Annotated in this window: 214 protein-coding genes, 6 tRNA genes, 1 other RNA gene, 1 pseudogene and 1 riboswitch; of the genes and pseudogenes, 115 read left to right on the top strand and 107 right to left on the bottom strand. The window is 60.3% G+C overall.

What is annotated here, in order from left to right; genetic code table 11:
• Positions 1-5 precede the first annotated feature (5 nt).
• On the bottom strand, positions 6-1,196 hold the full coding sequence (hmpA, locus tag GUC32_RS18790) for an NO-inducible flavohemoprotein (protein WP_342095060.1): 1,191 nt from the start codon (positions 1,194-1,196) through the stop codon (positions 6-8).
• A gap of 357 nt (positions 1,197-1,553) precedes the next feature.
• Here hmpA and glyA point away from each other — a divergent pair, with 357 nt between their 5' ends.
• Entirely contained in the window at positions 1,554-2,807 is a 1,254-nt protein-coding gene (gene glyA / locus GUC32_RS18785; RefSeq protein WP_025303922.1) for a serine hydroxymethyltransferase, read from the top strand.
• Positions 2,808-2,963: 156 nt separating this feature from the next.
• Positions 2,964-4,109, top strand: a complete 1,146-nt coding sequence (locus GUC32_RS18780) for a 3-phenylpropionate MFS transporter (protein WP_025303921.1) — start codon at positions 2,964-2,966, stop codon at positions 4,107-4,109.
• On the opposite strand, the gene csiE is transcribed toward GUC32_RS18780, so the two are convergent.
• Positions 4,110-5,375: a stationary phase inducible protein CsiE gene (csiE, locus tag GUC32_RS18775; RefSeq protein ID WP_025303920.1), complete on the bottom strand. Its 1,266-nt coding sequence runs from the start codon at positions 5,373-5,375 to the stop codon at positions 4,110-4,112.
• Positions 5,376-5,557: 182 nt separating this feature from the next.
• On the opposite strand from csiE, the gene GUC32_RS18770 reads away from it, so the two are divergent.
• Together GUC32_RS18770 and GUC32_RS18765 are read left to right on the top strand one after the other, a co-directional pair.
• Complete coding sequence (locus GUC32_RS18770) at positions 5,558-6,193, top strand: DUF1007 family protein (RefSeq protein WP_025303919.1); 636 nt, start codon at positions 5,558-5,560, stop codon at positions 6,191-6,193.
• A complete protein-coding gene (locus GUC32_RS18765) occupies positions 6,184-7,206 on the top strand; it encodes a nickel/cobalt transporter (RefSeq protein WP_025303918.1) in 1,023 nt (340 codons plus the stop codon). Before GUC32_RS18770 ends, GUC32_RS18765 begins: the two co-directional genes overlap by 10 nt.
• A 56-nt stretch (positions 7,207-7,262) precedes the next feature.
• Here the strand turns inward: GUC32_RS18765 and suhB are convergent, their stop codons facing one another.
• Complete coding sequence (gene suhB, locus GUC32_RS18760) at positions 7,263-8,066, bottom strand: inositol-1-monophosphatase (protein ID WP_025303917.1); 804 nt, start codon at positions 8,064-8,066, stop codon at positions 7,263-7,265.
• 119 nt (positions 8,067-8,185) lie between these two features.
• Between suhB and trmJ the strand changes: the two genes are divergently transcribed.
• From trmJ to GUC32_RS18650, 22 genes are all read left to right on the top strand, one after another.
• Complete coding sequence (gene trmJ, locus GUC32_RS18755) at positions 8,186-8,920, top strand: tRNA (cytosine(32)/uridine(32)-2'-O)-methyltransferase TrmJ (protein WP_025303916.1); 735 nt, start codon at positions 8,186-8,188, stop codon at positions 8,918-8,920.
• A gap of 193 nt (positions 8,921-9,113) precedes the next feature.
• On the top strand, positions 9,114-9,608 hold the full coding sequence (gene iscR / locus GUC32_RS18750) for a Fe-S cluster assembly transcriptional regulator IscR (RefSeq protein WP_004941404.1): 495 nt from the start codon (positions 9,114-9,116) through the stop codon (positions 9,606-9,608).
• 54 nt (positions 9,609-9,662) lie between these two features.
• The gene (locus tag GUC32_RS18745; protein WP_369435377.1) at positions 9,663-10,877 is read left to right on the top strand and encodes an IscS subfamily cysteine desulfurase; all 1,215 of its coding nucleotides are present in this window, start codon (positions 9,663-9,665) and stop codon (positions 10,875-10,877) included.
• Between the two features lie 24 nt (positions 10,878-10,901).
• On the top strand, positions 10,902-11,288 hold the full coding sequence (gene iscU, locus GUC32_RS18740; RefSeq protein WP_004941408.1) for a Fe-S cluster assembly scaffold IscU: 387 nt from the start codon (positions 10,902-10,904) through the stop codon (positions 11,286-11,288).
• A gap of 54 nt (positions 11,289-11,342) precedes the next feature.
• Positions 11,343-11,666, top strand: coding sequence for an iron-sulfur cluster assembly protein IscA (gene iscA, locus GUC32_RS18735; protein ID WP_004941410.1), 324 nt, complete (start codon positions 11,343-11,345; stop codon positions 11,664-11,666).
• A 62-nt stretch (positions 11,667-11,728) separates the two neighbouring features.
• The gene (gene hscB, locus GUC32_RS18730; protein ID WP_043138098.1) at positions 11,729-12,250 is read left to right on the top strand and encodes a co-chaperone HscB; all 522 of its coding nucleotides are present in this window, start codon (positions 11,729-11,731) and stop codon (positions 12,248-12,250) included.
• A 32-nt stretch (positions 12,251-12,282) separates the two neighbouring features.
• Positions 12,283-14,133, top strand: coding sequence for a Fe-S protein assembly chaperone HscA (hscA, locus tag GUC32_RS18725; protein ID WP_025303914.1), 1,851 nt, complete (start codon positions 12,283-12,285; stop codon positions 14,131-14,133).
• A gap of 2 nt (positions 14,134-14,135) precedes the next feature.
• The gene (gene fdx, locus GUC32_RS18720; RefSeq protein ID WP_004941417.1) at positions 14,136-14,471 is read left to right on the top strand and encodes an ISC system 2Fe-2S type ferredoxin; all 336 of its coding nucleotides are present in this window, start codon (positions 14,136-14,138) and stop codon (positions 14,469-14,471) included.
• A 32-nt stretch (positions 14,472-14,503) separates the two neighbouring features.
• Positions 14,504-14,704, top strand: a complete 201-nt coding sequence (iscX, locus tag GUC32_RS18715; RefSeq protein WP_006327336.1) for a Fe-S cluster assembly protein IscX — start codon at positions 14,504-14,506, stop codon at positions 14,702-14,704.
• Positions 14,705-14,787: 83 nt separating this feature from the next.
• Positions 14,788-16,083 carry an aminopeptidase PepB gene (gene pepB, locus GUC32_RS18710; protein ID WP_025303913.1) on the top strand — a complete coding sequence of 432 codons (1,296 nt, stop codon included), beginning with the start codon at positions 14,788-14,790 and terminating at the stop codon, positions 16,081-16,083.
• Between the two features lie 88 nt (positions 16,084-16,171).
• Positions 16,172-17,002 (top strand): enhanced serine sensitivity protein SseB, encoded by an 831-nt coding sequence (gene sseB / locus GUC32_RS18705; RefSeq protein WP_346421435.1) that lies wholly within the window; start codon positions 16,172-16,174, stop codon positions 17,000-17,002.
• A gap of 162 nt (positions 17,003-17,164) precedes the next feature.
• Positions 17,165-17,590: a nucleoside-diphosphate kinase gene (gene ndk / locus GUC32_RS18700; protein WP_004941424.1), complete on the top strand. Its 426-nt coding sequence runs from the start codon at positions 17,165-17,167 to the stop codon at positions 17,588-17,590.
• A gap of 236 nt (positions 17,591-17,826) precedes the next feature.
• Positions 17,827-19,023: a bifunctional tRNA (adenosine(37)-C2)-methyltransferase TrmG/ribosomal RNA large subunit methyltransferase RlmN gene (locus tag GUC32_RS18695; protein WP_004941426.1), complete on the top strand. Its 1,197-nt coding sequence runs from the start codon at positions 17,827-17,829 to the stop codon at positions 19,021-19,023.
• Positions 19,024-19,121: 98 nt separating this feature from the next.
• Positions 19,122-19,871 (top strand): type IV pilus biogenesis/stability protein PilW, encoded by a 750-nt coding sequence (gene pilW / locus GUC32_RS18690; RefSeq protein WP_049204938.1) that lies wholly within the window; start codon positions 19,122-19,124, stop codon positions 19,869-19,871.
• Entirely contained in the window at positions 19,861-20,835 is a 975-nt protein-coding gene (gene rodZ / locus GUC32_RS18685; protein ID WP_049204899.1) for a cytoskeleton protein RodZ, read from the top strand. The genes pilW and rodZ overlap by 11 nt, the downstream gene beginning before the upstream one ends.
• 45 nt (positions 20,836-20,880) lie before the next feature.
• Positions 20,881-22,002 carry a flavodoxin-dependent (E)-4-hydroxy-3-methylbut-2-enyl-diphosphate synthase gene (gene ispG / locus GUC32_RS18680; RefSeq protein WP_016929756.1) on the top strand — a complete coding sequence of 374 codons (1,122 nt, stop codon included), beginning with the start codon at positions 20,881-20,883 and terminating at the stop codon, positions 22,000-22,002.
• 139 nt (positions 22,003-22,141) lie between these two features.
• Positions 22,142-23,416 (top strand): histidine--tRNA ligase, encoded by a 1,275-nt coding sequence (hisS, locus tag GUC32_RS18675; RefSeq protein WP_025303909.1) that lies wholly within the window; start codon positions 22,142-22,144, stop codon positions 23,414-23,416.
• 13 nt (positions 23,417-23,429) lie between these two features.
• The gene (locus GUC32_RS18670; RefSeq protein ID WP_025303908.1) at positions 23,430-24,050 is read left to right on the top strand and encodes a YfgM family protein; all 621 of its coding nucleotides are present in this window, start codon (positions 23,430-23,432) and stop codon (positions 24,048-24,050) included.
• Positions 24,051-24,061: 11 nt separating this feature from the next.
• A complete protein-coding gene (gene bamB / locus GUC32_RS18665; protein WP_127146619.1) occupies positions 24,062-25,243 on the top strand; it encodes an outer membrane protein assembly factor BamB in 1,182 nt (393 codons plus the stop codon).
• A 255-nt stretch (positions 25,244-25,498) separates the two neighbouring features.
• Positions 25,499-26,989 carry a ribosome biogenesis GTPase Der gene (gene der, locus GUC32_RS18660; RefSeq protein ID WP_019452357.1) on the top strand — a complete coding sequence of 497 codons (1,491 nt, stop codon included), beginning with the start codon at positions 25,499-25,501 and terminating at the stop codon, positions 26,987-26,989.
• Positions 26,990-27,088: 99 nt separating this feature from the next.
• A complete protein-coding gene (locus GUC32_RS18655; RefSeq protein WP_025303906.1) occupies positions 27,089-28,045 on the top strand; it encodes an AEC family transporter in 957 nt (318 codons plus the stop codon).
• A gap of 12 nt (positions 28,046-28,057) precedes the next feature.
• Entirely contained in the window at positions 28,058-28,279 is a 222-nt protein-coding gene (locus GUC32_RS18650; protein ID WP_025303905.1) for a zinc ribbon domain-containing protein, read from the top strand.
• Positions 28,280-28,283: 4 nt separating this feature from the next.
• On the opposite strand, the gene GUC32_RS18645 is transcribed toward GUC32_RS18650, so the two are convergent.
• From GUC32_RS18645 to GUC32_RS18635, 3 genes are all read right to left on the bottom strand, one after another.
• Positions 28,284-28,625, bottom strand: a complete 342-nt coding sequence (locus GUC32_RS18645; RefSeq protein WP_016929750.1) for a protealysin inhibitor emfourin — start codon at positions 28,623-28,625, stop codon at positions 28,284-28,286.
• On the bottom strand, positions 28,625-29,650 hold the full coding sequence (locus tag GUC32_RS18640) for a M4 family metallopeptidase (RefSeq protein WP_043138069.1): 1,026 nt from the start codon (positions 29,648-29,650) through the stop codon (positions 28,625-28,627). Before GUC32_RS18640 ends, GUC32_RS18645 begins: the two co-directional genes overlap by 1 nt.
• A gap of 62 nt (positions 29,651-29,712) precedes the next feature.
• A complete protein-coding gene (locus GUC32_RS18635) occupies positions 29,713-30,795 on the bottom strand; it encodes a LacI family DNA-binding transcriptional regulator (RefSeq protein ID WP_197791354.1) in 1,083 nt (360 codons plus the stop codon).
• Positions 30,796-31,154: 359 nt separating this feature from the next.
• Between GUC32_RS18635 and GUC32_RS18630 the strand changes: the two genes are divergently transcribed.
• Both GUC32_RS18630 and GUC32_RS18625 read left to right on the top strand, forming a co-directional pair.
• Entirely contained in the window at positions 31,155-32,465 is a 1,311-nt protein-coding gene (locus tag GUC32_RS18630) for an MFS transporter (RefSeq protein ID WP_033635583.1), read from the top strand.
• Positions 32,466-32,476: 11 nt separating this feature from the next.
• Positions 32,477-34,843, top strand: a complete 2,367-nt coding sequence (locus tag GUC32_RS18625) for a TIM-barrel domain-containing protein (RefSeq protein ID WP_127146621.1) — start codon at positions 32,477-32,479, stop codon at positions 34,841-34,843.
• A 5-nt stretch (positions 34,844-34,848) separates the two neighbouring features.
• Here the strand turns inward: GUC32_RS18625 and xseA are convergent, their stop codons facing one another.
• Positions 34,849-36,225 (bottom strand): exodeoxyribonuclease VII large subunit, encoded by a 1,377-nt coding sequence (xseA, locus tag GUC32_RS18620; protein ID WP_127146622.1) that lies wholly within the window; start codon positions 36,223-36,225, stop codon positions 34,849-34,851.
• Positions 36,226-36,395: 170 nt separating this feature from the next.
• Between xseA and guaB the strand changes: the two genes are divergently transcribed.
• Both guaB and guaA read left to right on the top strand, forming a co-directional pair.
• Complete coding sequence (gene guaB, locus GUC32_RS18615) at positions 36,396-37,859, top strand: IMP dehydrogenase (protein ID WP_033635581.1); 1,464 nt, start codon at positions 36,396-36,398, stop codon at positions 37,857-37,859.
• Between the two features lie 102 nt (positions 37,860-37,961).
• Positions 37,962-39,539, top strand: coding sequence for a glutamine-hydrolyzing GMP synthase (gene guaA / locus GUC32_RS18610; RefSeq protein ID WP_043138057.1), 1,578 nt, complete (start codon positions 37,962-37,964; stop codon positions 39,537-39,539).
• 272 nt (positions 39,540-39,811) lie between these two features.
• Here guaA and GUC32_RS18605 read toward each other — a convergent pair whose 3' ends face one another.
• Positions 39,812-40,174: a helix-turn-helix domain-containing protein gene (locus tag GUC32_RS18605; RefSeq protein WP_025303895.1), complete on the bottom strand. Its 363-nt coding sequence runs from the start codon at positions 40,172-40,174 to the stop codon at positions 39,812-39,814.
• 122 nt (positions 40,175-40,296) lie between these two features.
• Here GUC32_RS18605 and GUC32_RS18600 point away from each other — a divergent pair, with 122 nt between their 5' ends.
• Positions 40,297-41,130, top strand: coding sequence for an enoyl-CoA hydratase/isomerase family protein (locus GUC32_RS18600; protein ID WP_369435376.1), 834 nt, complete (start codon positions 40,297-40,299; stop codon positions 41,128-41,130).
• A gap of 14 nt (positions 41,131-41,144) precedes the next feature.
• Here GUC32_RS18600 and GUC32_RS18595 read toward each other — a convergent pair whose 3' ends face one another.
• Positions 41,145-42,926: a hybrid sensor histidine kinase/response regulator gene (locus GUC32_RS18595; RefSeq protein ID WP_336063621.1), complete on the bottom strand. Its 1,782-nt coding sequence runs from the start codon at positions 42,924-42,926 to the stop codon at positions 41,145-41,147.
• On the bottom strand, positions 42,923-43,555 hold the full coding sequence (locus tag GUC32_RS18590; RefSeq protein WP_043138047.1) for a response regulator transcription factor: 633 nt from the start codon (positions 43,553-43,555) through the stop codon (positions 42,923-42,925). The genes GUC32_RS18595 and GUC32_RS18590 overlap by 4 nt, the downstream gene beginning before the upstream one ends.
• A 175-nt stretch (positions 43,556-43,730) precedes the next feature.
• Here GUC32_RS18590 and GUC32_RS18585 point away from each other — a divergent pair, with 175 nt between their 5' ends.
• Together GUC32_RS18585 and GUC32_RS18580 are read left to right on the top strand one after the other, a co-directional pair.
• Entirely contained in the window at positions 43,731-44,045 is a 315-nt protein-coding gene (locus tag GUC32_RS18585) for a hypothetical protein (protein WP_025303891.1), read from the top strand.
• A gap of 195 nt (positions 44,046-44,240) precedes the next feature.
• Positions 44,241-47,303, top strand: coding sequence for an autotransporter domain-containing protein (locus GUC32_RS18580; protein WP_369435375.1), 3,063 nt, complete (start codon positions 44,241-44,243; stop codon positions 47,301-47,303).
• Between the two features lie 142 nt (positions 47,304-47,445).
• Here the strand turns inward: GUC32_RS18580 and rluF are convergent, their stop codons facing one another.
• Complete coding sequence (gene rluF / locus GUC32_RS18575) at positions 47,446-48,315, bottom strand: 23S rRNA pseudouridine(2604) synthase RluF (protein ID WP_049204881.1); 870 nt, start codon at positions 48,313-48,315, stop codon at positions 47,446-47,448.
• 273 nt (positions 48,316-48,588) lie between these two features.
• On the opposite strand from rluF, the gene GUC32_RS18570 reads away from it, so the two are divergent.
• From GUC32_RS18570 to GUC32_RS18560, 3 genes are read left to right on the top strand one after another with little or no spacing between them, the layout of a single operon-like run.
• Positions 48,589-49,122, top strand: a complete 534-nt coding sequence (locus tag GUC32_RS18570) for a type IV secretion protein Rhs (protein WP_072022355.1) — start codon at positions 48,589-48,591, stop codon at positions 49,120-49,122.
• A gap of 7 nt (positions 49,123-49,129) precedes the next feature.
• Positions 49,130-49,510 carry a putative T6SS immunity periplasmic lipoprotein gene (locus tag GUC32_RS18565; protein WP_033648952.1) on the top strand — a complete coding sequence of 127 codons (381 nt, stop codon included), beginning with the start codon at positions 49,130-49,132 and terminating at the stop codon, positions 49,508-49,510.
• Positions 49,511-49,565: 55 nt separating this feature from the next.
• Positions 49,566-49,826, top strand: coding sequence for a DUF1158 family protein (locus GUC32_RS18560; protein ID WP_060434382.1), 261 nt, complete (start codon positions 49,566-49,568; stop codon positions 49,824-49,826).
• 6 nt (positions 49,827-49,832) lie between these two features.
• Here GUC32_RS18560 and GUC32_RS18555 read toward each other — a convergent pair whose 3' ends face one another.
• Entirely contained in the window at positions 49,833-50,282 is a 450-nt protein-coding gene (locus GUC32_RS18555; RefSeq protein ID WP_060434485.1) for a helix-turn-helix domain-containing protein, read from the bottom strand.
• 95 nt (positions 50,283-50,377) lie between these two features.
• On the opposite strand from GUC32_RS18555, the gene GUC32_RS18550 reads away from it, so the two are divergent.
• Positions 50,378-51,601, top strand: a complete 1,224-nt coding sequence (locus GUC32_RS18550) for an MFS transporter (RefSeq protein WP_369435374.1) — start codon at positions 50,378-50,380, stop codon at positions 51,599-51,601.
• Here GUC32_RS18550 and GUC32_RS18545 read toward each other — a convergent pair.
• The 4 genes from GUC32_RS18545 to GUC32_RS18530 form a co-directional block, all read right to left on the bottom strand.
• Complete coding sequence (locus GUC32_RS18545; protein ID WP_043138029.1) at positions 51,598-52,023, bottom strand: GNAT family N-acetyltransferase; 426 nt, start codon at positions 52,021-52,023, stop codon at positions 51,598-51,600. The two genes, GUC32_RS18550 and GUC32_RS18545, sit on opposite strands and share 4 nt — an antisense overlap.
• Before the next feature lie 70 nt (positions 52,024-52,093).
• Positions 52,094-54,058, bottom strand: coding sequence for an FUSC family protein (locus GUC32_RS18540; protein WP_369435373.1), 1,965 nt, complete (start codon positions 54,056-54,058; stop codon positions 52,094-52,096).
• Positions 54,059-54,062: 4 nt separating this feature from the next.
• Positions 54,063-55,100, bottom strand: coding sequence for a multidrug transporter subunit MdtN (gene mdtN, locus GUC32_RS18535; RefSeq protein WP_369435372.1), 1,038 nt, complete (start codon positions 55,098-55,100; stop codon positions 54,063-54,065).
• A gap of 10 nt (positions 55,101-55,110) precedes the next feature.
• Positions 55,111-55,374 (bottom strand): YtcA family lipoprotein, encoded by a 264-nt coding sequence (locus tag GUC32_RS18530; RefSeq protein WP_025303884.1) that lies wholly within the window; start codon positions 55,372-55,374, stop codon positions 55,111-55,113.
• Positions 55,375-55,591: 217 nt separating this feature from the next.
• Between GUC32_RS18530 and GUC32_RS18525 the strand changes: the two genes are divergently transcribed.
• The 4 genes from GUC32_RS18525 to GUC32_RS18510 all read left to right on the top strand — a co-directional run bounded on the left by GUC32_RS18525 (position 55,592) and on the right by GUC32_RS18510 (position 58,564).
• Positions 55,592-56,206: a TetR/AcrR family transcriptional regulator gene (locus GUC32_RS18525; protein WP_025303883.1), complete on the top strand. Its 615-nt coding sequence runs from the start codon at positions 55,592-55,594 to the stop codon at positions 56,204-56,206.
• A 91-nt stretch (positions 56,207-56,297) separates the two neighbouring features.
• Positions 56,298-56,394: riboswitch (TPP riboswitch) on the top strand.
• A gap of 35 nt (positions 56,395-56,429) precedes the next feature.
• Complete coding sequence (gene thiM / locus GUC32_RS18520; protein WP_025303882.1) at positions 56,430-57,221, top strand: hydroxyethylthiazole kinase; 792 nt, start codon at positions 56,430-56,432, stop codon at positions 57,219-57,221.
• Complete coding sequence (thiD, locus tag GUC32_RS18515; RefSeq protein WP_025303881.1) at positions 57,221-58,021, top strand: bifunctional hydroxymethylpyrimidine kinase/phosphomethylpyrimidine kinase; 801 nt, start codon at positions 57,221-57,223, stop codon at positions 58,019-58,021. The genes thiM and thiD overlap by 1 nt, the downstream gene beginning before the upstream one ends.
• Positions 58,022-58,105: 84 nt before the next feature.
• Complete coding sequence (locus GUC32_RS18510; protein ID WP_060434395.1) at positions 58,106-58,564, top strand: inhibitor of vertebrate lysozyme family protein; 459 nt, start codon at positions 58,106-58,108, stop codon at positions 58,562-58,564.
• Positions 58,565-58,603: 39 nt separating this feature from the next.
• Here GUC32_RS18510 and gutQ read toward each other — a convergent pair whose 3' ends face one another.
• The 16 genes from gutQ to yegS form a co-directional block, all read right to left on the bottom strand.
• Positions 58,604-59,575, bottom strand: a complete 972-nt coding sequence (gutQ, locus tag GUC32_RS18505; RefSeq protein ID WP_016926691.1) for an arabinose-5-phosphate isomerase GutQ — start codon at positions 59,573-59,575, stop codon at positions 58,604-58,606.
• On the bottom strand, positions 59,568-60,341 hold the full coding sequence (locus tag GUC32_RS18500; RefSeq protein WP_025303878.1) for a DNA-binding transcriptional repressor: 774 nt from the start codon (positions 60,339-60,341) through the stop codon (positions 59,568-59,570). The genes gutQ and GUC32_RS18500 overlap by 8 nt, the downstream gene beginning before the upstream one ends.
• 83 nt (positions 60,342-60,424) lie before the next feature.
• Complete coding sequence (gene gutM / locus GUC32_RS18495; protein WP_025303877.1) at positions 60,425-60,781, bottom strand: transcriptional regulator GutM; 357 nt, start codon at positions 60,779-60,781, stop codon at positions 60,425-60,427.
• Between the two features lie 46 nt (positions 60,782-60,827).
• Complete coding sequence (gene srlD, locus GUC32_RS18490; RefSeq protein WP_049204864.1) at positions 60,828-61,607, bottom strand: sorbitol-6-phosphate dehydrogenase; 780 nt, start codon at positions 61,605-61,607, stop codon at positions 60,828-60,830.
• A 10-nt stretch (positions 61,608-61,617) separates the two neighbouring features.
• Positions 61,618-61,980 carry a PTS glucitol/sorbitol transporter subunit IIA gene (srlB, locus tag GUC32_RS18485; protein ID WP_004941520.1) on the bottom strand — a complete coding sequence of 121 codons (363 nt, stop codon included), beginning with the start codon at positions 61,978-61,980 and terminating at the stop codon, positions 61,618-61,620.
• A gap of 22 nt (positions 61,981-62,002) precedes the next feature.
• Complete coding sequence (locus GUC32_RS18480; RefSeq protein WP_025303875.1) at positions 62,003-62,983, bottom strand: PTS glucitol/sorbitol transporter subunit IIB; 981 nt, start codon at positions 62,981-62,983, stop codon at positions 62,003-62,005.
• Between the two features lie 15 nt (positions 62,984-62,998).
• Positions 62,999-63,547 carry a PTS glucitol/sorbitol transporter subunit IIC gene (locus tag GUC32_RS18475; protein WP_004941528.1) on the bottom strand — a complete coding sequence of 183 codons (549 nt, stop codon included), beginning with the start codon at positions 63,545-63,547 and terminating at the stop codon, positions 62,999-63,001.
• Between the two features lie 260 nt (positions 63,548-63,807).
• Complete coding sequence (locus GUC32_RS18470; protein ID WP_260516082.1) at positions 63,808-64,335, bottom strand: hypothetical protein; 528 nt, start codon at positions 64,333-64,335, stop codon at positions 63,808-63,810.
• A gap of 337 nt (positions 64,336-64,672) precedes the next feature.
• Positions 64,673-65,722 carry a class I fructose-bisphosphate aldolase gene (gene fbaB, locus GUC32_RS18465; RefSeq protein ID WP_025303873.1) on the bottom strand — a complete coding sequence of 350 codons (1,050 nt, stop codon included), beginning with the start codon at positions 65,720-65,722 and terminating at the stop codon, positions 64,673-64,675.
• A gap of 206 nt (positions 65,723-65,928) precedes the next feature.
• Complete coding sequence (locus GUC32_RS18460) at positions 65,929-66,615, bottom strand: GntR family transcriptional regulator (RefSeq protein WP_025303872.1); 687 nt, start codon at positions 66,613-66,615, stop codon at positions 65,929-65,931.
• A 98-nt stretch (positions 66,616-66,713) separates the two neighbouring features.
• Positions 66,714-68,045 (bottom strand): MFS transporter, encoded by a 1,332-nt coding sequence (locus tag GUC32_RS18455; RefSeq protein WP_060434399.1) that lies wholly within the window; start codon positions 68,043-68,045, stop codon positions 66,714-66,716.
• On the bottom strand, positions 68,026-69,531 hold the full coding sequence (locus GUC32_RS18450; protein WP_099816843.1) for a mannitol dehydrogenase family protein: 1,506 nt from the start codon (positions 69,529-69,531) through the stop codon (positions 68,026-68,028). The genes GUC32_RS18455 and GUC32_RS18450 overlap by 20 nt, the downstream gene beginning before the upstream one ends.
• 52 nt (positions 69,532-69,583) lie before the next feature.
• A complete protein-coding gene (locus GUC32_RS18445) occupies positions 69,584-70,873 on the bottom strand; it encodes an MFS transporter (RefSeq protein WP_319869991.1) in 1,290 nt (429 codons plus the stop codon).
• A gap of 91 nt (positions 70,874-70,964) precedes the next feature.
• Positions 70,965-71,981 carry a Zn-dependent oxidoreductase gene (locus GUC32_RS18440; protein WP_164066269.1) on the bottom strand — a complete coding sequence of 339 codons (1,017 nt, stop codon included), beginning with the start codon at positions 71,979-71,981 and terminating at the stop codon, positions 70,965-70,967.
• A gap of 5 nt (positions 71,982-71,986) precedes the next feature.
• Positions 71,987-73,201, bottom strand: a complete 1,215-nt coding sequence (gene manD / locus GUC32_RS18435; protein ID WP_025303867.1) for a D-mannonate dehydratase ManD — start codon at positions 73,199-73,201, stop codon at positions 71,987-71,989.
• Between the two features lie 168 nt (positions 73,202-73,369).
• Positions 73,370-74,275 (bottom strand): lipid kinase YegS, encoded by a 906-nt coding sequence (gene yegS / locus GUC32_RS18430; protein ID WP_043137977.1) that lies wholly within the window; start codon positions 74,273-74,275, stop codon positions 73,370-73,372.
• Between the two features lie 29 nt (positions 74,276-74,304).
• Between yegS and GUC32_RS18425 the strand changes: the two genes are divergently transcribed.
• On the top strand, positions 74,305-74,526 hold the full coding sequence (locus tag GUC32_RS18425) for a hypothetical protein (RefSeq protein WP_141998673.1): 222 nt from the start codon (positions 74,305-74,307) through the stop codon (positions 74,524-74,526).
• Positions 74,527-74,742: 216 nt separating this feature from the next.
• On the opposite strand, the gene yegQ is transcribed toward GUC32_RS18425, so the two are convergent.
• Positions 74,743-76,095 (bottom strand): tRNA 5-hydroxyuridine modification protein YegQ, encoded by a 1,353-nt coding sequence (gene yegQ / locus GUC32_RS18420; RefSeq protein WP_025303865.1) that lies wholly within the window; start codon positions 76,093-76,095, stop codon positions 74,743-74,745.
• A gap of 178 nt (positions 76,096-76,273) precedes the next feature.
• Positions 76,274-76,612, bottom strand: coding sequence for a YegP family protein (locus GUC32_RS18415; protein ID WP_319869993.1), 339 nt, complete (start codon positions 76,610-76,612; stop codon positions 76,274-76,276).
• A 337-nt stretch (positions 76,613-76,949) separates the two neighbouring features.
• Here GUC32_RS18415 and GUC32_RS18410 point away from each other — a divergent pair, with 337 nt between their 5' ends.
• Positions 76,950-77,213, top strand: a complete 264-nt coding sequence (locus GUC32_RS18410; protein WP_004941563.1) for an antitoxin — start codon at positions 76,950-76,952, stop codon at positions 77,211-77,213.
• Between the two features lie 3 nt (positions 77,214-77,216).
• Positions 77,217-77,606: a type II toxin-antitoxin system VapC family toxin gene (locus GUC32_RS18405; protein WP_049204858.1), complete on the top strand. Its 390-nt coding sequence runs from the start codon at positions 77,217-77,219 to the stop codon at positions 77,604-77,606.
• Positions 77,607-77,613: 7 nt separating this feature from the next.
• On the opposite strand, the gene baeR is transcribed toward GUC32_RS18405, so the two are convergent.
• Genes baeR through GUC32_RS18375 form a run of 6 tightly spaced genes read right to left on the bottom strand, consistent with a single transcriptional unit; the run spans position 77,614 to position 88,599 of the window.
• A complete protein-coding gene (gene baeR, locus GUC32_RS18400) occupies positions 77,614-78,330 on the bottom strand; it encodes a two-component system response regulator BaeR (protein ID WP_004941568.1) in 717 nt (238 codons plus the stop codon).
• Positions 78,330-79,712 carry a two-component system sensor histidine kinase BaeS gene (gene baeS / locus GUC32_RS18395; RefSeq protein WP_049204856.1) on the bottom strand — a complete coding sequence of 461 codons (1,383 nt, stop codon included), beginning with the start codon at positions 79,710-79,712 and terminating at the stop codon, positions 78,330-78,332. Before baeS ends, baeR begins: the two co-directional genes overlap by 1 nt.
• The gene (mdtD, locus tag GUC32_RS18390) at positions 79,709-81,139 is read right to left on the bottom strand and encodes a multidrug transporter subunit MdtD (RefSeq protein WP_319869995.1); all 1,431 of its coding nucleotides are present in this window, start codon (positions 81,137-81,139) and stop codon (positions 79,709-79,711) included. The genes baeS and mdtD overlap by 4 nt, the downstream gene beginning before the upstream one ends.
• A 10-nt stretch (positions 81,140-81,149) precedes the next feature.
• Positions 81,150-84,230, bottom strand: coding sequence for a multidrug efflux RND transporter permease subunit MdtC (gene mdtC, locus GUC32_RS18385; RefSeq protein WP_049296100.1), 3,081 nt, complete (start codon positions 84,228-84,230; stop codon positions 81,150-81,152).
• On the bottom strand, positions 84,227-87,346 hold the full coding sequence (locus GUC32_RS18380) for an MdtB/MuxB family multidrug efflux RND transporter permease subunit (RefSeq protein WP_369435371.1): 3,120 nt from the start codon (positions 87,344-87,346) through the stop codon (positions 84,227-84,229). The genes mdtC and GUC32_RS18380 overlap by 4 nt, the downstream gene beginning before the upstream one ends.
• Complete coding sequence (locus GUC32_RS18375; protein WP_025303859.1) at positions 87,346-88,599, bottom strand: MdtA/MuxA family multidrug efflux RND transporter periplasmic adaptor subunit; 1,254 nt, start codon at positions 88,597-88,599, stop codon at positions 87,346-87,348. The genes GUC32_RS18380 and GUC32_RS18375 overlap by 1 nt, the downstream gene beginning before the upstream one ends.
• Before the next feature lie 272 nt (positions 88,600-88,871).
• Between GUC32_RS18375 and GUC32_RS18370 the strand changes: the two genes are divergently transcribed.
• Both GUC32_RS18370 and GUC32_RS18365 read left to right on the top strand, forming a co-directional pair.
• On the top strand, positions 88,872-89,825 hold the full coding sequence (locus GUC32_RS18370) for an aldo/keto reductase (protein WP_369435370.1): 954 nt from the start codon (positions 88,872-88,874) through the stop codon (positions 89,823-89,825).
• A gap of 68 nt (positions 89,826-89,893) precedes the next feature.
• Positions 89,894-90,511, top strand: coding sequence for a pyridoxamine 5'-phosphate oxidase family protein (locus GUC32_RS18365; RefSeq protein ID WP_127146636.1), 618 nt, complete (start codon positions 89,894-89,896; stop codon positions 90,509-90,511).
• Here GUC32_RS18365 and GUC32_RS18360 read toward each other — a convergent pair.
• Positions 90,508-91,074, bottom strand: a complete 567-nt coding sequence (locus GUC32_RS18360) for a GNAT family N-acetyltransferase (RefSeq protein WP_025303856.1) — start codon at positions 91,072-91,074, stop codon at positions 90,508-90,510. The two genes, GUC32_RS18365 and GUC32_RS18360, sit on opposite strands and share 4 nt — an antisense overlap.
• 51 nt (positions 91,075-91,125) lie before the next feature.
• A complete protein-coding gene (gene yegD, locus GUC32_RS18355) occupies positions 91,126-92,478 on the bottom strand; it encodes a molecular chaperone (protein ID WP_369435369.1) in 1,353 nt (450 codons plus the stop codon).
• A gap of 164 nt (positions 92,479-92,642) precedes the next feature.
• Here yegD and alkA point away from each other — a divergent pair, with 164 nt between their 5' ends.
• Positions 92,643-94,133 (top strand): DNA-3-methyladenine glycosylase 2, encoded by a 1,491-nt coding sequence (gene alkA, locus GUC32_RS18350; protein ID WP_164063866.1) that lies wholly within the window; start codon positions 92,643-92,645, stop codon positions 94,131-94,133.
• A 6-nt stretch (positions 94,134-94,139) separates the two neighbouring features.
• Here alkA and GUC32_RS18345 read toward each other — a convergent pair whose 3' ends face one another.
• The 6 genes from GUC32_RS18345 to ppk1 form a co-directional block, all read right to left on the bottom strand.
• A complete protein-coding gene (locus tag GUC32_RS18345; protein ID WP_025303853.1) occupies positions 94,140-94,493 on the bottom strand; it encodes a DNA-binding protein in 354 nt (117 codons plus the stop codon).
• Positions 94,494-94,687: 194 nt separating this feature from the next.
• Positions 94,688-98,017, bottom strand: coding sequence for a diguanylate cyclase (locus tag GUC32_RS18340; RefSeq protein ID WP_369435368.1), 3,330 nt, complete (start codon positions 98,015-98,017; stop codon positions 94,688-94,690).
• Between the two features lie 185 nt (positions 98,018-98,202).
• Positions 98,203-99,636: a magnesium transporter gene (mgtE, locus tag GUC32_RS18335; RefSeq protein WP_049204844.1), complete on the bottom strand. Its 1,434-nt coding sequence runs from the start codon at positions 99,634-99,636 to the stop codon at positions 98,203-98,205.
• 103 nt (positions 99,637-99,739) lie between these two features.
• Complete coding sequence (locus GUC32_RS18330; RefSeq protein ID WP_004941600.1) at positions 99,740-99,922, bottom strand: YfgG family protein; 183 nt, start codon at positions 99,920-99,922, stop codon at positions 99,740-99,742.
• Between the two features lie 180 nt (positions 99,923-100,102).
• Entirely contained in the window at positions 100,103-101,653 is a 1,551-nt protein-coding gene (gene ppx, locus GUC32_RS18325) for an exopolyphosphatase (protein ID WP_043137936.1), read from the bottom strand.
• A 10-nt stretch (positions 101,654-101,663) separates the two neighbouring features.
• Positions 101,664-103,727, bottom strand: coding sequence for a polyphosphate kinase 1 (gene ppk1, locus GUC32_RS18320; protein ID WP_025303849.1), 2,064 nt, complete (start codon positions 103,725-103,727; stop codon positions 101,664-101,666).
• A 396-nt stretch (positions 103,728-104,123) separates the two neighbouring features.
• Here ppk1 and GUC32_RS18315 point away from each other — a divergent pair, with 396 nt between their 5' ends.
• Genes GUC32_RS18315 through pstB form a run of 3 tightly spaced genes read left to right on the top strand, consistent with a single transcriptional unit; the run spans position 104,124 to position 108,782 of the window.
• A complete protein-coding gene (locus tag GUC32_RS18315) occupies positions 104,124-106,295 on the top strand; it encodes an ABC transporter permease subunit (protein WP_369435367.1) in 2,172 nt (723 codons plus the stop codon).
• Entirely contained in the window at positions 106,292-107,941 is a 1,650-nt protein-coding gene (pstA, locus tag GUC32_RS18310; protein ID WP_049209520.1) for a phosphate ABC transporter permease PstA, read from the top strand. The genes GUC32_RS18315 and pstA overlap by 4 nt, the downstream gene beginning before the upstream one ends.
• Before the next feature lie 28 nt (positions 107,942-107,969).
• Positions 107,970-108,782 (top strand): phosphate ABC transporter ATP-binding protein PstB, encoded by an 813-nt coding sequence (pstB, locus tag GUC32_RS18305; RefSeq protein WP_019452422.1) that lies wholly within the window; start codon positions 107,970-107,972, stop codon positions 108,780-108,782.
• A 65-nt stretch (positions 108,783-108,847) separates the two neighbouring features.
• Here pstB and GUC32_RS18300 read toward each other — a convergent pair whose 3' ends face one another.
• Both GUC32_RS18300 and GUC32_RS18295 read right to left on the bottom strand, forming a co-directional pair.
• Entirely contained in the window at positions 108,848-109,339 is a 492-nt protein-coding gene (locus tag GUC32_RS18300) for a TIR domain-containing protein (protein WP_049296092.1), read from the bottom strand.
• Positions 109,336-110,790: an SIR2 family protein gene (locus GUC32_RS18295; RefSeq protein WP_049296091.1), complete on the bottom strand. Its 1,455-nt coding sequence runs from the start codon at positions 110,788-110,790 to the stop codon at positions 109,336-109,338. The genes GUC32_RS18300 and GUC32_RS18295 overlap by 4 nt, the downstream gene beginning before the upstream one ends.
• A 370-nt stretch (positions 110,791-111,160) precedes the next feature.
• Here GUC32_RS18295 and GUC32_RS18290 point away from each other — a divergent pair, with 370 nt between their 5' ends.
• From GUC32_RS18290 to GUC32_RS18265, 6 genes and pseudogenes are all read left to right on the top strand, one after another.
• Complete coding sequence (locus GUC32_RS18290) at positions 111,161-112,828, top strand: ShlB/FhaC/HecB family hemolysin secretion/activation protein (protein WP_197825268.1); 1,668 nt, start codon at positions 111,161-111,163, stop codon at positions 112,826-112,828.
• A 60-nt stretch (positions 112,829-112,888) separates the two neighbouring features.
• Positions 112,889-118,624 (top strand): DUF637 domain-containing protein, encoded by a 5,736-nt coding sequence (locus GUC32_RS18285; protein ID WP_369435366.1) that lies wholly within the window; start codon positions 112,889-112,891, stop codon positions 118,622-118,624.
• Positions 118,621-118,848: an Imm31 family immunity protein gene (locus tag GUC32_RS18280; protein WP_060448088.1), complete on the top strand. Its 228-nt coding sequence runs from the start codon at positions 118,621-118,623 to the stop codon at positions 118,846-118,848. Before GUC32_RS18285 ends, GUC32_RS18280 begins: the two co-directional genes overlap by 4 nt.
• 268 nt (positions 118,849-119,116) lie before the next feature.
• A pseudogene (locus tag GUC32_RS18275) lies at positions 119,117-119,206 on the top strand (DUF596 domain-containing protein); the annotation flags it as partial.
• Positions 119,207-119,243: 37 nt separating this feature from the next.
• Positions 119,244-119,525, top strand: a complete 282-nt coding sequence (locus GUC32_RS18270; RefSeq protein ID WP_060448087.1) for a DUF637 domain-containing protein — start codon at positions 119,244-119,246, stop codon at positions 119,523-119,525.
• A 270-nt stretch (positions 119,526-119,795) separates the two neighbouring features.
• A complete protein-coding gene (locus GUC32_RS18265; RefSeq protein ID WP_060434423.1) occupies positions 119,796-120,062 on the top strand; it encodes a hypothetical protein in 267 nt (88 codons plus the stop codon).
• Between the two features lie 120 nt (positions 120,063-120,182).
• Here the strand turns inward: GUC32_RS18265 and GUC32_RS18260 are convergent, their stop codons facing one another.
• From GUC32_RS18260 to purM, 4 genes are all read right to left on the bottom strand, one after another.
• Positions 120,183-120,398, bottom strand: a complete 216-nt coding sequence (locus GUC32_RS18260; RefSeq protein WP_043140451.1) for a hypothetical protein — start codon at positions 120,396-120,398, stop codon at positions 120,183-120,185.
• A gap of 202 nt (positions 120,399-120,600) precedes the next feature.
• Positions 120,601-121,152 (bottom strand): spermidine N1-acetyltransferase, encoded by a 552-nt coding sequence (speG, locus tag GUC32_RS18255; protein WP_004941631.1) that lies wholly within the window; start codon positions 121,150-121,152, stop codon positions 120,601-120,603.
• Between the two features lie 113 nt (positions 121,153-121,265).
• Positions 121,266-121,904, bottom strand: a complete 639-nt coding sequence (purN, locus tag GUC32_RS18250; RefSeq protein ID WP_021504400.1) for a phosphoribosylglycinamide formyltransferase — start codon at positions 121,902-121,904, stop codon at positions 121,266-121,268.
• Entirely contained in the window at positions 121,904-122,941 is a 1,038-nt protein-coding gene (purM, locus tag GUC32_RS18245) for a phosphoribosylformylglycinamidine cyclo-ligase (protein ID WP_016926726.1), read from the bottom strand. The genes purN and purM overlap by 1 nt, the downstream gene beginning before the upstream one ends.
• A 255-nt stretch (positions 122,942-123,196) precedes the next feature.
• On the opposite strand from purM, the gene upp reads away from it, so the two are divergent.
• Positions 123,197-123,823 (top strand): uracil phosphoribosyltransferase, encoded by a 627-nt coding sequence (gene upp / locus GUC32_RS18240; RefSeq protein WP_004941642.1) that lies wholly within the window; start codon positions 123,197-123,199, stop codon positions 123,821-123,823.
• A 76-nt stretch (positions 123,824-123,899) separates the two neighbouring features.
• Positions 123,900-125,189 carry a uracil permease gene (gene uraA / locus GUC32_RS18235; RefSeq protein ID WP_016926727.1) on the top strand — a complete coding sequence of 430 codons (1,290 nt, stop codon included), beginning with the start codon at positions 123,900-123,902 and terminating at the stop codon, positions 125,187-125,189.
• A 47-nt stretch (positions 125,190-125,236) separates the two neighbouring features.
• Here the strand turns inward: uraA and GUC32_RS18230 are convergent, their stop codons facing one another.
• Both GUC32_RS18230 and GUC32_RS18225 read right to left on the bottom strand, forming a co-directional pair.
• Positions 125,237-125,485 (bottom strand): GlsB/YeaQ/YmgE family stress response membrane protein, encoded by a 249-nt coding sequence (locus GUC32_RS18230; protein WP_016926728.1) that lies wholly within the window; start codon positions 125,483-125,485, stop codon positions 125,237-125,239.
• A gap of 33 nt (positions 125,486-125,518) precedes the next feature.
• On the bottom strand, positions 125,519-126,034 hold the full coding sequence (locus tag GUC32_RS18225) for a hypothetical protein (RefSeq protein ID WP_016926729.1): 516 nt from the start codon (positions 126,032-126,034) through the stop codon (positions 125,519-125,521).
• 272 nt (positions 126,035-126,306) lie between these two features.
• Between GUC32_RS18225 and hda the strand changes: the two genes are divergently transcribed.
• Positions 126,307-127,008, top strand: coding sequence for a DnaA inactivator Hda (gene hda, locus GUC32_RS18220; protein ID WP_025159568.1), 702 nt, complete (start codon positions 126,307-126,309; stop codon positions 127,006-127,008).
• Positions 127,009-127,015: 7 nt separating this feature from the next.
• Here the strand turns inward: hda and GUC32_RS18215 are convergent, their stop codons facing one another.
• The 4 genes from GUC32_RS18215 to GUC32_RS18200 form a co-directional block, all read right to left on the bottom strand.
• Positions 127,016-127,561 (bottom strand): helix-turn-helix transcriptional regulator, encoded by a 546-nt coding sequence (locus tag GUC32_RS18215; RefSeq protein WP_369435365.1) that lies wholly within the window; start codon positions 127,559-127,561, stop codon positions 127,016-127,018.
• Between the two features lie 13 nt (positions 127,562-127,574).
• Positions 127,575-127,805, bottom strand: coding sequence for a hypothetical protein (locus GUC32_RS18210; RefSeq protein ID WP_369435364.1), 231 nt, complete (start codon positions 127,803-127,805; stop codon positions 127,575-127,577).
• Between the two features lie 200 nt (positions 127,806-128,005).
• Positions 128,006-128,359, bottom strand: coding sequence for an arsenate reductase (glutaredoxin) (gene arsC / locus GUC32_RS18205; RefSeq protein WP_351165786.1), 354 nt, complete (start codon positions 128,357-128,359; stop codon positions 128,006-128,008).
• Positions 128,360-128,379: 20 nt separating this feature from the next.
• Positions 128,380-129,849, bottom strand: a complete 1,470-nt coding sequence (locus GUC32_RS18200; RefSeq protein ID WP_025303839.1) for a M48 family metallopeptidase — start codon at positions 129,847-129,849, stop codon at positions 128,380-128,382.
• A gap of 340 nt (positions 129,850-130,189) precedes the next feature.
• On the opposite strand from GUC32_RS18200, the gene GUC32_RS18195 reads away from it, so the two are divergent.
• Positions 130,190-130,729 (top strand): Rrf2 family transcriptional regulator, encoded by a 540-nt coding sequence (locus tag GUC32_RS18195; RefSeq protein ID WP_025303838.1) that lies wholly within the window; start codon positions 130,190-130,192, stop codon positions 130,727-130,729.
• Positions 130,730-130,889: 160 nt separating this feature from the next.
• On the top strand, positions 130,890-132,098 hold the full coding sequence (locus tag GUC32_RS18190) for an NAD(P)/FAD-dependent oxidoreductase (protein ID WP_025303837.1): 1,209 nt from the start codon (positions 130,890-130,892) through the stop codon (positions 132,096-132,098).
• Positions 132,099-132,134: 36 nt separating this feature from the next.
• Here GUC32_RS18190 and GUC32_RS18185 read toward each other — a convergent pair whose 3' ends face one another.
• Positions 132,135-132,596, bottom strand: coding sequence for an Lrp/AsnC family transcriptional regulator (locus tag GUC32_RS18185; RefSeq protein WP_019452433.1), 462 nt, complete (start codon positions 132,594-132,596; stop codon positions 132,135-132,137).
• Positions 132,597-132,789: 193 nt separating this feature from the next.
• On the opposite strand from GUC32_RS18185, the gene GUC32_RS18180 reads away from it, so the two are divergent.
• Positions 132,790-133,407 (top strand): LysE family translocator, encoded by a 618-nt coding sequence (locus tag GUC32_RS18180; RefSeq protein WP_025303836.1) that lies wholly within the window; start codon positions 132,790-132,792, stop codon positions 133,405-133,407.
• 2 nt (positions 133,408-133,409) lie between these two features.
• Here GUC32_RS18180 and GUC32_RS18175 read toward each other — a convergent pair whose 3' ends face one another.
• Together GUC32_RS18175 and GUC32_RS18170 are read right to left on the bottom strand one after the other, a co-directional pair.
• On the bottom strand, positions 133,410-133,862 hold the full coding sequence (locus GUC32_RS18175) for a GNAT family N-acetyltransferase (RefSeq protein WP_060448084.1): 453 nt from the start codon (positions 133,860-133,862) through the stop codon (positions 133,410-133,412).
• A gap of 43 nt (positions 133,863-133,905) precedes the next feature.
• Complete coding sequence (locus GUC32_RS18170; RefSeq protein ID WP_043140438.1) at positions 133,906-134,508, bottom strand: helix-turn-helix domain-containing protein; 603 nt, start codon at positions 134,506-134,508, stop codon at positions 133,906-133,908.
• A gap of 43 nt (positions 134,509-134,551) precedes the next feature.
• Between GUC32_RS18170 and GUC32_RS18165 the strand changes: the two genes are divergently transcribed.
• The gene (locus tag GUC32_RS18165; protein ID WP_025303833.1) at positions 134,552-135,244 is read left to right on the top strand and encodes a B3/4 domain-containing protein; all 693 of its coding nucleotides are present in this window, start codon (positions 134,552-134,554) and stop codon (positions 135,242-135,244) included.
• 6 nt (positions 135,245-135,250) lie between these two features.
• Here the strand turns inward: GUC32_RS18165 and GUC32_RS18160 are convergent, their stop codons facing one another.
• Positions 135,251-135,466 carry a hypothetical protein gene (locus tag GUC32_RS18160; RefSeq protein ID WP_025303832.1) on the bottom strand — a complete coding sequence of 72 codons (216 nt, stop codon included), beginning with the start codon at positions 135,464-135,466 and terminating at the stop codon, positions 135,251-135,253.
• An 852-nt stretch (positions 135,467-136,318) separates the two neighbouring features.
• Here GUC32_RS18160 and GUC32_RS18155 point away from each other — a divergent pair.
• Positions 136,319-137,395 carry an AI-2E family transporter gene (locus tag GUC32_RS18155; RefSeq protein ID WP_025303831.1) on the top strand — a complete coding sequence of 359 codons (1,077 nt, stop codon included), beginning with the start codon at positions 136,319-136,321 and terminating at the stop codon, positions 137,393-137,395.
• A gap of 44 nt (positions 137,396-137,439) precedes the next feature.
• Here GUC32_RS18155 and bcp read toward each other — a convergent pair whose 3' ends face one another.
• Together bcp and GUC32_RS18145 are read right to left on the bottom strand one after the other, a co-directional pair.
• Positions 137,440-137,904 carry a thioredoxin-dependent thiol peroxidase gene (gene bcp, locus GUC32_RS18150; RefSeq protein WP_025303830.1) on the bottom strand — a complete coding sequence of 155 codons (465 nt, stop codon included), beginning with the start codon at positions 137,902-137,904 and terminating at the stop codon, positions 137,440-137,442.
• Positions 137,905-137,906: 2 nt separating this feature from the next.
• A complete protein-coding gene (locus GUC32_RS18145) occupies positions 137,907-138,476 on the bottom strand; it encodes a glycine cleavage system transcriptional repressor (protein WP_197832440.1) in 570 nt (189 codons plus the stop codon).
• 146 nt (positions 138,477-138,622) lie between these two features.
• Here GUC32_RS18145 and dapA point away from each other — a divergent pair, with 146 nt between their 5' ends.
• From dapA to ypfH, 6 genes are all read left to right on the top strand, one after another.
• Entirely contained in the window at positions 138,623-139,504 is an 882-nt protein-coding gene (dapA, locus tag GUC32_RS18140; RefSeq protein WP_033644005.1) for a 4-hydroxy-tetrahydrodipicolinate synthase, read from the top strand.
• A 16-nt stretch (positions 139,505-139,520) separates the two neighbouring features.
• On the top strand, positions 139,521-140,573 hold the full coding sequence (gene bamC, locus GUC32_RS18135; RefSeq protein WP_197832441.1) for an outer membrane protein assembly factor BamC: 1,053 nt from the start codon (positions 139,521-139,523) through the stop codon (positions 140,571-140,573).
• 170 nt (positions 140,574-140,743) lie between these two features.
• On the top strand, positions 140,744-141,457 hold the full coding sequence (gene purC / locus GUC32_RS18130; protein ID WP_019453889.1) for a phosphoribosylaminoimidazolesuccinocarboxamide synthase: 714 nt from the start codon (positions 140,744-140,746) through the stop codon (positions 141,455-141,457).
• A 209-nt stretch (positions 141,458-141,666) separates the two neighbouring features.
• Positions 141,667-142,533 (top strand): neutral zinc metallopeptidase, encoded by an 867-nt coding sequence (locus GUC32_RS18125; protein WP_043140420.1) that lies wholly within the window; start codon positions 141,667-141,669, stop codon positions 142,531-142,533.
• Positions 142,534-142,589: 56 nt separating this feature from the next.
• On the top strand, positions 142,590-144,602 hold the full coding sequence (locus tag GUC32_RS18120; RefSeq protein WP_197832442.1) for a tRNA(Met) cytidine acetyltransferase TmcA: 2,013 nt from the start codon (positions 142,590-142,592) through the stop codon (positions 144,600-144,602).
• 120 nt (positions 144,603-144,722) lie between these two features.
• On the top strand, positions 144,723-145,412 hold the full coding sequence (gene ypfH / locus GUC32_RS18115) for an esterase (RefSeq protein ID WP_197832443.1): 690 nt from the start codon (positions 144,723-144,725) through the stop codon (positions 145,410-145,412).
• Positions 145,413-145,442: 30 nt separating this feature from the next.
• On the opposite strand, the gene GUC32_RS18110 is transcribed toward ypfH, so the two are convergent.
• From GUC32_RS18110 to GUC32_RS18090, 5 genes are all read right to left on the bottom strand, one after another.
• On the bottom strand, positions 145,443-145,628 hold the full coding sequence (locus GUC32_RS18110; protein WP_004941720.1) for a YpfN family protein: 186 nt from the start codon (positions 145,626-145,628) through the stop codon (positions 145,443-145,445).
• Between the two features lie 2 nt (positions 145,629-145,630).
• The gene (locus tag GUC32_RS18105; protein WP_025303824.1) at positions 145,631-146,305 is read right to left on the bottom strand and encodes a M15 family metallopeptidase; all 675 of its coding nucleotides are present in this window, start codon (positions 146,303-146,305) and stop codon (positions 145,631-145,633) included.
• On the bottom strand, positions 146,302-147,429 hold the full coding sequence (gene dapE, locus GUC32_RS18100) for a succinyl-diaminopimelate desuccinylase (RefSeq protein WP_025303823.1): 1,128 nt from the start codon (positions 147,427-147,429) through the stop codon (positions 146,302-146,304). The genes GUC32_RS18105 and dapE overlap by 4 nt, the downstream gene beginning before the upstream one ends.
• The gene (locus tag GUC32_RS18095; RefSeq protein WP_025303822.1) at positions 147,426-147,812 is read right to left on the bottom strand and encodes an ArsC family reductase; all 387 of its coding nucleotides are present in this window, start codon (positions 147,810-147,812) and stop codon (positions 147,426-147,428) included. The genes dapE and GUC32_RS18095 overlap by 4 nt, the downstream gene beginning before the upstream one ends.
• Positions 147,813-148,067: 255 nt before the next feature.
• Positions 148,068-148,619 (bottom strand): LuxR C-terminal-related transcriptional regulator, encoded by a 552-nt coding sequence (locus GUC32_RS18090; RefSeq protein ID WP_089181196.1) that lies wholly within the window; start codon positions 148,617-148,619, stop codon positions 148,068-148,070.
• Positions 148,620-149,150: 531 nt separating this feature from the next.
• Between GUC32_RS18090 and GUC32_RS18085 the strand changes: the two genes are divergently transcribed.
• On the top strand, positions 149,151-149,576 hold the full coding sequence (locus tag GUC32_RS18085) for a GNAT family N-acetyltransferase (protein WP_025303820.1): 426 nt from the start codon (positions 149,151-149,153) through the stop codon (positions 149,574-149,576).
• Positions 149,577-149,583: 7 nt separating this feature from the next.
• On the opposite strand, the gene GUC32_RS18080 is transcribed toward GUC32_RS18085, so the two are convergent.
• Positions 149,584-150,015 (bottom strand): GNAT family N-acetyltransferase, encoded by a 432-nt coding sequence (locus tag GUC32_RS18080; RefSeq protein ID WP_025303819.1) that lies wholly within the window; start codon positions 150,013-150,015, stop codon positions 149,584-149,586.
• A 9-nt stretch (positions 150,016-150,024) separates the two neighbouring features.
• Positions 150,025-150,504, bottom strand: a complete 480-nt coding sequence (locus GUC32_RS18075; RefSeq protein ID WP_049204814.1) for a tetratricopeptide repeat protein — start codon at positions 150,502-150,504, stop codon at positions 150,025-150,027.
• 216 nt (positions 150,505-150,720) lie between these two features.
• Between GUC32_RS18075 and ypfM the strand changes: the two genes are divergently transcribed.
• Positions 150,721-150,780 (top strand): protein YpfM, encoded by a 60-nt coding sequence (ypfM, locus tag GUC32_RS18070; RefSeq protein WP_100396732.1) that lies wholly within the window; start codon positions 150,721-150,723, stop codon positions 150,778-150,780.
• Between the two features lie 126 nt (positions 150,781-150,906).
• Here the strand turns inward: ypfM and acrD are convergent, their stop codons facing one another.
• A complete protein-coding gene (acrD, locus tag GUC32_RS18065; RefSeq protein ID WP_369435363.1) occupies positions 150,907-154,041 on the bottom strand; it encodes a multidrug efflux RND transporter permease AcrD in 3,135 nt (1,044 codons plus the stop codon).
• A gap of 292 nt (positions 154,042-154,333) precedes the next feature.
• Here acrD and GUC32_RS18060 point away from each other — a divergent pair, with 292 nt between their 5' ends.
• Positions 154,334-154,612 carry a helix-turn-helix domain-containing protein gene (locus tag GUC32_RS18060; RefSeq protein WP_004941750.1) on the top strand — a complete coding sequence of 93 codons (279 nt, stop codon included), beginning with the start codon at positions 154,334-154,336 and terminating at the stop codon, positions 154,610-154,612.
• Between the two features lie 32 nt (positions 154,613-154,644).
• Here GUC32_RS18060 and GUC32_RS18055 read toward each other — a convergent pair whose 3' ends face one another.
• Positions 154,645-155,277 carry a response regulator gene (locus GUC32_RS18055; protein WP_025303816.1) on the bottom strand — a complete coding sequence of 211 codons (633 nt, stop codon included), beginning with the start codon at positions 155,275-155,277 and terminating at the stop codon, positions 154,645-154,647.
• A 161-nt stretch (positions 155,278-155,438) separates the two neighbouring features.
• A complete protein-coding gene (gene narQ / locus GUC32_RS18050) occupies positions 155,439-157,115 on the bottom strand; it encodes a nitrate/nitrite two-component system sensor histidine kinase NarQ (protein ID WP_025303815.1) in 1,677 nt (558 codons plus the stop codon).
• Positions 157,116-157,474: 359 nt separating this feature from the next.
• Between narQ and nudK the strand changes: the two genes are divergently transcribed.
• Positions 157,475-158,050, top strand: coding sequence for a GDP-mannose pyrophosphatase NudK (nudK, locus tag GUC32_RS18045; RefSeq protein ID WP_016926753.1), 576 nt, complete (start codon positions 157,475-157,477; stop codon positions 158,048-158,050).
• A gap of 50 nt (positions 158,051-158,100) precedes the next feature.
• Here the strand turns inward: nudK and tkt are convergent, their stop codons facing one another.
• The 3 genes from tkt to rpiB all read right to left on the bottom strand — a co-directional run bounded on the left by tkt (position 158,101) and on the right by rpiB (position 161,716).
• On the bottom strand, positions 158,101-160,095 hold the full coding sequence (gene tkt / locus GUC32_RS18040; RefSeq protein WP_342100352.1) for a transketolase: 1,995 nt from the start codon (positions 160,093-160,095) through the stop codon (positions 158,101-158,103).
• 18 nt (positions 160,096-160,113) lie between these two features.
• Positions 160,114-161,064 (bottom strand): transaldolase, encoded by a 951-nt coding sequence (gene tal / locus GUC32_RS18035; protein ID WP_016926754.1) that lies wholly within the window; start codon positions 161,062-161,064, stop codon positions 160,114-160,116.
• Positions 161,065-161,257: 193 nt separating this feature from the next.
• The gene (gene rpiB / locus GUC32_RS18030; protein WP_025303812.1) at positions 161,258-161,716 is read right to left on the bottom strand and encodes a ribose 5-phosphate isomerase B; all 459 of its coding nucleotides are present in this window, start codon (positions 161,714-161,716) and stop codon (positions 161,258-161,260) included.
• Positions 161,717-162,034: 318 nt separating this feature from the next.
• Between rpiB and GUC32_RS18025 the strand changes: the two genes are divergently transcribed.
• The 6 genes from GUC32_RS18025 to GUC32_RS18000 all read left to right on the top strand — a co-directional run bounded on the left by GUC32_RS18025 (position 162,035) and on the right by GUC32_RS18000 (position 168,037).
• The gene (locus GUC32_RS18025; protein ID WP_049209353.1) at positions 162,035-163,147 is read left to right on the top strand and encodes an alcohol dehydrogenase catalytic domain-containing protein; all 1,113 of its coding nucleotides are present in this window, start codon (positions 162,035-162,037) and stop codon (positions 163,145-163,147) included.
• Between the two features lie 66 nt (positions 163,148-163,213).
• Complete coding sequence (locus GUC32_RS18020) at positions 163,214-164,482, top strand: MFS transporter (RefSeq protein WP_025303810.1); 1,269 nt, start codon at positions 163,214-163,216, stop codon at positions 164,480-164,482.
• A gap of 35 nt (positions 164,483-164,517) precedes the next feature.
• Entirely contained in the window at positions 164,518-165,288 is a 771-nt protein-coding gene (locus tag GUC32_RS18015; RefSeq protein ID WP_025303809.1) for an SDR family oxidoreductase, read from the top strand.
• A 29-nt stretch (positions 165,289-165,317) separates the two neighbouring features.
• Positions 165,318-166,319: a dihydroxyacetone kinase subunit DhaK gene (locus tag GUC32_RS18010; protein ID WP_015378693.1), complete on the top strand. Its 1,002-nt coding sequence runs from the start codon at positions 165,318-165,320 to the stop codon at positions 166,317-166,319.
• Between the two features lie 3 nt (positions 166,320-166,322).
• On the top strand, positions 166,323-166,979 hold the full coding sequence (gene dhaL, locus GUC32_RS18005; RefSeq protein WP_342100348.1) for a dihydroxyacetone kinase subunit DhaL: 657 nt from the start codon (positions 166,323-166,325) through the stop codon (positions 166,977-166,979).
• A gap of 95 nt (positions 166,980-167,074) precedes the next feature.
• On the top strand, positions 167,075-168,037 hold the full coding sequence (locus tag GUC32_RS18000; protein ID WP_025303807.1) for a sugar-binding transcriptional regulator: 963 nt from the start codon (positions 167,075-167,077) through the stop codon (positions 168,035-168,037).
• Positions 168,038-168,103: 66 nt separating this feature from the next.
• Here GUC32_RS18000 and GUC32_RS17995 read toward each other — a convergent pair whose 3' ends face one another.
• The gene (locus GUC32_RS17995; RefSeq protein ID WP_004936574.1) at positions 168,104-168,697 is read right to left on the bottom strand and encodes a lytic polysaccharide monooxygenase; all 594 of its coding nucleotides are present in this window, start codon (positions 168,695-168,697) and stop codon (positions 168,104-168,106) included.
• A gap of 404 nt (positions 168,698-169,101) precedes the next feature.
• Here GUC32_RS17995 and GUC32_RS17990 point away from each other — a divergent pair, with 404 nt between their 5' ends.
• Positions 169,102-170,043 carry a LysR family transcriptional regulator gene (locus GUC32_RS17990; protein ID WP_043140385.1) on the top strand — a complete coding sequence of 314 codons (942 nt, stop codon included), beginning with the start codon at positions 169,102-169,104 and terminating at the stop codon, positions 170,041-170,043.
• 85 nt (positions 170,044-170,128) lie between these two features.
• Here the strand turns inward: GUC32_RS17990 and GUC32_RS17985 are convergent, their stop codons facing one another.
• Entirely contained in the window at positions 170,129-171,628 is a 1,500-nt protein-coding gene (locus GUC32_RS17985; RefSeq protein WP_043140380.1) for a glycosyl hydrolase family 18 protein, read from the bottom strand.
• Positions 171,629-171,921: 293 nt separating this feature from the next.
• Here GUC32_RS17985 and GUC32_RS17980 point away from each other — a divergent pair, with 293 nt between their 5' ends.
• The 7 genes from GUC32_RS17980 (at position 171,922) to GUC32_RS17950 (ending at position 176,336) form a co-directional block, all read left to right on the top strand.
• On the top strand, positions 171,922-172,248 hold the full coding sequence (locus tag GUC32_RS17980) for a phage holin, lambda family (RefSeq protein WP_033643982.1): 327 nt from the start codon (positions 171,922-171,924) through the stop codon (positions 172,246-172,248).
• On the top strand, positions 172,238-172,639 hold the full coding sequence (locus GUC32_RS17975; protein ID WP_025303803.1) for a M15 family metallopeptidase: 402 nt from the start codon (positions 172,238-172,240) through the stop codon (positions 172,637-172,639). The genes GUC32_RS17980 and GUC32_RS17975 overlap by 11 nt, the downstream gene beginning before the upstream one ends.
• Positions 172,636-173,016, top strand: coding sequence for a DUF2570 family protein (locus GUC32_RS17970; protein WP_049209349.1), 381 nt, complete (start codon positions 172,636-172,638; stop codon positions 173,014-173,016). The genes GUC32_RS17975 and GUC32_RS17970 overlap by 4 nt, the downstream gene beginning before the upstream one ends.
• Positions 172,997-173,170: a hypothetical protein gene (locus tag GUC32_RS17965; RefSeq protein WP_049205380.1), complete on the top strand. Its 174-nt coding sequence runs from the start codon at positions 172,997-172,999 to the stop codon at positions 173,168-173,170. Before GUC32_RS17970 ends, GUC32_RS17965 begins: the two co-directional genes overlap by 20 nt.
• Before the next feature lie 214 nt (positions 173,171-173,384).
• Positions 173,385-175,664, top strand: a complete 2,280-nt coding sequence (gene maeB, locus GUC32_RS17960; protein ID WP_369435362.1) for an NADP-dependent oxaloacetate-decarboxylating malate dehydrogenase — start codon at positions 173,385-173,387, stop codon at positions 175,662-175,664.
• A 7-nt stretch (positions 175,665-175,671) separates the two neighbouring features.
• A complete protein-coding gene (locus tag GUC32_RS17955) occupies positions 175,672-175,983 on the top strand; it encodes a type II toxin-antitoxin system Phd/YefM family antitoxin (RefSeq protein ID WP_226905689.1) in 312 nt (103 codons plus the stop codon).
• A complete protein-coding gene (locus GUC32_RS17950; RefSeq protein ID WP_025303801.1) occupies positions 175,980-176,336 on the top strand; it encodes a type II toxin-antitoxin system death-on-curing family toxin in 357 nt (118 codons plus the stop codon). The genes GUC32_RS17955 and GUC32_RS17950 overlap by 4 nt, the downstream gene beginning before the upstream one ends.
• A 9-nt stretch (positions 176,337-176,345) precedes the next feature.
• On the opposite strand, the gene mmuM is transcribed toward GUC32_RS17950, so the two are convergent.
• Positions 176,346-177,284, bottom strand: coding sequence for a homocysteine S-methyltransferase (gene mmuM / locus GUC32_RS17945; RefSeq protein WP_089196144.1), 939 nt, complete (start codon positions 177,282-177,284; stop codon positions 176,346-176,348).
• On the bottom strand, positions 177,274-178,683 hold the full coding sequence (mmuP, locus tag GUC32_RS17940; protein WP_025303799.1) for an S-methylmethionine permease: 1,410 nt from the start codon (positions 178,681-178,683) through the stop codon (positions 177,274-177,276). The genes mmuM and mmuP overlap by 11 nt, the downstream gene beginning before the upstream one ends.
• Before the next feature lie 177 nt (positions 178,684-178,860).
• Between mmuP and GUC32_RS17935 the strand changes: the two genes are divergently transcribed.
• The 4 genes from GUC32_RS17935 (at position 178,861) to GUC32_RS17920 (ending at position 185,144) form a co-directional block, all read left to right on the top strand.
• A complete protein-coding gene (locus GUC32_RS17935; RefSeq protein ID WP_025303798.1) occupies positions 178,861-179,700 on the top strand; it encodes a ChaN family lipoprotein in 840 nt (279 codons plus the stop codon).
• Between the two features lie 102 nt (positions 179,701-179,802).
• On the top strand, positions 179,803-180,600 hold the full coding sequence (locus GUC32_RS17930; RefSeq protein ID WP_025303797.1) for an energy transducer TonB: 798 nt from the start codon (positions 179,803-179,805) through the stop codon (positions 180,598-180,600).
• 54 nt (positions 180,601-180,654) lie between these two features.
• A complete protein-coding gene (locus tag GUC32_RS17925; RefSeq protein WP_369435361.1) occupies positions 180,655-182,781 on the top strand; it encodes a S9 family peptidase in 2,127 nt (708 codons plus the stop codon).
• 122 nt (positions 182,782-182,903) lie between these two features.
• Positions 182,904-185,144 (top strand): TonB-dependent receptor, encoded by a 2,241-nt coding sequence (locus GUC32_RS17920; RefSeq protein ID WP_238969556.1) that lies wholly within the window; start codon positions 182,904-182,906, stop codon positions 185,142-185,144.
• A gap of 22 nt (positions 185,145-185,166) precedes the next feature.
• On the opposite strand, the gene GUC32_RS17915 is transcribed toward GUC32_RS17920, so the two are convergent.
• The 3 genes from GUC32_RS17915 to amiA all read right to left on the bottom strand — a co-directional run bounded on the left by GUC32_RS17915 (position 185,167) and on the right by amiA (position 187,489).
• Complete coding sequence (locus tag GUC32_RS17915; protein ID WP_025303794.1) at positions 185,167-185,622, bottom strand: YaiI/YqxD family protein; 456 nt, start codon at positions 185,620-185,622, stop codon at positions 185,167-185,169.
• On the bottom strand, positions 185,622-186,542 hold the full coding sequence (gene hemF / locus GUC32_RS17910; RefSeq protein ID WP_025303793.1) for an oxygen-dependent coproporphyrinogen oxidase: 921 nt from the start codon (positions 186,540-186,542) through the stop codon (positions 185,622-185,624). The genes GUC32_RS17915 and hemF overlap by 1 nt, the downstream gene beginning before the upstream one ends.
• A gap of 65 nt (positions 186,543-186,607) precedes the next feature.
• A complete protein-coding gene (gene amiA, locus GUC32_RS17905) occupies positions 186,608-187,489 on the bottom strand; it encodes an N-acetylmuramoyl-L-alanine amidase AmiA (protein WP_238969555.1) in 882 nt (293 codons plus the stop codon).
• A gap of 204 nt (positions 187,490-187,693) precedes the next feature.
• Here amiA and GUC32_RS17900 point away from each other — a divergent pair, with 204 nt between their 5' ends.
• Positions 187,694-188,119, top strand: a complete 426-nt coding sequence (locus tag GUC32_RS17900; protein WP_004936504.1) for a GNAT family acetyltransferase — start codon at positions 187,694-187,696, stop codon at positions 188,117-188,119.
• A gap of 42 nt (positions 188,120-188,161) precedes the next feature.
• Here the strand turns inward: GUC32_RS17900 and GUC32_RS17895 are convergent, their stop codons facing one another.
• Positions 188,162-188,560, bottom strand: coding sequence for a YgiW/YdeI family stress tolerance OB fold protein (locus tag GUC32_RS17895; RefSeq protein ID WP_025303791.1), 399 nt, complete (start codon positions 188,558-188,560; stop codon positions 188,162-188,164).
• 175 nt (positions 188,561-188,735) lie between these two features.
• On the opposite strand from GUC32_RS17895, the gene GUC32_RS17890 reads away from it, so the two are divergent.
• The 10 genes from GUC32_RS17890 (at position 188,736) to GUC32_RS17845 (ending at position 198,271) form a co-directional block, all read left to right on the top strand.
• Positions 188,736-189,200: a DUF2919 domain-containing protein gene (locus GUC32_RS17890; RefSeq protein ID WP_369435360.1), complete on the top strand. Its 465-nt coding sequence runs from the start codon at positions 188,736-188,738 to the stop codon at positions 189,198-189,200.
• Between the two features lie 156 nt (positions 189,201-189,356).
• Positions 189,357-189,944: an RpoE-regulated lipoprotein gene (locus tag GUC32_RS17885; RefSeq protein ID WP_004936494.1), complete on the top strand. Its 588-nt coding sequence runs from the start codon at positions 189,357-189,359 to the stop codon at positions 189,942-189,944.
• Positions 189,945-190,126: 182 nt separating this feature from the next.
• Entirely contained in the window at positions 190,127-191,026 is a 900-nt protein-coding gene (locus tag GUC32_RS17880) for a Dyp-type peroxidase (RefSeq protein ID WP_004936493.1), read from the top strand.
• A 201-nt stretch (positions 191,027-191,227) separates the two neighbouring features.
• The gene (locus tag GUC32_RS17875; RefSeq protein ID WP_025303789.1) at positions 191,228-192,250 is read left to right on the top strand and encodes a sulfate ABC transporter substrate-binding protein; all 1,023 of its coding nucleotides are present in this window, start codon (positions 191,228-191,230) and stop codon (positions 192,248-192,250) included.
• Complete coding sequence (gene cysT, locus GUC32_RS17870) at positions 192,251-193,090, top strand: sulfate/thiosulfate ABC transporter permease CysT (protein ID WP_164068658.1); 840 nt, start codon at positions 192,251-192,253, stop codon at positions 193,088-193,090.
• On the top strand, positions 193,090-193,965 hold the full coding sequence (cysW, locus tag GUC32_RS17865) for a sulfate/thiosulfate ABC transporter permease CysW (RefSeq protein WP_025303787.1): 876 nt from the start codon (positions 193,090-193,092) through the stop codon (positions 193,963-193,965). The genes cysT and cysW overlap by 1 nt, the downstream gene beginning before the upstream one ends.
• Entirely contained in the window at positions 193,955-195,043 is a 1,089-nt protein-coding gene (cysA, locus tag GUC32_RS17860) for a sulfate/thiosulfate ABC transporter ATP-binding protein CysA (RefSeq protein WP_025303786.1), read from the top strand. Before cysW ends, cysA begins: the two co-directional genes overlap by 11 nt.
• An 81-nt stretch (positions 195,044-195,124) precedes the next feature.
• Complete coding sequence (gene cysM / locus GUC32_RS17855) at positions 195,125-196,006, top strand: cysteine synthase CysM (protein WP_197826384.1); 882 nt, start codon at positions 195,125-195,127, stop codon at positions 196,004-196,006.
• 252 nt (positions 196,007-196,258) lie between these two features.
• A complete protein-coding gene (locus tag GUC32_RS17850) occupies positions 196,259-196,939 on the top strand; it encodes a response regulator transcription factor (protein ID WP_025303784.1) in 681 nt (226 codons plus the stop codon).
• Positions 196,940-196,945: 6 nt separating this feature from the next.
• Positions 196,946-198,271 carry an ATP-binding protein gene (locus tag GUC32_RS17845; protein ID WP_025303783.1) on the top strand — a complete coding sequence of 442 codons (1,326 nt, stop codon included), beginning with the start codon at positions 196,946-196,948 and terminating at the stop codon, positions 198,269-198,271.
• Positions 198,272-198,346: 75 nt separating this feature from the next.
• Here the strand turns inward: GUC32_RS17845 and crr are convergent, their stop codons facing one another.
• From crr to cysZ, 5 genes are all read right to left on the bottom strand, one after another.
• Positions 198,347-198,856 (bottom strand): PTS glucose transporter subunit IIA, encoded by a 510-nt coding sequence (gene crr / locus GUC32_RS17840; RefSeq protein WP_004936467.1) that lies wholly within the window; start codon positions 198,854-198,856, stop codon positions 198,347-198,349.
• A 49-nt stretch (positions 198,857-198,905) separates the two neighbouring features.
• Positions 198,906-200,633 (bottom strand): phosphoenolpyruvate-protein phosphotransferase PtsI, encoded by a 1,728-nt coding sequence (gene ptsI / locus GUC32_RS17835; RefSeq protein ID WP_025303782.1) that lies wholly within the window; start codon positions 200,631-200,633, stop codon positions 198,906-198,908.
• Positions 200,634-200,679: 46 nt separating this feature from the next.
• Positions 200,680-200,937: a phosphocarrier protein Hpr gene (ptsH, locus tag GUC32_RS17830; RefSeq protein ID WP_004936458.1), complete on the bottom strand. Its 258-nt coding sequence runs from the start codon at positions 200,935-200,937 to the stop codon at positions 200,680-200,682.
• 399 nt (positions 200,938-201,336) lie between these two features.
• Positions 201,337-202,305, bottom strand: a complete 969-nt coding sequence (gene cysK, locus GUC32_RS17825) for a cysteine synthase A (protein WP_004936453.1) — start codon at positions 202,303-202,305, stop codon at positions 201,337-201,339.
• A gap of 185 nt (positions 202,306-202,490) precedes the next feature.
• Complete coding sequence (gene cysZ / locus GUC32_RS17820; protein WP_025303781.1) at positions 202,491-203,249, bottom strand: sulfate transporter CysZ; 759 nt, start codon at positions 203,247-203,249, stop codon at positions 202,491-202,493.
• Between the two features lie 221 nt (positions 203,250-203,470).
• On the opposite strand from cysZ, the gene zipA reads away from it, so the two are divergent.
• The 3 genes from zipA (at position 203,471) to GUC32_RS17805 (ending at position 206,809) form a co-directional block, all read left to right on the top strand.
• Positions 203,471-204,493, top strand: coding sequence for a cell division protein ZipA (gene zipA / locus GUC32_RS17815; protein ID WP_369435359.1), 1,023 nt, complete (start codon positions 203,471-203,473; stop codon positions 204,491-204,493).
• A 79-nt stretch (positions 204,494-204,572) separates the two neighbouring features.
• Positions 204,573-206,594 (top strand): NAD-dependent DNA ligase LigA, encoded by a 2,022-nt coding sequence (ligA, locus tag GUC32_RS17810; protein WP_025303779.1) that lies wholly within the window; start codon positions 204,573-204,575, stop codon positions 206,592-206,594.
• Positions 206,594-206,809, top strand: coding sequence for a DUF3820 family protein (locus GUC32_RS17805; protein ID WP_004936441.1), 216 nt, complete (start codon positions 206,594-206,596; stop codon positions 206,807-206,809). The genes ligA and GUC32_RS17805 overlap by 1 nt, the downstream gene beginning before the upstream one ends.
• Before the next feature lie 27 nt (positions 206,810-206,836).
• Here GUC32_RS17805 and GUC32_RS17800 read toward each other — a convergent pair whose 3' ends face one another.
• On the bottom strand, positions 206,837-207,835 hold the full coding sequence (locus GUC32_RS17800; RefSeq protein WP_025303778.1) for a bile acid:sodium symporter family protein: 999 nt from the start codon (positions 207,833-207,835) through the stop codon (positions 206,837-206,839).
• A 96-nt stretch (positions 207,836-207,931) separates the two neighbouring features.
• Here GUC32_RS17800 and GUC32_RS17795 point away from each other — a divergent pair, with 96 nt between their 5' ends.
• Entirely contained in the window at positions 207,932-208,852 is a 921-nt protein-coding gene (locus tag GUC32_RS17795; RefSeq protein WP_164064337.1) for a LysR family transcriptional regulator, read from the top strand.
• A 1-nt stretch (position 208,853) separates the two neighbouring features.
• On the opposite strand, the gene GUC32_RS17790 is transcribed toward GUC32_RS17795, so the two are convergent.
• Positions 208,854-209,321 carry a FlxA-like family protein gene (locus GUC32_RS17790; RefSeq protein ID WP_164068661.1) on the bottom strand — a complete coding sequence of 156 codons (468 nt, stop codon included), beginning with the start codon at positions 209,319-209,321 and terminating at the stop codon, positions 208,854-208,856.
• A 52-nt stretch (positions 209,322-209,373) separates the two neighbouring features.
• Positions 209,374-209,922, bottom strand: a complete 549-nt coding sequence (locus GUC32_RS17785) for a nucleotidyltransferase family protein (protein ID WP_127146826.1) — start codon at positions 209,920-209,922, stop codon at positions 209,374-209,376.
• Positions 209,923-210,081: 159 nt separating this feature from the next.
• On the opposite strand from GUC32_RS17785, the gene GUC32_RS17780 reads away from it, so the two are divergent.
• Both GUC32_RS17780 and eutC read left to right on the top strand, forming a co-directional pair.
• Entirely contained in the window at positions 210,082-211,467 is a 1,386-nt protein-coding gene (locus tag GUC32_RS17780; protein WP_043140320.1) for an ethanolamine ammonia-lyase subunit EutB, read from the top strand.
• The gene (gene eutC / locus GUC32_RS17775) at positions 211,464-212,255 is read left to right on the top strand and encodes an ethanolamine ammonia-lyase subunit EutC (RefSeq protein ID WP_043140316.1); all 792 of its coding nucleotides are present in this window, start codon (positions 211,464-211,466) and stop codon (positions 212,253-212,255) included. The genes GUC32_RS17780 and eutC overlap by 4 nt, the downstream gene beginning before the upstream one ends.
• Here eutC and GUC32_RS17770 read toward each other — a convergent pair.
• Complete coding sequence (locus GUC32_RS17770) at positions 212,234-213,136, bottom strand: LysR family transcriptional regulator (RefSeq protein ID WP_197837216.1); 903 nt, start codon at positions 213,134-213,136, stop codon at positions 212,234-212,236. The genes eutC and GUC32_RS17770 overlap by 22 nt on opposite strands.
• A 450-nt stretch (positions 213,137-213,586) precedes the next feature.
• On the opposite strand from GUC32_RS17770, the gene budA reads away from it, so the two are divergent.
• From budA to GUC32_RS17755, 3 genes are all read left to right on the top strand, one after another.
• Complete coding sequence (gene budA / locus GUC32_RS17765; protein ID WP_049205414.1) at positions 213,587-214,366, top strand: acetolactate decarboxylase; 780 nt, start codon at positions 213,587-213,589, stop codon at positions 214,364-214,366.
• A gap of 32 nt (positions 214,367-214,398) precedes the next feature.
• Positions 214,399-216,084 (top strand): acetolactate synthase AlsS, encoded by a 1,686-nt coding sequence (gene alsS, locus GUC32_RS17760; protein WP_369435358.1) that lies wholly within the window; start codon positions 214,399-214,401, stop codon positions 216,082-216,084.
• Between the two features lie 143 nt (positions 216,085-216,227).
• Positions 216,228-217,814, top strand: coding sequence for an ABC transporter substrate-binding protein (locus tag GUC32_RS17755; RefSeq protein WP_016926798.1), 1,587 nt, complete (start codon positions 216,228-216,230; stop codon positions 217,812-217,814).
• Between the two features lie 28 nt (positions 217,815-217,842).
• Here GUC32_RS17755 and GUC32_RS17750 read toward each other — a convergent pair whose 3' ends face one another.
• The 9 genes from GUC32_RS17750 to GUC32_RS17710 all read right to left on the bottom strand — a co-directional run bounded on the left by GUC32_RS17750 (position 217,843) and on the right by GUC32_RS17710 (position 222,766).
• Positions 217,843-218,649, bottom strand: a complete 807-nt coding sequence (locus GUC32_RS17750; protein ID WP_004936408.1) for an ABC transporter ATP-binding protein — start codon at positions 218,647-218,649, stop codon at positions 217,843-217,845.
• 17 nt (positions 218,650-218,666) lie between these two features.
• A complete protein-coding gene (gene fepG / locus GUC32_RS17745; RefSeq protein ID WP_025303767.1) occupies positions 218,667-219,704 on the bottom strand; it encodes an iron-enterobactin ABC transporter permease in 1,038 nt (345 codons plus the stop codon).
• Positions 219,704-220,759, bottom strand: coding sequence for a Fe(3+)-siderophore ABC transporter permease (gene fepD / locus GUC32_RS17740; protein ID WP_369435357.1), 1,056 nt, complete (start codon positions 220,757-220,759; stop codon positions 219,704-219,706). Before fepD ends, fepG begins: the two co-directional genes overlap by 1 nt.
• Positions 220,760-220,974: 215 nt before the next feature.
• On the bottom strand, positions 220,975-221,982 hold the full coding sequence (gene fepB / locus GUC32_RS17735) for a Fe2+-enterobactin ABC transporter substrate-binding protein (RefSeq protein WP_043143745.1): 1,008 nt from the start codon (positions 221,980-221,982) through the stop codon (positions 220,975-220,977).
• A gap of 207 nt (positions 221,983-222,189) precedes the next feature.
• Positions 222,190-222,314, bottom strand: a non-coding RNA gene (locus GUC32_RS17730) — RtT sRNA.
• A gap of 75 nt (positions 222,315-222,389) precedes the next feature.
• A tRNA-Lys gene (locus tag GUC32_RS17725) sits at positions 222,390-222,465 on the bottom strand.
• Positions 222,466-222,472: 7 nt separating this feature from the next.
• A tRNA-Val gene (locus GUC32_RS17720) sits at positions 222,473-222,548 on the bottom strand.
• A 38-nt stretch (positions 222,549-222,586) separates the two neighbouring features.
• Positions 222,587-222,662 (bottom strand) — tRNA-Val (locus tag GUC32_RS17715).
• 28 nt (positions 222,663-222,690) lie between these two features.
• Positions 222,691-222,766 (bottom strand) — tRNA-Val (locus GUC32_RS17710).
• 294 nt (positions 222,767-223,060) lie between these two features.
• Between GUC32_RS17710 and gltX the strand changes: the two genes are divergently transcribed.
• Positions 223,061-224,476, top strand: a complete 1,416-nt coding sequence (gltX, locus tag GUC32_RS17705; protein ID WP_025303764.1) for a glutamate--tRNA ligase — start codon at positions 223,061-223,063, stop codon at positions 224,474-224,476.
• A gap of 67 nt (positions 224,477-224,543) precedes the next feature.
• On the opposite strand, the gene GUC32_RS17700 is transcribed toward gltX, so the two are convergent.
• On the bottom strand, positions 224,544-225,329 hold the full coding sequence (locus tag GUC32_RS17700) for a formate/nitrite transporter family protein (protein WP_043143749.1): 786 nt from the start codon (positions 225,327-225,329) through the stop codon (positions 224,544-224,546).
• A gap of 308 nt (positions 225,330-225,637) precedes the next feature.
• Here GUC32_RS17700 and GUC32_RS17695 point away from each other — a divergent pair.
• Positions 225,638-225,713: transfer RNA gene (locus GUC32_RS17695), tRNA-Ala, on the top strand.
• A gap of 60 nt (positions 225,714-225,773) precedes the next feature.
• A tRNA-Ala gene (locus GUC32_RS17690) sits at positions 225,774-225,849 on the top strand.
• A 118-nt stretch (positions 225,850-225,967) separates the two neighbouring features.
• On the opposite strand, the gene GUC32_RS17685 is transcribed toward GUC32_RS17690, so the two are convergent.
• Complete coding sequence (locus tag GUC32_RS17685; RefSeq protein ID WP_004936373.1) at positions 225,968-227,155, bottom strand: NupC/NupG family nucleoside CNT transporter; 1,188 nt, start codon at positions 227,153-227,155, stop codon at positions 225,968-225,970.
• Between the last annotated feature and the right edge of the window lie 135 nt (positions 227,156-227,290).

Here is a 227,290-nt window from a genome sequence, read left to right as displayed (position 1 = left end):
AAGCATTACAGCACCTTATGCGGGCCGAAGCATTCGTAGTGGATGCGTTCGGCCTCTACGCCCATCTCCAGCAGCTGTTTGCCCACGAACTGCATGAAGGCCACCGGGCCGCAGAAGTAATAGTGCATCTGCGGATCGGCCAGGCTGCCTTGCAGCGCGCTCAAATCCATCAATCCGCGGCTGTGGTAGTCGCGGCCTTCCACGTCATCGGCACCCGGCTCGCGGTACCACACATGGCGGCTCAGATTCGGCATACGCCCGGCAATATCCGCTACCTCATCGGCAAAGGCGTGCACGCTGCCGTTTTCCGCCGCGTGCAGCCAGTGGACCTGCGCCTGATGTTGGTTGTCGTGCAGGGTGTTGAGCATGCCGAGCATCGGGGTTTGGCCGACGCCGGCGGAGATCAGCGCCACCGGCGTGGTCGGCGCCACGTCGAGGAAGAAGTCGCCGTGCGGCGGGGCGATGTCGATCACGTCGCCTTCCTGCGCCTGCTGGTGCAGGTAGTTGGACACTTTCCCCTGATCTTCGCGCTTCACCGCGATGCGGTAGAACTCGCCGTTTGGCGAGGTGGTCAGCGAGTACTGGCGAATTTCCTGATGCTCCAGGCTGTCGTGCTTGATGTAGATCGCCAGGTATTGCCCCGGTTTGAAGTCCGCCACCCGGCCGCCGTCCACCGGCGCCAGCACGAAACTGCAGATCACGTCGCTCTGCGGCTGTTTCTTCAGGATGCGGAATGCGCGCAGATCGCGCCAGCCGCCGTTGTCGGTTTCGCTCTGCTGATAAATCTGCTCTTCACGCTGGATAAATACGTTGGCCAGCACGCCGTAGGCCTTGCCCCAGGCGTCCAAGACTTCCTGGCCCGGGCTGAACATTTCGTCCAGCGTCGCCAGCAGGTGACCGCCGACGATTTGGTACTGCTCCGGCTGGATATTGAAGCTGGTGTGCTTCTGCGCGATGCGCTCCACCGCCGGCAGCAGCGCCGCCAGGTTCTCGATGTTGGCGGCGTAGGCGCAGATGGCGTCGAACAGCGCTTGACGCTGATCGCCGTTGCGCTGGTTGCTCATGTTGAAAATATCTTTCAATTCCGGGTTATGCGCGAACATGCGATCGTAAAAGTGGGCGGTCAGCTTCGGCCCGGTCGCAGCCAGCAGGGGAATGGTGGATTTCACGGTGGCGATGGTTTGGCTATCCAGCATGGAAGCGCTCCTTAGGTTAGGATCTTGACGATAATTGTAATGATGTATTTTAAATGCATCTTATTGGGTTCCGCGTCGCTTGTAAATACCCTTGTTTTCGTTGCGGTGTTCTTCGGGCGTCGATCGCGCTCACAGAACATGAAAAAAGCGCATTGTTCGCATGAGGAAATGTCCGTTGATAAACGGCGGCATTTAGCGGATCAAAGCCTTGCGCCACCTCATGCCAATCGTTTGCGTAAAAACCTCTGTCAAGACCTATCTTCGGTGGGGCGAAACGGTTTACACTGTGGCCCAGAACCCAAACGGGTAGTTATTTGGTGATTTTTTAGTTAGCTGATTTAAGTCAGGAGATGCCGGATGTTAAAGCGTGAAATGAACATTGCCGATTACGATGCGGAACTGTGGCGTGCCATGGAGCAGGAAGTGGTGCGTCAGGAAGAGCACATCGAGCTGATCGCGTCTGAGAACTACACCAGCCCGCGCGTGATGCAGGCTCAGGGTTCCCAGCTGACCAACAAATACGCTGAAGGCTATCCGGGCAAGCGTTACTACGGCGGCTGCGAATACGTGGATATCGTTGAGCAGCTGGCTATCGATCGTGCCAAAGAATTGTTCGGCGCCGATTACGCCAACGTGCAGCCGCACTCCGGCTCCCAGGCTAACTTCGCCGTGTACACCGCGCTGCTGCAGCCGGGCGACACCATTCTGGGCATGAACCTGGCGCACGGCGGCCACCTGACCCACGGTTCCCCGGTTAACCTGTCCGGCAAACTGTATAACGTGGTGCCTTACGGCATCGACGACAAAGGCCAAATCGACTATGACGATCTGGCCAAACAGGCGCAAACCCACAAGCCGAAAATGATCATCGGCGGCTTCTCCGCTTACTCCGGCGTGGTTGACTGGGCCAAAATGCGCGAAATCGCCGACAGCATCGGCGCTTACCTGTTCGTCGACATGGCGCACGTGGCCGGCCTGATCGCCGCCGGCGTGTACCCGAACCCGGTACCGCACGCGCACATCGTCACTACCACCACCCACAAAACCCTGGCGGGTCCGCGCGGCGGCCTGATCCTGGCGAAGGGCGGCGACGAAGAGCTGTACAAGAAGCTGAACTCCGCCGTGTTCCCTGGTGGCCAGGGCGGCCCGCTGATGCACGTGATCGCCGGCAAGGCGGTGGCGCTGAAAGAAGCGATGGAGCCTGAGTTCAAGGTTTACCAGCAGCAAGTGGCGGTCAACGCCAAGGCGATGGTGGACGTGTTCCTGCAGCGCGGCTACAAAGTGGTCTCCGGCGGCACCCATAACCACCTGTTCCTGCTGGATCTGGTCGATAAAAACCTGACCGGTAAAGAAGCGGACGCCGCCCTGGGCCGCGCCAACATCACCGTCAACAAAAACAGCGTGCCGAACGATCCGAAGAGCCCGTTCGTCACCTCCGGCGTGCGTATCGGCACCCCGGCCGTCACCCGTCGCGGCTTCAAAGAAGCCGACGTGCGCGAACTGGCCGGTTGGATCTGTGATGTGCTGGACAACATCAACGATGAAGCCACCATCGAACGCACCAAGAAGAAAGTGCTGGATATCTGCGCCCGCCTGCCGGTTTACGCATAATCCCGCTTTTGCCTGATAAAACCCGCTGCGGCGGGTTTTTTTGTGGCCGCTCGCGGTAAACTGTGAGCTGTCTGGCACTCTAACGCATTGAAGCGGAATGAAGATTGCGGGGCGGTGTGAGCTCTGTCAAAGTATTGCCCTCACTCCGGAGGGATCATGGTTCTGCAATCCACGCGTTGGCTCGCGCTCAGCTATTTCACCTACTTCTTTTCCTATGGCATCTTCTTACCGTTCTGGGGCGTGTGGCTGAAAGGCGAAGGCATCGCGCCGGAAACCATCGGCATATTGCTCGGCGCCGGTTTGGTGGCCCGCTTCCTCGGCAGTTTACTGATTGCACCCCGCGTTAAAGATCCCTCTCATTTAGTCTCCGCCCTGCGCCTGCTGGCGCTGCTGACACTGGCTTTCGCGGTTGGCTTCTGTTTCGGCAACGGCTGGGGCTGGCTGATGCTGGTGATAGCGGGGTTCAACCTGTTCTTCTCGCCGCTGGTGCCGCTGACCGACGCGCTGGCCGCCACCTGGCAAAAGCAGATCCGTATGGACTACGGCCGGGTAAGGCTGTGGGGCTCGCTGGCGTTCGTCATCGGCTCGGCGCTGACCGGGCAGCTGGTGGCGGTGTGGGGCCATAACGCCATTCTCTACAGCCTGATCTTCAGCGTGCTGGCGATGCTGCTGGGCATGTTGCTGAAGCCGAGCGTCATGCCGCAGGGCGAAGCACGCACGCACAGCGATACCGAACGTTCGCTGTGGGCACTGCTGAAAGAAGGGCCGGTCTGGCGCTTCCTGCTGTGCGTCACGCTGCTGCAGGGGGCGCATGCCGGCTACTACAGCTTCGGCTCCATTTACTGGCAGGAGGCGGGCTATTCGGCCTCGACCATCGGCTATCTGTGGTCGCTGGGCGTGGTGGCGGAGGTGATTATTTTCGCCAGCAGCAACGTGCTGTTCCGCCGCTGGAATGCGCGCAACCTGCTGTTGCTCTCCGCCTGCTGCGGCGTGTTGCGCTGGAGCCTGATGGCCTATAGCACCGAGCTGGGCTGGCTGCTGCTGATCCAGATCCTGCACTGCGGCACTTTCACCGTCTGCCATCTGGCGGCGATGCGCTTTATCGCCGCGCGCCAGGGACAAGAGGTGATCCGGCTGCAGGCGGTGTATTCGGCGCTGGCGATGGGCGGCGGTATCGCCGTCATGACGGTCATTGCCGGGTTCCTGTTCGAACATTGGCAGGGTGGGGTTTTCTGGGTGATGGCGGCGGTCGCGGTGCCGGCCTTGTTCATCCGGCCGCCGGCGGTCAGCGTCAGCCGCTGATTAAGGCGCTTCCAGCAGCGCGCGGATGGCCTGGCGCTGCCGGGTTTCCAGCGGCAGTTCGGTATAGATCAACGGCGGGTGCGGATCGCTGTGCACCGCCGCATAAGGGGTGATCACCAGCATGACGCCCTGCGGCGCTCCGCCGCGCAGATAGTCGCTCAACGGCAGGTACTTGATGTTCAGCGGCAGCAGCGTGAGCTCGCGGATCTGGTATTCCACTTCCTCTTCCAGCTGCGGGTTATCCAGCGTCAGCAGCAGCACCTGTTTTTCCTGCAGCGCGTTGTCCTGCATCAGCCAGGCGCCGAAGCTGATGGCCACCAGGCCCGCCTCCTCGTTGGAAAAATGCACGCCGTATTCCTGTTCCAGCGGTATCAGCGCTTCCTGCGTGGTGCGCATTAGCCGCGGGTATTTGCGCACCACTTCTTCCAGCAGCATATTGTCGATACCGATGGCGAAACGGCAGCGCTCCAGCGCCGGCGCCAGGTGGGCGAACAGCTGGCTGACCAGCTCCGTCTTGCTGCTGAAGGCCATGCCGGAAAGCTGCTGGAAACGCTCGACCATGCTGTCGATCGCCGCCATCAATCTCTGCTCTTGCGCCGAGTCATTGCTGTGGTAGCTGTGATTTTTCAACATGGTGAAGGTCAGCGCCAAAAAATCGCGCTCGTCTGCCTGCGGCGGCTGGTTAAACAGTCGGTTGCAGGCCTGATGCAGCCAAGCGGCGGCCTGCTGCTCCGGCTTTTGCCGCAGCCAGTCGCGTTGAACGGCGTCGAAATGCGGATGGCGCTGCAGGCGATTTTGCCAGGCGCAGTAGAGCAGGTAATGCTCCAGGAATTGGCGGTCGCGCGCGTCAAAGTGGCGGCTGAGCAGTGGCTCGCAGGCGTCGATCGCTTGAGCCAGCGCAGACGCTGGGGCGGCATCTGCCGCCAGCGCGTGCCGCAGGCGCGGGGCGAAATCGTCTTCGACGAACCGCGGGCTGCAGCGCAGGGCCCGTCGCAGCCAATGGATCAGACACAGGCGTTGGTTGAGCGCGCTGCCCCGCAGTTGGTAGCCATGGTCGGGATCGACGGCGATCTCCAGGTGATGGAAACGCTGGATTTCACTGGCCACCTCGGCTATATCTTGCCGGGTTATCGGGGGGGCGACGCCGTTGATTCGGCTTAGGGTCTCCAGCTGTAACTCGGGCTCCGGCGTGTACAGCATCAGCAGCAGATGGCAGCGCCGTTGTTGTCCGGAGAGCGCGGGCACGGGAGAGGTGTCCAGGCTCATTATCACCTTCCGGCATAAAAGGTTGCGATTATGCCTAAGCATAGCAAAAGGCTTTGTGCCGGCAGGGTTACCGCGCGGCTTTTACTTCGGCTTACAACTTTCGTCACAAATATCGCCGGCGGAGGCGGGCCGTTCGGCAGTTATTTGTGTTACGTTATAACAAATACAGGTAAGGCAGGATAATGATGAAGTTACGTCGACTTTTGGCTGCCTTTGGCGCCGTGTTCAGCGCCGGTGCGATCGCGCATCCGCACAGCTTTATCGACATGAATACCACCTTCGTCGCCAAAGACCAGCGGCTGGTTGGCCTGAAAATGGTGTGGGTGATGGATGAAATCACCTCGGCGGATCTGCTTTACGATGCGAAAAACGCCAAGAGCGATTCGGAAGTGTGGAAAAAGCTGGCGGCGGAAGTGATGGCCAACGTGCTGGGGCAGCACTATTTCACCGATCTTTACCGCGACGGCAAACCGGTGAAATACCTGAACTTGCCCAGCGAATATCACCTGTCGCGCCAGGGCAATCAGGCGGTGCTGGAGTTCGTGCTGCCGTTGGCCGAACCGCAGCCGCTGGCGGGCAAGCCGTTCGAACTTTCTACTTACGATCCGACTTATTTCGTGGATATGACCTATAAAGACCAAAATGCACTGCATCTGCCGCCGGAGATGGCGCCGCTGTGCAGCTACAAGCTGATGACGCCGCAGCCGAATGCGTCGCTGCAGGCCTATGCGCTGTCGCTCGACAAGAACGACTCGCCCGGCGAAGACCTGGCGCTGGGGCAACAGTTCGCCCAGCGGGTGACGCTGCAATGTCGTTAAATCTCTCGCAACCGACGACGAGCCGGCGTCACTGGGCCTTCGGCCTGTGGCCGCTGCTGCCGTTCACACTGGTGCTGGCGGCCGCCGCGCTGCTGGCGTGGCACTATTGGCCGCAGCTGCTGATGCAGAGCGTGGTGTGGCAAAAAGCGCTGCACCAGCAGATGGCGGGGCTGTTGCAGCAGGTGAAGGCCGCGCCGCAGCAGGCCGGGCTGGCGCTGATGCTGTTCAGCCTCGGCTATGGCGTCTTGCATGCGCTCGGCCCCGGCCACGGCAAAGTGGTGATCGCCACCTACCTGGCCACCCATCCGGCGCGGCTGAAAAGCAGCCTGAAGCTGACCTTCGCGGCTTCGCTGGTGCAGGGTGGGGTGGCGATCGCGCTGGTCACGCTGATGCTGGTGGTGTTACAGCTCTCTTCGCGCCAGCTGCACCAAAGCAGCTTCTGGCTGGAGAAGGGCAGCTTTATCCTGGTGATGCTGCTAGGCGTGCTGCTGAGTTGGCGCGCGCTGAAACGCCTGTTTGCGGCGATTAAGGCGATGCGCCCGGCGCCGGCGCTGCGCATCAACAGCCTGACGCCATTGGCGGCGGATCATGTTCACAGCGCCAATTGCGGCTGCGGCCACCGGCATCTGCCGAGCGACAGCGAGCTGCAGGCGGGAAGCGACTGGCGCACTCAGGCCGCCATCGTGCTGGCGATGGGCATGCGTCCCTGTTCGGGGGCGATTTTAGTGCTGCTGTTCTCCAAGGTGATCGGCGTGTTCGGTTGGGGAGTGATCTCCGCGCTGGCGATGGCGTTCGGCACCTCGTTGACCATCTCCATGCTGGCGCTGCTGGTGCATTACAGCCGCCGGCTGGCGGTGCGCCTCAGCCGTTCGCGCGCGCCCGCCGCCTGGAGCGCGGTGGCCTGGGGCTCGCTGGCGCTGGCCGGCGGTCTGATCCTGTTGGCCGCCGGGCTGTTGCTGTACGTCAGCGCGCAGCCGGAATTCGGCGGCGGCATCCGCCCCTTCTCCCGCTAACGGGCATAAAAAAAGCGCTGCATCGGCAGCGCTTTTTTTCGATTCGCTTCTGGCGATTAACGCTTCAGCGCTTCGCTCAGTTCTTCACGCATGGTGGCCAGCATGGCTTTCACCACGCGTGGGTTACCTGCGACCAGGTTACCTGAGCTGAAGTGGTTGTGGCCGCCGACGAAGTCGGTCACTAGGCCGCCGGCTTCACGCACCAGCAGCTCGCCCGCGGCGAAGTCCCACGGCTTCAGGCCGATCTCGAAGAAACCGTCTACGCGGCCGGCGGCCACATAGGCCAGATCCAGCGCGGCGGAACCGGTGCGACGGAAGTCTGCGCACTGGGTGAACAGCTTGCCGACGATGTTGATGTAAGGCGTTGCGTGCTGTTTGACTTTGAACGGGAAGCCGGTCGCCAGGATGGTGCCATCCAGATCTTTGGCGTTGGTACCGCGCAGGCGGTAGCCGTTGAGCTGAGCGCCCTGACCGCGAGTGGCGGTGAACAGTTCGTTGCGCATCGGATCGTAAACCACGGCCACTTCAGTACGGCCTTTGATGCGTACGGCGATGGAAACGGAGAAATGAGGGAAACGTTTGATGAAGTTTGCAGTGCCATCCAGTGGATCGATCACCCATTGCACATCGCGATCTTCGCCGATCAGCTCACCGCGTTCTTCGCTCACGATACTGTGTTGCGGATAAGACTTGCGGATGACGTCGATGATCAGATGCTCTGCATCGCGATCGACGTTGGTGACGAAGTCATTGGTCCCTTTCTGGCTCGCTTCTACAGCGTCCGGGGTTTCGTAGTTTTTGGCAATCAGGTTACCGGCCTTGCGCGCAGCGCGCACGGCGATAGTCAGCATCGGATGCATGGGTATCTTCCAACTAGGATGTTAAAGAACAGGAAACGGCGCGAAGTATAGCAGCTGTTCGGCAAATTGCCTACGGCTGTGTTAAGATGCTGCGATTTTCCGCCACGCTCAGAGTTTGTATGCTGCACAATATCCGCATTGTTCTGGTAGAGACTTCACATACCGGCAACATGGGCTCGACCGCCAGAGCCATGAAAACCATGGGGTTAACCAACCTTTATCTGGTTAATCCGCTGATCAAACCCGATTCTCAGGCCATCGCCCTGGCTGCCGGCGCCAGCGACGTGATCGGCAACGCCACCATCGTCGATACCCTCGATGACGCCATCGCCGGCTGTAGCTTGGTGGTGGGCACCAGCGCACGTTCTCGCACCTTGCCGTGGCCGATGCTGGAGCCGCGTGAATGCGGCGTGCGCGCGGTGCACGAGGGCGAGCACGCGCCGGTGGCGCTGGTGTTCGGCCGCGAACGCGTCGGGCTGACCAACGATGAATTGCAGAAGTGCCACTACCACGTCGCCATTCCGGCCAACCCGGACTACAGCTCGCTGAACCTGGCGATGGCGGTGCAGATCCTGGCGTATGAAGTGCGCGTGGCTTACCTCGATCGCCAACAGGCGGGCGCGCCGCAGCTGGAAGAGACGCCGTATCCGCTGGTGGATGACCTCGAGCGTTTTTATCAGCACCTGGAGCAGACGCTGCAGCGCACCGGCTTTATTCGCCCGTCCCATCCGGGCCAGGTGATGAGCCGCCTGCGCCGGCTGTTCACCCGCGCGCGCCCGGAAGGGCAGGAGCTGAATATCCTGCGCGGCATGCTGACGTCGATCGAGAAACAGGATAAACATCAAGGTAATTAATTGATGTGGCATAACGGTGGGCGACAATAGTATTAGTTATCCAAAGGTTATAACATGTATTTTATATACCTTTGTTCTTGCTAAGTTCAAAACGTGCTAATACTTGAGTTAATTACTAGGTTAAATAGTTGACTGTTTTACTCAGGAATGTCAGACTTTCGGCCATATTTGACCAACAGGTAACCATTGAGCTATGAGACTGACATCCAAAGGCCGTTATGCCGTAACCGCTATGCTTGACGTAGCGCTGCATTCCCAGGAAGGGCCGGTGCCACTGGCGGACATTTCCGAACGCCAGGGTATTTCGCTCTCTTATCTGGAACAATTATTCTCCCGTCTGCGCAAGAATGGCCTGGTGGCCAGCGTGCGCGGTCCGGGCGGTGGTTATCTGCTGGGTAAAGACGCGGGTGAGATCGCCGTTGGCGCTGTCATCACTGCCGTCGATGAATCGGTAGATGCAACCCGTTGCCAGGGCAAAGAAGGCTGTCAGGGCGGCGATCGCTGCTTGACCCACGCCCTGTGGCGCGATCTGAGCGAGCGCATCAGCGGGTTCCTGAACAACATTACGCTGGCAGAACTGGTCAATAACCAGGAAGTGCTGGTGGTGGCGGATCGTCAAAACAACGATACGCGCCGCACGGCCAACGGTCGTCCGCAAGAAACTATCAACGTTAATCTGCGCGCATAAGCAGCTGGCGAAATTATTTTAGTTTTTGGAAGTGATGTACGGAGCACAAGAGCAATGAAATTACCGATTTATCTGGATTACTCAGCAACGACGCCGGTTGACCCGCGCGTTGCTGAGAAGATGATGCAGTTTTTGACCCTGGACGGCACTTTCGGCAACCCGGCTTCCCGTTCCCACCGTTTCGGTTGGCAGGCGGAAGAGGCGGTAGACATCGCCCGTAACCAAATCGCCGAACTGGTGGGCGCCGACCCACGCGAAATCGTCTTCACCTCCGGGGCGACCGAATCCGACAACCTGGCGATTAAAGGCGCTGCCAATTTCTACCAGAAAAAAGGCAAGCACATCATCACCAGCAAAACCGAACACAAAGCCGTGCTGGACACCTGCCGTCAGCTGGAGCGCGAAGGGTTTGAAGTCACCTACCTGGCGCCACAGAGCAACGGTATCATCAGCCTGCAGGATCTCGAAGCGGCGCTGCGCGATGACACCATCCTGGTCTCCATCATGCACGTCAACAACGAAATCGGCGTGGTGCAGGATATCGAAGCGATCGGCGAAATGTGCCGTGCGCGCGGTATCATCTACCACGTTGACGCCACCCAGAGCGTGGGCAAACTGCCTATCGATCTGAGCAAGCTGAAAGTCGACCTGATGTCGTTCTCCGGCCACAAAATCTATGGTCCGAAAGGCATCGGCGCGCTGTACGTGCGTCGTAAGCCGCGCATCCGCATCGAAGCGCAGGTGCACGGCGGCGGTCACGAGCGCGGCATGCGTTCCGGTACCCTGCCTGTCCACCAGATCGTCGGCATGGGCGAAGCTTATCGCATCGCCAAAGAAGAGATGACCGAAGAGATGTCGCGTCTGCGCACCCTGCGCGATCGTCTGTGGAACGGCGTGAAAGATATGGAAGAAGTGTATCTGAACGGCGATCTGGAGCACGGCGCACCGAACATCCTGAACGTCAGCTTCAACTACGTTGAAGGCGAGTCGCTGATCATGGCGCTGAAAGACCTGGCCGTTTCTTCCGGTTCAGCCTGTACCTCCGCCAGCCTCGAGCCGTCCTACGTGCTGCGCGCGCTGGGCATGAGTGATGAATTGGCGCACAGCTCGATCCGTTTCTCCCTGGGGCGTTTCACCACGGAAGAAGAGATCGACTACACCATTCAACAGGTGCGTAAATCCATCGGCCGTCTGCGCGATCTGTCCCCACTGTGGGAGATGTTCAAGCAGGGCGTGGACATCAACAGCATCGAATGGGCGCATCATTAATTCTCAGGTTTCAGGAGCAAGGTCATGGCTTACAGCGAAAAAGTAATCGATCATTATGAAAACCCGCGTAACGTGGGTTCTTTCGACAACGAAGATCCTACCGTCGGCAGCGGCATGGTAGGGGCACCGGCTTGCGGCGACGTGATGAAGCTGCAAATCAAGGTTAACGATGAAGGCATCATCGAAGACGCGCGCTTTAAAACTTACGGCTGCGGTTCCGCCATCGCCTCCAGCTCGCTGGTGACCGAATGGATGAAAGGCAAGTCGCTCGATCAGGCTGAAGCGATCAAAAACACCCAGATCGCCGAAGAGCTGGAATTGCCGCCGGTCAAAATTCACTGCTCGATCCTGGCTGAAGACGCCATCAAAGCAGCGATTGCCGACTATAAGAGCAAGCATAGCGCCAAGTAATTTGTCTGAATCGGCCCGGCCGCGCCGGGCTTTGATGTGAAGTGTGAGGTTGTGATGTCTATTACCATGAGCGACAGCGCTGCGCAGCGTGTTCAGGCGTTTTTGACGAACCGCGGCAAGGGTCTCGGCCTGCGTCTGGGAGTGCGAACTTCCGGCTGCTCCGGGATGGCCTATGTGCTGGAATTTGTTGACGAAGCCAACGATGACGACATCGTGTTTGAAGACAAAGGCATCAAGGTGATCATCGACGGCAAGAGCCTGGTCTACCTTGACGGCACCGAGCTTGATTTCGTTAAGGAAGGCCTGAACGAAGGCTTCAAGTTCAACAACCCGAACGTCTCAAGCGAGTGCGGCTGCGGCGAGAGTTTCAACGTCTGACAGTCCATCGTGCTCCCCCGTTTCGGCGGGGGAACTTCATCCGCTAACGCCCAGAGCACGCTATGGATTACTTTACTTTATTCGGGCTGCCCGTTCGCTACACCGTGGACGGCAGCCTGCTTGCGTCCCGCTTCCAGGATCTGCAGCGCCAATTTCACCCCGATCGTTTCGCCAACCAGCCGGAGCGCGAACGCCTGATGGCGTTGCAGCAGGCGGCGACCATCAACGAAGCCTACCAGGCGCTGAAGCACCCGTTAAAACGCGCGGAGTATATGCTATCTTTGCACGGCTTCGATCTGGGCAACGAACAGCATACGATGCGCGACACCGCCTTTCTGATGGAACAGCTGGAGCTGCGCGAAGAGCTCGACGCCATTGAGCGCAAGCCGGAGGCGGAAAGCCTGCTGGCCGATTTCGGCGCGCGGCTGGCCACCTCCATCAAGCAGCGCAGCGCGCTGATGCTGCAGCAGTTGGACAGTGAACAGTGGGCGGATGCCGCCGACACCGTGCGCAAGCTGCGCTTTTTGGACAAACTCCAGCAACAGGTTGAACAACTCGAAGAAAAACTGCTGGGTTTTGAGTAACACCTTCTGATTCTGATTGTGGAAGCTTCAACATGGCCTTATTACAAATTAGTGAGCCTGGCCTCAGCGCCGCGCCGCACCAGCGACGCCTGGCCGCCGGCATCGACTTAGGCACCACCAACTCGCTGGTCGCCACGGTGCGCAGTGGGCAAGCGGAAACGCTGGCCGACGATCAGGGACGCCATTTGCTGCCTTCGGTGGTGCATTATCAGGCGGACGCGCAGCGCGTCGGCTGGGATGCGCGCCAACAGGCGGCGCAGGATCCGGCCAATACCGTCAGCTCCATCAAACGCATGATGGGCCGTTCGTTGGCGGACGTGCAGCAACGTTACCCGAACCTGCCGTATCAATTTCAGGCCAGCGACAACGGCCTGCCGCTGATCGTCACCGCCGCCGGCCCGGTTAACCCGGTTGGCGTCTCCGCCGATATCCTGCGGGCTCTGTCCGCGCGCGCGCAAGCGGCGCTGGAAGGCGAGCTGGATGGCGTGGTGATTACCGTTCCCGCTTACTTCGACGACGCGCAGCGCCAGGGCACCAAAGACGCGGCGCGTCTGGCCGGCCTGCACGTCCTGCGCCTGCTGAATGAACCGACCGCGGCGGCGATCGCCTACGGGCTGGATTCCGGCCAGGAAGGGGTGATCGCGGTTTACGATCTGGGCGGTGGCACCTTTGATATCTCCATTCTGCGCCTCAGCCGCGGCGTGTTCGAAGTGCTGGCCACCGGCGGCGATTCCGCGCTGGGCGGCGACGATTTCGATCACCTGCTGGCCGACTGGCTGCGCGAGCAGGCCGGCGTGGCCGATCGCAGCGATCACGGTGTGCAGCGCCAACTGCTGGACGCCGCCATCGCCGCCAAAATCGCGTTGAGCGATGCCGACAGCGTGTGCGTTGAGGTAGCCGGCTGGCAGGGCGAGGTGACCCGCGCCCAGTTCGAAGCGCTGATCGCTCCGCTGGTGAAACGTACGTTGATGGCCTGCCGCCGCGCGCTGAAAGATGCCGGCGTCGCCGCCGACGAGGTGCTGGAAGCGGTGATGGTCGGCGGTTCCACCCGCGTGCCGCTGGTGCGTGAGCAGGTGGGGGCCTTCTTCGGCCGCACGCCGCTGACGTCGATCGATCCGGATAAAGTGGTCGCCATCGGCGCCGCGATCCAGGCCGACATCCTGGTGGGCAACAAGCCGGACAGCGACATGCTGCTGCTGGACGTGATCCCGCTGTCGCTGGGCCTGGAAACCATGGGCGGTCTGGTGGAGAAAGTGATCCCGCGCAACACCACCATTCCGGTGGCGCGCGCGCAGGAGTTCACCACCTTTAAAGATGGCCAGAGCGCGATGATGATCCACGTGCTGCAGGGCGAGCGCGAGCTGGTGCAGGATTGCCGTTCGCTGGCGCGCTTCACGCTGCGCGGCCTGCCGCCGCTGCCTGCCGGTGGCGCGCACATTCGCGTCACCTTCCAGGTGGATGCCGATGGTCTGCTGAGCGTCACCGCGATGGAGAAATCCACCGGCGTTGAAGCCTCGATCCAGGTCAAGCCGTCATACGGTCTGTCGGACAGCGAAATCGCCGGCATGATCAAGGATTCGATGGCCAACGCGCAAAGCGACGTGGGCGCGCGCAAGCTGGCGGAGCAACGCGTGGAAGCCGCGCGGGTGCTGGAAAGCCTGCAGGGTGCGCTGGCCACCGACGCCGCGCTGCTGAGCGAGGCGGAAAGCCAGGCGATCGCCGCCGCGACCCAGGCGTTGCAGCAGGCGGCGCAGGGTGAAGATCCCGCCGCTATCGAAGACGCCATCAAAACATTAGATGCACAAACGCAAGATTTTGCCGCGCGCCGCATGGACGCCTCCATTCGCCGCGCGCTGGCTGGCCATTCTGTGGATGAGGTTTAACCATGCCTAAAATTGTTTTCCTGCCCCATCAAGACCTTTGCCCGGAAGGGGCGGTTCTGGAAGCCGAAAAAGGGGAGTCGATCCTCAACGTTGCGCTGCGCAACGGCATTGAAATCGAGCACGCCTGCGAGAAATCCTGCGCCTGCACCACCTGCCACTGCATCGTGCGCGAAGGCTTCGATTCGCTGGAAGAGAGCAGCGAGCTGGAAGACGACATGCTGGACAAAGCCTGGGGGCTGGAGCCGGAAAGCCGTCTGAGCTGCCAGGCGCTGGTCGCCGACGAAGATCTGGTGGTCGAAATGCCGCGCTACACCGTCAACCACGCGCGTGAGCATTAATTGTTAGCCGCAGCGTCAACCCGGAGATCATAATGGGACTGAAGTGGACCGACAGCCGTGAAATCGGCGAAGCCCTGTACGACCAATACCCGGACACCGATCCGAAAACCGTGCGTTTTACCGACATGCATCAGTGGATCTGCGATCTCGAAGAGTTCGACGACGATCCGCAGGCTTCCAACGAAAAAATACTGGAAGCGATCCTGCTGGTCTGGTTAGATGAAGCGGAGTAAATAGCGTAACGGGCTGCCATGGGCGGCCCGTTTATTTTGTATCCGACAAGATTAATAAAAGAATAATCCGGAGTAAGAAGGCTATGACAACAGAATTCATGCAGGTCACGCTGTCGCAACAACCTGCCGACGCCCGCTGGGGCGAGAAAGCGCTGCTGAGCACCAACGGCGAAGGGATGACCATCCACCTGACCGGGGCCGACAAGCTGGGCGCGATCCAGCGCGCGGGCCGCAAAATTGATGGCCAGGGCATCAAAAACGTCAAGCTGGCCGGCGACGGTTGGGATTTGGAAAACAGCTGGGCGTTCTGGCAAGGCTATCGCGGGCCGAAAGGGCAGCGCAACGTCGAATGGGCTGAACTGCCGGAAGCCGCGCGTCAGGAGCTGGATAAGCGCCTGAAGATCGTTGACTGGGTGCGTGACACCATCAACATGCCGGCGGAAGAGCTGGGGCCGGAGCAACTGGCGACCCGCGCTGTCGATTTGATGTGCGACGTCGGCTGCGATGCCGTCAGCTACCGTATCACCAAGGGCGAAGATCTGCGCGAGCAGAACTATGCTGGCATCCACACCGTCGGCCGCGGTTCCGAACGCCCGCCGGTGCTGCTGGCGCTGGACTTCAACCCGACCGGTAACCCGGACGCGCCGGTGTTCGCTTGCCTGGTCGGCAAGGGCATCACCTTCGATACCGGCGGTTATAGCCTGAAACAGAGCGCCTTTATGGATTCGATGAAGGCTGACATGGGCGGTGCGGCCACCATCACCGGCGCCCTGGCGCTGGCGGCGGCGCGCGGCCTGAAGCAGCGCGTGAAGCTGTACCTGTGCTGCGCCGACAACATGGTCAGCGGCAACGCCTTCAAACTGGGTGACATCATTCGCTACCGCAACGGCAAAACCGTTGAGGTGATGAACACCGATGCGGAAGGGCGCCTGGTGCTGGCCGACGGCCTGATCGACGCTTCTGAGCAGAATCCGCAGCTGATTATCGACTGCGCCACCCTGACCGGCGCGGCCAAAACCGCAGTGGGCAACGACTACCACGCCCTGTTCAGCTTCGACGATGCGCTGGCGCAGGAATTGTTGAGCAGCGCCGCCGCCGAGCAAGAGCCGTTCTGGCGTCTGCCGCTGGCCGAGTTCCACCGTAGCCAGCTGCCGTCCAACTTCGCCGAGCTGAACAACGTAGCCGGCCCGGCCTACACCGCCGGCGCCAGCACCGCGGCGGCCTTCCTGTCGCACTTCGTCAAGAATTACCAACAGGGCTGGCTGCACATCGACTGCTCCGCCACCTACCGCAAAGGCGCGGTGGATCAGTGGTCGGCCGGCGCGACCGGTTTGGGCGTGCGTACCCTGGCCAACCTGCTGCTGAGCAAAGCCAAATAATTGAACGCCCGCCGCGTCGGGCGCTAGAATGCGCATTATCTTCGGGGCCCAGCATGCTGGGCCTCGCTATTTGATCCTGGAGTTTGCCATGAGTTCCCATCATCACGATGCCGCCCCGAGCGAGAACGAACTTGAACGCCTGCTGAAGCTGGCGGTGACGGAGCCGGCCCACCGCCCGGCGTTCTTCCGTGAACTGCTCGAGGCCACGGTGCTGATCCTCGGCGACAGCGAACAGGTGCAGCAGGACGGCGACATCACGCTGAACGCGGATACGCCGGTCAATATCCAGCATTGGGAAAAGCAGGACGGCGGCAGCATCATTCCGTTCTTCACCTCGCTGGAAGCACTGCAGAAGGCCGTTGAGGACGAACAGCCGTTCATCGCCATGCCGGCGCGGGTGCTGTTCGAAATCACCCAGGGCGCGGATCTGTTCCTCAACCCGAAGGCGGAGTACGGCAAAGAGTTCTATCCGGAAGAGGTGGCGATGCTGCTGGCGACCGGCGGCGTCGTCAAACCGGTGGAGCATTACGTCGATAAAGAGACCCAGATCCTGCTGGGGCAGCCCGAGGAATATCCGTCGGCGATGGTGGATGCGTTGACCACGCTGTTCAGCCAGCGCAAACCGGTGCGCCGCGCGTTTCTGGCGCTGATGCACGACCAGGCGGCGGACGAGAAGCCGAATCTGCTGGTCGGGCTGGAAGTGGACGCCGAGCCGGCGGAGATCGAGGCGTTGATCAACGAGGCCGGCAGCGTCGCCAGCGAAACGGCGCCGAACGACGAACCGGTGGATTTCTGCCTGGTGTCGGAGAACGAGCGCGGCATCAGCCACTATCTGATCGCCCATACGCAGCCGTTTTACCAGCGCCGCTGGGGCAGCTGGCTGCGCAATTTGATCCCGTCTACCGACAAGACCCAGTAGCGCCGCCGCGTGGTCGAAAATGCCCCATGAAGATCATATTTTTTTAATGAAATGTTGATTTTCCCGTAGGCAAGCGTTAACGGCGCACATATAATCTGCGCCACTTGAGAAGGCCGGCAACATTGCAGACCGGCCTGTTTTGGAAGTCATACAGAGGCCATCATGACCGTAGAACGTACCTTTTCCATCGTTAAACCAAACGCAGTAGCCAACAACGACATCGGCGCTATCTACGCGCGTTTCGAGCGCGCCGGTTTCAAAATCATCGCCGCTAAAATGCTGCGTCTGACTCGCGAACAAGCTGAAGGCTTCTACGCTGAGCACAAAGGCCGCCCATTCTTCGACGGTCTGGTTGAGTTCATGACCTCCGGCCCGATCATGGTGCAGGTTCTGGAATCTGAAAACGCCGTGCAGCGCAACCGCGACATCATGGGCGCAACCAACCCGGACAACGCACTGGCCGGCACCCTGCGCGCCGACTACGCGGACAGCTTCACCGCTAACGCCGTTCACGGTTCCGACTCCGTTGAATCCGCACAGCGCGAAATCGCTTACTTCTTCAACGAAAGCGAAATCTGCGCACGTTAATCGTGCATTTCTGAGCTGATAGCCAGGCATTCACCGGCTGAAACAATAAAAATGCCCTGAATGCCTTTCAGCCGTAGCCACCCGCTACTAAAATTTGTACAATGCCGCGCCCCTGATAAGACGACTTGTCAGGGGCGTGTTTTTAGTGCCGCCACCCGAATCATGCGGGCTGAAATGCACAACTTACTGTCCATTCTTTAGCGCCATAACGTGTAATAACGAGGCCAGAGATCATTATGTTAGAACCCATCACGTCCGAGCACACCGTGTCTGAAAATAATTCGCTGACTACCCCCTCCGTTAACGTGGAGCAACCGGCTGCGGCCAAAATCAACCTGCTGGATCTGAACCGCCAGCAAATGCGCGAGTTCTTCGCCGAAATGGGCGAGAAGCCGTTCCGCGCCGATCAGGTGATGAAGTGGATTTACCACTACTGCTGCGACGATTTCGAGCAGATGACCGACATCAACAAAGTCCTGCGCGGCAAGCTGCAGCGCGTGGCGGAAATCCGCGCGCCGGAAGTGGCGGAAGAACAGCGTTCGGCCGACGGCACCATCAAGTGGGCGATTAAAGTCGGCGACCAGCAGGTCGAAACCGTGTACATCCCGGAAGCCGACCGCGCGACGCTGTGCGTCTCCTCGCAGGTAGGCTGCGCGCTGGAGTGCAAATTCTGTTCGACGGCGCAGCAGGGCTTCAACCGCAACCTGCGCGTGTCGGAAATCATTGGCCAGGTGTGGCGCGCGGCGAAAATCATCGGTGCGCTGAAGGTGACCGGCCAACGTCCGATCACCAACGTGGTGATGATGGGCATGGGCGAGCCGCTGCTCAACCTGAACAACGTGGTGCCGGCGATGGAAATCATGCTGGACGACTTCGGCTTTGGCCTGTCCAAACGCCGCGTGACCCTGTCTACTTCTGGCGTAGTGCCAGCGCTGGACAAGCTGGGCGACATGATCGACGTGGCGCTGGCGATCTCGCTGCACGCGCCGAACGACACCATCCGCGATGAGATCGTGCCGATCAACCGCAAATACAACATCGAGACCTTCCTGTCCGCAGTGCGTCGCTATCTGGAGAAATCCAACGCCAACCAGGGCCGCGTGACCGTCGAGTACGTGATGTTGGATCATATCAACGACAGCACCGACGATGCGCATCAGCTGGCGGAAGTGCTGAAAGACACGCCGTGCAAGATTAACCTGATCCCATGGAACCCGTTCCCGGGCGCCCCCTACGGCCGCAGCTCCAACAGCCGGGTGGATCGTTTCTCCAAGGTGTTGATGGAATACGGCTTTACGACTATTGTTCGTAAAACCCGTGGTGACGATATCGACGCCGCCTGCGGGCAACTGGCGGGTGAAGTGATCGACCGTACCAAGCGTACCCTGAAGAAGAAAATGGCCGGGGAACCTATCAACGTACGGGCGGTCTGAATCCTATAGCACCATTTTTTGTTATCTAACAGCCTGTTATGCGCAAGCATGTCGCTGGCGGGCGTTAGCTGACGGCCGATAAGGAAATGAATGCGGGCATGAAGCTGAAACTGTGGGGTATGTGGCTGGCGGCCGGGTTGTTGGCCGGGTGTTCCGGTTCAGCGCCGGAAAAGGAAGCACAAGTCTCTGAGGCGGGCCAGACGCGGTTGCAACTGGGCCTGGAGTACCTGCAGCAAGGCGACATGGACGCCGCGCGCCAGAACCTGGAAAAGGCGCTGGACGCGGCTCCGCAGGATTACCGCACGCAGTTGGGCATGGCGCTCTACGCGCAGCGGAACGGTGAAAACGCCGAGGCCGAACAGCGTTATCGGCAAGCGCTCAAACTTGCGCCGGGCAATGGCACCGTATTGAATAATTACGGTGCGTTTCTTTGCGGTTTAGGGCAGTATGTACCGGCGCAACAGCAGTTTAGCGCTGCGGCGCTGGTGCCCGATTATGGCCAGGTCGCCGACAGCCTGGAAAACGCAGGTTACTGTTTTCTCAAGGCCGGACAAAACGATGAGGCGCGCACGCTGTTGAGCCGCGCGCTAAAAGTCGATCCGGACAAAGGCACTCCGCTGTTGGCGGAGGCCGAAAAGCAATTTGGAGAAGGGAAGCGCGCCCAGTCGCAACTTTTATTGGATGTTTATCAGCATGTTCTGCCGGCCAGCGCCAGCAGCTTATGGTTACAGATTCGTTTCGCCGCGTCAGCCGGCCGCCAGGATAGCGTTCAACGCTATGGCAAGCAGCTAGCGCGAAGTTTTCCACAATCCAAACAGTACCAGCAGTTCTTAGCTAATGAATACTGAAGCCTCCCAAGATAAAACCGTATCCATGACGACGGGCCAGCGCCTGCGTCAGGCCCGTGAGCAACTCGGGCTGAGCCAACAGACCGTTGCAGAACGCCTGTGTCTCAAAATGTCCACCGTGCGCGATATCGAGGAAGACAGCGTGTCTGCTGACCTCGCGTCCACCTTCGTGCGCGGCTACATCCGTTCCTACGCCAAGCTGGTGCATTTGCCGGAAGACGAACTGCTGCCGATGCTGGCCAAGCAGGCGCCGTTGAAGATGGCGAAAGTGGCGCCGATGCAAAGCTTCTCGCTGGGCAAGCGCCGCAAGAAACGCGACGGCTGGCTGATGAGCTTCACCTGGCTTATCGTGTTCGTGGTGATCGGCCTGACCGGCGCCTGGTGGTGGCAAAACCACAAGGCGCAGCAGGAAGAGATCGCCACCATGGCCGATCAATCCTCGGCGCAGCTTTCACAGAATAACGAAGGGCAGTCCGTGCCGCTGACCGACGGCAATGCCGACGCCGGCACCAACGTGCCGTTGACCGACAACAGCGCCGCGCCGGCTGATACCGGCGCAGCGGCTCAGACGCCTGCGGCGACCGCCCAGGCGCCGAGCGCGGCCCAGCAGCAGCCTGCCGTGGTGTCGCCAAGCCAGACAACCCTGCCGGAAACCGCGCCGGCGGCACAAGCGCCGCTGCCGACCGCCGATGCGGGCGTGGCTGCGCCGGCGGCCGATCCGAACGCGCTGGTGATGGATTTCTCCGCCGACTGCTGGCTGCAGGTGACCGACGCGAGCGGTAAAACGCTGTTCAGCGGCACCCAGAAGCAAGGTGGCAAGCTGAACCTGACCGGCACTGCGCCGTATAAACTGACCATCGGCGCGCCGGCGGCAGTTCAGATCCAGTATCAGGGTAAACCGGTTGATTTAAGCCGGTTCGTTAAGTCAAACCGTGTTGCTCGCCTGACCGTCGCCGCGCAGTAATCGCGCGGCTGGTCGTGATGTCAGAGCAGCAATGGAGAGTAAGTAATGCATAACCAAGCGCCCATCAACCGTCGAAAATCTACACGCATTTACGTCGGCAAGGTGCCTATTGGTGATGGCGCGCCGATTGCCGTGCAGTCGATGACCAACACCCGTACCACCGATGTTGAAGCAACGGTTAATCAGATCAAAGCGCTGGAGCGCGTGGGCGTCGACATCGTCCGCGTTTCGGTTCCTACCATGGACGCCGCCGAGGCGTTCAAACTGATCAAGCAGCAGGTCAACGTGCCGCTGGTCGCCGATATCCACTTCGATTATCGCATCGCGCTGCAGGTTGCCGAATATGGCGTAGACTGCCTGCGCATCAACCCGGGCAACATCGGCAACGAATCGCGCATTCGCTCGGTGGTGGACTGCGCCCGCGACAAGAACATCCCGATTCGTATCGGCGTCAACGGCGGCTCGCTGGAGAAAGACCTGCAGGAAAAGTACGGCGAACCTACGCCGGAAGCGCTGTTGGAATCCGCCATGCGCCACGTGGACATCCTCGATCGTCTCAACTTCGACCAGTTCAAGGTCAGCGTCAAGGCGTCGGACGTGTTCCTGGCGGTGCAATCCTACCGTCTGCTGGCGTCGCGCATCGATCAGCCGCTGCATCTGGGCATCACCGAAGCCGGCGGCGCGCGCAGCGGGTCGGTCAAATCGGCCATCGGCCTGGGCATGCTGCTGTCTGAAGGCATCGGCGATACCCTGCGCATCTCGCTGGCGGCGGATCCGGTTGAAGAAGTGAAGGTCGGTTTCGACATTCTGAAGTCGCTGCGCATCCGCGCGCGCGGCATCAACTTCATCGCCTGCCCGACCTGTTCGCGTCAGGAGTTCGATGTGATTGGTACGGTGAACGCGCTGGAGCAGCGCCTGGAAGACATCATCACGCCGATGGACGTCTCGATCATCGGTTGCGTGGTGAATGGCCCGGGCGAAGCGCTGGTGTCCACCATGGGTGTGACCGGCGGCCACAAGAAGAGCGGCTTCTATGAAGACGGCGTGCGCCAGAAAGAGCGTTTCGACAACGAACAGATGATCGACCAGCTGGAAGCGAAAATTCGCGCTAAGGCCGCGATGATGGACGAAAGCAACCGCATCACGGTCAACCTGCTGGAAAAATAAGCGTTATCGCTACACGGCGGGCCAGTTGGCCCGCTTGTTTATGAGCCTGAAGGGCAGAAAACCGCATCCGCGTTGAATACCGGGCGGCAAAGTCCCTATAATCGGGTTCATTTTTACAGACAACGGACAGAGAACTCACGTGGCAAAGAACATTCAAGCCATTCGCGGCATGAACGACTACCTGCCGGAAGAAACGGCATTATGGCAGCGTATTGAAGGCACCCTCAAGCAGGTGCTGGGCGGCTACGGTTACAGCGAAATCCGGTTGCCGATTGTAGAGCAGACCCCGTTATTCAAACGCGCGATCGGCGAAGTGACCGACGTCGTGGAAAAAGAGATGTATACCTTCGAAGACCGCAACGGCGAAAGCCTGACGCTGCGTCCGGAAGGGACGGCCGGCTGCGTGCGCGCCGGCATCGAACATGGTCTGCTGTACAATCAGGAACAGCGTCTGTGGTACATCGGCCCGATGTTCCGCTACGAGCGCCCGCAGAAGGGCCGCTATCGCCAGTTCCATCAGCTGGGCGCAGAAGTGTTCGGCCTGCAAGGCCCGGATATCGACGCCGAGTTGATCCTGCTGACCGCCCGCTGGTGGAAAGCGCTGGGCATCGCCGAGCACGTCAAGCTGGAGCTGAACTCCATCGGTTCGCTGGAGGCGCGCGCCAACTACCGCGACGCGCTGGTGGCGTTCCTGGAGCAGCACGTCGAGGTGCTGGACGAAGACTGCAAACGCCGCATGTACAGCAACCCGCTGCGCGTGCTGGACTCCAAGAATCCTGAGGTGCAGGCGCTGTTGAACGATGCGCCGCGCCTGTCCGAGTACCTGGATGAAGAATCCCGTGCTCACTTCGCCGGTCTGTGTGAACTTTTGGCGCAGGCAGGTATCCCATATACCGTTAACGAGCGCCTGGTGCGCGGTCTGGATTACTACAACCGCACCGTGTTTGAGTGGGTGACCACCAGCCTGGGCGCGCAGGGCACCGTCTGCGCGGGCGGCCGTTACGACGGCCTGGTCGAGCAATTGGGCGGCCGCGCCACCCCGGCGGTCGGTTTCGCCATGGGCCTCGAGCGTCTGGTGTTGCTGGTGCAGGCGGTCAACCCGGAATTCAAGGCGCCGTCGGCTATCGACGTATACGTCATCTCTTCCGGCGCGGGCACCCAGAGCGCGGCGATGCAGCTGGCTGAACAGGTGCGCGACGCGGCGCCGCAGCTGAAGCTGATGACCAATTACGGCGGCGGCAACTTCAAGAAACAGATCACCCGTGCGGACAAATGGGGCGCGCGCATCGCGCTGATCCTGGGTGAGAGCGAAGTGGCGGCGCAGCAGGTGGTGGTGAAAGACCTGCGCAGTGGTGAACAAGAAACGCTGGCGCAAAGCGAAGTCGCTGCGCGTCTGGCTTTGATGTTAGGTTAAGGAGAAGGACACCGTGGAAGTCTATACCACTGAAAACGAACAAGTCGACGCACTGCGTCGGTTCTTTGTCGAGAACGGCAAAGCGCTGGCGGTGGGCGTGGTGCTCGGAATTGGTGCCCTGGTTGGCTGGCGTTACTGGCAGAGCCATGAAAACTCCAACATGATGGCGGCATCGCAATCCTATCAGGAAGCCAGCGATCGTCTGGCGGCCGGCAAGCCGGATGACGTGGCTGCCGCAGAGAAATTTGTCCAGGCTAACGGCAACAGCTACGGCGTACTGGCCGCGCTGCAGTTGGCCAAGCACTTTGTCGAACAGAATGATTTCGCCAAGGCGGAACAGCAGCTGGTGCTGGCGCAGGGCCAGACCAAAGACGACAACCTGTTGGCGATGATCGACCTGCGTCTGGCGCGTGTCCAGCTGCAGGAGAAAAAGCTGGATGAAGCGCTGAAAACGCTGGATGGCGTGAAAGGCGAAGGCTGGGCGGCGATGATGCAGGATGTGCGCGGCGATGTATTGCTGGCCAAGGGCGACGCCAAGGGCGCGCGCGAAGCTTACAGCAAAGGCATTGAGTCCAATGCTTCTCAGGCGCTGCAGGTTCTGCTGCGCATGAAATTGAATAACTTGTCCAGCTAAGGGGAATTCCCATGCAATTGCGTAAAACACTCTTGGTCGGACTGGTTTCCGCTGCCTTGCTGAGTGGTTGCTCGCTGTTTAACAGCGAAGAAGACGTGGTTACCATGTCGCCGTTGCCGAAAGTTGAAAATCAGTTCACGCCGAGCAAGGCGTGGAGTACCTCGGTGGGCGACGGCATCGGTGAGTATTACTCCCACCTGCGTCCGGCCTATCAGGACAGCACCATTTACGCCGCCGATCGCTTTGGCATCGTGAAAGCGATGGACGCCGACAGCGGCAACGAGAAGTGGAAGGTCAACCTCTCCGAGAAGACCGGCTTCTTCTCCAGCAACCTGTCTGCGCTGCTGTCGGGCGGCCTGACGGTTGCGGGCGACAAGGTTTACGTCGGCAGCGAAAAAGCGGTGGTTTACGCATTGAACACCGCCGACGGCGCCATCGCCTGGCAGACCAAAGTGGCCGGCGAAGCGATTTCACGTCCGGTTATCAGCGACGGCATGGTGTTGGTGCACACCTCCAACGGCATGCTGCAGGCGCTGAACGAAGCCGACGGCGCGGTGAAGTGGACGGTTAACCTGGACATGCCTTCGCTGTCGCTGCGCGGTGAATCCGCGCCGGCCGTCGCCTTTGGCGCCGCCATCGTCGGCGGTGACAACGGCCGCGTCAGCGCCGTGCTGATGCAGCAGGGCCAACTGATCTGGCAACAGCGTATTTCTCAGCCGAGCGGCGCGACCGAAATCGATCGCCTGAACGACGTGGACACCACGCCGGTAATCGTTGACGGCGTGGTCTACGCGCTGGGTTACAACGGCAACCTGACGGCGCTGGATCTGCGTTCCGGTCAGATCATCTGGAAACGCGAGCTGGGTTCGGTGAATGATTTCATCGTCGACGCGGGCCGCATCTACCTGATCGACCAGAACGATCGCGTAGTCGCGCTCAGCACCGAAGGCGGCGTGACTGTGTGGACGCAGAGCGATCTGCTGCACCGCAACCTGACGCCACCGGTGATGTATAATGGTTATCTGGTGACCGGTGACGCCGAAGGCTATCTGCACTGGATCAACACCACCGATGGCCGTTTTGTCGCCCAGCAGGAAGTGGACAGCTCCGGCTTCCTGTCTGCGCCGATGGTGGCCAGCGACAAGCTGGTCATCCAGGCTCGCGGTGGGAAAGTTTACGCTTTCACCCGCTAACGCCGCTCGTCGTGACCCTTCTTGCGCCCGAAAGATTTCGGGTTGCAGCCAGGCGGCAAGCGCATGAGTCCTCGGGAGCTTAGTGAGCTAAGTGACCGAAGCGAAGGTGCGCAGACAACGCCGCTGTGGCGCGAAAGATGAAGGGGAAAACGGCTCCTGAATGTTCAGGGGCCGTTTCGTATTTTATAAGCTGCACCGCTGGTGTCTATCCACAGTGCAGTAACGCATTGATTATTAAGTAATGAGGCTTCAACAATGATACCTGTCGTCGCGCTGGTCGGGCGCCCGAATGTGGGTAAATCCACCTTGTTCAACCGTTTAACCCATACGCGCGATGCGCTGGTGGCGGATTTCCCGGGGCTGACGCGTGACCGCAAGTATGGTCGTGCTGAAATCGAAGGCAATGAATTCATCATCGTCGATACCGGCGGTATCGACGGCACCGAAGACGGCGTTGAAACGCGCATGGCCGGTCAGTCGCTGCTGGCGATCGAAGAAGCGGACATCGTGCTGTTCATGGTCGACGCCCGCGCAGGCCTGATGCCGGCGGATCAGGGCATCGCCCAGCACCTGCGTAGCCGCCAGAAGGCGACCTTCCTGGTGGCCAACAAGACCGACGGCCTGGATCCGGACACCGCCACCGCCGATTTCTACTCGCTCGGCCTGGGTGAAGTGTTCGCTATCGCCGCTTCTCACGGCCGCGGTGTGACCCAGCTGATTGAACACGTGCTGGTGCCGTTCGTGCCGGAAAAACCGGAAGACGTCGAGCTGACCGAGGAAGAGGCCAATGCCGCTTACTGGGCCGAGCAAAACGGTGAAACGCTGGAAGGCGAAGAAGACGAAGAGCCGGAAGAAGAGTTCAACCCGCAGGACCTGCCGATCAAGCTGGCGATCGTCGGTCGTCCGAACGTTGGTAAGTCTACGCTGACTAACCGCATCCTCGGCGAGGAGCGCGTGGTGGTGTATGACATGCCGGGCACCACCCGCGACAGCATCTACATTCCGATGGTGCGCGACGAACGCGAATATGTGCTGATCGACACCGCCGGGGTGCGTAAACGCGGCAAGGTGACCGAAACCGTCGAGAAATTCTCGGTGATCAAGACCCTGCAGGCGATTGAAGACGCCAACGTGGTGCTGCTGGTGATCGACGCGCGTGAAGGCATCTCCGATCAGGATCTCTCGCTGCTCGGCTTTATCCTCAACAGTGGGCGCTCACTGGTGATTGCGGTCAACAAGTGGGACGGCATGAGCGAAGAAGATCGCGAGCACGTGAAAGAGATGCTCGATCTGCGTCTGGGCTTCGTCGACTTCGCGCGCGTGCACTTTATTTCCGCCCTGCACGGCAGCGGTGTCGGCAACCTGTTCGAATCGGTACAGGAAGCCTACGAGTGCGCAACCCGTCGCGTAAACACCTCGATGCTGACCAAAATCATGCAGATGGCGGTTGACGATCACCAGCCGCCGTTGGTGCGTGGCCGCCGCGTGAAGCTGAAATATGCCCACGCCGGCGGTTACAACCCGCCGATCGTGGTGATCCACGGCAACCAGGTCAGCGATCTGGCCGATTCGTACAAGCGCTATCTGATGAACTACTTCCGCCGCTCGCTGAACGTGATGGGGACGCCGATCCGCATCCAGTTCAAAGAGGGTGACAACCCGTTCGCCGGCAAACGCAACCTGCTGACGCCGACCCAGATGCGTAAGCGCAAGCGCCTGATGAGCCACCTGAAAAAGAGCAAGTAATTGCCCATGAGGGGCGCGGCAGTGATGCCGCGCCCCTTTTTTATTGGCCCGAAATCGTTTTATTATCTGAAGATTACCTCGCCTGCCTGAAGGAACACCATGTCCTGGGAAACCTGGAGTTTTGCGTTCAACGTCACCGTGCCGAATCTGCTGATGATGCTGCTGGGGATCCTGCTACGCCATTGGCGCCTGATGGATGACCGCTTTGTCGACGGCGCGACCCGCCTGGTGTTCAATCTGGCGCTGCCATGCCTGCTGTTTTTCAGCATCGCCACCAACCACCCGCAGCTGCTCGGCAACCTGCCGCTGGTGCTGTTCGGCGCGGTCGGCACGCTGGCGACCTTCCTGCTCTTGGAGCTGGCGGCCAAGTGGCTGGTGAAAGAACCGCGTGAGCGCGGGGTGTTCGTGCAGGGCGGTTTCCGCGCCAATACCGCCATCGTCGGCCTGGCCTACGCCATGACCGCCTATGGCAGCGAAGGGATTGCGCTCGCCTCGCTGTACCTGACGGTGACGGTGATCCTGTTCAACATACTGTCGGTTATCACCCTCACGCGCAGCCTACAGGGTGGGCAGGGCAAGAAAATCAGCCACCTGTCGCTGCTGCGCAGCATCGTTACCAACCCGCTGATCATCGGCCTGGTGTGCGGGCTGCTGTATGCGCAAACCGGGCTGGGCATCCCGACCGTGATCCGCCAGACCGGCAGCTATATCTCCGCGCTGTCGCTGCCGTTGGCGCTGCTGTGCACCGGCGCCAGCCTGGATTTTCGCGCCATGTTCCGCTCGTCCAACGTGGCGGCGCTGTCGTCGGCGGCCAAGCTGTTTCTGGTGCCGTTCCTGATGACGCTGGCCGGCTGGCTGTGCGGGTTTCAGGGGGCGGCGCTGGGCATTATCTTCCTGTTTTCCGCCACGCCGACCGCTTCGGGCAGTTATGTGATGACGCGCGCCATGGGCGGCAACGCCACGCTGGCGGCCAACATTATCGCCATCACCACCGTCGGTTCGTTCTTCACCACCGCGTTGGGCATCTATTTCTTGCGCTCATGGGGTGCGATTTAATCTGGAGTCGTTATGGAAGCGCACTGTCCGCACTGCCGTCAGACCATGAAGTGGGTAGCGGGTCATTACCATTGTGAAGCCTGCCTCTGCGATTATCGGCAGCTGGCGAGCTGCCCGGAGTGCGGGCAGCCGCTGCAAGAATTGAAAGCCTGCGGGGCGGTGGATTACCTGTGCCAGAACGGGCACGGGCTGATCTCCAAAAAACGGGTGAATTTCAGCTATCAGCCGCTGTAAGCCCTCACTCATCCACCTGGCCGGTTTTCCACAAGTCCACCAGCGCCTGCGGCGCGCTGCTTTCCGGGATTAACAGCACGATCTCGGTGCTCAGGGTGGGGCTGGTGTAGTTGATCTGTACGCGGTAGTAGCGCTGGTCGCCGCAGCCGGGGGAGTTGGGTTGGCCCTCTTCCTGGGCGTACGGCAGCGTCTGATTCAGCAACTGATTCAGGCGCTGCCGTTGCTCCGGCGTGATATCGGCCAGCGCAATGCGGCGCTGGCCCGCCAGTTTGGGAATGTAGGCGAAGCCTCCCTCGCGCGCCAGCTCAATGACCGTATCCTGATTGAGCGTCGGCAGCGGTTTCATTACTCCACCCCCACCTGATGCCAGGCCTGCTGCACCTTGTCCGCCACGCTCTGATCGAAACGCGCCTGCGCGTGTTTCACCGTGGTGCGGGCGAAGGTGGCGAAGTCGGCGTTTTGCGGCAGCGCTTTGTCGCACACCGTGTCATACCAGACGTAGCCGGCTTTTTCCCAGGCGAAGCCGCCCAGCGCGGTTGCCGCCAGGTAGAACGCGCGGTTGGGAATGCCGGAGTTGAGGTGCACGCCGCCGTTGTCTTCCTTGGTCTGGATGTAATCCTTCATGCTGGCGGGCTGCGGGTCTTTGCCCAGCAGCGGGTCGTCGTAGGCGGTACCGGGCGCTGACATCGAGCGCAGCCCTTTGCCTTTGATGCCCTTGGCGAGCAGCCCGGCGCCGATCAGCCAGTCGGCTTTATCGGCGGTTTGCTGCAGGTGGTATTGCTTGACCAACGAACCGAATACGTCGGACAGCGACTCATTGAGCGCCCCGGACTGCTGGTAGTAGATCAGCCCGGCTTCGCTCTCGGTCACGCCGTGCGCCAGCTCGTGGCCGACCACGTCGATGGCGATGGTGAAACGGTTGAAGATCTCGCCGTCGCCGTCGCCGAACACCATCTGCTGGCCGTTCCAGAAAGCGTTCTGGTACTCCTTGCCGTAGTGCACGCTGCCGACCAGCGGCAGCCCTTTATTATCCAGCGAATTGCGCCGGTAGGCCTGCCAGAAGAAATCGTAGGTGACGCCGAGATAGTCGTAGGCCTCGTCCACCGCCACGTCGTGGTTGCTGGGCTGCCCCTCCTTGCGCACCTGTTTGCCGGGCAGTTGGGTGCCGTTCTGGGCGTCGTAGATATCGCGGAGCGCTTCGCCGGCTCGGGCGTTTTTCTCGGTCGGTGAACGCAGCGGCTTGTTGCCGAGCAGGCTTTGCACGTGGTTCAGGGTGTGCAGCGCGCAGTCGCGCTGCGGGGCGTTACCGTGTTCAATAATGCGGCGCAGCATGTAGGGAGGAATGACGGAACGCATGCGCTGGGCTGGCATAGTGGCTCTCCTTAGGCAAAAAATTTACCTCATCGAATGAATGCACTGAGCCTAAGTGTAGCCTACTCGTCATAAAGCCTGTGGTTATGCGTGCTCACCGCCGGGGTGGTCTTGTGGGGACTGATGCGCCGCACCGAGGCGCGTACCGCCAACCGGCCATGCAGCAGCAGGTTGCACGGCGGCGCGTCGGCGCGCAGCATGCGCCGCTGCAGCAGCTGGATCGCCTCGTAACCCAATTCGTCGCGCGGCACCTGCACCGAGGTCAGCGGCACATCGTGGATTTCCGCCAGGTTGAAGCCGTCGGTGCTCATCACCGAGACGTCGCCCGGCACGCTCAGCCCCCGCTTGTTGAGCGCCTTGACCGCCCCGACCGCCATGTAGTCGCCGCCGGCCAGGATCGCCGTCGGCAGCGGGGAGTGGCCGTGGAGGCCATCGAGATAGGTGGTCAGTGCCTGCTCGGCCTCTTCACTGCCGAAGCCGGAGGTGGTGACCAGATGGCGGCCATCGTCGAACGGCAAATGATGCCGGGCGTAGGCCTGCCGGATGCCCGCCAGCCGCAGCTCCATGGTGTGGCGGCGCAGACACTGCAGATTGAGGATATGGCTATGCCCCTGCTGAAACAGGTAGCTGGCGGAATAGTCGCCGATCAGCTGATGATCCGGCGAGACGCTGTCCAGCCGCATCTGCCGATCGCTGCAGTTGATCAGCACGCAGGGCTTGTGCAGATCGGCGGCCAGGGTGTGGATATGCTCGTCGTCGATGCCGATGATCAGCGCCGCTTCGGTGTGCGGGTCGCTCATCTTTTCCAGAAACAGCGCGCCGTCGCTGTGTTGCTCTTCCAGCCCGCAGTAGCGGATGCGCACCTCGTGCTCCATCAGTGCGGCGGCAATGCCCTGAATGACCTTGTAGTAGAAGATGTCGGTGCGCACGTCGAACGCGCGCTGCGGCGCGAACACCATCACGTTGTTCAGCATCAGCCGGCCGCTGGAAATGCCCTGCAGAATGCCGTTTTGCTGCGCACAGTCCAGCACCTTACGGCGCGCCTCGGCGCTGGTGTTGGCCTTACCCGCCAGCACGCGGGAAACGGTGCTGATCGACAACCCGGTTTGGCGAGCGATCTCCTGAATTTTCAGCTTTCCGTTCATTTTGTGATCTCCTTCAAATTCGTCCATGAGAATATTTTCACTGCGCATTTTCAGCGTCTTGACCGGCTTTCATGCCCATTATGGCTATTTTTTCACCCACCCGTGAAAATATTTGCAAAAAACTCCGTTTCGCTGCGCGCTATCGCTGAGTAGTCTGCATTGGTACACCAATTTTACCGACCTGTCAGTCCAATTTTAACGGTGTGCGAAAAAGAAAACAAAAAATAAATCATGGGGTTGTGATTGTCTGTCGGCCAATGATACGGCGCCGACCCGTTTTCATCGTCCCGTGTTTGATAGCGCAACGTACCCTACCAAAACGCGCGTCGCCGTAGCCGGCGGCCGCGGGGAGAGAACCGATGAGTGTGGAGATCAATCAGGCGGTCGCGCAGAGCGGCCGGCGCAAGTTCAAATCGCTGCGCTGGTGGATGCTGGCGCTGTTCTTGCTGGGCGTCACGGTCAACTACATCACCCGCAACTCGCTGGGCATTTTGGCGCCGGAGCTGAAAACCAGCCTGAACATGAGCACCGAGCAATATGCCTGGGTGGTGGCGTCGTTCCAGCTGGCCTACACGGTGTTTCAGCCGATCTGCGGCTGGCTGATCGACGTTATCGGCCTGAAGATGGGCTTTCTGATCTGCGCCGGCATTTGGGCGGTGGTATGCATGTTGCACGCCGGCGCCGGCAGCTGGCTGCAACTGGCCATTCTGCGCTTCTTCATGGGGGGCGCGGAGGCGGCGGCCACCCCGGCCAACGCCAAGGCGATCTCCGATTGGTTCCCGAAGAAGGAGCGGCCGATCGCTGCCGGCTGGGCGGGCGTCGGTTTCTCCATCGGCGCCATGCTGGCCCCGCCGATCATCGTCATCGCTCACGTCTCCTTCGGCTGGCAAGGCGCCTTCCTGTTCTCCGGCGGGCTGGCGCTTATTTGGGTGGTGCTGTGGTGGCTGTTCTACCATTCGCCGCAGCAGCACCCGAACCTCAGTCAGCAAGAGCTGGACCTGATCCGCGAAGACAACGAGCCGGTGTTGCCGAAGCTGCCGTTTCTCACCTCGCTGGCCAGCCTGTGCAAGAACAAGAAGTTTTACGGCATCGCCATCCCGGCCTTTCTCGCCGAGCCGGCCTGGGCGGTCTTCAGCTTCTGGGTGCCGCTGTACCTGGCCACCGAACGCGGCATGGATCTGAAACAGATCGCGATGTTCGCCTGGCTGCCGTTCCTGGCGGCGGATATCGGCAGCGTCGCCAGCGGCTATCTCACCACCCTGTACCGCAAATGGTTCGGCTGCAGCCGCGTTAACTCGGTGGTCGCCAGCTCGGTGACCGGCGCTTTCCTGATGGTGTCGCTGGCGTTTGTCGCGATCACCCAAGATCCCTATGTGGCGATCGCGCTGATCTCGATCGGCGGATTCGGCCACCAGGTGATCTCCTGCATGCTCAGCGCCCTGGTGGTGGAATCGTTCGATAAGAATCAAATGGCGACGGTGAACGGCATGCGCGGCTCCAGCGCCTGGATCGCCAGTTTCCTGTTCACGCTCCTGATCGGCGCAGTATCCGACACCATCGGCTTTAACCCGCTGTTTATCGCGATGGGCTTCTTCGATTTGATCGGCGCCCTGTTCCTGATCGCCCTGATTGCCGAGCGCGGCGGTAAGAAAACCCCTTCACACAGCTAAGTGGAATATTTATGAAAACCTTGAAAAATTGGACATTGGCGGCGCAGCATGCGGACCACGTCGAGCTGCTGGTCGATGAACGCCACCGTTTCTGCCTGTACGTGCTGGAAGACGGTCTGTTCCGCGTGTTGATCAAACGTGATGGCGGGCTGGCGCTGGATCGCACCTGGAGCATCGCGCCGCAGGAGGATGTGCCTTGGGAAGGGCGCGATCGGCTCAGCGTCGCCGGTTTCAGCCTGCCGGGCTATCAGCTGCGTCGGGAGGGCGATCGGCTGGTGGTCAGCACGCCGCTGCTGCGCGTGACGGTGCATCAGCCGCTGTGGTTGGCGTGGGAGTATTGCAATGCCGCCGGCGAGTGGCGGCCGCTGGCGGCGGATCGGCCGACCAGCGCCTACTTGCTCAATGCGCACGGCGACGGCGTGGCGCACTACCAGCGGCGTTTTGCCGATGAGCGCTATTACGGCCTGGGGGAGAAAGCCGGCGATCTGGAACGCACCGGCTGCCGCTTTGAGATGCGCAATCTGGACGCCATGGGCTACAACGCCGCCAGCACCGATCCGCTGTACAAGCACATTCCGTTTACCATCACCCGTGGGCCGGAGGCGAGCTTCGGCCTGTTCTACGATAACCTGAGCAGCTGCTGGCTGGATCTGGGCAACGAGATAGACAACTACCACGCGGCCTACCGCCGCTATCAGGCCGAAGCGGGCGATCTGGATTACTACCTGTTCCTCGGGCCGAAGGTTTTGGACGTCACCAAGGCCTTCGTGCGCCTGACCGGCCGCACCCACTTCGGGCCGAAGTGGAGCCTGGGCTACAGCGGTTCGACCATGCACTACACCGACGCGCCGGACGCCCAGCAGCAGCTGCAGCAGTTCATCGCGCTGTGCCGTCAACACGCCATACCCTGCGACTCTTTCCAGCTGTCGTCGGGCTACACCTCGATCAACAACAAGCGCTACGTGTTCAACTGGAATTACGACAAGGTGCCGCAGCCCAAGCTGCTCAGCCAGGCGTTTCACGACGCCGGCCTCAGGCTGGCGGCCAACATCAAGCCATGCCTGCTGCAGGATCACCCGCAGTATCAGGCGGTGGCGGCGCAGGGGCTGTTTATCCGCGATTCGCAAAGCGACGCGCCCGAACGTTCCAGCTTCTGGGACGACGAGGGATCGCACCTCGACTTCACTAACCCGGCGGCGGTGCGCTGGTGGCAGCAGGGCGTCACGCAGCAGCTGCTGGAGATGGGCATCGACTCGACCTGGAACGACAACAACGAATACGAAGTGTGGGACGGCGAAGCGCGCTGCCACGGCTTCGGGCGGCCGATCGCCATCAAGCATATCCGACCGGTGATGCCATTGCTGATGATGCGCGCCTCGATGGAGGCCCAGCAGCGCTTCGCGCCGCAGCGGCGGCCGTACTTGATCTCGCGCTCCGGCTGCGCCGGCATGCAGCGCTATGTGCAGACCTGGAGCGGCGACAACCGCACCAGTTGGCAGACGCTGCGCTACAACATCCGCATGGGGCTGGGCATGAGCCTGTCCGGGCTGTATAACCTCGGCCACGACGTCGGCGGCTTCTCCGGCGACAAACCGGACGCGGAGCTGCTGGTGCGCTGGGTGCAAAACGGCGTGATGCATCCGCGTTTCACTATCCACTCCTGGAACGACGACGCCACGGTCAACGAGCCCTGGATGTACCCGGCCGCCACCCCGGCGGTGCGCGAGGCGATCAATCTGCGTTACCGGCTGCTGCCGTATTTCTACACCCTGCTATGGCAGGCCTGCGCGGACGACGAGCCGATGCTGCGCCCGACCTTCCTCGACCATGAACAGGATGCGCGCACCTTTGGCGAGAACGACGATTTTCTGATTGGCCGCGATCTGCTGGTGGCCAGCGTGGTGGAGCCGGGGCAACGTCGCCGTTCGGTGTATCTGCCGGACAACGGCGAAGGCTGGTACTGCTTCTACAGCGGCCAGTGGTTCGGCGGCGGCCAGACGGTGACGCTGGCGGCGCCGCTGGAGCGTCTGCCGCTGCTGGTGCGCGCCGGGGCGGCGCTGCCGCTGTCGCAGCGGCTGGCGCATGTGGACGTGGCCGCCGACGATCGGCGCGAGCTGCGGCTGTTTCCGCTCAAGGGCTGCGGCGCAAGCCGTGGGTTGTTGTTTGAGGACGACGGTGAAAGCGACGGCTGGCGGCAGGGCGATGCGCTGTGGCTGCGCTGGGAAATGCGCTGCGACAATCAGCGCATCATGCTGGATATCACGACGGAAGGGCGTTTCCGCCCGGCCTGGCGCACGCTGGCGTTCAGCCTGCCGGAAGGTGAAACGCGCGCGCTGTGGGTGAACGGCGAACCGGGCGAGCGTTTTACGCTGGAGTAGGGGGGTTACTCGGTCGCGCGCTTCTTGCGCGGCTTTTTGGCGACGGTGATGGTTTTCACCTCGCTTTCCACCCAGCCGTCCTGCAGGCGGGTTTTCAGCAGTTCGCCGACCTGCGCCTGTTTGGTGGTTTTCAGCAGCTCGCCGCGCGGGGTTTGCGTCACGCTGTAGCCGCGCGCCAGCGTCGCCAGCGGGCTGACGGTCTCCAACTGGCTGCAGGCCACGCCGAAGCGCTGGCGGTAGGCGTTGAGCTGGCGCTCCATCGCCTGCTGCAGACGGTATTCCTGCTGCTGTACGCGCTGTTGGTAGCGGTGAATGCGGCCCTGTGGCTGCACCTGCGCCAGCCGCTGCTGGGCGCGTTCGCTGCGGCGGGCGGCCAGGCGCAGCTGTTGCTGCATGCCGTCTTCCATCCGGCGCTGCAGCTTGAACAGCAGCGTCTGTTGGCGCGCCAGGCGCAGATGCGGATGCTGCTGCTGTAAACGGTGGTGAATGCGGGTGAACTGCTGCTGGCGCTGCGCCAGGTAGTAATCCATCGCCATCTCCAGCCGCTGCTGCTGCGACTGCAGCTGGCGCAACAGCTCAAGCTGATTGCGGCTGACCAGTTCGGCGGCGGCGGAAGGGGTCGGCGCGCGCAGATCGGCGACGAAGTCGGCGATGGTGACGTCGGTTTCATGGCCGACGGCGCTGACGATCGGAATACGGCTGGCGAAGATCGCCCGCGCCACGCGTTCGTCGTTGAAGCTCCACAGATCTTCCAGCGAACCGCCGCCGCGGCCGACGATCAGCACGTCGCATTCATCGCGGCGGTTGGCGGCCTCGATGGCTCGCACGATCTGCATCGGCGCTTCCGCGCCCTGCACCGAGGTGGGGTAGATGACGATCGGCAGCGAGGGATCGCGCCGCTGCAAGACCTGCAGAATATCGTGCAGCGCCGCGCCGCTGGCGGAGGTGATCACCCCGACGCGTTTGGCCGGGGCGGGCAGCGGCTGCTTGAATTGCTGATCGAACAGCCCTTCGGCGCTCAGGCGCTGTTTCAGCTGCTCGAACTGTTGCTGCAGCAGGCCGTCGCCGGCGGGCTGCATGCTCTCGGCGATCAGCTGGTAGTCGCCGCGCGGTTCATACAGCGTGATGCTGGCGCGCACCAGGACCTGCTGGCCGTTTTGCGGCCGGAAGGTGACGCGGCGGTTGCTGTTGCGGAACATCGCGCAGCGCACCTGGGCGCGGTCGTCTTTCAGCGTGAAATACCAGTGGCCGGAGGCGGGCTGGGAGAGGTTGGAGATCTCGGCGGAGAGCCAAATCTGCCCCATTTCCCTTTCCAGCAGTTGGCGAACCGTCTGATTCAGGCGGCTTACGGTAAAAATGGAAGGCGAAACAGGTAGCGACATGTGACCCAGATCAAATTTCAAAACAATCACTTAATTGGTCGATACTACATGGCTGAAAAAGGTAATCAAGACTTTTTGTAAGAAAGTGCTGGAGGCAACCGATTCCGCTCTGTATAATGCCGCGGCAATATTTTATCTTTTTCACAGCCCACCCTGGTGAGATATTGCCCATGCTACGTATCGCTAAAGAAGCTCTGACGTTTGACGACGTCCTCCTGGTTCCAGCCCACTCCACGGTTCTGCCTAACACCGCAGAGCTCGGCACTCAACTGACCAAAACCATCCGCCTGAACATCCCTATGCTGTCCGCAGCCATGGATACCGTGACCGAATCCGGCCTGGCCATCGCGCTGGCGCAGGAAGGCGGCCTGGGCTTCATCCACAAAAACATGTCTATCGAGCGCCAGGCTGAAGAAGTCAGCCGCGTGAAGAAGCATGAAAGCGGCGTAGTTACTGACCCGCAGACCGTTACCCCGTCCACCACGCTGCAGGAAGTGAAAGAGCTGACCGCGCGCAACGGCTTCGCCGGTTACCCGGTCGTCACCGAAGACAACGAGCTGGTCGGCATCATCACCGGCCGCGACGTGCGCTTCGTAACCGATCTGACCCAGCCGGTCACCGCGGTCATGACGCCGAAAGATCGCTTGGTCACCGTGAAAGAAGGTGAAGCGCGCGACGTGGTGCTGCAGAAGATGCACGAAAAGCGCGTAGAAAAAGCGCTGGTGGTGGACGACAGCTTCCACCTGCTGGGCATGATCACCGTTAAAGACTTCCAGAAAGCGGAACGTAAGCCGAACGCATGTAAAGACGAGCACGGCCGTCTGCGCGTGGGTGCGGCGGTCGGCGCCGGCGCCGGCAACGAAGAGCGCGTTGACGCGCTGGTGGCGGCAGGCGTTGACGTCCTGCTGATCGACTCCTCGCACGGCCACTCCGAAGGCGTGCTGCAGCGCATCCGCGAAACCCGCGCCAAATACCCGGATCTGCAGATCGTCGGCGGCAACGTCGCGACCGCAGCGGGCGCCAAAGCACTGGCTGAAGCCGGCGTGAGCGCGGTGAAAGTGGGTATCGGCCCTGGCTCTATCTGTACCACCCGCATCGTGACCGGCGTGGGCGTACCGCAGATCACCGCCATCGCCGACGCGGTGGAAGCGCTGGAAGGCACCGGCATCCCGGTTATCGCCGACGGCGGCATCCGCTTCTCGGGCGACATCGCCAAAGCGATCGCCGCGGGCGCATCCTGCGTGATGGTCGGCTCCATGCTGGCGGGCACCGAAGAATCCCCGGGCGAAATCGAGCTGTATCAGGGCCGTTCGTTCAAATCTTACCGCGGCATGGGCTCGCTGGGCGCGATGTCCAAAGGCTCTTCCGACCGTTACTTCCAGACCGATAACGCCGCCGACAAACTGGTGCCGGAAGGTATCGAAGGCCGCGTCGCCTATAAAGGCATGCTGAAAGCCATCGTGCACCAGCAGATGGGCGGCCTGCGCTCCTGCATGGGCCTGACCGGCTGCGCCACCATCGACGATCTGCGCACCAAGGCGGAGTTCGTGCGCATCAGCGGCGCCGGCATTCAGGAAAGCCACGTGCACGACGTGACTATCACCAAAGAGTCGCCGAACTATCGCATGGGCTGATGCCTTAACCTCTCCTGAGTGAGAGGCCGGGGTGGGGCGCCAAGCCCCATCCCGAAACACACATTTTCGCTCTTTTTCTCTTGTTGCTGGAATTCGCCTCACATGACACAAAATATCCATAAGCATCGCATCCTGATACTGGACTTCGGTTCGCAATACACTCAACTGGTCGCCCGCCGCGTGCGCGAAATCGGCGTTTACTGCGAACTGTGGGCCTGGGACGTTAGCGAAGCGCAGATCCGCGAATTCAACCCAAGCGGCATCATCCTGTCCGGCGGCCCGGAAAGCACCACCGAAGCCGGCAGCCCGCGCGCCCCTGACTACGTGTTCAACGCCGGCGTGCCGGTGCTGGGCGTGTGCTACGGCATGCAGACCATGGCGATGCAGCTGGGTGGCCATGTGCAGGGTTCCAACGAACGCGAGTTCGGCTACGCGCAGGTGGAAATCGTCAAAGAGAGCGCGCTGCTGCGCGACATCGAAGACGCTATCAGCCCGGCCGGCAAACCGCTGCTGGACGTGTGGATGAGCCACGGCGACAAAGTGACCGCGATCCCGTCCGACTTCGTGACCATCGCCAGCACCGATACCTGCCCGTTCGCTATTATGGCCAACGAAGAAAAACGCTTCTACGGCGTGCAGTTCCACCCGGAAGTGACCCACACCCGCCAGGGCCAGCGCATGCTGGAGCGCTTCGTACTGGACATCTGCCAGTGTGAAGCCCTGTGGACGCCAGCCACCATCATCGAAGATGCGGTCGAGCGCATCCGCGAGCAGGTGGGTGAAGACCACGTGATCCTCGGCCTGTCCGGCGGCGTCGACTCCTCCGTGACCGCGATGCTGCTGCACCGGGCCATCGGCAAACGCCTGACCTGCGTGTTCGTCGACAACGGCCTGCTGCGCCTGAACGAAGCCAAGCAGGTGATGGAAATGTTCGGCGACCACTTCGGCCTGAACATCGTGCACGTTGAGGCGGAAAACCGCTTCCTGACCGCACTGGCGGGCGTGGACGAGCCGGAAGCCAAGCGTAAAATCATCGGCCGTGTGTTCGTTGAAGTGTTCGACGAAGAAGCCTGCAAGCAAGAGCAGGTGAAATGGCTGGCACAGGGCACCATCTACCCGGACGTGATCGAATCCGCCGCTTCCGCCACCGGCAAAGCGCACGTGATCAAATCGCACCACAACGTGGGCGGCCTGCCGAAAGAGATGAAGCTGGGCCTGGTCGAGCCGCTGAAAGAGCTGTTCAAAGACGAAGTGCGCAAGATCGGCCTGGAGCTGGGCCTGCCGTACGACATGCTGTTCCGTCACCCGTTCCCGGGCCCGGGTCTGGGCGTGCGCGTGCTGGGCGAAGTGAAGAAAGAGTACTGCGATCTGCTGCGCCGCGCCGATGCCATCTTCATCGAAGAGCTGCACAAAGCCGACCTGTACAACAAAGTCAGCCAGGCGTTCACCGTGTTCCTGCCGGTGCGTTCGGTCGGCGTGATGGGCGACGGCCGCAAATACGACTGGGTGGTCTCCCTGCGTGCGGTAGAAACCATCGACTTCATGACCGCGCACTGGGCGCACCTGCCGTATGACTTCCTCGGCCGCGTCTCCAACCGCATCATCAACGAAGTGGACGGCATTTCTCGCGTGGTGTACGACATCAGCGGCAAGCCGCCGGCGACGATCGAGTGGGAGTGATTTGACACTTCCCGCAGCCTGTTCGTAACTAGGCCGAAGTGACTGAAACCCTCTGTTTTTACAGAGGGTTTTTCTTTATATGACCAAACATTTTCTGCCTGTTGTCAGCCATAAGTAAAGCCGAACATCGTTTGTGGTCTAAATATGGCCTATGTTCAGACCTTGGGATGATTGATAGCGCCTGGGGGCATGAAGAAAGTAGAGACCATCGGTTACGTTAAAAAGAACGCGGCCATGCTCGATCTCTCTGAACCTATCTATGGGGGATCGCATCACTCGCCTTGCTCATCATACTTGCGTTGGCACTCCTGAATCGCCTCAATATTCCCCAGCGTCCAGTCGAACAGTATCGAGAATGGCCCCTGCAGGGATTTGCCGAGCGGCGTCAGCGAATACTCGACGCCAAGCACCCGCCCGTCCAACACTTTGCGATGCACCATGCCGTTGCGTTCCAGCTTGCGTAGCGTCTGGGTCAGCACGCGTTGCGTGACGCCATCCAAACGGCGTTTGATGGCGTTGAAGCGCTGCGGCTCACGCAGCACTTCCAGCACCATCATGGACCATTTATCGGCAATCTGATCGAGGACGATGCGGCTTGGGCAGTCGGCGCGGTAAACAAGGTCGGTCGTATCCATCGGTATCCTCCTGCATCCCTGGGATGCTTAAGGTGCGTAATTGACGCCAAGTATGCAAAGTATACCATTCGACACACGGCGTGAAAAACCCGCACTTGTACCCCAGGTAAAAGGACATTGAGATGACAGATACAGATTTCAGCAAGCTCAGGCTGTCTCATGCGCACGGCGTGATGACGATCGCTATCGATAACCCACCGGTAAACGTGCTTGATGTGGCGCTGATGTCGGAAATCAGCCGTTTATTGCTCGCGGTGCGTGACGATCCGGATACGCGGGTGTTGGTGTTCCAGAGCGCGAACCCAGCGTTCTTTATTGCTCACGTCGACATGACCTTGATCGATGAGCCGCACGCTTTCGACGAACTGGCGAGCAACGCGCCGGAGGGGCTAAATCCGTTCCAGGCGTTTGGCGAGCTGCTGCGTAGCCAGCCGCAGGTCACTCTCGTTAAGCTGGCCGGGCTGGCGCGCGGCGGTGGCGCCGAGTTTGTGGCGGCGGCCGATATGGCTTTCGCGGCACGGGAAGCGGCGGGGCTGGCCCAGTGCGAGGCCTTGATGGGCATTACGCCCGGCGGCGGTGCGACGCAGTATCTGACGAGCCGAATGACGCGCGGCCGCGCTCTGGAAGTGATCCTGGGCGCCGATCTCATCGATGCCGCTACCGCAGAACGCTACGGCTGGATTAACCGCGCCTTGCCTGCCGCCGAGCTGGATGATTTCGTCGAGCGGTTAGCGCACAATATCGCGGCATTGCCTGCGGGGGTGATTGCGGCGGCCAAACAGGCGATGCCTGCACCGGATCTGCAGGCCGGTTTTTATCGCGAGCACGACGCCTGGGCGGGATTGTTCGCACGCCCGGCCGCGGAGCGGTTGATCCGCGGTGGGCTGAAGGCCGGTGCGCAAACCCCGGAGGGGGAGCGCAACCTTGAAGGCCTGCTGCGGCATCTTGCCCGCTAAGGCACCGCCTCGCGCTAGCCGGCCCCCCACTGCGTCAGCAGCGCATGCAGCCTGGCCGGCTCCAGCGGCTTGCGCAGCACCAGATAGCCTTCCTGCTCGGCCTCTTGCAATATCTGTGAGTTGAACTCGCCGCTGACCATCGCGCCGCTCACGTCCGGCAGGCGTTCGAACAGCGCTTTCAGGATGTCGAAACCGCTCTCGCCGGAACGCAGGCGCTGATCGCACAGCACGGCGAACGGCGTAAAACCGTCCTCGACAATGGCGAAGGCTTCCTCGGCGGAAGCCGCGCAGCGCACGGTGATGCCCCAGGTGCTCATCAGGCTCTCCCAGGCGGAGGTCACCAAGGGATCGTCGTCCACCACCAGGCAGGCGCCGCGCAGTGGTGCATAGCGGGTAGGCGTGGCGGTGTTGTCGTAGGCGGCCGCGGTGTCCGGCGCTTTGTCTTCGCCGCTGTATTGCGTGAAGCGCATCCAGAAGCGCGAACCTTTGCCTTCGACGGAGTGCATGCCGTACTTCACTTTCATCAGTTTGGCGCAGCGCGCCACCACCGCCAGCCCCAGCCCGTGGCCGGCGCTGTCGATTTTCCACGCCAGTTCAGGGCGGTAGTAAGGGGAGAAGATTTTGCTTTTCTCTTCGTCGGCGATGCCCACGCCGGTGTCCCACACTTCCACCAGGCACTCGGGGCCGCGTGGGCGGATGGCGATCAGCACGCCGCCCTGTTGCGTATAGCGCAGGGCGTTTTGGATCAGGTTGATCAGCGATTGCCGCACCAGCAGCGGATCGCCCATCACGCTGATACGCCGTCTAGGCCGCCAGGTGCGCAGCGCCAGGGCGCGGCTGTTGGCCTCTTCGCGGAACAGGGTGACTACCGAGTCGAGCAGGGCGCCGATATCCACATGGGTGGCGGCGGTGCGCACGTTGCCGGATTCGATCTTGCTGAGATCGAGCAGTGAATTGAACATCAAATGCACCGAACGCACGCTTTGTTGCAGATCCAGCAGCTGCGGCGTCAGGCTGTCGTCCCGGTTTTTGTGGATGATGGCTTCGATCAGAAAACCCATGGCGTGCACCGGCTGGCGCAGATCGTGGCTGGCGGTGGTCAGGAACTGGTTCTTGTCCAACAGCGCCTGTTCCGCCTCTTCTTTAGCCTGGCGGAACTGCTCCGCCAGGCGCGAGCTTTGCTCTTCGAGCAGCGCCTGCTGAATAAAGAACGCATGCGAGGTTAATGCGTGGCGGTAAATGGCAAAGCCGTACAACAAGTTCAGCATCAGCACGATGAACATCACGTCTTCCAGCCGCCAGATGATGCCGAGGTTCAGCAGCCCCCAGGAGGCGAAGAAAAAGCGGGTAAAGGTGCTGATGACGGGCGTCAGGTGCGTTGCGTTGGCGGCGACGATCGCGGCGATGCTGATATTGAGCAGCAGGAAAAAGTCAAAGTTATGGGTCTGCGGCGTAATTAAATAGAGTGATGAGATCCCCAACCCGTGAATAAACGCCACCTTATTAATGCGCGGCAGCCAGCGGCGCAGCACGGTGTCTTCATCATTTTCTTTGGCCTCATGCAGATAGCGACGATGTCCTATTCGGATCGCCACGGCGCATAGCAGGTAAACGATGATCCAGGTAATGGTTGGGCCGAGTTCATCACCCAGCAAATAAATCCAGATGGCGAACGGAATGCCGACGAAGGGCACGGCGGTGAAGCTGAACACCAGCCGCATGAAGGTGTTGTCCAGCAGGCGGATCTGTGCGCGTGGGGAGATGCCATCATTTTGTAAATGCTGGAAAAACCTCATGACGACGGATCCCGTTTGCCGTGCAACAGCGTGATGGCTTCCACTCGGCTGTTGACGCCGATCTTTTTCAATATATTGCTGATATGCTCTTTGACGGTCGGCTCGGAAATAGACAGTTGCGTCGCAATTCTTTTATTTGGCAGGCCGCGCAGCATCATAGTTAATACGTCTAATTGCCTCGGCGTTAAATTGAATTTATTTAAATGGTCATGGTTGTTTTTAATGGCGGCTTCATTGCCTTCTGGGAACCATTCCTGATTATTGTTCAGCGCAAAAACCGCCCTGGCGAATAATTCTGGCGGTTCATTTTTTAACACGAACCCATGCCCGCCGGCATTGTGCACTTTCTGCCAGATATTGTTATTCTCGTCGCCGCTGACCACCAAAATCCGCACCTGCGGATAACGTTGTTTTACTTCTTTGAGTAATTTCAACGCCGTACCGGAAGAGAGCCAAAAATCAATCACCAGTAAACGCGGTGGGCCATTTTCCCTAATATGGCGGTAGCAATTCTCTTCATTGGTCACCACATGCGCCTGTTTGAATCGGCAATGCGTGCTGAGAAAATTGGCGATACCGCTTGCTACCAATGGATGGTCATCAACGACCAACGCATAATCCTGCCCCAAAGGATTCTCCTTTCGCCTTCAAATATCAGATAGGTCTGATGAATTATTATCAACCCTCCCTACTTTAGGAGGGTTTTTTCGTTTAGGAAAGGGAAATATATTATTCGAGGATTTGGATAAGAGAAAACATAAAGCTAATCGGTAATTTTAACTGATTGGTTATAAAGGATAATTTATGAAGAAACCACTTATCGCTTTAACCGTTACGATGATGATAGCCGGTTGTTCCACCCTGAAAACCGATCAGGCCATTCCATTACTGCAGGCGGAAACCGCCAAAATGCTGGGCCTGGGCTCATCGGACGAAATTACCGTGACCAACGTCAATGGCGCACAGCCAGATGCGCTGGGCGGCCAAAAACTTTCTTATCGCGCCACCACGGAAAAAGGCCGTATTTTTGATTGCTCGTCGCTGATGATGCCGGGAATTTTAGGTTCGTCGCCGTCGCTGAGCGCGCCGACCTGTACGCCGGTGGTCACGCATAAATAATTCGCTTCGGGGGCGGTATTGCCGCTTCCTGGTTTTCCATCGTCGGAGCGTCAGCGCCGGGGGGCAATAAGCTTTTGCTTCGACGATCACTAAACCGGCGTGCGCGAAATAACGCCTCACACCTCCTCTAGTGTATTGAGTTTTCCTATAACAATAAATTTCGCGACATCACGCTAACGAGTACGGAGATAGCCCGTGAATGACAAGACATCGCACCCTTTAGCGGTTAGTACACCGCTTTCCAAACTTTACCTCGCTCTATTTTCTGCGCCGCTGTTGATGCTGGCGCCCGCCGATATCGCTCGCGCAGACGATGCCATTTTTGACGGCGACTCAAAAATTACCGAATCATTGGCCTACACCGGGGACGTTTACGTCGGCCGCAATCAAAGCGGCAATCTGCTGATCGAGAATGGCAAGATCAGCGCCTATAACATCAATATTGGCCGGATGTTCAACGGCCAAATTCATGACAGCGTAGTCACGGTCCGCGGGCCGAACGCCGAGCTGAACGCGGTGAACGATCAGTTCGTGCTGCGTGGCGGCCTGAATCTGGGGCGGGGCACCTTGCGGGTTGAAGACGGTGCGCTGGCCAGCGCGAAAGAGATCGTGGTCGGCACCACCCGTGGCTATGACAGCCACCTTATCGCCACCGGCGCCGGTTCTCGCGTCACCAGCAATTTTCTCAGCGTCGGCACCGATTTAGGGGCACGATCCACGCTGGCGATTGAAGACGGCGCGGTGCTGAATACCGCCTTTGACGCACGCATCGGCAATGGCAGCGGGCCGGGCGAGAGCGATATGCTGAGCCCGAAAGCCACGGTCACGGGGGCTAATTCCCAATGGAACGTCGGCCGTGCGCTCACGCTTTACGGCGATCTGGACGTGCTGAACGGCGGCGTGGTCAACGTCGGTAATATTCAGGTGGCGGGCGTCTCCGGCGCGCGTAAAACCGCCGAGCTGACGATCGCCGGCAGCGGCTCACGGTTTACCAGCGGCAGCAGCGTCAACGTCGGCGATTACGGCAATGGCGTGTTGGCGGTCATGGACGGCGGGACATTCTCCGCCGGCGGCAACGAAGTGGTGCTGGGCAAGACCGGTTCCGGTTCTAACCGCGGCGCGCTGATTATCGGCAGCCGCGGCAACATGGATACCGGCACCGGGTTGACCGAGCCGACGCTCGGCGCGGCGGGCGCTGCAGGCACTATCGATGCCCAGACGGCGATCGCCCTGCGGGGCGGATTGTTCCGCAGCTATGTGTACTTTAACCATACCGACGGCAATTACGTCTTCAGCAACAAGATGAGCGGCGAAGGCGAGGTGATCAACACCGCCGGGCACACGACGCTGAACGGCGATCTCACTGGCCTGCAGGCGAACGTCACCGCGCGCGGCGGCAAGCTCATCATCGCCAGCGACATCAACACCCAGAAAGAAGACGATATCTTCGAGATCCAAACTCTCAGCGCCGAGAACGGCGGCACGCTGATCCTCAATGCGACGGCGGGTACCGACGTCAATAACGGGCTGGGCTACAGCAGCGCCGCGTCGATCAAGGCCGGCGGCACGCTGGGTGGTAATGGCACGCTGGGCCAGACCGAGATCCTGTCCGGCGGCCATATCTCGCCCGGCGACGGCAATATCGGCACGCTGACGCTGAAACGCTACCTGAACTTTATCGGCGAATCCTTCTATGACGTCGATATCGCCGGCGACGGCCGCAGCGATCAACTGCTGGTGGCGGGCAAAACCACCATCAGCGATCAGGCCAAGGTGCAGGTTACGGCGCTGGATCCGCAAACCAGCTATAAAACCGGCCAAAGCTACCGCATTCTGACCTCGGACGGCGGCATTGACGGCCAGTTCGCGTCGGCGGTTTCCAAGTCCGCCTTCCTCGATGTGGCGTTGAACCACAGCGCCAACGCCGTGGATCTGACCATCGCGCAGAAAGACACGGGCGGTGAAAACCCTGGCGGCGAGAACCCGGGTGGGGAAAACCCAGGCGGTGAGAATCCAGGGGGCGAGAATCCGGGCGGGGAAAACCCAGGGGGAGAGAATCCAGGCGGCGAGAATCCGGGCGGAGAAAACCCAGGCGGTGAAAATCCGGGGGGCGAGAATCCAGGCAGCGGCAAACCGGGCATTTTCCAAACGGTGGCCGAGAGCGGCAACCAGTGGAATACCGCTGGCGCGCTCTCGACGCTGGCGCAGAGCGGCCCTTCGCTGGCGCTGTATAACTCGCTGCTGCTGCTGAGCGCGCCGGAAGCGCGCGAGGCGTTCAATCAGCTGTCCGGTGAAGTCTATCCGTCGATGCAGTCTAACCTGATCGCCGGCAGCACCCAGCTGTTCAACGTGCTGAACCAGCGCATGCTGCGCCTGTTCGACAATGACAGCCTGCCGATACCGCCGTTGGCGATGTCGCTGGTGCAACCGGCGCAGGCGCAAAACAGCGGCGTTTGGGGGCAAACCTTCAGTTCCTGGGGCAAAAACAGCGGCAACGGCAACGTGGGCAAGCTGGATGGCAACACCACCGGCTTCCTGTTGGGCGCGGATCGCAAGCTGGCGGACCATAACGTGCGCATCGGCGGCTACTTTGGTTACAGCCGCGGCGACTACGACGTCGACAGCCGCCGTTCCAAGGCCGATACCGACAACTACCACCTCGGCCTGTATGCGGCCGGGCAGCAGGATGCGTTCTCGCTGCGCGGCGCGCTGGGTTACACCTGGCACAAGATTGAAGGCAAGCGCAACGTCGATTTCAGCGGCTTCTCGGATCGGCTGAAGTCGGATTACGATGCGAACTCGCTGCTGGCGTTCACTGAAGCGGGTTACCGTTTCGGTCAGCCGGAGATGAACGTCGAACCGTTCATCAACCTGAGCTACATCCGTTTGCATACCGACAGCTTCCAGGAGTCGGGTGGCGCGGCGGCGCTGAGCGTGCGCAATGAAACGATGAACACCTTCTACTCTACGCTCGGGGTGCGTGGCGTGACCGAACTGCCGAAGAACGTCAGCCTTTACGGCTCGCTCGGCTGGCAACATGCCTACGGCGATAAGAACACCTCATCGCGCATGGCGTTTGCCGGCAGCGACGCGTTCATCACGCAGGGCCAGGCCGTGGATGACAACGTGATGGTGGGCGATATCGGCGTGAGCGTGAAGCTGTCGCACGCCGCGACGCTGGATGTCGGCTATCAGGGGCAATTTGGCGCCGATACTCGCGTTAATTCGGTCAACGCCAACCTGCGCTGGTCGTTCTGATTTTTTCCTCCAGACTTCTCTGGTACTTGCAGGCCCGCTTGATGCGGGCCTTTTTTATGGTGAGAACGCAGTGGCGGCCTGTGGCTGACTTTTATGATGAAAAAGCCCGCGCAAAGGCGGGCTGAGCGAGGGAGAAAGGGCGTTAACGCCCTTTTTTCTTGCGCCCTGGCTGGGTAAAGCGCTTGCGGCCGGCTGGCGCAGCGGCTTTGTCGGCGCCTTTCGGCCCGCCGGCGTTCGGTTTTTTCGCCGGGGCAGATTTGGCCGGGGCTTTCTTCGTCGGTTTAGCCTCGGACGAAGAGCCTTCAATCAGCTTGAACAGCTCAATCAGCTCGTCATCGGTCAGATCGCGCCACTCGCCCAGCGGCAACCCTTTCAGGCTGACGTTCATGATGCGCGTGCGTTCCAGCTTGGTGACCTCATAGCTGAAGTGTTCGCACATGCGGCGGATCTGGCGGTTCAGCCCCTGGACCAGCGTGATGCGGAACACGAACGGCGCCTCTTTCTTCACCTTGCACTTTTTGGTCACGGTGCCCAGCATCGGCACGCCGGCGCCCATGCCGCGAATAAACTCGTCGGTCACCGGCTTGTTGACCGTCACCAGATACTCTTTCTCATGATTGTTGCCGGCGCGCAGGATCTTGTTGACCAGGTCACCGTGGTTGGTCAGAAAGATCAGCCCCTGTGAATCCTTGTCCAAACGGCCGATCGGGAAGATGCGTTTGCTGTGGTTGACGAAGTCGGCGATGTTGTCGCGCTCGCCGTCCTCGGTGGTAGTGACGATGCCGACCGGTTTATTCAGCGCGATCAGCACCAGATCTTCTTCATTGCGCGGTTCGATCAGCTGACCGTTAACCTTTACCACATCGCCGGCAAATACCTGGGCGCCAACGGTGGCGCGTTTACCGTTGATGAAAACGTTGCCCTGTTCGATGTATCGATCGGCGTCGCGGCGTGAGCAGATACCGCTCTCGCTAATGTATTTGTTCAAACGAATGGATGAGTTAGTCAGCATGGGATCTCCGTAAAACGCGGACTATACATTACCCGGATGACGCTGCGAAGCGAATCATGCAGGGGGGCTGGATAAGGGTATCCTGACCGCGGCTACTACAAAGGTATTTGCAATATGTTTTTTTCGTTTAATTAATTATAGAAAATCGATGAGGATTTTTCTGCAAATTATTCAGGTTATAAATGGATTGTGCCAAATTAAACCATTTAAGCGTTCATGTATAGATTCATTTTAGAAAAGCATTAGGATATTGATAAATTCAAGGAGGGATAAATGAACGCATTAGCCGAGGAAGGGACGTTACGACGTATGACCATGGGGGAAATTAAATTGGCTCGCCATATATATGGAAGCTCAATTATATATGGTCGTGTATGGATACACTGTGATAGCTATTTCCCGTTTGGCTTACAAAACAGAAGTTATGCCATGGCACCTAATGGCGAGTTATGGTTACGGAGGGAACTCTATAAAGACGATTTTTCTGATAACACGGTTCTGATAGAAGAAAAACATCTTTTCATCCATGAGTTGGGGCATGTATGGCAGCATCAGCATGGACAATGGGTAAGAATGCGTGGGTTGTTTAGTTGGGCGGCTGAGTACAACTATCGTCTTGATAAGAATAAAATTACTGATTACTCGCTGGAGCAACAAGCTTCGATTTTTGCTGATTACTGGCTGCTGTTGGTTTATGGTATTGAAACGTGGCGTTATTATCAACGTCCTGGACGAGTGGGCAAGTACAGGGGAACCGATAGTTTGCGTGACATTCATGCACTTTATCAAAAAATTATTAAGGGATGAGGGGAGCATGAAAAAATATTTGGTTCTATTCACGGCCTGCCTCCTGGTCGGCTGTCCGGGGCCTGGCGATAAGCTGACTCCGCGCTTCCCCGCCGTCGTCACTGCCAAAGATAACCATGTCTGCATTCTTTCTTCTATGAAGGCAGGGGATAATATTCGCTTCGTTCAGATTTATAGCGAATCAGGCGATAAGCTCATTAAAGCTATCGATAATGACGTTTTCTTCGTTGAGCCGGGGAGGTGCATGCCGGTATTCGACTATGCTTTTCGGCCAGGGAAGCGTTATTCCGTCGCCTACGATATACAGACACCCGAAGGTTCGCATTTGATTACCGCCGCATTCATGGTTGTCTCCGACGAACGGGGCAACCTGAGGGTTAACCATTAACGCATGTTCTTAGGTTTAGTTTGTTGGACTGCGTTAGGTTGTAGAATGAAAGGCTATGAAAAAACTTGCCCTGTTGCTCGCTAACGCATTGGCTGTTGTTGGGCTGGCTGTGCTGACAATAAAGCTTTTTCCTGTACCCAGGCTAAACCAGAATCAAACCGCTTGGCTGATTGACGCCAGTGGGTTTTTCCATTTTAACGGTACGGAATGGTTTGGTGCGCTCGTTTTTGGCGCGGTTTATCTGCTGGCCGGGTGTCTGGAATGGCTCTTTATCCGCCAGGTTTTTCAGCGGGTGAGCTGCGGGCACCGCCACTAACTCTCATCACCGTTCCTCCACCTTCACCACCCGGGTATTCAGCGGGGTGAGCGTTTGCCCGGCGCTGCCGATCGGCGTCAGGCGCGGGACGGGGCGGCCGCTGTCGCTTTCCACCAGCGTTGAGTGCGCTTCTCCCTCGGCGAACAGATGATCTTCCCCCCACTGGCGTAGGCCGACGATCACCGGAAACAGCCCGCGGCCTTTCTCGGTCAGCACATATTCCTGATAGGCGCTGCCGTCTGCGGCGGGCACGATCTCCAGCACGCCGTGCGTCACCAGCGCGCGCAGGCGGGTGGCAAGGATGTTCTTCGCCATCCCCAGCCCTTTTTGAAATTCGCTAAAGCGGGTGACGCCGTCGAAGGCGTCGCGCACGATCAGCAGCGACCACCAGTCGCCAATCACATCCAGCGTGCGCGCCACCGGGCACGGCGCGTCTTCCAGGCTTTTACGTTTCACGGCGGTTATCTCCAGCTGCACATTTTGGTTGCATTATAAAACCTCTGCGCCTAAAGTTCATTGGGTTTAATAATGAAACCAGATTGAGGTGTGTAATGAGCGACAAACTGCTGGATCCCCCCTGTGCGGCGCTAGGGCGCCTGCCGGCCACCCTGGTGCTGCTGCTGGCTGCCGCCAGCGCCTTCAGCGTGGCCAACGTTTATTATGCGCAGCCGTTGCTGGACGCCATCGCCCGTGATTTTTCCATCAGCCTGGCGGCGGTTGGCATGGTGATCACCGTGACTCAGTTGGGCTGCGCGCTGGCGTTGCTGTTGGTGGTGCCGCTGGGGGATCGGTTGAACCGGCATCGGTTGCTGGCGGGACAACAGCTGGGGCTGATCGGCGCGCTGCTATTGGTGGGCTGGGCGCACAGCGCGCCCTGGCTGCTGGTAGGGATGTTGCTGGTAGGCTTATTGGGCACCGCCATGACGCAGGGGCTGATCGCTTACGCCGCAGCCCTGGCGGCGCCGCAGGAGCGCGGGCGGGTGGTTGGTGCGGCGCAGGGCGGAGTGGTGCTGGGATTGCTGCTGGCGCGCACTCTGTCCGGCGCGTTGGCGGACGTTGGCGGTTGGCGCACGGTGTATTTCTTCTCTGCCGGAGTGACGCTGGTATTGCTGCCGATCCTGTCGCGGCTGCTGCCTGCGCCGCACACCACTCCCAGCACGCTGAGTTATCCCGCGCTGCTGCGTTCGATGCTGAGCCTGTTGCTGCATGACCGCACACTGCAAATTCGCGGCATGCTGGCGCTGCTGATGTTCGGCGCTTTCAGCCTCTTTTGGAGTTCGCTGGTGTTGCCGCTGAGCCAGGCGCCGTTCAACTTCAGCCATGCCGCGGTGGGGGCGTTCGGCCTGGTCGGCGCGGTGGGCGCGCTGGCGGCGGTGCGCGCCGGGCATCTGGCGGATCGCGGGCTGGGGCAGGCGGCCAGCGGCGTGTGTCTGCTGCTGTTGACGCTGGCCTGGCTGCCGCTTGGTTTGCTCGGCAGCGGCCTGGTTTGGCTGGTGGCGGGCATCGTGCTGCTGGATCTGGCGGGCCAGGCGATCCACGTGCTGAACCAGAGCATGATCTTCAGCGCGCACCCGCAGTCGCACAGCCGGCTAGTGGGCTGCTACATGCTGTTTTACGCCGTCGGCAGCGGGCTGGGCGCCTTTGCCGGCACCCATATGTACGCCTGGGCGGGGTGGAGCGGCGTCTGCTGGCTGGGGGCGGGCGTCAGCCTGAGCGCGCTGCTGTTTTGGCGGCTGACGCTGCGCGGCATGCCGGATGCGGCGGGTAAGGGCTAGCGGGCCGGCGAATGCATCAGGTAATAATCTTCTTCGCCGTCGTTACCGGTAGAGATGATGCGCCAACCGTGTTTGCGGTAGAACGCCAGCGCATTTTCATTCTTCACCAGGCATTTCAGCGAGCCGGTGGCGGTGAAGGTGGCTTGCGCTGCCTGCAGTAGCGCACTGCCGACGCCGCGCGGCGGCTGATGGGGATCGACATACAGGTTATGAATGAAGTTATCTTCGCGGTAGACGGAGACGAATCCCAGCAGCGTGCCGCCGTCTTCCGCCACCCAAATCGCTTCGCCCAGCGTCGCGCCGTCGAAATCTTCCAACTGATAGTTTGAGGTATCGCGCCAGCCGAACGCCGCCTTGCGCGACGCCAGGTACAGCGTGCGCAGGAAGGGGCGATCGGTCTCTTGGTAGGGTCTTATCTGCATGGCATCTCCCGGTGGTTTGTGCTCACTATAGCGCATTGCACCGGGCGTGCACGGCCACAAACGGAAAATGCTAGGCGTCGCCCCAGGCGGGCAGGCGATTGAGCCCGTCGCTCAACTCCTGAGCCAGGTGGCGCACGGTGTCGGCATGCAGGGCGGCCAGCGGTGGATGAAAGTCGGGCGTCCGCAGCGCTTGCGGCGCGCTGGCAAGCTGCGCCGCATACTCGGCGAGAACGCGCCCGCCCTGGCGTTGCACCTCGATCAGCGCCTGGCGTTCGTGCACGGACAGCGCCGCGCCGCCGCCTGCCAGATAGGTGTTGAGCTTTTCGCTGGTCAGCAACAGGCTGCGCGTCTGGTTAAAGATCAGTTGGATGTGCCGGGTGAAGCTTTCATGGTTATCATCTGCCAACTGCCAGGTAGGCTCCAGCGTCACCCGGGCCACCACCGCTTCGCAGCCCTCGATCTTTTGCCAGATGCCGATGGCGTTTGTGTTCTCGCCGCCGAGGAAGCGCGCCAGTTCCCGCAGCACGTTGGCAACCTGCTGCCGCAGCGACTCCCCTTCGTATTCCGGCCACAGCGTGGCGTGAATGAAAGTGGCGAACCCTACCCCCAGCACGATGCCGATCAGGCGATCGCGGATCTCGGTCAGCTCGGTGACCGGGCCAAAGCTTTCCAGCAGCGCCAGGGAAAAGGTGAACAGGATCTGTACCCCTGCATAGCTTATCTTCTCGGAGCCGGCGGCGATCCAGGCGGAGAGGGCGATCACCGGCAGCGTCAGCAGCAGTAAGCCGACGAGGCTGTCGAGGTGAGGCATGATCCACACCACCGAGATCAGCGCCAGCAGACTGCCGATCGCCGCGCCGCCGAGACGCAGCCGCGCCCGCCGCTGTGTGGCGCCAAGGCTGGGCTGGGCCACGATCAGGCAGCTCAGCATGATGGTATGAATGCCGGGCCAATCGACGGCGGTATAAAACACGTAGGCGACCAGCACGGTCAGCAGCGTTTTCAACGAAAACTGGATGTAAACCGGGTTGGTCAGGGCATCGGGGGTAAAGAAGGGCACTTTTGGCGGTGGCGCGGCCTGCAGGGCGTCGGCGTAGTCGCTGCGGTTGGTGTAGACCTGCAGGAGGCCGGCCATTTCATTGAGCGGCGCCGGCACCTGCGGATCGTCGCTGCCAGCGATCGCGACGGAAAATCGCAGCGCGCTGTCGTGGCTGATCGCGGTTTGCAGCGCGCGGCAGGCGGCGTCTATCTCTTGCGCCAATTGACGCGCGGCCGCGCCGAAAGCCGGCGGCAGCTGATAGGCCAGAATATTCAGCTGCAACACCAGGGTGATCAGCGCCAGATAAGCGGGCTCGCTGGCGCGGCAGCGATCGCTGCGCATCACCGAAAAGCGCAGCAGCTTATGCAGCTCGGTGGCGTGCTGCGAGATGGCGCTCAGATCGCGCGTCTCGCCGCCATTGGCCAACATAGCGCGGGTTTCGTCCAACACCGCGTTCATCCGGCCCTTTAGCTGCTTCAGCGGTTCGGCCGGCAGCAGCAGGGTATTGACGATCAGGGTGAGCAGGATGGCGTAATTGATCGCCACCCATACCCACAGCACCAGCCGTATCACCACTTCCGCCTGCGGAGTGAGATCGACAAAGCTTTGCGTGTAGATCACCACCAGCGCCATCAGGAAGAACAGTACCCCAACCTTGGTCACCCGCATCAGGAACACGCTGAGGAAAAACAGCGCGCTGGAGAGCAGGATGCGCAGTATCGGGTAGTCGTAGGTGAACTTCAGTACCAGGATAGCGGCGCCGATGGCCAGCGTGGAGCTGACGAAAAACAGGATGCCGATCGTGCGGGTGATAACGATATTGGACTGCGTGATAAAGAAGACAGCGATCAGCGACAGCGCCAGCCACGGCACCTGCAGCGTCTGCGAGATCACGATGGCGATCGCGCTGGAGAGCAGAGCACGGATCATCAGGTTGATGCGGCTGTCCGAAGGGCGCAGCTCGTCGATCAACGGGGACAGCCAGCCGCGAGACATCGTTTTATTCTTCATGGCGCAGGTTCAGCTTGGCCACCGCCGAAGCGCCCACGCGGAACAGCGCCGGGTTGGGGGCCTCGACCGCGATCTTGACCGGGAAGCGCTGCGAAACGTGTACCCAGTTGATGTTGCGCGACACGTTGGGTAGCCCGCCCAGCACGGTGCCGCCGTCGTCGGGCTGCACGCCGTAGCTGATCGATTCCACCTTGCCGCTGAAGGTCTGGCCGGCGTCGCTCATTAAATACAGCGTGGCCGGCACGCCGGGATGCACGCCTTTCAGGTCGGTTTCGCGGAAGTTGGCGACCACGTACCAGTGGCGGGTGTCGATCAGCGTGAACACCGGTTTGGCGCTGGAGGCATATTGGCCGACGGTGGTTTTCAGGGAGGCGATGCGGCCGTCGAACGGCGCTCTCACCTCGGTGAACTCCAGGTTCAGTTTGGCGATGGCGATGTCGGCCTGCACTTCGGCGCGCTGTGCGACCAGGGCTTCGACGCCGCTGACGGCGGCTTCCGCCTGTTTCGCCTGCAGCAATGCGGCCTGCAATTCCGCCTGCGCCGAGCGCTGGGAGGTGCGGGCGGTTTCCACTTCTTCCGCCGAAACGTAGTTCTTGCCGAGCAGCTTTTGCCGGCGGTTAAGGGTGTCGGCCGCCTGCGCCACCAGCGCCTGTGAGCGTTTGACGATGGCGTTCATCGATTCGGCGTTGTACTGCTGTGCGTTGACCGAACGCTGCGTCAGCTTGATCTGTTCATTCAGCGTGATCAGGCGCGCTTCGCTGGCCGCCAGCGCGTCCTGGTAAGGGCGCGGATCGATGCGGAACAGCAGATCGCCTTGCCGCACTTCCTGGTTGTCGCGGATCGGCATCTCGACGATGCGACCGTTCACCTCCGGCACCACGTCGATGGTGTCGGCATAGGCGTAAGCATCGTCGGTACTGGGGGCGTTTTCCACCCGCCAGACGACGACGGCGGCCACGATGAATGTCAACGCCAGGATGGTAAGCACCAGCAGTCTGCGCCGGTTTGGGGGGTGTGGTTGGGTCATGGCGTCAGTCTCAGTGGGGGAAAACCAGTAACCAGATCAGCATGGCGATCAGCGCGGTCAGCGCCGGATACGTCAGCAGCTGCGGCGCCAGCCAGGCGCGTTTTTCCGGGGTGCGCAGCAGCAGGTGGATCGCCACCATACCCGCCACGCCGCCGCACAGGCAAAACAGCCAGTCGGGGAACGAAGCGCCGAACACCACTATCGACGGTGCCGGCGAGCACCCGGTGAGCAACAGCGCGGTCAGGCAGGTGATAAGCAGTTTTTTGTCGGGCATAGGGCATTCTCTGACGATTGGCTTGGGCGACGGGCCGAATGAAATGACTCTTTTTCAGTGAGTGAGGTCACTGTTTGTCTTCCCCACGCTTGCGTCAGGGTAAACTAGAATAAATACTCTACTCTAAACTAGAGGGATTAATCTAGTTTTTTGTGTCGCCCTGCCTTCGTAGCGGCAAATGGGTATAATGCGTTGATGACAGCGGGCAGAAACGAATATGCAAATCGACGAAAACATCACCGGGCGAGAGCCACAGCAGGAAAGAGGGCGGCAACGCGTACAAACCATTCTGGATTCGGCGGCGGCGATCGTGGCGCAGGACGGCCTGGCGGCGCTCAGCATGCAGCGGCTCGCCAAGCACGCCAAAACCTCCATCGGTTCGATGTATCACTTTTTTCCCGATCGCCACGCGGTGATCAAGGCGCTGGCAGATCGGCATACCGAGTCGATTGAGGCGCTGGTGCGCGACATGGCGTTGGCCAGTGACGATGAGTGGCGGCGCCTCTCCGCTGAAGCGGTGATCCAGCGGCTGTTTTCACCCTATGCGCAGTACCTGCGTGAGCATGCCGACTACCTGCCGGTGATGCGCGAAATGAACCTGCCGGATGAAAAGTCCAGCTTCCTGACGCTGATCGCTAGCGTGTTGCAGCTGCGCCGCCCCGAGACCGCCGAAGCGGAGATCCTGCAGCAAACCCGGCTGTTGCAAAGCCTGGTGGCCGGTACGCTGCACCATATCTTCAAGACGGCGCCGCAGAGCGTGGCGTTCACGCTGGCGGAGCTGCCCGGCGTGCTGAGCCTGTATCTGGCGGGAAAAGAGGGAAACATCGCTTAGGCGCGAGTCAATTTATTCGCTTGTTTGTCCGCGCCGCCGCTGGCATGATCCCCTGCAGGGATTAACGCAACGTTGATCACAACCTATTGATTTTCATGACTCGGGGTGCCCTTCTACGTGAAGGCTGAGAAATACCCGTATTACCTGATCTGGATAATGCCAGCGTAGGGAAGTCACGGCCGCCCAGCCGGCGCCGCCTTCTTGAACGCCGGTTGGGAGGAATATGATCGCTCGACCTGATGCACTACCCGGCGCGCGCGCCGCGGCCTGTCTGACCCAATTCCAACAGCGCCCTCCGCTGATCCACTGCCTGACTAACGAAGTGGTGCAATCGCTGACCGCCAACGTGTTGCTGGCGCTCGGCGCTTCCCCGGCGATGGTGGTGGAGCCGCAAGAGGCGGCGCAGTTCAGCGCGCTGGCCGACGGCCTGCTGATCAACGTCGGCACCCTCAACGCGCTGCGTGCCGAATCGATGCGGGCGGCGGTGGCCGCCGCCAATCGGGCCGGCAAGCCCTGGACGCTGGATCCGGTGGCGGTCGGTGCGCTCTCCTACCGCACCGCCTTCGCCAAACAGCTGCTGGACGAGAAACCGGCGGCGATACGCGGCAACGCTTCGGAAATCATGGCGCTCAGCGGGTTGCTGGCCAGCGGCCGCGGCGTGGACAGTGGCGACGATTCGCTGGCGGCATTGCCCGCCGCGCGTGAGCTGGCGCGGCGCAGCGGCGCGGTAGTCGCGGTCACCGGCGCGGTGGATTACGTCACCGACGGCCAGCGCGACTGGGCGATCGAAGGCGGTTCCCCGCTGATGACGCGGGTGGTGGGCACCGGCTGCGCGCTGTCGGCGGTGGCGGCGGCGTTTTGCGCCCTGCCGGGCGATCGCCTGGACAACGTGGCGACGGCTTGCCGGGTGATGTCCCACTGCGGCGGCCTCGCGGCCAGGCAGGCCGCCGGGCCGGGCAGCTTTACGCCGGCGTTCCTCGACGCGCTGTATCAACTGCGCGGGGAGGATCTGTGATGAAACGCATTAACGCGCTGACCATCGCCGGCACCGATCCCAGCGGCGGCGCCGGCATTCAGGCCGATTTGAAAGCTTTCTCGGCGCTCGGCGCCTACGGCACCTCGGTGATCACCGCGCTGGTGGCGCAGAATACCCGCGGCGTGCAGTCGGTGTATTACATCGATCCGGCGTTCGTCGCCGCGCAGCTGGACTCGGTATTCAGCGACGTGCGCATCGACAGCGTCAAGATCGGCATGCTGGCCAACGCTGACATCGTGCAGGCGGTGGCCGAACGGCTGCGCCATTACCGGCCGGAATTCGTGGTGCTGGACACCGTGATGCTGGCGAAAAGCGGCGATCCGTTGCTGGCGCCGGAGGCGGTAGCGTCTATTCGGCGCGAGCTGTTGCCGCTGGTGTCGATCATTACGCCGAACCTGCCAGAAGCGGCGGCGCTGCTGGCGTGCGCGCCGGCGGAAGATGAAGCGCAGATGCGTGAGCAGGGACGGGCGTTGCTGGCGATGGGCTGCCGAGCGGTGCTGATGAAGGGCGGCCACCTGAGCGAAAGTGAGAGCCCGGACTGGCTGTTTACCGCAGAAGGCGAGCAGCGCTTTACCGCGCCGCGCGTCGCCACCCGCCACACCCACGGCACCGGTTGCACGCTCTCGGCCGCGCTGGCGGCGCTGCGCCCGCGCCATGCTGACTGGGCGGCCACGGTGGCCGCCGCCAAGGACTACCTGCAACACGCGCTGCAACAGGCGGACACCCTGGAAGTGGGGCACGGCATCGGGCCGGTGCATCATTTTCACGCCTGGTGGTGAGTCAACTTTTTGCCGCAACCGTGGTCTGACTAGTTCAGGCCCGGTTTGACGGGCGAAACCTGATTTAACCTAGGGAGAAGGACTATGACGGGACACCAGGCGCTGCGTTGCGCCCTCTTCGGCGCACTGCTCAGCTTCAGCGCGGGCAGCTTTGCCCAGCAGATCGTCACCACGTCGGATTTAATTCAGCAGCCGGGGTATCAGGCCAGCTGGCAAAACATGGTGAAAGGCCAGGCGCGGATGCCGGGCTGGGCGCGCAAGGGCGTCGGCACCTCTACGCCGGCGCAGAACCTGAGCTGGAAGGGCAAAGAGTATCTGGTCGGCAACCTGTGCAAGCCGCACGACTGCGGCAACAACTTTTTGATCGTGGCGTTCAGCGCGGATAAATCTCAGGCCTGGGGCGTGCGGGTCGCGGTGGAAGATCGGCCGGAAGCCGTCGATCATCCGAAGAAATACGCCAAGTACCAGTGGCTAGGCAAGCCGAATGACGACATGAAAGCGCTGCTGAAGCAGCAGTTCGAGAACAATCCCGATTGGAAATGATCTGACCGGGGGCGCCTGTGATGACGCCCCCGGCGTTGATCAGCCGATGCCGGCCTGATGCAGATCGTGCAGGTTGAGCGCCCCCACCAACACGCCGTCCATATCGACCACCGGGGCCGCGCTGATGTGCTGTTCGTGCAGCGCTTCCAGCGCCTCGCCGGCGCGCCACTGCTCCGGCAGCCGATAGCCGGGGCGGGTGATCGCCGGGCTGAGCGGATCCTGCAGGCTGTTGCCCTTCACCAGCCAGCGGCGCAGGTCGCCGTCGGTAAATACGCCCACCACCCGCTGCTGCGCGTCGCAGACCGCCACCAACCCGAGCCCGGTGCGGCTCAGTTCCAGCATCGCTTCCATCACGTTGGCGCTTTCGCTCACGCGCGGCAGGCGATCGCCGGTGCGCATCAGGTGATGCACGCGGTTCAGCAGGCGCGCGCCCAGACTGCCGCCCGGGTGCGAGCGGGCGAAGTCTTCCGCGTTGAAACCGCGCTGGCGCATCAGCGCCATCGCCAGGGCATCGCCCATCATCAGGGTGTTGACCGCGCTGGAGGTGGGCGCCAGCCCCATTGGGCAGGCTTCTCGCTCGACGCCGATATCCAACACGCAGGCCGCGGCCTGCGCCAGCGGCGACTCTTTGCCGCCGGTAACGGCGATCACCGGAATACCGTTCTCCGCCAGCAGCGGCAGGATCAGGTCCAGCTCTTTGGCGCGGCCGGAGTAGGAGATGAACACCACCACGTCGTCGGCGCCGATCATGCCGAGATCGCCGTGCAGCGCCTCCGCCGGGTGCACGAAGAACGACGGCGTGCCGGTGCTGGCCAGCGACGCGGCGATCTTCTTGCCGATATGGCCGGACTTGCCGATGCCGGAAATCACCGCTTTGCCACGGCAGTTCAGCAGCAGTTCGCAGGCGCAGACAAAGTTGTCGTCCAGGCGCGCCAGCAGGCGCTGCGCTTCGGTCAGCTCGATCTCCAGCGTTTCGCGGGCGAAGGCGAGCAGGGCGTTGGCGTTACTCATCGGGGTCTCCTACCAGAAGGATATTGATGCCTTTCGCCTGCAGGGCGGCGAGGTAATCGGGGTTGATGTCTCGGTCGGTGATCAGCGTGTCGACGGCGCTGAGTTCGCACACCACGTTCGGGCTCTTGCGGCCGAATTTCGAGGAGTCGACCAACAGAATAATGCGGCCGGCGGCTTCGCACATCGCTTTGCTGACGTTGTGCACTTCGTTGAAAGTGGTGACGCCGGCGTTGAGATCGACGCCGTCCGCGCCGATAAACAGTTTGTCGAAGCTGAACTGCTGAAACGCCGATTCGGCCAGGCTGCCGTGGAACGAGGCCGATTTTTTGCGGTAGGTGCCGCCTGGCATCAGGATGGTCTGATCGTTGTCCAGCTCCACCAGCGCGTTGACGATGGTCAGGCTGTTGGTCATCACCGTGATGTTATTGAACTGCGCCAGGTGCGGCACCATCTGCAGCACCGTGCTGCCGGCGTCGAAGATCAGCGAGTCGCCGTCGGCGATCAACGCCACGGCGGCGCTGGCGATGTGGCGTTTTTTCTCGGTATTGATATGGGTTTTGCGGTCGATCGGCTGATCGCCGTCGTCGCGGCTGAGCACCACGCCGCCGTAGGTGCGGATCACCTCGCCTTCGTCTTCCAGCAGGGTGAGATCCTTGCGGATGGTGGTGCCGGTGGTGGAGAAATGCTCGGCCAGGGCGTCCACTGCCGTTTTGCCATGCCGCTGCAGATATTCAAGGATAGCGGCCTGCCGCTGCTTTGGTTTCATCGCGATTCCCGTTCACAAGAGGGGGGCATTTCCCCTCGCTGAATAATTCACTATGAAAGGTAATGCCTTTTAATGTGAAAATATCACGATTTGGGTTCAATCGCTAACGATAGTGCAGACTGGCATGCGCGATCCTCGGGGAAGATCACATCCGGGCGCAAATCCCGCTGATGCAAACCGTGTAATCGAGGCAGCGGGTGGGGCCGGGCGAAAACGGTCAGGCCGCGCAGCAACAGGCTGCCGCACACCCGCCGATCGGCATCGAAGGCCAGCGCCAGCACCACCCGCGGGCGGAAACGGCCGCCGGAACGGCCGACGCCGACGGCGCCCAGTTGGCACAGGCCGTCGAAGGCGCGGTTGAAGCGCTGCAGTTGCCACCAGCCGAAGGCGATTTGCAGCAGCCAGGCCAGCAGTGCGAAGGCGATCAGAGCTTGTGTCATGGGGTTCTCCTTAGGCCCCCTTCCGCGGAAGGGGGCGTCGGTGGCGTCAGAACATCACCTGGCCGCCGGTGATGTTGATCGACTGGCCGGTGCAGTAAGAGGCCTTCTCGCTGGCGTAGAACAGCAGGGTGTTCAGCACGTCCTGATAGTCGCAACCGCGTTTCAGCGGCACCTTGTCGATGTAGTACTGCTCCACTTGCTCCGGTGCGATGCCCAGTTTTTGCGCGTATTGCGGCAGCAGCGACTGGAACATCGGCGACTTCAGCAGGTTGCCGAGCATCAGCGAATGCACGGTGATGCCGTACTCCGCCAGATCGAGCGCCAGCGACTGCGTCAGCCCCACGCCGCCGAACTTGGCGGCGCTGTAGCCGGAGTTGTGCTTGCTGCCGACCTTGCCGGACTTGGAGTTGATCTGAATGATGCGCCCAGCGATGCCGTCGCGGATCATCAGGCGCGAGAACTCGCGGGCGCAGAGGAAATAGCCCACCAGGTTCACCTGCAGCGAGCGGTCGAAGTCGCCCAGCGGGAAGTCGGTGATCGGCGCCGCCTTGGCGATGCCGGCGCTGTACACCAGCAGGTTGGCCTGGCCGAATGCCCGGTCAACCGCCGCCGCCAGCGCGATCACGCTCTGTTCGTCGGTGGCGTCGGCCTGAAAACCGCAGGCGCTGCCTGCGCCAAACGCTTCGTTGATCTGCTGTGCCACTCGATTGGCATTGTCGGCGTTCAGATCGGCCACCGCCACCCGATAACCGGCCTGCGCCAGCCCGTGGGACAAAAAGGCGCCTAACGTTTGGCCGCCGCCAATCACTACAGCTACTTCAGACATGGTCTACTCCTTATGCGATAAATGACAGCGTGCTGCCCAACGGGATATCGGTCGGCGTCGGGCCGGATACGTGGATCGATCCGGGGAATTCGGCTTCGGCTTCGCCGTCGAAGCGCACGGTGATGTGGCCCAGTTCGCGCAGATTCTGCGTGGCGACGCTGCCGACGGCGGTGATGGCGTAGCGCTGCTGCGCCAGCTCCATCACGCCGCCGACCTGCAGCTCGCCGGCGGTCGCACCGTGGCGGTGGATGAAGCAGAACTCTTCGATATCCGCCGGCGCGCCTTCACGGAAAGTGATCAGCATGTTGTCCAGCAACGCGTCGCGGGCGCAGCCGCCGATCTGTGTGATGGTGGTATGAAAAATGGTGTGCATAAATGTCTCCCTGTGAATCAAATTATTGATAAATGAAGGCCGAGGCGGCCCAGGCGATCAACACCGTCGGCGCGCCGGTCAGGAAGCGGCCGACCAGCACCGAGGGCACGCCGACTCGCACGGTGTCCTGCTTGGCTTCCGCCAGCGACAGGCCGACCGGAATGAAGTCGCAGGCGGCCTGCGCGTTGATGGCGAACAGTGCGGGCAGCGCCAGCTGCGGCGGAATATGGCCGAGGCCGATCTGCACCCCGACCAGCACGCCGATCACCTGGGCGATGACCGCGCCGGGGCCGAGGAACGGCGACAGCAGCGGGAATGAGCAGATCAGCGCCAGCGTTACCAGGCCGATCGGGCTATTGGCCAGCGGCGTCAGGCCGTGAGCGATAAAGTCCCCGAGGCCGGAGGCCATGATGATGCCGATCAAGGCCGAGACGAACGCCATAAACGGCAGGATGGTCTTCAGCACGGTGTCGATGGTGTCGCGCCCGGCCTGGAAGAACACCGCCACCACCGATCCCATGCCCATGCCGACCTTCGCCAACAGCCCGTCGCTTTGCTCGGTGATTTTCTTGCTGGTGTCGTAGTCGCGCGCCTTGGGCGGCGCTGCAACGGCGGCGGCGGGTTGGCTATCTGCCGCTTCGATTCGGCTGATGTTGTGGTCACGCACGCCGGAGACATAGATGTCTTCGAGGATAAACTGCGCCAGCGGGCCGGACTGGCCGGTGGCGTGGATGTTGACTGTCGGAATGCGGCGTTTCGGGTACAGGCCGCAGCGCAGGGTGCCGCCGCAGTCTATCACCGCCACGCCGATCTCTTCCGCCGGCGGCTCGCCCTCTTTGAAGCCGTCGACGGCCGGCCAGCCGGTCAATTCGCTGAGGCGATCGACGATGGAAGGTCGGGTGCCGGCGGTGATGTACACCACTTTTTTACCGGGTTCGATCGGCAATTCCAGGGGGCCGCCCCAGCCGCTGGCGCCTTTTTCAATACGGATATAAGCACTCATGCTGCACTCCACGAATTAAAGTTGCACCTGGCGATCCAGACGGATGCCCATCTTGCGTTCAAACAGGCTGGTGGTCAGATCGGTGACCCAGCCGCGGAAGAAGTTGGTGAACAGCCCCACCAGGAAATAGCTCACCGCCAGCGGGCCGAGCGGCAGACCGAGGGTGGTCAGGCCGCTGGCGATGCCGAGATAAACGAACAGTTCGCCGGGGTTGATGTGCGGAAACAGGCCGTTCATCGAGTGGCAGCTGTAGGAGGCCGCCGCGTAGTAGCTCGGCTTGTATTTCTCCGGCATGAAGCGCCCCAGGCTGAGGGTCATCGGGTTGCAGAAGACAAAGGTGCCAATTAGCGGCAGCAGCAGATAACGCGAAACGGGGTTGCCCGCGCAGCGCTGCGCCAATCGTTCGATACGTTCCTGGCCAACAAATTTGATCAGCGCGTTCATGATAACCAACAGGCTGATCAACAAAGGTAAAATGCCGGTCACCATGCCGACAAACACTTCACCGCCTTTCTGAAACAGGCCGATAAACCACTCGGCGCCGTGGGTGATTAGCTCAATCATTATGTTCTCCTGTAATGGACTGATATGGCCTGGAGCGAACGGCGGCTCTGTCGCCATGGGCCTTACAGTAGTCACTTTGGTGGGCTATTTGTTTTAAATAGATCACAATTTGAAAGATAAATATTTTATTTTGAAAGTTTAAGGTGAAAGAAAGAGAAGGTTGACGGCGTCGGGTTTAGGGGTACGGGCACAAAAAAGCCCGGCGAACCGGGCTTTGGGTAGGGTGATATACGGAAATCGCCGTTGTTAGCTTGTTTCTGTTACTGTTCGAGAATCTTTTGTATTGTCTGTACGGAAGCACCGTTTCTTTCGGCCGTTTGGGCCAGCTCTTGCTTTTGTTTGTCTTTTTCAGCGATTGCCATATCTTTGGCGGCGGCTATCGCGGCCAGGAAAATTTCTTTTTCCGTAGCGGTGAGCGGGCCTTGTAGCCTGGCTTCGCAGACGCGATACAACGTATCACGGATAAAATTTACCGTGGTGGTGCGCCGAGCCAGATCGACTACGGCGGTGCTGAACCCTGCATCTCCACTGACTTTTTGAATTTGTTCCGTGCTCATTTCAGCTTTCAGCGCGGCAATAACGGACTGCGCGACATCAGGTGGGGGAGCCACGCAGTACTTGATATTTGAGTCTGCGGGAATATAAATGGCGCTGCTTCTTGTTGAGTCATAGTCAAACCAATACGTTTCTCCCGGTTTCAACTCATGCTTAGAGGCCGGAGATTTAAATAGCGAGCAAGACGATAGCGAAAGGATGAGCAGGGAGATGATGACAATATTGACTTTCATGATAGCACCACCATAAAAGTGTGGATTAATTAGCGTAAAATTTAGTCAAAAGTCCATAAATAACAATGAACTATAATAATTATTAATGCGCTAACTTTTTGTGTTTTTGGAAAAGGTGGGAAATTTGAAATTTGATAAGGTTAACTTTCAATCTTTAATGATTTATGTCGTTCTCTTTCGCATATTTGGAATAAAAAAAGCCCAAGGATAGTAAATAAAAACTAATTCTTATTTTTGCTTATAAAATACATTCGGTTGCATTATTTCCTTGTCAAGACCTCCCTCGATGCACAAAAAAGCCCGGCGAGCCGGGCTTTGGGACAGGCGGTCTGTCACATCAGGCGATGGTGACCTTCTTGTCCAGGTAGGCGTCTTGCACGGCGTTGATCAGCGCCACGCCGTCTTTCATCGATTTCTTGAAGGCTTTACGCCCCAGGATCAGGCCCATGCCGCCGGCGCGTTTGTTGATCACCGCGGTGCGCACCGATTCCTGCAGGTCGTTCTCACCGGCGGCGCCACCGGAGTTGATCAGCCCGGCGCGGCCCATGTAGCAGTTGGCCAGCTGGTAGCGCACCAGATCGATAGGGTGATCGGTGGTGAGTTTGTTGTAGACGCGATCGTCGGTATAGCCGAATTTCACCGCGCGGTAGCCGCCGTTGTTTTCCGCCATTTTCTGTTTGACGATGTCGGCGCCGATGGTGGCGGCGATGTGGTTAGCCTGGCCGGTCAGATCGGCGCTGGAGTGGTAGTCCACGCCGTCCTTGGTGAACGCCGGGTTACGCAGATAGGCCCACAACACGGTGACCATGCCCAGCTCATGCGCGCGCTCGAAGGCGATCGAGATCTCTTCGATCTGGCGGCGCGACTGCTCGGAGCCGAAGTAAATGGTGGCGCCGACCGCCACCGCGCCCATGTTGAACGCCTGCTCGACGCTGGCGTACAGGGTCTGGTCGTACTGGGTCGGGTAGCTCAGCGTTTCGTTGTGGTTGAGTTTGACCAGGAACGGGATCTTGTGCGCGTAGCGGCGCGATACCGACGCCAGCACGCCGTAGGTGGAGGCGACGCAGTTACAGCCGGCTTCAATCGCCAGCTCGACGATGTTCTTCGGATCGAAATACAGCGGGTTGGCGGCGAACGAGGCGGCGGCGGAGTGCTCTATGCCCTGATCGACCGGCAGGATAGACAGGTAGCCGGTGCCGGCCAGGCGGCCGTGGTTGAACAGGGTTTGCATCGAACGTAGCACGCTGTTGGGGCGGTTGTTATCGATCATTACGCGGTCGACGAAGTCGTCGCCCGGCAGGTAGAGATTCTCGGCGGGGATAGTGGTACAGCGGTGTTGCAGCAGATCTTCCGCTTCCTTTCCTAGCAACTGCACAATATCAGTCATGATTCACTCCCGATTAAGCTTCTTCATACACCGGCAATGCAAGGGTTTTTGACCACCGGCGCAGTAAAAAAGCGGTGATTGAAGCTGTAAAGCGATGCTACCGAACTTGATCCGGCAAGGACAAACAATAGATGCGATTGAGAGGAAATGCCATTGGCGTGGCCAAATACGCGGGGGCGATCGCCCCCGGCGCGCTAAGCGATTGATTATTCGATCTCGAACCACTCGGTGTTCTGCAGGGCGATCGGGGTGATGGAGTAGATCATCTCCTGCAGGTGATCGTGGATGGCGCGCTCCGCCGCCTCGGCATCGCGCGCTTTCAGCGCCTCGTAGATGCGGTAGTGCTGCTTGATCAGGCTCTCCGGCGGCGAGACTTCGCTCAGGCTGAGGAAACGCACTCGATCCATGGTGGCCTTGATGGTTTCGATGGTCTCCCACGCCAGCGGGCAGTCGGCAAACTGGGTCAGCAGTTGGTGGAATTCGTCGTCCAGCGCCAAAAACTCGCGCGTTTGCCCGTTCTGCGCCGCCAGCGCCTGGCGGTGCAGATTATGCTCCAGCGTCATCAGCTGCGCCGGGGTGGCGCGCTCGGCCGCGCGGCGCACGATGGCGCATTCCACCGCCTGACGGATAAAGCGCCCGTCGGCCACGCGCTTGGCGGAAATCTTCATCACGAAGGTGCCGCGCTGCGGCAGGATCTGCACCAGGCCGGCCTCCGCCAGCTTGATGAAGGCTTCGCGCACCGGCTGGCGCGAAACGCAAAAGCGGGTGGAAATCTCTTTCTCGGACAACAGGGTGCCGGGGGGGATGGTGCAGTCGACGATATCCTTGCGCAGGAAGCGATAGATCTGCTGGTTGACCGGGACGTTGTTGGTGAGACTGTACGTTTCAGACATGGCGACAATCAGGCATCTGGCTGGAATTCGAATGCCACCATACTAGCAGATTATTGGTTAAGGGCGGGGGGATAAATCCGCCCGCCGAGCAGGGTAACTCAGTGATGCCAATCCTGATATTCCTGCTTGCGCCGCGCTGGCGCAGTTTCCGGCATCAGGCTCAGGCCGATGGCCGACACCACGCCCAGCACCATCATGTACCCCGCCAGCCCGTAGTAGTGGCCGCCGGTCACCTGCAGGATCTTCACCGCCAACAGCCCGAGAATGCCGCTGCCGATCAGCGAGCCGATCTGCCAGATCAGCGCGATGCCGCTGCAGCGCACGCGGGTGGGGAACAGCTCCGGGAAGTAGGAGGCCTGCGGCGCGTAGCACATGCTGTGGCCGAAGGTCAGCACCACGATCATGGCGATCTGCGTCACCCAGAAACTATCGAGGTTGATCGCCATAAAGAACGGCACGATGCACACCACCTGCAGCAGCGCGCCGGCGATGTACACCGGTTTGCGCCCCAGCCGATCGGAGAGGCGGCCCATCAGCGGAATGGCGAAAATCTCCAGCAGCACCGCCACGATCATCGCCTCCAGCAGAATGGTTTCGTTGAGGTGGTTGGCCTTGCCGTAGGCCAATACGATCACCGTGAACATGGCGAAGGCGCAGGCTTCGATCAGCTTGGCACATACCCCTTTGCCGATAAGGCCGGGATAGCGGCGGGCCACTTCCACCACCGGCCGGCTCTCCACCGCTTTGGTGGCGCGGATCTGGGTAAACACCGGCGATTCGTCGATCCTCAGGCGAATAAACAGCCCGACCAGCACCAGCAGCAGGCTGAGCAGGAACGGAATGCGCCAGCCCCAGTCCAGCATCTGCGCCGGTGACAGCACGGCGGTCAGCAGCGCGAACAGCCCGGACGGCAGCAGGAAACCGGCGGGCGCGCCGATCTGCACCCAACTGGCGTAGAAGCCACGCTGGGGCGGCGGCGCATATTCGGCGGTCATCAGCACCGCGCCTGCCTGTTCGCCGCCGACGCCGAAGCCCTGCAGCACGCGGATAAAGATCAGCGCGAGCGGCGCCCAGATGCCGATCTGCTCATAGGTGGGCAGCAGGCCGATGCAGAAGGTGCCGAGGCCGACGATCAGGATGGTGATCACCAGCGCCTTCTTGCGGCCGACCTTATCGCCGATGTGGCCGAACACGATGCCGCCCAGCGGGCGCGCCAGGAAACCGACCGCGTAGGTGGCGAAGGCCGCCAGCGTGCTGATCAGCGGATCGGCGCTGGGGAAAAACAGCTGGCCGAAGAACAGCACCGCGGCGGTGCCGTAAGCGAAGAAATCATAATATTCGGCGGCGGTGCCGATGGCGGAAGCGCTGGCGACGCGCCGCAGCAGCGGTTGATTGCCGGTATTGACGGCGTTATGCGTGGTGACGGTCATCGGAAACCTCCCGGTCGGTAAGCGGCAGAGCGGCGACGGCGGCTTTGGCCCCCAGGCTCAGCAGTTGATGATAAGCGTGGCTGACGGCGCGGACGAAGTCAGGCGAATCGGGCAGATCGTGGCCGAAGACGCTGTCGAGTTGCAGCAGCGCCAGGACGCGGGGCCGGCCTTCCTCGCTGCCGGCGACCAACGCGGCGAGGCGCTCGCGCAGCGGATCGCTGATATCGATCGGCCCGCCTTGTTCATCGCGGCCGCCGACGTAGCGCATCCAGCCGGCGACGCCCAGCGCCAGGCAGTCGAAGCGGCTGCCACGCGCCAGATGCCAGCGGATCGCGTCCAACAGCCGCTGCGGCAGCTTCTGCGTGCCGTCCATGGCGATCTGCGCGGTGCGGTGTTTCAGCGCGCGGTTGCGGTAACGCTGCAGCAGCGAGTCGGCATACTGCGCCAAATCGACGTTCGGCACCTGCAGGGTCGGCGCCTGTTCCGCCAGCATCAGGTGACGGGCGGCGCGGACAAAATCCGCATCCTGCATACAGTCGCCGACGTGCTGATAACCGGCCAGGTAGCCGAGGTAGGCGAGGAAGGAATGGCTGCCGTTCAGCATGCGCAGCTTCATCTCCTCGTACGGCAGCACGTCGCTCACCAGTTCGGCGCCGGCCTTTTCCCAGGCCGGGCGCCCCTGAGGAAATCGGTCCTCAATGACCCACTGGCTGAACGGCTCGCAGGCCACGCCGACGTCATCCTCGACGCCGCCCAGCCAGGTGCGCAACTGCCGGCGGGCCTCCGGCGTTACCGCCGGCACGATGCGATCCACCATGGTGGAAGGGAAGGCGACCTCTTGACGCACCCAGTCGGCCAACGCCGGATCCTGCCGCTGCGCCAGTTCGACCAGCACCTGGCGCGTGACCCGGCCGTTAGCCGGCATGTTATCGCAGGACATCACGGCGAACGGCGGCAGCCCGCGTTCACGGCGCAGGCGCAGCGCCGCCAGCAGCAGCCCCGGCGCCGACTGCGGCTGTGCCGGGTGGGCGATATCGTGCGCGATCGCCGGGTGTTCCTCCATCAGCCGACCGCTGGCGGGGTGGTAGCAATAGCCCTTTTCGCTGATGGTCAGCGAGACGATGGCGATCTCAGGCTGTGTCAGGGCCGCCAGCACCGCCGCCAGCCCGTCGGTTTGCAAGTGCAGCGCCTGGCGAACCACGCCGATGACCCGGCCCCGCCAGCCGTCGTCGTCCATCTCCGCCACCGAGAACAGCAGGTCCTGTTGCCGTAGGTCGGCGATCTTTTGCTGGCCGTGCTGCATGCTGATTTCGCAGTAGCCCCAGTCACTGCCGTGCTCGCTGGCCAGCCTGTCGGCGTACATCGCCTGGTGCGCGCGGTGAAACGCGCCGAAGCCGATATGCGCCATGCGCGGTTTCACGCGCTCACGTGCGTAGCCGGGCCAGATAACGGCGGCCGGCAGCGCGCTGTGGTCGGAAAGTCTCATGTTCAATGTCCCTGGAGAGGTAAGCAAAGGGGCGAAGCCGCCCCGTCTGGCGTTAGGGTTTTAAGATTTGCACGCCCGCCGTTGCGCGCGGCGCCTTGATCACCAGCAGCACCAGCAGCGCGCCCAGCGCGGCGACGCCGCCCGCCAGCATAAAGGCGCTGTCGAATTTGCCGGTGTTCTGCACGATGTAGCCGGTGACGATCGGCCCGATGATGCCGGAGACGCTGCCGATCAAATGAATGAACCCGCTGGCGCCGCCGACCCGGGATTTATGCACCACGTCCTGGATAATCGCCCAGTAGAGAGCGCCGGTAATGTAGAGGAAGAAGATCGACACCGACATCAGCATCACCGCCGGCACCACGCTGCTGACGGTGCCCGCCAACGCCACGCACACCGCTGCCGCCAGCAGGCTGGTGACCAGCACGATCTTGCGCGACAGCAGCAATTTGCCGGTGATGTTGAAGATCTTGTCGGAAATATAGCCCCCGAGCGCCAGCCCGACGAAGCCGACGATCCACGGGATCATCGTGGTCAGGCTCATCTCTTTGATGTTCAGGTTGTGCGCCTGCACCAGATACGAGGGGAACCAGCTCAGGAAGAAGAACAGAATGTAGTTGTAGCAGAAGAAGGCGAAGGCGGTGACCAGAATGATCGGCTGCTTCAGGTAGTAACCCAGCCCGTGAGCGGCGTCGCTCAGCGCGCTTTCCTCGCCGAGATTTTCCTGTTTCAACTGTGCGATCAGCGCCCGTTCTTCGTTGCTGACGCGTTGGCTTTTCGCCGGGTTATCCGCCACCACGAAGAACCACACCAGCATCCAGACGATGCCGATGGCGCAGATGATCATAAACGCCGGCCGCCAGCCGAACGCCAGCGCCAGATAGCCGACGATCGGCCCGGCCACCGCGCCGCCCAACGGTGAACCGGCGCTGAGCAGGCCCATAGCGGTCGCCGCCTGTTTCTTCGGGAACCAGCCGTTGATCATCTTGTTGGCCGAGGCGCAGATCGGCCCTTCGGCCATGCCGAACAGGACGCGCAGGATCAGCATTGAGTAAAAGCCGGTGGCGATCGCCGTCATGCCGCAGAAGATGGACCACAGGCCGACCGCCACGCCCAGCACCAGCGTCGGGCCGAAGCGGTCGACCGCCAGCCCGCCGACGAAGTTGAAGATGGCGTAGCCTAAGAAGAAGCTGCCGAAGATCAGGCCGAACTGTTCGGCGTTCAGCATCAGATCCTGTTCGATCATCGGCACGGTGATCGACAGCGCCACGCGATCGAGGTAGTTGATCATGTAGACCATGAACAGCAGGAACACGATGGTCCAACGCAGGTTTTTAAACATAAAGCACTCCACTGGGTGTCGTTTTAATCGTGATGCTTCGTTGTTTGCACGGGCGGCGGGTGCCGCCCCATGCCCCGATGCTGCCGTGACGTTACTCGAACTGCAGCAGTACCTTGCAGCAGGTGCGCTGATCCCGCTCGAACATCTGCATTGCCCGTTCGACGTCGCCGGCGGGCACGCAGTGGGTGAGTAGCCGCTGCGGGTCTAGCTTGCCGTCCGCCATCCAGGCGATCACCTGTGGGAAGCGCGCGCTGTTCAGGCGCGAGGAGAAGATCGACAGCTCCTTGCTGGTGATGCTCTGCTGGGTCAGGGTGCAAGCGTCGCCGGAAAAGCCCATGATGCCGATGCGCGCCGCCGGCGAAGCCAGCGCGATCGCCTCCGGCAAAATGGCGGGGTGGCAGGCGGCATCGACGATCAGCGTCGGCTGAACGCCGCGCTGCTGCAGCGCCTGCGGCAATGCGGCCTCGGCGTTGTTGAATACTTCGTCGGCACCGTTGGCGCGTGCCATGTCCAGCCGTTCGGCGATGCGATCGACGACCCACACCTGCTTGACGCCGTACACGCCTTTCAGCGTCTGGATCACCGTGAGCCCCATCGGCCCGGCGCCGTAGATCAGCGCGATGTCGTCGGGGCGTGGTTGCAGATGGGCGGTAATGTTGGCGGCGATAGTGAAGGGTTCGATCATCGCGGCGTGGCGATCGCTGATGGCGGCCGGAACCGGATAGGCGTTGCGTGCCGGCACGCAGGCGTAGTCGCTGAAGCCGCCGTCGCGGTGCACGCCGATCACCTGCAGCGAGGTGCAGACGTTGGGGCGGCCGACCGAACAGGGATAGCAGTGGCCGCAGCTCACCACCGGGTCTACCGAGACGCGTTCGCCGAGGCGCGCCGGATCGACGCCTTCGCCCAGCGCATCGATCAGGCCGAAGAACTCGTGGCCGATCACCCGCGGGTAGCGGGCGAACGGGTTATGGCCGTGATAGATATGGACGTCGGAGCCGCAGATGCCGGCGAATTTCACCTTGACCCGCACCTCGCCGGCCGCCGGCTGTGGCAGCGCACGCGTCTGCAGCGCCAGGCGCCCAGGCTGTTCGATCACGACGCTGCGCATGGTGTTTACCAGTTCCATAAGGTGCCATCCTCCAGACGCGCGACCGGCAGGTAGGCCGGTTCATAGGGGTAACGGGCCGCCAGCTTCTCATCGAACTCGATGCCGATGCCCGGCTTGTCGCCCGGATGCATATAGCCGTCGTCGAACGTCCAGCTGTGCGGGAACACCTCGAGCATTTGCTCGGAATAGCCCATGTATTCCTGCACGCCGAAGTTTGGCACCCACAGATCGAAGTGCAGCGCCGCCGCCATGCAGATCGGCGACAGATCGGAAGGGCCGTGAGAACCGGTGCGCACCTGATACAGCGAGGCGAAGTCGGCGATGCGCCGCATGCCGGTAATGCCGCCCGCGTGCGTCAGGGTGGTGCGGATGTAGTCGATCAGCTGTTCTTCGATCAGCTGTTTGCAGTCCCAGATGCTGTTGAACACCTCGCCGACGGCGATCGGCGTGACGGTATGCTGGCGGATCAGGCGGAAACAGGCCTGATTTTCCGCCGGCGTCGGATCCTCCATCCAGAACAGGCGATACGGCTCGGCGCTTTTACCAAAGCGCGCCGCTTCAATTGGCGTCAGGCGGTGGTGCATGTCGTGCAGCAGGTGCTCGTTGAAGCCGAACCTGTTGCGCACCGCGTCGAACAGTTTGGGGGTGAAATCGAGGTATTTTTCCGTCGACCACAGCTGCTCTTCCGGCCAGTCACCCTTGGTGGCCGGCTCATAGGCCTGGCCTTTGCCCTTGGCCATGCCGTAGGTGGTTTTCATGCCGGGCACGCCGCATTGCACGCGGATCGCCTTGAAGCCTTGTTCTTTATGTTTGGCGTAGTCGTCGAGCACCTCGTCGATCGAGTGGCCGGTGGTATGGCAATACACCATCACTCCCGAACGTGAGGCGCCGCCCAACAGCTGATACAGCGGCATGTTGGCGGCCTTGGCCTTGATGTCCCACAGCGCCATGTCGACGGCGGAAATGGCGGACATGGTCACCGGGCCGCGCCGCCAGTAAGCGCCTTTGTAGAAGAATTGCCAGAGGTCTTCGATCCGCTGCGCGTCGCGGCCGATCAACTGCGGGCAGAGGTGATCTTTCAGGTAAGAGGCCACCGGCAATTCGCGCCCGTTCAGCGTGGCGTCACCGAGGCCGATGATGCCGTCATCGGTGGTGATTTTCAGCGTGACAAAGTTGCGCCCCGGGCAGGTGACGAACACCTCGGCGTTGACGATTTTCATAACCTTCACATCCTGTAGCTGCGGAGAGATAGCGCGAAAATACGTCATGAACTAACTACCATACAAGTATGAATTGATGAATTTGCCGGAGAGGATCACATTTGATCGCGAGTGGAAGCGGATGAACGGAGGGGAAGAAGTGGGGCGCAGCGGCTGCGCCCGACAAGGTCAGCCCAGCAGGGCGCAGTTAGGCGGCAGGCGGCATTCGATGGCCTGCGGCAACACTTCGATGCGGAAATGGCGGCCTTTGAGCGGTTCGCCGTCGAGGTTGAAGGTCATCTCATGCGGCGCGTCGATCTCGAGCCACGGCAGCGCCGCGCTGAGGATGCTGTTGCTCTCTTCGTCGTTGAACAGGGCGGCGACCAGCGCCGGCAGCAGTTCATCGGCGATCAGCAGGCGCAGCTGCAGCAGGCCGTCGTTGATCAGCGCGCTGGGGCACAGTTCCTGGCCGCCGCCGGCCTGCTTGCCGTTGCCGATGCCGATCACCAATGCTTCGCCGGCCCAGCGGAAGTCCGGCCCGCGGATTTCACAGCGGTCGGCCTGCAGCGTATCCATGCGCAGCAAGCCGTGCACGAAGTAGGACACGCCGCCCAAGGCCGCCTTCAACTTCTCCGGTGTCTCGGTGGTGATGCGGGTGCCGAAGCCGCCGGTGGCCATGTTGATGAAGTAGCGCTCGCCGTTGACCTTCGCCAGATCGATCGGCACCGAGCGGCCCTTGATCGCCAGCTGCAGCGCCAGTTCGGGGGATGGGGGGATATTGCACGCCATGGCGAAGTCGTTGGCGGTGCCGAGCGGCAGAATGCCCAGCGCCGGCCGGTTATGCGCCGGCAGCTGCACCAGCGCGGCGGCCACTTCGTTGATGGTGCCGTCACCGCCGCCGGCGACGACGGTGCCGACGCCGAGTTGTGCAGCTTCCGCGACGTAGCGCGCGGCGTCGCCGTGCTCCCAGGTTACGCGCACGTACAGCGTGATTTGCTCTTCGCGCAGCCGTGTGACCGCCTGACGCAGTTCTTCGTTGCCGGCGCCCTTGCCGTTGAGAATAAGCAGGGCGGCTGCATGTGAGTGTTGAGGCATTACCGATCTCCTCCGGCGGAAAACCAAGAATGCCTCAAGATAAACCAGCCTACGCCGCCAAGCCATCAGAATATTCAGCTAATTCCGGTTATTTCCTATTGTGCCGTGAATATGAAGACGATGCGAATTTATCTGAATTTAACCTGACAATAAGCGGAATTTTAATGGCGGCAGGATTAATCGCTATAGCGTTATTTATATATCGATGTGGCGTTATTATTTTTATTAAAATGGATAACGGGAAAACGTAATGAAAAATAGGCGCACCGGCGGCAATGGCGGACCCATAAAGAAAAAGCCAGCCCAAGGGAGATTGGGCCGGCTAAGGAGGTGGTTCCTAGTATTGCTATGCAAATATTTTCGTTGTTCGTTTTAAGCAGCGTGATAGTAACCAAGCTGCGGGCACATTGATGTGATCCAATTCTAATATTTGCTAAAAATCGCCGCCGAATGGCGACGATTGATTGTTAGGCTCCGGCGCTATTTTCTTCCGCCAAATTGCGGATCAGCAATGCATAATTGAGATCAATATCCTGCGGGATCGGCAAATAAACGATATGGCCGTTGCCCGGCGCGACCTCAATCGGCTCGCCTTTCTTATTTTGCATGCTTTCGAGGGTGAACAGCACGTTGCCGCCTGGCGTCATCATCTCGACGCTGTCGCCGAGTGAGAATTTATTCTTCACGTCGACTTCCGCCCAGCCTTCGCGGCGCACGCCGGTGAACTCGCCGACGAACTGCTGGCGCTCGGAGAGCGAAGAGCCGTATTCGTAATTCTGCTGAGCTTCGTGCACGTGGCGGCGCAGGAAGCCTTCGGTATAGCCGCGGTGCGCCAGGCCTTCCAGCGTGGTGAGCAGGGTCGGATCGAACGGTTTGCCGGCAACGGCGTCGTCGATGGCGCGGCGGTAGACCTGGGCGGTGCGGGCGCAGTAGTAGAAGGACTTGGTGCGCCCTTCGATCTTCAGCGAATGCACGCCGAGCTGCGTCAGACGCTCCACGTGCTGGATGGCGCGCAGATCCTTGGAGTTCATGATATAGGTGCCGTGTTCGTCTTCGAAGGCGCTCATATATTCACCTGGCTTTTGCGCTTCAGACAGCATGAACACCTTGTCGGTCGGCGCGCCGATGCCCAGCGTCGGCTCGACGGTCTGCACCGGGATCGGTTCGTGCAGGTGCACGATATTGCCGGTGTCGTCCTCTTTGCCTTCCTCCGCCTTGTACTGCCAGCGGCAGGCATTGGTGCAGGTACCCTGATTGGGATCGCGTTTGTTGATGTAGCCGGACAGCAGGCAGCGGCCGGAGTAGGCCATGCACAGCGCGCCGTGGACGAAGATCTCCAGCTCCATGTCCGGCACTTCGGCGCGGATCTCGGCAATCTCTTCCAGCGACAGTTCGCGCGACAGGATCACGCGGGTCAGGCCCATTTGCTTCCAGAACTTCACCGTCGCCCAGTTAACGGCATTGGCCTGCACCGACAGGTGGATGTCCATCTGCGGGAAGGCTTCGCGCACCATCATGATAAGGCCAGGATCGGACATGATCAGCGCATCCGGGCCCATATCGATAACCGGCTTCAGATCGCGCAAGAAGGTTTTCAGCTTGGCGTTGTGCGGGGCGATGTTCACCACCACGTAGAATTTTTTGCCCAGCGCATGCGCTTCGTTGATGCCCTGCGCCAGATTCTCGTGGTTGAACTCGTTGTTGCGTACCCGCAGGCTGTAGCGCGGCTGGCCGGCGTAAACCGCATCGGCGCCGTAGGCAAAGGCGTAACGCATGTTTTTCAGCGTTCCGGCCGGGGAGAGAAGTTCCGGTGTAAACATAGTGTGTCTCGGTCTGATTTCAGGTCAGCACCACGCCACCTGATGGCGCAGTAAAAGCGGGGGATTGTAGCCGCAGCGCGGCAAGAAATCAGCAGTTAACCGGATTTATTCAAGGGAGATTGATCCCGGTCAAACGGAAAACGCGCGGTGGCGGCCACCGCGCGGGCGAAACGGGGGATCAGGCGCTCAAATCGCGGATATCGGTGGTCGGGCCGTTTTTCGTCACCGACTGGATACCGTTTTTGGCCGCGCTTTCGGAGCTGTACATTTCGCTGACGCCGATCACCTGATGGTTCTTGGCCTTCAGCACAAAGTAGGGCTGGTTGCTGGTGCTGTGCTTCAGTTCAAACTGCGCTTCATGCGGCGAATTGGTCTGTACCGAGGCGATGCCGTTCTCCGCCGACGCTTTGCTGGCGTACATCTCGCTGGCCAGAATGATCTCGCCGTTACTGGCTTTCAGGTTGAAGTGGTACTGTCCGTTCTTTGCTTTTTTCAGCTCGTAATGACCGATTGCCATGGTTCTTCTCCTGTAGGTTCCGATTCGTGATGTAAGTGTAGCCAATCGCTTGAAAATCGGTGGCTAAACCTCACAGCAGCTTAGTCGAAAAAATGCGCAGTTTTTTTGCGCCGGCGCGGAGTTTTCATTCGGTGAGCCCGGCGCCGCACGGGAAGCTAAGGAAAGGCGCGGTGATTGCGCAGTGCGCCGCATAATGACAATTACGTGGTTTCATCGAGCAGCATTGCGCGTTACCGTTTGCCCGCTACGTAAAGGTGAGTGAAAAGTGAGCGATAGATCTTGGCATCGACGCGCTGCAGGCATATGCTTTGGCCTATGCCTGCTGTGGAGTGTCGAGATGGAAAGAATCGCCAAGCTGTTTAAAAACGGTAGAAATCAGGCGGTGAGGTTACCGGTGGAATTTGAATTTGATACGGATCGTGTGTATATCCGTCGCGATCGGGAGGGAAACGTGATTTTATCCAAATATCCGGCAAAACCGGACAGCTGGGCACCGCTGCTGAGCATTATCGCCCAAACGCCGGTGCCGCAAGAGTTTCTTGGCGCGGAAGATCGTCAGCAAGGGGTTGCAGACCGCGATCCATTCTCAGAGGAAGAGTAGGCGATGTACATGTTTGATACCAACACCGTCAGCCACTTGTTTCGGCAGCATCCGCAGGTGCTTAACGTCATGCAAAAGCTCCCGCCTTCTGCCGTATGTATTTCCAGCGTCACGGAGGCGGAACTGCTTTACGGTGTGGCCAAACGGCGGAACAAGGCGTTGCAAAGCATGGTCGAGGCCTTTCTTGCTGCGGTGACGGTCTATGCATGGGATCGCGAGGCCGCCCGCTGCTACGGTGAAATGCGGGCAAACATGGAGAGAAAGGGCAAAATCATGGGCGCGATGGATCAACTGATCGCCGCTCACGCGCAGAGCCGTGGCGCGACGCTGGTGACCAACGATCGCGCATTCGCCATGGTGCCCGGGTTGGCGGTTGAAGACTGGACGCGCTGATTTCCCTCTAAACCCCATTCATTAGCCGGCAGGGCTCGGCTTCCCAGCGGTAGCCCACACCGTATACCGAGCGAATAAAGGATTTTTCCCCGTCGATCAGTTCCAGCTTGCGGCGCAGGTTTTTGATGTGGCTGTCGATGGTGCGGTCGGTGACCACCCGGTAGTCGTCGTACAGGTTGTTCAGCAGCTGCTCGCGAGAAAACACGTTGCCTGGCTGGCTGGCCAGCGTTTTCAGCAGGCGGAACTCCGCCGGCGTCAGATCCAGCAACTGCCCCTGATAGCTGGCCTGGAAGCGCGGTTCATCGATGTGCAGCAGATCATCTTCCCGCGCGTTCTCCTGCGGCCGATAGCTGCGGCGCAGGATGGTTTTCACTCGCGCCACCACTTCACGCGGGCTGTAGGGTTTGCAGATGTAATCGTCGGCGCCGATCTCCAATCCCAACAGGCGGTCAATCTCTTCGATTTTCGCCGTCACCATCACGATGGGCACGTCGCTGAAGCGGCGCAGCTCGCGGCACACCGTCAGGCCGTCGGCCCCTGGCAACATCAGGTCGAGTAAGATCAGCGCCGGCGGATGCTGGTGCACGGTCGGCACCACTTCATTACCGTTGGTCAGCCAGCGGGTGGCGTAGCCCGCCGCCTGCAGATAATCCACCAGCAGCTGGCCCAGCTTGGGCTCATCTTCAACAATCATGATCTGCACGGGTTGATTCTGAATGTCCATCAGGGCGCCTTATTTTTTATCGGGGTAGCAAATTCTACTGTAATGCGCACGCCGCCTAAAGGCGAATGCTCGGCGCGGATTTTCCCGTCGTGCGCTTCCACGATGTTGTGGCAGATCGCCAACCCCAGCCCTGAGCCGCCGCTGGCGCGGTTGCGTGAACCTTCCGCCCGATAGAAGCGTTCGAAAATGCGCGTCAGTTGCTGATCGCTGATGCCCGGCGCGCTGTCCTGCCAGCAGAGGATCAGTCTCCCCGGCTGCAGCTCGGCGCCGATCTCCAGCCGGCCACCGACGTCGGTGTAACGCAGGCTGTTTTCCAACAGGTTATTGAACAGCTGGTTCAGGCGATCGGGATCGCCGAACAGCGGCGCCTGGGCCGGCAGATGGGTGACGATCTCCAGCCCTTTGGCGCGGAAGCGTTCGCGGAAGGCGGCGACGGCGATCTGCACCAGGTGCACGCAGTCCACCTGCGCCTTGCGATAGGCCAGCGCGCCGAGATCGGAGAGCGACAGCTGGTGCAGGTCGTCGACCAGTTTGGTCAAGGTGGATACCTCAGCCTGCAGCGAGCTGAGCGACGCCGGCGTCGGTTGGCGCACGCCGTCCTGCAGCGCCTCCAGCTCGCCGCGCAGCACCGCCAGCGGCGTGCGTAGCTCGTGCGACACGTCGGCCATAAAGGCGCGACGCATCTGCTCGTTTTTTTCCAGCGAGGTGGCCAACTGGTTGAAGTCGTGCGCCAGCCTGCCCAGTTCATCCTGGCTGCTGACCGCCACGCGGGTGGTGAAATCGCCCGCCGCCAGGCGGTGGGTGCCCGCCACCAGGCGCTTGACCGGGGCCAGCATGCCGCGCGACAGCAGCCAGGTCACCGCCGCTGCCAACAGGGTGGAGAGCGCGACGATAATCCAACTGGTGCGCCGCTGCTGGCGATCGAAGTTGATGTCCGTATTGCGCGTCAGGCGCTCGACCGGGGTGGTGAGCACCCAGCCGACGATCTCGTTGTTATAGCGGATTGGGTGGCGCGGCCCCTCTTTCGGCAACGGGCCGGAATGCCCGACCAGCCGATTGAACTGGCTGTCCACCACCCAAAACTGGGTGCGCCAGCCCTTGGGCGGCAGATTGTGGCTGCTGTCGCTGTTCTGTTCGAACGAACGCATGATTTGGTAGACCACCTGATCGTTGTTGCGCAGGAATATCCAATTGCCATGATGGCTGTACTGTTCCTCTAGCGCTTCGCTCAGCATGTTGATGCGCTGCTCGTTGCTGCTCTTGATGTAATCGATAAAGCCGCGCTCAAAGCTGACGCGTACCCCCCAATGCATGGTGATCAACACCAGCATGCAGGTAGCGAAAATGGCCAGGAACAGCTTCCCGGTAATGCCTATCCTCATTGCAACCTCGTTGAGCCGGTACCCGGCTCTTTGGTCAGCGTGCGGTTGGGCGCGCTATCGGCCGGCACGCGCGCGAAGGCGAGCGCGGGCAGGGCGATAATCAACGCCATACAGCAGTAGCTGTAAATAAATGCGCTGTGAATGGCTGGGCTATCGGCCACCACCTGGTGATGGGCGAAGCTGCCGATCAAGATGCCGGCGACGCTGACGCCGAGGCTCATCGACAGCTGCATGACCATCGACAGCAGGCTGTTGCCGCTGCTGGCCAGCCGGTCCGGCAGATCTTTCAGCGTCAGGGTGTTCATCGCCGAGAAGCGCAGCGAGTTGACCATCCCCTGGAAGAACAGCACCACCGGCAGCAGCCACAGCCAGCCGAGCATCGCCGCCAGCAGGAAACTCAGGCTGACCAGCGCCAGCAGCAGCGTGGCGGCCACCAGCACGTTGCGGTAGCCGAAGCGGTTGACCACCTGCACCACGATGCGCTTCATGCCCATGCTGCCGATGATCATCGGGATCATCATCAGCCCGGCGTGGAACGGCGAGAAGCCCATGCCCACCTGCAGAAACAGCGGCGTCATGAACGGCAGCATGCCGCTGCCGATGCGCCCCAGCAGGCTGGCCAGCAGTCCGACCTTGTAAGTCGGGGTGCGCAGCAGCCGCAGCGAGAACAGGGCGCGGCTATTGCCGTAAGCATGCCAAACATACCCCAACAGCGCCGCCACGCCCAGCGCCACCAGGCCGGCGATGGCGCCGCCGGACAGCCCCATGCCTTTGTGGCCGTCGAGCGCCAGCGTCAGCGACGCCATGCCGATCGCCAGCAGGAGAAAGCCGCTGACGTCGAAGCGGCGGGTCTGCATTTGGTAGTTGGGCATCAGCAGCAGCGTAGCGATGGCGCCCACGATGCCCACCGGAATATTGATCAGGAAAATCCAATGCCAGCTGGCGTATTGCACCAGGAAGCCACCCAGCGCCGGCCCCATCAGCGGGCCGATTTGGCCTGGCAGCGTTACGAAGGTCATCGCCGCCATGTACTGCTCGCGCGGCACGATTTTCATCACCGTCAGGCGGCCGACCGGCACCATCATCGCGCCGCCGACGCCCTGAAGCACGCGCGAGGCGATCAGTTCGTTCAGGGTTTCCGAGCGGGCGCAGAGGAGGGAGCCGAGGGTGAACAGCACGATGGCGCTGAAAAACACCCGCTGTACGCCGACCTTGTCCGCCAGCCAGCCGCTGGCCGGCAGCGTCACCGCCACCGTCAGCACATAGGAGACGATCACCGACTGCATGCGCAGCGGGTTCTCCCCCAGGCTGGCGGCCATCGAGGGCAGGGCGGTGTTGACGATAGTGGTATCCAGCGTCTGCATAAAGAAGCCGAATGCCACTATCCAGAGTTGCCAGCGTACTGTGGCGGTGTGTTTCATCAGCATCGGTCGGCCATTAATGGGGCAGCGGGGCCAGTTGCTTGTTGCGGCGGAACTTCGCCTGCAGCCGGTCGAAGTAAAGGTAGACCACCGGGGTGGTGTACAGCGTCAGCAGCTGGCTCATCACCAGGCCGCCGGCGATGGTGATGCCGAGCGGCTGGCGCAGCTCCGCGCCGTCGCCGCGGGTCAGCACCAGCGGCAGCGCGCCGAACAACGCCGCCAGCGTGGTCATCATGATCGGCCGGAAACGCAGCAGGCTGGCCTGGAAAATCGCCTCGCGGGCGCTGATGCCGCCGTTGCGCTGCGCTTCGAGCGCGAAGTCGACCATCATGATGGCATTTTTCTTCACGATACCGATCAACAGCATGATGCCGATCAGCGCGATCAGGCTGAACGGTGCGCCGAACAGCTCGAGCGCCAGCAGCGCCCCCACGCCGGCGGAAGGCAGCGTGGAAAGGATGGTCAGCGGATGGATATAGCTCTCATACAGCACGCCGAGCACGATATACACCGTGGCGATCGCTGCCAGGATCAGGATGAGCTGCGACTTCAGGGTGTCCTGGAATACCTGGGCGGTGCCGGCGAACGCGCCGCGCACCGTGGACGGCACGCCGAGCTGAGTCATGGTGCGCTCTACCGCCGCGGTGGCGTCCGACAGGCTGCCGCCGTCCGGCAGGTTAAAGGAGATGGTCGAGGCGGCGGACAGCCCCTGATGGTTGACCGACAGCGGCGCGTTGGCCGGTCGCCAACTGGCGAAGTAGGAGAGCGGTATCGCCTTGCCTTCGTTGTTGATGATGAACATTTTGTCCAACGAGCTCACGTCCTGAGTATAGGGCGGCGCCACTTCCATCACGACTTTGTATTGGTTGAGCGGTTGATAGATGGTCGAAATCTGTCGCTGGCCGAAGGCGTTGTTCAACAGGTTGTTGGCGTCGGACACCGAAATGCCGAGGCGCGCCATGGTTTCGCGATCGTAGACCAGATCCATCTCCGAGCCTTTATCCTGCTGATCCGAGTTGACGTCCGCCAGCTCGGGCAATGCGGCCAGCGCGGTGCGGATCTTCGGCTCCCAGTCGCGCAGCGCGGCGAGATCGTCCGCCAGCAGCGTATATTGGTAGCTGGCGTTGGCCTGCCGGCCGCCGACGCGGATATCCTGTACCGCCATCAGAAACAGGCTGGCGCCCGGCTCTTTGGCCAGGCGGGCACGCAGGCGGGCGATCACTTTCTGCGCGTCGTCGCTGCGTACCGACAGGGGTTTCAGTGAGATGAACATCGAACCGCTGTTGGTGCGCGAGCCGCCGGTAAAACCGGTGACGTTTTCCACGTCCGGATCTTCGCGCACGATTTTCATGAAGTCTTCCAGTTTGCCGCGCATCGCCTGGAACGAAATGCTTTGGTCGGCCTGGATAAAGCCCATCAGACGCCCGGTATCCTGTTCAGGGAAGAAGGTTTTCGGGATGCTGATATACAGCCAGACGTTGAGCGCAACGGTGGCGAGGAACACCGCCAGCACCCAGCGCGAGTGGCCGAGCACCCAGTTCAGCGAGCGTCCGTAACCCTGCTGCAGCGCCAGCAGCATTTTGCCGAAGCCGCGTGCGCGCCGCTGCGAACGCGCCGGCTGGTGGCGCAGCAAATAGGCACACATCATCGGCGTGAGCGTCAGCGAGACGATGAGCGACAGCCCGATCGATACCGACAGGGTGACGGCGAACTCGCGGAATAGCCGGCCGGGCAGGCCTTCCATCAGCAGCAGCGGGATAAACACCGCCACCAGCGAAACGCTCATCGACAGCACGGTGAAGCCGACTTCCCGCGCGCCCAGCAGCGCGGCGTTGATCGGTTTCATGCCGGCCTCGACGTGGCGGGAAATGTTTTCCAGCACCACGATGGCGTCGTCCACCACAAAGCCGGTGGCGATGGTCAGCGCCATCAGCGACAGGTTGTTGAGGCTGAAGCCGCACAGATACATGGCGGCGAACGAGCCGATCAGCGACACCGGTACGGCGACCGCCGGGATCAGCGTGGCGCGCCCGGAGCGCAGAAAGATGAACACCACCAGGATCACCAGCCCGATGGCGATCGCCAGCGACTGTTCCACCTCGGCCAGCGACGCGCGGATGGTTGGCGAACGATCCTGCGCGACGTTGAGTTGAATCGAGGCCGGGATATTCTCCTGCAGGGCGGGCAGCTCGGCGCGAATGCGATCGACGGTTTCGATGATGTTGGCGTCCGGCGCGCGGCTGATGGCCAGAATGATCGCCGGTTTGGCGTCGGTCATCCCGGCGTTACGCACGTCTTGCACCGAGTCTTTGACCTCGGCCACGTCGGCTAAACGCACCGCCGAGCCGTTGTTGTAATGAATGATCAGCGGACGATAAGCATCGGCGGTTTTCAGCGCGTCGTTGGCCTGGATCTGCCAGCGCTGCTGCGGGTTTTCCACGGCGCCCTGCGGGCGGCGCACGTTGGCGTTGGCGATGGCCTGCCGCACGCTGTCCAGCGACACGCCCTGATTGAACAGCGCCGAAGGGTTCAGCTCCACCCGCACCGCCGGCAGCGAGCTGCCGCCTACGGAAACGTCGCCGACGCCCTCAGTCTGGCTGATCTTCTGCGCCAGCTGGGTGGAGGCGAAATCGTAAAGCTGCCCCTGGCTGTAGGTGTCCGAGGTCAGCGTCAGGATCATGATCGGCGCGTCGGAAGGGTTGACCTTGCGATAGCTGGGGCGGCTCGGCATGCCGGTCGGCAGCAGGCTTTGCGCGGCGTTAATCGCCGCCTGCACGTCGCGCGCGGCGCCGTTGATGTCGCGATCGAGATCGAACTGCAAAATGACCCGGGTACTGCCGAGCGAGCTCATCGACGTCATTTCGTTAACCCCGGCGATGCGGCCCAGCGCGCGCTCCAGCGGCGTCGCCACCGAAGACGCCATGGTTTCCGGCGAGGCGCCCGGCAGCGACGCGCTGATCGAAATCACCGGAAAATCCACCTGCGGCAGCGGCGACACCGGCAGCAGGCGAAAGCCGATCGCGCCGCTGATGGCGATGGCCAGCGTCAGCAGGGTGGTGGCCACCGGCCGGTGAATGAACAGGGCGAAGAATTTCACGGCAGCTCCTGCGTATCCAGCTGGCGATGCGTGTTGCGCGCCAGCTTGTCAAACAGCAGGTAGATCACCGGCGTGGTGAACAGCGTCAGGATCTGGCTCATGATCAAACCGCCGACCATACAGACGCCGAGCGGATGCCGCAGCTCCGCGCCGACGCCGGTGCTCAGCATCAGCGGCAGCGCGCCGAGCAAGGCCGCCAGCGTGGTCATCAAGATCGGCCGGAAACGCAGCAGACAGGCCTGATAGATGGCGTCGCGCGGCGATAAACCCTGCTCGCGTTCCGCCGCCAGCGCGAAGTCGATCATCATGATGGCGTTCTTCTTCACAATGCCGATCAGCAGGATGATGCCGATGATGGCGATCACGTCCAGCTCGCTGCCGGCCAACATCAGCGCCAACAGGGCGCCGACCCCGGCGGTCGGCAGGGTGGAGAGGATGGTGACCGGATGAATGAAGCTTTCATACAGCACGCCCAGCACGATGTACATCGCCACCACCGCCGCCAAAATCAGCCACAGCGTGCTGCCGAGCGCCGCCTGGAAGGCCAGGGTCGCCCCCTGGAATTGGGTGGTGATGTCCCTTGGCATATTGAGATTTTTTTCCGCCTGGGTGACCGCGTCGACCGCCTCGCCGAGCGAGTAGCCGTCGGCGACGTTGAACGAAACGGTGGCCGACGGGAACTGGTCGAGATGGTTCACCGACAGCGGGCCGAAGCGCTCTTCGATTTTGGCGATGGCGCTCAGCGGCACCACGGCGCCGTCGTTGCCGCTCAGACGGATCTCATTGAGCGCCGCCAACCCCGGTGTCGCGCTGACGTCGTGCTCCAGCACCACGCGGTATTGGTTGGCCTGGGTGTAGATGGTGGAGATCAGGCGCTGGCCGAACGCGTTGTACAGCGCATTGTCCACGTCGCTCATGGTGACGCCGAGGCGGGAGGCCGAATCGCGATCGACGTTGACATAGGCGACCAGCCCCTGATCCTGCCAGTCGCTGGTGACGTCCGCCAGCTGCGGGGTTTGCTTCAGCTCATCCATCAGCTGCGGCACCCACAGGCTGAGATCGTCCAGCGACATCGCCTGCAGGGTGAACTGGTACTGGGTGCGGCTGACCTGGGTATCGATGGTCAGATCCTGCACCGGTTGCAGATACAGCTTCACGCCGGGGAACTGCGCCGTTTGCTGCTGCAGGCGGCTGATGATCGCCGGAATGCGCTCGCTGCGTTCGCTCAGCGGCTTCAGGTTGATCTGCAGCCGGCCGCTGTTGAGCGTGGCGTTGCTGCCGTCGACGCCGACGAACGAGGTCAGGCTCTCCACCGCCGGATCTTTGAGGATCTGCGCCGCGACCTGCTGCTGGCGCTCGGCCATGTTGCTGAACGAGACGCTCTGCGGCGCCTCCAGCGTGCCCTGAATGATGCCGTTGTCCTGCACCGGGAAGAAACCTTTCGGGATCAGCAGGTACAGCAATACCGTCAGCGCCAGCGTGCCCACGGCCACGCCGAGCGTCAGCCAGGGATGGTTAAGCACCGTTTTCAGCCACTTGCCATATTGCGCGATCACCCGGTCGAAAAAGCGTTCGGAGGCGGCGGAAAAACGGTTCTGCTTGCGCAGCGATTCGTGGCTGAGCATGCGTGCGCACATCATCGGCGTCAGCGTCAGCGACACCACGGCGGAGATCAAAATTGCCACCGCCAGCGTGACGGCGAACTCGCGGAACAGGCGGCCGACGATGTCGCCCATGAACAGCAGCGGGATCAGCACCGCCACCAGCGATAAGGTCAGAGAGATGATGGTGAAGCCGATCTCGCCGGCCCCTTTCAACGCGGCGTCGAGCGGTTTTTCCCCTTTCTCGATGTAGCGCGAGATGTTCTCGATCACCACGATGGCGTCGTCCACCACGAAGCCGGTGGCGATGGTCAGCGCCATCAGCGTCAGGTTGTTGATGGAGAAGCCAAGGAAGTACATGGCGGCGAAGGTGCCCACCAGCGACAGCGGCACCGCCACGCTGGGGATAATGGTCGCCGGCACGTTGCGCAGGAACACGTAGATCACCATCACCACCAGCGCGATCGCCAGCAGCAGCTCGAACTGCACGTCGCTGACCGAGGCGCGGATGGTGGTGGTGCGATCGGTCAACACCTTGACGTCGACTGACTTGGGCAGGCTTTTAATCAGCGTCGGCAGCATTTCGCGGATGCTGTCGGCGGTGGTGATGACGTTGACGCCGGGCTGGCGTTGGATGTTCAGCACGATCGCCTGTTGCTTGTTGGCCCAGGCCGCCAGTCGGGTATTTTCCGCCCCTTGTTCGATGGTGGCGATATCCTGCAGGCGGATCGCCGCGCCGTTCTGATAGGCGACGATCAGCTGGCGATAGTCGTCGGCAGATTTCATTTGGTCGTTGGCGGAGAGGGTGACCGATCGGGTCGGGCCGTCAAGGCTGCCTTTCGCCGAGTTGACGTTGGCGTTGCTGATGGCGGCGCGAATGGTTTCACTGTTCAGGCCATAGGCGGCGACCGCCGCGGCGTTCAATTTTACGCGCACCGCCGGGCGTTGGCCGCCGGCCAGCGTCACCAGGCCGACGCCGGTCACCTGAGAAATTTTTTGCGCCACGCGGGTTTCCACCATGTCTTCCACCTGCGTCATCGGCATGGCGGTGGAGGTCACGGCCAGCGTCAGGATCGGCGGATCGGCGGGGTTAACCTTGCTGTAGATCGGCGGGTAAGGCAAATCGGTCGGCAGCAGGTTGGTGGCGGAGTTGATCGCCGCCTGCACTTCCTGCTCCGCGACGTCGAGCGGCAGCGCCAACTGGAACTGCAGTGTGACCACCGAGGCGCCGCCGGAGCTTTGCGACGCCATTTGCTTCAGGCCGGACATCTGGCCGAACTGGCGTTCCAGCGGCGCGGTAATGGCGGAGGTCACCACGTCCGGGCTGGCGCCGGGGTACAGCGTCACCACCTGGATAGTGGGGTAATCCACCTCCGGCAGGGCGGACACCGGCAGCGCGCGATAACCGATAATCCCCGCCAGCAATATTGCCACCATCAGCAGCGTGGTGGCGACCGGACGCAGAATAAACAGGCGGGACGGACCGCCGCCGGCGTTGGGAGGCATCACCTGCATCAGGACTTCCTCTGAACGTCAGGTTCGCGCTTGGCGTTGGCCGCCGCCGGCGCTTCGCTCGGCGCGAGCACTTCCACCTGCATGCCTTCGGTCAGGCGATCGATGCCGTCGGTCACCACCCGATCGCCGGCGTTGAGACCGGCGCTGATCACCACCTGCCGGCTGTCCTGCACGCCGGCGGTGACCCGATGTTTGCTGACCTTGTTGTCTTCGCCGAGCGTCCAAACGAAGTTGCCCTCGTTGCCCATCTGCAGCGCAGCGGTCGGGATCACCACCGCATCGTGCAGGGTATCCACCTGCAGCCGCGCGTTGACGAACTGATTGGGGAACAGCGCGTCATCTTCGTTGGCGAAGCGCGCTTTCAGCTTGATGGTGCCGGTGGCGGTATCAATCTGGTTGTCCAGGCTCAGCAGCGAACCGGTCGTCAGCTTGTTCTGGTTGGTGCGATCCCAGGCTTCGACGCTCACCGGCCCGGCTTTTTGCGCCTTGAGCAGATCGGCGATGTTGCCTTCGGGCAGCGTGAACACCACGTCGATCGGGTGCGTCTGCGTGATCACCACCAGACCGGTGGTGCTGCCGCTGGTAACGTAGTTGCCGACGTCGACCAGTTTCAGGCCGACGCGGCCGTCGATTGGCGCAGTGATGCGGCTGTAGGTGATCTGCAGTTTGGCGCTGTCGACCGCGCCCTGATCGGCCTTGATCGCGCCTTCGGTTTGCTGCACCAGCGAGGCCTGCGTATCCAGCTCCTGACGGGACACCAGATTGGTTTTCACCAGCTGCTGATAGCGCGCCAGATCGCGTCGGGCGTTGGCCAGCGTGGCCTGATCTTTTGCCAACTGCCCCTGAGCCTGGGTCAACTGAACCTGGAATGGCCGGGGATCGATTTCCGCCAGCAGATCGCCGGCTTTGACCTGCTGGCCTTCGGTAAAGTGGATCGCCATCAGTTGGCCATCGACCCGGCTGGTGACGGTCACGGTATTGGCGGCGGTGGCGGTGCCCAAGCCGGAAAGATAGCGTGGCACCGTCTGTTGCGTGGCGGTCGCCGCTTGCACCGGCGACATCGGCGCGCCGCGTCTGCCGCCCGCCGCGCGGCCCGCTCCCGTTTTACCGGCGGCCTGGTGCGCGCCCGGCGTCGTCCCAGCGGTCGGTTGGGCGGCGCTGAAATGGCGCCAGGCCAGAACGGCGACGATGATCGCAATCGCCGCAACCAGCAGGCGCAGCAGCAGGGAACGACGTTGGGGTTTTGCATTCATGGTGGTGAAAATTCTCTCCAAAAGGCAGGGGCGCGGGCACTCATTGCCACAAAAATGACACTCCTTACAGGATACTAGTTTAGCCAGCGAAGACGGCATAAAAATGAAGGAAATATGGAGGAACCGTCAGCATTGTCTTAATAAGTGGGTGATTTGAGCGTGCTATGTTTATAAGTGATTTATTCCGGCTTATAGCCAATACGTTTTAACGATTTCCTGTATTTGGCGCTAATAATTAACAGGCAAATCATTTAACCCATGGAGCCTTTGTGATGAGCAAGAAACAACTGGGTCGTTCAGGTATTCAGGTGCCGGCGTTAACCTTCGGTGGCAACGTGTTCGGCTGGACGGCGGATCAAGCGACCTCGTTCAGCCTGCTGGATGCGCTGGTGGACAATCAGCTCAACTTTATCGATACCGCCGACGTTTATTCCAGCTGGGCGCCGGGCAACCGGGGCGGCGAATCGGAAACCGTCATCGGCGAATGGCTCAAGAAGAGCGGCAAGCGCGACCAGATGATCATCGCCACCAAGGTGGGCAAACCGATGGGCGAAGGCAAGCAGGGGCTGTCGCCGCGCTATATTCAGCAGGCGGTGGAGGACTCGCTGCGTCGCCTGCAAACCGATTATATCGATCTTTATCAGTCGCACGACGATGACCGCGATACGCCGCTGGAAGAGACGCTGGCGGCGTTCGATGCGCTGATCAAGGCCGGCAAGGTGCGGGCGATCGGCGCCTCCAACTATCAGGCGGATCGCCTGGAAGAAGCGCTGCGGGTGAGCGAGAGCAACGGATTGGCGCGCTACGAAACCCTGCAGCCGGAATATAACCTGTATGCGCGCGAAGGGTATGAAGCCGAGCTGGAAGGCGTGGCGCAGCGCCATGGCCTCGGGGTGATCAACTTCTTCGCGCTGGCCAGTGGTTTTCTGACCGGCAAATACCGCAGCAAAGCGGACGAGGGCAAAAGCCAGCGCGGCGATCGCATCGTCGAACGCTACCTGAACCCGCGCGGTTTCCGCATTCTGGCAGCGCTGGATCAGGTGGCGGGCAAACACGGCAGCTCCCCGGCGCAGGTTTCGCTGGCCTGGCTGATAGCGCGCCCGAGCATCACCGCGCCGATCGTCAGTGCGACCTCGTTGCCGCAGCTGGATGAGTTGGTCAGCGCCACTAAGCTGACGCTGGATGCGGACGACATTCAGGCGCTGAACGACGCCAGCGCCGAGTAGGGGGCGTTACCCGGCGGCGATTTTGCTCTATGCTGAAGGGGTTAACATGGCCCATTCAGGAACCCGCAATGTCTGGTGATATCATCAACGACCTCGCGACGCTGGAACAGCTGTACGGCAAACCCGCCGCGCCCTCGGTTTTTAAAGAAGTCAGCTATATTCACCCGGCGTACCGTCCGTTTATCGAGGCGGCGCCGTTTGCCGCGCTCTCGACGGTCGGGCCGGACGGCATGGATGTCTCTCCGCGCGGCGATCCGGCCGGTTTTATCCATATCGAAGACGAGAAAACCCTGCTGCTGCCGGACCGTCGCGGCAATAACCGCATCGACAGCCTGCGCAATATCCTGCACGACAACCGGGTGGCGCTGCTGTTGCTGATCCCCGGCATCGGCGAAACGCTGCGGATTAACGGGCGGGCGGAAATCGTGGTGGCGCCGGCGATGCTGCAGCGCTTCGTCCATCGCAACCAGCTGCCGCGTTCGGTGCTGCGCATTCGGGTGGAGGCGGTGTTCTTCCAGTGCAGCCGGGCGATCTTGCGTTCGGGGTTGTGGGAAGAGGGCAGCCGCCTCGAACGTTCGGCGCTGCCCAGCCCCGGCCATATTTTGGCCGCGGTGAGCCAAACGCGCTTCGACGGTGAGGAGTACGACAGCGCGCTGCCGCAGCGACTGAAGGATACGCTGTATTAATCGCCGTGGCGTTCGCGCCACATTTGCCGGTTCAGCCGATACAAGACGTGCTTTTGCAGCGGATGGCCCGTCGGCAGGCGCGGATGCAGGAAGGTTTCGCCGTCAAACTGCATGCCGATGCGCGTCATCACCCGGCGCGACGGCTGGTTATTTTCGGCGGTGAAGGACACCACTTCCGGCAAGCGCAGCGTGTCGAAGGCGTACGCCAGCGCGGCGCGCGCCGCTTCAGCGGCGTAGCCGTTGCCCCAGTGAGCCGCCGCCAGCCGCCAGCCAATCTCCACGCAGGGGGCACAAGGCAGATCGTCGCCCGGCCGCGCCAGCCCGACAAAACCGATAAAAGGCGCGCCGCCTTTCACTTCCACCGCCCATAGCCCCCAGCTATGTTGTTGCATGAAGGCGCGGATGCGTTCGGCCTGCGCGTGGCTTTCCTCGGCCGTCATCGTCGCCGGGAAATAGCGCATCACCTGCGGATCGGCGTTAAGCGCGGCGAAGGCCGGCAGATCGTCGTCGCGCCAGGCGCGCAGCCGCAGCCTGGCGCTGTCGAGGGTAAGGATGGTCGACATGATGCATAGCCTCCAATGAACAAGGGCGCGGCGAGCCGCGCCCTTGGGCTGTCAACGGAACAGCGTTTGCGCCCAGCGCGCCAGCCCGGCGGTGACCGAGCCGAAGTCGTTGCCGCCGACGATCGGAATGCCCGGCAGCTGCTGTTGCAGCGCGGCGCGCAGCAGAGGTGAGCGCGCGCTGCCGCCGGTCAGGTAGATCACCTGCGGCGCGGTCTGGCTGCTGGCCAGCGCGGCGCTGACCTGCTCCTGAATGCGCATCAACGGCTGCGAAATGGCGTCGGCGAGCTGAGCCTGGCTGATGCTCTCCGCCAGCTCGGCCTGCACGAAATTGAGCGGCGCGCTGATGGCCGTTTGGCCGGACAGGGCGATCTTACTCTCTTCGGCCGCCCGCACCAATCGGTAGCTCAGGCGCTGTTGGTACACTTTCAGCAGGCGTTTGACCTTTTCCGGCTCCGCCGCGTCGAGGATCAGATCGCGCAGCACGCGGCCGTTGGCGGCGCTGTAGAAGTCATTTTGCGCCGGCACGTCGTTGGTCGCCACCGCGTTCCAGTAAGGCAGCGCCGGCAGGGCGATGCCCTTCGCGGTTTCGCCGCCCAGGCCGAACAGCGGCATCAGCTGTTTGAAGGCCAGCATGATGTCCAGATCGTTACCGCCGACCCGGCAGCCGCTGTGGCCCAGCAGGCTCTGCTGACGATCGGCGCGGTCGCGCCACTGCGGCCCCATCAGCAGCACCGAGCAGTCGGTGGTGCCGCCGCCGATGTCTACCACCAGCACGGTTTGCTCTTCGCTCAGCGTCGCCTCGAAGTCCAGCCCCGCCGCCACCGGCTCGAACTGGAATTCAATGTCCTTGAAACCGGCACGTTCGGCGGCGCGCTGCAAAATGCCCTGCGCCTGCCGGTTGGCTTCGTCGCCGCCGATGCCCTGGAAGTTGATCGGCCGGCCGATCACCGCCTGATCGATGCCGGTCTGCAGCACGTTTTCAGCCTGGCGTTTGATGTGGAACATCATGGCGCACACCAGGTCTTCGAACAGCGCGATCTGCTGCGGTTTCAGGCCGTTGGCGCCGAGGAAGGACTTCGGCGAGCGCACGAAGTACACCTCTTCGGGATCTTCCATATAGTGCGCCAGCGCCTGCAGGCCGAACAGCACGCTGTCGCCGTTGACCGGAATGTCTTCTTCGCGGTTGTAACTGATGGCGCGGCGCAGCAGCTGCTGGTTTTCTTCGCTGCCGGTCGGTACCTGCCAATGGCGGTGCAGGCATTCGCTCACCGCTTCGCGGGTCGGCGCGCACAGCATCGAAGGCAGATACGGCTCGTTGTTTTCCAGCGTCAACAGCTCGGGGCCGTGGTCGCGCATCACTGCAACGGAACAGTTGGCTGTCCCGTAATCGAATCCAATAAACATCTCTTTTTTGTCCCCATGCCAATGAAGGGGGGCGACTTTACCCGAGACGGGGCCGGCGGGCAATGCACCAATGCGCGAGTGTCGAAAAATTTAGCGGGCGCGGCGGCGGCGTGCTTAACTTAATGTCCGAATTCCGCACGTCAGCGCGTCAGGCGAGCCCCATAATGCAGAAAAAACCGAACCCGAGCGTTGCCATGAATACTCAACAGCAAGCGTTGTACGACGCGCTGCGCGCGCGTGACCGCAAATTCGACGGCCGTTTTTTCGTCGGCGTCTCTTCCACCGGCATCTATTGTCGCCCGGTGTGCAGCGCCCGCACGCCGAAGCGGGAAAACTGCACCTTTTATCCGAGCGCGGCGGCGGCTGAACTGGCGGGGTTTCGCCCCTGCCTCAAATGCCGACCGGAACTGGCGCCCGGCCTGGCGCTGATCGATCTGGGCAACCGCTATGCCCAGGTGGCGGTGCAGCTCATCGAGCAGGGGTATCTGTCCGAACACAGCTGCGAAGCGCTGGCGGCGCGGCTGGGCATTTCCGATCGCCATCTGCGGCGCATCTTCGCCGAACAGTTTGGCGCCTCGCCGATCGATTACGCGCAGTCGCACCGGCTGCTGCAGGCCAAGCGCCTGCTGGCGGACACCGATCTGCCGCTCAGCGAAGTGGCGTTCGCCGCCGGTTTCGGCAGCCTGCGGCGTTTCAATGAGCTGTTCAAGGCGCGTTACCGCCTGATCCCGTCGGCGCTGCGCAGCGGCGGCGCGCGCGGTGAACGGGCGGCCGCCAGCGGGTTGGTGTTTCACCTGGGCTATCGGCCGCCCTATGACTGGGCGCGCATGCTGAATTTCTTGCAGGCGCGCGCCGTACAGGGCGTGGAGCGGGTCGAGGGGCGCCGCTACCTGCGCTCGATCGCCGTCAGCCAGGGCGGCACGGAGCACCGCGGCTGGCTCAGCGTGCAGCCGGAAGAGGCGCGCAATCGGGTTCGGGTCGAGATCGCGCCGACGCTCAGTCTGGTGACGACGGAGGTGTTGCGCCGGGTCCGCTTGCTGTTTGATCTGGACGCCGCGCCGGATCGCATTAATGAGGCGCTGGGCTCGCTGGCGGCCGATGCGCCGGGATTGCGCCTGCCGGGCTGCGTGAACAGTTTCGAGCAGGCGACGCGTGCGGTGCTGGGGCAACTGGTCAGCGTGAAAATGGCGGCGACCTTCGCCGGGCGGATGGCCGAACGTTGGGGCGAAGCGCTGGCGACGCCGCATGAGGGCATCACCCACGTTTTCCCCACCGCAGAACGGGTGGCGCAGCTGCAGCCCGAAGAACTGCGCCCGCTCGGGGTGCAGGTGAAGCGTGCGGCGGCGCTGATCGAGATTGCCCGCGCGTTGGGCGAAGGGCGGCTGCAGCTCGACAACGTGCTGGATATCGAACAGGGCATCAAGGCGCTGACCGCGCTGCCGGGTATCGGCAACTGGACCGCCAGCTATATCGCGATGCGCGCCTGGTCGTGGCCGGACGTGTTCCTGGCCGGCGACTACCTGATCAAACAGCGTTTCCCTGGCATGACGCCGCGCCAGATTGAACGCTACGCCGAGCGCTGGCGCCCGTGGCGCTCTTACGCCACGCTGCACCTGTGGCACAACGGCGGCTGGGCGCCGGAAGGGGAGAGTTGAACGTGGCTAGCGGGGGGACTCGATCAGCTGCAGCAAGCGGCTCATGCCTTCACGCATCAGGAACGCCAGCAGCTTTTCCCGTTCGGCCGGCGTCAGGTGATAGTAATACTCGATCCAGACCCGTATTGGATCCTGGCGTTTGACGTCGTAGTCCGGATGATCGGCCTCGTGCAACGCCGAGAGGCTGCGCGCGCCGAATGGCAGGCTGTCGATATGGTATTCCAGCGCTTTGCCCTGTACGCCGCTGCGGCGGCGACTGACCCAGCCTTCTCGCCGGGCCATCAAATTGACTCCTTGTGGGGTTGAGGGCAACCCCGCCTTCCCCATCAGTTCCCTGGCGGAAAACCATTTCTTTTCCATAGTCCCTTATCCCTGAGTCATCACATGTCGAGGAAAATCAACGGATACGCTGATACTCGCATGGGCGATTCATCTTACTTAATCGTTTAAGCCTAAGGTGTTATTTATATCACTAATCTCGTATGGGTTAACACAATGTGAAATACGGGGGAGTGCGGCGGCGCCCGTGCGACGGCGCCGGTGAGGAAGAGGGATTAGCGAATGCCGAAATAACCGTCGCTGAGCAACACCGCCAGCGGCTGCTCCAGCGCCACCTGATCGCCGTCCGCCAGATCGATGCCGATATCGCGCAGCGCCTGCAGCGTCACCGGCTGGTGGGCCGGCCCGGCGAGCGTCTGCGCCTTGATTCGATGCGCCGCGCCGTTGAGCATCGCGACCATCAGCTCGTCCATCTGGTTGCAGTGCACGTTGGTGATAAAGCGCTCATCGATGCGAATGATGTCGATTCTCTGGTCGCTGAGCTCATCGAACGCATTGATGTTATGCCCGAAGCCGTTGACGATCAGCCGGCAGCCCTGCTGCTGCAGTTCGCGGAGAAATGCCCGACACTGCGCGGCGTGCTCCAGTATCGCGGCCTCGTCGACGCTGAACAGCAGCGCCTGCGGCGGCAGCGAGGAAGTGCGCACCGTTTCCGTCAGCTCGCGCTGGAAGTCGGCGCTGAGCAGACTGTCGATAGCCAGCGGCAGCGCGAGCGACAGCCCTTTGCGTTTGATGTCGTCGGCATATTTCACCAGCAGTTGCGCCGCCGTCCAACGGTCGATGTCCGGCATCAGGCCGTACAGCTGCGCGGCGGCGATGAACGCCTCGTGCGACAGCGGGCACTCGTCCGGCGCCATCACCTGCAGCTTCACCTGGTGAAACGCGGCCGACAGCGGCGTCGCCGGCGGCGCGACCGCGTGAGTCAGCAGCCGCAGTTGCCCCTCGCTGATGATCGTCTGCACTTCCTGCAGGCTCAGCACCTCGTGCTGCCGCTCCAGTCGCTGTTTCTGCCGCGTTTCGTACAGATAAACCTGGCCGCGCCCCTGGTGCTTGGCGGTGTAGCAGGCGATATCGGCCTGCGCCAGCAGTTCGCTGCTTTTGGCGTCGGCGCTGATGCGTGTGATGCCGGCGCTGGCGCCGACGCGGTAAATCTTCCCTTCCCAGTAGAACGGGTGCTGGCTGATTTGATTAACCACTTGCTGCACCAGCGATTTGGCCTGTTCCAGCCGGCAGTCGTACAGGATCAGCCCGAACTCGTCGCCGCCCAGCCGGGCCAGGCAGTCGCTATGGCGCAGCTGATGCCGCATCAGCTGGGCGATGTCCCGCAGCAGGGCATCGCCCGCCGCATGGCCGGCGGTGTCGTTCACCGCCTTGAACCGATCCAGATCGAGGAACACCAGCGAATGCGGCGACGACGGTTCCCCGCCGGCGACGATCGCCGCTTTCAGCTGTTTCTCGAAGCGGGTGCGGTTCGGCAACCCGGTCAGCGCATCGTGCGAGGCGCTGTAGCTGAGTTTTTTCATCAGTTCGCGCGAAGCGGTGACGTCCTGCAGCACCATCACCGCACCCATGGTTTCCCCGTCGAGGGTTTTCAGCGGTGAGACCGACTGCTGCACGTCGAAATAACGCCCGTCGCGGCTGTGCAGCACCAGCGCATAATCCGCCGGCCACTGCCGTGGGTATTGCGTGAGGTTTTCGATTTCCGGGCCGTCTTTGCCGTTGGTCAGGCGCACCACGCCGGCGACGGGCATACCGATCGCCAGTTCGAGCGGCCAGCCGCACATCTGTTCCGCCACCGGGTTCATAAAGGTGATACGCAGGTGGCTGTCGGTGGAGATCACCCCTTCGCCGATGGCGTCGAGAGTGATGTGCAGGCGCTCCTTTTCTTCGTGCAGCGCCTCGGCGAGGCTCTTGAGCTCGGTCATGTCGATATTGGTGCCGATCAGGCGCAGCGGCCGACTCTGATCGTCGAGGATCACGTTGCCCTGGCCGCGGATATGGCGCACTTTGCCGCCGCGCGTCGTGATGCGAAACTCCATGATGAATGGCCGCGGCTGCGCCAGGATCTCGGCCAGTTCGCGATCGGTGCGCTCGCGATCTTCCGGCACCAGCAGGGTGCGCCACAACGCCAGCGTCGGCGTTTGGTCGAGGGTGAGATCGTAGAGTTCGAACATGCGCTGATCCCAGGTGAAGTTTTCCTGGCCCATCACCCATTCCCAGATGCCGACGCCGCCCACCTGGTTGGCCAGCGTGATGCGCTCCACCAACCGGTTGTTCTCCGCCTCGCTGCGCTTAAGGTCGCTGATGTCCTCCACCTGAGAGATGAAGTACAACGGCCGGCCTTCGCCGTCGCGCACCAGCGAGACCGCCAGCAGCGCCCAGACCGTCTGGCCGTCGCTGCGGATATAGCGCTTCTCTAGGGTGTAGCTGCTGATATGGCCGTCGAGCAGTTCGTGCAGTTGGGATAGGTCGGCGTTCAGATCGTCCGGGTGGGTGATCTCTTGAAAGGTCAGGCGATAAAGTCTTTCGGGCGGATAGCCGAGCAGCTTGCACAGCGCCTGGTTAACCTGCAGCCATTTGCCCTCCGGCGACACCAGCGCCATGCCGATGGCGGAATACTCCAGCGCGCTGCGAAAGCGGCTTTCGCTCTCGACGATATGTTGCTTTTCCACCCGGAAGGTGTGCATCACCATCGCCATGGCGTGCGCCGGGATCAGGATCAGCAACATCGGCAGATAGAGGCCGAGTTCGCCCAGGAAAGTGTGCCGGGAAGACGTAAGGCGCATCAGGCCCAGCGACAGCAGGACGGTGATCAGCAGGATTGTACAGAAACAGACGGTGAAGGTTTCGAAGCGCGACAGGGCGATAGCCGCCCACAGCAGCGGCAGGATGACGAAGGTAAAGGGGAAGGGCAGATGCGTCAGCGCCAGATAGCTGAAGGCCAGCGATCCCATCAGGGTCAACAGCAGCGGATACGGATTCAGCCCAGCCAACAGGCGGCGGTGATAGGTGAGCCCGAGCGGCGCCAGCGACAGCACCCCTATCGCCTCAGCGATGAACCAGGTGCCGAACGATTGCCAAAACGTCTGGTCCGGCGTGGGGGTCAGTCCGGCGGCCAGCAGCGCGCTGAACAATGGGGTAAATATCACCGCGCAGACCACGAAGCGCAGCCAACAGCCCAGATCGCTCAGCGGATCGATCGCCGGCAGCGTGCGGCGCAGCAGCAGAGCGCACACTGCCGCTTCCAGCAGGTTGATGGCGGCCAGCTTGACGGGAATGGCGCTGAGGCCGAACAGCAGGAAGCTGGCGAGCACGATGCCTGTGCCGCTGGCCAGCAGCGGCAAACCCCAATGACGCGGGGGATGGCGATACAGCACGGCGATCGCGGCGGCGGTCGGGAACCACAGCGGCGTGAAGTGATGAGCCTCACTGGATAACGACAGGCTCAGCAAGGCGAGCAAAAACGTCGCCAGCGCCACGAACAGGGAATGCGTCAGCACGACGCCTTTGTGTGTGCCGAACGTGTTCGGCGCGCTGATCTCCATAGACACCCTTACCGATGGCCTCTGCCTGTGATTGAATTCATGACGTGAATGAATTAAGACGATTTATTGGCAAAGGGTAGTACAGCGTGAGAGGAAAACCTACCGGGAGGGCCGACTTTACTGCATTAGCGCAGGCCCGGCGACAGAATGACGAAAAAGCCGGCGCGGGGCCGGCTTTGAGCGTCTTACAGCAGGAACAGGGTGGCGAGGCCGAGGAAGATGAAGAAGCCGCCGGTGTCGGTCAGCGCGGTGATGAGCACGCTGGAGCCGACCGCCGGATCGCGGCCCAGTTTGAGCATGGTCATCGGGATCACCACGCCCATCAGCGCCGCCAGCAGCAGGTTGAGCAGCATCGCCAGCGTCATTACGCCGCCCATCGCCGCGTCGCCATACAGCAGCCAGGTGATCACGCCCATGATGCCGCCCCACACTACGCCGTTGATGATGGCCACCCCCAACTCTCTGAGCATCAGGCGCGAGATGTTGCCGACTTCGATCTGGTGCAGCGCCAGCGCGCGCACGATCATGGTGATGGTCTGGTTGCCGGTGTTGCCGCCGATGCCGGCGACGATCGGCATCAGCGCCGCCAGTGCCACCAGCTGGGAAATGGTGTGTTCGAACAGGCCGATCACGCGGGAGGCGATGAATGCGGTGCAGAGGTTGATCGCCAGCCAGGCCCAGCGGGTCTTGACCGCCTTGCTGACCGGGGCGAACACGTCTTCTTCCGGGCTCAAACCGCCCATGCGGCGCAAATTGGTGTCACTCTCTTCGTTGACGGCGTCGACGATCTCTTCGATGGTCAGGCGGCCCATCAGTTTGCCTTTGGCATCAACCACCGGGGCGCTGATCAGGTCATAACGTTCGAAGGCGCCGGCCGCATCATCGGCCTTGTCTTCGGGCTGAAAGGTGGCGGGATCGCTGTCCATCACTTCGCGCACCGGGATCTCCGGGTCGTTCAGCAGCACCGCGGTCAGCGGCAGCTCGCCCAGCAGGGTGTTTTTGCGATCGGTGACGAACAGTTTATCGGTGGCGTCGGGAATGGTTTTGCGCATGCGCAAAAAGCGGTGCACCGCGCCGAGCGTGACGTCCGGCCGCACCGTCACCAGTTCGAAATCCATCATCCAGCCGACGCTGTCTTTGGCGTATTGGCTCATCTCGCGCACCTGGGCGCGCTGCTCCGGCTCCAGCGAGGTCAGCAACCGGCCCATCAGGTTACGCGGCAGGTATTGCGCCAGGTAGGCCTGTTCGTCGACATCCAGCGTTTTGATCGCCTTGAGCAGGTCTTTGTCGCTCATTTCCTCGATCAGGCTGTCCCAGACCGGCTCGGCGACTTCCACCAGCGTCTGGCCGCGCTTGCTGTTGCCCACCAGCCGCCACAGCGCCATGCGTTCGTCCTGCGGCAGTGCTTCCAGCAGGTCCGCCAGGTCGGCGGCGTGCATGTCGTCCAGCAGGCCGGTAATTTCCGCCGTTTGGTTCAGCCGTTCGCTTTGGCTGAGGGCGTGTTCATCCCCCGGCCGGCCGAGAATGCCGTCGACCAATTCCTTATTGTTCAACAACAGAGTAAGAATGCGCTGGCGGTGTTCAGCGACTTTTTTGACGTTATGGGTTGCGGCTGACATGGTGTTCCTTAACGGGCGCTCGGCGTTCCTGACGCAGGCTCATTAAAAGATAGAGCATAGCGAGTGCCGGAGTCATTTTTATGAAACGGACGGGGCGCGGCGGTTATTCAGAGGAGGCGTCCTGTTGCGGCGCGCTGACTTCGGCGGCGTTTTGCGCAGCGGCCTGCTTTTTTTCCTGATGATGAGGCACCGCCACCACGGCGGCGTACAGCAGTCGGCCGACTAAAATGATAAAGCTGATAAACAACACTATCTTCGTCATCTGTCCGGTGGTTTTCTTGCGCATATATCACCCGGTATGCCGGTGTCCTGTGTTATTCGCTCGAGAATTTGTAACCGGATTTTAGGCGCTGATGACAAAAGTTGTCCATTTTTTTCCGGCGGGCGGCGCGCCGTATTAGGGTTTCGTTTAGGTTGACGAGGCGGGGCGGAAAGAAAAACCCCCTGGCTGGCAGGGGGCGGGGGATCAGGCGGAGCGCTGTTCGTCTTGCGAGCCTTCTTCGTCGATCAGCAGCTTCCAGCCGACGACGTCGTTCCAGTAGGCCTGCTCGCGCTCGAAGTCCAGCTGCACCAGGTTGTTTTGCGCCAGGTAGCCGGCCGGGAAGCGCAGCGTCCAGTGGTTGTCGTCGGTGGTCAGGCGCAGCGTTTCCGGCGTGGTGGTCGACTGGCGCTGGTTGTTGAGCAGGGTGCTCAGACGCAGCAGCTGGATCAGCGGCAGGTAGTGTTTCTTTTTGAACAGGTTGAGGCGCGGCAGCTCTTCCAGCTTGATCGCCTTGCGGTGGAAACGCACCAACGCCGCCAACAGCAGCTGCTGTTCCTGGTTAAAGCCAGGCAGATTGGAGTTTTGCAGAATGTAGGCCGAATGGCGATGCATGCCGCTGTGGTTGATGCTCAGCCCCACCTCGTGCAGCATGGCGGCCCATTTCAGCAGGGCTTCCAGCTGCGGATGCGCCAACTTGGTGTTTTGCGCCATCCACTGCGAGTAGAGCAGTTCGGTGGTTTCCAGCACCCGCTTGGCCTGTTCGCGGTCGATGTTGTAGTGATCGGCCAGACTCTTGGCGGTGCGGCTGCGGATGTCCTGGTGGCGGAAACGGCCTTCCATTTCATACAGCACGCCTTCGCGCAGCGCGCCGTCGGACAAGCGCAGATCGCGGATCGCCAGCGCGTCGAACACGCCGCACAGGATAGCCAACCCCGGCACGAATACCGATTGTCGGTCTTCCGACAGCCCCGGCAGGCTCAGCGAGCCGAAGCTTTTGAACTGCAGCACCTGTTCGGCGAGCATTTCCAGGCGTTCCAGGGTGATGAGACCGTCTTTTTCTCCCATCGCCACCAGCACTTCGTGGGCGGCCTTGATGGTACCCGAGGCGCCCAGCGCGTACTGCCAGCCCTGAATGCGGTACTGCCAGGCCAGCGTTTCCAGCTTCTGTGCCGCCGCCAGCCGAGCGCGGCGGAAGTTGTTTTTGCTGATCTCTCCGCCCGGGAAGAACAGCTGGGCGAAGCTGACGCAGCCCATGCGGCGGCTTTCCGCCAGCAGCGGCTCGAAGTCTTCGCCGATCACCAGCTCGGTGGAGCCGCCGCCGATGTCGATCACCAGCTTGCGGCCTTTCTCCGGCTGGGTGTGTTCCACGCCCATGAAGATCAGGCGCGCCTCTTCCTGGCCGGCGATGATTTCGATCGGGTAGGGGATCACTTTGGCGGCGCGCTTGAGGAATACTTCGGCGTTCACCGCCTGACGCAGGGTGTGGGTCCCGACGATGGTGACGTTATCCGCCGGGAAGCCCTGCAGCCGTTCGGCAAACAGGGCCAGGCAGGCCAGGCCGCGTTCTATCGCCTCTTCACTGAGTACGTTGTTGCTGTCCAATCCGTCGGCGAGATGTACCCGTTGTTTCAAACGGCCCAATACCTGTAAGGCGCCGTTGACGACGCGGGCGATCACCATGTGGAAACTGTTCGACCCGAGGTCGATGGCGGCGATTTCCTGCGGTTTGTTCGTTGCAGTGTTTTTTAGCGGCATAGTTGCTGGCCTACTGTCCTGGTTGTTCCAGAGCTTTTAAATACTCGTAAATAGCCACCTGGGCGCGCACTTTGCGGCGGTTGCCGCGCGGCACGTACTGGTTGCTCAGTTCTTTATCCACATAACGGGCCTTGACCGTATCGCTGAACAGGATCTCCAGAATGTCCAGAACGCGCTGTTTCAGCGCCGGATCCAGCAGCGATACCGCCACTTCGATACGGTAATCTATGTTGCGGGTCATCCAGTCGGCGGAGGACAGATACACCCGTTTGTCACCTTTATTGTCGAAAACGTAAACCCGATCGTGTTCCAAAAAGCGATCGACGATGCTGATCACCTGAATATTGTCGCTGATCCCCGGCAGGTTGGGAATCAGGGAACACATGCCCCGCACCAGCAGGCGGATCTTCACGCCGGCGCCGGACGCGGTATATAACCGATCTACCAGCCCTTTATCCACCAGATTATTTATTTTCAACATAATGCCGGCCTGTTCCCCGGCCTGCGCGTTGGCGATTTCGTTGTCGATCAGCTCATACAGCTTCAGGCGCGAGTTCTGCGGCGACACCATCAGGTTGTCGAAGGTGACCGGCCGGTAGGGGTTCTCGATAAAGTTGAATACCCGGCGCACCTCGTTGGTGATGCGTGAATCGGCGGTCAACAGCGAATAGTCGGTGTAGATGCGCGCGGTTTTTTCGTTAAAGTTGCCGGTGCCGATATGAGCATAGCGCACAATGTCATCGCCTTCACGGCGTGAAATCAGGAACAGCTTGGCGTGGATTTTCAGGCCCGGCGCGGAGAAGATCACGTGTACACCGGCCTCGGTCAGGCGCTTCGCCCAGTGAATGTTGGCTTCTTCGTCGAAGCGCGCCTGCAGCTCGACCACCACCGTGACTTTCTTGCCGTTGTGCGCGGCGTGGATCATCGATTCGATGATGCGCGAATCTTTCGCCACCCGGTAGATGTTGATTTTGATCGCCAGCACGCTCGGATCGAACGACGCCTGGCGCAGCAGCTCCAGCACGTGCTCGAAGGTGTGGTACGGGTAGTAGAGCAGCACGTCTTTTTCACGAATGGCGTCGAAGCCGTTGCGGAAACCGTCGAACCAGATGTGGCGCAGGCGCGGCAGCGGCTTGTTGACCAGATTGGCCTTGCCGACGTTCGGGAAACTGATGAAATCTTTGAAGTTGTGATAGCGGCCGCCGGCGATCACCGAATCGTAGTTGGAGATGCCCAGCTTGCCGCGCAGCAGTTCCACCATTTCGTTCGGCATGTCGCGCTGATAAACAAAGCGCACCGGCTCGGCGGTCAGGCGCTGTTTCAGGCTGGAGGACATCAGTTCCAGCAGGCTGGATTCCATTTCGGTGACCAGATCGTACTCCGCGTCGCGGGTCATTTTCATCGAATAGGCGTTGAGCGCATCGTAGTCGAAGAAGCCCTTGAAGATATCGTCTAGGCAGTAACGCAGAATGTTGTCCAGCAGGATCATCGGCTTACGGCGGCGCGGCGCTTCCGGCGGCAGATTGACGAAGCGCGGCACCTTGTCGGACGGGATCTCCAGCAGCGCATAGTCGGTGCGGGCGCCGCGGATGATCTCCACCGCCAGATAGGTGTAGTCGTCTTTCAGGAACTGCACCAGGTTGGTGTCGTGGTTGATCAGGATCGGCGTGATGTGCTGGCGCAGATGTTGTTTGAAATATTGCCGCAGCCAGATTTGCTGGTTCTCGGACACCTGGCGTTCGTTGATCAGGAAGATCTGGTTGCGGGCCATTTCCAGCAGCAGATCGTTGTACAGGCCGTCGAACTCCTGATCGGTTTTCAGCACCTTGGCCTGGATCTTTTTCAGCAGGTGGCGCGAGGAACCGGCGGAGCCTTGCTCTTCGCTGATCAGGATGCGCCGTTTGAGATCGGCGAAGCGGACTTTATAGAACTCGTCGAGGTTGTTGGAGTAAATGCCCAGAAAACGCATACGTTCAATCAGGGGATTGCTCTTATCTGCGGCTTCCTGCAACACGCGTTCATTAAAGGATAACCAGCTTAGTTCTTTTTCGATGTAGAGCTTTTCCTGACCCATTGCCACTCCAGTTCAAATTTAGAATAGGATCCGGGACGCAGCGCCCGGATGCCGCTCTAGTGTCCTTCATCATTATTGCGAGAGATTGACAGGAAAGTCCAACATATCCATTGCGTTGGCGCGCGGCGTTTTTCGGCGGCAATAAATTTTCCCCGCGGCGGGATGCTCGGCAGTAAAACGATCAGCATGAAATGACGGCTAGCAGGCTTATTCTTGGCGTTATAAAGCGTGTTTATGGTCATTTTTCAGCAATATATCAAATTCATATTGTCTGTTGGCAGTGTAAAAAACCTGGGTTGAGTCGGGTAACTTTGTCATGCAAACGTCATAAAACTGACATAAGATGCCCGGTTATCTTACGGCGTAAGCCCGATTACATCAGCGACAGCGAGACACATGACACAGACGACGGCCAATCAACATCCCCGAGATCGCATGCGCGGGCGCATCGACCGCGGCGTGCAGGCGGCAGTGACCGCCAGCGGGCTGATGGTGCTGATGACGTTGATGCTGATCTTCGTTTATCTGCTGTTTGCGGTGCTGCCGCTGTTCAAACCGGCCTCGCTTGGGCAGGCTCAGCCGCTGCCGATCGCGGTGTCGGCCCCGGCGCTGGCGCTGGGCATGGACGTGCAGCAGCGCGTGGGTTATCGCATCGACGCGCAGGGCGCGGGGCAATTTTATCGTCTGACGCCGGCGCCGAGCGGCCAGGCCCAGACGCCGCTGGTGCAGCAGACGCTGCTGGCCAAACCGGCGCTGCTCGCGCAGGCTGCCGGAGAGCGCGATCTGTTTGCGCTGGCGCAAGCCAACGGCCGGTTGGTGGTGGCACGCGCGGACTTCGCGACGGCGGAAAACGGCCGGCCGCAGTGGCAGTTCCCGCTTGGGCAACAGCCGTTGGCGCTGGATCCGCAGAACAAACCGCTGAAACTGCTGTCGTTGGCGGATGCGCATCGCGGGCAGTATCTGTTGGCCGGGGTGACCGACGATCGGCGCCTGGTGTTCGGTCGCTTCAGCCCCGACCGGCCGCCGCAGTTCAGCGAGCGTCCGCTGGAGCACGACGGGGAGCAACTGGTGCTGACGCCGGATGGCCGCCAGCTTTACCTGCTGACCGGCAACCGGCTGGCGCGTTATCAGATCGACGGCGCGCAGCTGCAGCTGCGTGAAACGCGTACCCTTGGCGAACACGCCCCGTATCAGATGACGGCGCTGCCCGGCGGTAGCGCGCTGCTGATCAAGGGCGCCGACGGCAATCTGCGCGAGTGGTTCGAGGTGGAAAAAGATCGGCGCTGGCGCCTGACGCCGGTGCAGCATTTCGATCACGGTGCTGACGGGCAGGAGCTGACGGTGGCCGAGCCTTACCGCCGTGTGTTCGCCACTCTGCGGCCCGATGGCGGCTTCTCGTTATTTTCCGCCATTCAACCGCAGCCGCTGCTGAATACCCGTTTGGGTGCCGAGGTGCGGCAGATGGCGTTCGCGCCGCGCGGCGATGGTCTGCTGCTGGAGAGCGCGCAGGGCTGGCAGCGCTATGCGCTCGACAACCCGTATCCGGACGTCACCTGGCGTTCGCTGTGGGGCAAGGTGTGGTATGAGAACTACCCGCAGCCGGCCTACGTCTGGCAGTCCACCTCCGGCGAAGACAGCTACCAACCCAAATTCAGCCTGATGCCGGTGATCTTCGGCACCTTCAAGGCGGCGGCTTACGCGATGCTGTTCGCCATACCCTTGGCCTTGGCCGCCGCCATCTATACCGCTTACTTTATGACGGCGGGGCTACGGCGGGTGATCAAACCGGCTATCGAAGTGATGGGCGCGCTGCCGACGGTGGTGATCGGGCTGGTGGCAGGCATCTGGCTGGCGCCGATCATCGAGCAGTATCTGTTGGCGGTGCTGGCGTTGCCGCTGTTGCTGGCGGCGGCGGTGTTGCTGTGCGGCGCGTTGACCCATCGTTTTATGCCGCGCTGCCGGCCGGGCGTCGATCTGCTGTTGCTGTTGCCGCTGCTGGCGTTGACGGTATGGCTGGCGTTCAGCCTGGGGCCGTGGCTGGAGGTGGCGCTGTTTGGTGAGCCGTTGCATTTCTGGCTGGGGGATAATTATGACCAGCGTAATGCGCTGGTGGTGGCCGTGGCGATGGGCTTCGCGCTGGTGCCGATCATCTTCTCGCTGGCGGAGGACGCGCTGTTCAGCGTGCCGGCCACCCTGAGCCAGGGCTCTTTGGCGCTGGGCGCCACCCAATGGCAGACGGTGATCAAGGTGGTGCTGCCTTCCGCCAGCGCCGGCATTTTCTCCGCGCTGATGATCGGTTTTGGCCGCGCGGTGGGGGAAACCATGATCGTGCTGATGGCTACCGGCAACACGCCGATTATCGACGGCAGCCTGTTCCAGGGGCTGCGCGCGCTGGCGGCCAACATCGCCATTGAAATGCCGGAGGCGGTTTCCGGCAGCAGCCATTACCGCGTGCTGTTCCTGACTGCGCTGGTGCTGTTTGTCTTCACCTTCGTGTTCAACACGCTGGCGGAGGCGGTGCGCCTGCGGTTGCGTAAGCGTTACACGCCGAATCAGGAGGCGCCATGAAGAGCTGGGTGAAGAGCGGGTCGCCGTGGGTGTGGCTGACCGCCGGTTCGGTGGCCGTCAGCCTGTTGGCGTTGATCGGCATTCTGCTACTGCTGGCCGGGCAGGGGATGCGCTATTTCTGGCCGAGCCCGGTTTATCAGTTCGAACTGAATCAGAACGGCGCTGGGCCGGTGACGGTGATCGGTGAGTTGTACCAGCAACAAAGCATTTCCCGGCGCCAACTGGCCGAGGCGGGCGTCACGCCGCCGGGCGAGGCGCAGAACGTCGAACGTTATCTGATTAAGGTCGGCAACCGCGAGCGCGAGGGGCAGGATTTCCGCACCTTGCTGGCCAGCGATATCCGCAGCCAAAGCACGCCGCGCAGCCTGCTGGTGCTGGAACGCGACAGCCACGGCACCGCTTACGGCTATCTGGCGGGGCTGCTGGAAGACGGGCAACCACTGACCGGCCGCAATCTGGGGCAGGCGTTGCAGCAGCGCCTGCCGCAAATCGCCGCGCTCTCGCGCCAGGCGCACGACATTCAATTCCGCGACATGGCGCGCATCAATCAGCAGTTTGACGCGCTGCGGCTGCGGGAAAAGCGCCTGCAGCGCGACGATAAGCTGGACGCCCGCGCACAGGACGCCATCAAGGCCGAACGGCTGGAGCTGCAGCGGCAGTATCAGCTGTTGTCCGAACGTCTGGCGGGGCTGAACCGCGATCGCCAGCGCGACGCGTTGCTGCTGCGCGACATGCATGGGCAGACGTTGACCATTCCGCTCAGCCAGGTGCGCGATGCCTGGTACCCGAACGCCATGAGCACCACCGAGAAGCTGACGCACTGGGGCGAGCAGGTGAAGAAGTTTCTCACCGACAGCCCGCGTGAGGCGAATACCGAAGGCGGGGTGTTCCCGGCCATTTTCGGTACGGTGTTGATGGTGATCCTGATGTCGATCGTGGTGATGCCGTTTGGCGTGATCGCGGCGCTGTATCTGCACGAATATGCCGGCAACAATCTGCTGACGCGGGTGATCCGCATCGCGGTGGTCAATCTGGCCGGCGTGCCCTCGATCGTCTACGGCGTCTTCGGCCTCGGCTTCTTCGTTTATATGATCGGCGGCACGCTCGATCAGCTGTTCTATCCTGAATCTTTGCCCAACCCGACCTTCGGCACGCCCGGCGTGCTGTGGGCGGCGCTGACGCTGGCGCTGCTGACGCTGCCGGTGGTGATCGTCGCCACCGAGGAAGGGCTGTCGCGCATTCCCGCCTCGCTGCGGCAGGGCTCGATGGCGCTGGGCGCCAGCCGGGCCGAGACGCTGTGGCGCATCGTGCTGCCGATGGCGGCGCCGGCGATGATGACCGGCCTGATCCTGGCGGTGGCGCGCGCCGCCGGGGAGACCGCGCCGCTGATGCTGGTGGGGGTCGTGAAATCGGTGCCGGTGCTGCCGGTGGACGAGATTTTCCCGTATCTGCACCTGGAGCGGAAGTTCATGCATTTGAGCTTCCAGATCTACGATATGGCATTCCAGAGCCCGAGCGTGGAGGCGGCGCGGCCGCTGGTGTTCGCCACCGCCTTCTTGCTGGTGACGATCGTGGTGAGTTTGAATCTGGCGGCGATGGGCATCCGCCATTCGTTGAGGGAGCGGTACCGAGCATGGTCGCAGTAACAATGACGCTATTTTTGGGGAGTGCGTAATGGGTTTGATGACGCCAGGCAGTTTGCCCCGGCTGGATGTCCAGCATCTCGACGATGAACAGACCGCACTGGCGGTCAACGGCCTGAACCTGTTTTATGGTGACAAACAGGTGCTGCACGATATTTCGCTGCGTATCCCGAAACATCGGGTGACGGCCCTGATCGGCCCTTCGGGCTGCGGCAAATCGACGCTGCTGCGCTGTTTCAATCGCATGAACGATCTGGTGGACAACTGCCGCATTGAGGGCGATCTGCAGCTGAACGGCGCGGCGATCTCCGGCGCGCAGATCGACGTGGCGGCGCTGCGGCGGCGGGTGGGCATGGTGTTCCAACGGCCGAACCCGTTCCCGAAATCGATCTATGAAAACGTGGTGTACGGCCTGCGGCTGCAGGGCGTGCGCGACCGGCGCTTGCTGGATGAAGCGGTGGAGCGTTCACTGCGCGCCGCCGCGTTGTGGCATGAGGTAAAAGACCGGCTGCGCGAAAATGCGTTCCGCTTGTCCAGCGGCCAGCAGCAGCGCCTGGTGATCGCGCGCGCCATCGCCATCGAGCCGGAAGTATTGCTGCTCGACGAGCCGACCTCGGCGCTCGATCCGATCTCCACGCTGACCATCGAAGAGCTGATTTCCGCACTCAAGCAGCGCTATAGCGTGGTGCTGGTGACGCACAACATGCAGCAAGCGGCGCGCGTCTCCGACTACACCGCCTTTATTCATCAGGGGCGGCTGGTGGAGTACAACGACACCGACGCCATTTTCACGTCGCCGCGCCAGCGCCGCACCGAGGATTATATTACCGGGCGGTATGGTTGAGGCCGTTTGGGCTATGAACAAACGAAAGGCTGCACAACCGTGCAGCCTTTTGTCTATCAGGGGCGTCAGTAATTTTTACGAATGCGGATCGCTTCTTCTACCCACTCAGCCAAATTGTCTTTTATATGGTTATAGACATTGGTGCTGGTCGAATAAGGCGGATCATAGGCTTTGGCGATTGTGGAAAGCTTTGCGTCACCCAGCTTGATGTGATCCAACGGGTTTTTACCTTTCGTGGTTTGGTCGCCGGCGCTGTCTTTCAAATTGTGTATATACACCACCAGCACGCCCATGCCTTTTTTCCAAGCCTCGCATATTTCGAAATTAATCCATTTGCGATCAGCGGTATCTTTACCGGCGAGAATCACGGCGCAGCTGCGATTGTCCAACTGGCCCTTGATCCAAGCGGCGATGGCGGCGTCACCGCCTTTTTTCACTTCCTCCCAATCGTTATCCGTGGCTGGCCGGTTACCTTCCAGCGAGCCCATTTCGCGTACCTGAGAAGCGCGCCAGTTGTCCGGCTCATAATGGAAACTGTAAAAACATTTTCTGGTCATCGGGGGTTATCCTTAGTAATGATATCGATAAGCGCCAACAGGCTTTTCTTCTTCTCCGCCAGGCTGCCCGGTTCGTTAAGCTGATCCAGCAGATTCATGGCGGCGGGGTTGCGGTAGTAGAGGGTTTCTTTCATCTCCTCCTTGATTTTTCGGTAGATCTCGGCAGATGCGCTGCCGGTACAACCGATAGGAATGCAGACGCAGCCTTGTTCCGTGGCGATCTGGAACTCTTTCAATAAACCGTCGGCCAGCACGTATTCGCCTTCGGCGTTGCGTTTGTTGCCGAACAAAAAGATTGCGATGCCGCTGAGCGAAATCATGTTCTGACGGTATTCGTGCCAAAGTGCCGGTAGGGTAATGCCGCCGCTGGCGAATTGGGGGAAAGGACGCAGCACCAGCTGGCTTTCGCTGATTTTTCCTTGGCTGTCGTAAATGGCTTCCAATGCGCCGTTGATCACCGCTGTGCCTACGCCCCAGCCGAAACCGTTGACGATGCGATACTGTTTGTGGATAAGCAGGCGCGCCAGACGATGTATGAACTGGATGGACTCTTCACGGGCATAGGGCTGGTAGTTGTCGGCGCTGCCGGAGATAAACACCGTGCTTTTCTTGAACTGCGTTTCGATGGCATACAGCAGGTCAGTGATTTGCCGATAGTCATCCACCAACAGCGTTTGAATGCCGTAACGGCGCAGATCGTTAATCATCAAGCCTTGTTTGCGGCTGTTGTAATCGCAAGACGCCTGATCCTCGCTGCCGCTGTCGCCGAGCTGGACGCGCCGCATGATGCAGTAGTGGTTTCTCTGCCCTTCGCCGTACTGCGCGTAAAGGCGGCTCAATACATATTGCAGGTTGGGGTCTTCAAAGCTGAAACCGATAAACAGGAAGGTTTTGGCAGTCAGCTCCGCCATCAGCATGTTGATAAAAGGAAGGTGTGTACGGGAGTAAGTTTCGTATTGTTCGCGGGTGATAATCGCCTGGTTGGGATTTCTATAGTCACCATGCATTTTATATAAAACAACATCACGTTTATGAATGTTATTAGTCAGGCTTTCCGGCGTGGTTTTGACGTCGCAGACGCGATTATAACGGGCATAGGTTTTTTCAATCAGGTCGTCGTAGTTAGTGGTCCAAAGTGACGCTATCGGTAATCTGGCGATAATCCGGTGGTTTTCTGTTTCTTCCGCCTGTTCAGCGAATTCTGTAATTATTTTCTGATTTATCTTATGTCTGTTGCCTTTTTCATTGAGGTGATATTGCGCCAGAGAAATAAGATCGCTCTCTTTTTCGATATCCAGCTCCAGTTCATAAGCGATATCGCCGATAAGCTCTTTCCAGCTAACGAAACCGGCGGGGATGGACAGTCCGGCGCCGGCAAACAGCGCAGCGCTGCCGGCTTTGATATCATTAACGTAATCTCGAATAAACAGTTCTATATCACGGTTAAACATGAGGCTATTCCCGATATTGTTTTTCTTTATTGGTTAATTAATAACTATTTTTTTTATGAATTAATTATGCGAATAGAACTACCAAGATAAAATGGCGAGTTAACTTTGTAAACTCTGCTCGTTTGTTTTTGTCGATATTGAATGTGTTATTTTAATATTGAATTTATTTGCTTTTATTATTTGTTTTTTTAATTTTAATTTTAATTAAATGCACTCTGGTTAATAAGACGCAGTGGTCGTGGCATATCTGCATTTTTTGTCACATTGTGACTTTGATTAAATGTAAGTGATTCTCATTATCGTTGATTTGCGGCGTAAATTGTATATACTTCGCTAAGGTGTGTAAGTTAACGTAAATGGATGTGTTTAAATGTGTGCATGGAAGCTGAGGATTTGGCCTGTGCTCTTGGCGTTTTGCAGTTCTGCGTGGTGCGCGGAAATCACCAGCCCTGCTGACCGCGACAGCATTACCCAACAGCAGAAAACGTTGCTGGAGCAGGCGCAGCAGCAACGCGAGGCGCTGCAACATAACGTTGAATTGCCAGCGTTACCGCTGCCTGTGCCGGCCGCCGCAGGGGCGGTTTGCCAAACGGTGCGGCAGATCGTTTTTCAGGGCGCCGAACATCTTTCCTGGTCGGTAAAAGAAAGCCTGGCGCGCCCGTATCAGGGGCGTTGCCTGACGCTGGAGCACATCAACCGTCTGGTGCGCGAAACCACCAATGCTTATCTGCAACGCGGCTATGTCACTTCGCAGGCCTGGCTGCAGGAGCAGGATATCTCCCGCGGCGTGTTGACCGTCAGCGCCAGCGAAGGGCGAATCGAGTCCATCACGCAAAACGGTGAGCAGACGCTGGCGTTGAAGATGGCGTTTCCCGACCTGGTTGGTGACGTATTGAATCTGCGCGATATCGAGCAGGGCATGGAGCAGCTCAACCGCCTGCCGTCGCAACAGGTGACTATCGATATTCAACCTGGCGAGCAACCCGGCTTTTCCAACGTGGTTTTGCTGCGTGGCGCCACGCGCGCGCCGGTCTCTTTCTCTTTCGGCGCCGATAACAGCGGCCAGAAAAGCACCGGCACCGGGCAGATGAATGCCGGCGTGGTGCTGGACAACCCGCTGCGCCTGGCCGACCAGTGGTCGCTCTCCGCAGCGCGCAATAACGATTTCAGCCCGCATCATCGCAGCCGCAGCCTGAACGGCAGCGTCACCTTACCCTATGGCTATTGGCTGTTCAGCTACCAGTACGCCTGGAACGATTTTTTCCAGCAGGTGCCATTCAACGGCGCGGCTTACCGCTATCAAGGCAATAACCAGACCCAGCGTTTGGGCGCCAACCGCACGTTGCTGCGGGATGGCAAACGCAAGCTGGCCGTCGATATCGGGCTGGCGCGGCGCACCACGGAAAATAAGCTGGCGGGTGAACGGTTGGGCGTCAGCAGCCCGACGCTCAGCATTGCCAGCCTGGGCCTCAATTACAGCGCGGTCGCGGGCGGCGGCTATATGACGCTGAACCCGACGGTAAGCCGCGGGCTGCGCATGCTGGGCGCCACCGCCGACGATCCGGAGCGCGACGGAGCGCCGCGCAGCGAGTTCCGCAAGCTTGGCCTCGGCGCCAGTTATTTCTATCCGCTCGCCCCCTCCCTCTACTACCTGACCTCGGCCTATGGGCAAACCAGCGCAGACAACCTGTATGCCGGGGAGCGCATTTCCATCGGCGGGCAATACTCGGTGCGTGGCTTTAAAGAGCAGTACCTGACCGGTAATCGCGGCGCCTACTGGCGCAATGAACTCAACTTGCAATGGCAGACCTTGCCGAGGCTGGGGGAGCTTTCTTTGACCGGCGCGTTAGACGCCGGCTGGCTGCAGGGGCGCGCCGGGCAGATAGACGGCGGCAGCGTCGTCGGGGCGGCGCTGGGCGCCACGCTAAGCGGCCGCTGGTTCAATCAGGCGGTCACCGTCGGTAAACCGCTGACGCACCCAGACAGCCTGCAACCGGATCGTTGGGTGGCCTACTGGCAAGCCACCGTCACGTTATAACGCCAGCACACAGCAGGAGCGCCTCGGCGTTCAAAACAACATCCTTTCGAAGGAATGAATATGGATAAGCTCAATCATCCGCTGGCGCGGGGCGCCAGCTATTTGCTGATCTACCTGACGGCTTTCCAGCCGTTGCACCCGGCGTTCGCCGCCGGCATTACCGCCGCTAACGGCAATACGCAGGTGGTTATCAAGCCGGGCAACGTACCGGTGGTGAATATCGCCACGCCGAACGGTGCGGGCATCTCCCACAACACCTATAAAGATTTCAACGTTGGGCCACAGGGTGCCGTATTGAATAACGCCACACACGGCGGCAAAACGCAGCTGGGCGTGGAGATCTACAGCGCGCAGGGCAACACCTACCTGAAGGGAAAACCGGCGGAGTTGATCATCAATGAGGTGATCGGCGGCAGTCGTTCCGAGTTGCAGGGTAAACTCGAGGTGTTCGGCAACAAGGCCAATGTGATGATCGCCAACCCGAATGGCATCACCTGCGACGGCTGCGGCTTTATCAACGCGCCGGGCGTGACGCTGACCACCGGCAAACTGCAGTTCGACAAGCAGGGCGCGCTGGAAGCGCTGGAGGTGAAAAAAGGCGGCGTCACCATCGGCGGCAAAGGGCTGGACGGCAGCGGCGCCGACTATGTCGATATCATCAGCCGCGCCACCGAGTTGAACGGCAAAATCAATGCACAAAATCTGTCGCTGACTCAGGGCGCCAACCGCATCAGCTTCAAGGACGGCAGCATCAAACCGATCGCCGGTGAAGGCGCTAAGCCCCAACTGGCCGTGGATACCAAAGCGCTGGGCGGCATGTACGCCAACAAAATCCGCCTGGTGGCCAACGAGGATGGGGTGGGGGTGAACCTGAAAGACCTCACCAGCAAACAGCGGGATATTACGCTGAGCATTAACGGTAACCTGGTGCTTAACGGCACCACGCACAGCAAGGGTGACCTCAATGTCAGTGCCAAGGGATTGCACATTACGCGGGGTACTGTCGTGCAGGCGGACGGCAACGCCACGCTGGCAGCAACGACGCTGGTGAATGACGGGCAAACCAGCACCAGCGGCGATATGCGCATCTTCGGCGACCATATCCGCAACGCCGGGGAAAACGCCAAGCTGCACGCCAATAAAAATATGTGGATCCAAAAGGATGCGCAGGGCAACAAGGCTAAATCCGTCGAGAACCGTTCGGCGAAAATCCTGACCAACAGCGGCGATTTAGTGATACGCACGGAGAGTTTGAACAACGTTCGCCAGCAGTTCGCCATTTCCTCCAACAACGCGCCGAAGGACAACAAGGATATCGATCGTTGGTTGGCTGATGGTGTGTACGAGGGGCAATTCGATTACCAATTTTTTGATTATTTGGCGGACTTTGAAGATAAAAATTTCACCTGGTTGGGACACGTCGATTTCAAAAAAACGCCCTGGGTTAACAGTGAACGCGCGCGTTTTACCGTAGTGACCGACAGCCGTCCCGCAGAAATCATTTCAGGGAAGAATGCCTACATTAATGCGTCGGAGCTTTGGAACCACGTCAGCACAATAAAAGCGACTAACGATCTGATTTTAACTGGTAATAATCTGGGCGTGCGCAGTGAAATGACGGGGGACATGAACGACTATGCACTGTTCGAACCGAAGGTGCCGAATCCTAACGTTGTTCTGGGACATAAATGGCAGGATCAGAAATCGTCGATCCCGGAATATGTCATTTATGTCAGAAAAGGCGGGCAAAAGAGCTGGTCGGCTTCTGGCTATCCGGCCTCAGCCATGTTGGCGGGCGGCAATTTGGTTGCGGATTTTAAAAATCAGATAGAAATTAAAACTTCGACGCCGGCGGGAAATCAGCTTAGTGAGGTGGTGGCTTCGGGACGGCCTGACTCACTGGTAGCTCACAACATTGTGCTGCATGCGGGACGTGTTATCAGTACCGATAAAATAAACGCGCGTAACGACCTGACTGTGGTTGCCGATGATGTGTTTTACACCGACGGTGCTGAGCTAACTGCGGGCAAGAGTCTGAACGTTGCAGCAGTGAATGAGCTGGATGCCCGTCAAAGCTATCTGAAGGGACATCATGTCACTTTGACCAGCCGCAACGGCAACGTCAAAGTGCACACTGTACCTAGCCCACGCTATTTCGGCGTCGATGGTGCCCGCTGGCTGAGCCAATTGAATGCTGCCGGGGACTTAACCTTAAATGCCGGGCAAGGTATTTATCTACGTAACACGCACTTCGCGCCGCAAAGCCAAAATATTGCAATGACGGCGAACGGCACTGTTTCGATTGTCAGAAATGACGAGGCGTTGAATAACGATCGTTTAGCGCAGAATTTATCTCCTGAACAACGACAAACGCAGTTCAACCAACTGCTAAATGCCGGACAGTTGAACGCCAGTGGTTCAGTGCTGCTCAACAGCGGCGGTTATCTGGCGTTGCGCGGGACGCACATTAAAGCAGGTAAACATGTCACGCTGTTGGCCGGCCATAATGCCGATCTGAACTATCGCGAATTGGGGGAGCAATTTAGTCGCTTGTTCCCCTCTTCCCGCACGCCTGAACTGGGTAGCCGGGTACACGCCGGCGGCAATTTACTGATTAACTCGGCCCGCGACATCGGCACCCAGGGCGGCGCGCTTTCCGCCAACGGTAATATCACGCTGCTGGCCGGGCAGAATCTATGGTTGTCGAACCTGGCCTATTCCGCCATTGATGCCGCTAACGACAACAACAAAGACGACCGCCATGTGGTCACTACCCTCAGCGCCGGGAAAAACCTGACCGCGTCGGCGAATAACCAACTGCTGACTTACGGCGCCAGGCTGACTTCCGGCGCCAACATGACGTTGACCTCCGGCGGCGATATGCGCTTCGAGGCGGTGCAAAACCACACTTACCGCGAGAGCGGCAACGAGTTCACCGAAACCCGTACCCAGCAAGGTACCGAGCTGAATGCCGGCGGCCTGATGACGGTGATTTCCGGCGGCAGCATTCTGTTCCAGGCGACCAAGCTGGTGGTTAAAGGGTTGGGAGCTAACTGGAAACCGCCGGTAGCGGTGACGGACTGGGGAAGCCGGATAGCCATTGCCGAGCAGCAGCTTCGAAATACGCAGCAGCAAATTAATCAGGCACTGCAGGCAAAAACAAATGCTGAACATATTGTTACGCAAAGAATTTCGTTCGTTCAGCAAGCAGAGGCTGCCGTCAGAGATGCTGAGGAAAGGCGGGATGAGTTTATGCGTAATAACCCACCTCACGAATATGGCAGTGGTTGGTCTGCTGAAGTAGGGAGTTGGGATAAATTCGTAGCGCAGCGCGAAGGAGAACTTAGTGCTGCAAGAAGTAGTCTGGCTGCTGCTCGAAATGATGTCACGCAGGCAGAGCTGCGAATTAATCAAGGCAACAAAACAAAAAACGAGGCACAAAACCAGCTGACCGCTGCGCGCCAGGAAGCCCAAAGCAAAGGCATTGACGAGGCCAAACAAAAAGCTCAGGTCGACGCCCACAACCAGGCTGAAGCCATGCGCGCCGGCAATATGGATATCGCCGCCAAGGGTGGCTATCTCTACGCTCAGGCGATGGAGGAATCCAGCCACTACGAGAAAACCGAGAAGAAACGCAAATGGTGGGGCAAGAAAACCGAGGTTAAGCAGACCCGCCATGACGTGACCAACAAGGTCACCGAGTTTACCGCCGCCGGCAATATCACGCTGATGAGCCGCGACGACAGCACCTATGAAGCCAGTAAAATCGCCGCCGGGCAAAACGCGCGCCTGACCAGCACGCATGGCCAGGTTAACTTCCGCGCGGTGAAAAACACCTCTTTCGAACAGACCGTCAGCAATTCGAAAGGCTTCTTTATCAAGCAGGCCAATAAAGGTTACGAAGACAATAAGTGGGTGCTGCCGAGCATTCATACTGGTGGCGCCTTGATCGTAGACGCCGCCAAGGGCGTCAGCGCCGATGTGAAGGTGAAAAACGGGCAGGCGCTGCAAAGCGCCATCGACGCCCTGGGCAATACGCCGGGCACCACCTGGGTCAAAGATCTGAACAAGCGCAACGACGTGCAGTGGAGCAAGGTCAAAGACGCTTACGACAGCTGGGATTACAAAAGCCAGCACCTGAACCCGGCGGTGGCGGCGGTGATCGCCATTGCGGCCGCGGCGGTGACCGCGGGCAGTTCATTGGCGGCTACGGCGGCTTCCAGTGTTTCCGGCGCCGTAGGCGGCGGGGCGATAACCAGCGGCGCAGTCACCGCTGGTATGTCTTCTTTGGCCTCTCAGGCGGCGGTGGCGCTGGTGGAGAATCAGGGCAACCTGTCGAAAACCCTGCAGGCGTTGGGCCGAAATGAAAACGTCAAAGCGACCGCCACGGCGATGGCGATCGGCGGCGCGCTCAATGGCTTCGACAGCGCGATGGGCTGGAGCAAGGACGCGGCGGGCAAACCGCTTAACCCGAACAACGTCAAACTGCCGCAGCTGAGCAACGGTGACTGGAGCAAGGTGGCGCAGCGGGTGGCCGGGCAGTCGGTCATCAGCTCCAGCCTGAATACCGCCATTAATGGCGGCAGCTTCAAAGACAACCTGACCAATGCGCTGCTGGCGAACATCGGCAGCCAGGTTCAGGCCGAGGGCGCCAACCTGATTGGGGATAACGGTCAGGTTCTCGATATACCGGGCCGGGCCGTAAGCCATGCCGTTCTGGCGGGCGTGGCCGCAGAAATCGGCAAGGGCAATGCCAAAGGCGCGGCGGCAGGGGCGCTGGCGGCGGAGCTGGCCGGGGTGATATTGGGCGACAATATCATCAAGCCGGAGGAGTGGCAGAAGAAATCGGAACAGCAAGCGCAGATGGCACGAGTGCTGGGCGCAGCCGCAGGCGCAGTCTTCACCGGCAAGTCTGATGGTGCTTACAGCGGTGCCACCGGTGGTGAGAATGCGTTCCGATACAACTATCTCAGCCACAAACAGCAAGAATTGATGGAGAAAGATTTGGCGGCCGCGAAATCGCCGCTGGATAAAGCGTTGGTGTTGGCTAGTTGGGGAATAACGAGCCATACGCAGGATGGCGCCTTTGCGGCGGGTGTAGTCTCCGGCATCCCGGTTGAAATCAGCGATACGGTGGATGGTTTAGTCGCCGTGGCCAGCAACCCACGCGAGGCAGCGGATGCATTAATAGCTCTGATAAAGAACGATGAACGCTTCTCGATTATTGGCGAGAGTGTGAAACAGGAATACCTGGGGCGGGTCGAGGCGTTCAAGACGAAGTATGAACACGCAGGCATCGACGGGGCTTACGGCGCTGGGCTGGAGTTTGGTAAACTGACGATGGCCGGGCTGGGGCTGTTTGCAGGGGTCGCCGGCGCAGGTAAGTTGGGCGTCAAGATCACAACTAATGCCATTAAAGCATCGGAAAAAGCTGCGTTAAAAGGCCCATTAGCTTATGTAGATGAGCCTTTTTTCAACCCTTATGGGACATTGAGTTCCGGACAGGTCTGGTCGATTAAGGGTCGAATGAAGCATGTTCAGTTACCTAATGAAGGGAAAATTAGATTCGTACCCGACTCTAATTACAAACCAACAAACCCATTACCCAGAGGCCCAAACAAAGGATATATAGATAAATTTGGTAATGAATGGACCAAAGGTCCATCAAGAACGAAAGGCCAAGAGTTTGAGTGGGACGTCCAACTTTCACCAACTGGGAAAGCTCAGTTGGGGTGGGCGAGCCGAGATGGTAAGCACTTGAATGTATCGCTTGACGGGAAAATCACGCACAAATGACTACAAAAATAGAATTTTATCAAGAAGTTGAAATTTCCAATCCACGTAACGACCGAAATGCAAAATATTTAGGAAAGAAAGGTGGCGTTATGGGAATCAGCGAAGAGAACGGCGTAATATACGCCTATACAATTAAACTCTATGAAGAAAGTTTCCTTTTATCCTTTGATATTGACGAGGTAGTGCCAACAGGAAAGCAAAGGAAACAAGAAGATTATTTTTAGATTTTATGCGCAACGTGCTTGGAGGTGCCTGCTGCAGTTAAAAAGGATACCCATCGGTAAGGGGGCCGGCAGCCCTGCGAGGTCGGAACCCTGCGGCAGCTAGTAGGGGATTAATAGGTTCCATTAATCCCTCTAGTTGCCCAAGCTAACTCCGCGAAAAGTACCGCTCGTTGGATTGTTGATATTATTGGTAACGAAAGCCTAGAGGTTCTGCAAGGAAAGGTTAAAAAGAGAATTGAAATAAAGTTTCGATGAGGACTCCACATGCGAAGCCTTCGACGGATTCTGGTTTCTGACAGAGGAATGCCCCGGCGGTATCGTCTGGATCCATGACAGCGGCTATGAAGATTGGACTTGATCTGCACACAGAAATGGCTCCTCGGAGCCGTTTTCTCTTGATTTTGTATGCCATACAAACGCCGATAGGCGCGGCGGGCAAACCGCTTAACCCGAACAACGTCAAACTGCCGCAGCTGAGCAATGGCTACTGGAGCAAGATTGCGCAGCGCGTGGCCGGCCAGTCGGTCATCAGCTCGAGCCTCAACACCACCATCAACGGCGGCAGCTTCAAAGACAACCTGACCAATGCGCTGCTGGCGAACATCGGCAGCCAGGTTCAGGCCGAGGGAGCTAATTTGATTGCGGATAACGGTCAGGTTCTCGATAAAAACAGTTGATGGACATCAATATGCACGTATAGGTGATCGTCTTTACTCTCAACATGCCGTTGACCGAATGTAAGCAACAAGCTTAGGCTCCTCGGCAGGAACCATTGGACCTGGAAAAACCGTTTCGTCCAATATAGTTGAGTATGTAATTAAAATAGGTGTTACTGAAACAAGCATATCTAATGATATTCAAAGGACAATTTATCGGGTTGGTGACATTGGTGTGGTTACTGAAAACCATGGTAACATAATAATCACAATCCTTCGCAGGAGTGAAAAATGAGTGGGTGGATTTATCCCGATGTAATTAAAAAGCTTAGTTTTTCCTGTGTGGCCTTTTTAGAAGGAAAACTACCTGTGGCTGAAATTCAATCAGAAATAAATAACGCAGGTGACAGTATTGTAGCGATAGAGGAAAAATGGTTACGACAGATGCTACTTGATGCGGAAAGCGACATTGAGCTTTTAATCTTCACTATTGACAATGAAAAATTGACAGCAGCTGTCAAACCTATCGTGCAGAATATTATCAAGGCAATAAGTTAGGACATGGATTAACCCCCTATTTCCGCAACATGCTATGCATCATAAAATAGGCACCTGATACCGTTTATGAAGGCTGTTGACCCACGTATGGAAACGGCTCTTCGGAGCCGTTTTCTGTTTTTAACGTCCCCGCCCCGAAACCCGCAACACTACCCCCACCAGCAGCAACGCAGCCCCTGAGGCATAGAGCGGGAACCAACGCGTCCACCAGAGTGAGGAAAACAGCGGGGTGCTATTGGGATCTGCGGAGGCGTAGCCGCTATAGGTATTCAGGCCGGCGGCGATGGCGAGCATCGCCAGGCCGATAAAAAGCAGCAGGTTTGAGACGGTCGTCATGGCATTTTTCCTTTGTAGAGGCAGAGGGTAACTCTTATTATCACTATTAATTATTGTTCGATTAATTATCTTGGGAAATATTATTTATTTTCGTATTCATCAGGCTATTTCCTGACGATAAAATAATATGCCTTAATACTAGCTGCTTATTTCCCAAGAGAAAACCCGCCTGGGCGGGTTTTCTCTTTTTTCTCGCGAATTGTCACTTCACCAGCGGCTTATCATTGGGCGTTTTGAACTTCGCCAGGTATTGCGGCTGGAAGATGCACATGCGCAGCACGGTGCGGTATTCGCCGTTGACGAAGAACTCGTCGATCAGTTCGCCTTCCACGTTGAAGCCCAGCTTGCTGTAGATGTGGATCGCCTTCGGGTTCTCCTTGTCGACGATCAGGTACAGCTTGTACAGGTTCAGCACCGAGAAACCGTAGTCCATCGCCAGACGGGCGGCGGTGCTGGCGTAGCCTTTGCCCTGGTGGGCAGGATCGATGATGATCTGGAACTCAGCGCGGCGGTGGATGTGATCGATCTCCACCAGCTCTACCAGGCCGACCTTGGCGCCTTCGTGCTCGATGATAAAGCGGCGCTCACTCTGATCGTGGATGTGTTTGTCGTAGAGATCGGAAAGCTCGACAAAGGCTTCGTAGGGTTCTTCAAACCAATAGCGCATGACGCTGGCGTTGTTGTCCATCTGGTGGACGAACGACAGATCGTCCCGTTCCAATGGGCGTAACCTGACGCTGGCAGTGCTGGACATGTGGGCTCCTCTGTGCCGTGAAATTGTGCAAAGTATAACTTCACAGAATGGATGAAGGCGAAAAAAAACGGCGCCGCGTGGGCGCCGTTTAGGCAAGGTTCAGGCTGCGCGCATCAGTCGGCGGCGTGACCCTGCTCAGGCAGGCGTTCGCCGTCCAGCCAGGCGGCGCCATCGCGCATCGCCAGGCGACCGTCGACGAACCAGCTCACCACCAGCGGATAGATCGTGTGTTCTTGGGTTTGCACCCGTTCAACCACGTCATCCTCTTCGTCGTCAGCGAAAATCGGCACCTTGGCCTGTAAAATCACCGGGCCGCCGTCGAGCTGTTCGGTCACGAAGTGCACCGAGGTGCCGTGTTCGCTGTCGCCGTTGTCGATGGCCTGACGGTGGGTATGCAGACCCGGGTATTTCGGCAGCAGGGAAGGGTGGATGTTCAGCATGCGGCCGGCATAACGCTGCACGAACTGCGGGCTGAGGATGCGCATGTAGCCGGCCAGCACCACCAGATCGGGCTGGTGCTGGTCGATGGCGTCCGCCAACGCGGCGTCGAACGCCGTGCGATCGGCGTAGGCCTTGGCATCCAGCGCCTGGGCGGCGATGCCCGCCGCTTCGGCGCGTTGCAGGCCATAAGCCTGCGCCTTGTTGCTGAACACCGCCACGATTTCAGCGGCGATGCGGCCCTGCTGGCAGGCGTCAATCAGCGCCTGGAGATTGCTCCCCTGGCCGGAGACCAACACCACGATCTTTTTCATCAGTTGATGACCACTTGTTGTTCGTCGGAAGAGGCGGTCAGTTTACCGATTTTCCACGCTTTTTCACCTGCCGCGGTCAGCAGCGCGATGGCCGCTTCCACTTCGGCTTCCGGCAGGGCGATGACCATGCCTACGCCGCAGTTGAAGGTGCGATACATTTCATGACGGCTGACGTTACCGGCCTGCTGCAGCCAGGTGAACACCGCCGGCCACTGCCAGCTGGCTTCGTCGATCACCGCCTGCATGCCTTCCGGCAGCACGCGCGGAATGTTTTCCCAGAAGCCGCCGCCGGTGAGGTGAGCGATGGCGTGGACGTCAACCTTCTCGATCAGCTCCAGCACGGACTTCACGTAAATTTTGGTCGGCGCCAGCAGGTGGTCGGCCAGCGGCTTGCCTTCCAACTGAGTGGCGGTCGGATCGGTGTTGCTCACTTCCAGGATTTTGCGCACCAGCGAGTAGCCGTTGGAGTGTGGGCCGGAAGCGCCCAGGGCGATCAGCGCGTCGCCGGACTGCACTTTGCTGCCGTCGATGATCTCGGATTTTTCGACCACGCCGACGCAGAAACCGGCCACGTCGTAGTCTTCGCCGTGGTACATGCCCGGCATTTCAGCGGTTTCGCCGCCCACCAGCGCACAGCCAGACTGTTTGCAGCCCTCGGCGATGCCGGTGATCACGCTGGCCGCGGTGTCCACGTCCAGCTTGCCGGTCGCGTAGTAGTCGAGGAAGAACAGTGGCTCGGCGCCCTGAACCACCAGATCGTTGACGCACATCGCCACCAGATCGATGCCGATGGTGTCGTGGCGTTTCAGATCCATCGCCAGACGCAGCTTGGTGCCCACGCCGTCGGTACCGGAAACCAGCACCGGCTCGCGGTATTTCTGCGGCAACGCACACAGGGCGCCAAACCCGCCCAGACCGCCCATCACTTCCGGGCGACGGGTCTGTTTAACTACACCTTTGATGCGATCTACCAATGCGTTGCCTGCATCGATATCGACACCTGCGTCTTTATAGCTGAGAGAGGTTTTGTCGGTCACTGCGCGATTCCCCACGACGATTTGCGGTTTGAAAACTGTGCTTCCGATGTTGATTCCGGAATAAGGCGCGGCAATTCTAACAGCGCAGGCAAACGTTTGCGAGCGGCTTGTGAACCGGCTCCGCTTTTTCGTCATCTATACTGATATTCAAACTTTTGTTGATCCCGATCGGGCTATTGTGGGTGGCGCGGCGAAAAAAAGGAGGTATAATCCCGCGATTTTTTTGGCCGCAACCACCTTAATAGGAGAAAAATGATGAAGATCGTTGAGGTGAAACACCCGCTGGTAAAACACAAGCTTGGCCTGATGCGTGAAAATGACATCAGCACCAAACGCTTCCGTGAGCTGGCCTCAGAAGTGGGTAGTTTACTGACCTATGAAGCGACCGCCGATCTGGAGACGGAAAAAGTCACCATCGAAGGCTGGTGCGGGCCAGTTGAAGTGGATCAGATCAAAGGGAAAAAGATTACCGTAGTGCCAATCCTGCGCGCAGGTCTGGGCATGATGGAAGGGGTGCTGGAGCACGTGCCGAGCGCGCGCATCAGCGTGGTGGGCGTATACCGCGACGAAGAAACCCTGGAGCCGGTGCCGTACTTCCAGAAGCTGGTTTCCAACATCGAAGAGCGCATGGCGTTGGTCGTCGACCCGATGCTGGCCACCGGCGGTTCGATGATCGCCACTATCGATCTGCTGAAGAAAGCCGGCTGCCACAGCATCAAGGTGCTGGTCCTGGTCGCAGCGCCGGAAGGCATCGCCGCGCTGGAGAAAGCGCATCCGGACGTTGAGCTGTACACCGCCTCCATCGATCAGTGTCTGAACGACAAGGGCTACATCGTGCCTGGCCTGGGCGATGCGGGCGACAAGATATTTGGTACTAAGTAAACATTTGAGCCGACTTAACGAGTCGGCTTTTTTTTGACTAAAACCTATAAAACCAATAAACCGAGGAAAAGCACACATGACCCGTCGCGCCATCGGCGTCAGCGAGCGCCCGCCGCTGCTCCAGACCATTCCGCTCAGCTTCCAGCACCTGTTCGCCATGTTCGGCGCCACCGTGCTGGTGCCTATCCTGTTCAAGATCAACCCGGCGACCGTGCTGTTGTTCAACGGCATAGGCACGCTGCTGTATCTGTTCATCTGTAAAGGCAAGATCCCGGCCTACCTCGGCTCCAGCTTCGCGTTTATCTCGCCGGTGCTGCTGCTGTTGCCGCTCGGTTACGAAGTGGCGTTGGGCGGTTTCATCATGTGCGGCGTGCTGTTCTGCCTGGTGGCGCTGATCGTGAAAAAGGCCGGCACCGGCTGGCTGGACGTGATGTTCCCGCCGGCGGCGATGGGGGCGATCGTCGCCGTCATCGGGCTGGAGCTGGCGGGCGTAGCGGCCAACATGGCGGGGCTGCTGCCGGCGGAAGGCACCAGCGCCGACTCGACCACCATCACCATTTCGCTGGTGACGCTGGCGGTCACGGTGCTCGGTTCAGTGCTGTTCCGCGGCTTCCTGGCGATTATCCCGATCCTGATCGGCGTGCTGGTGGGCTATGCGCTGTCGTTCTTCATGGGCGTGGTGGATTTGACCCCGATCCGCGAGGCGCACTGGTTCGCGCTGCCGACCTTCTACACCCCGCGCTTTGAGTGGTTCGCCATCTTCACCATTCTGCCGGCGGCGCTGGTGGTGATCGCCGAGCACGTCGGCCACCTGGTGGTGACCGCCAACATCGTGAAAAAAGACCTGATCCGCGATCCGGGCCTGCACCGCTCGATGTTCGCAAATGGCATCTCGACGGTGTTCTCCGGCTTCTTCGGCTCCACGCCGAACACCACCTATGGCGAGAACATCGGCGTGATGGCCATCACCAAGGTCTACAGCACCTGGGTGATCGGCGGTGCGGCGGTGCTGGCGATCCTGTTGTCCTGCATCGGTAAGCTGGCGGCGGCGATCCAGGCGGTGCCGGTGCCGGTGATGGGCGGCGTTTCCCTGCTGCTGTACGGTGTGATCGGCGCTTCGGGCATTCGCGTGCTGATCGAATCCAAAGTGGATTATAACAAAGCGCAGAACCTGATTTTAACCTCGGTGATCCTGATCATCGGCGTGAGCGGCGCCAAGGTGCACATCGGCGCGGCGGAGCTGAAAGGCATGGCGCTGGCGACCATCGTGGGGATCGGCCTGAGCCTGCTGTTCAAGGTCATCAGCCTGTTCCGCAAGGAAGAAGAGGTGCTTGACGCGCCGGACGAATCGGCGGAGCAGAAGTAACGAAAAGGGCAGCCCAGGGGCTGCCCTTTTGACTTATGGCATTCGCCTTAGCTGCGAATTTTGCGGTACACGAACAGCACCACGATGGCGCCGATAACCGCCACCACGAAGCTGCCGAAGTTGAAGCCGTCAACCTTGCCGTAGCCGAAGAAGGTGCTGATATAGCCGCCGACCACGGCGCCGATGATCCCCAGCACGACGGTCAGAATAAAGCCGCCGCCGTCTTTGCCGGGCATGATCCACTTAGCCAAAATACCGGCGATCAGGCCGAAGATAATCCAGGAAATAATCCCCATTTACTGCTCCTTTCTTTGGTGGCTGAGAATAGCTTACTGCTGGGTGGCCGGCTGAGTATTGCCGTTCACCGCCGCATCGGTCTCTTGTTTCAACTCTTGCGCTTTGTTTTCGGCGCTGTTCTTGATGGCTTCGGTCTTCGCCTTGGCCTGCTCGGTCAGATCGTTGGCGCCGTTGATGGCGTCGTTTTTGATGGCCTTGGCCTGATCCACCAACTGCTGGCTCTGTTTACCTGCGTCGTCTTTGATCGCGGCGGCTTTGGCCTTGGCGTCGTTGGTGATGGCGTCCGCCTGCTTGGCGGCGTCTTCTTTAATCGCCGAAGCTTTGTCTTTCAGCTGATCCGCCTGAGTGGCGGCCTCTTTTTTGATTTCATCCGCCGTCGCTTTCGCTTTGTCCGTCAGATCGTCCGCTTTTTTCTGGGCGGCGTCTTTCATCTGCTCGGCGCTGTCTTTGGCTTTATCCAGGTTGGCGTCAACCTTGGACGAGTCATCACAGCCGGCAACCAACAACCCGATAAAGGAGGCCAACAGCACTTTATTCCATACTTTCATCGTCTATATCCTTGCAGAAACCTTGTTGATGGTGATTGCATTTAGCCTACCTATACTAGGTCAGATTTTACTTAAATTACAAATTTAACCTGCGCAGGCATGGAGTTAGGGAATGATATCGGATAATTCTTGCCTCGACGGGTGCCGCCGCCGATCAAGCGGCGCTTAGGCATTGTTCACTATTGCGGCATAAGATCCTGCCGGTTCAACAGCGCCCGTTTTCTGTGTTAAACTGCCCACGTTTTTCTGCCAGTTTTGGTTGAGGTGCTTCTCTGAATACGCCGGCACAGCTTTCACTGCCACTTTATCTTCCCGATGATGAAACTTTCGCCAGTTTTTATCCGGGCGAGAACCCATCCCTATTAGCCGCGATCCAATCCGCCGTCCGTCAGGAACATGGCAGCTATATCTATTTCTGGTCGCGTGAAGGCGGCGGGCGCAGCCACCTGCTGCATGCGGCCTGCGCCGAGCTTTCGCAGAAAGGCGAAGCGGTGGGCTATGTGCCGCTCGACAAGCGCGCTTACTTCGTGCCTGAAGTGTTGGACGGCATGGAGCAGCTGGCGCTGGTCTGCATCGACAATATCGAATGCATCGCCGGCGACGAAGAGTGGGAGATGGCGATCTTCAACCTCTACAACCGCATCCTGGAAACCGGCCGCACCCGGTTGTTCATCACCGGGGATCGCCCGCCGCGTCAGCTGAACCTGCGTTTGCCGGATCTGGCTTCGCGCCTGGACTGGGGGCAGATCTACAAGCTGCAGCCGCTGTCGGACGAAGAGAAACTGCTGGCGCTGCAGCTGCGCGGCAAACTGCGCGGCTTCGAGCTGCCGGAAGACGTGGGCCGCTTCCTGTTGAAACGGCTGGATCGCGAGATGCGCACGCTGTTTATGACTCTCGATCAGCTCGATCGCGCCTCGATCACCGCCCAGCGCAAGCTGACCATCCCGTTCGTTAAAGAGATCCTGGGGCTGTAACGAGCCATCAAGCCTGTTTTTCTGCATGTTCCAGCAGGGTGCAATAATGCTCAACCTGCTGGCGTTGCCGATCGCTTCGCAGTTGCAAAGCGAGATTGATGTATTCCAGACACTGCGCATTGTCTGCAAGCCGTGGGTCGATTTTCCCCTGCTGTGCCAACCAGGCCGCCACGTCAGCCCAACGCCATAGCGGTGAGGCTCCGCCGAGCCGTTGAATGGGGGAAGGGAAGCCGCCGGGGCCGCGAGTCCTGTCTTTTAGCATGGCGATCGCCTGACGTGACAGTTCAGTGAGCTCGGCAATATCGCTTAACCCTACCAGGCTGGAGTCCACCGATATCACCTTGGCGCTAATAGTTGCAGACTCGATATCGCTGATGGCGCTGCAAATCGCGTGCGCAAAGTTATCGCTTTCTCGATCGAATTCCAGGTAAACGGCTTTACCGTAGAAACAGATCAGCGCGTCATCGCATCCCGCCGCATACAGCGCATCCTCCAGCCCGGCGGTATCGGCAGTGACCCCGCCCAGCGTCAATGCGAAATGATAAAGCGTCATGGTGATTCTCCGGTTATTTTTTCTGCGACCGCGCCAGGCAGTGATCGACCTTGCGCCGAATCTGTTTGGCATGTACCTCTGGGTTTTTTGGCGTGCTCCAGATGCTCACCATATGTTCTTGGTGCCCGACAAAGGCGCAATGTAGCCGACCAAATGCGTGCCCCTTACTGGGCCGAAAATACCAACCCTGAGAAAGGGCGTAAGCTAATGCCGCCTGAATGTGCTTGCCTGGGTGTTTTTTCATCGCTCGTCCAGTGATGCGCTCAGGGTAGGTGGGGTGTTGACGATTGTCAACGGCTGTTTCACCGAGAGATTTGGCGTTTGCGCAGCATAGCAGTAGAAGAAGACTGGTATGATGAAAAGTATTTATATAACAAACAATTAAAAATAGCCCTGTTCAGGGCTATTGGTATTTTGCGGTTCAATAACAGACTTTCCGGACGATTACAAAATCTCCAGCACCTGCTCCGGCGGTCGGCCGATGCGCGCCTTGCTGCCTTTTACCACGATCGGGCGTTCGATCAGTTTCGGGTTCGTCGTCATTGCCGCCAGCAGCTGCTCTTCGCTCAGGCTGTCGTCCGCCAGCTTCAATTCCTTGTACAGATCTTCTTTTTTGCGCATCAGCTCGCGCGCGGATGTGAAGCCCAGTTCCTTCAACAGCTTTTTCAGCTCATCGACCGTAGGGGGCGTTTCGAGGTACAGCACCACCTTGGGAGCGACGCCGTGCTGTTCCAGCAGCGCCAGGGTTTCACGGCTCTTGGAGCAGCGCGGGTTGTGGTAAATCGTGACGTTTTTCATGACGTTCATTCCTTGTTGAATCAGCTGCGTTGGTATTGGCGGAAGCGCTGTTGCAGTTGGCGCAGCTGGTCGATGCGCGCATCGTAGCGCGCCTGTTTTAGGCTGCCGAGTTTTTGCAGCGAGCTGGCATTGCTGAGCAGGCCGATGGCCTGATCGAGCCGGCCGTTCAGCGCCAGGCTTTCGGCACGGGCCGACAGCTCTTCATCGCGCAGCCCTTGTGCGGCGCTGGCCTGCGCCAGCAGATCCCAGCCGTTCGGATCGTCCGGATGGGCAAAGGTGTAGCGGTTCAGGATCTTCGACGCCTGCGCCGGCTGGTTGCCTTCGACATAGGCGTTGGCCAGGTTGAGCTGCAGCACCGGATTGTTGCTTTGGGCGGCGTTGGCCGCCTGCAGGCGGGCGATGGCCTGCGGCGCGCGTTTCTGGCCGAGATCGATGTCGGTCATCAGGTCGATCAGCCAGACGTTTTTCGCATCCTGCGCCAGCATCGGTTGAATGATATTGCGCGCGTCGTCGTATTTTTTCGCTTCATAGAACAGGATGGCGCGGCCGTATTTGGCGGCCGCCTGTTCGCGCACGTTGCCCTTGCTGAGCGAGCCGAGCAGTTCTTCGTTCAGGCCATAGCCTTCCGAACTGTACATGCCCAGTGCGCGCACTTTGGCCATCAGGTAATCCTGCGAGGACTGCACGATGTGTTTCGGCATCTGGTTGGCGCGGTTGCGTGCGTCGGAGAGGCGGCTGTCCGGCAACGGGTGCGTTAGCAGCATTTCCGGCGGTTTGGAGGCGTAGCGCGACTGATCCGAGAGTTTCTGCAGGAAGTCGGGCATCGCTTCCGGATCGAAACCGGCGCGCTGCAGCACCTGAATGCCGATGCGATCGGCTTCCTGTTCGTTCGATTGGGTAAAGCTGATCATGCCTTGCTGGGTGCCGGCCATGGTGCCGCTCAGCGCCGCCATGCCCATGGTCGGGTTGGCCATCGCCAGCAGGATGGAACCAAGCGCGCCCACCCAGGTCAACGGGGCGTTGCGCTGCTGATCTTCCATGGCGCGCGCCAGGTGGCGCTGGGTGACGTGCGAGATTTCGTGCGCTAGCACCGAAGCCAGCTGGCTTTCGTTGTCGCTGACGCGGAACAGGGCGGAATGCAGCACCACGTTGCCGCCGAAGAAGGCGAAGGCGTTGATTTCGTCGTTGCGCACCAGATAGAAATGGAACGGCGTGCGCACCGAATAGGCGCTGGCCACCAGCCGGTTGCCCAGCTGATTGATGTATTGGATTAGCAGCGGATCGTTGATCAGCGGGGCGCTGGCGCGCAGTTGGCGCACGTAAAAATCGCCCATCGCCAGTTCTTGTCCGATGCTCAGGGTGCCGCCGGCGGAGGTGCCCATATCCGGCAACTGGTCCTGGCTTTCCGCCTGTGCTGGCGCCAGGGCGGTGGCGTTCAGCGTGCCGAGCAGCAGCACCGCTAACGCGGTTTTGGTCAACCGGTTGGTCATAGTCAGGCGTTTCCCTTAAATAATCATTTCTAAGACGTCAGCAGCAGACAAGAGTTCTTTATTCCCACGGCGCAATCCGCGTGAAAGTGCGGCGGCTCACAAACCGCGGCGGCGGTGCCCATCACATCATAGTCAGCCGTTGGCAACAAGGAAACGTTAGCCGGGCGCGAATCGGGCAAAAAAGTTTTATTTTTCATTTCGAAGGGCGTTTTCTGCGTCGCCGGTGGCCTGCATTGTCAATAAAACACGGACAAAGTTGATCCGCGTTTTATTGACAAGATAAACGCAGACTCATATAGTCTGCGTTATTGAAGATTCATTGACGGTTGAAAACGGACATATGGCGTACATCACAACCAGCGTTGAATATGGCATCCACTGCCTGCTGTGGCTGGTCGGCGATAACCAGCGGGCGCTCAGCAGCCGCGAACTCGCCGAGTTGCAGGGCATCTCCCCCAGCTTTCTAGCCAAGATTTTCCCCAAGCTGGAAAAGGCGGGGATCGTCGCCGCCAGCGAAGGAGTGCGTGGCGGCTACCGGCTGGCGCGCCCGGCGGATGAGATCAGTTTTCTGGCGATCATCGACGCCATCGAAGGGCACAAGCCGCTGTTCGATTGCCAGGAGGTGCGCGGGCGCTGCGCGGTGTTCGATGACTCCCCGCCGGATTGGGCGGTCTCCGGCAAATGCGCTATCCATGCGGTGATGCTGCAGGCGGAGAAGGCGATGCGCGATGCGCTGGCGGCGCAGACTCTCGGTGCCGTCGCCGCCCGTTTTGGCCGCAAAGCGCCGCAAGGCTTCTTCGGCGAGGTCAACCTCTGGCTCGACGAGCGCATGACGGAACGCACCGCGCGCAGCGGCAAAACGGCGCGCGCCAAGACCTAACCACCGCCTTTCCTTAAAACGAAACACACTTTTTCCCGCCTCTTCGGAAGGGGCGGGCGGGCCTTCTGCACCCTGTTACGGGAGCGGGACGGCATCGTTCATCCGAAAAAACTGCGGGCAGCCTTGTCGCCCGGTTAACCCTGTATGAAGGAGTCATCCCATGACGCAGAAAATAGTGATTGCCGGTTCCGGTTTTGCCGGTTTTTGGGCCGCCGTGTCCGCCATGCGCGCCATTACCCTTGCCGGTAAGCATGACGATATCGAGGTGCTCATGGTTTCACCGACGCCAACCGTTACCATCCGGCCACGCCTGTATGAGGCCGTGCTGGAAAACATGAACCCGGACATTTCCGCGCAGCTCGCTGTCGTCGGTGTGCGCCACCTGGCCGGGACGGTAGAGCGTATCGATGCCGCTGCTAAAACGCTCACGGTGGCGCAGGCGACGGGGGAACCCCTTGAGTTGGCCTACGATCGTTTGGTGTGGGCCACCGGCAGCCGGCTGTCCGTGCCTGCGGTGCCGGGCTTTGCCGAATACGGCTTCAACGTCGATACGCTGGAAAGCGCACAGCGTTTGGGCGCCCATATCAACGCGCTGGCGGCCAAACCCTCGACGCCGGCGCGCAACACCGCCGTGGTGGTGGGCGCGGGGCTGACCGGGCTGGAGAGCGCGGCGGAGATGCCGCAGCGGCTGCGGGATGCGCTGGGCAAAGACGAGAACGTGCGCGTGGTGATCGTCGATACCGCCCCGGAAGTGGGCGCCGGGATGGGGGCGGAGCCGGGGGCGGTGATACGCCAGGCGTTGGCGGAGTGCGGCGTGGAAGCGCGGGCCGGCCTGCGCGTCTCGGCCATCGACGCCGAGGGGGTGATGCTGTCGAACGGTGAGCGCATCGCCGCCAACACGGTGATCCTGGCGGCGGGCGTGCGAGCGCATCCGCTGACCGAGCAGATCCCCGGCGAGCGCGACGGCAGCGGCCGGGTGATCGGCGACGCCTTCCTGCGCGCGCCGGCGGCGGCGGGCATTTTCGTGACCGGCGATACGGTGAAGGCGGCGACAGACGATCTCGGTAACCACAACCTGATGACCTGCCAGCATGCGCTGAGCCTTGGCCGCGTGGCCGGCCACAATGCGGCGGCGGAGCTGACGGGCTTGCCGGCGCACCCTTACAGCCAGCCGAAGTATGTGACCTGTCTGGATCTGGGCCCCTGGGGCGCGCTGTATACCGAAGGCTGGGAGCGCCAGGTGCGCTTTACCCGTGAGGAAGGCAAAAAGATTAAGCAGGAGATCAACACGCAGTGGATTTACCCACCGGCGGCGGATCGCGAGGCGCTGTTTGCCGTCGCCAATCCGGATTTCGTGATTGTGCCTTAAAGAAAAGAGAAAACGGGAGCGGTAACGCTCCCGTCGTCATTTGCCCAGCGGCAGGAACGAGCGCTCCGGCACCACGGTTTTCATCACCAGCGTGGAGCTCAGGCGCTGCACGCCCGGCAGAGCGGAGAGTTTCTCGTCGTAAAGCTGCTGGAAGGCGGGCAGATCGCGGGCGATCACGTGCAGCAGATAGTCGGGATCGCCAAACAGCCGCTGTGCCTGCACCACCTGCGGAATGTCCACCATGGCGTTTTCGAAGGTTTCAACGGCGCGGCGATCGCCTTCGCGCATGGTGACGAACACCAGGGCGGAAAAGTTATAGCCGAGGCTGCCGGGGTCGAGCTGGGCGCGGTAACCCCTGATCACCCCGGACTCCTCTAATGCCCGCACCCGGCGGTGGCAGGGAGACACGCTCAAACCGATCCGCTCGGCCAGCTCGGTTACCGACAAACGGCCATCGACCTGCAGTTCAGCAAGAATCTTGCGATCAATCTTATCCATTTGGAAAAATTTCCCTGCTTATGCCGATTTCAGGCAAGTAATTGAAAGCACATTTTAACGCCTTGAGGATATTCTTGCCATCTGTTGAACGGTTTTGACGGCCACCGCGGCAGGCGGAGGCCGTTCTTCTTCCACGAGGAAAGGCAATGGTTCTCTGTTTGGTGTGGCGTGGCGCGTCTGAGAGGGCGCCGGCATGACGCTCGCTCTGTTCGCCGCTTTTTGGGCGGTGTCGATTTTGTTGGTGATCACGCCGGGTATGGATTGGGCCTATGTGATCTCGGCGGGCATTCGCGGCCGGGTGGTGGTGCCCGCCGTCGCCGGCTTGCTGTTCGGCCATCTGCTGATGATTGCGATTGTGGTGGCGGGCGTCGGCGCGCTGCTGGTCGGCAACCCGCTGGCGCTGACGGCGCTCACCCTGTTGGGGGCGGCTTATCTGTTGTGGATCGGTTTCAACATGCTGCTGCACCCGCCAGTGCCCGGCGCCGGTGAAGATCAGCGTTCCGATTCCTGGCTGCGCTGGGCCGGCAAGGGCGTGTGCGTCAGCGGCTTGAACCCCAAGGTGTTTCTGCTGTTTCTGGCGCTGCTGCCGCAGTTTACCGACGCCCGAGCCGAATGGTCGGTGCCGATGCAGATGCTGGCGTTGGGCGTCGTGCATTTGATCAGCTGCGGCCTGGTGTATCTGCTGGTGGGATTCGGTTCGCAGTCGGTACTGCGCACGCGCCCGCAGGCTGCGAAGATAGTGGGGCGCATCTCCGGCGCGGCGATGATCGTCATCGCGCTCGGGCTGCTGGCCGAGCAGGCCCTGAAATAGCATTACCGTCGATAGATGTCCGGCCGGGCGATCTGCCAGACAAAGTCGGGGTGGTTGATGGCCGAATAGCCCACTTTCTCATAGAGCCAGGGGGCGGTGCTGGTGACCAGCATGATTCGCCTCAGCTTCGCCATCAGCGGATGGGCCTGGCAGCATTCCGCCAGCCACAGGCCCAGCCCGCTTTTTTGATGCGTCTCCAACACGTACACGTCGCACAGATAGCCGAAAGTGGCGTAATCGGTGACCAGCCGGGCGAAACCGATCTGCCTGGCCTCGTGATACAAACCGAAGCACAGGCTGTGGGTGAGGGACTGGCGAACGGTTTCTTTATCGATTCCCTCCGCCCATGACGAACGGGTCAGAAAAGCGTGGATGGCATCGAGATCAAGCAGGGCGGGATCGGTGCTGACGAGATAGTCCGCACGCTGCCAGACAAGTGCGGCAGGGGTTGTCATGATGATTCTTCTCCTGTGAAAGCGTTCAGGTCAGGGCCGCCGTTCAGGCGTGCAGTTCGGCGACCGTCATGGTGAAAATCAGCGTGTCTTCGCCCTCGTTGGCGTACCGGTGCGGGCCGTCCGTTCTGGCGACCGCCGAACAGCCCGGCGCAATTCTGAGCTTGGTTTGTTCGACGGCAAGGCTTAAGACGCCTTGCTCAACGTGCAGCAGCTCAAACGTGCCCGTCGGGTGGCCGCCCGATGCATAGGATTCCCCGGGCGCCATTTCCCACCGCCACAGTTCTATCATGTTCGGGCCTTGGGTGCCCGCCAGCAAACGGGCCGAACCGCCGCTATCGCCATGCCACAGCGTGGGAATATCTTGGCTTTCAATCAGGTAGGCGGCGGGCGCGCGGGTGACGTTGACGATGTCCGCCACCGAGAGACCCAGCGCCGCCGCGAGCTTGCACAGGATGGCGATGCTGGGATTGGCGGCGCCTTTCTCGATCTCCACCAGCATGCCCTTGCTGACGCCCGCCCGGCGCGACAGTTCGTCCAGCGATAGCTTTTGGCTTTTTCTCTGTTGCTTGATGCGATGTGACACCGCTTCGCTGACGGTTTGCACGTCGGCGCCAAACTCGGTCGGTCTGTTGACTTTTTTGTTCATCGGTCAATATTATGCAATAAAATGGTCAATATAGGATTATTTAATGATTTTAGTCGATCCGTCAATCGATCCGGCCGTCGCTGCGCTGGCACCCGGTTTCCGGGCGTTGAGCATTACCGCGGTTGCGGCTCCCATAGCCCATCCGGACGTGGGGGCGTTAGCGTTGGCGCAAGCCTGTCGCGCCCTCGGCGAGGAAGACGCACCCTGGGCAGAGGCGCATCTCACGGCCTGGCGCGAGGTTTTCATGCAGTTTGGCGCCAAACCCAAGCGTACGCCCTGTTCCGCCGACGCCCTGCGCAAGCGCGCGCTGCGCGACGGCACGATGCCCAGCATCGATCCGGTCGTCGATCTCTATAACGCCGTCAGCATCCGTTATGCGGTGCCGGTGGGGGGCGAGAATATCGCGGCCTATGTCGGCGAGCCGCGGCTGATCGTCGCGGATGGCAGCGAACTGTTCGATACCGTCAAGGAGGGGGCGGTGATCCATGAATCGCCGGAGGTGGGCGAAGTTGTTTGGTGCGACGATCGCGGCGTGACCTGCCGCCGCTGGAACTGGCGCCAGGGGGTCAGAACCCGGTTGAGCGCCGAGGCCGAGCGGATGTGGTTCATCCTGGAGAGCCTGCCGGCGATGCCGTTGGCGGCGCTGCACGAGGCGGGCGACGAATTGATTGCCGGTTTACGGCAAATGATGCCCGGCGTCACGGTAGAGCAACGGCTCATCGGCTGCGCCTCGTAACGGGTGTCAGCACTGGCGGCGGACCAAACCGGTGATCAAATCCAGCGCGTCGTCCGCCGCCGCGATTTCGCTTTCGCTGAGCGCTTGCCGTTCGATGAAGCTCTCGATCGCTTCCAACAGGGAGAAGACGCTGATTTCATCCCCTATCTTCACGACTTCGCAAACGCCACGCCCGATCGCCAGACAGATGGCTTCATCAAATTCACACGGTTTGCTGTTCATCTTTCCCCCTACGGCGTTTGGGATGATATCGGCCATGCTACCGGTTTTTTCCCGACGGCTGTCTGATGAAAATCCCATTTTTTCGTTGATGCTGACTGGCGCACGACCGCGGGCATTGGCGAAATTCTGATTTCCTCACCGTGGTCAAATTTCCCTTGTGACCACCGTGCCGGCGCGGTATTGTCGCCAAATGACGACAATACCGCCTCATTGTCCGCATAAAAAATTCATGACGTTATCATCCCTTCATCCCGCTGCCGTGCGGGATTTTTTTATGAGGTTTATCTCAAAGTGCGGATAACCTCGACGCGATCGCTTGCCATGCTCTGAGAATAATCCTAGCTTGAAATAGTCATTTAGGGTTAGCAATCCCTCATGACCTCCTTGTAACACTTGATGCACCAGAACGTTTTCTCCCCCGCTGCGGCGGGGGTTTTTAATGACGTGCATCAGAAAAGGCCGCAACGCAAGAACCGACAGAGTTCGTGACGATAACCAGTTTAAGTATCAGGGGACGGGACTATGAAAAATGATCTGGCGGCGGCGATCGCGATTGGCTGTGTGTTGTTGTTCGCATTGGCAGTCGGTTCGCCCCTTTCTATCGGTACCTCGCTGTAATCTTCCGCGGCCCCGTTCGGGGCCGCTCACCGAACCTGTCGCCGCGTCTGCGGATTTTTGCGCCGATCGCCTGCCCGCGCGATAAAATCAGCCAAATCGCTGTTGATGTATGGTGAACTTTGAGTACTCTGAGTGCTTTGCACACCTCGCGTGCGCCCGTTCTATCTATGCTTTAATCAGGCCCATCACAGGAATCGCCATGCCCGCCCGCCAAATCTCGAGGAGCCCGCTCTGATGCTGGAGATGTTATTACAGTGGTACCGCCGCCGCTTCACCGATCCGCAGGCTATCGCGCTGCTGGTGATCCTGGTCGCCGGGTTCCTCATTCTCTATTTTCTGCACGGCATTCTGACCCCGTTGCTGGTCGCCATCGTGCTGGCGTACCTGCTGGAGTGGCCGACCGCGCGCCTGCAGCGCATCGGCTGTTCGCGCACCTGGGCGGCGAGCATCATGCTGTTGGTGTTCGCGGGCGTTGCCATGCTGCTGGTGTTTGTCGTCGCGCCGACCGCTTGGCAGCAGGGCATCAATCTGATGAGCGATCTGCCGGGCATGCTCAACCAGTTCTATAACTTCGCCGCGACGCTGCCGAAGCGTTATCCAGCGCTGGTGGATGCCGGCATCATCGACATGATGGCGGAAAACCTGCGCAGCCGGCTGTCCGGCATGGGCGAATCGGTGGTGAAATTCTCGCTGGCGTCGCTGGTCGGCCTGCTGACGTTGGCTATCTACCTGATCCTGGTGCCGATGATGATGTTCTTCCTGCTGAAGGACAAAGATCAACTGTTGAACGCGGTGCGCCGCGTGCTGCCGCGCAATCGCGGCCTGGCGGGGCAGGTCTGGAACGAAATGAATCAGCAGATCACCAACTATATCCGCGGCAAGGTGCTGGAGATGGTGATTGTCGGTGTGGCGACCTACCTGGTGTTCGCCGTGCTGGACATGCGCTACTCGCTGCTGCTGGCGGTGCTGGTGGGCTTTTCGGTGCTGATCCCCTACATCGGCGCGGTGCTGGTCACCATACCGGTGGTGGTGGTGGCGCTGTTCCAGTGGGGCGTCGGCGCCGATTTCTGGACGCTGATCGTCGCCTATCTGGTGGTACAGGGGTTGGACGGCAACCTGTTGGTGCCCATTTTGTTCTCCGAAGCGGTCAACCTGCATCCGCTAGTGATTATCCTGGCGGTGATCGTGTTCGGCGGGATGTGGGGCTTTTGGGGCGTGTTTTTCGCCATACCGCTGGCGACGCTGGTGAAGGCGGTGATTCACGCCTGGCCCGATGAACTGCGGGTCGAGGTGGAAGACAAGGCCGGCTGACAGGGAAGAAACGAAGCGCAGCAGGCCGCTGCGCTTCGTGAGAATTACTGCTGCAGGTAGCTCAGAACGATGTCGTGGTGATTGGTGGTTTTGAAATCATCAAACACTTTTTCAATCTTGCCGTTGGCGTCGATCAGGAAGCTGATGCGGTGAATACCGTCGTAGGTCTTGCCCATGAAGGTTTTCTCGCCCCACACGCCAAACTGTTGCGATACCTGATGATCTTCATCAGACAACAGCGTGAAGTTGAGCAGCTCCTTTTCGGCGAAGCGCGACAGTTTTTCCGGTTTGTCGGTGCTGATGCCCAGCACTTCGACGCCGACCTTTTTCAATTCGTCCATGTTGTCCCGCAGGCCGCAGGCTTGCACGGTGCAGCCCGGCGTCATCGCCTTCGGATAGAAATAGACCAATACTCGCTGTCCCTGGAAGTCGGCCAAATTAATTTCCTCACCGTCCTGGTCAGGCAAACTAAATTTCGGCGCTGTGTCACCGGCTTTCAATGGGCTCATCACTACTCTCCATCTTTCTCATCATGCTGTGGATAGTTCACCACGCTAATACTGCCTTGCGCGTTCAATTCTGTACATAGGCGATGGAAGGCTTGCTCAATATTTGAGGCATCCCGATCGCCGGAGCTGTGGGCGGTGATTTGGATATACAGCTGCGGTGGCAGGTCGCCGTCCGCCGGCTGCGTGCGCGAGACCAGCTCGGCGATATTCATCTGGCTGGAGTCGAACAAATCGGTAAAGCGTTCGATGATATGCGGCGAGTCCTTGACTTCCACCTGCACCCATACCGTGGCCGGCATCGGCGGCCTTTCGTGCGAGTTTGTGCGCTTCATCACGATCAGCAGATCCAGCTCCGCGCCTTTTTGCGGCAGGGTGGATTCGATCAGGGTGATGGCGTTCCAGCTGCCGGACAGCAGCATGATGAACGTGAACTCCTCCCCCAGCATGGCCAGACGGCTATCTTCGATATTGCATCCGCAACTGCTGACGTGGCGGGTGATGGTATTGACGATTCCGGGGCGGTCGACGCCGAGCGCGGTAATCACGAGATAGTGTTCGTCTGACTGAGGCAAAATAGCGCTTCCTGTCGTGCTTATTGGGGTTACCATGGTAAACATAAAAAAAACCGCCTGCCAAGCGCTTACAACGCGGTTGTGCGCTTGCTTTTGGATAGGCAGCAAAAGTACCATGAGTGACTTGTTTGTGGAGGGGACGGCCAATGTTTACGGGAAGTATTGTTGCACTGGTTACGCCGATGGACGACAAAGGTGCTGTCGATCGCGCGAGCCTGAAAAAATTGATCGATTATCATGTAGCCAGTGGCACCGCGGCGATCGTTTCCGTAGGGACCACCGGCGAGTCCGCAACGCTTGCCCATGACGAGCACGTTGACGTGGTGCTGCAGACGCTGGAGCTGGCCGACGGCCGCATCCCGGTGATCGCCGGCACTGGCGCCAACGCTACCGCCGAAGCCATCGCGCTCACCACCCGCTTCGCCAACACCGGCGTGGTGGGGTGTCTGACGGTGACGCCGTACTACAATAAGCCGACGCAGGAAGGGCTGTATCAGCACTTCAAGGCGATCGCCGAGAGCACCGAGCTGCCGCAGATCCTGTACAACGTGCCTTCGCGCACCGGTTGCGACATGCTGCCGCCGACCATCGCTCGGCTGGCGAAAATCAAGAATATTGTTGCTGTAAAAGAAGCGACGGGGAACTTAAGTCGCGTTAGTCAGATCCAAGTGCTGGTTGACGATGAAGATTTCATTTTGCTGAGCGGCGACGACGCCAGCGGGCTGGACTTCATGCAACTGGGCGGCAAAGGGGTGATTTCCGTGACGGCCAACGTGGCCGCGCGCGAGATGGCGGAACTTTGCGCGCTGGCGGCGCAGGGCAAGTTTGCCGAAGCGCGCCGCTTAAATCAGCGCTTGATGCCGTTGCATCAGGATCTATTTGTAGAAGCAAACCCAATTCCGGTGAAGTGGGCCTGTAAGGCGTTGGGATTGATGGCAACCGATACGCTGCGTCTGCCGATGACGCCGTTGAGTGAAACCGCCCGCCCGGTGGTGGAGCGCGCGCTGAAAAGCGTCGGTTTGCTGTAACTCTAAGGGAAATTTGATGGCTTATTCATTGCAAAAGTCGACGGTAGCAAAAGTAGTGGGCATCTCTTTGGTGATGATGCTGGCAGCCTGCAGCAGCGATCAGCGCTACAAGCGCCAGGTCAGCGGCGACGAGGCCTACCTCGACGCGGCTCCGCTCAAGGCGCTGAACGCGCCGTCCGGCATGATCCTGCCGGTGCAGAGCGGCAACTATGACGTTCCCGCCACGAAGCTGCAAGGCAACGTCGGCAAGCAGCTGGACATTCGTCCGCCGGTGCAGCCGTTGGCGCTGCTGAGCGGTTCACGTGCGCAATACGCCGGCGACAGCGGCACGCTGCTGCTGGAAAACAGCCCGCAGAACCAGAACCTGTGGTCGCGCGTCGTCAGCCTGCTGCAGGCGAAGAACATCGCGATCGCTTCCCGCCAGGACGCCGGTCAGACCCTGACCACCGACTGGGTGAAGTGGAACCGTCTGGACGAAGACAACCAGTACGAAGGCCGTTATCAGATCAGCGTGCAGCAGCAGGGCTACCAGCAGGCGCTGGTGGTGAAAAGCGTTGGCCTGCAGCAGCAGGGCAAGAGCGAGCAGGTGACCGACCAATCTGAGATTCAGCGCTACAACGGCATGATGATCAACACCCTGATCGAAGGCCTGGACAAGCAGGACAACCTGGCGAGCAGCCAGACCGCCAGCCGCTTCGGCACACTGGACGTGCAGAGCGGCGCCGATGACACCGGCCTGCCGATGCTGGTCGTGCGTGGCCCGTACACCGTTGTGTGGGATCGCCTGCCGCCGGCGCTCGAAAAACTGGGGATGAAAGTGGGTGACCGCAGCCGTCCGCAGGGCACCGTCGCCGTGACCTACAAGTCCCTGAGCAGCAGCGATTGGGATGCGTTGGGCGTTAAGGATCCTGAACTGGCGGAAGGGGATTACAAGCTGCAGGTCGGCGATCTCAACAACCGCACCAGCCTGCAATTCATCGATCCGAAAGGCAAACCGCTCACCCAGTCGAAAAACGATGCACTGGTGGCGGCATTCCAGTCTGCCTTCAGTAAAACCAGCGTTAACTAATCAAAAAGGGGCCTCGGCCCCTTTTTGTTTTGTCTATACGGTATCGTTTGCGTCGCAGGTTTGGCACAATAGTGTCCGGCACGCCAAAGAATTCATTAGGTCAATTCTATACCCCCTAATTTCGGGCCGCGCTCGGGAGACAACGGGGATACATCACTGGAGTAAGTAAGATGCAAAAGCTAGCTGAGCTGTATCGCGGAAAGGCAAAAACCGTTTACACCACCGAGAATCCCGATCTGTTGGTGTTGGAGTTCCGCAACGATACGTCAGCACTGGATGGTCAGCGCATTGAGCAGTTCGATCGCAAAGGCATGGTGAACAACAAGTTCAACCATTTCATCATGAGCAAACTGGAAGAAGCCGGCATCCCGACCCAGATGGAGCGTCTGCTGTCCGACAACGAAGTGCTGGTGAAGAAGCTGGACATGGTGCCGGTGGAATGCGTGATCCGCAACCGCGCCGCCGGTTCGCTGGTGAAGCGTCTGGGCATCGAAGAAGGTCTGGTGCTGAACCCGCCGCTGTTCGATCTGTTCCTGAAAAACGACGCCATGCACGATCCGATGGTGAACGAATCCTACTGCGAAACCTTCGGCTGGGTGAGCAAGGAACATCTGGCGCGCATGCGTGAGCTGAGCTACCGCGCCAACGAGGTCTTGACCCAGCTGTTCGATGACGCCGGCCTGATCCTGGTCGACTTCAAGCTGGAGTTCGGCCTGTTCAACGGCGAAGTGGTGCTGGGCGATGAGTTTTCGCCGGACGGCAGCCGCCTGTGGGACAAAAACACCCTGGACAAGATGGACAAAGACCGTTTCCGTCAAAGCCTGGGCGGCCTGATCGAAGCCTACGAAGAAGTGGCGCGCCGCATCGGCGTGAAGCTCGACTAAGCGTTGGCACCGCCATTCGGGGCGATCCGGCCGGATCGTCCCGCTATTCTGCGTTTTTCCAGAAAATTTCTACATTTCCTCCGCGGCAGACCATTTATAATGATGGATGCGAGATGACTAAAACCTATCCCACTCAGGCTTGAAGCTGCCTTTGCGCTTACGATCGCGGTGCAACTTCAACGAGCAGGGGAAATATCTGGAGTGTATTTATGCGTTGGCAAGGGCGTCGGGAAAGTGACAATGTTGAGGATCGTCGCGGGCAATCTTCAGGTTTGGGCGGTGGTGGCGGCGGCTTCCGTGTGCCGCGCGGCAAGGGCGGCATTGTCATTCTGGTGGTGGTGCTGGTGGCCGGCTATTACGGTATCGATCTGTCGCCGCTATTGAACGGCGGTAACGTCGCACCGCAGGGTCAACAGCAGAGCGCCAACATCAGCCCGAAAGACGATGAATTGGCCAAATTTACCTCGGTGGTGCTGGCCTCAACCGAGGATAACTGGAAAGAGATTTTCCAGCGCATGGGCAAAACCTATCAACCGCCGAAGCTGGTGATGTATCGCGGCGTGACGCGCACCAGCTGCGGCACCGGTCAGGCGGCTATGGGGCCGTTCTACTGCCCGGGTGACAGAACGGTGTATATCGATTTGTCTTTCTACCAGGATATGAAAACCAAGCTGGGTGCCGGCGGTGATTTCGCCCAGGCCTATGTGGTGGCGCACGAAGTCGGCCACCACGTGCAGAACCTGTTGGGCATCGAGCCGAAGGTCCGCCAGATGCAGCAGGGCGCCAGCCAGGCGGAAGTAAACCGCCTGTCGGTGAAAATGGAGCTGCAGGCGGACTGCTTTGCCGGCGTGTGGGGCAAATACGCTGAGAAGCAGCAGATGCTGGAAGAGGGCGACCTGCAGGCGGCGCTGAACGCTGCGCAGGCGATTGGCGACGATCGGTTGCAGCAGCAGAGCCAGGGCCGCGTTGTGCCGGACAGCTTCACTCACGGCACCTCGCAGCAGCGCTATACCTGGTTTAAACAGGGCTTCGACAGCGGCGATCCCAATACCTGCAACACCTTTGCATCCCGTTAACGCCTCAAGTGCCGGAGCCTGACTCCGGCATTTTTTTCGGATTGAGACACAGCGTTATGTTACAGGCAGCGCAACAACTTATGCGGCGGCAGGGCATCCGACGCCTGCTGGTGCTCAGCGGTGAACCTGACTGGTGCCGCGAACAGGCGCAGCGGCTGGCGGCTACGTTGCCAGGCGACTGGCCGTGGGTCGGGGAAAATCCGCCGCCCGGCGAGGTGGCTTTAGCAAGCGGCGCGATGCGCCAATTGCTGGGGCAGGAGCGGCTGCACGCGGTGTTCGACGCCGGTCACTCGCTGGACGTAGAGGCGCTGGCGGCGTTGAGTGGCGCCTTGCGCGCCGGCAGCTGGCTGCTGCTGTTGACGCCCCCCTGGCGACAATGGCCTCAGCAGCCGGACGGCGACAGCCTGCGCTGGAGCGATTGTCCGCAGCCGATCACCACGCCGCATTTCATTCATCATCTGCAGCAGCATCTGGCCGATGACAGCGAAGTGACGATCTGGCGGCAGGGAGAGCCCCTGACGCTGGCCGCGCTGCCGGCGCGTGAAGGGTGGCAGCCGCCGGATGGCCGCCCGACCGAGGAACAACAGGCGATCTTGACGGCGCTGCTGCAGGCCGAGTCCGGCGTGTGGGTGCTGACCGCCGCCCGTGGCCGCGGCAAATCGACGTTGGCGGGTATGCTGGTGGCGCAGTCGCCGCTGACCTGCTGGATCACCGGGCCGAGCCGCGCCGCCACTGAGGTGGCCGGGGAATGGGCGCAGGGGCGCGCGCAGTTTTGGGCGCCCGATGCCTTGCTGGCGCAGTGTCGTGAGGGTGACGTCAGCGCCGTGGGGTGGCTGCTGGTGGATGAGGCGGCGGCGATCCCCGCGCCACTGTTGCAGCAGTTGATCGGTTATTTTCCTCGCGTGCTGTTGACCACCACGGTGCAGGGCTATGAAGGCACCGGCCGCGGTTTTCTGCTGAAGTTTTGCGCCGGGCTGCCGTCCTATCAGGCGCTGAGCCTGCAACAGCCGATGCGTTGGGCACAGGGGGACGCGTTGGAACGGATAACGGACAATGCGCTGTTGTTCAACGAGCTGCCCGCCTGGCCGGCGGACGGCCAGGCGATCGATTACAGCCAGGCGGAGCAGCGTGAACTGTGCGCCGATCCGCAGCGGCTGGCGCGTTTCTATGCTCTGCTGAGCAGCGCGCATTACCGCACCTCGCCGCTGGATTTGCGCAGGTTGATGGATGCGCCCGGTATGCATTTCGGGCTGGCGCAGGCCGAACAGGAAGTGGTGGGCGCCGTGTGGCTGGTGGACGAAGGCGGCTTGAGCGCCGAGTTGGCGCACGACGTGTGGGCCGGCCGCCGCCGACCGCGCGGCAACCTGGTGGCGCAGTCGCTGGCGGCGCATGGCGGCCAGTGGTGGGCGCCGATGCTGCGGTCACGGCGCATTACCCGCATCGCGACGCTGCCTGCGTTGCGGCGGCAGGGTATCGCGCGTCAGCTGGTCGAGCGGCAACGCTGCCAGGCTCAGGGTCTGGACTTCCTGTCGGTCAGCTTCGGCTATACCGAGCCGCTGTGGCGCTTTTGGCAATCCTGCGGTTTCGAGCTGGTGCGCATCGGCAGCAAGCCGGAGGCCAGCAGCGGCTGCTATACCGCGATGGCTATCTTGCCCCTGAGCGAGCAAGGAGAGGCGCTGCGGCACGCGGCGCACAAGCATCTGGCGCGCGACTGGCCCTGGCTGCGGCAGCGTATTGAACTCGCGCTGGCGATCCCGGGCGACGACGGCGACACGCCGCTTGGCGAAGAGGACTGGCGCGAGCTGGCCGGATTCGCTTTCGCCCATCGGCCGCTGGAGGCCAGCCTGGGGGCATTGCAGCGTTTGCTGTTGGCCAGCAATTTGCCGCTGCCCGCGCTGCGCGGCCATCTGCAACGGCGGCAATCCCCGGCGGCCTGCGCGGAGCAGGCGGGCGTAAGTGGCCAGAAAGCCTTGCTGCGGCACTGGCGGCACGAAACGGCGCAGGCGCTGGAACAGTTGAATGCGCAGCACTGCCGTTACTGGCGCGACTGGGCGCAGTCGTTGCAATAAATTGAATAACTCGCTCAATAAAACCCGATTTTCCCGATTTCTCAACGGCGTATAGTCACTGTCAGCGGTGCGGCGGCGACTGTCGCCGCACCAGGTTTGGTTACTATTAAGGAGTCATCGATGAAACATGAGCATTTCGTTGTCCAAACCCCGGCGACCCCGGCGGCGCAGCTGATCTTGCTGTTTCACGGTGTCGGCGACAACCCGGTGGCGATGGGGGAGATCGGCAGCTACTTCGCCAAAGACTTTCCTCAGGCACAGGTGGTGAGCATCGGTGGCCCCGAAGCGTTCGGCAACGGCGCCGGGCGCCAGTGGTTTTCGGTGCAGGACGTGACCGAAGAGAACCGCGTGGCCCGCATCGCAGACGTAATGCCGCAGTTTGTGGCCGTGGTGCGCCATTGGCAGCAGCTGAGCGGCGTTGGCTATGCCGGCACTGCCCTGGTGGGGTTCTCGCAGGGAGCGATCATGGCGCTGGAGGCGTTGAAGGCGGAAACCCGCCTCGCCGGGCGAGTGGTCGCGTTCAGCGGGCGTTTCGCCCAGTTGCCTGAGCAGGCGTTCGGCGACAGCGTGGTACATTTGATCCACGGCGAAGAGGACGCGGTGATCGCGGTGCAGCACGCTCACGCGGCGGCGGAGGCGTTGCGGACCAACGGCGCCGATTTCACGCTGGACGTGGAACAGGACGTTGGGCATGCGATCAACCAGGGCATGATGAACGCCGCGCTGGAAAGGTTGCATTACTATGTGCCGCAGCGCTACTGGGACGAAGCCTTGTCCGGCAAGCGCGGCGAGCTGATCGCCTTCCGCTAAAAATTCAGGGCGCCGATGAGCGCCCTGATGTCATTTCTTTTTCGGCCAGTCGTCTTCGTCATCCCACTGGGCATTGTTGTCGCGGTGCGGCGGTATCTCCGGCTTGTTGGCCAAATAGCTTTTAACGTCGACGCGGCGCAGTTCCTTGATGCCGCTGACGACCATCCCCACCAGAACCAGCAGGATAATCCACCAGTAATCAGCTAACCATTGCATAGCTACTCCTTTCCTTCACTGCGTATAAAACGCGAAAAAATCGAGGGCAGATGGCGTTCGAGCCATTCGGCACCGGCGACCTCCTTATCATGCCAGGCCGCCAGCAACAGCGCCGGGGTCAGCAAATGTTCGGCCTCTTGTGCCAGCGGCCGGTAGCTCAGATGCCACGGCTCCACCGCCACGCCGCCGCAGTCTTCGGTAAAGGGGCGGTAGAAACCGAATTCGGCCATATGCGCGGTCAGCCACTGGTTGAGCGGCGCAAAGTAACCGCCTTCCTCATATTCCCACGGCTCCAGCTGCAGCTTTTGCCCTTCCGGCAACAGCGACGGATCGTACACGTCCAGATCGCTGCCCCAGTGATGGCGGCTGGCGCCCGGCAGGGCCGACCAGCGCAGGATCGCCTCACAGCGCTCGGCGGCCGATAGCGTCGCGACGTCGATCGGGCGGCTGTCCTTATCTAATACTGGCCGCTGGCCGCAGAATTTGCCATTCCAAATCGCCAACTGGCGGTCGAAATCGCGGAAGGTGCTGGCGGGCTGGAGATCGAATCCCGCCTCATGCGCCGCCTGCTGCATCGCCAGGAAGGCGTTGACCGCCTGCGGCTGCAGGCGGTGGTTCCCGCTCAGCGGCGCCAGGTGTTCGGTTGAGCGGCCGGTGAGCATCTCTGCGTTGATCATGCGACCAATTGCTCCATGATGCGTTGATACATGCGGCTCAGCAGCTGCAGATCCGCGGCGTTGACACATTCGTTGACCTTGTGGATGGTGGCGTTGACCGGCCCCAGTTCCACCACCTGCGCGCCCATCTGCGCGATGAAGCGGCCGTCGGAGGTGCCGCCGGTGGTCAGCAACTGCGGCGTCAATTCAGAATAGTGCTCGACCGCGTTGACCACTGCATCCACCAGCGCGCCGCGCGAGGTGAGGAACGGTTGACCGGACAGCCGCCATTCGATGCTGTAATTCAACTGATGGCGTTCCAGCAGCTCTTCCACGCGCTGCTTGATCATCGCGTCGGTCAGTTCGGTGCTGAAACGGAAGTTGAACTGCACGTAGAGATCGCCCGGGATCACGTTGTTGCTGCCGGTGCCGGCCTGCACGTTGGCGATCTGCATACTGGTCGGCGGGAAGAACTCGTTGCCGCGATCCCATTCGATCGCCACCAGTTCATTCAGTGCCGGCATGGCGCGGTGCACCGGATTGTCCGCCAGATGCGGATAGGCAACGTGCCCCTGTACGCCGTGGATATGCAGGTTGGCGGTGATGGAGCCACGACGGCCGTTTTTCACCACGTCGCCGACGCGCTCGGTGCTGGACGGCTCGCCGACCAGGCAGTAATCCAGCCGCTCGTTGCGCGCCATCAGCGCTTCGACCACTTTAACCGTGCCGTGAGTGGCGCTGGCTTCTTCATCCGAAGTGATCAGGAATGCCAGACGACCCCGGTGATTCGGGTTGGCGGCGACAAAGCGTTCCGCGGCCACCACCATCGCGGCCAATGAGCCTTTCATGTCCGCCGCGCCGCGGCCATAGAGCATGCCGTCACGGATTGCCGGTTCAAACGGCGGGTTGTCCCAGCGTTTTTCATCACCGGTCGGCACCACGTCGGTGTGCCCGGCAAACGCCAGGGTTTGCCCTTCACCGCGCCAGGCCCAGAAGTTTTGGGTATCTTCGAAGTCCATTGCTTCGACGGTGAAGCCGATCGCCTGCAGGCGATCGATCATCAGCTGCTGGCAGCCTTCGTCATTCGGGCTGAGGGAAGGGCGTTTGATCAACTGCTGGGCCAGTTCGATAACCGGGCAAGTCATACGGCAACCTCGGTGATAAATTGTTGGTAAGTGTCGGCGTTAAAACCGAGCAGGGCGTGGCCGTTGCCGTCGTCCAGCAGCGGACGTTTAATGATTGCCGGCTGCGCCAACATCAGCGCGATGGCGGCGTCGGCATTATCACAGGCGTTGCGCTGCGCTTCATCCAGCTTGCGCCAGGTGGTACCGCGGGTATTGAGCAGCGGCTCCCAACCCAGCTGCGCGACGAAACCGCGCAGTTGCTGTTCGGTCAGGCCGTCGGCGCGGTAGTCGTGAAAATGATAGGCTATGCCCTGATCTTCCAGCCAGCGGCGGGCTTTTTTGATGGTGTCGCAGTTTTTGATGCCGTACATCGTCAGCGTTGTCTGTTGCGGTTTATTTGCCATGGCGTAAAGCTACCTGTCTCGTCGAGTCGATACTGAGCGGCGGGCGCGGTCTTAGGCCTTCTCGCCGCCCGGCGATAGCAGAGATAATGCCAGTAAAGCGGCGGCGAGATCCAGACAACGATGCGCGCGAGAGACGATTGGGCGCCAGGGAGAGAGAGGTTGGCAAAGCGATGAAACGGCGACCTTCGCCAGCGGTGCTTTTAAAAGACGCCGGCGAACGCATTCAGCCGCCAATGCGGAGCTGGGGGGCGGTCACTACTCTTTATTGATTCTTATGTTTAAACGATCGGTCAAACACCGTACGCGGGTAATATGCAACAGCGGTTTTATCCTGCTGGCGCCGAGCTTTTTCATTATTCGCGACTTGTAATGATTGGCGGTTTTATTTCTGATATTCATGGCATTGCTGATATCGGCCAGCGATTTTCCCGTCGACCACTCCGAAAGGAAAAGGGACTCGCGCTGGGAGAGTTGCGGCGGTTCGGTATAGTGACTGTAACGCTTATATAAGTCACCGATCAGGTGGCTGAAGCGGCTCAATGATATAAGGTTTGATAATATAATGGTCTTATTGTCGACAATCACCACCTCATGCAGGCAGTCGGTGATAATGATTATTTTGTAGGTATTGGGGTTGGCATATTCATCGCGGTAACGTGCTTCAAAATTGGCGATAGTGACATCGATAAAGCAGACCCTTTTACGGCTAAAGCCGGCCGGCGCGCGTTTTTCCGCCCATGTTTGGTTAATGAGTTGTCGAATGCCGACGGTGGTATAGGCACACTCGCTGAAAATATCAATTTCCATTTTATTATAGTCCTTTACTTTCTATTTCCCGGTGAGGATTGATATCTTAAAACATAAAAAAAGAAATAATCTAAATAATTTCATGTTGAACTTATCTTGCACCGCAAACGAATGAGCGTTATCTGGGCGCGAGCTTTGAAGGGAAGGTTATATACTAGCATGATTTATAAAGAGTAAATCTTTTTTTCAACTGAATTTTTAAGCAAGGTAAGGCTAATAGAATAGACATCTTCTATTAATACCTCGGTAATTGAAAGGAATTAACATAGATATTGGCTATCAAAATTATCAAAACGATCGTTTTTGACGATCATTAAATGACGGAAGATTGCGTTTAACGAGTTAAAAACTAAGATTTTTCTTGGTTTTATCACGATGAGAAGCTTTACTTGGATCGACAGTAAAGTCGGCGCTGAAGTCATGCGAAAATTAACGTGGAAATTGAGACAAAGATAATTCTAAACAAAGAAAATGCGATGTTTTAAGCTGTGAGCAGAGTGCGAACGTGGATGATTGATACGGAGAGCTGGCGTGAAAGAATGTCATATCGAAATTTCCGATCGGGTAACGCAGGAAATAACGTCCTGTATCGCGGAGGGGTTGGACCGTTTTAATGATCAACATATCGGCTACGGCGATCGTCTGCCGTTGGCCGTGGTGGTAAAAGATCCCGATAGTGGGGAGGTTCTCGGGGGGATTACCGGGCGCTCATCATTAGGGCTGCTGTTTCTCGATCTCTTTTATCTGCCGGAAGCGTTGCGCGGGGCGGGGCTGGGCAGCGAATTGTTGCGCCGTTTCGAGCAGGAAGGCCGCCGGCGCGGTTGCCTTTCCGCCGTGTTGTACACCATCAGCTTTCAGGCGCCGGACTTTTATCAACGACATGGCTGGCAGCGTATGGGGGAGGTGGCGTGCCTGCCGCCGGGGACCTGCCGTATCTTTATGAGCAAAACCTTGTAATGCGCGATTAACGTACGTAGCCTCCCTGTTGCAAACGCCGCAGGGCGGCGCCCTCAGCGAACACCATGCCGGTGGTCAAATCGTGAAAGCCGTACTTTTTATAGAAGGCCAGTTTTTCCGGCACCGAATAGATGAAAATCTTGCCGAGCGGCGCCAGATCTTGCATCACCCGGTCCATCAACCTGCGCCCCAACCCCTGTCCCTGAAAGCGCGGATCGATCGCCACGTCGGCCAGGTAGGCAACCGAGGTCAAATCGCTGATGGCATGTGCGGTGGCGATCAGCTCATCGCCGATAAACCCCCAATAGCAAAACTGGCTGTGTTGGTAAACGCGTTGCAGCGTATGCGGATCGCGTTCGCCCAGCCCGGCGGCCTGCAGCAATTCACACAGCCGCTGCCAGTCGATGGCGCGGCGGCTCATATCGGTGATGATTTCCATGGTTTTCCTCTAATCAATATGATTGAGATCGGCGGCATAGTGCCGAATGGCGCGCTGATAGCCGCGGATACCGGGGTCTGACGAGGTGTCCGCCAGCAACAACAACAGATCGGCCACGGCGCGTTTATTTTCACCCAGGTTGTACAGCGTCATGGCGCGAAACAGCATTAGTTCGTTGGCCTGCGGGAATTCGGTCAGGCCATCGTCGAAAGCGCGCAGCGAAGCCGGGTATTTCCCCAGGGCGCGGTAAGTGCTGCCGAGGCCCAGCCAGGCTTCACGGCGCTGGGCGGGCGGCAAATCGCGAGCCAATGCCGCGAGGTAGCAGGGAATGGCCTGTTGCTCCAGGCCCTGAACGTCATACAGGCAGGCCAGCTGAAAGTGTAACATCGCCGCTTCCGGCTCGGCCGCCAGTTGCCGTAACGCCAGCGCAGTCGCTTCCTGATAGCGGCCCTGCGTTTTCAACTGCGAGAGAGACAAAGAAGTGGACATGATCGGCGCTCCCTTGGCGTATTTTTATACCTTTTACACGCTACCGTGGAGAAATTGATATCACAAGGGAATAGCTGTACTGCACATTGATCAGATAAATACGAAAATGTGCGCTAAGCCCGATTTCCGGGCCCGGCATCGTTCCCGTCTCCCTTCACATGGTCAAAAAACAAGCGTAGAATCCGCTTCGTCAAATAATTGAGGTTGTAAAGTATTATGGTTGATCGTGAATTAGGAAACTGGAAAGACTTCATTGATGAGATGTTGGGCAACTGACACAGCGTTGAAGCAGATGGCAAGGTTGAGTCATTGGAACGTCACTGAAACACCTTGGGAACGAGATTATCGTTCGAAAAAAAGCAGCATCGGTTACCCGACGCTGCTTTTTTTATGCGCTGCCTGTTACTCCTCAGTGGTCGGCGTGGTTGCCGGATGCGCTTTACCCGGGAAACGGCGCCGCACCAGCACGAAGAACAGCGGCACGAAGAAAATCGCCAGCAGGGTGGCGGAGATCATGCCGCCCATCACCCCGGTGCCGACCGCATGCTGGCTACCGGAACCGGCGCCGCTGCTGGTGGCCATCGGCAGCACGCCGAAGATGAACGCCAGCGAGGTCATCAGGATCGGCCGCAGACGCATGCGGGACGCGTCGAGCGTCGCCGACATCAGATCCTGGCCTTTATGGTTCAGCTCATTAGCGAACTCGACGATAAGAATGGCGTTTTTCGCCGACAGCCCAATAATGGTCAACAGGCCAACCTGGAAATAGACGTCGTTCTCCAGACCGCGCAGCCAGGTGGCGGCGACCGCGCCGATCACCCCCAGTGGCACCACCAGCATCACAGAGAACGGTATCGACCAGCTCTCGTACAGCGCCGCCAGGCACAGGAACACTACCAGCAGCGAGATGGCGTACAGCGCCGGCGCCTGCGAGCCGGACAGCCGTTCCTGATAGGACATCGCCGTCCATTCCAGCCCGAAGCCGGTCGGCAGTTGGCTGACCAGTTTTTCCATTTCCGCCATCGCGGTGCCGGTGCTGACGCCGTTGGCCGCTTCGCCGACGATCTCCAGCGCCGAGCTGCCGTTATAGCGCTCCAGCCGCGGCGAACCGTACTCCCAGTGCGAGCTGGCGAAGGCCGAGAACGGCACCATGCCGCCCGCGCTGTTGCGTACATACCATTTGTTGATGTCATCCGGCAGCATGCGGAACGGCGCTGCGGCCTGCACGTAGACTTTTTTCACCCGGCCGCGGTCGACGAAGTCGTTGACGTAGGTCGAGCCCCAGGCGGTGGAGAGGGTATTGTTGATGTCGTCGATAGACACGCCCAGTGCCTGAGCCTTGCGTTGATCGGTATCGATTTGCAACTGCGGGCTGTCGTCCAGGCCGTTGTGGCGCACGCGCGACAGCAGCGGGTTTTGCCCGGCCAGCTGTAGCAGCTGATCGCGCGCTGCCATCAGCTTGGCGTGGCCGAGGCCGGCGTGGTCTTCCAACTCCATATCGAAGCCGGAAGAGTTGCCGAGGCCGGTGATAGCCGGCGGGCTGCTGGCGATCACCCGCGCTTCGTTAATCTTGTTGAACGCCAGGGTGGCGCGATCGATGATGTCGAACGAGCTGTTGGCGCCCGAGGTGCGCAGATCCCAGTCTTTTAGCCGAATGAACAGACGCGCCACGTTTTGGCCGTTCCCCCCCGGCCCGGAGCCGATGATGGCGAACACCGACAACACATCCTGTTTCTCTTCGGTGAGGAAGTACCGCTCGACCTTTTCCACCACTTTGGACGTTTGTTGCAGGGTCGAGCCTGCCGGCAGCTGCACCTGTACGGTGAAGATGCCACGGTCTTCCTGCGGCAGGAAGGAGGTCGGCAGCTTGATGAACAGCAACGCCATGCCGCCGAGCAACAGCAGATAAATCACCATGTAGCGGCCGCTGGCGTGCAGGATGCGCCCCACGCCGCGCTCATAGCGTTCGGTGTTGCGGTTGAACATGCGGTTGAACCAGCCGAAGAAGCCGCGCTTACCGTGGTGGTGGCCCTTGGCGATCGGTTTGAGCAGCGTGGCGCACAGGGCAGGGGTCAGGATCATCGCCACCAGCACCGACAGCACCATGGCGGAGACGATGGTGATGGAGAACTGTCGATAGATGGCGCCAGTGGTGCCGCCGAAGAACGCCATCGGTACGAACACCGCCGACAGCACCAGGGCGATGCCGACCAGCGCGCTCTGGATTTGCCCCATGGATTTGCGCGTGGCTTCACGCGGCGGCAGGCCTTCTTCGCTCATCACGCGTTCGACGTTTTCCACCACCACGATGGCGTCGTCCACCAGCAGGCCGATCGCCAACACCATGGCGAACATGGTGAGGGTGTTGATGCTGAAGCCGCAGGCGGACAGGATGGCGAAGGTGCCCATTAGCACCACCGGCACGGCGATGGTGGGGATCAGCGTGGCGCGGAAATTCTGCAGGAACAGGTACATCACCAGGAACACCAGCAGGATGGCTTCCAGCAGCGTTTTCACCACGTCCTTGATCGAGGCTTTGACGAACGGGGTGGTTTCATAGGCCACTTTGGCCTCCAGCCCGCGCGGGAAGTACTGCGACAGTTCGGCGATCTTGTCCTTCACCAACTGGTCGGTCTGCAGTTCGTTGGCGCCGGAGGCCAGCTTGATGTTCATGCCCGCGGCCTGCATCCCGTTGTAGCGGCTGAGGTAGTTGTAGTTCTCGCCGCCCAGTTCGACGGTGGCGACGTTGCCCAGCGTCACCAGCGATCCGTCCTGATTGACCCGCAGGGTGATCTGGCGGAATTGTTCTGGCGTCTGGAGCTGCGACTGGGCGTTGATGGTGGCGTTCAACGCCTGTTTATCGACCGATGGCGTGCCGCCCAACTGGCCGACCGCCACCTGGGCGTTCTGCGATTGAATGGCCTTGACCACGTCCTGGGTCGTGAGCTGGTAACTGTTGAGCTTGTTGGGATCGAGCCAGATACGCATGGCGTATTGCGAGCCGTACACGTCCATGCTGCCGACGCCGTTGATGCGGCTGAGCGGATCCTGCAGGTTGGAGACGATGTAATCGGCGATGTCCTGCTTGTCCATGCTGTTGTCGGTGGAGACGAACGCCACCATCATCAGCGTGGTGTCGCCGGATTTCGACACCGTGACCCCCTGATTCTGCACCGCCTGCGGCAAACGTTTGATCGCCGCCTGCAGCTGGTTTTGCACCTGCTGCATCGCTTCGTTGGGATCGGTGCCGGCTTCGAACGTCAGCGTGACGGTTGCCTGGCCGGTATTGGTGCTCTGCGACGACATATACATCATGTTGTCGAGGCCGGTCATATTCTGTTCAATGATCTGCGTGACGGTGTTTTCCAGCGTTTGCGCCGAAGCACCTGGGTAAGTTGCGCTAATGCGCACGTTCGGCGGCGCCAGATTCGGGTATTGTTCTACCGGTAAAGAAAAAATCGCCAATGCCCCGGTCAGGCAAAGAATAATTGCCAGCACCCAGGCGAAAATCGGGCGATCAATAAAAAAATTGGCCATGCAGCGCGAACCTCGTTATGACTTGTTCTATCTTTAAAACGCATCGGAAATATGCATTTCAGCGGCAGGGAAGGATTCCGGCGCTATTGCACTTTACTCGGGATAGTCGAGGAAAGCGTGGAGAAAAAAAGGAGATAGTGTAAATAACGGTAGCGGAAAACGGCGTGGATGCACCGACGCCGATAATTGTACGCTATTAAGACATTTTTATTACTATCAAAGGCCTTGCGCATGTCTTCGCCGCAGGCAACCGAAAGTAAAAACTGGACTCACCTTACAGCAGGAGCTTGGCATGGGAATTAACCCGGTATTTGCCCGTCGGCTTTATTTATGCTGGCTGATCAGCCACAGTGAGCGGCCCAATGTGCCGCGGTTGATGGCGCTGACCGGTTGGCCGCGCCGCACGTTGCAGGATGTGCTGAAGGCGCTGCCCGGCATGGGCGTCGAGCTGCAGTTCGTGCAGCAGGGCGTGCGCAACAACGACGGTTTCTATCAGTTGGAAAGCTGGGGGCCGTTCAACAAGAGCTGGGTGCATCAGCACCATCAGGCGCTGCTCAGCGCCATCGAGTAAGCGGCCCCGGCGTATTGGCCGGGGCGGGGCGATCAGTGGCTTTTGTACTCCAGGTACATCACCGTCGCCGCCACGCGAGAACGCACGTCCAGCTTGCGCAGTATATTGCGGATGTGCACCTTCACGGTTTCTTCAGAAATATGCAGCTGCGCCGCCACCTGTTTGTTGGACAGGCCGCGCGCCACCTCTTGCAAGACGTCCAGTTCGCGTTCGGTCAAGGCGGCGAAGGGATCGCGTTGCTCGCCGCGCGCCAGCAAATAGTCGGCCATGGCGTCGCTGATCACGTTCTGCCCTTCGGCGGCGGCGCTGATGTGTTCCAGCAGCTGTTCCGGTTCACTGTCTTTCAGCAGATAGCCGTCGGCGCCGGCGTCGATCAGCGCATACAGATCGCTGCGCGCGTCGGAGACCGTCAGCACGATGATGCGCGCGTCCACGCCTTCGTCGCGCAGGGCCCGCAGCGTATCCAGCCCGGACATGCCCTTCATGTTCAGATCCAACAAGATCACGTCCGGCGCGTGCTGCAGTGCCAGCGCAACCGCCTCGCTGCCGTTGCCGGCTTCCGCTACCACGCCAAATCGCGCATCCAGTCCCAGCAGCTGTTTGATGCCGCGCCGCATCAACGGATGATCGTCAACGATCATGACTCGGTATTGCTTCATCACCATGAAATATGCTCCCTGTAGCAAGTAAAGCCACTCAAACGCGCCCGGAGGCGTGCTTCACAGTGGGACTGTCTCTTCAAAAATAGCGGCATTCTGCACCGCAAACCTCTCTGGGCGGCCTTCTGCCCGGCGGCAACCGTAACGCCGAGTGAACAGCCGCAAGGTCAGGGCGAGAATGTCAGGCAGACCGCCGTGCCGCCGCCGCCTCTGCGCCGGATGCGCAGCGTTCCTCCCAGTCGCGCCGCGCGTTCGCTCATGATGGTCAAGCCGTAATGCCCTTCCGGTTCTTCCAGACTGGCGATGCCGCAACCGTCGTCGGTAATGCTGAATACGTTGTCGCCTGCGGCATTGACCTCGCAACACACCGCGATCTCGTTCGCTCCGGCGTGCTTGACGGCATTGAGTACCGCTTCGCGCACGATCTGCAGCGCGTGCACCTGCTGTTGGGCGTTGAGCGCCTGCGAGGGCAGCCGACAGTGTAACTGAATCCGCGCGGGGGTTAGCGCCTTTAATGGCTGCAACAGTTGCTCCAGCGCGGCATTCAGGTCCGCCTCCTGAATGTTGAGGCGGAAGGTGGCCAGTAATTCTCTCAGCTGGCGATAGGCATCGGCCAGCGTGCGATCGAAATCATCGATAATCGTCTGCGCCGCCGGATCGTCGGCGGCGCGCCGGAGCAGCGTCAGCTGGATGCGCAGGAACGACAGCGTCTGCGCCAGCGAATCGTGCAGCTCGCGGGCGATGGTCCCACGCTCTTCCATCAGCAACAGATATTGGTGCTGCTTTTGCGCGCGGTTGAAGTAGACGCCGCGGCCCAACATATTGGCCAGGCTCTGCATCAGGTGAGGATGCGGCGGCTGCGCCTCGGGCTGCCAACGCAATTCGCCCAGCAGTTTATCGCCTTGAGTGATCGACAGCGCGCTCCAGGCTTGCGCCGGCGCCGGCTCTCCTTCGTTCAGTTGCCACTGGCCATGGTCGTCCGCCACGTTCAACCGGATGCAGCGCAGTCGTTCACTTTGGCGCACGATGCGCAGCACATTTTCAAACGCCTGCTGATCGATCTGGCGCACGCTCAGCGCCTGCGAGCAGCGATACAGCACCTCCAGCGTTTCGTTGGCCTGCTGCAGGCGCTGGGTCTTTTCCTGCACTTTCAGCTCCAGCGACTGATAGAGCCGGGCCAGCTCGTCCGACATGGCGCTGAAGGTTTGCGACAGCACGCCGAGTTCGTTCGGCAGCGCCACGTCCAGCTGCGGGTGGCGAAAGTCGCGCTGTTGCACGCGCTGGCTGGCGTCGACCAGATGCTGCAGCGGCGTGACCACCTGGCGGCGCATAAAACGGATGCAGAACAGCACCAGACCGATGATGGCGGCGTAGCCCAGTACGCTGATGGCGGCCACCAGGGTGAGTTTCAACTCTGAATAACGCTGTAGAGCGGAAACGAAATGATCGACGCGGTTGACGTAGCCGGCAACCTCTGCCCGGTAGGCGGCCGCCTGCCCGTCGCGGATCTGCTGCTCCATCGTTTGCCATGTTCGTTGCAACGCCAGATAGTGGTTGCGTACCTCGGCCGGGACGTAAAAACGCGCCAGCTTTTGCAGCGCGGGTGCCTGCAAAGATTGCCGGTATTGCTGCAGGTGCAGCTCCAGCTCCGGGTTCTGCCGGTCGAGGTCAAAGGCCAAGCGGTAGCTTTGCATGCGCAGCGAACCGGCGATGTTGATCGCCTCGGCATCGCTCTGGCTGCCGGCGACGGTCGTCAACGCCAACCCGGTGGCGAGCACCGACAGGATCACGATGCCGAACAGCGCTCTGGCCAGGCTGCCGGTCACGGAACGTTTAACAAGCAATCACGGAATCCTTTTCTCTCAGGTGAGGCGCTTCGCCATTTTCATTCGAAAGCAAAACTATAACTTTTGCAACTAAATTGCACCGCGATTTGTATCAAGTTGTCAACAAAACGGGAACAATTGTCGTTGTGTAATCAAATGAATAGCGAAATGCCCACCGATTTTCAGCCGCAGCCCGGTTTCCACTGATGATTTGCCTTTGTGGATGCGATTCGTCTGTCAGATTATGCGTCTGCCCACGATGTCTTTTTAATCCTGGTTTGCCCGGAGAGGCGTTGTGATTTTTGTTGCAAATCGTCTGCTGCGGCGCAGCGTAATCGCGGTATGATTTTCACGTTGCAACTCAAGGAAAAAGGGTCATGTCGTCGAAAATTGAGAATGTGAAGAAAGAGCTGTTGTCGGACAACTGGTATGTGCTGCACAAGTACACGTTCGATCTGAAACGCAAAAACGGCGGTTCGGTGCAACAGATGCGCGAGGTTTACGATCGCGGCAACGGCGCCACCATTTTGCTGTACAACCGCGCCAAGGGCACGGTGGTGCTGACCAACCAGTTCCGCATGCCGACCTACGTCAACGGCAACGAAAGCGGCATGCTGCTTGAGGCCTGCGCCGGCCTGCTGGACGCCGATTCGCCGGAGCAGTGCGCGCGCCGCGAAGCGGTGGAAGAGACCGGTTTTCAGGTGGGCGAGGTCAAGAAAATCTTCGAAGCCTACATGTCGCCGGGCGGCGTGACCGAGATCGTGCACTTCTTTATCGCCGAATACCATGACGATGAGCGGCGCGCGGCCGGCGGCGGCATTGAAGATGAAGATATCGAAGTGATCGAACTGCCGTTCAGCGACGCGGTGGCGATGATCGCCGATGGCCGCATTAAAGACGGCAAGACCATCATGCTGCTGCAGTATTTGCAGATTCATCGGGTGATGGAATAAAAAAAGCCGGTCATAATGACCGGCTTTTTTATCGGCTTGCGCCCGGCCGCTTACTTCAGCAGTGCCTGCGCCTTGGCCACCACGTTGTCCACGGTGAAGCCGAACTCGACGAACAGCTGCTCCGCCGGCGCCGACTCACCGAAGGTGGTCATGCCCACGATGGCGCCGTTCAGGCCCACGTACTTGTACCAGTAGTCCGCGATACCCGCTTCCACCGCCACGCGCGCCGTCACCGCCGCCGGCAGCACCGACTCGCGGTACGCCGCATCCTGCTTGTCGAACGCGTCGGTCGACGGCATCGACACCACACGCACTTTGCGGCCCGCTGCGGTCAGCGTGTCCGCCGCTTCCACCGTGATACCCACTTCGGAGCCGGTGGCAATCAGGATGACGTCCGGCGTGCCCGCGCAGTCTTTCAGCACGTAGCCGCCGCGGTACACGTTCGCCAGCTGCTCTGCGCTGCGCGGCTGCTGGGTCAGGTTCTGGCGCGAGAACACCAGGGTGGTCGGGCCGTCGTTGCGCTCGATACCGTACTGCCACGCCACCGCCGATTCCACCTGGTCACACGGGCGCCAGGTGCTCATGTTCGGGGTCACGCGCAGGCTCGCCAGCTGCTCCACCGGCTGGTGGGTCGGGCCGTCTTCGCCCAGACCGATGGAGTCGTGGGTGTAGACGAACACGTTGCGCAGCTTCATCAGCGCCGCCATGCGCACCGCGTTGCGGGCGTATTCCACGAACATCAGGAAGGTCGCCGAGTACGGCAGGAAGCCGCCGTGCAGCGCGATGCCGTTGGTGATGGCGGTCATGCCGAACTCGCGCACGCCGTAATGAATGTAGTTGCCCGCCGGGTCAACGTTCAGCGCTTTCGAGCCGGACCACATGGTCAGGTTGCTCGGCGCCAGGTCGGCAGAGCCGCCCAGGAACTCCGGCAGCACCTTGCCGAACGCTTCCAGCGCGTTCTGCGACGCCTTGCGGCTGGCGATGTTGGCCGGGTTGGCCTGCAGTTTTTCCACGAACGCTTTGGCGTCGGCTTTCCAGTCGGCCGGCAGCTCGCCGTTCATGCGGCGCTTGAACTCGGCAGCCAGTTCCGGGAAGGCCTTGGCGTAGGCGGCGAACTTGTCGTTCCAGGCCGCTTCTTTGGCCTGACCGGCTTCTTTGGCGTCCCACTGGGCGTAGATGTCCTGCGGGATTTCAAAGGCGGCGTATTTCCAGCCCAGTGCTTCGCGGGTGGCGGCCACTTCGGCGGCGCCCAGCGCGGCACCGTGCACGTCATGGGTGCCGGCCTTGTTCGGCGAACCGAAGCCGATAACGGTCTTGCACATCAGCAGCGACGGCTTGTCGGTCACCTTGCGGGCTTCTTCAATCGCGGCCTTGATGGCGTCCGGGTTGTGGCCGTCAACGTTGCGCACCACGTGCCAGCCGTAGGCTTCGAAACGCAGGGCGGTGTCGTCGGTGAACCAGCCGTCGACGTGGCCGTCGATGGAGATGCCATTGTCATCGTAGAAGGCAGTCAGCTTGCCGAGCTTGAGGGTGCCGGCCAGGGAGCAGACTTCGTGCGAGATACCTTCCATCATGCAGCCGTCGCCCATGAAGGCGTAGGTGTGGTGGTCGACGATGTCGTGGCCAGGGCGGTTGAACTGCGCCGCCAGGGTGCGTTCGGCGATGGCAAAGCCGACGGCGTTGGCGATACCCTGGCCCAGCGGGCCGGTGGTGGTCTCAACGCCTGGGGTGTAGCCGTACTCCGGGTGCCCCGGGGTTTTGGAATGCAGCTGACGGAAGTTTTCCAGCTCGCGCATCGGCAGGTCGTAGCCGGTGAGGTGCAGGAGGCTGTAAATCAACATGGAGCCGTGGCCGTTGGAGAGCACGAAACGGTCGCGGTCAGCCCAGTGCGGGTTAGTCGGGTTGTGGTTGAGGTAGTCACGCCACAGGACTTCGGCGATGTCCGCCATGCCCATAGGGGCCCCCGGGTGGCCGGAATTTGCTTTTTGTACGGCGTCCATGCTGAGTGCGCGGATGGCGTTGGCAAGCTCTTTACGAGAAGACATAACGAAACTCCAGTGCGGTTACAGTTGAGCGGCCAACATGTCTTCCAGCTTCTGCTGGTCGACGGCGAACAGGCGGATGCCTTCGGCGAGTTTTTCTACCGCCATGGCGTCCTGATTGTGCAGCCAGCGGAATTCCGCTTCGGCCAGCGGAGCGGGTTGGTGGAAGCCCTCGGTCGACGGGGTCAGCTTGCGCTCGACCGGCTGTTCGCTGTTTTTCAGCTGCTCCAGCAGGTTCGGCGCGATGGTCAGGCGATCGCAGCCGGCCAGCGCCAGGATCTGCTCAACTTTGCGGAAGCTGGCGCCCATGATCACCGTCTGGTAACGATGACGCTTGTAGTATTCATAGATGGTGCGCACCGATTTCACGCCCGGATCCTGATCGGCGTCATAGTCGGCGGCAGGCTGTTTGGCCTGGTACCAGTCATAGATACGGCCGACGAACGGCGAGATCAGATACACGCCGGCTTCGGCGCAGGCGCGGGCCTGTGCGAAGGAGAACAGCAGCGTCAGGTTGGTGTTGATGCCTTCTTTTTCCAGCTCTTCGGCGGCTTTGATGCCTTCCCAGGTGGAGGCCAGCTTGATCAGGATGCGCGATTTGTCGATGCCCTGTTCCTGATACATGCCGATCAGTTTGCGCGCTTTGGCGACGCACATGCCGCGGTCGAACGACAGGCGGGCGTCCACTTCGGTGGAGATGCGGCCCGGCACGCTTTTGAGGATCTCGACGCCGATGTTGACCGCCAGTTTATCGCTGGCGTTGATCAGCTGGGTTTCCTTGCTGCCGCCCTGGCGGCGGGCATACTCCAGCGCTTCGGTGATCAGCGCTTTGTACTGCGGCAGCGCGGCGGCTTTCAGGATCAGCGAAGGGTTGGTGGTGGCGTCCTGGGGTTCGAACTGGCGGATGGATTCGATATCGCCGCTGTCGGCGACCACCGTGGTCAGCTGCTTGAGTGCGTCTAATTGATTCATTGATAAGCTCCTTGACCAAGCTCAACGTAGGGAAATGAGAACCTTTTTCATCATAGGGGGAACACACTGCATCATCGGGTCGAGAATGAAAATGCGCTTTTTCTGATTGTTGCGATGGATAATAACAATGAATGCCGAGTAAACCCAGGCGGAGCGCGGCTTATGCACGACCGCCATCATGGCTGCAGGCGATTTAACGCCGTCCGACCGCGTTTTCGTAATAGCCGATTCGCTCGACTTTCGGCGCCGAACCTCCCCCTTCAAACTCCGACTCCAGCCAGGCATCGACGATGGTTTTCGCCAGCTCGGCACCGATGACCCGCGCGCCCAGCGTGATGATCTGAGCATCATTGCTTTTGCGCGCCCGTTGGGCGGAGTAGGTATCGTGACATTGCGCCGCGCGAATGCCGGGCACTTTATTGGCCACGATGCTCATACCGATGCCGGTGCCGCACAGCAGGATGCCCCGCCGATGTTTTTCCTCCCGTATCGCCTGTGCGACGCGATAGGCGATATCGGGATAGATCCCCGTTTCTGCGGTGCGATCCGTCGTGTAGTCAATGACGGGAATGTCCCGTTGTTGCAGGTGGGCGACGATCAGATCCTTCAGTTCAATGGCGGCATCGTCGGCGCCGATGGCGATAGGCAGCATAGCGGTCTCCTGATTGGTAACGAAAAGGGCGGCGATCCTCGATGGCGCCACGTTCATTACCGTATCTCTGTTTAATCAAATGTTCAATCTATGTTCTTTTGTTTTTTCGTCGTGTTTTCTGTTTGCGCCTGTAAAAGGTGACTTTCGTCACTAAAAAAGAGGTTTTAATCGTTATTCATCCTCATGTAGACGGGTTTTTGAGCGATATCACACTTTGATAAGTTCACTGTGGGCAAATTGAACGCATGGCGTTAGTGTTCATTTGTTCTTTGAGTGTGTTAATGATCAAAATAAGTTCCCCTACCAGAGGAGAGTGCTATGTGTCAGACCTGCATGACAGAGGCGAAAATGGCAGCCGCTATCCCCGAGATCATGAAGGCGGTTGTGGCGTACGCCCCGAAAGATTACCGCCTGGAACAGGTGCCGGTACCGAAGATTGGCCCGAAAGAGATCCTGGTGAAGATCGAGGCCTGCGGCATCTGCGCCGGCGATGTTAAAGCGTTCGAAGGGGCGCCCAGCTTCTGGGGCGATGAAAAACAACCGGCATACATCAAGGCGCCGATGATCCCCGGCCATGAATTTATCGGCCACGTGGTGGGATACGGCGAAGGCGTCGAGGGCTTCAATCTCGGCGATCGCGTGATATCAGAACAAATCGTTCCCTGCTGGCAATGCCGCTTCTGCAACCGCGGTCAGTATTGGATGTGCGAAAAGCATGACCTGTACGGTTTCCAGAAAAACGTCAATGGCGGCATGGCCGAGTACATGAAGTTCACCAAAGAGGCGATTAACTATCACGTGCCGGCCGACTTGCCGATCGAAAAAGCCATTCTGATCGAACCCTATGCTTGCTCCTTCCATGCGGTGCAACGCGCCAATATCAAACTGGGCGATGTCGTGGTGCTGGCCGGCGCCGGCACCCTGGGGCTGGGCATGATCGGGGCGATCAAAAAGTCCGGGCCCTCGAAGCTGGTGGTGCTGGATCTGTCCGACGAGCGTCTGGCGCTGGCGAAGCGCTTCGGCGCGGATGTGACGCTGAACCCGACCCGTGACGACGTGCCCGCGGCGGTTAAAGCGATGACCGACGGCTACGGCTGCGACATCTACATCGAGGCGACCGGCGCCCAAAAGTCCGTGGAACAGGGCCTGACGCTGATCCGCAAACTCGGCACCTTCGTCGAATTTTCCGTGTTCAAGGATCCGGTGACCGTCGACTGGAGCATCATCAGCGACCGCAAGGAGCTGGACGTGCTCGGTTCGCACCTCGGCCCTTACTGCTACCCGCTGGTGATCGAAGGCATCGCCAATGGCGATCTGCCGACCGAAGGCGTGGTGACGCATACGCTGCCGCTGGAACAGTTCGCCGAGGGCTTCGAGCTGATGAAGCGCGGCATCGGTTCAATCAAAGTGGTGCTTAATCCAAACCTCTGAAACCTGCATCGTTCTTCGGGTGCGGGCGAGCCTGCGCCTCCATAATCACATGTGCTGGGGTGTTCTATGTTGCATGGACTGATTCATCGCATTGGTCTGTCACCGAAACTGCTGCTGGGCTATGCCGGCGTGTTGGTGTTCATGATGGGCGAAGGGCTAGAACAAGGATGGCTGTCGCCTTATTTGATTGGCAAAGGGCTGAGCATTCAGGAATCGGCGCTGCTGTTCAGCGTTTATGGCTTTGCGGCCGCGATCGCCGCCTGGTTTTCCGGCGTGCTGGCGGAAATCTTTACCGCCCGGCGGGTGATGTTGGCCGGCCTGCTGCTGTTCTTGTTCGGTTCGGTGTGCTTTTTGACGTTCGGCCTGCCGAGCAACAACCTGGCGATCATGGTGCCGACCTATGCGCTGCGTGGCTTGGGCTATCCGCTATTTGCCTACGGTTTTCTGGTGTGGGTGGCATATGAGGCGCCGCCGGAAAGGCTGGGGTCGGCGGTGGGGATTTTCTGGTTCGTCTACAGCGGCGGGCTCAGCGTGCTGGGCGTGCTGTATTCCAGCATCATGCTGCCTTATCTCGGCGAGATCCACACGCTGTGGAGCGCGCTGATTTTCGTCGTGCTGGGCGCGGTGATTGCGCTGATGCTCAATCGCGACGACGGCGCGGCACAGAGCGGCAACCGGGAAAAAGCGTCGCTGGGTTACGTCTTGAAAGGCATCACCATCGCGTTTGAAAACCCGAAGATCGGCCTGGGCGGCATCGTGCGCACCATTAATACCTCTGCGGCTTACGGCTTCGTCGTATTCATGCCCATGTACATGATGGATATGGGGTTCACCCGTACGCATTGGCTGCAGATGTACGCCGCGCTGTGGACGGTCAACATCATTTTCAACTTGATTTTCGGCGTGATCAGCGACGGTCTCGGCTGGCGCAATGTGGTGATGTGGTTCGGCTGCGTCGGCTGCGCCTTGACCACGCTGATGTTCTACTACGTGCCGCAATTCTTTGGCGCCAACTACCTGCTGACCGTTTGTGCCGCCGGTTTGTTCGGCGCCTGCCTGGCGGCGTTCGTGCCGCTGTCGGCCATCATGCCGTCGCTGGCGCCGGACAATAAGGGCGCGGCGATGTCGATTCTCAATCTGGGCGCTGGCCTGAGCACCTTTGTCGGCCCGGCGGTGGTGGGGCTGTTTATCGGCAGTCTCGGCACCGTTGGCGTGATCTGGATCTTTACCGGCTTGTACCTGTTCAGCGGCGTGCTGATGAAATTTGTCACGCTGCCGAAGGAAAGCGCGACGGCGTCGGAAGAACGCGGCGCGAGTTTGGCGAAAATATCCTGACCGAGGGTGAAGTTCACAGTTTTAAGGGGAAATATATGATTAATCATCAAACTACGGCGCCGCGCGAGCTCTCGCTGCAGGGCAAGGTGGCGCTGATTACCGGCGGCGCTGCGGGGATCGGCCTCGCTATCGCCGAACGCTATCTGCAAAACGGCGCGTGCGTGGCGCTGCTCGATCGGGCGCCACAGGTTGCGGAAGTGGCGCGACAGCTGGACGCCGAGGCGGCGTTGGGCGTCGTGGCCGACGTCACCGATGCCGCGTCGGTGGAGCGGGCGGTGGCGCAGATTGAGGCGCATTTCGGGCGGCTGGACGTGCTGGTCAACAGCGCCGGCATCGTCGCGCTGCATCCTGCTGAGGAACTGCCGGAAACGGCGTGGGATGCAACCCTGGCGGTCAATCTGAAAGGCGTGTTTCTTACCTGCCAGGCGGTAGGGCGCCGTTTCATTAGTCAGCGCGGCGGCAGCATCATCAATCTCGCCTCGCAGGCCGGGGTGGTGGCATTGCCGAATCACCTGGCCTATTGCGCCAGCAAAGCGGGCGTGATCGGGTTGACTCAGGTGCTGGCGCTGGAGTGGGGGCCGCACAACGTGCGGGTCAACGCCATTTCACCCACCGTCGTTTTGACGGAGCTGGGCCGTAAGGCCTGGTCTGGCGAGGTGGCTGAGCAGATGAAGCAGAAAATCCCGCTGCGGCGCTTCGCCGAGCCGCAAGATATCGCCGCCAGCGCCCTGTTTTTGGCCGGCGACGCGGCGGCGATGATCACCGGCGCCAACCTGGTGGTCGACGGCGGTTACACCATTCAATAATTTCTTATTCAGGCGACAGAGAGGCCGCGATGAACAGAATCATTAACGATCCCGATCACGTAGTGGAAGACGCCATTCAGGGCTATAGGCTGGCCCACCCGGACTATTACGCCGCCACCGACAATGCGCGGGTGTTGAAATATCCGCCGGCGCCGATCGCCGGCAAAGTCGGCATCGTCACCGGCGGCGGTTCCGGCCATGAGCCGGCGTTCCTGGGCTATGTCGGCAAAAACATGCTGGATGCCGTCGCGATTGGCGAGATTTTTTCATCGCCTACGGCGGGGGCTTTTCTCGACGCTTTCAAGGCGGCGGACAGCGGTGCGGGCGTCGCTTGCCTGTACGGCAACTACGCCGGCGACAACATGAACGTCAAGATGGCGATCAAGAAGGCCACGGCGGCCGGCATACGGGTGAAAACCGTGGTGGCCAACGATGACGTCGCCTCGGCGCCGGCCAGTGAGATCGATAAACGGCGCGGCGTGGCCGGCGAAATTCTGATGTGGAAGGTCGGCGCGGCGGCGGCGGCCAAGGGATACGATCTGGACGGCGTGATCGGCGCGGCGCAAAAAGCCATCGACCGGTGTCGTTCGATCGGCGTCGGCCTCAGTTCCTGCACCATTCCCGCGGTCGGCAAACCCAATTTTCATATCGAAGACGGCAAGATGGAGATCGGCATTGGCCATCACGGCGAACCGGGCATTGAGGTGTCGCCGATCCAGTCGGCGTCGGCGATGGCCGGCACCATGCTCGATTTCGTGCTCAACGACATGCCGCTGGAACAGGGGCAGGAGGTGGCGTTGCTGATCTCCGGGCTTGGCGCCACGCCGGTGATGGAGCTGTATATCTATTATGCCGAAATAGAGCGCCGATTGACGGCGAAAGGCGTGCGGGTGCATCGGCGCTACGTCGGCAATTACTTCACGTCGCTGGAAATGATGGGCGTGACGCTGACGCTGATGACGCTGGATGACGAACTGAAAACGCTGCTGGACATGCCGGCGCAATCTTTAGGCTTAACCCAGGTGGAGTGAATCATGACGGAACAAATTTCAACCCGGTACGGCAGTGAGATCGTTACGGGGCTGATAGACACCATTGTCAGCAACCGCGAATACCTGAGCGAAATAGACGGCGCCATCGGCGACGGTGACCACGGCATTAACATGTCGAAGGGATTCGCGATGTGCGGCGATGCCATTCGCGGCCGCACGCTCACGCTGGCGCAGGCGTTCGATGCGGTTTCCGATGCGCTGATGGAGGGCATCGGCGGTTCGATGGGGCCGTTGTACGGCAGCCTGTTCATGGGCATGGCGGAGAGCGTGCGCGAGCGCAGCGTGCTGGATAAGCAGGCATTTTTGGCGATGTTGCACGGCGGATTGCGCGAACTGCAGGAAATCAGCAGCGCGGGCGTGGGCGACAAGTGTCTGATGGATACGCTGATACCGGCGGTGGCGGCGTTTGAGCAGGCGGCGGGGCGCGGTGACGACTTCGCCGCAGCGCTGGAAAAGATGAGGATCGCCGCGGAACGCGGGCGCGATTCCACGCGCGAACTGGTGGCGAAAATCGGCCGCGCCAGCCGTCTGGGCGAGCGTTCGCGCGGCGTACTGGACGCCGGCGCGGTATCTTGCTGCCTGCTCTTGACCCGATTGGCGGACGAGGTGGAGCAACGACTGAATACCGTTGCCGCCTGATCGCGTTATACTAGCGGGCATTCAGCATTGTCGGAGGGGCGTGTATCGTCCCTCCGCCATGATTAACCGGCCTGCCGTGGGGAAACGTCTAACGGATGGAAAAACAAACTGTGTCCCAGGATAACGAACTGCTGACCGAAATCGCCGTTGCTTATTATCAGGATGAGATCACGCAGGAAGAGATCGCCAAAAAATTCGGCATTTCACGGATCAAAGTCGGTCGTTTGCTCAAGCGCGCCAAGGAAGAAGGCATCGTCGAGATCAACGTGCGTTATCACCCGGTATTCAGCACCCGGCTGGAACAGCAGATGATGGAACGTTTTCCCATCAGCCGCGCGCTGATCGCGCTCGACCATCAGGACGAAGAGGAACAGCGTCGGCAAGTGGCGGCGCTGGTGTCTAACTATCTGGCGATGTCGCTGAAAGACGATATGGTGTTGGCGGTTGGCCAGGGACGCAACGTGGCGGCGATTGCCGATCACGTCGGCAACGTGACGGAGCGCAACTGCAAGTTCATCTGCGGCATCGGCGGTACTCACCGTCCGGGCGATGCGATCAATGCCGACCATATCAGCCGGCGCTTGGCGAAGAAGTTCGGCGGCAGCAGCGAGACGCTTTACGCGCCGGCCTACGTCGAAAATCGCGCGCTGAAAGACGCCTTCATGCAGAACGGCACGATTAAGGAAACCCTGGATCGCGCGCGTAAGGCCGATGTGGCGTTAGTCGGCATTGGCGACATGAATGAAAACAGCTATATGGTGAAATTGGGATGGTTCACGCCGCACGAGATTATCGACGCCAGCCTTAATCAGGGCGTGATCGGCGACATCGCCGGCTATGACTTTTTCAATGCCCAGGGGCAGCATGTCGACACGGTAATGAATGACAGAGTGATCGGGCTAAGCATCGATGAGCTGCGCAAAATCCCTTGTGTGATCGCCATTGCTTCCGAGAATACCAAGGCGTTGGCGATTTTGGGCGCTTTGCGTACCGGTGCCATCGACATTATCGCCACCAGCGCGCTCAATGTGCGCACTATCCTCAACATGTCGCAATAGCGGCACCTGCAAAAATAAAGGGTTCAGCGCCAGGCTGAACCCTCAACGATCTCCTCATTTGACCGATTATTTGCTCAGGTTGACGTCGATCGCCTGATAGAAGGCGTTGGCGGTGTCGGCTATGTCCCACACGGCAAGGATCACGTGCGAACCGCTGCGATCTGCCGGTATGTTGCACTGGTGGGTGACCTGCGCGGCAGGGATGGCACCGCCGTCGTTGAACTGGCAGAACGGCGTCAGGTCAAAGGAAGCGCGGGTCAGCGGCTGCGAAGCGTCCCAGTTCGGCTTGGTGATGAAATAGCGCCAGCTGGTGGTGCTGTGACGCGCGGTCAGCTTCCAGGTAAAGGAGTTCGGGCCGGTTTTCAGGTTGAGCTTGTTCCAGCGCGTCGGCGTTTGCTGATCCAGTTCGAAGAAGGTGGACTTGTCGGCGCTGGCGATGTGGCCGTCAGCCGGACCGGCCTGCGGGAAGCCTTTCAGGCCTTCGACGCTCTGCGGTTCGTACTGCACGCTGCCGCACTGCGTGTTGAGCTGCAGTTTGCACTGGTAGGCGCGGCTGGCCGGCGACTCGACATAACCGTGAGCATTCGCCTGTTGCGAAACGCCGAACATGGCCGCGCTCAGCAGGCCCAGAGAGAGCAGGGTACGGGAAGTTTTGTTCATAAGTCACTCCTGACTGAAATAATGTTGTAAGTTGAGCGTATTTCACCGACAAAATGAGAGAGTAATAACGCAATTGGAAATAACCCTTCTTGTCGGCTTGTTTTATTTTTATCATTCTGGTCATGCGATAGAGCGGAATGTTTTAACGGCTATTAACGAAAATTATTATGATGACGATCTTTGATCGTTAGGCTGAATTTATTTAACTGTCGCTGTGTAAAAGTAGGGCGCTATGATGAATTTTATATCAGGTCGTGATGAATAGTATTTAAGATAGCGCTCTCATTTATGAAGTATATTGCTTGTTGCTATGAGTACCCTTGTTCGATTTGATCGATTTTTGTGCGCCACCACCTTGGGAATTTAGTGTCATTTTTCTTATTTTATTTTAAAGAGGAATTTGTATGACTAGATTATCCCTGGACGCGATTAAAATAATCAGCACCATCAAGAGCACCGGTTCTTTCTCTATGGCGGCGGAGGCGCTGCATAAAACGCCTTCGGCGATTTCTTATCGGGTTTCCAATATTGAAAGCAAACTCTGCGTGAAACTTTTTCATCGCAATGGCCCCATGATTACCCTGACGGATGAAGGGGAGTTTCTCCTGCAGGAGGGCAGCTGGATATTAAATGCGGTGCAGGATCTGGAAAGCCGGGTGCGCAACATCCCCAAGCTGGACAATAATATCCGCTTGGCGGTAGACACCTTCTTCCCGTTGGAAACCCTGACGCAGGATATCCGCGACTATATTCAGCATTGCCCGAACGCCAGTATCTCGGTGCAGCGGGAAGCGTTGAACGGTACCTGGGATGCGCTGAAGAACAACCGGGCGGATCTGATCATCGCCATCGGCCAAATTCCCGACAGCGTACAGGCCAAAACCCTGATGCTCGGCAAGCTCAACTTTGTGCTATGCGTGTCGCCTTCGCACCCGTTCGCGGCGCAGAGAAAACCGGTGTGCAAGAAACAGCGGTTGAACGACATCGTGGTGGTGATCGCCGACAGCAGCCACGAGCTGCCCAAGCGCAATCACGGCACGCTGCCCTTGCAGCGTCAGTTGGTGGTATGCGACGTGGAAAGCAACCTGGCGCTGCTCAAACGCGGCATCGGCCACGCTTTTCTGCCGCCTGCTTTGATCGAAAAGGAATTGGCCAGCGGCGAACTGGTGACGGTGCCGGTGGAAATGCAAAAGGGCGACGAAATGATTTGGCTGGCGTGGCACCCGGCCAGCAAGGGCGCCGGGTTTAACTGGTGGCATGAGCGGCTGACGCGCAAAAGCGATGTCTACAGCCTGATGGGCCGTGAAGTGATACGGGATGGCGGCTATCCGTGGTGCCACAACTGAAGGAATAGAGACGAAGGGACGCGAAAATCAAACGGTTAACTCAATGAAAACCCCGCAGCATTCGGCTACGGGGTTTTTTTACGGCTTAGGCCACGCGGCCCACCTTCAGCCAGGCGCTGTCTGAGCCCGGCGCCGAGGTGATGTAACCCCACTTGGTCTGCCAGACGTAACCCTGATAGGACACCAGTGCACCCTGCGCGTAAGTGGTGCCCGGCACGTAGGCCGGCGCGGTCATGATCGGCAGGTTACCGGGGCCGACGCCGGTGTAGCGCAGCCCGGTGCCCATATCTAGCTGGCTGTCGTCGTAGTCCGCGGCGTTGAAATAGCGATCCAGTGCGGCCAGCAGATCGCCGTTGCGGTTGTCTTGCCCCAGGTGCCAGAACATCACGCCGCCCAGCTGCTGCTGCTTGATGTACTTCGCTTTGTATTTGAAGCTTTCGGCATCGTCATAGGTGACAAACAGCCCGTTTTGCGCATGATACAGGTAAGGGGTTTTGGTCTTGTCGTTCCACAGCCGCTGATAGCCGTAGTTGCCCTGCAGCATCTGCTCCAGCTGGCGATAGGAAGCGATACGCGGATCCTTGTCGCGTACGCACTCTTCGCAACCCACCAGCCAGTAATCGGTATTCGGATACGGATCTTCACCCGGCGTGCTGTGGCTGCTGTACTGGCCGCCGTTGCTGCCGCTGACGCCCTTGAAGGCGCGGCCGTAGAAGGGGACGCCCATCACGATTTTGGCGCTCGGCACGCCTTCCATCATCAGGTGTTGCTGCACCGCAGCGTCGACCGTCAGGCTGAACGGGCTGGGGAAGGCGCGGGTCAGCTCTTCCCAGCTCCAGCCCAGATTGGCTTCGCGCAGCGCGTTGTAGAAGGTCGGCCCGGCCGCGTCGCCGAACAGCGCCGCCTGGTGGTTGGTTACCTTCTCCCAAGGGCCGGCCAGATCGTAGGTCATCAGGTTAATGTAATCGAGCGGCGCGACGATCTGCGCCAGCTTGCTGTAATAGCGCGACAGGAAGAAAGCGCCGCCGGCGCCGGCGATGGTCAATTGATACGGCAGCACCTGGCGGCCGTCGGTGACGGTTTGCTGGTTCAGCAGGGTGCGGATCTCCTGCAGCGCGGCGATGAAACCGTCTACTTCCGCCGCCTGCGGATACTCCCAGTCGATGTCCACGCCGTCGAAGCCGTAATCCTTCATGATGCGCACGCAGGATTGGGCAAACTTGGTGCGCGACGCCGGGGTCTTCACCGCGTTGACGTAGTTGGCGTGCGACACACCCAAATCGTTGGAGTAGTACCAGCCGCCGATGGAGAACATGATGCGCAGGCTGGGGTTGTGCGCTTTGAGCGCGGTCAGACGATTGACCACATCGCGCGCCTTGGCGTCGTTGGTGGCCGGATCCCAGGCGCATTCCAGATTGCTGTTGATATCCAGGAACGAGAAGTTGATGTGCGTCAGCTGTTTGGCTTTGGCCGGCGTGATGTTGGAAACCGGGAACGGCACGACAGACGTATCGGTCTCGGTGTAATTATTGATTTGGTTGGTCGGAATAAAATAATACCCAATAACCGCTTTACGTGTGGACATGGCATTTCTCCAGAGTGGATGTTTTTATGATGGGGAAATATTTCCCGTTGCCATTAATGTTTATTTTTAGTGAAAACAAAAGTCGAAATAAATCACAATGACAATGAATTTTTATTCACTGCTGCACAAATTGGCGCTGATGAGTTGTGCCAGCGCTCAGCATGAATGAATTCGACCATAGGGGCTGTATTTATTCATTTGCTTTGTAATAGCATCCTTAATTAGATTCTGAATATCCGATGTCCCACCGGCCGTGATTGGCATTTAATTAAAAATAAAAAAGGAGATGAGCTATGTCCAGCATAGAGCCTGACGCTGTTGGCTTAATAGTCCAGCGAGTATGTGAATATCTTCAGCCGGTATTGAACGCCATTCTGGCCGGCGTGATGGCGCTATTGCACGGTGCCTATCGCAACGTGGGTATTCGGCGCCGTTTATTGAATGCGGCGATGTGCGCGCTATTGGCCTGGACGGTGCGCGATGCGCTGGCGTTGATGGGCCTGGAATTAAACTGGGCGAATTTGGCCAGCGTACTGATTGGTTTTATGGGGGCGGATTACATCAACGCCTTAATTAAAAAATTCATCGGCAAAAAGACGGGGTTTAAAAATGTTAAATGACATCGAAGAGATTCGCTTTACTGCCCGCAGCGAAGAAAACCTGCGCGGCGTACACCCGGATCTGGTGCGCGTTATTCGTCTGGCGCTGCGTTATTCCCTGGTGCCGTTTTCCGTCAGCGAGGGGCTGCGCAGTATGGCGCGCCAGCGGGAAATGGTGCGCGCCGGCAGCAGCCAAACGCTGCGCAGCCGCCATCTGACCGGTCACGCGGTGGATGTGGTGGCGATGCCGGCGGGTGTGGTCTCCTGGGAGTGGGATTACTACGCGCAGATTGCGGTGGCGGTGCGGCGCGCGGCGCGTGAATGCGGCATCATCGTCGAATGGGGCGGCGAATGGAAAACCCTCAAGGACGGCCCGCACTTCCAGCTGACGTTCCGGGACTACCCGGCATGAGCGGTTGGCTGCAAAAACTGATGCAGGGCGGGTTGCTGCTGCTGTTGCTGGCGGCCATTTGCCTCGGTGGCTACAGCTCGCTGCTGTCGCACCAGTTGGCGTCTGTGCGCCAGCAGGCGGAGGAACTGCAAAAAAGCCTGGCGCAGCAGGCCGGACTAATCGCCACCCTGCAGACTCAGGATGCGCAAAACCGTGCGTTGATGGCGGCGCAGCAGCGGCAGGAACAGCAGCTGCGCCAACAACACGAGGCTTATCAGAGGAAATACCGTGACGCGATTAAAAACGATCCCTGCGCTGCTCAGCCTCTGCCTGGCGCTGTGCTTGAGCTCCTGCGCCCGGCCGCCGGCGCCGCAGGCCGTGCCGCTGTTGCCCCCTGAGTCGGTATTCGCTCCCTGTGAGCAGCCGCAGTTGCAGGGGAAGACCTGGGGCGATGCGGTAAGCTATGCCCTGGCGTTACAAACCTCGTTACACATTTGCGCCGGCCAGGTGGATACGCTCAACGCCTGGCGCGCCATGCTGCCGCCGCGCTGACGGCGGCGTTTCTTTGCTCGTCCCGCAGACCTTCTTTTTTTACTTTTAAAACGGAATTTCGACCAAGGTTATGGCGCGCTTCAAAGTTTGTGAGGTTTCTCTCACTATACTTCAAGGCTGTGCCCTGTCATTGTACTTGGGCGCCATGGCCCACGGCAGGGCGCAGCCTCAAAGCCTTACCTCAACATAAAAGCAAAAAACAAAGGAATCCATAATGGACGAACAGCTCAAACAGAGTGCCCTTGATTTCCATCAGTTTCCTGTCCCAGGGAAGATCCAGGTTTCCCCTACCAAACCGTTGGCGACCCAGCGCGATCTGGCGCTGGCCTATTCGCCGGGCGTCGCCGCGCCTTGCCTCGAGATCGCCAAAGATCCGCTGGCGGCCTACAAATACACCGCGCGCGGCAACCTGGTGGCGGTGATTTCCAACGGCACGGCGGTACTGGGGCTGGGCAATATCGGCGCGTTGGCCGGTAAGCCGGTGATGGAAGGCAAGGGCGTTTTGTTCAAGAAGTTTTCCGGTATCGACGTATTTGATATCGAAGTGGATGAGCATAACCCTGACAAATTAATCGACATTATTGCCGCGCTGGAACCGACCTTCGGCGGTATCAACCTGGAAGACATCAAGGCGCCGGAGTGTTTCTACATCGAACAGAAACTGCGTGAGCGCATGAAGATCCCGGTGTTCCACGACGACCAGCACGGCACGGCGATCATCACCACTGCGGCGGTGCTCAACGGCCTGCGCGTGGTGAAGAAGAACATCTCCGACGTACGGCTGGTGGTGTCCGGCGCCGGTGCGGCCTCTATCGCCTGTCTGAACCTGCTGGTGGCGCTGGGGCTGCGTCAACAGAACATCACCGTCTGCGATTCCAAAGGCGTCATCTATAAAGGCCGCGACGCCAACATGGAGCAGACCAAAGCCGCCTATGCCATCGAGGATAACGGTCAGCGCACGCTGGGCGACGCCATCCCGAACGCCGACATCTTCCTCGGCTGCTCCGGCCCGGGCGTCCTGACGCAGGATATGGTGAAAACCATGGCGCGCGATCCGCTGATCATGGCGCTGGCCAACCCGGAACCGGAAATTCTGCCGCCGCTGGCCAAAGCGGTGCGCCCGGACGCCATCATCTGTACCGGCCGTTCCGACTACCCGAACCAGGTGAACAACGTCCTGTGCTTCCCGTTCATTTTCCGCGGCGCGCTGGACGTGGGCGCCACCACTATCAACGAAGAGATGAAACTGGCCTGCGTGCATGCCATCGCCGATCTGGCGCTGGCGGAGCAGAGCGACGTGGTGGCTTCCGCCTATGATGACCAGGATCTCTCCTTCGGCCCGGAATACATCATTCCGAAACCGTTCGATCCGCGCCTGATCGTCAAGATCGCGCCGGCGGTGGCCAAGGCGGCGATGGATTCCGGCGTGGCGACGCGCCCGATCGAAGACTTCGACGCCTATGTCGAGAAGCTGGCGGAGTTCGTCTACAAAACCAACCTGTTCATGAAGCCGATCTTCTCGCAGGCGCGCAAAGAGGTGAAGCGTGTGGTGCTGGCGGAAGGCGAGGAAGAGCGCGTGCTGCACGCCACGCAAGAGCTGGTGTCGCAGGGGCTGGCTTTCCCGATCCTGGTCGGCCGCCCGAGCGTGATCGAGATGCGCCTGAAAAAGCTGGGTCTGCAGCTGACGCCGGGCAAAGATTTCGAAGTGGTGAACAACGAGTCGGACCCGCGCTTCAACGAATACTGGGGCGAGTACTACCAGATCATGAAACGCCGCGGCGTTTCGCAGGAACAGGCGCGCCGCGCGGTGATCGGCAACCCGACGCTGATCGCCGCCATCATGCTGCATCGCGGCGAAGCGGATGCGATGATCTGCGGCACCATCGGCAGCTACCACGAGCATTACGACGTGGTGAAGAACGTGTTCGGCTTCCGTGAAGGCGCGCACGTCGCCGGCGCGATGAACGCGCTGCTGCTGCCGAGCGGCAACACCTTCATCGCCGACACCTACGTCAACGACGATCCGACGCCGGAACAGCTGGCGGAGATCACCCTGATGGCGGCGGAAACCGTGCGCCGTTTCGGTATCGAACCGAAGGTGGCGCTGCTGTCTCACTCCAGCTTCGGCTCGTCTGACTGCCCGGCGGCGCGCAAGATGCGTAAAACGCTGGAGCTGGTGAACGAGCTGGCGCCGGAGCTGGAGATCGACGGTGAAATGCACGGCGACGCCGCGCTGGTGGAAAGCATCCGTCACGATCTGATGCCGGACAGCCCGCTGAAAGGCTCGGCCAACCTGCTGATCATGCCGAACATGGAAGCGGCGCGCATCAGCTACAACCTGCTGCGCGTCTCCTGCTCGGAAGGGGTGACCGTCGGGCCGGTGCTGATGGGGGTCGCCAAGCCGGTGCACATCCTGACGCCGATCGCCTCGGTGCGCCGCATCGTCAACATGGTGGCGCTGGCGGTAGTGGAAGCCCAGACCGAACCACTGTAAGCCCGGGTTGAGTGACTGGCCCCCTGCGCTGTTGGCGCCGGGGGCTTTTTTATTTCCAGTGGACGTGGTACAAATAATCGTCAAATATGTACATGTACAGGTAAAGAAAATGACTACGATTAGCTACACGGCGGCGAGAAACAATTTGGCCGAGGTGCTTTTGGAAGCGCAAAAACAGCCGGTGGAAGTGACGCGCCGCGGACACGATGAGGTTTACATCATCAGTAAGGCCGACTATGAGGTTTTGGTCAAAGCCAAAGTGAAAGCGCGCATTCAGGCTAAACACGCGGATACGATTAAGGCGCTGGCGAATAGATGATCTTTTTGACCGCAGAGGATATTGCGGAGTTCAATGCTGAAATTGTGCCTCACGGCCGCCAGGAAGGCAGCAAAGTTGAGGCTGTAGCCAACCGCGTGCTCAATGCTTACCACTACGAGAACGTCACAGACGTTTACCGCTTGGCCGCGCTCTATCTCATCGCCATCAGCCACGGTCACATTTTTCTTGATGGCAACAAACGTACGGCCTTCCAAAGCATGGCGCTATTTCTCGGTATTAATGGCATTGCACTGCGGGAAGACGCAGAACTGGTCGAAATTACGGTTGAAGCAGCTCAAGGCCGCCTCAACGTTGAACAAGCCGCTGAACACTTACGCCGGCTAACCGAATAACCCCCCTGCTCATTTCTTACAGCGCGCGGCGATGGCGCGGATATCCTGCGGCGTAGTGCGACAACAGCCGCCGATCAATTGTGCGCCGAGCGCGCGCCACTCTGTCGCCTGATCGACCAGGCTGCCGTGCTCGCCGCCGCAGGCGTGCCAGGTTTTGCTGATCGCATCGTAGTGCTCCCCGGAGTTGGGGTAGACCAGCAGCGGTTTGTCGGCCAGCGCGCCCAGTTGGCGCAGCGCCGGAGCGACCTTGTCCAGCGCGATGCAGTTGATGCCGATCGCCAGCACCTGCGGATTGCCGCGCAGCTCGGACAGGACTTCCGTCAGCGGCGTGCCGTCGCTGAGATGTTGGCTGTCGCGCAGGGTGAAGGCGAACCAGGCGCCGAGCGTCGGGAACTCCTGCAGCAGCGTCAGCAGCGCCTGCAGTTCGGTGAACGACGGCAGCGTTTCGCAGGCCAGCAGATCGACGCCGGCGGCGGCCAGGGCTGCGAGGCGCGGCCGGTGGAAGGCAATCATGTCATCCTGCGCCAGCCGGTAGTCGCCGCGGTATTCCGAGCCGTCGGCCAGATAGGCGCCGTACGGGCCCACCGAACCGGCGATCAGCAGCGGCGCCGCCTGCGGGTGCGCGGCCAGATAATCGCGGCGCGCGCGTTGCGCCAGCTGCACGCTTTTGGCGATCAACGCCAGCGATTGATCCTGATCCAGGCCGCGGCGCAAGAAGCCCTGCGGCGTGGCCTGATAGCTGGCGGTGATGGCGCACTGGGCGCCGGCGTTGAAATAATCGAGGTGTATCTGATAGATAAGCTCGGGATTTTCAATCAGCACCTTGGCCGACCACAGCGGATCGGTCAGATCGCAGCCGCGCGCTTCCAGCTCGGTGGCCAGCGCGCCGTCCAGGATCAGCGTGGGGTGTTCGGCCAGCAGGCGGGCGACAGGGTTGTTAACCGACATGTTGTTCTCCCAAAGCGTTTTTTTGCCCGGCGCGCCGGGTCAGGAAATAGGTGAGGTAGCACAGGGCGACGAACGGCAGCCCGCAGTAGAGCGCGATGCGCTGCTCCGGATCGAACGCCAGCCCGATGCAGGCCAGCAGGCACAGCGCAAAGCCGAGGATCGGCGTCAGCGGGTAGCCAGGCGCGCGGTATTTCAAGCCGCTTATCGGCTGGCCGCTGCGCAGGTAGGCGCGGCGGAAAGCATAGTGGGCCGCGCAGATGCTCAGCCACACCGCCACCACCGCAAAACCGGAGATCGCCGACAGGGCAACAAACACCGTGTCCGGTGCGATCACGCTGGTCAACAGCGCCAGCACGCCGCCGAGCATGCTGAAGGTCAGGGCGTTGATCGGAATGCCACGCGCATTGACGCGCGCAAAGTAGGCCGGCAGGGTGCGCTGGTGGGCCAGCGACCACAGCATGCGCCCCGAGGCGTACAGGCCGGAGTTGGCCGCCGACAGGATGGCGGTCAGGATCACGAAGTTGAAGATATCGGCCGCGTAAGGCACGCCGATGCGTTCAAACACCAACACGAACGGGCTTTTGACGATCCCCGCCTGATCCATGGGGATCAACGCCGCCAGCACGAAGACCGTGCCGATAAAGAACAGCATCAGGCGGATCACCGTGGTACGGATCGCCAGCGGTACGACTTTTTCCGGGTTCTCGGTTTCACCGGCGGCAATGCCGATCAGCTCCGTGCCGGAGAAAGCGAAGTTCACCGCCACCATGGTCATCAGTATCGGCAGCGTGCCGTGCGGCAGCCAGCCGGAAGCGGTCAGGTTATGCAGGAACGGCGCCGGCGTGCCGTCTTTCATCGGCAGAAGACCGAACATGGCGGCACCGCCCAGTATGATGAACGCCAGAATGGTCACCACTTTGATCAGCGAAAACCAGAATTCGCTTTCGGCGAAAAAGCGGGTGGTCACCACGTTAAGCAGGAAAATGGCCGCGCAGAAGATCAGGCACCACAGCCACACCGGCGACTGCGGGAACCAGTACTGCATGCAGAATCCGGCGGCGGTCAGGCTGGAGCCGAGCGCCACCGTCCAGGTGAGCCAATACAGCCAGGCGACGGCATAGCCGGTGGCCGGCCCCAGATAGCGCGAAGCATAGACGTGAAAGGCGCCGGTTTCCGGCATCGCCACCGACAGTTCGCCCAGGCACAGCATCACCAGATACACCACCAATGCGCCGATCAGGTAGGCCAGCAGCGTGCCGAGCGCGCCGGTGGTGGAGATGATGTAGCCGGTGTTGAAAAACAGCCCAGTGCCGATCACGCCGCCCAGCGACAGCATCACCAGGTGCCGGGCCTTCATGCTGCGTTTGAACTGTCCTGCGGCGGGTGCCGATGGTTGCATAATAATCTATCCGTATAGACGTCTAAATATCTGAATGGCTATTGGTTATACCCGCAATGCTTTTTCAACGCAATGCGCAGCCGGCGATCGCCGCGTAAAAAAATCGTTAAGCCAAATCTATATGCAAATGATAATTATTATCTATAATGTCGCCATTTTCGATAATGGGGCAACATGATGAGATATCTGATTTTATTGGCGGCGTTGGCGCTTGGCGCCTGCAGCCAAACGCCGGTTAAGACACCGGCCAGCGACGTCGTGAGTCTGGGTAGCATCACCGATCTGCACAGCGGCGCGACCCTGACGCCGGAGCAGCTGTTGACGCGATTGGCGCAGCAGCCGCGGGTGATCCTGGGGGAGAAGCATGACAATCCTTACCACCATCAGATTGAGCAATGGCTGGTGCAGCAGCTGCCGCAACGGCGGCCGCAGGGCAGCGTGCTGATGGAGATGATCAACCCGAACCAGCAGGCGCAGGTCGACAAGGTCAAACAGTGGCTGCAGAGCGATCCCACGGTGCGTGACGGCCGCGTAGCGGAACTGATCGCCTGGCAGCCGGGCTGGAAGTGGGAGCTGTATGGCGGGGTGACGATGGCGGCGATGCGTGCGCCTTACCCGCTGTGGTCGGCCAACCTGGATCGCAGCGAGATTACGGCGTTCTATCAGCAGCCGCAGTTCCCGGCGGGGCAGCTATCGGCGCAGCCGGCGGTGCGCAAAGCGCTGGAAGAGACCATCCGCACTTCGCACGGCGGCAAGATTGAGGCCGATCAGCTGCATGCGATGTTGGCGATCCAGCAGCAGCGCGACCGGCGCATGGCTGAGCGCTTGCTGGCGGCACCGACGCCCGCGCTGTTGATCGCCGGTGGCTATCACGCCGCCAAATCGGTGGGCGTGCCGCTGCACGTGCGGGATCTGCAACCGGCGGCGGTGCCGACGGTGCTGATGCTGGCGGAACCGGGCGTACAGGTCGATGCGAACACCGCAGACTACCTGTGGATCACACCATCAGTGAAATGAATACGTTAAGAGAGTGAAAAGGGGTGTTAATTATAGTTGCAAATGATTATCATTAGTAAATGTGATCTGCAATCATTCGCAATTAAGCAAGCTAATGCCCTTATGTTAAGTCAGTCTTACTCCCTCCCGGCCTTTGAACTGCCGCAGCCGCGCTGGGCGCGCGGCCTGCTGCTCGCCCTGGCGGCGCACGCGGCGTTGGTGCTGCTGTTTTACTGGCCGCAGACGGCGCTGGAGCCGGTGGTGTTGCCGCCGCCGGCGGTGATGATGAGCTGGGCGGCGCAGATTGAAGCGCCGGAAAGCAAGCCGCTGCCGCTGGGCGTGCAGCAGGCGGAATCCGCCGCGGCGCAGCCCGCGGAGCAGCAGCAACAGCCGGATCTGCCCAAGCTGGCGCGCGCCGATAAAGCAAAAATCGTGACGGCGCAGAAGAAGCGCGCCGAACACCGTCCCCCGCAAAAAGCGCAGCCGAAGCCGCAGGAACAGGCCAAAGAGACGCGCAATGCCGCCGCGTCCAGCGCCGCCGCGCCGCAGGCGCAGACGATCTCCCACCAGACCGCCGCCCCGATCAACAGCGACGCCAACAGCAATGCGCAGGCCAAACTGTCGTGGGAGAGCCTGGTGAAAGGCAAACTGAACCGCATCAAGGATTACCCTTTGGATGCCCGCAGCCGGCGGCGCAGCGGCATGCCGCAGGTCAGTTTCAGCGTTGACGCGCAGGGACGGGTCTCGAACGTCATGCTGCAGGTGCGTTCCGGCACCGCGTCGCTGGATCGGGAAGCGGTGGCGGTGGTGTCGCGCGCCCAGCCGTTGCCGCCGCCGCCGCCGGAGATGCTGCAACAGGGGGCCGTCAAGGTGACGATGCCGATCGATTTCAATCTGGCGGAGCTGAATGCCCGCCGTTAATGCCCGCAGGCGCCGCATCGCCGTCGTGCGCCTTTTCAAACTTCGTGAGGGATTATGAATCCGCTGTTATTCACCCCGCGCCGTCGCATCGCGGCCGCGCTCTGGCTTTCTTTAGGCCTCGCCGGCGCCGCGCTGGCGCAACCGCAGCCGCCGTTGGCGGAACGCGCGCCGAAAGCGCTGACGGCGCATGGCGAGACGCGCACCGACGATTACTACTGGCTGCGCGACGACAGCCGAAAAGAACCGAAGGTGCTGGACTACCTGAAGGCGGAGAACCGTTATACCGAGCAGATGATGGCGCCGTACCAGAAGCTGCGCGCCACGCTGTATAAGGAGATGCTGGGCCGCATGAACCCTGACGATCGTTCAGTGCCGTATCAGCTCAACGGCTATCGCTATCAGGAAAGCTACGCCGCCGGTAAAGATTTCGCGCTGTATCAACGCCAGGCGCTCACCGCCGACGCGCCATGGCAAACCTTGCTGGACGCCAATCAGCGCGCGGCCGGCCATGCCTATTATCGCCTGGGGGCGATGGACGTCAGCCTGGACAACCGCCACCTGGCGGTGGCCGAAGATCTGCAGGGCCGCCGCCAATACCGCATCTCCCTGCGCGAGATAGACAGTGAGCGTTGGTCGCCGGAAACGCTGGAAAACACCTCCGGCAATATGGTGTGGGCCAACGATAACCAAACCCTGTTCTACGTGCGCAACCACCCGCAAACGCTGTTGCCATACCAGGTTTATCGCCATCAGTACGGCACGCCGACAGCGGAAGATAAGCTGGTGTATCAGGAAAACGATCCGGCTTTCTACCTCAGCCTCAGCCGCTCGTCCTCGCGTGATTACCTGATTCTGACCATCAGCGGCAACACCACCTCTGAGGTGCGCCTGATCGACGCCAACCAGCCGCAGCGCGAGCCGCAGCTGTTCGCCGCCCGGCAGAACGGCCGCGAGTATTATCTCGATCACTACCGCGGCGAGTTCTACCTGCGCTCTAACCATCAGGACCCGAACTTCGGCCTGTACCACACGGCGGCGGCGGGTAAACCCTGGCAGACGCTGATCGCGCCGCAGGCGCAGCACGAGGTGGAGAGCTTCAGCCTGTTCCGCGACTGGCTGGTGGTGCAGGAGCGTGCCAACGGGCTGGTGCAGCTGCGGCAAATCAGCTGGGACGGCAAAACCGAGCGCGCCATCCCGTTCGACGACGCCAGCTACATGGCCTGGCTGGGCTATAACCCGGAGCCGGACAGCGATCGCTTGCGCTACGGCTATTCGGCGATGACCACGCCGACCCGCACCTATGAGTGGGATCTGAATAAGGGCGAGCGCACCTTGCTGAAGCAGCAGGAGGTGAAAGGCGTCGATCCGAGCCTGTATCACAGCGAACGCATCTGGGTCACGGCGCGCGACGGCGTGAAGGTGCCGGTCTCGCTGGTGTACCGCACATCGCTGTTCAAAAACGGGCATAACCCGCTGCTGGTGTACGGCTATGGCGCTTACGGCATGAGCATGGATCCGGCGTTCAGCGCCAACCGCATCAGCCTGCTGGATCGCGGCTTCGTCTATGCGCTGATCCACGTGCGCGGCGGCGGCGAGCTGGGGCAGAGCTGGTACAAACAGGGCAAGCTGACACACAAACCTAACAGTTTCAACGACTTCATCGATGCTACCCAGGCGCTGATCACAGACGGCTACGGCCAACCGGGGCGCATCTACGCCATGGGCGGCAGCGCCGGCGGCTTGCTGATGGGGGCGGTGATCAATCAGGCGCCGCAGCTGTACAACGCAGTGGTGGCGCAGGTGCCGTTCGTCGACGTGGTGACTACCATGCTGGACGACAGCATTCCGCTGACTACCGGCGAGTACGAGGAGTGGGGCAACCCGCACCAGCCGGCCGCCTATGCGCTGATGAAATCCTACAGCCCGTACGACAACGTGCGCCGGCAGCATTACCCGAACCTGCTGGTTACCAGCGGCTTGTACGACTCGCAGGTGCAGTATTGGGAACCGGCCAAATGGGTGGCGAAGCTGCGGCGCTTCAAGCAGGGCGATTCGCTGCTGCTGCTTTCCACCGACATGACCGCCGGCCACGGCGGCAAATCGGGCCGCCTGGCGCGGCTGGAAAACGGCGCGCTGGAGTTCGCCTTTATTCTGGCGGCGGATCGGCAGGCGCAGAAATAACCTTCAGCGCCGCGGCACGCTGCGGCGCAATAAAACAATAACAACCTTTTACCGCGCTTTCGGCGGGCTTTTTGCTGGGCATTGTCGGCCATCAAACCTTATTGGCTATTTCTGGGGGATATATGAAAATCAAAATGATAGCGAGCCTGATCGGGGCGGGACTGGCGCTGTACGGGTCGGCTGCGGCCGCGCAGGAACAGGCGGAAAATAATAAAGGCAGCGTGGCGTTCAGCCCGCTCAACGTCTCGGCCGCCGACAGCGGCAAAAGCAGCGAAAAAGAGGCGTTGGCCCGGCCGGGCGCGTTCAGCTCGCGCGACGAAAACAAGAATCTGGAGTCGGTGGACAGCATTCTGCGCAGCATGCCGGGCACCTATACCCAGATCGATCCCGGCCAGGGGTCGGTCAGCGTCAATATTCGCGGCCTGAGCGGTTTCGGCCGGGTCAACACCATGGTCGACGGCATCACGCAAAACTACTACGGCAATTCGCCGAGCGATGCAGCGCATGGGGGATTGCCCACCAGCCAGTTCGGGGCGCTGATCGATCCTAACTTTATCGTCGGCGTCGACGTGGCGCGCGGCAACGCCACCGGATCCGCTGGGGTGAATGCCCTGGCGGGCAGCGCCAATTTCCGCACCATCGGCGTGGACGATGTGGTGTTTTCCGACAACCCGTTCGGCGTGCGCACCAAATTCTCGGTGGGCAATAACGGCATCGGCCGCAGCGGCATGATCGCCGTGGGCGCCAAAACCGCCGCCTTTGCCGACGGCGGCAGCCTGGGGGCGATGGCGGCGATCAGCGGCAGTTCCATCACCTCCAACTACAAAAACGGCGCCGGTTTCGACAGCGAGATGTTCAACGTCGATAAAACCTACCGCCAGAACCCGAAATCCCAGCTGTTCAAGGTGGACATCAAGCCGGATGCCTTCAACAGCATCGAACTGTCGGCGCGCAGCTACCAGAATAAAATCACCCGCCGGCACATCGACAGCGACGATTTCTACCTCAAATACCACTACGCGCCGTTCTCGGAACTGATCGATTTCAACTTGACCGCCAGTACCAGCCGCGGCGAGCAAAAGTTCATGTCCGACAACATGGCGGGGTTCAGCGACAGCACAGCGAAAAACATCTCCGATGCGCTGGATATCAACAACACCAGCCGTTTCAGCCTGCAGGACGTCGATTTCGCCTTCAGCTACGGCGGCAAGCTGGTGCGCAACGAGTATAAGAAAAAGGCCTCTGGCTTGGTGACGGATGACAATCAGGCGGAAAGCATGCCGGTGGGCATTGCCGGCAAACAAGATATCTCCAGCCTGTACAGCGGGTTGCAGGCCAACTACGGCATCTGGCAGGGGAATTTCGATCTGAACTACACCGCCTATCGCCTCTCCGGCTATAAGCCGGCCTGTGACGAACGTGTAGAGTGCTTCCCGCAGGGGGCCAGCAATATCACTCGCAATGAACAGGGTTTCAATCCGTCGGTCATGCTGTCGGCGCAGGTGACGCCGTGGCTGCAGCCGTTCGTCAGCTACAGCAAGTCGATGCGCGGGCCGAATATCCAGGAGGTGTTCTTCGCCAACAGCGGCGGCCAGTCGATGAACCCGTTCCTGAAGGGCGAAAAAGCGGAGACCTGGCAGGGCGGGTTCAATGCCAATGCCCACGATCTGTTGTTCAAGCAGGACAGTTTCCAGCTGAAAGCGGTCTATTTCGAAACCAGAATCAAAAACTACATTTCCAGCCAATCCTACCTGGTGTGTAAAAATCGCCAGAAGTGCAACCGTTCGCAGGCGACGCAGGAAGAGTGGGATGACGCGGACGTCAACGTCAGCATGACCATGTACAGCAACGCCCCCGAACCGGTCAAAATGCGCGGGGTGGAGCTTGAAGCGCTGTACGACGCCGGTTTCGCCTTCACCAAGCTGTCGTTAAGCAAGGAGCATACCTCCCAGCCGACCAACCAGGCCAGCAACGAATTCGGCGCGGGCGATGTCAGCGAACTGCCGGAGTTCTACTTCACGCTGGACAGCGGGGTGCGCCTGCTGGACGAGACGTTGACGCTGGGCGGGGTGGTGAAATACACCGGCAAAGCGGTGCGCCTGTCGCCTGATTCCATTCGCGATGAAAACGAACAGTTGATGAAGGAGCCGGCGCCGCATATTCCGACCATTATCGATCTGTACGGCACCTATCAGGTGAATCGTAATCTGTTGCTGAAGCTCAGCGTGCAAAACCTGATGGACAAAGACTACTCGGACGCGCTGAACAAGATGAACTCGCTGCCTTCGCAGTCGCAGGACTTCACGCCGACCAACACCGCCCGTGGGCGGACTTATATCTTCGGCGGGGAGGTGCGCTTCTAAACTGCAGCAGAACAGGGCGCAATCACTGCGCCCGTTTCGCCTGCAGCAGCCATTTGTCCAGCTCGTTGGCGAACTGCTGGCGGTCGCGCTGGTTCAGGGCGTTCGGGCCGCCGGTCTGAATGCCGCTGGCGCGCAGGGTATCCATAAAATCGCGCATGTTGAGGCGCTCGCGAATGGTGTCCGGCGTATAGCGTTCGCCGCGCGGGTTCAGCGCCACCGCGCCTTTCTCTATCACCTCCGCCGCCAGCGGAATGTCGGCGGTGATCACCAGATCGCCCGCTTCACAGCGGCGCACGATCTCGTTGTCGGCCACGTCGAAGCCGGCCGCCACCTGCAGCGAACGGATGTACTTCGACGGCGGCGTGCGCAGCGGTTGGTTCGCCACCAGCGTCACGGTGATGGCGGTACGATCGGCGGCGCGGAACAGTACCTCTTTGATTACGTTCGGACAGGCGTCTGCATCGACCCAAACCTGCATCATTTCGCCTCCTGCAGCCAGTCGCGCACCGGCAGGAAATCGCGCTCCAGCGCCGCTTCCGGGCTGTCGCCTTCCGGCTGGTAGTTATACTCCCAACGCACCAGCGGCGGCATCGACATCAGAATGGACTCGGTGCGCCCGCCGGTTTGCAGCCCGAACAGCGTGCCGCGATCCCACACCAGGTTGAACTCCACGTAGCGGCCGCGGCGGTACAGCTGGAACTGGCGCTCGCGCTCGCCCCAGGTCAAGGCCTTACGTTTTTCGACGATCGGCAGGTAGGCGTCGAGGAAGCCCTGGCCCACCGCGCGGGTGAAGGCGAAGCAGTGGTCGAAGTCCGGGGTGTTCAGATCGTCGTAGAACAGGCCGCCGATGCCGCGTGCTTCGTTGCGGTGCTTGATGAAGAAGTAATCGTCGCACCACTGTTTATATTTCGGGTAGACCTCGTCGCCGAACGGCGCGCACAGATCGGCCGCGGTGCGGTGCCAGTGCACGGCATCCTCTTCGAAGCCGTAGAACGGCGTCAGATCAAAGCCGCCGCCGAACCACCACACCGGCGCTTCGCCCGGTTTTTCGGCGATGAAGAAACGCACGTTGGCGTGGCTGGTGGGCACGTAAGGGCTGAGCGGATGGATAACCAACGAGACGCCCATCGCCTGGAAGCTGCGCCCGGCCAGTTCCGGACGGTGCGCGGTGGCCGAGGCCGGCAGGGTGGCGCCGGAGACGTGCGAGAAGTTGACCCCCGCCTGTTCAAACACCGCGCCGTTGGTCAACACGCGGCTGCGGCCACCGCCGCCTTCTTCACGCGTCCATTGGTCTTCGGTGAACACGGCGCCGCCGTCGGCCTGGGCGAGCTGCGCGCAGATATGATCCTGCAGCGCCAGCAGGAAGGATTTTACTTCAGCGATGTTAGGTAAACTCATGCGGGGTCTTTATAGCGTCTGGCTGAACAAGGCGCTGAGTATACTCTTATTCGCCGCCCGCGGCATCAGCGGGGTTTGCGCTGGTGGGCGTCGAAGTAGTCGAAGAAGTTGACGATGCCGTCCGCGATGGCGCGGGCGATTTTCTCGCGAAACGCGGTGGTGCCCAGCAGCCGCTCTTCGTTCGGGTTGGTGATGAACGAGGTTTCCACCAGCACCGAGGGAATGGACGGGGATTTCAACACCGCGAACGCCGCCTGTTCGGTGCTGTCGCTGTGCAGATGGTGCACCGGGCGAATTTGGCCGAGCACGTGGCGGCCGAGCGTCAGGCTGTTGTTGATGGTGTCGGTTTGCACCAGATCGAACAGCACCTGCTGCAGGTAGTTGTCCTGATCCTTGTACTTGCCGCCCGCCACGTCGTCGGCGGCGTTTTCACGGTTGGACAGGTAGCGCGCCATGGCGCTGCTGGCGCCGCGGTTGGAGAGGGCGAACACCGAAGCGCCGGAGGCCGACGGGCTGGTAAAACCGTCGGCGTGAATCGAAATGAACAGATCGGCCTGGTGCTGGTGGGCGATCTCCACCCGCTGGAACAGCGGAATGAACTCGTCTTCTTCGCGCGTCAGGCGCGCCTCGACGTGATCGTGCTCATGCAGGAAACGGCGCACGTGGTTGGCGATTTCCAGCACGATGTGTTTTTCCTGCGAACCTTCGTGGCCGACCGCGCCGGAGTCAATGCCGCCGTGGCCGGGATCGATCATCACCCGCTTTTTGCCGCCGGCCGGTTTCGCCGCCGGTTTGCTGTGCTGATTGCGCAGCAGGCCTTCCGCCCTGGCGCTTTGGTTTTTCACGCCGAACAGCGCGACCGCCAGGCCGGAAAGCAAAAGTTGGCGTCGCGTCGGGGAAACGGCAAGCGGTTTAAAATTGAGGAATTGTTTACCCTGCTTTTTCATTACGCAACGCTCCATCGACGTTTCTATTTTGCGACGTTATATCGTATTGATAATCATTAATCGACCCGATAACTATTTCCATTTATTACGCCTGTTACCGGCGATTTCCGGGTAAATAGCGCGGTAAATCGCAGTTTGATATTGCGTAAGTGAATAATCACGCGATAATCAGATAAACACCTTAATTAACAGCGGCCAACATCGATGGAAATTCGCGTATTTCGACAAGACGACTTTGAAGAAGTCATTACCCTGTGGGAGCGCTGCGATCTGCTGCGGCCCTGGAACGATCCGGAAATGGACATCGAGCGCAAGCTGAACCACGATCCGGAGCTGTTCCTGGTGGCGGAAGTCGGCGGCGAAGTGGTCGGTTCGGTGATGGGCGGCTATGACGGCCACCGCGGCTCGGCGTATTACCTCGGGGTGCATCCCGACTATCGCGGGCGCGGCATCGCCAATGCGTTGATCAATCGTCTGGAGAAGAAGCTGATCGCCCGCGGCTGCCCGAAGATCCAGATTATGGTGCGCGAAGACAACGACACGGTGGTCGAGATGTACGAGAAGCTCGGCTACGAGATCCAGGGCATCACCAGCCTGGGCAAGCGGCTGATCGAAGATCAGGAATATTGATCGCGCGTCGGGCGGCGGTGTTGCACCGCCCGACGCAGTGCATTACGGCAGCTTTTTGACGGTTTTCACGTCCACTTCGAGGCTGTTCCAGTCTTTATCCACTTTGCCTTCCAGCTGTACCTTGTCTTTCGGCGTAACGGTTTGGCCGTTCCAGCGTTTGCGATCGATATCGACCGTCAGGGTGCCGGTGGCATCGCGGAAAGTATAGGTTTCGTCGCCGATGCGCTGCTCGATGTTGCCCTGCAGCATCACCCAGGTGTCGTCGCTCAGCGATTTCACCTTGTCCACGGTGGTCAGCGCTGCGCTGGGGCCGGCGAAACCACCTTGTGCGGTGGTTTGCGTTTGGGCCTGCGGCGCGGCCGGATCGAGGAACCCGCCTTGTTGCGCCAGTACCGGTGCGCTGCACAGCGCGATCAGAGCGGCCAGAGTCAGTTTTTTCATGTTGCGCTTCCTTATTGTTATCGAAAATCACATCCCGCTGATATCGGGTTGCTTGCTTAGTGATAAGCATTAAAACACGCCGATCTTAAGAGCTTCTTAAGCCGACATATTGAAATTCCCATCGCCGGCGCCCATCTGTAGCCATAGTCTTTATTCTGTTGGCAAGGAACGATCGTTGAAGCCATTCTCACCCCGGTTTTCCCCGGACGATTACGACCAGCACGGCGCGCTGCGACTGCCGCTGGGATTTTGGACCGTGCTGATTCTGCAGGCGCGCACCTGGCTGCTGTTCGTGATGGCCGGCGTTTCGCGTGAACAGGGCGAAAGCTTGCTGGCGCTGTTTTATCCGGATACCCAACGTTTTTGGTACGGCATGTTGCTCGGCTTGCCGGCAGCGCTGGCGTTTTTGCTGAGCGGCCGTCGCCATCAATGGCCGCGGCTGTGGCGCGGCTGGCGCTGGGGGCTGGTTATCTCCGTGCTGGCGTCGCTCTGCGGCGCGTTGTTCAGCCTGTGGCGCCAGGACGGCGATGCGCCGGGGCTGGAACTGACGCTGGCGCTGCTCGATGCGCTCGCGCTGAGCTATCTGCTGTTGAATGCGCGTCTGAAAGCCTGTTTCGCGCCGGCGGAGCACGCCGACTAATTGCCGAGAAGTGCGGCACTTTTCGCATTTTCCGCACTCCAAGCTGGCAACCGTTGGCGTAGTGCGGGCCGTTGTGAGAGGCTGGCACGCAGCAAAACGCCGAGTGCGGCAGGGGCGGGTTACCGCCCCGTGCCATTGATGTTTAAGGAGCTAGAGATGAATATTCGCCCCCTGCTGTTAGGGCTTCCGCTGTTATTGACCGGCTGTTCGAGCATGTCCAATTTCTCCTGGTCCAGCCTGTCGCCGTTCAACTGGTTCGGCAGCAGCCTGGAGGTCGGCGCCAAGGGCGTCGGCAAGCTCAACGCCGGCACGCCGATGTCGGAAAGCGCCATCAACGACGGGCTGGACGGCAACTACCGTCTGCGCGGCGGCATGGCGACCAACAACGGCCAGATCGTCTCTTACTACCAGGCGCTGTCCGGCGACGAGGTGAAGCTGGTGATCACCGGCGAACCGAAGGGGCGCCTGCAGCGGGTGGACGTGCTGGATCCGAAAGTGGCGACGGAGTGGGGCAACAAGCTCGGCACGCCGTTCGGCGACATGTACAGCAAGGCGTTCGGCTCCTGTAAACCGGGCAGCGGCGAAGACGCCGGTAAAGTGGAGTGCGTGGCGGAGCAGAGCAAGTACGTCACCTACATCTTCAGCGGCAAGTGGGCCGGGGCGCAGGATATCATTCCGCCGGACGACACCCTGAAAAGTTGGACGGTCAGCAAAATCATCTGGCACGCCAAGCCGCAGCAGTAATGCGTTCAACGGGCGCCGGTTCACGGCGCCTGCCTTTTCAAGCCATTACCCCTATTTTCTTTGCGCTGCTGCAAGGCAATCGCCCGTGCTTGCGGTATGATAGCGCGCGTTTGTAACAGGGAACCCGCGCGTCAACCGCCATACCTTACCTGTTGCCGGATTCTGGTATCGAGGATAACAACATGACACAGGTTCAGAGCGGCATTTTGCTGGAGCACTGCCGTTTCGCCATTTTTATGGAAGCCAGCGTACAGGGCGAATTCGCCGACTTGCGCCAGGGCTGCAAGCAGTTTTGTCAGACGCTGAGCGAGCTGCAGCAGCAGTTCCCCGATGCGCGCCTTGGCGCGGTGATCGCTTTCGGCTACGACGTTTGGCACGATCTCTCCAGCGGCCAGGGGGCGAAAGAGCTGAAGCCGTTCACGCCGCTCGGCAAAGGGCTGGCGCCGGCCACCCAACGCGATATGCTGATCCACATCCAGTCGCTGCGTCACGACGTCAACTTCACGCTGGCGCAGGCCGCGCTGGCGGCGTTCGGCAACGTCATCAAGATTGAAGAAGAAACCCACGGTTTCCGTTGGGTGGAAGAGCGCGATCTGAGCGGCTTCATCGACGGCACCGAAAACCCGCAGGGCGATCAGCGCCCGGCAGTGGCGACGATCGCCGAAGGCGAAGAGGACGCAGGCGGCAGCTACGTGCTGGTACAACGTTACGAGCACAACCTGCGCCAGTGGCAGCGCTTTACCACCGAGCAGCAGGAGCAGATCATCGGCCGCACCAAGCACGACAGCGAAGAACTGCCTGCGGATCAGCGCCCGGATACCTCCCATGTCAGCCGCGTCGATCTGAAAGAGAATGGCAAGGGCCTGAAAATTCTGCGCCAGAGCTTGCCTTACGGCACCGCCAGCGGCAAGCACGGCCTGTTCTTCATTGCCTATTGCGCGCGCCTGCACAATATCGAGCAGCAGCTGCTAAGCATGTTCGGCGATCTGGACGGCAAACGCGACGCGATGCTGCGTTTCAGCCGTGCGGTCACCGGCAGCTACTACTTTGCGCCATCGCTAACGCGCCTGCTGTCACTTTGACGCCGTTGCCGAAGCCGGTGCGCCCGGCTTCGGCCCGTTTTTCCGTCCCGAAAACGCCTCGCATTCCCTGCCTTATAGCGTTTGATGCTTGTAAATCACCAAACGGTATATAAAAGCGTTACAGCTCCGCACCGAGTTATAAATACACTGGTCGTCAATAAGGCGAAAGCCTGAAGGAATGACTCAGTGATAAGGTGCAGAATGAAACAAAACCGGGTTAAAAATCTCGTGCTGAAAGGTTGGCTGGCGGCTGCGCTGTTGGCGAGCGGCGCCGCGTCGGCGGCGGAATTGCTGAACAGCTCTTATGACGTTTCCCGTGAATTGTTCGTCGCGCTGAATCCCGGCTTTGAACAGCAGTGGAATCAACAGCATCCGAACGACAAGCTGACCATCAAACAATCGCACGCCGGCTCGTCGAAGCAGGCGCTGGCGATCCTGCAGGGCCTGCGTGCCGACGTGGTGACTTACAACCAGGTCACCGACGTACAGATCCTGCACGATCGCGGGCAGCTGATCCCGGCGGACTGGCAGTCGCGCCTGCCGAACAACAGCTCGCCGTTCTATTCCACCATGGCGTTTCTGGTGCGCAAGGACAACCCGAAGGGCATCCACACCTGGAACGATCTGGTGCGTGACGACGTGAAACTGGTGTTCCCGAATCCGAAAACCTCCGGCAACGGCCGTTATACCTATCTGGCCGCCTGGGGCGCCGCCAGCCAGGCCGACGGCAATGATGCGGCCAAGACTCGCGCCTTCATGACCCGTTTCCTGAAGAACGTGCTGGTGTTCGATACCGGCGGCCGCGGCGCGACCACCACCTTCGTCGAGCGCGGTTTGGGCGACGTGCTGATCAGCTTCGAGTCCGAAGTGAACAACATCCGCAAGCAATACGGTGAAGACAAGTACGACGTGATCGTGCCGCCGGTCGATATTCTGGCGGAGTTCCCGGTGGCCTGGGTCGATAAAAACGTCGAGCGCAACGGCACCGAACAGGCGGCCAAAGCCTATCTGAACTATCTCTACAGCCCGGCGGCGCAGCAGGTGATCACCAGCTTCTACTACCGCGTGTATGACCAGAAAGCGATGGCGGCGGCCAAGGGGCAATTCCCGGACACCCAACTGTTCCGGGTGGAAGATCAATTTGGCGGCTGGCCGCAGGTGATGAAAACCCATTTCGCCACCGGCGGCGAGCTGGATCAGCTGTTAGCGGCAGGGCGCAAGTAAATGTTGGCGTTGTCGTCCAGTAAGCGGGTGCTGCCCGGATTTGGCCTCAGCCTCGGCAGCAGCCTGTTTTATACCTGTTTGATCCTGCTGCTGCCGCTCAGTGCGTTGGTGATGCAGCTGGCGCAGATGAGCCTGGCGCAATATTGGGAAGTGATAGCCAACCCGCAGGTGGTGGCGGCGTATAAAGTGACGCTGCTGGCGGCCGGCGTTGCCAGCCTGTTCAATGCGGTGTTCGGCATGCTGATGGCCTGGATCCTGACGCGCTACCGTTTTCCCGGCCGTTCGCTGCTGGATGGCCTGATCGATCTGCCGTTCGCGCTGCCGACGGCGGTGGCCGGCCTGACGCTGGCGGGGCTGTTTTCTACCACCGGCTGGTACGGTCAGTGGCTGGCGCACTTCGACATCAAGGTTACCTTTACCTGGCTCGGGATCGCGGTAGCGATGGCGTTCACCAGCCTGCCGTTTGTGGTGCGCACCGTGCAGCCGGTGCTGGAAGAGCTGGGGCCGGAATACGAAGAGGCGGCCGAGACGCTGGGCGCCACGCGCTGGCAGAGTTTTTGCCGCGTGGTGCTGCCCGAGGTGGCGCCGGCACTGCTGGCCGGCACCGCCATCTCCTTTACCCGTAGCCTGGGCGAGTTCGGCGCGGTGATTTTCATCGCCGGCAACATCGCCTGGAAGACGGAAGTGACCTCGCTGATGATTTTTGTGCGTTTGCAGGAGTTCGATTACCCGGCGGCCAGCGCCATCGCCTCGGTGATCCTGGCGGCGTCGCTGCTGCTGCTGTTCAGCATTAACGTATTGCAAAGCCGCTTCGGCAGACGTTTGGGAGGAGGGCACTGATGGCTGATGTTTCCGCCTTCAACGGCGCCGAGCGCCCACGCGTTAACTGGGGCAAGTGGACGCTGATCGCCATCGGAACGCTGTTCTCGGTGCTGCTGCTGGTGGTGCCGATGATGTCGATTTTCGCCGAGGCCTTTTCCAAAGGATTCGGCGCGATGTGGAGCAACTTGCTCGATCCGGACATGCTGCACGCCATTTGGCTGACGGTCTTGATCGCGCTGATTACCGTGCCGTTTAACCTGGTGTTCGGCACGTTGCTGGCGTGGCTGGTGACGCGTTTCACCTTCCCCGGCCGCCAGCTGCTGCTGACGCTGATCGATATCCCGTTCGCCGTTTCACCGGTGGTGGCGGGGCTGATTTACCTGCTGTTTTACGGCAGCAACGGCCTGCTGGGCGGCTGGCTGGATGCGCATAACATCCAGATCATGTTCTCCTGGCCGGGCATGGTGTTGGTGACTATTTTCGTCACCTGTCCCTTCGTGGTGCGCGAGCTGGTGCCGATGATGCTCAGCCAGGGCAGCCAGGAAGACGAGGCCGCCATTCTGCTGGGGGCGTCCGGCTGGCAGATGTTCCGCCGCGTGACGCTGCCCAACATTCGCTGGGCGCTGCTGTATGGCGTGGTGCTGACCAACGCACGCGCCATCGGCGAGTTCGGCGCGGTGTCGGTGGTGTCCGGTTCGATTCGCGGCGAAACCTACAGTCTGCCGCTGCAGGTCGAGCTGTTGCAGCAGGATTACAACACCGTCGGTTCCTTTACCGCTGCCGCGCTATTGACCCTGATGGCGATCGTTACCCTATTTTTGAAGAGTGCGCTGCAGTGGCGTCTGGAACGTCAAAACGCGCGTCTCGAGCGGGAGGAAAATCATGAGCATTGAGATTAACGGCATCAACAAGTACTTCGGTCGCACCAAGGTATTGAACGATATCTCGCTCGATATTGCTTCCGGCGAGATGGTGGCGCTGCTCGGGCCGTCCGGTTCCGGCAAGACCACGCTGCTGCGCATCATCGCCGGGCTGGAAAGCCAGAGCGGCGGCAAGCTGGGCTTCCACGGCACCGACGTCAGCCACATGCATGCACGCGACAGGCGCGTGGGTTTCGTGTTTCAGCACTATGCGCTGTTCCGCCACATGACGGTGTTCGACAACATCGCCTTCGGCCTGACCGTGCTGCCACGCCGCGAGCGGCCGAACGCCGCGGCGATCAAACAGAAAGTCACTCAGTTGCTGGACATGGTGCAGCTTGGCCATTTGGCCAATCGCTACCCGTCGCAGCTGTCCGGCGGCCAGAAACAGCGCGTGGCGCTGGCGCGCGCCCTGGCGGTGGAACCGCAAATTCTGCTGCTGGACGAGCCGTTTGGCGCGCTGGATGCGCAGGTGCGTAAAGAGCTGCGTCGCTGGCTGCGCCAACTGCACGAAGAGCTGAAGTTCACCAGCGTATTCGTCACCCACGATCAGGAAGAAGCGATGGAAGTGGCCGACCGCATCGTGGTGATGAGCCAGGGTAATATCGAACAGGTTGGCTCGCCGGAGGAGATTATGCGCGAGCCGGCCAGCCGCTTCGTGCTGGAATTCATGGGGGAAGTGAACCGCCTGAACGGCGAAATTCGCGGCTCCCAGCTGTTCGTCGGCGCGCATCAGTGGCCGCTGTCGTTCCAGCCGATGCACCAGGGCAGCGTCGATCTGTTCCTGCGCCCGTGGGAAATGGAAGTGGCGACCGAAAGCAGCGAACGTTGCCCGCTGCCGGTTCAGGTGCTGGAAGTCAGCCCGCGCGGCCATTTCTGGCAGCTGACGGTGCAGCCGATCGGCTGGCATCAGGAACCGATCAGCATAGTGCTGCCGGAAGGCAACGCCACGCCGGTGCGCGGCGGCCGTTATTACGTCGGCAGCCTCAATGCGCGGCTGTATGCCGGCGATCAACTGCTGCAACCTGTTGCGTTAGCCAAAAGCGCCTGATAGGTTTTAACAGCCCTTTTTTTCAAGGCAACCCCAGGGTTGCCTTTTTACTTTACGCACACCAACACACAGGCAAAGATCGTGACAACGCTCGAACAATGCATCGGGAATACCCCGCTGGTAAAACTGCAACGGCTGGCCGCCCAGGCGGGCAGCGAAGTATGGGTCAAACTGGAAGGCAATAACCCGGCGGGATCGGTGAAGGATCGCGCCGCGTTGGCGATGATCCAGCAGGCGGAGCTGCGCGGGGAGATCAAGCCCGGCGACGTGCTGATCGAGGCTACCAGCGGCAACACCGGCATTGCACTGGCGATGATCGCTGCATTGAAAGGCTATACGCTGAAGCTGCTGATGCCGGAGAACATGAGCCTGGAACGGCAGGCGGCGATGCGCGCCTACGGTGCGGAACTGATCCTGGTCAGCCGTGAGCAGGGGATGGAAGGGGCGCGCGATCTGGCGTTGGAGATGCAGCGCCAGGGGCAGGGCAAGGTGCTGGATCAGTTTAACAATCTCGACAATCCTTATGCCCACTTCACCACCACTGGCCCGGAGATCTGGCGCCAGACCGAAGGGCGCATCACGCACTTCGTTTCCAGCATGGGCACCACCGGCACCATTACCGGCGTGGGCGGTTACCTGAAGAGCCAGAATCCGCAGGTGCAGATCGTCGGCCTGCAGCCGGCGGAGGGCAGCAACATCCCCGGCATTCGCCGTTGGTCGCCTGCTTACCTGCCGGGGATTTTCCGCCCGGAGCTGGTGGATCAGGTGTTGGATATCGAACAGGGCGATGCCGAGCAGACCATGCGCCAGTTGGCGCAGCGTGAAGGCATTTTCTGCGGCGTCAGCTCCGGCGGTGCGGTAGCCGGCGCCTTGCGCATCGCGGCGGCCCACCCTGGCAGCGTCGTGGTGGCGATCGTTTGCGATCGCGGCGACCGTTACCTCTCTACCGGCGTGTTCGACTGATCGCTCCTTCCCGGCGGTGTGTTCCGTCGGGAGAATCTTTCCCCCTTTCCTTTCGACAGACGGCAGCCCCGCTTGCGTGGTAGCTGCCGCTTGCTCGTGCGCCAATGCCATGACTGAAGTAGAGAAATTGCGCGGCAGCGGCCACAATAACGGTGGCGAGACGCAAAGAGCGATGTGTAAGGATTGAGTAAAACCGGCTGCGGGCCGGCGGAATTGGCGGGAAAATAACGAAAATCGGTGAAGGAGCAAGGCATGAAAATTTTACTGGTCGACGATGACCTGGAGCTTGGCACCATGCTGAGCGAATACCTGACCGGCGAAGGCTTCGATGCCACGCTAGTGCTGACGGGCAAGGCGGGGGTAGAGGGCGCGCTGTCGGGCGACTATACCGCGATGATCCTCGACATCATGCTGCCGGACATGAGCGGCATTGACGTGCTGCGGGACGTACGTAAAAAGAGCCGGCTGCCGATCATCATGCTGACCGCCAAAGGTGACAACATCGATCGGGTGATTGGCCTGGAGATGGGCGCCGACGATTACATGCCCAAACCGTGCTACCCGCGCGAATTGGTGGCGCGTCTGCGCGCGGTGCTGCGCCGTTTCGAAGAGCGGCCGCAAGAGGCGGACGACGAAGCCGCTATCAGCTTCGGCGAGCTGACGTTGAACCCTTCAACCCGCAGCAGCGAATGGCGCGGTAAGGCGTTTGATCTGACCGCTTCGGAATTCAATCTGTTGGAGCTGTTGCTGCGCGCGCCGGATCGCGTGGTGTCGAAGGACGAGCTGTCCGAGAAGGGGCTGGGGCGCCCGCGTGAGGCCTATGACCGCAGCGTGGACGTGCACATCAGCAATATTCGCCAGAAGCTGAGCGCGTTGGCCGGCAGTAAGCTCAGCATCGAGACGGTGCGCAGCATCGGCTATCGCATCCGGTAACCTGATATGCGCGGAAGACTGTTCTGGAAAATTTTACTCGGCTTTTGGTTGACCTTCCTCATCATGACGCAGGCGCTGTGGGTGGCGTTTTCTCTTTATGGCGATCGTTATGTGCCGCCGGAGAACGCCATGGCGCGGCGGGTCATTGGCCTGCAACTGACCTCCGCCGCCACCCAGTTGCGCAGCGGCGGTATGCCGGCGCTGGAAGCCCTGATGCGCGACTGGCCCGAGGACGACAGGCGTCTGCTGTCGGTTACGCCGATGACCCAACCGCCGCCGCCCGCGCCGGAAGAACCGGTGTTTGAAGGGCGTCGTATGCCGAAAGCGATTTCCGCCTGGGTGCAGACCGGAGAAGGGCAAGGTTACTGGCTGAGCTATGACGTGCGCGGGCTGCGGGAAGAGTATCGGCCGGAGCGGCGTTCCCACTTCTTCAACATTCCTGCGCCGATGCTGTGGGTCGGCGGGCTGGGCGGTTTGCTGTTCAGCGCCGTGCTGGCCTGGAACCTGACCCGGCCGATGCGTCAGCTGCGCGGCGGCCTGGATCGGGTGGCGCAGGGCGATCTGTCGGTGCGGCTGTTCCCGAACATGCGGCGCCGCCATGACGAGCTGTCCGACGTGGCGCGCGATTTCGACACCATGGCCGAGCGGCTGGAACTGCTGGTTAGCGCCCGCGAGCAGTTACTTCATGACGTTTCGCACGAGCTGCGTTCACCGCTGGCGCGCCTGCAGCTGGCGATTGGCCTGGCGCGGCAGAATGCCGGTAACGTCGAAGCCTCGCTCAAACGTATCGAACACGAGTCGGGGCGGCTGGACAAAATGATCGGCGAGCTGCTGGCGTTGTCGCGTACCGAACACAGTAGCCTGCCGGACGAGGAGTACTTCGATCTGTACGGCCTGGTGGATGCGGTGGTGAGCGATGCACGCTACGAGGCGCAGGTGCCCGGCGTGGATATCGTGCTGCAGGCCGAGTCGGACGTGGAGTACACCGTCAAGGGCAATGCGGAACTGATGCGGCGAGCGGTGGACAACATCGTGCGCAATGCGCTGCGCTTTTCCAGCCACGGCCAGCGGGTGACGGTGGCGCTGTCGCGCGTCGATAACCAGTTCCAGATCGCCGTCAGCGATCAGGGGCCGGGGGTCGAAGAGGCGAAGCTGTCGAGCATCTTCGATCCGTTCGTACGCGTGAAGTCGGCGCAGTCGGGCAAGGGCTACGGCCTGGGGCTGGCGATCACCCGCAAGGTGGTATTGGCGCACGGCGGCCAGGTTGAGGCGCGCAACGGCGACAGAGAGGGGCTGGTCATTACCCTGCGTATCCCGCGCTGGTCGTCATAACGTAGCGAGATTGGGATACGACGAAGGGGATAAAAAAACGGCGCCGAGGGCGCCGTTTTTCTTGCTCATCCGCGCTTACTTCTTGATGCGGATGATCGGGGTTTCGCCAACGGTCACGCTGCCGGACAGTTTGATCAGCTCTTTGATCTCGTCCATGTTGGAGATAACGACCGGCGTCAGGGTAGACTTGGCTTTCTCTTCCAGCAGTGGCAGGTTGAACTCGATAACCACGTCACCTTTCTTGACGCGCTGACCTTCTTCGGCGATGCGTTTGAAGCCTTCGCCTTTCAGTTCTACGGTATCGATGCCGAAGTGGACGAACAGCTCAATGCCGCTGTCGGATTCGATAGAGAATGCATGGTTGGTTTCGAAAATCTTACCGATGGTGCCGTCAACCGGAGCAACCATTTTGTTACCGGCCGGTTTGATGGCGATACCGTCGCCAACGATTTTTTCAGCGAACACTACGTCCGGCACATCTTCGATATTGACGATTTCGCCAGAAAGGGGAGCGACGATCTCGATAGTGCCCGTGTCTTTCTTGTCATCAGAAACCAGAGATTTCAGTTTATCGAACAAACCCATGATCTTCTCCTAAGCATTAAATTGGGCGGCGTTCCAGTGTCGTGGAAGTTTAGCAGAGCGTTTTTTCTTCGATGAATTTATTGACGCAATTCATCAGGTCTTGTGCCGTTGGCTGTGCCAAGGCCTGCGCTGCCAACGCCTTCACATCTTCGAAATTCGTGTTACGAATAATTTTCTTGATGCGCGGGATTGAAATCGCACTCATGCTGAACTCATCCAGCCCCATGCCCAATAACAACAGTGTAGCACGCTCATCGCCAGCCAGTTCGCCGCACATGCCGGTCCACTTGCCTTCTGCGTGAGATGCATCAATAACCTGTTTGATCAGGCTAAGTACTGATGGGGACATCGGGTTATAGAGATGAGAAATCAGCTCGTTGCCGCGATCTACCGCCAGAGTATACTGGGTTAGATCGTTTGTCCCAATACTAAAGAAGTCGACTTCTTTCGCCAGGTGGTGAGCGATGACCGCCGCAGCCGGTGTTTCCACCATCACGCCCACCTCGATGCTCTCGTCAAACGCCTTGCCTTCTTCGCGCAGCTGCGCCTTCAGCGTCTCGATTTCGCCTTTCAGATCGCGCACTTCTTCCACGGAGATGATCATCGGGAACATGATGCGCAGTTTGCCGAACGCCGAGGCGCGCAGGATGGCGCGCAGCTGGGCGTGCAGGATTTCACGGCGGTCCATCGCGATGCGGATGGCGCGCCAGCCGAGGAACGGGTTCTCTTCCTTCGGCAGGTTCATGTACGGCAGGTCTTTGTCGCCGCCGATGTCCATGGTGCGGACGATCACGGCCTGCGAGCCCATGGCTTCCGCCACGGCTTTATAAGCCTGGAACTGCTCGTCTTCGGTCGGCAGCGAGTCACGGTCCATGAACAGGAATTCGGTACGATACAGGCCGACGCCTTCCGCGCCGTTGCGCTCTGCACCCGCGACGTCGCGCACGGTGCCGATGTTGGCGCAGACTTCAACCTGATGGCCGTCCAGCGTAATCGCCGGCAGGTCCTTCAGCTTGGCCAGATCGTTTTTCTCGGTGATGTATTGGTTCTGGGCGGCTTTCAGCTGATCGATAACGTCAGCGGTCGGGTTAACGTAAATTTTGTTGTTAACCGCATCCAGAATCAGGTAGTCGTCGTTTTTCACCTGCTTGGTCACGTCGCTGGTACCGACGATCGCCGGCAGCTCCAGGGAGCGCGCCATGATAGAGGTGTGGGAGGTGCGGCCGCCGAGATCGGTAATGAAGCCCAGCACTTTGTCCAGGTTCAGCTGCGCGGTCTCGGACGGGGTCAGATCGGTGGCCACCAGGATCACTTCGTCCTGAATGGAGCCCAGATCGACGATCGGCATGCCCAGAATGTTTTGCAGCAGGCGTTTGCCGATGTCGCGCACGTCGGCGGCGCGTTCTTTCAGGTATTCGTCGTCCAGCTCTTCCAACGCTTTTGCCTGACCTTCGATCACGGTGTAGGCGGCGGCGTCTGCGGAGGCCAGATCGTCTTTGATTAGGGCTATGATTTCCTGCTCAAGCTCTTCGTCTTCCAGCAACATGATGTGGCCTTCGAAGATAGCTTCCTTCTCTTCGCCGAAGGTTTCGCCAGCTTTGGTCTTGATCGCTTCCAGCTGTTCGGACGCTTTTGCGCGGCCGGCCAGAAAACGCGAGACTTCCTGCTCTACTTGATCAGCAGAGATTTTTTTCCGGTTGATGACGATGTCGTCTTCTTTCAGCAAGAGAGCCTTACCAAAAGCGATGCCCGGTGATACTAAAATGCCTGAAATCATAACCCTACCTTACTCTTGACTGGTGTTAACTAAAAAGACGGGCCGATTACTCAAGCTCTGCCATCAGTTTTACCAAGTGCTCAACGGCTTTCTGCTCGTCTTCACCTTCAGCTGAGATGGTCACTACGGTCCCTTGAGTCAGCCCCAGAGTTTGCAGTTTGAACAGGCTTTTAGCGCTGGCGCTTTTGCCGTTGGAGGTCACGGTGATGTCAGACGTGAAGCCTTTGGCTTCTTTAACGAACTGAGCGGCAGGGCGAGTATGCAGACCATTCGGAGCGGTAATAGTAACTTCTTGCTGGAACATTGATGTTTCCCCAACTTATTGGATTAATGTTGTGGAGTTAAAGTTTAGCCCAGGGGCCTGACTTTAACTTGTCTGGTTATAGCGCCTGACTATGGACAGGGGCGAACGTTGATGCAACAGAAAACGACGCGTTAGGCACTTCAGATCAAAAAACTCGGCTTTAGACGTCGTTCCAATCCGCTCCCCATTATGCCCGATTCGCCGCGTCGGCGACAGATGAGTAAATCGATTCAGCCTTGACCGTGCTCGGAGAGTGATTAATTTTGCGCATCGAAATAATGCAACGTTAAATACTAAAGGCGACGGGCAAAAGCAATCTTGGACTGCTATAAAGTTTGATCCAGTCCACAAAAAAGCACCCCGCAGGGTGCTTTTTTAGCGATTTGTGCAGTTGCGGAATTACTGCTGCAATTCCTGCTCGGTGAACAGATCGGCGAACAGCGCGGTGCTGAGATAACGTTCGCCGGAAGAGGGCAGGATGACCACGATAGTCTTGTCGGCGAACGCCGGTTCTTCGGCCAGTTTCACCGCCGCCGCGACCGCTGCGCCGGAGGAGATGCCCGCCAGGATGCCTTCTTCGTCCATCAGACGACGCGCCATGCTGATGGCTTCGTCGTTGGAGACTTTCTCGACGCGATCCACCAGGTCAAGATCGAGGTTGCCCGGAATGAAGCCGGCGCCGATGCCCTGGATCTTGTGCGGGCCCGGTTTCAGCTCTTCACCGGCCAGCGCCTGGCTGATGACCGGCGAGTCGGTCGGCTCGACCGCCACGGTGGTGATGGCCTTGCCTTTGGTGTTCTTGATGTAGCGGCTGACGCCGGTCAATGTGCCGCCGGTGCCGACGCCGGAGATGAACACGTCGACTTCCCCATCGGTGTCTTCCCAGATTTCTGGGCCGGTGGTTTTTTCATGGATGGCCGGGTTGGCCGGGTTGCTGAACTGCTGCAGGATCAGGTAACGGTTCGGATCGGTGGCGACGATCTCTTCGGCTTTGGCGATGGCGCCTTTCATGCCTTTCGCCCCTTCGGTCAGCACCAGATTGGCGCCCAGCGCCTTGAGCAGCTTGCGGCGCTCGATGCTCATGGTTTCCGGCATGGTCAGCGTCAGCTTGTAACCGCGCGCAGCGGCGACGAAGGCCAGCGCGATGCCGGTGTTGCCGCTGGTCGGCTCCACCAGTTCCTTGCCGGCGGTCAGCACGCCGCGTTGTTCCGCATCCCAAATCATATTGGCACCGATGCGGCATTTGACGCTGAAGCTCGGGTTGCGTGATTCAACCTTGGCCAGAATGCGTCCGTTGCCGATACGGTTCAGACGAACCAGCGGCGTATGGCCGATTGTTAATGAGTTGTCTTCATATATCTTGCTCATAGCCCGTCCTTTAACTCTATGAAAATGTGGGGAACATCGAAAGCATACGCTAACAGTACCGGCAGGGAAGTAAAGAATTGGTATATCTATATGTTATTAGGAAATAAGTTTTAAGCACAATGATAAGGGCGCGAAATGCGCGCCCTGTCGAAAATTCCCGCGCTGTCGGCGGTAAAAAACGGCGATTATCGGACGAATTGCGTGCGATAACGATCGACCCACATCGCGGTGGCGCCGCAGACGGCGACCGGCAGGATCACCAGGTTGAGGATCGGGATCATGGTAAAGAGGCTGACCAGCGCGCCGAACTGCAGATTGTCGGTTTTGTGCTGGCGCAAAGCGCGGCGCATGTCGGCAAAGCTCACCTTGTGGTTGTCGAACGGGTAGTCGCAATACTGGATCGCCAGCATCCAGGCGCTGAACAGGAACCACAGCACCGGCGCCACCGTCTGGCCGATGCCGGGCACGAAGTACAGCGCCAGCAGCAGCAGCGCGCGCGGCAGGTAATACATTAGCTTGCGCCATTCGCGCGCCATGATGCGCGGCAGATCTTTGGCGATGCCGAGCAGGCCGGTGTCCGGCAGCGGTTTGCCGGTCAGGCTGCCTTCGAGCTGCTCGGCCAGCAGGCCGCAGAACGGCGCGGCGATCAGATTGGTGATAGTGCTGAATAGATAGCTGAACACCAGCAGCACCGAAATGACCGCCAGCGGCCACAGCAGGTAGCTCAACCATTGCAGCCAGTCGGGAACGTGGCTCATCATCGCCGGGATCCAATCGCCAAGCCGGCTGAACAGCCACCAGAAAGCGGAGCCCATCAGCAGCACGTTGACCAGCAACGGCAGGACCACATAGCGTTTAATCCCCGGGCGCGAAATCAGGCGCCAGCCTTCGGCGAAATAGTGAATGCCGCTGGTCGATCGGGAAGGGAGCTGCGTATAGGACATATCTTAAGTTATCTCGTTGTCTGAACAGGCATCATTATCATATAGGGATGATTTTCCACTGGCTAGGGTAGGGTTGGCTGAAAAACCAGCAGAAAAAGGCAGTATAATCATCTTTATTGGCATAAAGTTCAGCACGGACTTGCACTTGTGTGCGCGGGCAAATAGAGTTAAAGAGTGAATGTTTGCCGCGGTGGCAATGTATTGGAACAACAGAGATAGCAATGATGCAGGATTTGCGTCTGATATTAATCGTTGTTGGCGCGATCGCCATAATAGCGCTGTTATTGCACGGTCTGTGGACCAGTCGCAAAGAACGGTCAGCGCTCTTCCGCGATCGCCCAGCCAAACGTTCCCAAAAGGAACGTGAACAAACTCCGATCGACGATCTCGAAGAAGGCGTCGGTGAGGTGCGCGTACGCGCCGCTCACCCGCAAGACGAGCCGTCATTCGGCCATTTCGATGCCGCACGCGAAGAACCCGTGGCCGCGCCGAAGCCCGCTCCGGCGGCTGCGCCAGCGCCCCACGCCGTTCAGCCGGCTGCCCATCAGACGCCGCCTCCGCTGTCTCAGCGGCCGGAATATGAATATGATGATATCCTGCTGAACAACTACGCGCCGGACGAAGAACAGGCCGAACCGCAGCAACCGCAACCGGCCGTGCGCCGTGAGCCGCGCGTCGACGATCTGCCGCATGAACATGAGGCGCCGCAGGGGGCAGAACCGGCATTCCACGCCGAACCGGCTCCTGTGCAGCAAGCGCCGGAAGTGAAGCCTGCGCCGGAACCTGCACCGCAGCCTGCGGCTGCGCCAATTCAGGCTAAGCTGAAAGAGACCGTGCTGGTGCTGCACGTCGCGGCCCATCAGGGCGGCGTGATCGGCGGCGAAGTGCTGCTGCAGAGCGTGTTGCAGGCGGGCTTCCAGTTTGGCGAGATGGGCATCTTCCACCGCCATATCAGCCCGGCCGGCAGCGGCCCGGTACTGTTCAGCCTGGCGAACATGGTCAAGCCGGGGTCGTTCGATCCTGACATGATGTCCGATTTCTCCACGCCGGGCGTGTCGATGTTCATGATGGTGCCGTCTTACGGCGACGCCAATCAGAACTTCAAGCTGATGCTGCAGTCGGCGCAGCGCATCGCCGACGACGTGGGCGGCGTGGTGCTGGACGACGAGCGCCGCATGATGACGCCGCAGAAGCTGGAAACCTACAAAGCGCGTATCCGTGAAGTGTTGGAAAACAACGCCTGACCGGGTTGCCGCGCGCACTGAACATCCGTAACAACAAAGCCCCCGCTAGCCGGGGGTTTTTTATCTTTGATGGTGAGCCATGGAATCGATAATCCAACAAATCAATCAACTACGAGCCACATTGCGCCATCATGAATACCAGTATCATGTGCTGGATGCGCCGGAAGTGCCGGATGCGGAATATGACCGCCTGATGCGTGAGCTGCGCGAGCTCGAGAGCGCGCATCCGGAGCTGATCACCGCCGATTCGCCGACCCAGCGCGTGGGCGCGGCGCCGCTTGCGGCGTTCGACCAGGTGCGTCACGAAGTGCCGATGCTGTCGCTGGACAACGTGTTCGACGAAGAAAGTTTCCTGGCGTTTTACAAGCGCGTGCAGGACAGGCTCAAAAGCAGCGATCCGCTGACCTTCTGCTGCGAACTGAAGCTGGATGGCCTGGCGGTCAGCCTGCTGTATGAAGACGGCGAACTGGTGCGCGCGGCGACGCGCGGCGATGGCACCACCGGGGAGAACATCACCACCAACGTGCGTACCATTCGCGCCATCCCGCTGCGCCTGACCGGCGACAACATCCCTCGCCGGCTGGAAGTGCGCGGCGAAGTGTTCATGCCGCAGGCCGGTTTTGAACAGATGAACGAAGAGGCGCGGCGCAAAGACGGCAAGGTGTTTGCCAATCCGCGCAACGCCGCCGCCGGTTCGCTGCGCCAGCTCGATCCGCGCATTACCGCTAAACGGCCGCTGACCTTCTTCTGCTACGGCGTCGGCCTGCTGGAAGGCGGCGAGCTGCCGCGCAGCCACTTTGAGCGCCTGATGCAGTTCAAGGCCTGGGGCCTGCCGGTTAGCGATCGCGCCCAGCGCCGCACCGGCAGCGAGGAAGTGCTGGCGTTTTATCGTCAGGTCGAGCAGGACCGCGCACAGCTCGGTTTCGACATCGACGGCGTGGTGATCAAGATTGACGACATCGATCTGCAGGAAACGCTGGGCTTTGTGGCGCGAGCACCGCGTTGGGCGACGGCGTTCAAATTCCCGGCCCAGGAGCAGATCACCGTGGTGCGCGAAGTGGAGTTTCAGGTTGGCCGCACCGGCGCGATTACGCCGGTGGCCCGCCTTGAGCCGGTGTTGGTGGCCGGGGTGACCGTCAGCAATGCCACCTTGCACAATGCCGATGAAATTGAGCGGTTGGGGCTGCGCATCGGCGATACGGTGATCGTGCGCCGTGCCGGCGACGTGATCCCGCAGGTGGTGGGGGTGCTGGAAGACCGCCGGCCGCAGGATGCGCGCGAAGTGGTGTTCCCGCTGCACTGCCCGGTGTGCGGCTCCGACGTTGAGCGCGTGGAAGGCGAAGCCGTGGCGCGCTGCACCGGCGGTCTTATCTGCGGCGCGCAGCGCAAAGAGGCGTTGAAGCATTTCGTTTCCCGCCGCGCGCTGGACGTTGAAGGCATGGGCGACAAGATCATCGAGCAACTGGTGGACAAGGAGTACGTGAAGAACCCGGCCGATCTGTTCCGGCTGTCCGCCGGCATTCTGACCGGTCTGGATCGCATGGGGCCGAAATCGGCGCAGAACCTGGTCAATGCGCTGGAGAAATCCAAACAGACCACCTTCGCCCGCTTCCTGTATGCGCTCGGCATTCGCGAGGTCGGCGAAGCGACCGCCGCCAACCTGGCGGCGCATTTCGGATCGCTCGAGAAGTTGTTCGCCGCTGACATCGAGGCGCTGAAAGAGGTGCCGGACGTCGGCGAAGTGGTGGCCAAACACACCCGCAATTTCCTCGATGAAGCGCTCAATCAGCAGGTGATCAACGAGCTGGTGGGCGCCGAGATCGGCATCCACTGGCCGGCGCCGGTGGTGGTGGCGGCGGAAGAGATAGACAGCCCGTTCGCCGGCAAAACCGTGGTGCTGACCGGCTCGCTGAGCCAGCTGTCGCGCGACGAGGCCAAAGATCGCCTGACGGCGCTGGGCGCCAAGGTCAGCGGCAGCGTGTCGAAGAAAACCGATCTGGTGATCGCCGGTGAGGCGGCCGGTTCCAAGCTGGCGAAGGCGCAGGAGCTGGGTATCGCCGTGATCGACGAAGCGGAGATGATCCGCTTGCTGGGTGAGTGATGGAAAAAGAAAACCTGCTGGAGATCGCCAATACAGTGATGCCGTTCGGCAAGTACCAAGGGCGGGTGCTGATCGATCTGCCCGAAGAGTACCTGCTGTGGTTCGCCCGCAAGGGCGAATTCCCCAAAGGCAAGCTCGGCATGCTGATGGAGATGACGCTGGCGATTAAAATCGAAGGGCTTGACCACCTGGTCAAGCCGCTGAAGAAAAGCTGAACTGACGGGCCTTGGCCCGTCTTTTTTTTACCCGCGCGACGCCTGTGCGTTGGCGTTGGGCACCGCCTGTTGCGCTCGCTGCTTGCGCTGGTATCTTTTGGCCAGCACTGCGCAGGTCATCAGCTGCACCTGATGAAACACCATCAGCGGCAGCACCATGATCCCCACCGTCGCCGCCGGGAACAGGATATTGGCCATCGGAATGCCGTTCGCCAGGCTCTTCTTCGAACCGCAGAATACGATGGTGATCTCGTCCGCTTTGCTGAACCCCAGCCAACGCGCCATGTAAGTGTTCACCACCAGCACGATCGCCAGCAGCACGATGCTGCCGCCGACGATAAACGCCAGCGAACCGATCCCCACCTGATGCCAGATGCCGTGCGTCACCGCCTCGCTGAAGGCGGCGTACACTACCAGCAGAATCGAGGTCTGGTCGGTTTTACCGATAAGCGGCCGATGGCGCTCGATCCAGCCGCCGATCAGCGGTCGCAGCAGGTGGCCGGCGACAAACGGCACCAGCAGCTGCAGCACGATCGAACCGACCTGCCGCAGGCCGCCGGTATCGCCGTGCACGTTCATCAACAGGCCGACCAGCAGCGGCGATACGAAGATCCCGAGCAGGCTGGAGGCGGAAGCGCTGCACACTGCCGCCGCGACGTTGCCGCCCGCCAGCGAGGTGAAGGCGATGGCCGACTGCACGGTGGCGGGCAGAATGCACAGGTAGATGAAACCGGCGTACAGTTCGGGGCTGACGTCGATCGGCGCCCACCAGGCGAACAGCATCCCCAGCGCCGGGAAAATGATGAAGGTGCTGAACATCACCCACAGATGCAGCCGCCAGTTATTGCTGCCGGCCAGGATGGCCTCGCGCGACAGCTTGGCGCCGTGCATGAAAAACAGCAGGGCGATGGCGGCGATGGTCAGGGCGTTGAGCCAGCCGACGAACTCGCCGCGCGCCGGCAGGAACGACGCCAGCAGCACGGTGGCGATCAGCGTCAGGGTAAAACGATCGGGCAGGAATCTCATGGCGATGCGCTCGGGTAGAAAATCGATGGGGCTATTCTCCCGCGCGGGCATATAATAATAAAATTGATTTATTTAATTCATCCATGAATAAAACACATGAATTACTCACTCAAACAGCTGCGGGTGTTCGTCGCCATCGCCCGCCACGGCAGCTTCAGCCGCGCCGGGGAGGCGATCGGCCTGACGCAATCGGCGGTCAGCCACAGCGTGAAAGAGCTGGAGGCGGAGGTCGGCGTGCGCCTGCTGGATCGCACCACGCGTGAGGTGGCGTTGACCGACGCCGGCCTGCGGCTAGCCAACCGGGTCGAACGGCTGCTGGACGAGCTGCAGGCCGCGTTGCTGGATGCGCGCAGCTTTGGCGTACAGCGCAGCGGCACGGTGCGGGTGGCGACGAGCCAGACCATTTCCGCCCATCTGATGCCGCAGTGCATCGCCGCCGGCGAGCGTGAATACCCGGAGATCCGCATCATGCTGCGCGATCAGGCGCAGCAGCAGGTGCTGCACAGCGTGCGCAACGCCGAGGTGGATTTCGGCATCGTGGTCGATCCGGTACAGGCGGTGGATCTGGAGTGCGAAGCGGTGCTGCATGAACCTTTCCTGTTGCTGTGCCGCGACGATCATCCGTTCGCTGCGCAGCCGGCGGTGCGTTGGTCGGCGTTGAACGGTTGCCGCCTGGTGTTGCAGGATTATGCGTCGGGCAGCCGGCCGCTGATCGACAGTGCGCTGAGACAGCAGGGCGTGGAGGCGCAGGTGGTGCAGGAAATCGGCCATCCGGCCACGCTGTTCCCGATGGTGGCGGAGGGGATTGGCATCAGCATTTTCCCGGCGTTGGCGCTGCCGTTGCCGGAAGGGGGGCGGCTCCGGGTGCGGCGGCTGGTGCCGGAAATTAACCGCGCGCTGATGCTGGTGCGGCGCAAGAACCGCTCACTGACGCCGGCGGCGGAGGCCATCTGGCAGGTGGCGCGTCAGCAGGCGGCGCTGCTGCAACAGCGCCGGCGGGAAAACGCGGCATATTGACTCAGATATAGACGTCCACCGCGTTGAGCGGCGTTGGGCGGTTTACGCCGTCGCCGGATTGCGCCGCGGCTTTTTCCATTTGCTCCTGCTGCTGCTTTTCCATTTCTTCTTTCTGGATGCGCGCGATCTCGGCCTGCAACATCTTGATCTGCGCTTCGATCAGCTGTTTCTGCTTTTCGATCTCTTTGGGGTCGGCGCTGGAGTCCTTCAGTTCCACCAGCTTTTGCTGCAGCGCCTGAATCTGCCGGTTCAGCGCCTTGATGCGCGCCGAAGCGCGGCTTTCATTGAGGTTAACCGGTTCGTCATTGCCGTTGGCGCGTTCGTTTTTCTCCATCTTGCCGCCTTGCGGCTGGTTGTTGACCGGTTTGGCCATCAGCAATTCGCCCTGATGGCCCGGCGCGCTAAAGACGTTGCTGACGCCGGGAACGGTATTTTTGATCGGTACGATCATGGTGATGGTGGTCGACATGGATGCTCTCCCTGAGTCGGTATATCGCTGATCAGGGTATCGGCAGCGGCGGCTAAATCTTTACCTGCCGCAGACGCGGCCAGCGCAACAGCCAGCCTTTGTCGAGCACGCGCTGGGCATAGGCCGCGCGATCGCCGTTTTTCACGTTGAAGGTAATGGTGTCGTCGAACAGCGCCGCGAGCCCGAAGGGGGCCACCAGGGTGATGCTGTCGTCGGCGTTCAGGCGCGCGCCGATCGCCGTTTCCACTTCGGTCCAGAAGCTGATGGCCTCTTCGCTGTTGCGGTAGGGCGCCCGGCCGCCGCGCAGGTGCATGCGCGCCTGGTTCTTGACCGACCACGGCTGCGGCAGCCACTGTTGCAGCCGCGCCTCCAGCATGCGATCGCGTTCGGCGTCCGCACGCTGCGCATCGAAGTGGATCACGTCGATATCGTTGAGCGGCGTGGGCTCCCTATAGCCGTGGCGCCGATCCCACACCAGGTTGCGTACGAAGCCGGCGCCGAGGCACCAGTCATTCAGGCCGAGCCGGCGCACGGTGCGCAGGGCGGCCATGCGCGCGTTATCTTGTTGCAGCCAGTCGATAATTTGCCGTTGCGGATCCATCACCCCTCCTGTTTTCGCGGCTACTGTAACCTGAAGCGACGGCGGGTGAAATGGGGAGAGGCGTGATGGCGGCGATCGCGTGCAAAATAATTTTCTTTTCCCACTGACTACACTTGGTGCAGGGCTGTTATCTCGTCACTCGGGGCAAGGGAGGGGGCTATGTATCAGGCAACGGTGGGCCAACGCGGCTATCGCTTTGGCGATCTGCGTCAGCTGATGGCGAAGGCTTCGCCTGCGCGTTCCGGCGATTATCTGGCGGAGGTGGCGGCGCAAAGCGCCGAAGAGCGTATGGCGGCGCGTATCGCGCTGGCGGATTTGCCGCTCAAGGCGTTCCTGCAGCAGACGCTGGTGCCGTACGAGCAGGACGAGGTGACGCGCCTGATTATCGATAATCACGATGCCGCCGCTTTTGAGCCCATCTCGCACCTCACGGTCGGCGATTTTCGCGACTGGCTGCTGAGCGAGCAGGCCGACAGCGCCATGCTGGCGCAGGTGGCCGCCGGCATTACGCCGGAGATGGCAGCGGCGGTGAGCAAGATCATGCGCAATCAGGATCTGATCCTGGTGGCGAAGAAGTGCCGGGTAGTGACGCGCTTTCGCAATACGATTGGCCTGCCGGGCCACCTTAGCGTGCGGCTGCAGCCCAATCACCCGACCGACAGCCTGCAGGGCATCGCCGCCAGCATGCTGGACGGCCTGCTGTACGGCAGCGGCGACGCGGTGGTTGGCATCAATCCGGCCAGCGACAGCCTGCCGCTGCTGGAAAAGCTCAACTACATGCTGGACGACGTGATCCAGCGCTTCGCCATTCCCACCCAATCCTGTGTGCTGACCCACGTGACCAACACGCTGCGGCTGATGGAGCGCGGCGCACCGGTGGATCTGGTGTTTCAGTCGATCGCCGGTACCGAAGCGGCCAATCGCGGTTTCGGCATCAGTCTGGCGCTGCTGGCGGAGGCGCAGCAGGCGGCGCTGAGCCTCAAGCGCGGCACGTTGGGCGATAACGTGATGTACTTCGAAACCGGGCAGGGCAGCTGCCTGTCGGCTAACGCGCATCACGGCGTCGATCAGCAGACCTGTGAGGCGCGTGCCTATGCGGTGGCGCGCCATTTCTCACCGCTGCTGATCAACACCGTGGTGGGGTTTATCGGCCCCGAATACCTGTATGACGGCAAACAAATTATCCGCGCTGGGCTGGAGGACCACTTCTGCGGCAAGCTGCTCGGCCTGCCGCTGGGTTGCGACGTCTGCTACACCAACCATGCCGAAGCCGATCAGGACGACATGGACACGCTGCTGACGCTATTGGCCGCCGCCGGGTTGACGTTCCTGATCGGCGTACCGGGCGCGGATGACATCATGCTCAACTACCAAAGCACCTCGTTCCACGACGCGCTCTATATCCGAGAGCTGCTGGGGCTGAAGCACGCGCCGGAGTTCGCCGCCTGGCTGGCGGCGATGAACATCACCGACGAACGCGGGCGGCTGCGCGACGCCGCCGCCAATCACCCGCTGTTGCTGGCGCTGCAGGGAGAACGGACATGAGCAAACCGGTTCACGTCAACAGTTGGGATGCGCTGCGCGCCTTTACCGACGCGCGCATCGCGCTGGGGCGCACCGGCGCCAGTCTGCCGACCGACGAGCTGCTGCGCTTCGGCCTGGCCCATGCCCAGGCGCGCGACGCGGTGCATCAGCCTTTCGACAGCGAGCGGCTGGCGGCGGATCTGCACGATGCCGGTTGGCCCACGCTGGCGGTGCACAGCCAGGCTGGCGACCGCGCCGCCTACCTGCGCCGTCCGGATCTGGGGCGGCGATTGGCGCCGGATAGCCGCAGCCTGCTGCTTGGTTTACCGCCGCGCCGCGTCGATCTGCTGCTGGCGGTGGCGGACGGCCTCTCCTCCAAGGCGGTGCACCGCCAGGCGCTGCCGTTGCTGCAAGCGCTGCGGCCCTATCTCGATACGCTGGGGCTGACCGTGGCACCGGTGGTGCTGGCGCATCAGGCGCGGGTGGCGCTGGGGGATGAGATCGGTGAATGCCTGCAGGCTCGGGCGGTGGCGATGCTGATCGGCGAACGGCCGGGGCTGTCGTCGCCGGACAGTCTGGGCATCTATTTGACCTGGGGACCGAGCGCGCGCAGAACGGACGCCGAGCGCAACTGTATTTCCAACGTACGGCCCGAGGGGCTGGATTACCCGCAGGCGGCGTTCCGCCTGGCCTGGCTGCTGGAGCAGGCGTTCCAGCGGCGGCTGAGCGGCATCGAGCTGAAGGACGAGAGCGACAACCCGGCCCTGCATGGACGAGTGACGCCGCTTTACCCCCAGCTGGGCGGCTGACCGATGGTTTGCTGCAGCAGGGCAGTGAAGGCCGCCAGCCGGGCGGACACCTTCGCCATCGGGCGCAGCAGATAGATGCCTTGCTGCTCATGGCGCGGATCTTCCAGCATTTGCACCAGTTGCCCGTGCTGCACGTCCGGCCCCACCACCCAGTTGGGCAGAAAGGCGATGCCGAGCCCGAGCAGTGCGGCCTGACGCTGCGCGGTGAAGTCGTCGCAGCGCAGCGCCATGGTGCAGCGGCTCATCAGCGCCGCGTCGAGGATCTGCGCCCAGCAGGCCGGCTGCTGCTTGTGGTAGCGGGCGATCAGCCGATGCTGTGGCAGCGCTTCCAGATCGGCCGGCAGACCATAGCGGGCGACGTAGGCGGGGCTGGCGCACATTACCCAGCGTTGGGTGGCGATGCGGCTGGCGTACAGCGCGCTGTCCTTCTGCTCGCCGATGCGGATGGCGGCGTCCAGCCGTTCCTGGGTCGGATCGGTCTGGCGTTCGGTCAGATCGAGATCGACCCACAGCTGCGGGTAACGTTCCGCCAGCGTCGGCAGCAGCGGCAGCACATAGGTTTTGCCAAAGGTCGGCAGGCAGCTGATGCGCAGCGTGCCCTGCGGCGTTTCGTTCAGCGCGTTCAGCTCGGCGCGAATGCCGGTAATGTCCGTCATCAGCGCGGCGGCGCGTGCCAGCAGCAGCTCGCCGGCGTCGGTCAGCAACAGGCCGCGGGTGGAGCGCACGAACAGCGTCGCGCCGAGCGCGCTTTCCAGCGCATCGATATGGCGCACCAGCGAAGAAGGCACCATACCCAGCTGGCGCGCGGCGGCGGAAAAGCTGCCCAGGTGGGCCACGTCGAGAAAAATTGGCAGATGTTCTACATAGCGGGCGTCATTCATTTTTGCATTATATGCAAAAGCGTTTCTTATGAATACCCGCTTCTCTGCCGGCGGCGCGGCGGCTACTCTGGCTGCGGGTTGACGACGGGCTTCAACGCCGCCTTATCCCGGCCGTATAGAGAGAAAACGCATAAACCTCGCGGCGCTTAGCACTAAATAACAGATGTTTTTCCCAGGCTGCGCGAGCCGCCTGCGGAGTTGATAGTCGCTCCAACACCAGATTAACCGTTCAATTTGATATCCGATCCAGCATTAATGATTAGTGAGCCTTTACTTTCACTCATCATGCTGTTGACTCTGGATATCGGCCGGCCAGCCGTGCCGGTTTTTTTGTCGCCTCAGGCTGAATCGTTCCAATTGATGAACGCGCCTGAGAGGCATCTTGGCCCGCCGTCGGTGGGTCTTTTGAACGCGCGGAACCGCGATCCCGCGCTGGTGGAGGAGTTAGTCATGAACGAAAAACACGGGTGTTCCTGTGCACGCCATTTGGCGCAGGGTTTTGCCAGGCAGTCGATCAACGCCGGGGAGGGCGAAATCTATCAAATCTCGCTGATGAGCGCGCTCATCGACGGGGTCTACGAGGGCGAAACCACCATTGCCGAGTTGCTCAAACACGGCAACTTCGGCCTCGGCACCTTCAATCATCTGGACGGTGAACTGATCGCTTTCGATCGGGAAATACACCAGCTGCGCGCCGACGGCAGCGCCCGGCCGGCCGGCCTGCAACAGAAAACCCCCTTCGCCGTCGTCACCTTTTTCCAGCCCAGCGTCAGCCAGCAATTCGACCGGCCGATCACCAAGGCACAGCTGCACCAGTGCATCGACGAACAGGTCGCCTCGCCGAACCTGTTCTGCGCGGTGCGGGTGGACGGTGAGTTCAGCCATGTCGAAACCCGCACCGTACCGCGTCAGGAACGGCCTTACCGCCCAATGCTGGAAGCGATAGAAGAGCAGCCGACCTTCTCGTTCCATCAGCGGCGCGGCACGCTGGTCGGCTTCCGCTCGCCGGATTACATGCAGGGCATCGGCGTGGCCGGCTATCACGAACACTTCGTTACCGACGACCGCAGCGGCGGCGGCCACGTACTGGACTACCAGCTCGATCATGGCCGTTTGCAGTTCGGCGTCATCACGCGTCTCAATCTTCAGTTGCCGCATGATGCGGATTTCTTGCGCGCCAACCTCTGCCCAGAGGATTTGGACCGCGCGATTCGTTCCGCCGAGGGCTAACCCCGGCGATTGTTTTCTTAGGAGGTGGAACCATGGCACAGGAAAAAACAGGCAATGACTGGCAATGCGGCGCCGATTTGGTGGTGAAAAACCTGGAGGCGCAGGGCGTCAAACACGTTTTCGGCATTCCGGGCGCCAAGATCGACCGAGTGTTCGACTCGCTGGAGGACGCGCCGTCGATCGAAACGGTGGTGGTGCGGCATGAGGCCAACGCGGCCTTTATGGCGGCGGCGGTCGGCCGCCTGACCGGCAAGGCCGGGGTGGCGCTGGTCACCTCCGGGCCGGGCAGCTCCAACCTGATCACCGGGCTGGCGACCGCCACCTCGGAAGGGGACGCGGTAGTGGCCTTCGGCGGGGCGGTGAAGCGCGCCGACAGCCTGAAGCAGACGCACCAGAGCATGGATACCGTCAGCATGTTCCGGCCGGTGACCAAGTATTGCGCCGAAGTGCATGCCGGTTCGGCGATTTCCGAGGTGATCGCCAACGCCTTCCGCCGCGCCGAGTTCGGCCGGCCGGGGGCGTCGTTCGTCAGCCTGCCGATGGATATCGTCAATGAACCGGTCAGCGCGCCGGTGCTGGCCGGCTGCCGCTTGCCGCGCATGGGGGCCGCCGCGGCAGACGACATTCAGGCGGCGGTGAAACTGATCCGCCAGGCCAAATGCCCGGTATTGCTGCTCGGCCTGCAGGCCAGCCGGCCGGAGAACAGCGAGGCGGTGCGCCATCTGCTGTACCGCACCCATATGCCGGTGGTCGGCACCTATCAGGCGGCGGGGGTGATCGACGTCAACCACTTTGCCCGTTTCGCCGGCCGCGTCGGCCTGTTTAACAACCAGCCGGCCGATCAGCTGCTGCAGAAGGCCGATCTGGTGGTGAGCGTCGGTTATGATCCGATCGAATACGATCCCTGCATGTGGAACAGCCACGGGCGGCTGAAGCTGGTGCATCTCGACGTGCTGCCGGCGGATATCGATACCTGCTATCGGCCGGACGTCGAGCTGGTGGGCAACATCAGCGCTACGCTGAACATGATGACCGAAGCATTCAGTGAGGCGGTCTGCGTGCCGCCGGAGGTGGAGCTGATCCTCACCGATCTTGGCCGCCAGCGCACTGAACTGGCGGAGCGCGCCGCACGCCGCGGCGGCATGCCGATCCACCCGCTGCGCATCGTCAAGGAGTTGCAGGACATCGTCAGTGACGACGTGACGCTGTGCGTGGACATGGGCAGTTTCCACATCTGGATCGCCCGCTATCTTTACAGCTTCCGCGCTCGCCAGCTGTTGATCTCCAACGGCCAGCAAACCATGGGGGTGGCGCTGCCGTGGGCCATCGGCGCGGCGCTGGTGCGCCCCGGCGACAAGGTGGTGTCAATCTCCGGCGACGGTGGCTTCATGCAGTCGAGCATGGAGCTGGAGACCGCGGTGCGGCTGAAAAACAACATCGTGCACGTGATCTGGGTCGATAATGCCTACAACATGGTGGAAATGCAGGAAGTGAACAAATATCAGCGCAAATCCGGCGTGGAGTTCGGGCCCATTGACTTCAAGGCCTACGCAGAATCCTGCGGCGCGGTCGGCTTCGCCGTGCAGTCGGTGGACGACCTGCGGCCGATGCTGCGCAAGGCGATGGCGATCCAGGGGCCGGTGGTGGTAGCCATTCCGGTCGACTACGCCGATAACTATAAGCTGATGGCGCAGATGAACTTCAGCCAGATGATTTAATTTCATCATCCTCGCGCCGTTTCACCGGGGCAGGCCGCTTGCGCGCCTGCCCGTTTTTATGCGCGGAATTTGTCCTTTACATCGCTAACTGCATGATTTATTGCTATCCGTTGGGCTGTTTTTTCACCACTGGGGATAGCGCAATGAAAAGAAAAGCAATAACGATCGGGCTGCTGGCGTTGGCGATTGCCGGCGGCGCGCGGGCCAATACGCTGGTCTACTGTTCCGAAGGCTCGCCGGAAGGCTTCAACCCGCAGCTGTTCACCTCCGGCACCACGGTAGACGCCAGTTCGGCGGCGATCTACAACCGGCTGGTGGATTTCAAACCCGGCACCGTCGAGCTGCAACCCAGCCTGGCGGAAAGCTGGGAGGTGAGCGAAGACGGCAAGCGCTATACCTTCCATCTGCGCAAGGGCGTGGCATTCCAGAGCAATAAATATTTCACGCCCACCCGCGATTTCAACGCCGATGACGTCATCTTCTCGTTTATGCGCCAGAAGGACGCCAACAACCCGTATCACAAGGTCTCCAACGGCGCCTACACCAACTTCGAGTCGATGGAGTTCGGCACGCTGATTGACCGGATCGTCAAGGTGGATGACCACACCGTGCGCTTTGAACTCTCCCGCGCCGAGGCGCCGTTCGTCGCCGATCTGGGCATGTATTTCGCCACCCTATTATCGGCGGAATATGCCGACGCGATGCTGAAGGCCGGCACGCCGCAGCGGGTGGACAACGATCCGATCGGCACCGGGCCGTTCCAGCTGGTGCAGTACCAGAAAGACGCGAAAATCCTCTACAAGGCGTTCGACCGCTACTGGGAAGGCAAGCCGAAGATCGATCGGCTGGTGTTTTCGATCACGCCGGATGCGACGGTGCGTTACGCCAAGCTGCAAAAGAACGAGTGCCAGGTGATGCCGTTCCCTAATCCGGCGGATCTGGCGCGCATGCGGCAGGACGGCAACCTTCAGGTAATGGAAAAATCCGGCTTGAATATCGGCTTCCTGGCGTTCAACACCCAGAAGAAACCGTTGGATAACGTCAAGGTGCGCCAGGCGTTGGCGCTGGCGGTCAACAAGCCGGCGATCATCGACGCGGTGTTCCACGGCGCCGGCCAGCCGGCCAAGAACCTGCTGCCGCCGACCCAATGGGGCAGCAACGCGCAGCTTGAAGACTACCCGTATTCGCCGGAGCGTGCGAAGCAGCTGTTGCAGGAGGCCGGGTTGGGGCAGGGCTTCGATATCGATCTATGGGCGATGCCGGTGCAGCGGCCCTATAACCCCAACGCCAAGCGTATGGCGGAGATGATCCAGGCCGACTGGGCTAAAATCGGCGTGCGCGCCAAAATCGTCACCTTCGAGTGGGGCGAATATTTGCAGCGGATTAAAAACGGCGAACACCAGACCGCGCTGATGGGCTGGACCACCGCCAACGGCGATCCAGACAACTTCTTCGGCCCGCTGTTCACCTGCGCTTCGCTCGGCGGCTCCAACTCGGCGAAATGGTGCTACAAGCCGTTCGACCAGCTGATCCTGCAGGCGCGTGAAGAGAACGATCATGCCAAGCGGGTGGCGATGTACCAGCAGGCGCAGGTGATGATGCACGATCAGATGCCGGCGCTGATGATCGCGCACTCGACCATCTTCGAACCGGTGCGCAAGGAAGTGAAAGGCTACGAAATAGACCCGTTCGGCAAACACATCTTCAAGCAGGTGTCGCTGGAGAAATAAGGCACAGGCCGGGTTAACCCGGCCTTTTTCATGCCTGCGGCGCGTCGCAGTGGTAGCGGCCGCGCGGGATCACCAGCGGCGTGTGGGACAGCGGATCGTCGATGATCATGCATGGCATGCCGAACACCCGTTCCACCAGCTCGGCGGTAATGATCTCCGCCGGTTTCCCCTCAGCCACGATCTTGCCGTCGCGCATGGCGATGATGTGATCGGCATAGCGGCAGGCGTGGTTGAGATCGTGCAGCACCGCGATGAGGGTTTGGCCGCGCTCGCGGTTGAGCTGGCGGAACAGATCCAGCAGCTCTATTTGGTGCGCGATGTCGAGGTAGGTGGTCGGTTCATCCAGCAGCAGCAGCGGCGTTTGCTGCGCCAACGCCATCGCCACCCAGACGCGCTGTCGCTGTCCGCCGGACAGCTCGTCGACGCTGCGATCCGCCAGCTGGCTGACGTTGGTGGCCGCCATGGCGGCTTCCACCGCCTGTTTGTCGGCCTGCGTCCACTGTTTCAACAGGCTCTGGTGCGGATAGCGGCCGCGCGACACCAGGTCCGCCACGGTAATGCTGTCCGGTGCGATCGAGGTTTGCGGCAGCAGCCCAAGCTCGCGCGCCAGCGCTTTGGTGGCGAAGCTGCTGATGTTTTTGCCGTCCAGCATCACCTCGCCGGCGCTGGGTTTCAGCAGGCGGCACAGGGCGCGCAGCAGCGTCGATTTGCCACAGGCGTTCGGCCCGACGATCACCGTGAAGGCGCCATCGGGGATCGCCACGCTCAAATCGTCAGCGATGATTTTATTGTCGTAGCCCAGCTTCAGGTGCGAGGCGTGCAGGCGGTGGCTCATGGCATTATCACTCTTCATTATCTGCGGGCCTCACGGATGAGCAGCCAAATCAGGTACAGGCCGCCGATGCAGACGGTCACGACCCCGACCGGCAGTTGGATCGGCGCGAAAAGATGTTGGGACACCACGTCGGCGCTGAGCAGCAGCGCTGCGCCCATCAGCGCCGATGACGTCAGGGTGACCGAGGATTGTCCGGCCAGGCGGCGGGCGATCTGCGGCGCCGCCAGCGCGATAAAGGAAATCGGCCCGGCGGTGGCGGTGACGGCGGCGGTGAGGGTAACGCCGAACAGCATCAGCCACAGCCGGCTGCCTTCGGCGTTCACGCCCAGCGCGCGCGCCGTGTCGTCGCCCATTTCCAATAGCTGCAGCCGTTTGCCCATCAGCAGCGCGGCCGCGGCCGCCAGCAGGATGAACGCCGTGGCGGGCTGGGCTTTCTGCCAGGTCATGCCGTTGAGCGAACCGGCCTGCCACATGGCGGCGTCCATGGCGCGCTCCAGCGAAGCGGTGATGATCAGCCAGGTATTGGTGGAGACCAAGACCGCGCTGATGGCGATGCCGACGATGATCAGCCGGAAGCCGGCGATGCCTTGCCGCCAGGCCAGCAGGTAGATGGCCAGCGCGGCGAGAATGCCGCCGGCCAGCGCGCCGCCGGCGATGTAGTAATAGCCGCCGTTGAACAGGGTGATGGCGATCAGCGCGCCGGTGTAAGCCCCCATGTTAAAGCCAATCACGTCCGGGCTGCCGAGCGGGTTGCGGATAATCGACTGGAAGATGGCGCCGCTCATGCCGAGCGCGCCGCCTAACAACAGCGCCATGGCAATACGCGGCAAACGCCATTGGGTGACCACGGTGACCAGATTTTTCGGCGCCTCGCCGCTGAGCGCGGCAAAGACCTGTTCCAGCGAAAGTTGCAGTGTGCCGTAGCACAGCGCGGCAACGGCCATCGCCAGGCACAACGCCAGCAGCGAAAGATTGACCAGCAGCAGGCGCAGCGGCATGCGCCAGTTGATGACGCCGTCCGGGCGGCCGATATGCAACGTGTGCGGCAGACTCATCACAGACCCCCCAGCGTTTTCTTGCGGCGCACCAGCCAGATCAGCACCGGCGCGCCGATGAAGGCCGCCACGATGGAAACCCGCAGTTCACCGGCCGCCAGCAAGCGGCCGACCACGTCGGCGCACAGCAGTAAAATCGGCGCCAGCAGCATGGAGTAGGGCAGGATCCAGCGCTGGTCGGGGCCGACCCACCAGCGGGCGATATGCGGCACCATCAGGCCGATGAAACTGATTGGGCCGACGGTGGCGGTCGCCGCGCCGCACAGCAGCGTGATGGCGATCACCGCGACAATCTGAGTCAGCACTACGCGCGCGCCGAGCGCGATAGCCAAATCTTCCCCCATACCGATGGTATTCAGCGGCCGGGCGATGAGCAGCGTCAGCAGGCAGCCGAGCAAAATGGCGGGGGCGGTGACCGGCAGCGTGGACAGCGTGCGGATATCCAGCGTGCCGGCCTGCCAGAAGCGCAGTTGGTCGAAGGTTTGCGGATCGATCAGCGACAGCCCGGTGGTGATGCCGATCAAAACCGCGCCGATCGCCACGCCGGCCAGCGTCAGCCGCACCGGGTTGATGCGCCCGCCCGCCAGCGTGCCGATCAGGTAGACCAGCAGGGTGGTGAGGGCAGCGCCGACGAAGGCATAGGCCATATAGCTTTCAGTGGTGGCGGCGCCGAAAAACATGATGCCGATGACCACGGCGAAGCTGGCGCCGGCGTTGATGCCGAGCACGCCAGGATCGGCCAGCGGATTGCGCGTCAACGCCTGAATCAGCGCGCCGGCGGCGCCGAGCGCCATGCCGGCTAAAATGCCCGCCAGCGTACGGGGCACCCGGGCGTTGAGAATGATGGTGCTGTCGGAACCGCTCGCGGCGCCCTGCAGGCTGAGCCAGGCGGTATGGAAGGGGATGGCCTTGGAACCCAGCATCAGGCTGGCAATGATGCACAGCAGCAACAGCACCAAACCGATACCGAACCCGGCGAGGCGTTTGAAGCCACTGGCGTAAGCTGCGTGCGGTGCGGACGAAAGCGTCCGCTCAGTCGGAGTGGGTACGTTCACACCGGTAACTCCTGTATGATTTTTATTCTCATTGTTATTTGCGTTCATGCGGGGTGGCAATAGTAGCACGAGTTTACGCCCGCATGCACCCGCCGGTTGGTGGCAAAGGTGCGTTGACGATGTTAATAACTATTGATATTTCAATTGATTGAATGTGAACGATCGCCCCGCTTGCGGAAAGCGTCGGCAGGCGTCTGGCCTGCCGACGATGTGGCTCAGGGTTTTTTGAACAGCCGTTCGATTTGGTTCAGCATGTTGGTGGCGCTGTAATAATCGAGGCGGAAGGTGTCGTTGCCGACGGCATAGACGTGCCGCTGTTCCACCGGCTCCAGATGTTTAAGGAACGGGTTGGTCAGCACCTCTTGCACTTTGCGCTCATTGGTGGCGAACAGGATCAGGGTTTTGCCGTTCAGGCCTTCGGCCATTTTTTCGCCGGAGATCTGGATGATGTCATGGCGTTTACCCATGCTGGCGTTGCCTTTGGCGCTTTCCGGCGGGGTGGCCAATTGGAAGCCAAGCTGGGTCAGCAGCTTGCCCTGGGCGGAGCCCGGTGTCCACAGCATGGCCTCGCGGCCGTTGTCGGCATACACCAGCGGCGTGGTCGGCTGTGGCGGCAGGGTGATCGCCTGCTTCACTTGCTCCACACGCTGTTCGAAACGATCTTCCGCCTGTTTGGCGCCGGCTTCGTGACCGGTGATCTCACCGAGCTCGCTGGCCAGCTGTTGCCAGCTTTTGTCGCCATAATCGAGCACCAGCGTCGGCGCAATGGCGGACAGCTGATCGTACAGCTTCAGCGCTGAATCCCCGCCGGTGGCGGCGACGACGATCAAATCCGGCGCGGCGGCGGCGACGGCTTCGGCATTGGGCTCCACCTGATACAACCGTTCGACGTTGCGCTGTTTGGCCACTTCGCTCCACTGGGTAAAGAAGCCTTGTTTATCGGCCACCAGGGGATTTGGGCTGGTGGCGGCGCTGGCGACCACCGGGGCGTCGATCGCCAGCAGCGTACCGGTGATGGTGACGCTGGTGGACACGATGCGCAGCGGCGGTTTTTCCAGCGTGAATTTCCCTTTGGCGCTGTCGATGGTGCGCGGCCAACTGCTGTCGGCAGCAGGGGCGGACGGTTTTTGCTCGTCGCTCTTGTCGTCCGGGCCGCAGCCGCTGAGCAACAGGCTGGAAGTGGCGATAAATACAATGAACAGCTGGCGTAAGGATAGGGTCATGAGCGGGCTCTTTCTTTCCTTGAACTAAGGCGTATCAATCCGGCGGCGGATTGGCTGCGTGGTGGATGCCCGCTAATTTACCATTCAAGCCGGCAAAATGATAACCATTCGTATCTCAGCGCGTGGTGAATAAAGAAAGAATACGAAGAAAAGGGAAGTGGGTGGGACAGAAACGAAAAAAGCGCCAAAAGGCGCTTTTTCCTGAATTGGTGGGTCGTGCAGGATTGATTCGGCCTGTGGCCTCACCCTACGGGCAACGCTGCGCGTTGTCGTATCGCTGCGCGATGCTCGAACCTGAACGCAGGATCTCACCCGCACGACTCAGTGGGCCATGTCAGTAAGAAGATAAAGGCAGAGTCAGGTGGCGCAGAAACGAAAAAAGCGCCAAAAGGCGCTTTTTTCTGAATTGGTGGGTCGTGCAGGATTCGAACCTGCGACCAATTGATTAAAAGTCAACTGCTCTACCAACTGAGCTAACGACCCGCAGAAGTGGTGGGTGATGACGGGCTCGAACCGCCGACCCCCTCCGTGTAAAGGAGATGCTCTACCAACTGAGCTAATCACCCACTTCAGGACTTCCAGGTACTGCTAAACGAGAGAATGATGGTGGGTGATGACGGGCTCGAACCGCCGACCCCCTCCGTGTAAAGGAGATGCTCTACCAACTGAGCTAATCACCCTCATTCGTTCTCATTTTTCTCAACAAGATGGTGGGCGATGACGGGCTCGAACCGCCGACCCCCTCCGTGTAAAGGAGATGCTCTACCAACTGAGCTAATCGCCCCGTCTTGTTGGAGTCGCATTATAGGGATAGTTCAAAGTGAGTCAACGCTTTTTAAAATGATTTCAATCGTTCGCCGCAAATTTAGGCAGGGCGCGATAATTATCGCCAGCAGCGCTGATTCTTTGCGCAACGCTATGCGAAACTCGCCGCAAAACGCGCGAAATCGACCGGCGCAATATCGTGTCGGCGTTGAGGAATTAGCGCGTGGTGATACAATGTCGTCCACTCTTTTTTCAATTCCGAGCAATCGTCGGCCATCGCCGACACGCGTTGCGTAATAAGGCAGTGAACCCAATGAAAATCAAAACCCGTTTTGCACCGAGCCCGACCGGCTATCTTCACGTCGGCGGCGCGCGTACCGCACTTTATTCCTGGTTGTTCAGCCGCCATGCGGGCGGTGAGTTCGTTCTGCGTATCGAAGATACCGATCTGGAACGTTCGACCCAGGACGCGATCGACGCAATTATGGATGGCATGAACTGGTTGAACCTGGATTGGGATGAAGGTCCGTATTTCCAGACCAAGCGTTTCGATCGCTACAACGCGGTCATCGACGAGATGCTGGAGCAGGGCACGGCCTATAAATGCTATTGCTCCAAGGAACGTCTGGAAGCGCTGCGCGAGAAGCAGATGGAAAATGGCGAGAAGCCGCGTTACGACGGCCACTGCCGCGACAGCCAGTGCAGCCACACCGACGACGAGCCGCACGTGGTGCGTTTCCGCAATCCGCAGGAAGGGTCGGTGATCTTCGACGACAAAATTCGCGGCCCGATCGAATTCAGCAACCAGGAGCTGGACGATCTGATCATCCGCCGCACCGACGGTTCGCCAACCTATAACTTCTGCGTCGTCGTCGATGACTGGGATATGGAAATCACCCATGTGATCCGTGGTGAAGACCACATCAACAACACCCCACGCCAGATCAACATTCTCAAAGCGCTGGGTGCGCCGGTGCCGGAATATGCGCACGTGTCGATGATCCTCGGCGACGACGGTAAAAAGCTGTCCAAACGCCACGGCGCCGTGGGCGTGATGCAATACCGCGACGACGGCTATCTGCCGCAGGCGCTGCTGAACTACCTGGTGCGCCTGGGTTGGTCCCATGGCGATCAGGAGATCTTCTCCATCGATGAGATGAAAGAGTTCTTCACGCTGGAAGCGATCAACAAATCCGCCAGCGCCTTCAACACCGAGAAGCTGCAGTGGCTGAACCACCACTACATCAACCATATGCCGGCGGAAGAAGTGGCGGTGCATCTGGCATGGCACGTTGAGCAACTGGGCATTGAAACCCGCAACGGTCCGGAACTGAAAGACCTTGTCAAGCTGCTGGGCGAGCGTTGCAAGACGCTGAAAGAGATGGCGGAGTCTTGCCGTTACTTCTACGAAGACTTCAGCGAGTTCGACGCCGACGCCGCCAAGAAGCACCTGCGCCCGGTCGCGCGTCAGCCGCTGGAAGCGGTGCGTGCCAAGCTGGCCGCCATCACCGTCTGGACGCCGGAAAATGTGCACGACGCCATTCAGGGCACGGCGGATGAGCTGGGTGTCGGCATGGGCAAAGTCGGCATGCCGCTGCGCGTCGCGGTGACCGGCGCCGGCCAGTCGCCGGGCATGGACGTGACCGTGCATGCGATCGGCCAGAAGCGCTCGCTGCAGCGTATCGATATGGCGCTGGCTTACATCGCCGAGCGTGAAGCCCAGGCCTGATTAGGCTGATACGCCGTAAATGAAAAAGCCCCGTGGAGCGATCCCGGGGCTTTTTTATTGCTTGCTGTCAGGCTTGTTCGCCGGCCGGCAAACCCGGACGGTAGGCGATGAAATACATCAGCCCGACAAAGCCGGCGCCGCCCAGCGCATTGCCGAGAAATACCGCGACGAAATTAGGCAGATACTGTTCCCAACCCATGCCGCCGGCAAAGATGGCCGCCGGGATGATGAACATATTCGCCACCACGTGCTGGAAGCCGATGGCGACAAAAGCCATGACAGGGAACCACATGCCGATCACTTTGCCCGGCACATCTTTGCTGGCGAAGGCTAACCACACCGCCAGGCACACCAGCCAGTTGCAGCCGACGCCGGAAATGAAGGCGTGCAGGAAGTCCGCATCCACTTTGGCCTGCGCGATCGCCAGCGTCTTATGCAAGAACGCGCCTTCGGTCAGGCCCAGCAAATGGCCGAAGAAGTACGCGACGGCCACGCTGCCGGCCAGGTTGGCCAGAGTGACCCAAAACCAGTTGCGCAGCACGGCGATGGCGGGGATTTCGCGGGCAAACCAGGCCATCGGCAAGGTCATCATGTTGCCGGTCAGCAGTTCGCCGCCGGCCAGAATGGTCAGGATCAAACCGATAGGGAAGACCGCGGCGCCCAATAGGGCGCCGAAAGAGCCCCATTCAGCCGGCAGGGTGCCGATGACGTGAATATCCAGCAGGAAGCCGGTGGCGATAAAGGCGCCGGCGAGAAAGCCCAGAATCAACAGATTAGCGAGAGGGGCGCGGCTTTTGTTTACCCCGGCCTGAACGGCGAGGGCGGCGATTTCTTTTGGTGAATGCAAAGACATGACGGACTCGGTTTATAGTAATAAAGTTTATGGCGCGGGCAGTCTATGCCGCTCGGGAGCCCGACTCAAGCGCATTTCGCTAACATTCCGTTAATTAAAAATCAACGTGATATGCAGGGTCTTTTGCTATTTTGAGATGTAGCGCGCAAAATGGATGAACTCTGCACAAACTGATGATTTTTTGGCGCCAAACATGCTGATTTGGCGGCTTTTTCAACGCTTGATTCAGTAATTCAATTTAGCCGTTGACAGCTTTGAATGGGTTTCATATTATGCGCCCCGTTCACAGCACAAAGTGATTGTGGAACGGGGCTATAGCTCAGCTGGGAGAGCGCTTGCATGGCATGCAAGAGGTCGACGGTTCGATCCCGTCTAGCTCCACCAACCTTCTTCTCAGAGAGGTTGGGGAATACCGTAACGCCGGTCAACGCGTACCACTTTTGTGGGGCTATAGCTCAGCTGGGAGAGCGCTTGCATGGCATGCAAGAGGTCGACGGTTCGATCCCGTCTAGCTCCACCACCATTTAAAAAGCCGACCTTAGGGTCGGCTTTTTGCTTTTCGTCATTTATCCTTCGCCGAATGCCAAGCAATAAAAAAGGCGCCCGCAGGCGCCTTGTTATCGTCGTCGGTTCGAGGCTTAGCCCAGCACCAGACCCGCGATGGAAGCGGACAGGATGCTGACCAGCGTAGAGCCGTACACCAGCTTCAGACCAAAGCGCGACACCACGTTGCCCTGGTGTTCGTTCAGGCCCTTGATCGCACCGGCCACGATGCCGATGGAAGAGAAGTTGGCGAAGGACACCAGGAACACCGACAGGATCCCCAGGCTGCGCGGCGACAGCTCGGCAGAGACTTTCTGCAGCTCCATCATGGCCACGAATTCGTTGGAAACCAGCTTGGTCGCCATGATGCTGCCGACCTGCAGGGCTTCGTGTTTAGGAATGCCCATGATCCAGGCGAACGGATAGAAGAAGTAACCGAGGATTTCCTGGAAGCTCAGGCCGAAGATAGCGCTGAATACGCCATTGAGCGCGGCGATCAGGGCGATGAAGCCAATCAGCATCGCGGCGACGATAATCGCTACTTTGAAGCCGGCCAGGATGTATTCACCCAGCATTTCGAAGAAGCTCTGGCCTTCGTGCAGATTGCCCAGATGCAGCTCTTCTTCTTTATTGGTATCGTACGGGTTGACCAACGACAGCACGATAAAGGTGCTGAACATGTTCAATACCAGTGCCGCCACCACGAACTTGGCGTCTAGCATGGTCATGTAGGCGCCGACGATAGACATGGACACCGTAGACATCGCGGTTGCCGCCATGGTGTACATGCGCTTTTCCGACATCTTGCCCAGGATATCCTTGTAGGCGATGAAGTTTTCGGATTGGCCCAGGATCAGCGAGCTGACGGCGTTGAACGACTCCAGCTTGCCCATGCCGTTCACTTTCGACAGCACGGTACCGATAATGCGGATGATGAAAGGCAGCACTTTGATGTACTGCAGAATACCGATCAGCGCCGAAATGAAGACGATCGGGCACAGCACCTTCAGGAAGAAGAACGCCAGGCCTTTGTCGCCCATGCCGCCGAACACGAAATCAGTCCCTTGTCCCGCAAACCCGAGCAGTTTGTCAAACAGCGCGGCGAATCCTTTTACGAAGCCCAAACCCGCTTCCGAATGCAGGAAAAAGTAGGCCAGCAGTACTTCGATAACCAGTAATTGAATAACATAGCGAATGCGGATGCTTTTACGATCGCGGCACACCAACAGGGCCAGGATCGCCACCACTACTATCGCCAACGCAAAGTGCGCAATATGGGACATGTTTGCTCCAAATTTGAGGCAGGCTGAATTTCGGCTGTCATTTTATGTAACGCTACGTTTAAAAACGAGACTTCTATTGCAAATATGGAAAATCATAGCGGGAATTATCCTAAAGTGTTGCGCAAAAGCATAAAA

This window comes from Serratia sp. NGAS9 (genome assembly GCF_009905295.1).
Classification (GTDB): Bacteria; Pseudomonadota; Gammaproteobacteria; order Enterobacterales; family Enterobacteriaceae; genus Serratia; species Serratia bockelmannii.
The sequence above is the reverse complement of the archived record's forward strand: the minus strand, read 5'-3'. Positions and strand labels throughout refer to the sequence as shown.

Bases quoted from the DNA above. Each gene is read 5' to 3' on its own strand.
- GUC32_RS18460 (WP_025303872.1), bottom strand. From the start codon at position 66,615: ATGTCTGAAACGTACAGTCTCACCAACAACGTCCCGGTCAACCAGCAG.
- GUC32_RS18640 (WP_043138069.1), bottom strand. From the start codon at position 29,650: ATGCCAGCCCAGCGCATGCGTTCCGTCATTCCTCCCTACATGCTGCGC.
- fbaB (WP_025303873.1), bottom strand. From the start codon at position 65,722: ATGACTGATATTGTGCAGTTGCTAGGAAAGGAAGCGGAAGATCTGCTG.
- budA (WP_049205414.1), top strand. From the start codon at position 213,587: ATGAACGAAAAACACGGGTGTTCCTGTGCACGCCATTTGGCGCAGGGT.
- GUC32_RS18545 (WP_043138029.1), bottom strand. From the start codon at position 52,023: ATGCAGATAAGACCCTACCAAGAGACCGATCGCCCCTTCCTGCGCACG.
- tkt (WP_342100352.1), bottom strand. From the start codon at position 160,095: ATGTCTTCTCGTAAAGAGCTTGCCAACGCCATCCGCGCACTCAGCATG.
- GUC32_RS18370 (WP_369435370.1), top strand. From the start codon at position 88,872: ATGAGCAAGAAACAACTGGGTCGTTCAGGTATTCAGGTGCCGGCGTTA.
- GUC32_RS18020 (WP_025303810.1), top strand. From the start codon at position 163,214: ATGTTGCATGGACTGATTCATCGCATTGGTCTGTCACCGAAACTGCTG.
- GUC32_RS18185 (WP_019452433.1), bottom strand. From the start codon at position 132,596: ATGGATAAGATTGATCGCAAGATTCTTGCTGAACTGCAGGTCGATGGC.
- GUC32_RS18650 (WP_025303905.1), top strand. From the start codon at position 28,058: ATGGAAGCGCACTGTCCGCACTGCCGTCAGACCATGAAGTGGGTAGCG.
- hscA (WP_025303914.1), top strand. From the start codon at position 12,283: ATGGCCTTATTACAAATTAGTGAGCCTGGCCTCAGCGCCGCGCCGCAC.
- GUC32_RS17975 (WP_025303803.1), top strand. From the start codon at position 172,238: ATGTTAAATGACATCGAAGAGATTCGCTTTACTGCCCGCAGCGAAGAA.
- GUC32_RS18330 (WP_004941600.1), bottom strand. From the start codon at position 99,922: ATGCGCAAGAAAACCACCGGACAGATGACGAAGATAGTGTTGTTTATC.
- GUC32_RS18165 (WP_025303833.1), top strand. From the start codon at position 134,552: ATGATTTTAGTCGATCCGTCAATCGATCCGGCCGTCGCTGCGCTGGCA.
- dapA (WP_033644005.1), top strand. From the start codon at position 138,623: ATGTTTACGGGAAGTATTGTTGCACTGGTTACGCCGATGGACGACAAA.
- bamB (WP_127146619.1), top strand. From the start codon at position 24,062: ATGCAATTGCGTAAAACACTCTTGGTCGGACTGGTTTCCGCTGCCTTG.
- GUC32_RS18110 (WP_004941720.1), bottom strand. From the start codon at position 145,628: ATGCAATGGTTAGCTGATTACTGGTGGATTATCCTGCTGGTTCTGGTG.
- GUC32_RS17880 (WP_004936493.1), top strand. From the start codon at position 190,127: ATGACACAGGTTCAGAGCGGCATTTTGCTGGAGCACTGCCGTTTCGCC.
- amiA (WP_238969555.1), bottom strand. From the start codon at position 187,489: ATGAAAAAGCAGGGTAAACAATTCCTCAATTTTAAACCGCTTGCCGTT.
- GUC32_RS18105 (WP_025303824.1), bottom strand. From the start codon at position 146,305: ATGATCAACGCAGAGATGCTCACCGGCCGCTCAACCGAACACCTGGCG.
- GUC32_RS18360 (WP_025303856.1), bottom strand. From the start codon at position 91,074: ATGTCGACCATCCTTACCCTCGACAGCGCCAGGCTGCGGCTGCGCGCC.
- GUC32_RS18190 (WP_025303837.1), top strand. From the start codon at position 130,890: ATGACGCAGAAAATAGTGATTGCCGGTTCCGGTTTTGCCGGTTTTTGG.
- GUC32_RS18200 (WP_025303839.1), bottom strand. From the start codon at position 129,849: ATGACCAACCGGTTGACCAAAACCGCGTTAGCGGTGCTGCTGCTCGGC.
- gutM (WP_025303877.1), bottom strand. From the start codon at position 60,781: ATGACACAAGCTCTGATCGCCTTCGCACTGCTGGCCTGGCTGCTGCAA.
- GUC32_RS18170 (WP_043140438.1), bottom strand. From the start codon at position 134,508: ATGAACAAAAAAGTCAACAGACCGACCGAGTTTGGCGCCGACGTGCAA.
- GUC32_RS18455 (WP_060434399.1), bottom strand. From the start codon at position 68,045: ATGACCGTCACCACGCATAACGCCGTCAATACCGGCAATCAACCGCTG.
- thiD (WP_025303881.1), top strand. From the start codon at position 57,221: ATGAAACGCATTAACGCGCTGACCATCGCCGGCACCGATCCCAGCGGC.
- crr (WP_004936467.1), bottom strand. From the start codon at position 198,856: ATGGGTTTGTTCGATAAACTGAAATCTCTGGTTTCTGATGACAAGAAA.
- GUC32_RS18290 (WP_197825268.1), top strand. From the start codon at position 111,161: ATGTGTGCATGGAAGCTGAGGATTTGGCCTGTGCTCTTGGCGTTTTGC.
- ptsH (WP_004936458.1), bottom strand. From the start codon at position 200,937: ATGTTCCAGCAAGAAGTTACTATTACCGCTCCGAATGGTCTGCATACT.
- GUC32_RS18160 (WP_025303832.1), bottom strand. From the start codon at position 135,466: ATGAACAGCAAACCGTGTGAATTTGATGAAGCCATCTGTCTGGCGATC.
- hemF (WP_025303793.1), bottom strand. From the start codon at position 186,542: ATGAGTTTACCTAACATCGCTGAAGTAAAATCCTTCCTGCTGGCGCTG.
- GUC32_RS18080 (WP_025303819.1), bottom strand. From the start codon at position 150,015: ATGGAAATCATCACCGATATGAGCCGCCGCGCCATCGACTGGCAGCGG.
- GUC32_RS17935 (WP_025303798.1), top strand. From the start codon at position 178,861: ATGAGATATCTGATTTTATTGGCGGCGTTGGCGCTTGGCGCCTGCAGC.
- nudK (WP_016926753.1), top strand. From the start codon at position 157,475: ATGTCGTCGAAAATTGAGAATGTGAAGAAAGAGCTGTTGTCGGACAAC.
- GUC32_RS18010 (WP_015378693.1), top strand. From the start codon at position 165,318: ATGAACAGAATCATTAACGATCCCGATCACGTAGTGGAAGACGCCATT.
- cysZ (WP_025303781.1), bottom strand. From the start codon at position 203,249: ATGTCCTATACGCAGCTCCCTTCCCGATCGACCAGCGGCATTCACTAT.
- GUC32_RS18475 (WP_004941528.1), bottom strand. From the start codon at position 63,547: ATGATTGAGCTAATCACCCACGGCGCCGAGTGGTTTATCGGCCTGTTT.
- alkA (WP_164063866.1), top strand. From the start codon at position 92,643: ATGCAGAAAAAACCGAACCCGAGCGTTGCCATGAATACTCAACAGCAA.
- GUC32_RS18405 (WP_049204858.1), top strand. From the start codon at position 77,217: ATGTACATGTTTGATACCAACACCGTCAGCCACTTGTTTCGGCAGCAT.
- GUC32_RS17805 (WP_004936441.1), top strand. From the start codon at position 206,594: ATGGAAAAAGAAAACCTGCTGGAGATCGCCAATACAGTGATGCCGTTC.
- GUC32_RS18315 (WP_369435367.1), top strand. From the start codon at position 104,124: ATGACACAGACGACGGCCAATCAACATCCCCGAGATCGCATGCGCGGG.
- GUC32_RS18570 (WP_072022355.1), top strand. From the start codon at position 48,589: ATGAACGCATTAGCCGAGGAAGGGACGTTACGACGTATGACCATGGGG.
- GUC32_RS18195 (WP_025303838.1), top strand. From the start codon at position 130,190: ATGGCGTACATCACAACCAGCGTTGAATATGGCATCCACTGCCTGCTG.
- GUC32_RS18630 (WP_033635583.1), top strand. From the start codon at position 31,155: ATGAGTGTGGAGATCAATCAGGCGGTCGCGCAGAGCGGCCGGCGCAAG.
- baeS (WP_049204856.1), bottom strand. From the start codon at position 79,712: ATGAGGATAGGCATTACCGGGAAGCTGTTCCTGGCCATTTTCGCTACC.
- pstB (WP_019452422.1), top strand. From the start codon at position 107,970: ATGGGTTTGATGACGCCAGGCAGTTTGCCCCGGCTGGATGTCCAGCAT.
- GUC32_RS18595 (WP_336063621.1), bottom strand. From the start codon at position 42,926: ATGAGGTTTTTCCAGCATTTACAAAATGATGGCATCTCCCCACGCGCA.
- GUC32_RS18415 (WP_319869993.1), bottom strand. From the start codon at position 76,612: ATGGCAATCGGTCATTACGAGCTGAAAAAAGCAAAGAACGGACAGTAC.
- gltX (WP_025303764.1), top strand. From the start codon at position 223,061: ATGAAAATCAAAACCCGTTTTGCACCGAGCCCGACCGGCTATCTTCAC.
- GUC32_RS18780 (WP_025303921.1), top strand. From the start codon at position 2,964: ATGGTTCTGCAATCCACGCGTTGGCTCGCGCTCAGCTATTTCACCTAC.
- yegQ (WP_025303865.1), bottom strand. From the start codon at position 76,095: ATGTTTACACCGGAACTTCTCTCCCCGGCCGGAACGCTGAAAAACATG.
- GUC32_RS18380 (WP_369435371.1), bottom strand. From the start codon at position 87,346: ATGCAGGTGATGCCTCCCAACGCCGGCGGCGGTCCGTCCCGCCTGTTT.
- ptsI (WP_025303782.1), bottom strand. From the start codon at position 200,633: ATGATTTCAGGCATTTTAGTATCACCGGGCATCGCTTTTGGTAAGGCT.
- GUC32_RS18605 (WP_025303895.1), bottom strand. From the start codon at position 40,174: ATGGATACGACCGACCTTGTTTACCGCGCCGACTGCCCAAGCCGCATC.
- maeB (WP_369435362.1), top strand. From the start codon at position 173,385: ATGGACGAACAGCTCAAACAGAGTGCCCTTGATTTCCATCAGTTTCCT.
- GUC32_RS18340 (WP_369435368.1), bottom strand. From the start codon at position 98,017: ATGGAGATCAGCGCGCCGAACACGTTCGGCACACACAAAGGCGTCGTG.
- hscB (WP_043138098.1), top strand. From the start codon at position 11,729: ATGGATTACTTTACTTTATTCGGGCTGCCCGTTCGCTACACCGTGGAC.
- GUC32_RS18470 (WP_260516082.1), bottom strand. From the start codon at position 64,335: ATGAAAGTCAATATTGTCATCATCTCCCTGCTCATCCTTTCGCTATCG.
- srlD (WP_049204864.1), bottom strand. From the start codon at position 61,607: ATGTCTGAAGTAGCTGTAGTGATTGGCGGCGGCCAAACGTTAGGCGCC.
- cysK (WP_004936453.1), bottom strand. From the start codon at position 202,305: ATGAGCAAGATATATGAAGACAACTCATTAACAATCGGCCATACGCCG.
- iscX (WP_006327336.1), top strand. From the start codon at position 14,504: ATGGGACTGAAGTGGACCGACAGCCGTGAAATCGGCGAAGCCCTGTAC.
- GUC32_RS18225 (WP_016926729.1), bottom strand. From the start codon at position 126,034: ATGAAAGTATGGAATAAAGTGCTGTTGGCCTCCTTTATCGGGTTGTTG.
- GUC32_RS18015 (WP_025303809.1), top strand. From the start codon at position 164,518: ATGATTAATCATCAAACTACGGCGCCGCGCGAGCTCTCGCTGCAGGGC.
- GUC32_RS18510 (WP_060434395.1), top strand. From the start codon at position 58,106: ATGACGGGACACCAGGCGCTGCGTTGCGCCCTCTTCGGCGCACTGCTC.
- GUC32_RS17920 (WP_238969556.1), top strand. From the start codon at position 182,904: ATGAAAATCAAAATGATAGCGAGCCTGATCGGGGCGGGACTGGCGCTG.
- GUC32_RS18745 (WP_369435377.1), top strand. From the start codon at position 9,663: ATGAAATTACCGATTTATCTGGATTACTCAGCAACGACGCCGGTTGAC.
- arsC (WP_351165786.1), bottom strand. From the start codon at position 128,359: ATGAAAAACGTCACGATTTACCACAACCCGCGCTGCTCCAAGAGCCGT.
- GUC32_RS17875 (WP_025303789.1), top strand. From the start codon at position 191,228: ATGAAACAAAACCGGGTTAAAAATCTCGTGCTGAAAGGTTGGCTGGCG.
- pstA (WP_049209520.1), top strand. From the start codon at position 106,292: ATGAAGAGCTGGGTGAAGAGCGGGTCGCCGTGGGTGTGGCTGACCGCC.
- rluF (WP_049204881.1), bottom strand. From the start codon at position 48,315: ATGCTGACTAACTCATCCATTCGTTTGAACAAATACATTAGCGAGAGC.
- GUC32_RS17930 (WP_025303797.1), top strand. From the start codon at position 179,803: ATGTTAAGTCAGTCTTACTCCCTCCCGGCCTTTGAACTGCCGCAGCCG.
- speG (WP_004941631.1), bottom strand. From the start codon at position 121,152: ATGTCCAGCACTGCCAGCGTCAGGTTACGCCCATTGGAACGGGACGAT.
- yegS (WP_043137977.1), bottom strand. From the start codon at position 74,275: ATGCCTCAACACTCACATGCAGCCGCCCTGCTTATTCTCAACGGCAAG.
- alsS (WP_369435358.1), top strand. From the start codon at position 214,399: ATGGCACAGGAAAAAACAGGCAATGACTGGCAATGCGGCGCCGATTTG.
- csiE (WP_025303920.1), bottom strand. From the start codon at position 5,375: ATGAGCCTGGACACCTCTCCCGTGCCCGCGCTCTCCGGACAACAACGG.
- purN (WP_021504400.1), bottom strand. From the start codon at position 121,904: ATGAAAAAGATCGTGGTGTTGGTCTCCGGCCAGGGGAGCAATCTCCAG.
- GUC32_RS18155 (WP_025303831.1), top strand. From the start codon at position 136,319: ATGCTGGAGATGTTATTACAGTGGTACCGCCGCCGCTTCACCGATCCG.
- ispG (WP_016929756.1), top strand. From the start codon at position 20,881: ATGCATAACCAAGCGCCCATCAACCGTCGAAAATCTACACGCATTTAC.
- trmJ (WP_025303916.1), top strand. From the start codon at position 8,186: ATGCTGCACAATATCCGCATTGTTCTGGTAGAGACTTCACATACCGGC.
- GUC32_RS18525 (WP_025303883.1), top strand. From the start codon at position 55,592: ATGCAAATCGACGAAAACATCACCGGGCGAGAGCCACAGCAGGAAAGA.
- guaB (WP_033635581.1), top strand. From the start codon at position 36,396: ATGCTACGTATCGCTAAAGAAGCTCTGACGTTTGACGACGTCCTCCTG.
- GUC32_RS18125 (WP_043140420.1), top strand. From the start codon at position 141,667: ATGCGTTGGCAAGGGCGTCGGGAAAGTGACAATGTTGAGGATCGTCGC.
- baeR (WP_004941568.1), bottom strand. From the start codon at position 78,330: ATGGACATTCAGAATCAACCCGTGCAGATCATGATTGTTGAAGATGAG.
- GUC32_RS17845 (WP_025303783.1), top strand. From the start codon at position 196,946: ATGCGCGGAAGACTGTTCTGGAAAATTTTACTCGGCTTTTGGTTGACC.
- GUC32_RS18295 (WP_049296091.1), bottom strand. From the start codon at position 110,790: ATGTTTAACCGTGATATAGAACTGTTTATTCGAGATTACGTTAATGAT.
- GUC32_RS18075 (WP_049204814.1), bottom strand. From the start codon at position 150,504: ATGTCCACTTCTTTGTCTCTCTCGCAGTTGAAAACGCAGGGCCGCTAT.
- thiM (WP_025303882.1), top strand. From the start codon at position 56,430: ATGATCGCTCGACCTGATGCACTACCCGGCGCGCGCGCCGCGGCCTGT.
- GUC32_RS17885 (WP_004936494.1), top strand. From the start codon at position 189,357: ATGAATATTCGCCCCCTGCTGTTAGGGCTTCCGCTGTTATTGACCGGC.
- GUC32_RS18765 (WP_025303918.1), top strand. From the start codon at position 6,184: ATGTCGTTAAATCTCTCGCAACCGACGACGAGCCGGCGTCACTGGGCC.
- uraA (WP_016926727.1), top strand. From the start codon at position 123,900: ATGACCCGTCGCGCCATCGGCGTCAGCGAGCGCCCGCCGCTGCTCCAG.
- GUC32_RS18345 (WP_025303853.1), bottom strand. From the start codon at position 94,493: ATGGAAAAGAAATGGTTTTCCGCCAGGGAACTGATGGGGAAGGCGGGG.
- ndk (WP_004941424.1), top strand. From the start codon at position 17,165: ATGACCGTAGAACGTACCTTTTCCATCGTTAAACCAAACGCAGTAGCC.
- fepG (WP_025303767.1), bottom strand. From the start codon at position 219,704: ATGAGTCTGCCGCACACGTTGCATATCGGCCGCCCGGACGGCGTCATC.
- GUC32_RS18365 (WP_127146636.1), top strand. From the start codon at position 89,894: ATGTCTGGTGATATCATCAACGACCTCGCGACGCTGGAACAGCTGTAC.
- eutC (WP_043140316.1), top strand. From the start codon at position 211,464: ATGAGCAAACCGGTTCACGTCAACAGTTGGGATGCGCTGCGCGCCTTT.
- GUC32_RS18585 (WP_025303891.1), top strand. From the start codon at position 43,731: ATGAAGAAACCACTTATCGCTTTAACCGTTACGATGATGATAGCCGGT.
- GUC32_RS18445 (WP_319869991.1), bottom strand. From the start codon at position 70,873: ATGTTTAAAAACCTGCGTTGGACCATCGTGTTCCTGCTGTTCATGGTC.
- GUC32_RS18550 (WP_369435374.1), top strand. From the start codon at position 50,378: ATGAGCGACAAACTGCTGGATCCCCCCTGTGCGGCGCTAGGGCGCCTG.
- cysT (WP_164068658.1), top strand. From the start codon at position 192,251: ATGTTGGCGTTGTCGTCCAGTAAGCGGGTGCTGCCCGGATTTGGCCTC.
- ppk1 (WP_025303849.1), bottom strand. From the start codon at position 103,727: ATGGGTCAGGAAAAGCTCTACATCGAAAAAGAACTAAGCTGGTTATCC.
- GUC32_RS18230 (WP_016926728.1), bottom strand. From the start codon at position 125,485: ATGGGGATTATTTCCTGGATTATCTTCGGCCTGATCGCCGGTATTTTG.
- GUC32_RS18770 (WP_025303919.1), top strand. From the start codon at position 5,558: ATGATGAAGTTACGTCGACTTTTGGCTGCCTTTGGCGCCGTGTTCAGC.
- manD (WP_025303867.1), bottom strand. From the start codon at position 73,201: ATGAAAATCGTCAACGCCGAGGTGTTCGTCACCTGCCCGGGGCGCAAC.
- GUC32_RS17980 (WP_033643982.1), top strand. From the start codon at position 171,922: ATGTCCAGCATAGAGCCTGACGCTGTTGGCTTAATAGTCCAGCGAGTA.
- GUC32_RS18280 (WP_060448088.1), top strand. From the start codon at position 118,621: ATGACTACAAAAATAGAATTTTATCAAGAAGTTGAAATTTCCAATCCA.
- yegD (WP_369435369.1), bottom strand. From the start codon at position 92,478: ATGTTTATTGGATTCGATTACGGGACAGCCAACTGTTCCGTTGCAGTG.
- GUC32_RS17790 (WP_164068661.1), bottom strand. From the start codon at position 209,321: ATGTCGACCACCATCACCATGATCGTACCGATCAAAAATACCGTTCCC.
- srlB (WP_004941520.1), bottom strand. From the start codon at position 61,980: ATGCACACCATTTTTCATACCACCATCACACAGATCGGCGGCTGCGCC.
- fdx (WP_004941417.1), top strand. From the start codon at position 14,136: ATGCCTAAAATTGTTTTCCTGCCCCATCAAGACCTTTGCCCGGAAGGG.
- GUC32_RS17985 (WP_043140380.1), bottom strand. From the start codon at position 171,628: ATGTCCACACGTAAAGCGGTTATTGGGTATTATTTTATTCCGACCAAC.
- acrD (WP_369435363.1), bottom strand. From the start codon at position 154,041: ATGGCCAATTTTTTTATTGATCGCCCGATTTTCGCCTGGGTGCTGGCA.
- guaA (WP_043138057.1), top strand. From the start codon at position 37,962: ATGACACAAAATATCCATAAGCATCGCATCCTGATACTGGACTTCGGT.
- GUC32_RS18540 (WP_369435373.1), bottom strand. From the start codon at position 54,058: ATGTCTCGCGGCTGGCTGTCCCCGTTGATCGACGAGCTGCGCCCTTCG.
- mmuM (WP_089196144.1), bottom strand. From the start codon at position 177,284: ATGTCGGTTAACAACCCTGTCGCCCGCCTGCTGGCCGAACACCCCACG.
- bcp (WP_025303830.1), bottom strand. From the start codon at position 137,904: ATGAGCCCATTGAAAGCCGGTGACACAGCGCCGAAATTTAGTTTGCCT.
- GUC32_RS18480 (WP_025303875.1), bottom strand. From the start codon at position 62,983: ATGAGTGCTTATATCCGTATTGAAAAAGGCGCCAGCGGCTGGGGCGGC.
- GUC32_RS18060 (WP_004941750.1), top strand. From the start codon at position 154,334: ATGGGAATTAACCCGGTATTTGCCCGTCGGCTTTATTTATGCTGGCTG.
- zipA (WP_369435359.1), top strand. From the start codon at position 203,471: ATGATGCAGGATTTGCGTCTGATATTAATCGTTGTTGGCGCGATCGCC.
- GUC32_RS18260 (WP_043140451.1), bottom strand. From the start codon at position 120,398: ATGACGACCGTCTCAAACCTGCTGCTTTTTATCGGCCTGGCGATGCTC.
- dapE (WP_025303823.1), bottom strand. From the start codon at position 147,429: ATGACTTGCCCGGTTATCGAACTGGCCCAGCAGTTGATCAAACGCCCT.
- GUC32_RS17990 (WP_043140385.1), top strand. From the start codon at position 169,102: ATGACTAGATTATCCCTGGACGCGATTAAAATAATCAGCACCATCAAG.
- pepB (WP_025303913.1), top strand. From the start codon at position 14,788: ATGACAACAGAATTCATGCAGGTCACGCTGTCGCAACAACCTGCCGAC.
- GUC32_RS18025 (WP_049209353.1), top strand. From the start codon at position 162,035: ATGTGTCAGACCTGCATGACAGAGGCGAAAATGGCAGCCGCTATCCCC.
- GUC32_RS17800 (WP_025303778.1), bottom strand. From the start codon at position 207,835: ATGAGATTCCTGCCCGATCGTTTTACCCTGACGCTGATCGCCACCGTG.
- GUC32_RS17895 (WP_025303791.1), bottom strand. From the start codon at position 188,560: ATGAAAAAACTGACTCTGGCCGCTCTGATCGCGCTGTGCAGCGCACCG.
- GUC32_RS18530 (WP_025303884.1), bottom strand. From the start codon at position 55,374: ATGCCCGACAAAAAACTGCTTATCACCTGCCTGACCGCGCTGTTGCTC.
- upp (WP_004941642.1), top strand. From the start codon at position 123,197: ATGAAGATCGTTGAGGTGAAACACCCGCTGGTAAAACACAAGCTTGGC.
- GUC32_RS17850 (WP_025303784.1), top strand. From the start codon at position 196,259: ATGAAAATTTTACTGGTCGACGATGACCTGGAGCTTGGCACCATGCTG.
- cysA (WP_025303786.1), top strand. From the start codon at position 193,955: ATGAGCATTGAGATTAACGGCATCAACAAGTACTTCGGTCGCACCAAG.
- GUC32_RS17995 (WP_004936574.1), bottom strand. From the start codon at position 168,697: ATGAACAAAACTTCCCGTACCCTGCTCTCTCTGGGCCTGCTGAGCGCG.
- GUC32_RS17900 (WP_004936504.1), top strand. From the start codon at position 187,694: ATGGAAATTCGCGTATTTCGACAAGACGACTTTGAAGAAGTCATTACC.
- GUC32_RS17770 (WP_197837216.1), bottom strand. From the start codon at position 213,136: ATGAATGACGCCCGCTATGTAGAACATCTGCCAATTTTTCTCGACGTG.
- GUC32_RS17755 (WP_016926798.1), top strand. From the start codon at position 216,228: ATGAAAAGAAAAGCAATAACGATCGGGCTGCTGGCGTTGGCGATTGCC.
- GUC32_RS18180 (WP_025303836.1), top strand. From the start codon at position 132,790: ATGACGCTCGCTCTGTTCGCCGCTTTTTGGGCGGTGTCGATTTTGTTG.
- GUC32_RS18440 (WP_164066269.1), bottom strand. From the start codon at position 71,981: ATGCGCAGCGTCGTGATCGAACAGCCTGGGCGCCTGGCGCTGCAGACG.
- GUC32_RS18645 (WP_016929750.1), bottom strand. From the start codon at position 28,625: ATGAAACCGCTGCCGACGCTCAATCAGGATACGGTCATTGAGCTGGCG.
- GUC32_RS18635 (WP_197791354.1), bottom strand. From the start codon at position 30,795: ATGAACGGAAAGCTGAAAATTCAGGAGATCGCTCGCCAAACCGGGTTG.
- GUC32_RS17780 (WP_043140320.1), top strand. From the start codon at position 210,082: ATGTATCAGGCAACGGTGGGCCAACGCGGCTATCGCTTTGGCGATCTG.
- GUC32_RS18090 (WP_089181196.1), bottom strand. From the start codon at position 148,619: ATGGAAATTGATATTTTCAGCGAGTGTGCCTATACCACCGTCGGCATT.
- mgtE (WP_049204844.1), bottom strand. From the start codon at position 99,636: ATGTCAGCCGCAACCCATAACGTCAAAAAAGTCGCTGAACACCGCCAG.
- GUC32_RS18375 (WP_025303859.1), bottom strand. From the start codon at position 88,599: ATGAATGCAAAACCCCAACGTCGTTCCCTGCTGCTGCGCCTGCTGGTT.
- iscR (WP_004941404.1), top strand. From the start codon at position 9,114: ATGAGACTGACATCCAAAGGCCGTTATGCCGTAACCGCTATGCTTGAC.
- ligA (WP_025303779.1), top strand. From the start codon at position 204,573: ATGGAATCGATAATCCAACAAATCAATCAACTACGAGCCACATTGCGC.
- bamC (WP_197832441.1), top strand. From the start codon at position 139,521: ATGGCTTATTCATTGCAAAAGTCGACGGTAGCAAAAGTAGTGGGCATC.
- GUC32_RS18625 (WP_127146621.1), top strand. From the start codon at position 32,477: ATGAAAACCTTGAAAAATTGGACATTGGCGGCGCAGCATGCGGACCAC.
- pilW (WP_049204938.1), top strand. From the start codon at position 19,122: ATGAAGCTGAAACTGTGGGGTATGTGGCTGGCGGCCGGGTTGTTGGCC.
- GUC32_RS18120 (WP_197832442.1), top strand. From the start codon at position 142,590: ATGTTACAGGCAGCGCAACAACTTATGCGGCGGCAGGGCATCCGACGC.
- hmpA (WP_342095060.1), bottom strand. From the start codon at position 1,196: ATGCTGGATAGCCAAACCATCGCCACCGTGAAATCCACCATTCCCCTG.
- xseA (WP_127146622.1), bottom strand. From the start codon at position 36,225: ATGTCGCTACCTGTTTCGCCTTCCATTTTTACCGTAAGCCGCCTGAAT.
- GUC32_RS18215 (WP_369435365.1), bottom strand. From the start codon at position 127,561: ATGACGCTTTATCATTTCGCATTGACGCTGGGCGGGGTCACTGCCGAT.
- glyA (WP_025303922.1), top strand. From the start codon at position 1,554: ATGTTAAAGCGTGAAATGAACATTGCCGATTACGATGCGGAACTGTGG.
- tal (WP_016926754.1), bottom strand. From the start codon at position 161,064: ATGAATCAATTAGACGCACTCAAGCAGCTGACCACGGTGGTCGCCGAC.
- cysW (WP_025303787.1), top strand. From the start codon at position 193,090: ATGGCTGATGTTTCCGCCTTCAACGGCGCCGAGCGCCCACGCGTTAAC.
- GUC32_RS17970 (WP_049209349.1), top strand. From the start codon at position 172,636: ATGAGCGGTTGGCTGCAAAAACTGATGCAGGGCGGGTTGCTGCTGCTG.
- GUC32_RS18285 (WP_369435366.1), top strand. From the start codon at position 112,889: ATGGATAAGCTCAATCATCCGCTGGCGCGGGGCGCCAGCTATTTGCTG.
- GUC32_RS18655 (WP_025303906.1), top strand. From the start codon at position 27,089: ATGTCCTGGGAAACCTGGAGTTTTGCGTTCAACGTCACCGTGCCGAAT.
- GUC32_RS18000 (WP_025303807.1), top strand. From the start codon at position 167,075: ATGGAAAAACAAACTGTGTCCCAGGATAACGAACTGCTGACCGAAATC.
- GUC32_RS18265 (WP_060434423.1), top strand. From the start codon at position 119,796: ATGAGTGGGTGGATTTATCCCGATGTAATTAAAAAGCTTAGTTTTTCC.
- iscU (WP_004941408.1), top strand. From the start codon at position 10,902: ATGGCTTACAGCGAAAAAGTAATCGATCATTATGAAAACCCGCGTAAC.
- GUC32_RS18095 (WP_025303822.1), bottom strand. From the start codon at position 147,812: ATGGCAAATAAACCGCAACAGACAACGCTGACGATGTACGGCATCAAA.
- GUC32_RS18300 (WP_049296092.1), bottom strand. From the start codon at position 109,339: ATGACCAGAAAATGTTTTTACAGTTTCCATTATGAGCCGGACAACTGG.
- mmuP (WP_025303799.1), bottom strand. From the start codon at position 178,683: ATGCAACCATCGGCACCCGCCGCAGGACAGTTCAAACGCAGCATGAAG.
- GUC32_RS18560 (WP_060434382.1), top strand. From the start codon at position 49,566: ATGAAAAAACTTGCCCTGTTGCTCGCTAACGCATTGGCTGTTGTTGGG.
- fepB (WP_043143745.1), bottom strand. From the start codon at position 221,982: ATGACCCTATCCTTACGCCAGCTGTTCATTGTATTTATCGCCACTTCC.
- purC (WP_019453889.1), top strand. From the start codon at position 140,744: ATGCAAAAGCTAGCTGAGCTGTATCGCGGAAAGGCAAAAACCGTTTAC.
- ppx (WP_043137936.1), bottom strand. From the start codon at position 101,653: ATGCCGCTAAAAAACACTGCAACGAACAAACCGCAGGAAATCGCCGCC.
- GUC32_RS18175 (WP_060448084.1), bottom strand. From the start codon at position 133,862: ATGACAACCCCTGCCGCACTTGTCTGGCAGCGTGCGGACTATCTCGTC.
- iscA (WP_004941410.1), top strand. From the start codon at position 11,343: ATGTCTATTACCATGAGCGACAGCGCTGCGCAGCGTGTTCAGGCGTTT.
- GUC32_RS18450 (WP_099816843.1), bottom strand. From the start codon at position 69,531: ATGAGACTTTCCGACCACAGCGCGCTGCCGGCCGCCGTTATCTGGCCC.
- GUC32_RS17795 (WP_164064337.1), top strand. From the start codon at position 207,932: ATGAATTACTCACTCAAACAGCTGCGGGTGTTCGTCGCCATCGCCCGC.
- GUC32_RS17750 (WP_004936408.1), bottom strand. From the start codon at position 218,649: ATGAGCCACCGCCTGCACGCCTCGCACCTGAAGCTGGGCTACGACAAT.
- suhB (WP_025303917.1), bottom strand. From the start codon at position 8,066: ATGCATCCGATGCTGACTATCGCCGTGCGCGCTGCGCGCAAGGCCGGT.
- GUC32_RS17950 (WP_025303801.1), top strand. From the start codon at position 175,980: ATGATCTTTTTGACCGCAGAGGATATTGCGGAGTTCAATGCTGAAATT.
- GUC32_RS18210 (WP_369435364.1), bottom strand. From the start codon at position 127,805: ATGAAAAAACACCCAGGCAAGCACATTCAGGCGGCATTAGCTTACGCC.
- gutQ (WP_016926691.1), bottom strand. From the start codon at position 59,575: ATGAGTAACGCCAACGCCCTGCTCGCCTTCGCCCGCGAAACGCTGGAG.
- GUC32_RS18565 (WP_033648952.1), top strand. From the start codon at position 49,130: ATGAAAAAATATTTGGTTCTATTCACGGCCTGCCTCCTGGTCGGCTGT.
- GUC32_RS18055 (WP_025303816.1), bottom strand. From the start codon at position 155,277: ATGGTGATGAAGCAATACCGAGTCATGATCGTTGACGATCATCCGTTG.
- GUC32_RS17915 (WP_025303794.1), bottom strand. From the start codon at position 185,622: ATGCAGGTTTGGGTCGATGCAGACGCCTGTCCGAACGTAATCAAAGAG.
- sseB (WP_346421435.1), top strand. From the start codon at position 16,172: ATGAGTTCCCATCATCACGATGCCGCCCCGAGCGAGAACGAACTTGAA.
- rodZ (WP_049204899.1), top strand. From the start codon at position 19,861: ATGAATACTGAAGCCTCCCAAGATAAAACCGTATCCATGACGACGGGC.
- mdtN (WP_369435372.1), bottom strand. From the start codon at position 55,100: ATGACCCAACCACACCCCCCAAACCGGCGCAGACTGCTGGTGCTTACC.
- GUC32_RS18600 (WP_369435376.1), top strand. From the start codon at position 40,297: ATGACAGATACAGATTTCAGCAAGCTCAGGCTGTCTCATGCGCACGGC.
- mdtD (WP_319869995.1), bottom strand. From the start codon at position 81,139: ATGCTGATGAAACACACCGCCACAGTACGCTGGCAACTCTGGATAGTG.
- der (WP_019452357.1), top strand. From the start codon at position 25,499: ATGATACCTGTCGTCGCGCTGGTCGGGCGCCCGAATGTGGGTAAATCC.
- GUC32_RS17700 (WP_043143749.1), bottom strand. From the start codon at position 225,329: ATGTCTTTGCATTCACCAAAAGAAATCGCCGCCCTCGCCGTTCAGGCC.
- GUC32_RS18500 (WP_025303878.1), bottom strand. From the start codon at position 60,341: ATGAAACCAAAGCAGCGGCAGGCCGCTATCCTTGAATATCTGCAGCGG.
- GUC32_RS17785 (WP_127146826.1), bottom strand. From the start codon at position 209,922: ATGGATCCGCAACGGCAAATTATCGACTGGCTGCAACAAGATAACGCG.
- GUC32_RS18695 (WP_004941426.1), top strand. From the start codon at position 17,827: ATGTTAGAACCCATCACGTCCGAGCACACCGTGTCTGAAAATAATTCG.
- GUC32_RS17685 (WP_004936373.1), bottom strand. From the start codon at position 227,155: ATGTCCCATATTGCGCACTTTGCGTTGGCGATAGTAGTGGTGGCGATC.
- dhaL (WP_342100348.1), top strand. From the start codon at position 166,323: ATGACGGAACAAATTTCAACCCGGTACGGCAGTGAGATCGTTACGGGG.
- ypfH (WP_197832443.1), top strand. From the start codon at position 144,723: ATGAAACATGAGCATTTCGTTGTCCAAACCCCGGCGACCCCGGCGGCG.
- GUC32_RS18425 (WP_141998673.1), top strand. From the start codon at position 74,305: ATGCCTCAAGATAAACCAGCCTACGCCGCCAAGCCATCAGAATATTCA.
- GUC32_RS18410 (WP_004941563.1), top strand. From the start codon at position 76,950: ATGGAAAGAATCGCCAAGCTGTTTAAAAACGGTAGAAATCAGGCGGTG.
- rpiB (WP_025303812.1), bottom strand. From the start codon at position 161,716: ATGCTGCCTATCGCCATCGGCGCCGACGATGCCGCCATTGAACTGAAG.
- GUC32_RS17925 (WP_369435361.1), top strand. From the start codon at position 180,655: ATGAATCCGCTGTTATTCACCCCGCGCCGTCGCATCGCGGCCGCGCTC.